Raw genomic sequence first — 230686 nt, forward strand, 5'->3', positions numbered from 1 at the left:
GAACACTGCAACCGGGGCGATATGCCAATTTCCTGATCACCTCGGGAGATGTTTTCGACAAAGAAACCACCCTCTATGAGAACTGGGTCCAGGGACAGAAAAACATTATTAATGCCATGGATCAGAAAGATATCCGTGGAAAATATGATCTGAGGCTGGGAGCAACCACTTATGATCTGGATATCACAGGGGAAGTTTCAAAGCCTAAAGCAGAAGTAAAACAGGACACCATAAAGTTAACTTCCAAACTGAGCTATGATGGAGATTGGGTTACGATGTCGGTTACCACATCCGATAGGAATACCTATCGTATGACGGCGAGAATAAGTCCGGATAGTGATAACCTCAGCGGCAAACTTCTGATGCCAGACGGGGGCGACTCGCGGTTTACGGCAGTCAGGAAGGAAGGACCCTCAGACTCCGCAGAAAAAAAAGACGGGGATTCAAAACCTCCGACAATCATGCCGGTGAAATTTCCTAATGTGGGTTATGGTTATACTGAAAAGAAGACAGCTCAGGATATGTTGTTCAGGAATGCAACGGTATGGACTGGAGAAGCGGCTGGAGTACTTGAAAATACAGATGTCCTGGTAAGGAACGGGAAGATATCCCGTATTGGAAAGAACCTGAATGCAGGAAATGCCAGGGTAATTGATGCCAGCGGGAAACACCTCACAGCAGGGATAATTGACGAACACAGTCATATTGCAGGTCTTGCGATCAATGAGGCAGGGCAAAATTCTTCCGCTGAAGTAAAAATGACAGATGTAGTAGATCCTACTGATATGGACCTCTACCGCAATCTTGCCGGAGGGGTAACCACAGTACAATTGCTGCATGGCTCCGCCAACCCTATTGGAGGACGATCGGCTATCCTCAGACTAAAATGGGGAGAATCGGCAGATAAACTCATATTTGAGAACTCTCCTAAGTTTATCAAGTTTGCCCTGGGTGAAAATGTGAAGCAAAGTAACTGGAATAGTTTTAATCGCTTTCCACAGACCCGGATGGGTGTAGAACAGGTCTTTGTCAATTATTTCCAGCGTGCTAAAGAATATGACGCTTTGAAGAAAAGTGGAAAACCTTACCGCTATGATGAAGAAATGGAAGTCCTGGTTGAGATCCTCAATGGGGAACGTTTTATCAGTTGCCATTCCTATGTTCAAAGTGAGATTAATATGCTGATGAAAGTAGCCGAGAAGTTTAACTTCAGGGTAAACACTTTTACCCATATTCTGGAAGGCTACAAAGTAGCCGATAAAATGGCCGAACACGGCGTAGGCGGTTCTACTTTCAGTGACTGGTGGGCATACAAATACGAAGTAAATGATGCCATTCCCTACAACGCCGCCATCATGGCGAGTCAGGGCGTTACCGTCGCGATCAACAGTGACGATGCGGAAATGTCGAGACGATTGAACCAGGAAGCCGCAAAGACGGTTAAATACGGTGGGATGTCTGAAGAAGAAGCCTGGAAAACAGTAACTATCAATCCTGCAAAACTTTTACATATCGACGATAGGGTGGGTAGTATCAAAGAAGGAAAGGAAGCTGATCTGGTACTTTGGAATGCACATCCACTTTCGGTTTATGCCAAGGCAGAAAAAACAATCATCCAGGGAACAACCTACTTCGATCTTGAAGTAGACAAAGCCCTGAGGGAAGCTGTAAAAAAAGAACGCAGCGAACTGGTAAAGATGATGCTCGATGAAAAAGAAGGAGGAGGTAAAATGCAAAGACCTGCCCAACGTAAAAAAGAAAGATTTAATTGTGAAAGCTTATAAAATCAGGAACATGAAAAAATCAGCATATATCGTCATAGCCCTGTTGACAGGGTTTTATCAAAGCGGACTGGCGCAGCAAACTCCTGCCCCGGCCCAGTCAGAAACCATATCGATCACAGGGGCAACAGCTCATATCGGGGATGGTACTGTAGTAGAGAATTGTACCGTTGTTTTTGAACAGGGAAAGATCACTGCCCTAGGAGCGAATATTGCCCCTCAGGGAAAAGTAATCGATGCGAGTGGAAAACATCTCTATCCTGGATTTATAGCTCCGGGAAAGTCCCTGGGTCTAATCGAGGTGAATGCAGTCAGGGCCAGTAATGACCAGGATGAAATTGGTGGGATTATCCCACATATACGCAGCCTGATTGCCTATAATGCAGAGTCGAAAGTAGTAGAGAGCATGAGGCCCAACGGTGTACTTCTGGGTCAGGCAACTCCTAAGGGCGGACGAATTTCCGGAACCTCTTCCATAGTGCAATTCGATGCCTGGAACTGGGAAGATGCTGCTGTGAAAGTCGATGATGGTATCCATTTAAACTGGCCGAATACCTTCAGGCGTGGTCGTTGGTGGATGGGAGAACCAAGGGGCTATCAACCCAATAAACAATATAAAGAACAGGTAGAAGAAGTGCTTACCTTTTTAAAAAATGCCCGGGTATACGGGAAAGGGAAGGCGGAAAGCGTCAATCCTGCCTTTGAGGCTTCCCAGGGTTTATTCGATGGCAGCAAACGACTATACGTCTACGCCCAGGATGAAAAACAGATCGTAGATGCGGTAACAGCCCTGAAAGAAACCGGAATTACTCATCTGGTTCTGGTAGGAGGATATCACGCTCACAGGATCACCGATTTTCTGAAGACGAACAATGTTCCTGTCCTGGTAAATTTTACTCATAGTCTGCCCGAATTTGACGATGATGATTACGACCTTACATACAAATTACCCAAGATGCTGGTAGACGCCGGATTACTTGTTGGTTTACAGAATGCTGATGCTTCCAATTTCCAGACTAGGAATCTGCCTTTCTATGCCGGTCAGGTTGTTGGCCAGGGATTAGATAAGGAAGTTGCCCTGCAGCTGATCAGTGGGAATACTGCTAAAATCCTGGGGATCGATGATAACTACGGCACCCTGGCCGTTGGAAAGAGCGCTACTTTATTTATTTCTGAAGGGGATGCCCTGGATATGAGGGGAAATCAACTTACCCATGCTTTTATTGATGGTCGGGAACTCTCATTGGAGACTCATCAGACCGAATTATGGCAACGGTATATGGGAAAATACAGCGGTCAATTAAACTAAAAAGGGGCGAAATCGCCCCTTTATTTTTTACTCCTCGCTCGTATTCACTGGCTTCCTGATCTCTGCATTTTCAGGTTTGGCGAATACCTCCTCAGCAACAGCCTTCTCGCTGATTTCAACATTTTGGAAAGGGACGGTATTTCTGGGCTCTCCTATTTTACCCTCCTCTACCTTATGCCAGGTCATTGACTTTGGCAGGAGGATTCCTGATACCTCCATCCAGTCATCGTATCTAATCCAGTGAATATCATCAGATGGCATTCCTGTTCTGTAGGTCACCGTATATCCCAGCCAGGCCATTTGGTGGGTTTCCGGCTCGAAGTGAAGATAGTACTCGTCTTCAGGGCTGGTACCGATCCCTGCCTCGTATCGGACTCCTATGCCGGGGTATGATATCCCGTCGTAGACAATGGGGTCTGTATCGAAATATTGAATTCCGTCATCGGCCAGGACAAAAGGCATCGCATAGAAATAGAACATCAGGTTGTGGTAGAATACAGGATCTCCCTTGTATTTTCCTTCGGGATCGGAGAGCCATACATCTGTTCCGTCGAACCCCATTGAGAAATCCTCTGTTTCAACAACATCCTTTCTGGAATAGAGGTCTATGGTGTGTTTCTCAAGACCCGATTTTTTAGGCATCTCATAGGATAAGTGTTTCTGTTTTCTCCATAGGGCCAGACCACCGTGAGCTTCAAAGACCTTACTCATTGCCGGTGGGTATTTTTCTTTTTCTGCGGTGACCGGCACAGCTTCAGCTTCAGTTTCCGATTTTTTTTGAGGTGAGTCTTTACAACTAATCATGATCAGGACTAAAAGGAAAAAGGGTATATTTCGCATAATTCAGGATTAATTTACTCCTCCTCTGTCGGCTTGTCACCACAATGTTTACAGATTGCCCTATTTTTGTCTTTATGCAGAGCGTTAAACAGATTACAAGTCTCCAGAATTCACTTGTCAGGAAGATCATTAATCTCAAAGAAAAGAAAAAAGGCCGGAAGACCAGCGGATTGTTCGTGGTGGAGGGCCAGCGGGAATTAGAAATGGCCCTGAAAGGAGGATACCGCATAAAGACGGTTTTGATTAATCCCGAATTAATTTCTGCAGAACAAGCCTTTGAATTAATGAAAAGTGCAAACCCCCAACCTGAGTTCATCACCCTCTCTAAAGAAGTATACCAAAGGCTGGCTTACAGGGAGAAAACAGAAGGCATTCTCGCTGTTGCCGAGGTAAAATCGCATGATCTTGAAAATCTGTCATTAGCTGAACATCCCTTGATCCTTGTCGCTGAGGCACCTGAAAAACCGGGGAATCTCGGAGCCTTATTGCGTACGGCAGATGCAGCAAATCTCGATGCCGTCCTTATCGCAAATCCGAAAAGTGACCTTTATAATCCCAATACGATCAGGTCGAGTGTAGGATGCATTTTTACGGTTCCCATTGCCGTTGGCAGTAGTGAAGAAATCATTGCCTTTTTAAAAGCAAAACGTATCCGAATCTATTCGGCGACTCTTACCAATGCAGTGCCGTATACCCGTGCAGATTATACCGGTGGATGTGCAATTGCAGTAGGAACTGAGGCCACCGGACTGACAGAAACCTGGGTTGATAATGCCGATGCGCGGGTGGTGATCCCTATGGAAGGACAGATCGATTCTATGAATGTATCGGTCTCTGCCGCAATTCTTATCTTTGAAGCCAAAAGACAACGTCTCGAGCAATTAAGCTAATCCTTTCTTTTCCTTATGAGCAGTACTACCCTATTTTATCTGATCCTTGCTATTCTTATTCTTGAGTTTCTTATCGAAACGGTGTTGGATTACCTTAATGCAAAGAGCTTTTCAAAGCCTGTACCTCCCGAACTGGAAGATGTTTATGACGCAGAGGAATACACCAGGTCTCAAGCCTATAAGAAAACGAATTACAATTTTGGTTTACTCACATCGAGCTTTTCCCTTCTCGTAATTCTGTGTTTCCTGACTTTTGGCGGTTTCCAATGGTTAGATCAGGTTGTGAGGGGAATAACCGATCACCCTATTGGCATGGCCCTGCTTTTCTTTGGATTTATTATGCTGGGAAGCGACTTGCTGATGACTCCCTTCTCTTATTACAAAACCTTTGTAATTGAAGAGAAATTCGGTTTTAATAAAACGACAAAAAAACTCTTCTTTCTCGATAAGGTCAAAGGATGGATGATGTTGGCTATTCTGGGAGGGGGGATCCTCTCTGTTGTCATCTGGTTCTTCCAATGGGCAGGTTCAGATTTCTGGCTTTATGCCTGGGGGCTCATCGCGGTGTTCACTGTATTTATGAACCTGTTTTACAGCAGACTCATTGTACCCTTGTTTAATAAGCAAACTCCACTGGAAGAAGGCAGCCTCAAAGAAAAGATCCAGGCCTATGCACAAAAAGTGGGCTTCGAGTTGAAAAACATTTTCGTCATAGATGGTTCAAAGCGATCAACCAAGGCCAATGCCTACTTTTCCGGATTTGGCAAGGAGAAAAGGGTTACTCTATACGATACACTTATCAATGACCTGGAAGAAGAAGAGATTGTGGCCGTCCTGGCTCACGAAGTAGGGCATTACAAACGTCGTCATATTATTGCCAACTTAACAGTATCCTTATTGCTTACTGGATTTACCCTTTTTCTGTTGTCCCTATTTATCAATAATCCGGAAGTGTCAAAAGCCATTGGGGTGGAAACACCCAGTTTTCACGCTGCCCTGATCGGCTTCGGTCTGCTGTATAGCCCGGTTTCGCAATTGACAGGACTTGCCATGAATTATATGTCCAGACAATTCGAATACCAGGCAGACCATTTTGCCAAAGAAACCCTTGCGGCACAACCTCTTATCGATTCGCTGAAGAAATTATCCCGCAACAACCTCAGCAACCTAACACCCCACCCCGCCTATGTGTTCATGCATTACTCCCACCCTCCACTCGTTGCCCGGGTACGCAGGCTTGGGGCATGATTTTTGTTGCTAACTAGAAAAGATTGTGGTAATTTTAAAGTATGAGGAGTGATACTGTAATCGACAAGGAAAATCGCGAAATCGCCAGGCAATACAAAGAATTGCTACGCATTAGCTATCAGACGCTTAGCCCTCAGGATAAAAAACTGATCCGTTCTGCATTTGATGTGGCAGTAGATGCCCATAAAAACCAACGCAGAAAATCAGGGGAGGCCTATGTATTCCATCCTATTGCCGTAGCTAAAATTGTGGCTTCGGAAATTGGTCTGGACGCGGTTTCTATTGCCTCAGCCCTGCTTCATGATGTGGTGGAAGATACCGAATACACCCTGGATGATATAGAACGACTTTTCGGGGAAACGGTAGCCCGTATCGTAGATGGCCTTACCAAAATTGCGCATTTAAAGAAAGACACTAATATTTCCCAGCAGGCCGAAAACTTTCGGAAGATGCTCCTTACCCTCCACGATGATGTCAGGGTAATTATCATCAAAATCGCAGACCGGTACCACAATATGCTTACCATGGATGCCATGCCTGAAGACAAGCAGGTAAAACTGGCATCGGAAACCCTTTATATCTATGCCCCGCTGGCGCACAGGATAGGGCTGTACAACATCAAGACCGAACTGGAAGACCTCAGTCTGAAATATACAGAACCCGAGGTATATCACGACATACAGAGTAAGATCGAGGAGACCAAAGAAGAGCAATTGAAATATATTGAAGACTTTTCTGCAGTTATACGCGACTCTCTCGACAAGGAAAAACTCAAATACACTATTAAGGGCAGGATGAAATCCATCTTCTCTATACGAAAGAAGATGAATGCCCAGAATGTCTCTTATGATGAAATCTATGACAAATTCGCCATCAGAATCATCTATAAGTCGGATAAAAAGAACGAAAAATTCCTTGCCTGGAAAATTTATTCCATTGTTACTGACCACTTTACGCCCAATCCAATTCGATTACGCGATTGGATTTCCTCTCCTAAGTCGACCGGATACGAAGCCCTGCATATAACGGTTATGGGGCCTCAAGGGAAATGGGTAGAGGTGCAGATCCGCAGTGAACGGATGCATGAAATTGCCGAAAAGGGATATGCTGCACATTTTAAATACAAACACGGGGAACAGAAGGAGCAGGGAATTGAAGAATGGCTGAACCGCTTACAGGAGGCACTGGAAAGTTCTAATGGGAATGCAGTGGACTTTGTAGAGGAATTCAAACTCAATTTATATTCCAAGGAGATTTTTGTGTTTACCCCCAAAGGTGAGTTGATCTCGCTTCCCAAAGGAGCTACACCAATCGACTTTGCCTTTAATATCCATACAGAGGTGGGGATGCGTACCAGGGGAGCCAGGGTGAACGGGAAACTGGTACCCCTCAGCACAGCATTAAAGAGCGGAGACCAGCTCGAGATCATCACTTCAGACAGTGCTAAACCCAATCAAAACTGGCTGGAATATGCTACAACAGCGCGGGCACGTTCTAAAATCAGAGCTTCCCTCAGGGATGAGAAGAAGGCGGTTGCTGAAGAAGGAAAAGAAATACTGAGGAGAAAACTGAAATCCCAGAAAGTCACCCTCAATGAAGATTCCGTCAATAAAATGGTCGTCTATTTTAAACTAAAGACCAGTCTTGATCTGTTTTACAGGGTAGGCATAGGTTCGATAGACAACCAGATGATCAAGGATTTTGCTTCGTCCTATAACAACGCATTTATCAGTTTCTTTAAAAACAGGATGCGGAAAAAACCGGTTCCTGAGGATATTGACAAGGATGAGATTACTTCCAAATACGACATGCTGGTCTTTGGAAAAGAGGAGGAAAAGCTGGAATACAAATTGTCTCAGTGTTGCAATCCTATCCCCGGGGACGATGTATTTGGATTTATCAGCGTAAACGACGGGATAAAGGTGCACAAGAAAAACTGTCCCAATGCAATCTCATTGCAGTCGAATTACGCCTATCGGATCATTAGTGCCAAATGGATCGATTCCACTCAGGAGGAATTTACGGCGGAAATCAAACTTACCGGATTGGACAATCTGGGACTTATAAATGATATTACAGAGATTATTTCAGATAACATGCATGTAAACATGCGGAATCTGAATTTTGATACCGATGGAGGAACCTTCTCCGGAAGGATTACCGTTGTGGTAAAAAACAAGGCAATTCTGAAAAAATTGATCGACAACCTGAAACAAGTAAAGGGCATCGACAAGGTGACGAGAACATAATTGACTTTAGCGCTAATTCACTCGCGTTGAGGCTGTAGTTTTTACATTTTTAGCTGTACATTTGCAGGGTATTGCAGGAGAAGCAGGCATGAAGGGAAATAAAGATCAGGAAATTGTAAAGAACGTATTCACGGCCTTTCTGGAGGACAACGGCCACAGAAAGACCCCTGAGCGCTATGCTATATTGCAGGAAATTTACGATACCGACAACCATTTTGATATTGAATCCCTCTATATCAAAATGAAAAACAAAAATTACAGGGTGAGTCGGGCTACCCTTTACAATACCATTGAGCTTTTACTCGAGTGCAAATTGGTGCGCAAGCATCAGTTTGGAAAGAATCAGGCTCAGTATGAAAAATCTTATTTTGACCGGCAGCACGATCATGTGATCCTGACCGATACGGGCGAAGTAGTTGAGTTTTGTGATCCGCGAATCCAGTCGATCAAACAAACAATAGAAGAAGTTTTCGATATAAAGATTAACAATCATTCGCTTTATTTTTACGGTACCAGAAACCAACACGAAGAAGCAAACTAACAATACACAATTACATGGCGGTAGATTTACTACTAGGTCTCCAGTGGGGAGACGAAGGAAAAGGAAAGATTGTTGACGTACTTACCAAGAATTACGATATCATAGCCCGATTTCAGGGAGGGCCCAATGCAGGGCATACGCTCGAATTTGACGGTTTAAAACACGTTTTACATACCATCCCATCAGGAATTTTCCATGAGGAGGCTACCAATGTGGTAGGGAACGGGGTGGTCATTGATCCGGTTATTTTCAGAAAGGAACTGGCCAATCTAGAGAAGTTTGAACTCGACATAAAGACCCGCCTTCTGATATCCCGTAAGGCCCACCTTATTTTGCCAACACACAGGCTGCTAGACGCTGCTTCGGAAGCTTCCAAAGGGAAGGCAAAAATAGGTTCTACCCTCAAGGGAATAGGGCCTACCTATATGGATAAGACAGGAAGAAATGGCCTGAGGGTTGGAGATCTGGAACTCAATAACTGGAAAGAGAAATATCGCCAGCTGGCTGATAAGCACGAAGCGATGATCCATTTCTACGATGTGGATATTCAGTATAATCTGACGGAATTGGAAGCAGACTTCTTTTCGGCTGTGGAAGCCCTGAAGAAACTCACTTTTATTGATAGTGAAGAATATTTATTCCAGGCACAGAGAGAAGGGAAATCTATCCTGGCTGAAGGGGCTCAGGGTTCTCTCCTCGATATCGATTTTGGAACGTATCCCTACGTAACTTCCTCTAATACAACAGCTGCCGGCGCCTGCACCGGACTGGGAGTTGCTCCCAATAAGATCAACAAGGTATATGGAATTTTTAAGGCCTATACCACCCGAGTGGGAAGTGGCCCGTTTCCAACAGAACTCTTTGATGAAGTTGGTGAGACCATGGGAAAAGTTGGAAATGAATTCGGAGCTACTACCGGAAGACCGAGACGGTGTGGGTGGCTCGATTTGGTAGCATTGAAATACGCAGTACAGATCAATGGAGTTACACATCTGATGATGATGAAATCAGATGTACTCAGCGGTTTTGATACTATAAAAGTTTGTACAGCCTATCATTACAAGGGGGAAAAGATCACACACCTGCCTTATAATATAGAGGCAAATAATGTAACTCCGATCTATACAGAATTAAAAGGTTGGGAACAGGATCTCACAAAAATGAATTCCGAAGAGCAGCTACCTCAGAATTTGATGACCTATATCGAATATCTGGAAGAGGCCCTTGAAGTACCTATTCAGATCGTTTCTGTAGGCCCCGACCGTACTCAAACCATCCACAGGGAGTTGGCGGTTTCTTAGGTTTCTTTAATAACTAAGTATTAAAACTGTACTAAAGAAAATCCTTCTGCATCAAAAAATCCTATTTTTGATCAAATCAAAGTCTTTGAAAGGCATAATTTTCATACTTCTATTTACTCTTTTTAGTCAGGGTTTAATTGCCCAGGAAGAGAAAACCCAGCCCAGGCAGATTAATATTGTCTACGGGGCAAATTTTACAAAAGACGAAGCAAAATATCCAGGGGCTTCCATCTTTAGTAAGGACGACCGCCAGGTACAGTTTGAACATCAGGGCGCTGATCTTTGGTGCGATATTGCCATATTCTACCAAAAAGAGAATAAGCTTAAAGCCATAGGGAATATCAGGCTTGAACAGGGCGATTCTATTCAGATGACCAGTGGAAAGATCGATTATGATGGAAATATCAAATTGGCCAAGGCCTGGGAGAAAGTGGTTTTGAAAAACAGCGATATGACCCTGCGGACGGACACGCTTTATTTTGACAGGGAAAATCAGGAGTCTTATTACAATAATTCAGGAACCATCGTAGATTCTGCCAACACGCTTACGAGTAAGATCGGCAGGTATTATATGGAACCAAAAAAATACCAGTTCCTTCAAAGTGTAAAGATTAAAAATCCGGAGTATACCGTAGAATCGAGTCAGCTCGATTATTATACAACCTCAAAAAATGCCTATATGTACGGCCCCTCAACGATTACGGGGGAAACCTATACCCTTTATTGTGAAAGGGGTTTTTACGATACCAAGGTGGAAACGGGATATGGGATCAAAAACACAAAAATCAACTACAATAATCGAATCATAGAGGGGGACAGTGTTTACTTTAACAAGGCGCGGGAATTTGCCTCAGCCACTAATAATATTAAAGTCACCGATACTATAAACAATGGGGTAATACGGGCTCATTATGCCGAAGTCTACAAGGCCAAAGACTCGGTATTTGCCACCAAAAGGGCTGTTTCTATAAGTCTTGTAGAACAGGATTCCCTTTATATTCATGGAGATACCCTGATGGTAACCGGAAAACCGGATGATCGGATACTCAGGGCATTCAGAAATACAAAATTCTACAAGACCGACCTGAGCGGGAAATGTGATTCACTGCATTTCGAGCAAAAAACCGGCATCACTCAGCTTATCCGTAAACCCATCCTCTGGAATCTGGAAAATCAGATGACGGGAGACAGCATTCATCTGATTTCAGACATGGAAACTGAAAAATTAGACTCCCTGAAGGTGCTTAACAATGCCTTTGTGATCTCGCAGGATACCATTGGAAAAGAAGGTTTTAATCAGGCTAAGGGCAAGAATCTCTTTGGGAAATTCATCGAAAATGAACTGAAGATCGCCGACCTGATCAAAAATACAGAGGTGATTTACTATATGTATAATGACGATCAGGAACTCATCGGGATTAACAAGACCATCTGCAGTTCAATCAGGCTCACTTTTGAAAACAGTGATATTGAGGATATTACTTTTTTTACTAATCCGGATGGGGATATTTTCCCTGAAGAGGAACTGCCGGAGAACAGCAGAAAGCTTAAAGGGTTTATCTGGAGGGGGGATGAGCGAATACGGAGCAAAGAAGAGATCTTTGATGAGGACGACAACAATATCACCCTTGTAAAAATAAGGGGATTGGATAACCCAATAGATACGGACATGGATCCGGCAATGCTGGAAGTTGAAGAAAAAGCCCGTGATTTTATCAATTCCTCCAATACAAAAGCAGTTCCGGAACCATCGCAGAAACAAGCAGAGGTAACGACTAGTTCGGGGAAGCGGTTTGAGGAAGTAAAAGGAGAAGCGGATCTGAAGCCGGGTTACTACCTTATCGCCAACGTCTTTGAAAAGGAAGAGAATTATTCCCATTTTGCGAGAATCCTTTCAGACAGGGGAATTCAGCCCAGGTCTTTCGTACGAAAAAAGAATCAGTACACCTATGTCTACCTCGATCGCTACGATACAAAGGAGGAAGCAGAACGGTCACGGGATTCTCAATACGACGGGAAATACACCGATGACATCTGGATCTTCAGGGTGATCGGGAAATAGAAGAAAGATGAAGAAAGACTTCTTTTTGTATCAGGCACAAACTACGCCACACCCCCTGGCCTTGGAAGTGTCCCGGGCCGAGGGAAGTTATATTTACGATTCAGAGGGAAAGGCGCATCTCGACTTTGTAGCAGGTGTTTCTGCCTGCAGCCTGGGTCATTGTCACCCCGCGATTGTCTCAGCCGTTGAGCAACAATCCAGAACCTATATGCACGTAATGGTCTACGGAGAATACGTGCAGCAACCGGCGGTAGAATACGCTAAGACACTTGCGGAATTATTACCAGCTTCACTGGAAACCACCTATCTGGTCAATTCAGGGACAGAAGCTATAGAAGGGGCATTAAAACTGGCACGAAGGTATACTGGCAGGTCTCAGATTATTGCAGCGAAGAATGCCTATCACGGCAATACCATGGGCAGTCTGAGCCTGATGAATTTTGAAGAAAGGAAGGCTCCTTTCAGACCCTTGCTGCCTGATATCCGGTTTATTGAATTTAATCGGAAGGAAGACCTGCAAAAAATCACAGAAGATACGGCCGCTATTGTCCTGGAGACCATTCAGGGGGGTGCAGGATTCATCCAGCCAATAGATGATTACCTCAAAGCTGTACGAAAACGTTGTGACGAAACAGGCACAATTCTGATCCTGGATGAGATACAACCAGGATTTGGAAGAACGGGAAAACTCTTTGCCTTTGAACATTATGGGATTGTACCGGATATCCTTGTGATGGGAAAGGGAATGGCCGGTGGACTACCAGTGGGGGCATTTACGGCTTCAAGAGAAATGATGACTACCCTGATGGAAAATCCCATGCTGGGACACATCACCACCTTTGGGGGAAACCCTGTTATAGCTGCCGCAGCCCTGGCAACACTCAAAGTACTTACCGGAACAAGTTTAATTTCCCAAACAATTGCTAAGGAAGCGCTGTTCAGGGAGCGTCTCAGCCACCCGCTGATAAAGGAAATAAGAGGGAAAGGATTAATGCTATGTTTAATTTTAAAAAGCAGTGAAATCGCAAATGATTTAGTAGTTTTGTGCGCCCAAAAAAGGCTGGTCCTTTTTTGGTTGTTGTTTGAAAAAAATGCTGTCAGAATTACTCCTCCGCTTACCGTTTCCAATGAGGAAATTGAGAAGGGATGTGCAATCATCCTGGAGGTACTTGATGGCCTTAAACAATAGTTTGTTAACTATTTTGTTAATAATATAGCACCCAGTCGGAGATAAAAGTGGTTTTAAAAACTATTTTTAAGTCCATAGAATAACCAAGTAAGTTCCTATGGCGTTAGATCCTAACGAGAAACCAAATCAGCCCATTACTAAATTCGAATCCATGCTCAAGACAGATGATGTCTACTTCTTCGATGCCGAAGATTTTGAAGACATCATTCACCACTACCTGAACAATGGTAAGATCTCTTTGGCCAAAAAGGCCATTAAGATAGGTTTGCAGCAACATCCCGAATCCATGGAGCTCAAGTTGCTCAACGTAGAGGTACTGGTCTTCGAAAACAATCTGGAGTTAGCCGAGAAAATCCTTGACAAACTTCAGTTGTACGATAGCACAAATGAGGAGATCTATATTCAGCGGGCCAATATTTATTCCAAAAAAGACAATCATGAAGCAGCTGTAGCCCTGCTTCAGAAAGCCCTGGAAATATCAGAGGAAAGTTTTGATATTTATGCGCTGCTGGGGATGGAATACCTGTTTATGGATGATTTTGAAAAAGCAAAGATCCACTTTATGAAGTGTGTCTCGTTTGACGATCAGGACTATTCTGCCTTGTACAACGTTATTTATTGCTTCGAATTTCTGGAAGATTACGAAGGGGCCATAGGGTACCTAAATAATTATCTGGAACGCAATCCATACTGCCAGGTAGCCTGGCACCAGTTGGGAAAACAATACTTTACCCTGAAGATGTTTGAAGAAGCCCTGGCCGCTTTTGATTTTGCCATTATTGCAGACGACACCTTTATCGGGGCCTATTTTGAAAAGGGAAAAGTGCTTGAGAAACTGGGGAAATACAATGAAGCCATTGAAAACTACGAGACGACAATTACCATTGACGATCCCACCTCTCATGCCTATCTGAGAATTGGCAAGTGTCATGAAAAACTTCACAATGACGATCTGGCAAAATTCTATTTTTACCAAACGGTACACGAAGATCCCCTTCTAGACAAGGGGTGGCTGGCAATTACTCAATTTTATTTTAAAAAAGACAATTTCGAACGGGCCCTTTACTACATCAACAAAGCCATCAATATCGATGGAGAAAATGCTAAATACTGGAAAAAATGTGCCCGTATTCACGCAGCTCTGGAAAATTATGACGAAGCTGATTTCGCTTTTAAACAAGCAGTTGACCTGGGGAATTACGAACTGGATACCTGGTTAAACTGGGCAGAGGTCGTCACCCAGAACGAAGAAGTGGAAGCAGCCATCCAGATCCTTTTGCAGGGACTCGAATTTTATCCTGAGGAGGCGGTGATCCTATACAAAATGGCCGGCCTCTATCTTATGGCGAATGATCCGGTAAAGGCGCAGTATAGATTCAGAAGGGCATTAAAAAAAGATTTTGAACAACTCGAGATTTTTAAAGAAGAGTTTCCTTCCTTTTTCGATTCTGTATGGGCGCGAAACATAATCGCCAGTGTACAGAACGCTTCGGACTAAAAGCACTATTTTTGCTTTTTCAAAATCATGGCTGACCGCAACTTCTTTCAATACCTAATCGTTACACTCAAGGGAATGGCTATGGGCGCAGCCGATGTTGTACCCGGAGTTTCCGGAGGTACAATCGCTTTTATTTCAGGAATTTACGAGGAATTGATCACCTCTATCAACCAAATCGGGCCTGCGGTGTTTAAAACCTTGCCCAAAAAAGGTTTTATCGCCATGTGGCAGGAAGCGAACGGAAAATTTCTGTTAGCGATATTCCTGGGGATCGCTATAAGCGTGATCACTCTCGCCAGGATGATCAGCTGGCTGTTGATCAACGAACCGGTACTTTTATGGTCCTTTTTCTTTGGCCTGGTGGTGGCCAGTGTCATCTTTGTGGCCCGGGCCATTACAAAATGGCGTCTGGCTGTGCTGCTCATGCTGGTTGCCGGAGCGGCTACGGCTTATTACATCACCCAGCTACCCCCGGTGGAAAACACTGCAAGTCTCCCCTACTTATTTCTTTCAGGGGCCCTGGCGATCTGTGCCATGATCCTTCCAGGTATCTCCGGAGCATTTATCCTGGTATTGCTGGGTTCGTATAAAACCATCCTCGATGCCGTCCATGAACGCAACCTGCTTATCCTCGCTACCGTTTTTACAGGGGCTATTTTCGGGTTGCTGTCTTTTGCCCGCTTGTTGAAATGGATGTTTCAGCATTACAAAAATATGACGCTGGCCCTGCTCACGGGTTTTATCATTGGATCTCTCAGCAAAATATGGCCCTGGAAAATAGTAATTGAAACCAGGGAATTTGACGGAAAAAGCATCCCCGTATTGGAAGAAAACGTTTCTCCCCTCTCCTATCCCGAAGATCCTCAACTTCTCTGGGCGATTCTTCTGGCTGTAGCCGGTTTTTCGCTTATTTTTATGCTTGAAAAGCTTGCTGCTAAAAAATAAAGCAAACTATCATGCATCAACCCAGATCTTTTATAGATAAAGTATTCCTTGTTATCAAGGGTCTGGCCATGGGTACGGCCAACAAGGTCCCTGGGGTATCCGGGGGAATTGTAGCTTTTGTTGCAGGGTTTTATGAAGAATTTATTTACTCACTACAAAAAATCAACCTCAAAGCCTTTAAGCTCCTATTTAATGGCAGGTTTAAGAGTTTTTACCGCTATGTAAACGGACAGTTCCTCACCCTGCTCATCTTTGGGATGCTGGTGAGTTATTTCAGTGTTTCAAAACTGCTTGATTACTTTCTGGAACACAATGAACTCTATGTCTGGGCCACCTTTTTTGGGATGATCATAGGATCGATCTACTTTATTTCAAAAGACTTCGAACATTGGAACCGGAAAACCATCATGGCGGGTATCATAGGCCTGGTGGTAGGTATATCCATCAGTTTTTTGAGTCCGGCCAGGGAAAATGACAACCTGCTTTTTATATTTCTCTGTGGAATTATCAGTGTCTCAGGGATGACCTTACCCGGTTTATCCGGCTCATTTATCCTGATCCTGCTGGGGAATTATGTTTTGCTTCTCGTTGACTCGGTAAATGCACTCTATGACACTATGGCCGAAGTGATTCAAGGAGATTTTGGCTTTACTTCCAACCAGGAACGACTCGATACCCTGAAAATCCTGGCGGTATTTACCCTGGGTTCGGCCACAGGTCTGGTTACCCTTTCACATCTGTTGGGCTATGTTTTAAAGCATTTCCGGCATACGACCACCGCAGTGATTATAGGCTTTATCACGGGAAGCCTGGGCGTGGTATGGCCCTGGAAAAGAACTATCTTTGTTGAAGATATCCTGGGTACTGTTCTCAGGGACAGTAATGGGGATCCCATTATCAGGAATTACGAGCGTTACCTGCCTGATTTAAGTAATGCAGACACCTGGTGGGCTGTAGTTTTCGTCATTCTGGGTATATTGATTCTCATCGGATTAGAGTGGTATGGAAAAAACAGAAAAAAAACATAGGTACGGGCTATTAGGAAGGGATATTTCCTATTCCTTTTCCAAAGGCTATTTCACTGAGTTTTTCAAAAAAGAGGGGCTACAGCATTGTTCGTATGAGAATTTCGACCTGCGGGACATAACAGACCTGGAAACGCTCCTGAAGGAGGAAGAAAACCTTCGCGGCCTAAATGTCACCATTCCCTATAAGCAAGATATTTTACCCTATTTACATCGGATAGACCCTGAGGCAAAAGCCATCGGGGCCGTTAATACGATCAAATTTACCAAAACCGAACTAGAAGGTTATAATACAGATGCTTACGGCTTTCAGGAATCCGTAAAACCTTTGCTGGAGCGCGCTAATCATACACATGCGCTGATTCTGGGCACGGGGGGAGCATCCCTGGCGATCGCCTATAGTCTGGAGAAAATGGGGATAGCATTCGTAAAAGTGTCGAGGAATCCCAAGGAGGGACAGTGGTCTTATGATCAACTCAACAATGAAGACATAAATAAACACACTCTTATCGTCAATTGTACTCCCCTGGGAACTTTTCCAAGGGTAGAAGATAAACCGCTTATTCCTTATACGTACTTAGGTTCGGGGCATGTCTTGTTCGACCTGGTCTACAATCCTGAAAAAACGGCATTTTTAAAGGCTGGAGAGGGACAGGGCGCGACGATTTGTAATGGTTCGTCCATGCTTAAGTTCCAGGCTGATAAGTCGTGGGAGATCTGGCAGAAATAGTATCTCTGAGGTTTTAAAATTAAAACACCCCTCTTTTACACTTCTAAAAAGATGAAGGATTACCTTTGATGTCTGTGGGGTTGTTAGTATCTTACAAAGGGATTATATCCCGCTAGAGCAATAAATCCAAAGAATCATGTTGGAAGAGAAAGAAGAGAAACTGCAGGTTGATGCAGGGGGAAAAGAGACATCGGAGACTATTGAGGAAGAAAAGACCTCAGAGAAAACTTCCGGGAAGACAGTAGAGGATAAACCCGTGAAAAAGGCTAAATCCAAGAGCGTCACCACCAAGGCGAAAAAGGCCGTCGCCAAAGCAGAGCCCGAGGAAAGTAAAGCTCCAGAAAATAAGGAGGAAAAACCTGTGGCCAAAGAGGAAGCTGAGGAAAGTAAAACTCCAGAAAAAAAGGAGGAAAAGCCTGTTGCCAAAGAGGAGGCTGAGGAAACCAAAACTCCGCCAAAAAAGGAGGCCACCAAGGAGGAGAAGGCCACGAAAAATGGGGAAGAAGAAGAGGCTATCGACGAGATAGACGAAACCAATGCCGAAGATGCCGAGGATGAGGAAAATCACCGCAGGCATCATATTCCCATGCAGGATTACCACTCCATGACCATGGAGAACCTCGTAGGTGAACTTCAGCGCCTGATCCGAACCGAAAAGGTACAGGCCATAAAAAACCATGTGGATGCCATCAAATCGGAATTCGACCTGAAATTCCAGGAATTCCTGGAAGAGAAAAAGGAAGAATTCACAAGCAATGGGGGGAATGAAGTAGATTTCAGGTATAATTCTGTAGCTAAAAGGCAGTTTAACGAAGTCTACTCAGACTATCGTGAAAAAAGAAACGCCTACTACCGCAACCTGGAACAAAATTTAAAAACGAACCTGGAAAAACGACTTCACATTATTGAAGAACTCAAGGCCCTGGTAAACGTTGAAGAAGATATCAATACCACTTATAAAAATTTCAAAGATCTGCAGGAACAATGGCGGCATGCAGGTGCTGTTCCCCGTAGCCACTACAATGACGTTTGGCGTACCTACCATCACCATGTGGAGATCTTTTACGACTTCCTGCATTTAAACCGGGAATTAAGGGATCTCGACTTTAAGTACAATCTGGAGGAGAAGGAAAAACTGGTACAACGTGCAGAAGCACTGGCCCAGGAACCCGATCTGAACAAGGCATTCAGGGATTTACAGACCCTGCACAAGATCTGGAAAGAAGATATTGGCCCGGTCGACAAAGAACACCGGGAGGCCATATGGGAGCGTTTCAGCAATGCAACCAAAGCAATGCACCAGCGCAGGCAGGAGCATTTTAAGGAACTGGAAAAGAGTTTTGAAGGTAATCTGGTAAAGAAGAATGAAATTATCGAGGCCATCACTGTCCTTGGAGAAAGTGTTGCCAATGACCACAAAGGCCTGCAAAAACAGATCAGGGAACTGGAAGCCCTGCGTTCTGCCTTCTTTGCTGCCGGCAAGGTTCCTCAGAAGGTCAACGAAGACACCTGGAATCGTTTTAAGGAGGCTGTAAGGGCATTTAACCGCAAGAAGAATGTCTTTTATAAAAACCTGAAAAAAGATCAGCAGATTAACCTTGAAAAGAAAAGAGAGCTGGTTAAAATGGCGGTTTCCCTCAAGGATTCCGAGGAATGGGATACCGTTACCCCTCAGATGAAGAAGATCCAGCAGGAATGGAAACAGATCGGGCATGTGCCCAGAAAGTATTCAGACAAGCTTTGGAAAGAATTTAAGTCGGCCTGCAACCATTATTTTGACAAGATGCACGCCAGTAAGAACAAGGCCAGCGGACAGGAAACCGAGAACCTGGAGAAGAAAAAGGCCTGCCTCGATAAATTACAGGCCTTTAGCCCGGGAAAATCCAGGGAGGATGACCTGGCCACCATTAAAGCATTGATAGGAGAATGGAGGGCTATTGGCAGAGTTCCGTTTAACAAGAAAAGCATTAACGGCAAATTCAATAAGATCGTTGACGGGGTCCTTAAAAAACTGGGGGTAACCCAGCAGGAAGCTGAGCTGTTGAAGTACGGAAATAAATTAAAGCAGTTAGCCTCTACAGAAGACGATTACGCCCTGCGGAAAGAAAGGAGCTTTATCAAAAGGAAGATAGACGAAGGCAAGAGTGAGATCAATCAACTGGAGAACAACCTACAGTTCTTTTCCAATGCCTCAGAAGACAATCCTCTGGTAAAGGAAGTAGTGGATAAGATCAACCGGCAGAAAGAGTCTTTAAAAACCTGGAAGGCCAAGCTTAAAAAGATCAATATTCTTCAACATACACTTTTGAAAGAGGAAGAGGAAGCAGCGTCGGAAGCAGAAGAAGCAGAAGAAAAACAGGAAGAATCATAGTATAAGTATTTAAAGTTCATTTTCAGTTAGAGCGCCTGTCATCCGTAGGCAAGTATACCTGCCGAAGGAATGAGAGTCGAGACCTAAGCCAGTTTAGAAGCACTCTTCTTAGTTTTAAAAGACAACTCCTTTTTGATACGGCTATTTTTAAAACGGTACAGACGAGCTACCTTATTCTCTTCAGCAGTTTCAGTAACGATCTCTTTCGCAGCAGTTTCTACCTTTACCTCAGCGGTGTTTTCCTGAGCCTGGGCAGCGAATCCGATAAAGAGAACAAAGATTAAAGTTACGATAGCTTTCATGTTGTGCGGTTTATATAATAAAAACGCTATGAAAGGGGGTCCTGCCCCTTCCCGTTCGCTGAAAAACCCTTATTTTTCGGTATCTGGCAAGAACTTGGTTTAAGTGCAAAAAATCATCGGTAAACGTCACAAACCCTTAAAACCACTTACCGAAAAAAGAGGTAGATTATCGGAGTATTGATCCATTTTTACTTGTTAAACTTGCGATAAGGCAATGATTATGGGCAAGTTTGCCTAAAAGGGGTCAATAAAGAAAAAGGCTATCAGATTAACTGCTTTTTTATATACATCTGAATTCAGTTATTTTTACCGCCCTATGGAATACATTGTCATTGCCTTAGTGGCCTTTTTCGTTGCCATCCTGACCTTCTTCTCAGGTTTTGGGCTGGGGACTATCCTCACCCCGGTCTTTATGATTTTCTTCCCTGTGGAACTGGCTATTGCCCTTACCGGTGTTGTACACTTCTTTAACAACATTTACAAACTATTCCTTGTAGGCCGGAATGCCGACAAACAAGTGTTGATCAAATTTGGAATCCCGGCCGTAGTGGCGGCCATCTTTGGATCCTGGTTATTGCTCAACATCAGTGACGTACAACCCTTGTTCGCCTACGATGCCTTCGGGAAGCATTTTGAAGTATATCCGGTTAAATTCCTGATCTCTATCCTGCTAATCATCTTTGCCAGTATGGACCTCCTGCCCTGGTTTAACAAATTGCAGTTCGGCAAGGACAAACTTCCCCTGGGGGGAGCTCTGAGTGGCTTCTTTGGCGGACTATCAGGGAACCAGGGTGCGCTGAGAAGTGCCTTCCTGATCAAAGCCGGACTAACCAAGGAGGTTTTTATAGGAACAGCCGTTGTGGTCTCTACCTTGGTCGATTTTACCCGCCTGAGTGTATACGCCACCCGTTTTGCCACAGCCGGACTTGGAGATTACGTCCCCCTGGTCCTCTGTGCCACCCTTGCCGGAATAGCCGGCTCCTTTGTTGGGAACAGACTGCTTAAGAAGGTAACCCTGCGTTTCCTGCAGGTCACCGTAGCCATTATGCTCATCCTGATCTCTCTTGCCCTGGGGGCAGGACTTATTTAAGCGGACTTACTTCAGAAGAATTTCAGAGGTTTTGTGCATCCCTGCTGAAAAACAATTCGGCCCTTTAGAATCGCTGAAGAATTAAGTACATTAGATGTATATAAATCAGTACCCTATCACGCCATGAAAAACAGCTTATTTTTTTTATTTTTCTTCCTTACTACCCTGGCTATTGCGCAGCATTCCCAATCAGAACTTGAGGTTACAGGAACTGCCCAGCTGGCCATTGCCCCTGATACCGGCGTACTGAATATGACGCTAAGTGCGGTAGAAATGCAGTTCGGGGATGCCATCAACGGCTTAGGCAATCAGACAGAGGACATCAAAGCACAAATCCGGAAAATGGGTTTTTCGGAAGACGCCATCTTTACGGATAATTTCCAGGTGCGAAAAAACATCAAATACAGGAACAATCAACAGATAGACAGTGGTTATATCGCCACCCAGCAACTGCACCTCGATTTTGAGAATACGGTAGATAATATCCGCAAGATCCTGCGTCAATTCTCCTCCGGGGCAACAGAATTCGACCTTAATTTTAGTTTTAAAATCTCAGATCCCCTAAAGGAAACCGTTCAGGACCGTCTGATACAACTGGCCACCGAAGACGCTTTTAGAAAGGCCGGGGTTATCGTGAAGGCTGCAGGAACAGAATTAAAGAAGGTGACCCGTATTCAGTACGGGAATTCCTATAATGCACCTATCAGGACCGAACGGGCGATGATGAGCTTAGAAGCCGATGCAATGAAAGTGGACGGATTTACGCCAAGCGACCTGGTTTACAATGCCACTATACAGGTGGTATGGGCCATAGAATAGTCAGACAACGCACACCACCTTCTTAAAAAGACGTATTTTTAATTGAACAGACTAAACCCATATGATTTTGGAAAGTCATCAGAAAACGTCGGAGAAAGCCCGTGGTTATAGCATTTACCACGATCTTAGTATTGCAGCTTCGCCTGAAGCCGTATTTAAGGCGGTTTCTTTACCTGAACACCTGGTAAACTGGTGGCCTCGCAGATGCAATGGCACTCCCTCTAAGGGAAGTACATACAATTTCTATTTTACTCCTGAGTACGACTGGTACGGGGAAGTGAGTCAGTGCGAGCCAAACACCCTTTTTAGTATTAAAATGACCCGTTCGGATGCCGATTGGGACCCTACCAGCTTTGGTTTTGAGATCGAAGAGTCCGGCGACGGTGTCAGGCTCCATTTTTTCCACAAAGACTGGCCTGCTTGCAATGCTCACTTTAAAACCGCCTCCTTTTGCTGGGCCATGTTGTTAAACGGACTTAAAATGTACCTGGAAAAAGGGATCATCCTCCCATTTGAGGAGCGGAGTTAAAAATACCATCAATTCTACAGGCTGAAGGTGCCCGGGAATACCTTGTTAAACGTCTGAAAATAAAGAGATCTTCCTTTGTAAAAGTGATTCCGGAATCACATACATTTATATAGCTTTAATCAGAAGTACTTTACGATTTCCACTTCAATCATATTTCAAATGAAACGCAACCAGTTTCTCGCAACTGCCCTCAGTATAGGGGCATTGCCTTTTGTTAGTTTGTCTGCAACCGCCTGCCAGAGTCAGAGTACCAGAACAGGATTCAAAGTAAAAGCCGGGGAAGCCAGGCTTTATGGACGCATTACCCTGAAAGGGGTGAACCACAACATTATGGACCTAAAAGTATCAGGAAAAGATTCCGGAGGGGGCATGACCATCTTTCAGCAAACATCCATCTCTCAGGGAATGGGCACACCACTGCACATCCACCACTATCAGGATGAAGTGTTTTATGTCATTGAGGGCGCTTATCGGTTTCAGGTAGGAAAAGCGTACTTCAATCTAGAAAAAGGGGAGCATATCTTTCTTCCGAAGACCGTGCCACATGCCTGGACACAGGTATCCAAAACAGGAAAAATGAATGTGTTGTTCCAGCCTGCGGGCAAAATGGAAGAGTTTTTTCTGATGATGGCCGGACTCGACCATGAACCTGACATGGCAGAGATCGATAAGATCTTTTCCGATTGCGAAATGAGTGTGGTAGGTCCGCCTCTGACATTAAACTAGTAAGTGGTTGAGTCCTTTGGTTTTAAAGCCTTGCATTTTATCAGTATCTTGGAGATATAAAATGAGCAGATGAAGCTGCTATTTGAGAAACCACATTACTTTTTTTTTCCGGCAAGCCTGATATTGATTGCTTTGGGTTTTATTATACCGTTGGTCAATTTTGATTTTAACATCCGTGACACCTATGTAGTAGTTCAGCACCGATGGGTCTTTCATTTGCTTGCTTTGTTCGGGTTTTTAATTGCCCTGGTTTACTGGGTAATGTACAGAACGGGGAAAAAGCTTCGCTATCGATTAAATGCCCTTCATGTGGGCACTTCCCTTATAGGTCCGATACTGATTTTTCTTTGCACCCTTTTTTACAAGCAGGTATTGCCTTTGAATCCTTCAGGGGAAAACAGCATGGATCTGGAAATGCTGGAGGTCTATCAGCATAACAATTCGGTGAGTATGGTGATCCTGGCCCTCTTGACGATTACGCTGGTAGTGCAACTGGTCTTTCCGGCGAATGTGCTGATGGCTTTTATGGGGAAGGTAGATTCTACTAAGGGCTAATTCCAAATTCAACATCTGTTCTCCCTTAGGCGCAAAACAAGCATAATACCTATTTAGCTGGTGAGTCCAGGTCGAGCACATTTGTCTGGTCGAGCGGCTTTGTCTGGTCGAGCGCCTGCCTGCCTCTGGCATGGGAGTCGAGACTTGGTTGAGCATTACCAAGTTCAAAATATATCTTAAAGGAAGTTCCTTTGCGTAGCAAAACGAGATAGGGTCATGGCAGCGAACAAGTCACATCGCGACACCCATACATAGATGTGAGGTAATGAAGGTTTTCAGAAATAATGGTGTGGCCAGCGGAAGTGCGTTTCGTGAAACGAAAAAGAGCATGCAGCGATAGCCACGCCATGATTTTGTGCCCGCTGATATTTATCAGGGCTTAAAGGGCACAAAAATTTCCTAAAACCTTCTTGATATTTTATGTTCATTTTGCATCAAGGTAAAATGAACAAAAGAATTAAAGGAATCCCTATCTGGAATCTTCAAGATATAAAGAGATTATAAAAATGGAGAAATATTTGATTGAGCCATAGCGAGATGGCAATAAGAATTACGCCAGTTTAGAAGCACTCTTCTTTGTCTTAAAAGACAATTCCTTTTTGATTCTGCTATTCTTAAAACGGTAAAGACGAGCAACGCTGTTCTCTTTAGCAGTCTCAGTAACGATCTCTTTCTTCGCAGTTTCAACCTTTACCTCAGCAGTATTTTCCTGAGCCTGGGCAGCGAAGCTGATAAAGAAGATAAAGAAGATGGTTACTAGCGTTTTCATGTCATGCGTTTTATATATATAAAACGCAGTAACAGGCCCTTCAACCCCTTACCGTTCGCTGAAAAACCCTTATTTTTCGGTATCTGGCAAGAACTTGGGTAAAGTGCAAAAAATCATCGGTGAACGTCACAAAGTCTAAAATCCGCTTACCGAAAAAAGGGGTCGTTTATCGGTAGGTTCCATCCCTTATCCTGCTATAATTTCCCTAAAAAGAGCTATCTTTTATGCTTATAAACCAAAAACAACAACTCCTAGACACCATCAAACATGAAAACATCCTCCAACCTCCAACAACGCCCCTCGTACTTCCAACTTCAAACCTCCTACTTCCCACTTCGCCCCTCCTACCTCACACTTCTCCCCTTCCTTTTCCTCCTTTTCCTGTTCCCAAACTCAGTGCTGTCGCAAAACGAAGAAAAAAAAGACTATTCCGAGGCCTTTAATCTTATCGAGGTCTGGCTCGACGCCCAAAAAGATTTCGATAAACTGCCCGGTATCTCAGCGGCTGTAATCGAAGACCAGGAGGTACTCTGGTCAGGGGCCTTCGGACAAGCCAATAAGTCTCAGCCCGTCCCCATGACTGCTGAGACCCTCTGCAGCATCTGCTCTATCTCTAAACTCTTTACGGCAGTGTCTATCATGACCCTCTACGAGGAAGGGAAACTCCGCCTCGACGATCCCATAGAAAGCCTGTTGCCCAATTACGACCTGAAACAGCAATTCCCCGAAAGCGGCCCCATCACCGTCCGCAGCCTGCTCACCCATTCCTCAGGCCTGCCGAGGGAGGCCAATGCACCATACTGGACAGGACCCGACTTCCCATTTCCTACCCAGGAAGAGGTAAACAGCGGCCTGAAGGAACAAGAGACCCTCTACCCCGCCTCCACCTATTATCAGTACAGTAACCTGGCCCTAACGCTTCTGGGGGAGATCATAGAAGAGGTATCCGGCCAGACCTATGACGACTATGTACAGGAACACATCCTCACGCCCCTCCAAATGGGGAATACCCGTACCGAACTGCCCGAAAACCTCTACGGCAGCTCCCTGGCAATAGGATACAGTGCGCTCGACCGCGAAGGGGAACGACCTAAGGTTAATTTCTTCCAGGCCAAAGGAATCAAAGCCGCAGCCGGTTTTTCATCCAATGTACTCGACCTGGGGAAATTTGCTTCCTGGCAGTTTCGCCTGCGGGATACCACCACGGCTGAGATTTTAAAGCCAGCGACCCTAAAACTCATGCAACAGGTACACTTTATGGATCCCAACTGGCGCAGCAGCTGGGGCCTGGGCTTTGTAGTGTACAAAGGCGCCAGTGGCAGTACATGGGTAGGCCACGGAGGATCATGTCCCGGTTACCGCTCTACCCTACAACTCGATTTAAAGAATAAACGCGCTTATGCCGTGATGATCAACGCCGGTGGCACAAACCCCAATAGATACAGCAGCGGGATATACGGCATCCTCAACAAGGTGAAATCAGGAAAAAAAGCCGATACCGATATCAAATTCGAAGACTACACAGGCTATTACGACGCACGTCCCTGGGGCAGTGAGGAGTATATCGGGAGCTGGGAAGGGCAGCTGATGATGATCAACCTCCCCTCAAGGACACCGGCAGACAATATCACCCTGTACAAACATATAGAAGGGGACACCTTCAGGCGAGTACGCGATGACGGGGAACTGGGAGAGACCGTGGTCTTTGAACGCAACTCAGAAGGCAAGGTTTACCGCTATACCCAGCACGGGAACTACGTTTATATAATGAAATCCTGAGTCGGGTTAAACAGGGTTTGTCTGGTCGAGCGTCACTTGTCAGGTCGAGCGCCTGCCTGCCTCTGGCATGGGAGTCGAGACCTATTTTATTACCCAGATGCATGCCATATCTCCACTTCCATACATAGATGTGAGGTAATGAAGGTTTTCAGAAATAATGGTGTGGCCAGCGGAAGTGCGTTTCGTAAAACGAAAAAGAGCATGCAGCGATAGCCACGCCATGATTTTGTGCCCGCTGATATTTATCAGGACTTAAAGGGCGCAAAAATTTCCTAAAACCTTCTTGATGTTTTATGTTCATTTTATTCATGTGATATCTATTGTTTTTTATAGGTATTCATCAATACTGCGCATTTGGCATCAAGGTAAAATGAACAAAAGAATTAAAGGAATCCCTATCTGGAATCTTCAAGATATAAAGAGATTATAAAAATGGAGAAATATCAGATTGAGCCTTAGCGAGACGGAAATAAGAATTATGCCAGTTTAGAAGCACTCTTCTTAGTCTTAAAAGACAATTCCTTTTTGATTCTGCTATTCTTAAAACGGTAAAGACGGGCAACGCTGTTCTCTTTAGCAGTCTCAGTAACGATCTCCTTCTTTGCAGTTTCAACCTTTACCTCAGCAGTATTTTCCTGAGCCTGGGCAGCGAAGCTGATAAAGAAGATAAAGAAGATAGTTACTAGCGTTTTCATGTCTTGCGTTTTATATATATAAAACGCAGTAACAGGCCCTTCAACCCCTTACCGTTCGCTGAAAAACCCTTATTTTTCGGTATCTGGCAAGAACTTGGGTAAAGTGCAAAAAATCATCGGTGAACGTCACAAACCCCAAAAACCGCTTACCGAAAAAAGGGGTCGTTTATCGGCAGATCATCCTTTTAAAAATGCCATTTTAAAGCACTATTCCCATGTTTTATGATGCCATCTCCACCTAGAACCGCTAAATAGACTGAGAATTTCCTACATTTAATTCCGTGTATTTCATTGACCGGAATCCATCATTTAATAAAGACTAACTAATCAAAGAGAAAAAATTAAAATCAGACAGACCTATGGAATTTAAGCTTCTGGAAGAATTCAAGGAATTTGCCGTAAAGGGAAACATGATAGACATCGCCATAGGGGTAATCATCGGTACGGCTTTTAATAAGGTAGTTGATGTACTGGTGAAGGAAATCTTCCTTCCGCCCCTCTCCTTCTTAACCGATGGCATCAACTGGGAAAATAAAAAATGGGTGATTCGGGAGGCTGTGGTCACTGATGGGGTAGCCAACCCCGAGCAGATCGCCATAGGCTATGGGAAACTTATCGAAGCCTCCTTTGATTTTATTATTATTGGCTTTACCGTCTTCCTGGTGGTAAAGTTTATGAATGCGCTGCGGAACCAGGCCCAGGATCCTAAAGATGTAAAAGTATCCACTCCCAAAGACATAGAGTTGTTAAACCGTATCGCAGAACTTATGGAAAAACAAATTGAACTTACAGAGAAGAAGAAGTCTTGATTCCGGATCTAAAACCACCTAACCAACATAAACCACTACATGATCAAATTTTTCAGACGAATACGCCAAAGACTCCTAGCTGAAAACAAAGTGAGCCGTTACTTACTCTATGCGATCGGAGAGATCATCCTGGTGGTCATCGGTATACTCATCGCTCTGCAGATCAATAATTGGAATGAGGAACAAATTGCCAAAAGGGTTGAGCATAATTTTCTTGAAAACCTCTTGCTCGATCTTGAGAAAGATGAAGAAAAACTACAGTTCTATGAAAAATTTTATACCAAACGGATAGAATACCTGGATACCTTACTTACCTATGTCCGCAATCCCAATAAGAATATGGAATTGCAAAAATTTTCGATGTATGTGGAACCGATCTTCTATACGATAAACCCCATCAGCAATGCCACTACCTTTGAAGCCGCAAAAACTTCAGGAACATTCAACAATTTTAGTCAGGAAGAAATATTAAAGGACCTGTCTCAGTACAATGCCGATTTTGTGATTTTGGAATACGCCTTTAATTCCATACTCAGGTTTGTAGAAAATCATTTTGAACCGCTGATGTACACCCTCCCGGAGGATTACATGAACGAAGACACCGGAAATCTGGTCATCAATGAGGTAGATGTTAAGGATTTCTATGCTAAGATAGCCTCTATCAAGGATTACCGAAATTTAGATACAGATCATAAAAATATTTTAAGAAACCCGAAAATGGAGAATTACCTAATAGGGGATATGGGAAGAAGTTATAATGCCTTGGGAAAGATAGCGTCCAGACAAGAGCAACTAAAAGCGCTTAAAGAAAAAATAGCCTCCTTATGATCAAATTTTTCAGACACATCCGCCAGCGCATGCTCAGCGAGAACAAATTTTCAAAATACCTTCTCTATGCCATAGGCGAGATCTTATTGGTGGTCATCGGTATACTGATCGCCCTGCAGATCAACAACTGGAAGGAAGAACAGGCCGAACGCCGGGAGGAAACGGCCATCCTCCATCAATTACACACCGAGTTTACCAGCAATCTCAAACAACTCGATGAAAAAATAGAGGTAAAAATGGATTTGATCGAGGCCGTTAAAAAGCTTTTTCAACTAATCGATCATCCCCCCCTTCGCCAAAAAGATAGTGTGGACCGACTTTTAGGTTTGACCATCCCATACTCTACTTTCGATCCTATAGTAAGTGATCTGGCGAGCTCAGGGAGTTTGCGTCTTATCCAAAGTGATAGCCTGAAACTGCTACTCTCCCTCTGGACCTCCGATGTGGTTAGTGTACAGGAAGATGATCTGGGCTGGAAAAAAATCCGAAATGAACTGTATACTCCCTTTTTAATAGAACACTATCAGCTCAGAACCATAAGGCAGGTAGCCATAGAATCTGGATTGATAAAAAATTACCTCATCGAGGCCGGGAATCAGCAAACGGAAGTGCTCGATGAAAGTATCGGACTGTCTAGACACAAGGCAGACATCAATTTACTGCTCGACCATCCAAATTTTGAAGACCTGCTAGAAAGGGCCATATCCACCAACCGATTTGCCCTTTCCCAGTCCCAGATCCTGAGAAAACGCATCCTGGAAATTATGGCCCTCCTAGAATGGGAACTGCAGATCAACCAACATTAGAACCCACCAATCATGATTAAATTCTTTGGACAAATCCGAGATAATCTCTTTCTTGAAAACAGCACGCTGTCATTCCTGCGAAGGCAGGAATCCAATTAGAATAGAATAATGCATAAAAATGTTCATCAATACTATTTATACATACTCTCAAATAAGTATAATGGAACATTGTATATTGGAGTTACAAACAATCTAGAACGTAGGATGTTTGAGCATAAAAATAAACTTATTGAAGGTTTTACAAAAAAGTATAGTCTTGACCGATTGGTCTATTTTGAAACTTTTCAATATGTTAATGATGCCATACAGCGAGAAAAAAACATGAAAAAATGGAAGCGTCAATGGAAAATAAATGCAATTGAAAAAGAAAATCCCAATTGGGAAGATCTATCTAGTGATTGGCCTAATCTTAAAGAAGTCTAAAACTAACTTATAAGTGGATTCCTGCCTTCGCAGGAATGACAGAATATTTTATATGATGATCAAATTCTTTCGCCAAATACGCCAATCACTAATTATGGAAAACAAATCCTCCAAATACATTAAATACGCCATTGGCGAGATCATCCTTGTCGCCATAGGTATATTAATAGCACTACAAGTCAATAATTGGAACGAAAATCGACAATTAAGAAAATTAGAGAAAGCCAGTATCACAGCACTTTTCAGTGAATTCAATTCAAACAAGTCGGCTATGGAAAGTTGTAAATATTTAATCTCTGATATGAGATTGTATGGTGACAGTATTCGGATGCAACTCGGACCCCAAAAATCAAATTTAGAAATTGAACAAGTGAATCACTGGTTTGGGGAAATAGGTTTTACGAGAAGATGTGAAATTTCGACAGACGTTTTAAATTCTGGAAATATAAATATCATTTCCAACCCGGAGATTAGAAGAAAGATAAGTAAATGGTCTTCTGTATTAAAGGATCTTGAGAGGGAGGAAAATGAATGGGCACAACAGTTTTCAAGTACAATTACTTCATATTTAAACAAATGGATACAATGGGATGACGTGGATTATAATACGGATTCACGTGATGACCCACGCTATTTCAAATCGCGTTTCTCTATAGATCCAAGAGTAGTTCTACAACAGGTAGAATTTTCCAACATCATGAATAACCATTACTGGAGAATCAAGAGAACTGAAGAGCGAACAATATCTCTCTTACAACAAACAGAAGAAGTTATAGAACTTATGCAAGAAGAATTAGATAAGCAATGATCAAATTCTTCCGTCAAATACGATACAGTCTTATGAGTGAAAACCCAACCTCTGCTAAAGCTCCGGCTGGCTCGAAAACAGGAAAGTATTTGAAATACGCCATAGGCGAGATCTTACTGGTCGTCATCGGTATCCTAATTGCTCTGCAGATCAACAATTGGAATGAAGAAAGAAAAGACAGAAGGCAAGAAACCGAACTATTAATTCAATTGCAATCCGAATTTCGCAGCAATCTGGAGCAGTTAGATGAAAAGATCGAAATGAGAAATGAAATGATTTCTGCTTCCTTAAAATTGTTCGATTATATAGATCACCCCGATAAACGGAATAGGGATAGTATCTTGAAGTATATCGGACAGACCATTCTTGCCCCGACATTTGACCCTATTGTGAATGATGTGGCAAGTTCAGGCAGAATACAATTCCTGCAAAATCCTGAATTAAAGGAAAAATTATCCCGCTGGACAAGTGAAATCATTCAGGTGACAGAAGAAGAAGTTGAGTGGCGTGACCGAAGAGGGGATTATACTGCGGAATTAATTGAGCATAGTTCTTATAGAAACATCCTTAGTTCCTATTGGAGAAATGGTGTCATAGAATCCATACTTTTAGATCGAGATGCAAATACAGATTTTCTTTTACAAGATTCTAAAAAAAGTAATGACCTGTCCGCTCTTTTAGATCATTCTAATTTTGAAGATTATATAGCCACTTGTGCAACATTCAGCAAGCTTACCAATAGCCAGTCCCTGATTTTAAGAAATAGAATTGATGAAATTCTAAACCTGATAGACCAGGAATTGAAAAAATAAATGATGATTAAATTCTTCCGACAAATTTGTAAAAAATTCTCCTTCAAAGAGGGAAACCCACCCCTATATCCCCTCCCGGGAGGGGACAAAGGGGTGGGTGAAATTCATACAAACCTATGATCAAATTCTTCCGTAAAATCAGATTCAATCTCATGGAAACAGGAAATACATCCAAATACCTAAAATATGCTATCGGGGAGATCATCCTGGTGGTAATTGGTATTCTGATCGCCCTGCAGATCAACAACTGGAATGAAGGCAGGAAAGAAGCTAAAATGGCCAGAAACTACCTTATCGGAATTAAAAACGACCTGACAAAAGACAATGCCCTTTTAGACAGCCTGATACAAACCTTTGCCAATGAGATCAGCCTTATTAATGAGATGGATAAAAGCTTTGAAGATCCTGTTTACGAAGGAGAAACCTACAAAAGTCTCTTTATGGCTCCAGACACCTCCCTAATGAAGCATATATTCTACCGGGGAATCTCCTTCAGACCCATCACGGCCACCTATACTTCCATGATCGCCGACGGCCGGTCCGGCCTGATCAAAAACAGGGAACTCTTCGAAGGCATTCAGGAAATCTACGACGAACGCCATTCCCGGATGGCCAGTGTATACGAATCCTTTAAACCCAGTGAAAACAGAATCCACTGGACATACGGGTACGAAAAGAAAAACTGGACTTATAAGGATCTGCTGGCTTCCAGAGAGAAAAAAATCTTTATAGATCTCTTTAATTTTGTTGAGGCCAAATATTTCTACACCCAGCATTTGTACAACCTGAGGGAAAAAAACAAGGAATTGATTGCATTGATTGAACAGGAAACCAAAGAATAATATGCTTAATTTATTCTCGTAAATCAGATATTTAAAATGCACATTGCGCTCATCCCGGTCATAAAATTCAGAATGTCATTTACCTTTTTGATGATTCTGTTCTTCTCCTTACAGGGATACGCACAGGAAGAACCGCTGAAAATTGGGGTAGTCGGACTTACACATACCCACGTGCACTGGATACTGGGCCGGGAAGACCGGGGCGATATTGAGATCGTGGGTATTGTTGAACCCAACCGCGACCTGGCAAGTAGGTATGCCACACAACACAACTTCCCCATGAGCCTGGTCTATGATACCATGGAGGAAATGATCTCAGCGACCCGCCCCGAAGCCGTAACCGCCTTTGGGACCATTTATGAACACCTGCAGGTGGTGGAGACCTGCGCGCCCCTGGGCATCCATGTAATGGTGGAAAAACCCCTGGCAGTAAGCCTCGATCACGCCGTTAAAATGCAGGCCCTGGCCAAAAAACACAACATCCATTTACTTACCAATTACGAAACCACCTGGTACCCTTCTAACCACAAAGCCTACGCCCTTTTAAAATCAGGAAAAATAGGCGATCTCCGCAAGGTGGTGGTCCGGGACGGACACAGAGGCCCTAAAAAAATCGGGGTTAACAGTGAATTCCTGGAATGGCTTACAGACCCTGTACAAAATGGCGGAGGGGCCCTGATGGATTTTGGCTGCTATGGGGCCAACCTGCTCACCTGGCTGCAGGAAGGAACAAGGCCTGAAACGGTTACTGCCATTGTACAACAGCAGCAAAAAGAGAACAATCCCCTTGTAGATGACGATGCTACCATCATCCTCACCTATCCGCAGAGCAATGCCATTATACAGGCCTCATGGAACTGGCCCATGGGAAGGAAAGACATGGAAATCTATGGCCTTACTGGTGCCTTGTATGCCGATAACCGCCACGACCTTCGCATGCGGCTTGCCGAGGGCTATGATGGATTTCAGGAAGAAAAATATCACCTGGAGGAAAGGCATCCTCCCTATGATGATCCCTTTGCGTTGTTTGCAGCGGTGATCAGGGGGGAGATTACACTCCCTCCCTATGCCCTCTCCACCCTGGAGAACAATATGGTGGTCATGGAAATCCTCGAAGCCGCCAGGGAAAGTGCCACAACCAAAAGAACGGTCGTTCTAAGTGATTTCTACAATTCCAGGAGGAAATCGGGGCAGTAAACAGGGATTATAAAAAACACAAACCCTAAAAACAGCAGTGCCCAGAGCACCCACATCAGCAGTGGATAGGTAATTAATTCCCCTTTCGACGAAGGACGCAGCGAATGCGCTATCAGGCCGTGGATCCCAAGGCTGAGTGCCAAAAAATCTATGCTCGCGGTAGCTATCAGAAAGGTTTTGGAATACGAATCTTTTGAAACAAAGAGATAAATCCCCAGGGCGATGGCAATGACAATAACGATCCTGAATATTCTTCTGGCCATTTTAAATGGATTTTAAGTTGTTAAAAATGGAATATCCCGTAGTTCTTTGCATTAAAACACATCAGAGGCACCCGGCCATAGCCTTCCATCCGTTTTACCATGTCCCTGTGGAATAGCTGAGAAGCAAGGCTCTTGTGTTCCCTTTCCAGCATGGCAATAATATCGGCATTGGCCTTGCCCAGGTAGAGCTTCAGGTCGGTAAATACATCCTCGGAAGACAGGAAGTCGAATTCCATCGGACTGTACTCAATATGCTTTCTGAGCTTTTCCTCAAGAAGTTTTTTCTGTACTTCGGTAATTGCCCGTTGAGGGTTGGATAAATGCACGATCCTGATTTTAGCCTTAAATGGCTTTGCAAATTCCGTTAGTTTATCAATGGCCCCCAAATCCTCCTCTTCAAAATCGGTGGCATACACAATGGTCCTGATCCGGGGATCGCTCGCATCCGCAGGGATACTTAAGACCGGGCAGGGTGATTTCTCAAGCAGGTGTTTGGTGGTATTGCCCATAATTACCTCCCGCAGGGCGCTGCCCCCCTTCATCCCGGTTATGATCATAAAGGCTTCAGCCTCTTTGGCCTTGCTTACGATAGCGTCTTCAACCGACTTGCTTTCAATAGCTTCGGTCTCAATGTTCAGGGCATCCACTTCTCCGTGTAAGGTCGATTTGCAAAATTCCTGCAGTTTTGCATTGTGCTTTTTAAACGCGTCCCCTTCTATATCAGGAAAAGGGTCTTCGGCCTTAAAGTTTAAATGGTCTAAGAGGGTGGGATAATCAAAAACGTGAATGACCAGTAGACGGGCCTTTAATTTTGAACTCAGGGCATAGGCATATTTCAGGGCAGCAGATGAGTTTTTTGAATAGTCTGTGGCGTATAGTATTGTTTTCATTTGAGTGCTGTTTTTATAGAATAACACCCAAAATTACTTCCCCTGAAAAAGGTGAACAATGATTTTAATCACCCCAAGTGATTTCTGTAACAGGTCATTTGGAAGTGATAAATTCCTCCATATACTGTAGTCGTGAATTCCCGACCGGATTTTTCCATGCCGGTATTCAAAAATGGGCAAATAAATGATTATATTAATAAGTGGAATTCTTATCAGCACCATGGCCTAAAAGTGCGCAGAAAAGCTGAACACGTTGGCCTTGATTTATGATGTAAACTAAAAATCTCTTGTCATGAAATCTCTGCAGAAAATTTTAATGGAAATTACCCAACTCACAGCAAATATTGAAACTAATTACCCTGAACTTTACAGTTATCTGGATGAAAACCCCATGACTTTGCCGGTAAAAGAAGATCCCCATATGGACAAAAAGGTCATGGAAGACTATCTGCAGAGCTTAAAGCTTTTGCTAAGGCATCATCTGGAAACACATAAGGGTAAAAAAAGACAATCTAATTCTTACACTTGATTATGGGAGAAATAGCATCATCAGACAGGCAGATCACATTGTTTTACAGTTCTGGTTCAAGCAGGGCCAAACAGACGCTGGCTTATGCCAAAGCGGAGGGTTTGCCGATACGGGAAATAGACATCTCAAAAACGCCCCTTACCGGCACCCAGATCGCCGAACTGGCCGCACGTTTAAAGATGGAGATCAAAGAGCTGGTGAACCAGGAGCACCCTTCTTATCGTTCGCAATTTGAGCAGCACGATTACTCTGCGGATGACTGGATTAAAATGATCCGCAACCACCCCGAGATCCTGAAACAACCCATCGCCCTGAGGGGAGATATCACCATTCTGGTAGAAACCCCTACGGATATTATTAAAATATAGTTCTACTTCCTTTTTAAGCACACCTGTCAGGTCGAGCGCCTGCCTGCCTCTGGCACGGGAGTCGAGACCGAGCGCCTGCCTCGGTTGCCTTTGTCATATCGAGCGCCTGCCTGCCTATGGCATGGGAGTCGAGATATGACATTAACCAAGTGCTCCGCTTCGTCGCTGAAGCTGTGAAGCGTAAGCGACCCTCCCGGGAGGGAAACCCACCCCTAAATCCCCTCCTGGTAGGGGACAAAGGGGTGGGTAAAATGACTTATTATCAGCAAGTTTAAAATCCCACTAAAAAGAATAATTTTTTATTCTTATGCCCATTTTGGCTTGATCCAAAATGGGCGAAAAGATCAAGAAGATTTTAGGAAATTTTTTGCCCGATAGGCATCCGGGCAAAAACCAGGCTCGGGTCTGTCGCTCCATGCTCTTTTTAACTGCGCCTCCCTTCGGTAGGCTTGTTAAACGCACTTCCGCTGGCCACGCCCTTATTTCTGAAAATCTTCGAAGGGCTTTTTTATAATCTTGCGCGTTATTCATTTCATACAAAGCAAAACTATGTCAGGTCGAGCGCCTGCCTCCCGTAGGGACGGGAGTCGAGACCTAGTTATTTCCCCCAGGAACATTTAGCCGCAATAATCCTTAAATTAGGGCATGATTAAGTTTTTTAGGAATATAAGATACAGGCTTATGAATGACAACCCAACCTCTGCTAAAGCTCCGGCTGGCTCGAAAACAGGCTCGTCCGCCGAAGCTTCAGCGAAGGCGGGTAAGTACCTTAAATACGCTATTGGGGAGATCATCCTGGTGGTGATAGGAATTTTAATTGCACTTCAGATTAACAATTGGAATGAGAGCAATAAAATAGACAAGTCCATTGCCAGTCATCTGGAAATACTCAGGCAGAACTTAATAGAAGACCAGACGCAATTGCAGAGTTTAAAAGAAAATATGACGCAAAACATAAAATGTGCCGACTCTTCAATGGCGCAAATAAAGACGCTAGTACCGCTCAATAATTCCATGAAAAAGTATTTGATCTTATTGGTACGGGAATTTCAGTTTAGTCCAAATACCAATGGGATAGAAACAATGACCCAATCGAACGAAATACCTGCATTAGATACCGAATTACGCACCGCTGTGCTTAATTATTACGCCTTAATTGAGCGAACAAAAGAGCGGGAACATATTTCTAATGCACAGATTCAGACCAAGTTTGAACCCTATATAAATGCGGAATACGCGGTGATATTCCAGAAGGATAATGAGTTTGAATTTATAGCCTCATTTTACAAAGACGATCCAAGACCCACCTCTTCAATTGACGAGGATAAAATTCTTAATGATAAAACCCTGGAGTCCGTGCTGGTTTCGAGATATTACCAATGTATTGCCTTAGAAGATTTTTATAGTGAATTAATTGAATCCTCGGATAAAATACTATCTATAATCAACTCAGAAGAATAACATAAGTACCCTTAAGCAATAGCAAAACTTGCCGCCTGTCAGGTCGAGCACCTGCCTCAGGTGCCTTTGTCATATCGAGCGCCTGCCTGCCTATGGCATGGGAGTCGAGATGTGACATTAGCAAAGTGTTTCGATCCAAGAGAGTTTTGGAATTTGTTATTTGTTATTTGGAATTTGCCCGCAGGGCCCTTGTTGATAATTCCTAAATAGAAGTAAGAAAAAACGTTTTAAATTTTGTGCTTGTTTTGGTATACTTACAGTAGCTTACCTTATTACCCCGGAAAGATGGAGATTATATAAATATAAACTGACATATTATGAGATGTACAGTATTACCAAAAATTCTTTGACCCATAACTAAATTAAAACTATAAATGAAAATAAAATACATTCCTGATAAGGAAATAAATCTTGACGAAAACGATTTACTTGGCGCTAAACCCTATGTTGATACATTGTCTGAAATAATATCTCAATCCAAAACACCATTTACAATTGGTCTTTTTGGCGGTTGGGGAGTAGGAAAATCTTCCATAATTAAAACAATAGAAGATAAATTCAATAATGACCCTAAATCGGATGTAGCAGTCTTTACGTATGATGCCTGGAAGTATTCTAAAGACTCTTTTAGAAGAACATTCTTATTTGAGTTAAAAGAGTTCTTTAAACTAGACATATCAGATTCCTTTAAGTCTTTTTATGAAGACAGAAGTGAGGATATTGACCATAAACTTGCTGTCAATAAATATTCCTTTGGGTGGTGGCTCACTCTATCACCTCTTTTACTTTTTCTGATTTTACTTTTTCCAGCGCAGACTGATGTTAAAATAATAACAAGTATAATTGGTGTTTTTCTAACGATTATCACAACATTATTAAGGGAGACTTTTGTAAAATATAAAGTCACAGTTTCAAAACAAAAAGTATTTGCTCCAGAACAGTTCGAAAATATATTTGACGAAATCATAAAAAAAATAACACACAAGCCTAAAACTAATTGGGAGTGGATTACCGATATACTTTGGAAACCTAGAAAGAAAACTAAAAAGTTAGTTTTAGTAATTGATAATATAGATAGATGTCATAAAAATTTAGCATTTGAATTGCTATTGACAATTAAGAACTTTCTAGAACAAAAGGGTGTGGTTTTTATTATTCCTATAGATGAAGACGAAATAAAAAAACACATTAGAGAACAAGGAAATAACCCTAATGAATTTTTAAGAAAACTATTCAATACCACTGTTACTATAAAAAATAATTCTGAGGGTGATTTATTTGATTTTGCTAAAAGCCTTAATGATGACTATAATTTAAATTTCCAAATTGAAATTATTTCTATTGTTGCACAACAATTTTCAAAGAATCCAAGAAAAATAATTCAGTTTCTTAATGTTTTGCAAACGGAAATATTATTGTCAGAAATGCAAGAAAAATCGGATTTGATTCCTAAAGGTTCACTAACTGACAATTTAGCATTTATATCAAAAAAACTAGTAATAAGAGAAGAATGGCCTGAGTTATATTCTGAATTAAAAAATAATACTCACTTATTGGAAAATACCAACAATAGTATAGTTGAAAAAGAAGGTATTTATTACATCAATAATTTTAAGTTAAACATTGAGCAAAGAAATTTTCTAAGAAGAACAAATCATATAAAACCTAATCACAACAATTTTGAATTATTCTTTATAAATAAAGATTCCTATAAAGATATACCTGATAAAACAAATAATTTAGTTCAATCTAATGACTTAAAAGGTATTAAAGAACAACTTAAAATAAATGAATTAGACTTTGATAAATTAATCGAATTCATTGATTCGAAATTCGAAACTGCACTAAAAAGAGGTGAATTAAAAACAACTATTGTCAACCTAATATCTTTAATTTTCGGATTAGCCAGTGATAATAGTACGAGAAGTCTACTAGATAAATATATTTATAATTCAAGTAAGTTTTTAGGAGGATTTAGAAGTTTTATAAATTCACCAAAAAGAAAAGATATTTTATCATTAATCGATTCAAAAACAACTATTGAATTTATCAAAAAACATCCTGCTTTATCAAGTAACATATTACAAAATCTTTATGAGCAGATAAACCATAATGAAGATAGTCAAGAGCTAATATTTGATTTTATTGAGGCGTTCAAATTGGACTCTAAAAAATTAAAAGGTGTATCATCAAAATTCTCTAAATACCTTGCAAATGATCAGAAGTTTGCAGATAAAGTTAAAACTTTATTAACCGATAAAGTTGTTATAGAAAATTTAATAGAGAGCACTTTAATTAATGAGTACATCGATAAAATTGAAAATAATATTGAAAACGAGGATTCTAACCTAAAATTAGAACTTATTACTCTTTATGATGAAATAGTTGGGTTATCAGAAGCGCAAACTAACAATCTTGTAAACAAACTAATCCCATTTATAAATGCAATAAATGATTTTACAAAAACACCTTTTTGGTTAACAAAATTGAAACCATTTATTGCGAGTGTGAAGAACACTAAAACAAGAACTGATTTATTTAGCGCTATAAACAGTAAACAAACTTGGTTATGGCAACAATATAATTCACAATCTAATAAAGAGAATTATCAAAATACGTTAAAAATATTACTAGAAGTCATTACCGAACTTTATTATATAACTACTGATGCTACTTATAAGGATCAATTAATTACTTGGTTAAATCAATATTTTTCAAAGAATGAATCACAAGATTTAATAGTATTTACTAATAACCTTTTTTTAAACATCATTTCTAATTTTAAAACACAAAATTGGCCTTTTGCACAGCATATAATTAATAGGTTTAACCAAGTAACAGATTGGGAGACAAAAAAAGAAATCTCGAATACGTTACGATTAATGCTTAAAAATACTAATGATGAGACAGGTTTATCAGAAGAACAAATTGAAGCAATATATACTAGTTATATTAATCTTATAGACCAGGACAATGAAGAGGTTATCATAGAATGGATTTCAGAATCTCTTGAAAATGATTATCTAACTAAGGATTTTGAAAAAGTTATTTCTAAGCAGAATGACAATCGAAAATTTGAATTACTGAGGCTATTAATGAAATTAAATAAAAACTTATTAATTGAAAATATCATTACAGCTATACTTACAAACATCGAGTGCGAAAAAATAGATGAAGTTTTTGATAAAATTGAAATAGAAAAGGTCAGTAAAGACATTATAATTAAGTCCATCAAAACAACTTTAAAAGTAATTGACCGCGAAGATGCAAATTTTGAATGTTTAATAGAATCATTTTCTAAATCAATCTTTTCAGACAAAGTGATTCAAAATTTAATAGCCGAAAAAATTAAAAATATGTTGGCAAGAGATGAAAAAGAGGAGGTCATTTTTGCTTTAAAGACAATGGATAATTTAGAAATTAGTGACTCTAGAAAATTACAAGCAGTCAAAACACTTATACTTGATATTAATGAAAGTAATTTCAAAGAGGAAGAGTTGAAATTGATAAAAAAAATGAAATCTAAATATAAATAAAACTGTCTAACAACGCCAATAGCCGGCCCATTAGAACATCTCATAAAAACCAACTCCATGCCCAACAAAACCACCTCCTGCCCCAAATGCGCTTCCCCTTACGGGTATTCCCTGGGCAACGCCATTTACGCCTGCCCGGAATGTTTCCACGAATGGAACCCTGAGGAAAAGCCCGAAGAAGAGGGCATAAAAGTGGTAGATGCAAACGGGAATGTACTCACAAATGGAGATACGGTGATCGTCATCAAAGACCTTCCCGTAAAAGGGGCTCCTAAACCTGTAAAGGCGGGCACCAAGGTAAAGAACATCCGCCTGGCAGAAGGTGATCATAATATCGACTGCAAAATAGATGGCTTTGGCTCTATGGGACTCAAATCTGAGTTTGTCAGGAAGGCATAATTTAAAAAATTCTTGTCAAAAACATATATTAGCAAATCATACCGCATCCGCATTAACTCATAGCATACGCTTCTAAAATCATATGAAATTAATTACTTCCCTAATCCTCCTCTTCCTTGTCTTTAACTGCATGGCTCAGGAGAAAAAAATATGGGCCAAATCGTACCTCAACAAAAAGGCCCCGGAACTACTCGTTGAACAATGGCTTACTGAAACCCCCGATACAAAAGGGAAATTTGTCTTAATCGATTTCTGGGCTACCTGGTGTGCCCCCTGCAAAAGGGCCATCCCAAAACTCAACGCCTTTAACCGCCTGTTTCACAACGAACTGGTGGTAATCGGTATAAGTGATGAACCCTGGTTTAAAGTAAGAAAACAGAAGAACCCTGCAGTTGAATATTTCAATGCTATCGATTCCCGGAAACGGATGAAACGCCAGTATAAAATACAGGCTATCCCCCATTGCGTCATTATAAATCCCGAGGGTATTGTAGTCTGGGAAGGCAATCCCAATCAGCCCGGATTTGAGCTTACCACTGAGGTGATCCGGGAGCTGTTAAATAATGGGTAACAAGAGTAAAGTGGTATGGAAGACCTTATACTAAATCTTTCTTAGCTGAGCTTGCTAATGCCTTATCACTAAACATTTTTCGCTATGAAAAGAACCCTTGAAGTACAGCGCATAGAATTTGCAAACCAGAAATTCCTTGCTACCCCCTTGGCCGGACTCATTGTATGGACCCCTGATTCGATAAGGCAAAAACATTTATAGAAAGTAAGCTGTTCTTATGCTAATTTTATATTCATGAAACGGCCTCAACTATTTTTTTCTGTCTCCCTGCTCCTATTTTTAGTGTGTAGTTATCTGCTGTTTTCGGGTTCACCCCTTCTAAATTTCCCCCTGGGAAAAAATGACACCCTCCCTTTGGGTTCATTCAGTACCTGGGCCATCATGATCTCCCTGCCCTTTGCCCTCTACTGGGGCAGCAGTAGGTTCAGGACACCGCAGGGTAAGGCCTACAAGGTATTATCCGTAATCCTTAAAATCCTTATAGTCCTTGGTATTTTATGGCTACCCCTCTCCTATTTTCTCGCGGGAAATATGAACTTTAATTTCAGTGAAGTGGATTCCTTCCGGGGTGGCCAGCTAGCCATGAAAATTTTCTGGGTTCTTAGCACCGGTATCCCCCTGAGTTCCATTTTAGTGCTGCTTGTATCTGGATTATTATTTATATTTAAAAAAAAGAAATAGCATTTCCCCTTATCGCATGAAAAAAAAATTGCCCTTCCTTTTCCTTGCTCTGTTCCTTTTATTTTCCCAACTCACCTCCGCCCAGTATGTCAGTGAACGCTCAATAGATGTGGTCGCAGGATATGGCCTGAGCGTCCCCTATGACGACGTAAACGTTACAGGTACCGGTTTTTACATGCAGGGGGAATATGTACACCCCCTTACCACCTGGTTTGAACTCCGCCCCTATGCCGGGGTCATCTTTGCCAAAACCCGCTTTAGGGATGATGAACCGCCCGGGCCACGCTTTCGCTCAGATTCTAATGGTGCCCTGCTGGGGGGCAAGGCCCGCCTCGTAGCGCCCATCCCCTGGGTGGCCCCTTATGTGGAAGGCGGGATAGGGGTATCCATAGGCAGTTTTGAGACCTTTTCTTCTGGTACCGACCTCCAGGCCAGTGGCCTTATCTACCATATCCCCTTCGCTCTAGGCCTCGCCCTGGGGCCTGAGAATAATTTTGATGTTGCCTTTACCTACTATTTCCACCCCACCGTAAGGCAATTTGCAGGAGCAGCAGCCTTTGGGGTCTCTATTCCTCTAGACTAGGAAAAACTATTAAGCCTGGGATCCCGTGTTAAAATATCTTGTGCTCTTTTTCGTTAGCTCCTTAGAAAAATCAACAATTCAACACTCATATTAAAGCACAAAACATGAAAAATATTCTTGTTCTTTTAATTGTCCTTGCACAAACCACCCTGGCCTTTGCCCAACCTCCTGCGGAGACAAGCACCGTCTATTTTACTCGCGCCAGTGCCCTGGGGGCCCTGATCAACTTTACCTATTTTGACGGGGAAGAAGCCATAGGAAAGTTTAACGGCCTTGGCTATTTTGTCTATGAATGCGAACCGGGGAAACACCTTTTCTGGGCTCGTTCTGAAAATAAATCCTTTGTGGAAGCCGAGTTGCAGGCTGGAGGCACCTACCTGATCGATGTAGTACCAAAGATGGGCGGACTCAAAGCGAGTGTTCGACTTATCCCTGTAGATGTTTCAGACTATAAGATGAAGAAGATACAGAAACTGGTCACCAAACAGGAAGCCAGAATCTTTTCAGAAGAAGAACTGGCGGAGATACAGACTGATATGGCCGAAGTGATCGCCCGCGGGATGGAGAACTACGAAAAGATGCAGGAAAAGGGAAAAGATGTAAAACAACTTAGCCCCGAAATGACCATCAGCGAAGACGACCTGGTTTTTGTAAAGAAAAGCAAAAAGTAAATACCTAAAGTGAAAACAAGTGGTTCGGATCCGGGCAATTGGCCCGGTAGAACCCTTTTTCCGATACCAGGCAAACTCCGGGATAGTCGCCCTGCATCCCTTGAATATCAAGTATCAATTGAAAATGCAGATGGGGCGCATAGTTCACATTCTCTTCCGGTGTACCTAGAGTTGCCAGGACTTCACCTTTTTTAAATCGCTTGCCCTCGAATAACCCATCAAGGGATTCGAGCGACAAATGCCCGTACAGGCTGTGGAATACCACCCCCTTTATGGTATGCCTTAAAATGATAGTAGGGCCGTAATCTCCTTTTACAGCATTGTTCCTAAAGCTTTGTACCTCCCCGTCAATAGGCACCAGTACGGCTGTTCCAGCCTCAGTCCAGAAGTCGACCCCCAAATGCACATCTCTGCGCTCCTCCCCTTCCGAAAAAGCCTCATTCCCACTGTATAGATTTCGCCTCTCCAGATAGCCCCCGTAGGCCACCCTGGCCTTATTCTTTACTAAGACTGAATCTATATATTCCTGGCAGGCAGGCGGATCAGAAAGGTCGATTCCCTCAAGTGCCTTATTGTCCACACTGAGATCTAGGGGGGTATATTCCCTGAAAGGAATGGAAGCGTCAAGCAGGGGGCCGGGTTGAATTGAAGATAGAATGTGAGTAAAATCTGCCAATTACATCGTCTTTTAAAAGAGAAAGATAGGCCATTCTCCCCGGATAATTAACACTGCTTTAACCCCATTTTTTGTAAGGTTTTATACCTTCCCCGTACAAAAAAGCTAAAAATTGCTATGAAATTGCTAAAAACTACCCTTTTTGCCCTCCTTGCCCTGGTGTCTGTAAGTTGCCAGTCGAAAACCAAAACTCCTACCCAGGCACAACCCGAACCGGAAGTGCAGGCTAAAAAAATCACCAAGGCCGAGCTACAGGAATACGAGACCGCCTATTTTGCCAGCGGTTGTTTCTGGTGTGTGGAAGCCATATTTGAAAGTGTCAAAGGCGTAAAAGAAGCCGTATCGGGCTATGCCGGAGGAACAGAAGAGAACCCTACCTACCAGCAGGTGAGTTACGGTCGCACTTCCCATGCCGAGGCGGTAGAAGTATATTACGATCCTGAAAAAGTCTCCTTCTTTGAGCTGGTACAGGTATTTTTTGGTTCCCATGATCCCACCACCTTAAACCGGCAGGGACCAGACAGGGGTCCTCAGTACCGTTCCATAGCCTTTTACGAGAATGAGGAAGAAAAAAAGATCATCGAAGCCTATCTGAAGGCTTTGGAAGAGAGTGATGTCTATGGCGAACCCATTGTTACCGAAATTAAGCCCCTGACTACCTTCTGGGAGGCCGAAGACTACCACCAGGACTACGAGCGCAAGCATCCCAATGATTCCTATATCCGGAATGTCTCCATCCCCCGTTTGAATCGTTTTAAGGCAAACTTTAAGGACTACCTGAAGGAGGACGCCCACTAAGGGCATGATACCGGGAATATGCCTGGCAAGGCCAGAGTTGATCAATTTATTTAAATTATTTTCTTACTATTTAAATAGTATTTTCTTACGTTTTTTATCGAGATTTTCGTGAAAACTCAATATGAATGGGGATAAATTGTATCTTTAATCTGCTAAAGAAACCCCAAGTCTATGGCAAATGTACCGCTTAGTCCCCCACTATATGGGGCTTCAGTTGGTGCCACCTTGCCAAGGCGAACTTTAAACCTGTTGAAAATGAGATACGCCCTATTGCTTTTTGCCATGGTGTGTTGTTTAAGCTGTGGCAACTCCACAAAGAAAAAAGACCATCAGTTGCTGGTGGTAAAAAAAACGAACACGCCCCCTACCCTCGACGGCAAGGCCACCGAAAACTTTTGGAACCTGGCCACATGGCACCCCATCGATCAGAATTGGCTGGGGGAAGCCTACAGTTATGAGGATTTTAACGGCCGCTACAAACTGAGCTGGGATGAGGATTACCTCTACCTGCTGGTGGAGATCACAGATGACACCCTCTATGATGCCCGTAAAGATCCGCTCAAGCTCTGGTGGGATGACGATTGTGTGGAGGTCTTTCTCGATGAAGACAATTCAGGCGGACTGCACCAGTTTAGCCATAACGCCTTTGCCTATCATATCGCCCTCGACGGGAATGTGGTAGACCTGGCCCCTGATCGCGAGCCCCGCCTTTACAATGACCATATCAGCTCGGCCCGGGAAACCGAAGGTAATCTCACTACCTGGGAGATGGCCATCAGGCTTTATAAAGATTCCTACCAGGACGGCGCCGTTAATGTACACGTGCCCCTGAAGGCTGATAAAAAAGTGGGTTTTGCCCTGGCCTACTGCGATAATGACGGCAGTGCGGAGCGGGAAAATTTTATAGGATCGGTGTTTGTTCCGGGAGAGGATAAAAACCAGGGATGGATCAATGCAGATATCTTTGGCACCCTGGTACTGGAGGAATAAGACTTATTGCAGTACTACAGAGCTGTAGGCAGAGACGAGTTTAAAGATTCGGTTGGTATTTCCCTGGCCTGAATTGCCGGTATACACCATTTCTCCACCACTTTTACTTCCCTTTAGCTTCCATGCACTGGGATAATTAAAGTCGGAATACGAATTCTGTACCGAGACATTAAAGGGTGTTGAAGGGAAATTGCACTCCAGTTCCCCGTTCTTCATTTCAATTTCGATGGACTTAAAATTGGGATCCACCGAACTGATGTAGATGGTCCCCAGATCATTTCTTCCAAACAGGTTTTTAATCACCTTATTGATCCTCACTTCAGAGGAGGTCGATTTTAGATTGAGTTCAGTTACCGCATCGAGCTCTACCATATCGGTATAGCTGGTATTGAGGTTGCCGTACTTCCACTGGGCCACTTTTACAGGGGTATAGGAGGCGGTGATCTGTGTTTTATCCCCTTCAATGCTGGAAGCATGCAACCTTGCGTAAGACAAGGTTGCATTGATGTTTTTAGTGTTGGCTGCCAGCTTTACTTCCCCGTGGCGTACATTCATTTTCAGGATGGCTGATTTTGGCATCTTGATCCTGATGGTCTTTTTCACCTTGTACGACTTGGATTCCCCACCTTCCGAATGGAAGAAGATACTCGGCGCATCCGATTGTCTCATTTGAAACAAAGCTTTTTCCCGTACTTCCCTGACTTCCTTTCGGGCACGTTCCCTGTCCTGCATGGCCTGTTCCCGGGCTACCTGCGCCTGCTCCCTCATTTCCTGCCGCTGTTCTTCCATTTCCTGACGATGTTCATCCATTTCGGCTCTTCGTTCTTCCATGGCTTCACGCCTGTCTTCCATAGCCTCTTTGTTAGCTTCAGCCCTTTCGGCAAATTCCTTGCCCCAGGCTTCCATTTTATCCTGGTATTCCTTGTCGAAGCTCTTGTTAAACTCTTTCTTCCACTTCTTCATATACTTCTCCCCGTCCTTTTTAAAGGCTTCATAGTCGAAGTCGAAATCGGGCATAGGCGGCAATGGTGGCATGTCGGGCATTGGCGGCATGGGCGGCATTTCCGGCATCTCAATATTGCTAATGATCGCCTCCACATCCGGAATTTCGATGTTGTGAAATTCCATCTTGCTACCCTCGGGCCATAATCCGGCCATTTTGGCCCAGCCCCAGCCACCTGAGGTGCTTACCTCGATGGTTTTGCTATTCCCCAGGATCTTGATCCCGGCTTTATCATAATAGGCTTTGGCTTCTTCTTCCGTGGCTCCTTCGAGTTCTATGGTGCCTTCCACCACCACCTCGTTTTTATCCCAGGTTTCAAATACGATATCGGCATAGCTGGTATTGATGTCGATCACCGCATCGGCCTCCACCTTAAATTCCTCCTTATAGGTCTTGGTCTGCTTTTGGGCAAACCCTGCTGTACCGCAAAGGACAAGGGCCAGGGTATAAAGTTTAAATTGTGTTAGTCGTAACTGTTTCATTGTCTGATGATTTTAATTGATGTAATTTTTCCTTGAGTTTTAATAAGAGTTGTAAGCGTATTTGTAAGTTATTGATAAGTGCCCCTATGGTTTGTTCATTGGGGCCAATTTCGTTCAGTTCCCGGTTCAGGTTCTGGTATTCTGAGTTCAGTTCAGCCAGCCTTCCCATAAAGTCGTCTATGATCACCTTGTTGTCTTCGGAGAGTTCCAGGCGGGAGAGTTCCAGGTTGATGGAGCTCACATAATAAGTCTCCACTTTTTTAAGGTCGGGTGAAAGGTCCCCCAGGGAAATAGCATAGGTCCCTTCCTCTTCCGCTGGTTTTTCGAGTACTGTGGTTTTTACCGGTACCTCAGTCTGCATCTGTTGTACAAAGACAAAGCCCAGCCCAATCAGCACCACCACCGAGGCGGCCATCCCGAGGACGTAATAGAAGGAGCGTTTTTGTTTTGGGAAGGCCTCTTCCAGGCGATCTTCAAAACGGGCTTCATGCCCTGCCTTCATCTCGTGCTTTTTAGCCCGTTCCTCTTCAAATAGTTTTCTAAGATCCTGTTTCATGTTCTTTTTTTGTTAATAAGGCTCGTAAATATCCTTTTCCCCGCATCAATCGGGTTCTGCTGGCCGTGGGAGACAGGTCGAGAATCTCGGCTATCTCATTGTGGTCGTAGCCCTCCAGCAGGTATAGCTGCACCACATATTTGTATTTTTCAGGCAGTTTCTGCATCGCATTTTTTACCTCTTCCACTGAAACCGGCAGCTCTACTGTCCACTCGGGTTCCTCTGCAATCTGCATCTCATATTCGTCTATGGAAACACTCCTTTCTTTTTTCTTTTTCAGGAAGTCGAGGCATTTGTTGATCACAATTCGTTTCAACCATGCCCCGAAGGTGACATCTCCCCTGAACTGCTCAATCTTTTTAAAGGCCTTTATAAATGCTTCCTGCACCAGGTCTTCAGCCTCATCCTGTCGGTTCACAAATCGCATCGCCACACAGAACATGCCTTCGCAATACTGCTTGTACAGGGCCCTTTGCGCCTTCCTGTCGTTCGCCCTGCAGCGATCTACCAGGTCTGAACCTATCATGTGATTTGTTTCCAACGTTGGTTGAGTTGTTATTTAAAAGACGAATTAAAAAAAGGGGTGTTGCAAAATATCCTATTTTTAAGCAAATATTTTTGTCCTTCCTTGAAACAAGTTACCATTAAAAACGATTCCCTTGAGCTAACCACCCTCAACTACGGTGCTGTGGTGCAGAAGTTGATCGTAAAAGACAGGAAAGGCAGACCGGTGAATTGTGTTGTAGGCTTTGAAAATCCGGAAGATTACAGGGAGGATGATCGATTTTTAGGTGCTTGTGTTGGCAGGTTCGCAGGGCGAATATCGGGAAGTCAGTTACAGATTGAAGACCAGACATATCCCATTTATTCCCACCAAGGCATCCACCTTCACGGGGGTAAAAAAGGTTTGGGAAAAAGGATATGGACCCTTACCGAGGTAAGGGAAGGAAAAGAACCCTCCGTAACCTACGAATATCTCAGTCCCCACCTGGAAGAAGGCTATCCAGGAAATTTAAAAGTACAGGTCACCTATCAACTTCAAGGAAATAGCCTGAGGATCATCCACAGGGCGACCACCGACCAACCCACCGTTGTAAACCTTACCAACCACAGCTATTTCCGTTTGGATGAGAAGGCCGAAATAGATCATCTTATGCTGCAGGTTTTTAGTGAAAAGCGACTGGAAACAGGGGAAAATCTCGTCCCAACGGGTCAATTCCTTCCTGTGGAAAATACATCCTATGATTTTCGAAAGCCGATGGCGCTGGGAAAAACCCGACTTGACACCCCCTACGTCACAGATCCGGGTCAAAATCCTAAGGTGATTGCCTGGTCTCCCTTATCGGGAATCAGGATACGGGTAGACTCTAACCAGCCTTCAGTTGTGGTTTATACGCCTGAAGATCTGCCTGCTATCTGTTTTGAAACCCAAAACTATCCCGATGCGCCTGCGCACGAAGCCTTTCCTTCCTGCCTTTTACTCCCGGGGGAAACCTATAGGAATGAATCTGTTTTTAGCTTCGATTTAGTACCTTAGGCAGATATAAACCTAATTGATCTGAAATGAAAATATTAAAATGGATTGTCGGAATATTGGTCGTACTGGCCTTGCTATTTTACTTTGTGGCCATGCCCTTTATGAGGGAACAGACTAAAAAGAATAGTCCGGAGACCACCAATGTCTACCAGGAAGGTGGCTATGACCTGCTGGTCAATTATAGTAGTCCGTCTAAAAAAGGCCGAGTGATTTTCGGGGAGCTTGTACCCTACGATAAGGTATGGCGTACGGGAGCCAATGAACCCACCCGTTTTGAGACTAAAACCGATATCATGATAAAGGGAAAAGCCCTGCCAGCCGGTTCTTATTCCCTGTGGACCATCCCCGGAAAGGACAAATGGCAAATCATTTTTAACAGTGAAATCCCTGATTGGGGGGCCACCCTGAGCAGCATGGGACAGGAGGCTACCAGAAACCCGGAAACCGATGTACTACAGGTAGAAGCTTCCGTCATCGACATGTCGGCCAGTCAGGAAAGCTTTACTATCACTTTTGATGATAGTTACGGCCTTTTCCTTTCTCTCGCCTGGGATAAGACCAAAGTTCAGCTGCCCATTTTCAGAAAGACTTGAGTAAAAGCGGTAACATAGGAAAAAAGAGTGCTTCTGAACTAAAATCCAGGAGAAAGAAAACCCCTTCCACAAAGGATTTGATGGATGGTATTTTGCGGGGAGATCAGCCCATGCTGGCCAGGGCCATTACCCTGGTAGAAAGTACAAATCCCGAACATCAGGAAAAGGCATATGAGATCATTGAGCAAAGTCTTTCGCATAAGAATGATACGCTCAGAATTGGCATAACCGGGGTACCTGGCGTAGGGAAAAGTACCTTTATTGAGAGTTTTGGCAGCATGCTTACCGGGATGGGAAAAAAGGTAGCGGTGCTCGCCGTAGATCCTACCAGCACAGTGAGTAAAGGTAGTATTCTGGGCGATAAGACCCGTATGCCACATCTGGTTAATGACCCCAACGCTTTTATCCGTCCTTCCCCTTCCGGGGAGTCCCTGGGAGGAGTAGCCCGTAAAACCAGGGAGAGTATTATACTTTGCGAAGCCGCAGGTTACGATGTGATTTTGGTAGAAACGGTAGGCGTTGGCCAGAGTGAAACAGCTGTCCACAGCATGGTCGATTTTTTCCTGCTACTGAAACTCAGCGGGGCCGGGGATGAATTACAGGGTATTAAACGGGGGATTATGGAAATGGCCGATGCCATCGTCATCAATAAGGCAGAGGGAGATAACATCAAACGGGCAGAACGGGCCAGGAGTGAATTTGAACGGGCACTGCACCTGTATCCGCCAAAGGAAAGTAATTGGAGCCCAAAAGTGCTGACGTGTTCTTCCCTCAACGGCTCGGGCATACCCGAGATTTGGCAGATGGTCAATGCCTTTGCCATCCAGAGTAAGGGATCGGGCTATTTTAAGAGCAACAGGCAGGATCAGAATACCTACTGGTTTCATCAAACCGTAGAATCCCTGCTACAACGGCAATTTTACCGTCAGCCCTCAGTAAAAAAAGCTATGGCACCCCTTCAAAAAGCGGTGGAGGAACTCCGGATTTCGCCCTTCCGTGCAGCCGAGCAATTGCTGGAAGCCTATTCAAAAGGTCTTAAATAAAAAGCCTAAATTTGCCACCAACAAGCCAGCTGCATGACGCCTAACACCAACGCACTACTTTCTATTGTGGTCCCTTTGTACAACGAAGAGGAAAACGTGGAGCTACTTACTGCCAAGATCCATGAAAGCCTGGAGAATTACCAGTATCAGATCATATATGTTGATGATTTTTCCAAGGACAACACCCGGAAAATTGTCAAAGAAATGGAAGATGAGAAGGTGCATCTGATCTCCCTGAAAAAAAATTACGGACAAAGTCTTGCATTGGCTGCAGGCCTGGATTACGCCCAGGGAGAGTACATCATCACCATGGATGGCGACTTGCAGAACGATCCCAGTGATATTCCCCAAATGCTCGAATTTGCACTGAGCGGGGAATTTGATGTGGTAACCGGGATTCGTCAGAAAAGGAAAGACTCCCTGGTGAAGAAGATCCCATCCAAGATCGCAAATTTCCTGGTGAGAAGGGTGACGAAACTCGACATAAAGGACAACGGCTGTGCCCTGAAAGTATTTACCAGGGATATTGCCAAGGACTTAAACCTCTACGGGGAAATGCACCGTTTTATCACCCTTTTGGCCTTCCTTGAAGGGGCACAGATCAAACAAGTACCGGTAAAACACCACGCCCGCCACGCCGGGGTTTCCAAATACGGCCTGGAACGCGTTTTTAAGGTAGTAGCAGATATGATGCTGCTGTTATTTATCCGGAAATATTTCCAGCGTCCCATCCATTTGTTTGGTATTCTGGGAGTATTGCTGATCATTCTCGGAATCCTGATAAATTTCTACCTCCTGCTCGTAAAACTAGGCCTGGGGGAAGACATCGGAAACCGGCCATTGCTGATTTTCGGGATGATGTTTATCATTGGGGGCATACAACTTTTCACCATCGGTATCGTCATGGAACTGCTTATTCGCACCTATTACGAATCGCAGAGCAAACGACCCTACCGTATTAAAAACGTCAACATAGGTGGCAAAACTGCGTAAAAAAGGAATCACCCTTTTAAAGATCCTCGTTAGTGCTGCCCTGCTCTATTTTATTTTTACCAAAATTCCGTTTAAGGAGGTCTGGTCTTCCCTTAAGTCAGTCAACCCCCTCTACCTGCTTGGGGCTTTACTTTTGTTCATTTTCTCAAAAGGGGTAGCAGCGTTCCGCCTCAACATGTATTTTCACAAAATCGGAATTCCCCTGAGTTCCAAGACCAACCTCAGGCTCTATCTCCTTGGTATGTTTTACAATTTGTTTTTACCGGGGGGTATAGGGGGCGATGCCTATAAGGGATACTACCTCAAACAGCATTTTGAGGTAAAGACCAAAAGGGTGGTAGCTGTTCTTCTGCTTGACAGGCTAAGCGGACTCTTATTGCTCTTTGTCATTGCTTGTGTTATTGGCATGACCATAGACGCCCCTGAGGTGGTCTCTTTTCACTGGCTGTTCCTGGCGTGTATTCCACTAAGTATTGTGGTCTTCAGGGCAGTGTACGCCCGTTTTTTCTCCTATGTGCTTGGGATTTTCTGGAAAACAAACCTGTTATCGGCCCTGGTACAGCTCGCACAACTCGGGAGTGTCCTTTTTATTCTTCAGGCGCTGGATATTGAAGTGGCCACCAGGGAATATCTTTTTATTTTCCTGATATCCTCCATCGTCTCCGTAATTCCCCTTACCATTGGTGGCATTGGAAGCCGGGAACTGGTATTCCTTTACGGTGCACTTTGGCTGGGTCTTGAAGAAGAAAGATCTGTTGGTATCAGTATGCTCTTTTTCCTGATCACAGCCTTGGTTTCCCTTGCCGGATTCTGGTACCATTTTAAAAAACCGCAACCCGATACCCGTTAAGAATCAGGGCTTGTGCAGCAGGTACATTTTATTAAGGATTCCGGGACGTGTTTCAGGGTTCAGAAACTTTCCCTGCAAGCGTGTGATCCTGAATTGGTCCACTTCAAATTCCATATCCCAGTAAATTCCCTCTTCATCCAATCGGGTTAATTCCTCTTCGTTGGCGTAGATCCAGATATCCTGTAGTTGGTTTATTTGCTCAATGCTTGAAATATTCACAGGGTTCTGATTATAAAAATCAAGTGCCCAGGTATGCCTTGTGGAAATCTTGTGAATCCGATCTACAGGGATGTCTTTTTCCTCTACGATCTCCGCCATATTTGATCCGCCCTGGTACTTTAATAATTCCGGGTAAAAATGAAGGTTAAGCACACCGTTGAGCAGGACCGACGCGAGAATAGTGATGGTGATAATACGCAGATAAGGCGCTTCTTTTTTTACGATAAAATAGGCCACTACAGCATAGGCGATAAACAAAGGGACATAGGCAAGCCAAGTCGCCCACTCAAAGACATAGAAACAGATCAGGGCCGTGGCGATAAAAACCAGGCTCAGCACAAAGTACTGTAATCCCAATACTATATTCAACGCACGTGTATTTTGCTTCCTTTTAAGAGCAAACAAATATGCTGCAGCCAGGATAGAGAACAACGGAATTAAAATATTGAGGTAATGTGGCAGTTTAAATTGGGCAAAACTGATAATGATAAAAATAACCCCAATGCCTCCCACGGTCAGCAATTCAAATTTCGGGTTCCTCCTGAAATGGGTTTTGATCAATTTCTTTATTTGTGAATAATAGGCAATTAAACCTATCAGCGTCCATGGCAGGAATACCCAAAGGAAGGTATGGAAAAAGAAAAAATAGTCGCTGCTATTCTTCCCTACTCCTTCCCCGCTTAAGCGTTCAAAGCTCTGTTCCCAGAAGATAAAAAATATACCACTTCGGTTGGCCTTCCCCCTGATCACCTTTTCTGGGTGCAGGTCGAATTGCTGGTAGTAGGCGTATAACATCGGACTGATGGTGAGGGTAAATATCAACAGGGCCAGCAGCACCTTCCAATGGAAGAGTCGCTTCCATTCTCCGGAATAAGCAAGGTGAAAAAATACGGGAATCCCTATAACCAGCAGGGCGATCTGGCCCTTGGTAGAAAATGCGATTCCGGCCGCAAAAGCGCCCAGGAGAAGGGCGGGTAAACTGGCATCCTTGATATATTTTGCCAGTTGCCATATGGCTAAAATGGTAAAGCCCGTAAGCACGGCATCGGTACGCACATCGATATTTGAAAGGACGATGGTCTGAGCCGTCAGGAATATCAATCCGGCTACTTTTCCCACTTGTTTGTTGTAGAGTAAGCTGCCCAATCCCATAGTACTGTATGCACCCAGCAATGTAGCAAGGAGAGCTGGTATTCGGTAGGCCCAGTCGTGTATCCCAAAGACCTTGTAAGCCAGAGCGGCAAGCCAGTAATGCATATGAGGCTTATCCAGGTATTCCTCCGGGCCTTTAAAAAGGCTGAGGAAGTCATTTTCCTGAACCATCCGCATAGCCATCACCGCAAACTGTGCTGAATCGTTTTCAAAAAGGGTAACAAAAAGGCCCGCCACATAGACCAGGAGGATGAGGACAAATAAACTCCAGTATCGGGCAGATGAGATCATAGTCGGGTCCTGTCTATAGCAAAGATATACAAGCGGAAGAAAAGCCAGCCCATCAACAAGCCTACAAGAGCTCCGCTGAGCACATCAAACGGAAAATGAACTCCGATATAAATGCGGCTATAGGAAACTACCAGGGCCCAGGTGATCAACAACCAGGGGAGTATACGGTTAGAGGATTGGAAAAAGTGGGTAAAGAAAACAGCCACGGCAAATGAATTTGCTGCATGGGCCGAAAAATACCCGAATTTCCCTCCACAGGATGATTTAACCAGGCGGAAGAGTCCGTCGAGCTCAGGATCATAACAAGGTCTTAACCGACCAACTCCTATTTTAAAAAAATTGGCCAGCTGGTCACAGACGGTGATCAACAGGGCGACAAACACTAAAAGAAGGAGGGTTTTTTTCCAACCAAGGGAGCGCCCGGCGAGAAACAGGAGGATAAGGTAAAGGGGAACTGAAGTAAATTTGTTGGTCATCAACATCCAGAACCCATCCCAGGTAGGGGTTCCCAGATTATTGAGATAGAGAAAAACATTCTTGTCAATATGGAGAAGTTCTTCCCACATCTCAGTCATCGTATCTGGCTATTTCCCTGTCGTAAAACGCATTGGCGGCTTCAAAAAGTTCCCTGGCTTCCACTTCCAGTTCCTTTTCATCTTCCCTGGAAAATTCTTCCAGCCATGCTACCTCGTCGTTCTCAAGATTGATTACAAAACGGGGATATTCAGTGTGGATGATAAAAATGGCTGAGGGATGATCGGTATTGTCTCCAAACAAAAATTTGGGTAGGTCCATAGAAAAATATTTAACTATTCTTATTCACTGCTTCCTGCAGCTTCTAAAGCTAATTTTCTGGTTAAATAATTAAATCGAAGATACAACATAATCGCAGATGCCGTTAACCCCGCGAGAAGGCCAATCCATATTCCTGTACTGCCCAGTTGGGTGTGCAGTCCCAGATAGTAACTGATGGGGAAAGCGATAAGCCAGTAGGCTATAAAAGTGATCCCCGTTGGGATCTTTACATCCTGCAGGCCTCGCAAGGCTCCCAGGATAACCACCTGCAAACCGTCGGAGATCTGAAAGAAGGCAGCAACCAGTAAAAGCTGCGCTGCCAGGGCGATTACTTCCATATTGTCGGCCTGGTTGGTGATATCATCCACATCGAGGTAGATGGTGGGGAACCAGAATCGGCAGACCAGGAATAGGATGGCAAAGCCGACTTCAAGGATGAGGGTAAGAAAGAAAATCGACTGGGCGATTCGCCTTAATTCCCCCCAATCCCTTAGTCCTTTCTGATTGCCTACCCGGATCATGGCGGCAACCCCCAGACCCATCCCAAACATAAAGGTCATGCTACTGAGGTTTAAGGCAATCTGATTGGCCGCCTGGGGGTTCTTCCCCAATACTCCACTCAGCCAGATGGCTGCGGTAAAAATGCCCACTTCAAAAAACATCTGCAGGGCAGAGGGAAACCCGAGGTTGATGATCTTTTTCATCACTTTATTCTCCAGGACTTTGAAATTAAAGCCGGTAACGTAGAAGTGAAATTTTTTCTTTTTGTTCAGCAGGATCCAAAGGAAGGCCAGCATCACAAAGCGTGAAATAAGAGTACCTATTGCGGCCCCTACAATGCCCAGTTTGGGAAATCCAAACGACCCGAAAATCAGCAGGTAGTTCAGGATAATATTGAGCACGTTGGCCAGGATAGTGGCGTACATGGGGTATTTGGTCTGTGAAAGTCCTTCCGAAAACTGCTTAAAAGCCTGGAACATGATCAGGGGAACCAGAGAAAAAGCCACCAGGTCGAGATAGGGAATGGCCAGGACAACCACTTCAGGAGGCTGGTCCATCAGGTACATCAGGGGTTTCATCAAGAGGATAAGGCCAAAGAGGGAAATACCCAGGACGGTACACAGCACCAGGCCATGCTTTAAGGCGCGTTTCCCATCTTCTTTTAATCCGGCACCATCGGCCTCAGCTACAAGGGGGGTGATGGCGGTTGAAAATCCTATACCCAGAGACATGGCGATAAAAACAAAGCTGTTCCCCAGGGAGACCGCTGCCAGTTCGGCCGTACCCAGTTGCCCCACCATGATATTGTCTGCAAAGGCCACAAAAGTATGTCCCAGCATCCCCAGGATCACCGGTACGGAGAGGGTAATGTTGTATCTGAATTCCCGGGTATATCGTTTAAACAAAGGAAAGGGTTTAGGGTTAGAGGCTTTTGGCGTTATTCCAGTGAACATCCATTTCGGTCAGGGTCATTTCCTTGAGTGACTTCCCTGCCTCTTTGGCTTTGGATTCGAGATAGGAAAACCTTTTGATAAACTTTTTATTGGTTCTTTCAAGGGCATTTTCGGGATTCACTTTTAAAAAGCGGGCGTAGTTGACCATGGAAAACAGAACATCCCCGAATTCAGCTTCTATGCGCTCCTCCTCCCCCCTATTTATTTCCTGCTGCAATTCGCCCAATTCTTCCTGTAGTTTCTCAAAGACCTGCTGCGGCTCCTCCCAATCAAAACCTACTCCGGCCACTTTGTCCTGTATTCTGTTGGCCTTCACAAGGGCAGGCAGGCTGGCAGGAACCCCTTCCAGTACACTTTTCTTCCCTTCAGACAGCTTTATATTTTCCCAGTTCTTTTTAACTTCTTCTTCATCAGCCACATCCACGTCCCCGTAGATATGCGGGTGGCGGTGGATGAGTTTCTCACTGATGGCATGGCAGACATCGGCGATATCAAAATCGCCGGTTTCAGATCCGATCTTAGCATAAAAAATGATGTGCAGCAAAAGGTCGCCCAATTCCTTTTTAATCTCCTCGGCATCTTCGTCCAGGATGGCATCTCCCAGTTCATAAGTCTCTTCAATGGTGAGGTGACGCAGGCTTTGCATGGTCTGTTTTTTATCCCAGGGACACTGCGCCCGTAATTCGTCCATTATGGTAAGTAATCGGTCGAGGGCTGCTAACTGGTCTTTCCGCGAATTCATGAGATTTATTTTGCGCAAAAGTACAAAGATGAAAGTTTTGGGGGTGCCCAATTTTTAGAGTATTTTTAAAGTGCTTCCTCTGACAAAAACGAGGTGGCCATCAGAAAAAATCAAGCACTTATGAAATCATTTTCCAGAATTACCCTGTTTATCCTGATAACGGGGATTTTCAGCTGTTCAGAACCCCAATCCTTTGATATCCTTATAAAAAACGGCTACGTCCTCGACGGATCCGGAGAGAAAGGTTTTGTCGGGGATGTGGGAATCAACGCCGATACTATTGCCGCCATGGGAGACCTCGGCGATGCCAGAGGGAAGCAGGAAATAGATGCCACGAATCTCACCGTTGCCCCCGGTTTTAATAATATGCTGAGCTGGGCCAATGTAGCTTTGATAGAGGATGGGCGGTCGCAGAGCGATATCCGGCAGGGAGTAACCCTTGAGGTGATGGGAGAAGGACGTTCTATGGGACCCTTAAACGAAAAGATGGCCGCTAATATGGCTGAAGGTCAGCAAAGCATCACCTACGACGTGAGCTGGCGAACGCTTGGGGAATACATGAATTTTCTGGAAAATAAGGGCGTCTCTACCAATATCGCCTCCTTTGTCGGAAACGGCACTGTGCGCGAATACGTCATGGGATACGAGAACAGGGTTCCTGCCGTAGAGGAACTGGCACAGATGGAAAGCCTCGTACAGCAGGCTATGGAAGAAGGTGCCGTAGGATTATCTACTTCCCTGATCTATGTTCCCAGCGGTCATGCCCAGACCGAGGAAATCATTTCTCTGGCCAAGGTGGCGTCAAAAAACAATGGCATGTACGTTTCACATATAAGGGATGAGGAAGGCAAATTACTGGAAGCAGTACAGGAGCTGATTACCATTGCCGAAGAGGCAAAACTACCCGCTGAAATCTATCACTTTAAGGCCTCGGGTACCGCTAACTGGCATCTGCTAGACAGTGCGATTCAACTGGTGGATAAAGCAAGGGCAAAAGGATTGCAGATCACCACCGATATGTATATGTACAATGCTAGTTCAACTGGTTTAAATGTATTGCTCCCTTCCTGGGCCAAAGAAGGGGGGCACAGCAGCACAATCGAATTAATGAAACAAGCTCCGATGAGAAAAAAGATGATCGCGGAGATCGATTTTCATGTCCCGCCTGAAAATATACTGCTGGTGGGCTTCCGAAATCCCGATATGAGGAATCTTATCGGGATGACACTCGCAGATGTGGCAAAAGAGCGGGAAAAATCCGCGAGAGAGACCGTTGTGGATCTTATTTTTGAGGATGACAGTCGAATTCAGGTGGTCTACTTTTCCATGTCTGAAGAGAATGTAAAGAAAAAACTGACACTGCCTTATATGGCCATCTGTTCTGATGCTGGCTCTTATACCAATGAAGGGGTATTCCTTGAGCAAAGTACGCACCCCAGGGCTTATGGTTCTTTTGCCCGACTCTTAGGGCATTTTGTAAGGGAGGAAAAGGTAATCTCCCTGGAAGAAGCCATCCGTAGACTAACCCTCCTCCCTGCAACAAATTTAAAGCTCGAGAAGAGGGGAGCTCTAAAAGAAGGGTATTATGCAGATGTGGTCCTCTTTGATGCGGAGACCATTACGGATAATGCCACCTTTAAAGAACCTCACCAATACGCTACAGGGATGAAGCATGTATTGGTAAATGGTGTTCCTGTGCTCAAAGACGGGGAACATACCGGAGCATTTCCCGGCAGGTTTGTAAAAGGGCCTGGTTATGTGAAGAAAGAGGCAACTCAATAAGTTCTATCAATGTGTTACGATATTAAAGCAAGCCTGGAGGCACAATTAAAACGGGCCCGGCAATACGGAGATGAGATCGCCATCAGGGAGATTGAAGAAAAGCTCGCTCCTCTCACCGACCTGCCCATACACCACGCTTCCGGATTTCAGCATCCCAAATTGCTGATCTACACCGAGGACGACCCTGTATACCCTAAAGTAGCTAGCTGGGGTCTGGTCCCTCATTGGGTAAAAGACAGGGCACAGCAGAAAAAGCTCTGGAACAACACCCTCAATGCACGTGGAGAGACCATTTTTGAAAAACCTTCATTCCGGACGGCAGCAAAATACCATCGTTGTCTCATCTATGTGGATGGTTTTTATGAGCATCATCATTTTAAAGGGAAGACCTATCCATATTTCATTCATAAGAAAGACAAGCAACCCTTGGTGTTTGCCGGATTGTGGAACCCCTGGCTCGATCCGGAAACCGGGGAATATCTCAATACGTTTACCATCGTTACCACAGAGGGGAATCAGATGATGGGCAGGATCCACAATAATCCCAAATTATCAGGCCCTCGTATGCCATTAGTGCTAGACGAAGAGATAGCCGATAAGTGGTTGATTGAAGTAGAAGAAGAATTAGACGTTAAAGCCGTACAGGAACTGATCCACTCCTATCCCGAAGAAGAATTGCAGGCACATACGGTTCACAAATTAAGGGGGAAAGAATATCCGGGGAATGTGCCGGAGATCAATGAGGAAGTTATTTATCCGGAACTGCAGGATTAAATCACTGTAGCGGAAAAGCACAGGATAATTTCATATTTTAGTCTCCAGACAAAAATCAACACACCCTATGAAACTTTACAGTACACTATTACTCTTTTTCCTGCTTATCAGCGGCATCAGGGCTCAGGAGATTATTACCTTACCCTATGAGATCCCTGCAGGGCTGGAATGGGAAGGAGAGGAAAAGGCCTATTTTTCAACGATCTGGAATAACGAAGTAGTAACCAATGTATCTATCCCTACCATGCAGGTTTTCAGGCCCGATCCTGCCATAGCTACTGGCACTTCTGTGGTGGTAGCACCGGGTGGCGGACTCTATGCTTTGAGCATTGAAAGCGAGGGTAATATGGTGGCCAAATGGCTGAATAAAAAGGGAATTACTGCTTTTGTTCTCAAATACAGGCTGGTGCCCACGGGAGAGGATGGGGTAAAAGATCTCAACGAAACCAGCAGTAAAAACCTGGAGGAATTTAAAAGATTAATCGGTGCTGTAATGCCTCTTTCAGTAGCCGATGGCCTGACGGCTGTAAAATATGTCCGTTCCCATGCCGATGAACTTGGGGTTAAAAAAGACCGTATAGGCTTTATGGGCTTTTCTGCAGGAGGTGCGGTTACTATGGGCGTAGCTTATAATGCCACGGATCAAACCCGTCCCGATTTCCTGGTACCGGTCTATGCCTGGACCGATGCCATGCCGGTGCAGGAAGTATCTGAAAATGTCCCTCCCATGCTTGTAATCTGTGCTTCAGACGACCCTCTGGGTCTCGCCAGTGGCAGTGTTGCCCTGTACCAGTCCTGGTATCAGGCGGGTAAAAAAGCTTCCCTGCATATGTATTCCAAAGGCGGACATGGCTTTGGGATGAAAGAACAGGGCCTGCCCTCGGATACCTGGATAGAGCGCTTTTACGACTGGGCTCTCGCTGAAGAACTCGTTGCATCTGTCGATTGATATTTTTATGACTAAGCGAATGATGCGTTTAAAATTTATCTACCTAATCTTGTTTGTCTGGGCCGGTTGTTTTTTTGTAACAGCTCAGAAAGGAACCGACTTTAGTGAGGAGGTCGATCTGATCACACGGAGATATAAACACCTCAGGTCCAAGAATCAGAAAACCGTTGTTTTTACCGGAAGTTCCAGTATCCGATTATGGGAAGGACTGGAGGAATATTTCCCGGGCCACCCGATCATCAATACCGGTTTTGGAGGTTCGGAGGCGGCAGATCTTCTGGAATTTATCAACCCGTTGATCCTGGATTACAATCCGACCAAGGTATTTATCTATGAAGGAGATAATGACATTAGTTTCAAGAGAAGTCCGGCAAGGGTTCTGCGTACAACCAAAAAGATCCTTAATCGTATCTGGACCGAATTTCCAAACACAGATATTGTCCTTATTGCTGCCAAGCCAAGTCCGGACAGATGGCATCTGAAAAGACGTTATCTCCGACTTAATCGCAAGTTTCAAAAATATGCAAACAAAACATCCCGGGTGGCCTATGCCAATGTATGGGATGTGATGATTCGCGGGGAGGAAGTAGACGACAGCCTCTTTGTGGAAGATGGCCTCCACATGAATGATAAAGGATACTCCTTGTGGTACGAAGTACTTAAATCGCATTTAAATTAAGACTCTATGAATATTTTAAAATCTGTGTCCGGAAGTGTATTTATCCTGACATTACTATTGATGGTAACCTCCTGTAATGAGGCAAAAGAGGAGATCCCCATGCCGGCCCTCGATCTCAATGCAGAAAACCTTGTTCCCATCCCCACCCGGATGATTGCCACACAAGGGAGTTTCCGGCTCGATCAGTTTACCAGTATAATTACCTCAGGGGAAGAAGATGGCCTGGGAGAAGTAGCTTCTTTTCTCGCTGAAAAGATCAGCGGCAAGACCGGGTTACGACTTGAAGTGAACCCATTAAACATGCAAGAAGGCGATCCGGTTATACTGTTGTCTCAGAAAAAGGAAGGCAACTGGCCCAATAATGAGGCCTATTCCTTATCGATCAGGCAGGATTCCATCATCCTTGAAATCCCAACCACAGAAGCTGCTTTCAGGGGAGTGCAAACCATCAGGCAGCTGATCCCTGAAATCAGTAATGACACCCTTGCTGAGCATTCTATATGGCCTGTAGCTTCCGGAACCATTGAAGACCATCCCAATTTTGGATACAGGGGATCCATGCTCGATGTGGCCCGCCATTTCTTTAGTGTGGAAGATGTAAAAAAATATATAGACCTGCTAGCCTATTACAAGATCAATGTACTCCATCTCCACCTTACCGATGACCAGGGCTGGCGTATTGAAATAAAAGCATGGCCTAAACTTACAGAGGTCGGCGGAAGCACTGAGGTTGGGGGCGAAGCCGGTGGGTTTTTTACTCAGGACGATTACAAGGAAATCGTGGCATATGCCGCTGACCATTACATGACCATTGTACCTGAAGTGGATATGCCCGGACATACCAATGCTGCTTCAGTGTCCTACCCCTTTTTAGACGGGACCGGTAAACCCCTGAAACTCTACGAGGGTACAAGGGTAGGTTTCAGCACATTCGACACCCGCAAGGATACAGTATATGCTTTTATCGATGATGTGGTCAGGGAAATATCGGCGATCACCCCCGGGCCTTATTTTCATATTGGTGGTGATGAGAGTCATGCTACCAAGAAAGCCGACTATATTTATTTTGTCAACAGGGTAGAAAAGATAGTTCAGAAACACGGCAAGCAAATGATTGGATGGGATGAAATCGCTCAGGCCGATGTAGACAGCACCTCCATTGCCCAATTCTGGTCGAGTGAGAAAAATGCGACCACCGCCATAGAAAAAGGTATGAAGGTGATCCTTTCTCCCGCCAAGAAAACCTATCTCGATATGCAATATGATACGCTATCGAAACACGGCTTACACTGGGCAGCCTACATCCCGGTAGATACGGCTTATGTCTGGAGTCCGGAGTCCTATGTGCCAGACATTCCCAAAGATCAGATCCTGGGAGTGGAAGCGCCACTCTGGTCTGAGACCATCAGCAATATTGAAGAATTGGAATACCTCGCTTTTCCCAGGGTCATCGGCTATGCCGAGCTGAGCTGGAGTCTGGAGGAAAACCGCGACTGGGAGGATTTTAAAGTAAGGCTGGCCAATCAGGCGCCTTTTATGGAGCGGATGAATGTGGCCTTCTATCCTTCTCCTCGAATAGACTGGGTGCAAGCCGAAAAGAAATCCAGGGAAATCCTCAAGGATTGATCAGTTAAAATGACCGTAAATAACCTAAACCTAAACAAATGAAAATCAAGTTCCTGTTTATCGCAATGATTTCATGTCTGGTCCTACAGGGTCAGAATGACACCCTACCCAAAGCAGAGGTGGTCACCACCATGCAGAGTGTGAACATCAATGGAAGAACACATTATCTCACTGCTCAGGCAGGAACCTTTGAAGTTCGGGATGAAAAAAACAAACCCCTGGCCCTGATGGGGCATACCTTTTATACAAAAGGGGACAAGAGGGAAATAAATACCAGGAGAAGACCTATCGTTTTTGCCTATAACGGCGGACCCGGTTCCTCCTCCTACTGGTTACACATGGGAATACTGGGGCCAAAAAGAGTAGTTGTCAACGACCCCGACTATACCCCCGCAGCACCCTATCAGCTGGTCAATAACAATTATTCTATTCTGGATGTAGCCGACCTTGTCATGATCGATCCGGTGGGTACCGGTCTAAGCGTACCCCTGGGAAAGGCAGAATTCAAGGATTTCTGGGGTGTAGATCAGGATATCAAGAGTCTGTCCCTGTTTATCAGGCAGTTCCTGATTGCCAACGACAGGATGAACAGCCCTAAGTATCTTTTGGGGGAAAGTTACGGGACCTTCAGGAATGCCGGACTGATGAATAAGCTTTTACAAGACGGGATTGCCCTCAATGGAGTAATTATGGTCTCGGCGGTTTTTGACCTTCGCACACTAATTTTTCCACCTGATGACGATCTGCCTTATATCGTTCATTTTCCCACCTATGCCGCTACGGCCTGGTATCACGATATGGTCAGTGACAAACCTGAAGATGTATACACTTTTTTAGACGAGGTAAGAAGGTTTACCGAAGAGGAATACACCCCGGCCCTTTTTAAGGGCGATCAGCTCACGGAAACTGAAAAATCAGATATAGCTGCAAAACTAGCCTCTTTCACGGGTACCTCAGCCGATTATTGGATAAAGGCAGACCTCAGGGTGACCAACGGCGAATTCTTTGCAGAATTCTTACGGGATAAGGGGCAGATCGTAGGTAGGCTCGATTCCCGTTTTACCGGGATCAACCAGGACCTGCTTGCGCAGGAAGGGAACCACGATCCCCAGAGTTCAGCTATTTCTCCGGCTTATACCGCCGGTTTTCTGGACTACTTCCACCGGGAACTCAAGGTAGATAAGAAATTGCATTACGCCACTTCCGCCTATGAACGACAAGGTTTTAAATGGGATTGGAATCACGTAGGGAACGACCGATGGGGAGCTCAGGCAGCAATCAATACCGGAATAGATTTGGCCCAGGCCATGTCGAGAGACCCCAATGTAAAGGTTCTTATCCTCAACGGAATTTATGACATCGCCACTGTCTTTTACGGAGTGGAGCACAGTATTAACCACCTGGGCTTAACCCCGGAAATTAAGGACAATATCATCATGAAGTATTACGAAGCCGGGCATATGATGTATACACACCCACCTTCGATGGCCAAATTCAAGCAGGATGTATCGGAATTTATCAAGAATACCTCCCGCTGATAAACAACAGGAGGTATTTTAATTTTCTCTCTTATTTGTCTGTTCCCGGTAAGCCTTCGGGTTTTACTGTATGCCAGGTAAATGGTTCCGCCTTTTTGGCGACAGGCCAGACCTCATCAAGGGTATTAGCTTCGTAAACCGTACCATTCCTTATGACATGTGTCAATGTATTGGTATTGCGCAACGATTCCAGAGGATTCCCTGAGAGGATGACTATATCTGCAAGTTTGCCTGCCTCCAGTGACCCCAGGTCCTTTTCCAGCCCAAGTGCCGTAGCACCCTGGATGGTGGCAACCTTTAAGGCATCGTGGTTTTCCATCCCTCCGCTTGCTACAGACCACAGTTCCCAGTGGAAACCAAGTCCCTGTAATTGTCCGTGACTGCCTATTCCGGCAAGGCCACCTGCCTCTACAAGATCTTTCATAAATACCCCATGCTTTTGAAAAACATGTTCCTCATCCATAAACCAGCCCGGCCTCCTTCTCGATTTGTTGGCCAGTTCTTCGTAGGGAGTAAAATACTGGATTTTTTTATCGCCCCAGACATCTTCCCTCGAATAGTAGTAATTCTCTGCCCATGGCCCTCCGTAAGAAACCAGCAAGGTAGGAGTAACGGCCATTTTTGAATCGGCAATCGTTTTAATCACGTCATTATAAATAGGATAAATGGGTAACGAATGCTCGTGTCCCGGATATCCATCGAGTAGTTGCGTCATATTGAGCTTGAAATCGAGCCCTCCTTCCGTAGTAGGCATCAACTTCAACTCTTTTGCCGCCATGATGATCCATTGCCGTTGTTGCCTATTCCCCACCAGATACATCTTGATGGTTTTTGTATTGTAGTATTCACTGTACTGTTTCAGTACTTCCTTGGCGTGGTCGAGACTTTTGATCTTATACCTCCAGAACCCTACACCCGGACCTGTACTGTACACCCGGGGTCCGTGAAGCATCCCGGCTTCAACCATGTCGGAATAGGTAAGTACATCCGTGGTTGCTGTCTGGGGATCTCTTGTGGTGGTTACCCCATAGGCCAGGTTGGCAGAATACATCCATACCTGGTTTTTATGAATGCCCCATTTCGGCCACATATGAGCATGTGTATCCACAAATCCTGGTGTCAGGGTCTTTCCGCTTACGTCTATAACTGTAGCTTCTTCGGGCACAGCAAACGAACCGCTGGCCCCTATGGCTTTGATTCGATTATTCTCTATCAGTATATCTCCTACTTCAATCACCTCATCCCCCTTCATACTAATAATGCGTCCTCCTTTGAGCAGAAGCATTCCTTGTGGGATCTGCCTGGTGTAATTCACCTTTATTTTAAATTCCTCAGCTTTAAAGGTCTTCTTATCCTCTTCCTTATCTTCTTCCTTATCCGTATTAGTAGAGTCCTTTTTCTTATTTAAATCCCCTAGTTCTTTCTCCTTCTTTTTAGCCTCTGCAAGGCTGTCCTTAAAGCTCTTACCGGCTTCAAGGTCGTATCGGAAATGACTGGCACCTAACGACCAGTGTACTTTTTTGCTGTCTGAAGACCAGGCTGGAAATTCGCCTCCCATCACTGTAAGTTTCATCGCCGGGAAAGCGGCTTTATCAGCAGACGCGACAGAAATGGTAGGGGTCTTGCCATATCTGGGTATAGTCACCGTATAAATATCGTTATTGATCTGAGCCAGTGCCGTTTTTCCATCAGGGGAAATACGGATTTCTGTAGGACGTGAAGCCCTATCATTATCTTCCCTGTTGTCCTCTGTCACAGGGAGGTATTGCTGCTCAGGTACATCGAAATGGTCCTTACCAAATATATCCTGTGATCCATAGGTTTCTATCCCTTTCAATTTCAGGAGTTCTTTCTCATCGGTGCCATCCCATCGAATGGAAAGCAATCCCTTGGTAGAATGACTGAGATAAATACGGTCATCAACTTTAGTGAAATGAGGTTGAGCCCTTCCTTTTGAGGTATCTATAAACTGGATGGAGCCACCATCGGTGGAAATCCAGACCAAATCTTCCCTCGCTCCCCTTACCACCGGTCCGGTAGCATCTTCATAAGCCTGTGCAGTACTTCGTAAAAAGGCAATTCTATTGCTGTTGTATGACCATTCCGGAGCGCTGTATATCCCGGCCTCCCTGCTTAGCTGCACCGGCCTTGGTCTTCCGTCTGTATTGACTTTAAAGAGATGACCCCCTCCGGGTTTCCAGGTTGTAAATACGATCCATTTCCCATCCGGGGACCAGGCAGGTTGTGCCTCGGTGAAATCGTTATCTGTGAGTCTTCGTGGCGTGCCATCGGGAAAGTCCATCACATATAATCTGTTCAATGCCGTAAACGCTAGTTTCTTTCCATCAGGGGAAGGTTTTGCATCCCGTATCTGGGTGACCAGCGCTTGCTGAGTATCTTCAATGGGATATTGGAACTTCAGCCTGGGACCCAGGTCTAAATTTACATCAGCAGAAAAAGGAATCTCTGTAGCCGAATTGTTCTCAATGTCGATGGCAAATATCTTACCCCCGTATGAGGCCACCAGTTTTTTGCTATCCGGGGTAAACGACATAGCGGGCAGGACTCCCAAAGGCGCAATAGACTCCTGTTCGTCTCGCTGTACCGGATAGGCCAGCCAACGTTCCTCCCCTGTTTTCAGATTGCGTAATATTAGTCCGGTCTGGGCCTCAAATCGGCTACCAAATACCAACCACTGCCCATCAGGCGAAAGTGTGGGGGTAAATGCAGACCCATATCTGGAGGTGATTACATCCATCTCCCCATCTTCCATATCGTAAGTTCCCAGTTGGTATTGCGGTAACTGTGCATTGTAATTCCAGGCATTCCTTCTTTGAGAGAAGTAAAGCAGTTTACCATCTGCACTAAAAGCAGGATCAATAACTTTCAGGTTTTTCGGTTCGCTGATCAGGGCGCTCCCGGATCCTCCTTCCCTGTGATAAATCTGAAATTTTATATTTCTTCTCCCTTTGGCACCCACAATATACTCTCCGTCAGGGGTCCACTCTGCCGAAAAAAAGTTGTGTTTACTATCCTTACTTACCTGTTTTTGTTCTTTATCTGAAAGGCTTAGCGTCCAGATATTGTCTGAACCACTCTTGTCGGAAATAAAAGCAATCGACTTACCGTCCGGACTAAACCTGGGATGAACATCATAGGCCAGCCCTGAAGTTAAAGCAGTTGCCTTTCCTCCCGTAATGGGAATGGTATAGATATCCCCCATAAGATCAAAGACAATGGTTTTCCCGTCAGGGCTCACATCAAGAGATATCCAGGTGCCCTGGCTTGTAGTAAAATTGATGCTGCGCTCGGGTTCCAGGGGCAGTTCTTTCGTTGCCTTTTTTAAGGAATCGGGAGTTGATAGACTATCCTGGGGAAATAAAAGTTGAGATTGGGAAACAAAAAAACTGAGGCAAAGTAGTAGAAGATACCGAAATCGAATCATTAGAAGTGCTTTTTGATTAGACTCCTAATATAGAGAATATTGACGGGATGAATGTGATAAAAATTGTGTGTATTCAGGAACTACTCTTCTTCGGCTCCGTCCTCCTTTTCATCTGCCTCAAAATCTGTAATCCCGTTTTTGTGCAGCAGGTTGTACCACTGGATTACTTTTTTGATATCGCTGGGATATACTCTTTCCTCATCGTAATCTGGAACTACCTCAAAAAAATACTCCTCTAATTTAAGTTTGTCTTCCTTGTGGCCGATAGAGGTAGTGCCTCCTTTTTCCTTCTCCTGGATCTTTTTAAACACAGCTTTCAGGGGCAATTCTTCCTTCAGGGTAAAAATAGCAATTTCAGACAGCACACTTACATTGTTGGTCATACCAACTGTGACCCTCTTCCCGTCAAGCAGCGACTCAGCAACAAAACCTGTTCTTGTTTGTGTGAGTAATTTAAACAGTCCGGGTCTGCCCCCGATGGATAATATTTTTTCCAGGCTCATTGAATTTCTTTTTCTAGGCGGCAAATATGTAAAATTAAACCGAAAACGACAGGACTACCTCCCTTTTTTTAACATAGGGAATCGCATTTTATAATCAACCTGTATTTTCCCTTTCGATATATTGTTAAGTTTTCCTTTCAGCAGTCTTTTTTTCAGACTTGAAACCTTGTCGGTAAAAAGAATGCCCTGGATATGATCGTATTCATGTTGGATTACTCTGGCCAGGATACCGTCAAAGGATTCGGTATGCTCTTTAAAATTCTCATCCTGGTAGCGCAAGGTGATTGTGTCATTTCGGGAAACATCTTCCCTGATGTCGGGTATGCTCAGGCAACCTTCATTAAACGGCCATAGCTCCCCGGTCTCATCCAGCATCTCCGCGTTGATAAAGACCTTCTTAAAGTCTTTAAGTTTTTTTTGCTCCGCTTCAGTAAGCTCATCATCTTCGGCGAAAGGGGAAGTATCGACTAAAAACAATCTGATGGGCAGGCCAATCTGCGGTGCTGCCAGGCCCACTCCGTTAGCATTGTACATGGTCTCCCACATATTTTCAATCAGTGTCTTAAGCCCTTGGTAATCCTCCTCTATTTCAGCACCTACTTTTCTCAGTACCGGATCGCCATAAGCGACAATAGGTAAAATCATATATTCAATACTATTACATTCCGCGTTCCGTAACGCCTTATTTTTTCCTTTCAAGATAACCCTGCAAAATAAGGGTCGCACTCACCTCGTCTATAACCCCTTTTTCCCTTCTGCCCTTTTTCTTTACTCCTGAGGCGATAAGGCTTTCCAGCGCTAGTTTAGAAGTGAAGCGTTCATCCTGCCTGAGTACCGGGATATCCGAAAATGCATTTTTTAACTTCACCAGAAATTTCTGGATCAGGGGTTCGGCTTCTGAATGCAAATGATTCATTTGCCGGGGTTCTCCTATCACGATTTCAGAAATGGACTCTTCCTTAACGTATTCTAATAAAAAAGGAATCACTTCCGAGCTTTGCACTGTAGTAAGTCCGGAAGCTATGAGCTGTAGCGGATCCGTAACCGCTATTCCCGTCCTTACTTTTCCATAGTCCAAGGCTATAATCCGACCCAATTCAATTAATTTTTGCAAAAGTACAGGATAAATTGTTATTCCTGTAAAAATGGGCCTTATAATCCGCCCTTACCCATTATATTTGCCCAAAATTTACCTATCCATGAAGGAGTTGAAGAATACTATAGAAAAGGCCTGGGAGCAGCGCGATTTATTGAATGAAATTGAGACCCAGACATCGATCCGAAAAGTAGTGGATTTGATCGATTCAGGGAAGCTCAGATGTGCCGAACCCACAGACAATGGCTGGCAGATTAACGAATGGGTTAAAAAAGCAGTAGTACTCTACTTTCCAATCCAGAAAATGGTCACCCAGGAAGTAGGGATTTTTGAATATCACGATAAGATTCCTCTGAAAAAAGGTTATAAGGAAAAAGGAATAAGGGTAGTTCCTCATGCAGTTGCCAGACATGGTGCCTACATTGCCCCTGGCACTATTCTGATGCCCAGTTATGTAAATATCGGAGCCTATGTAGATACAGGGACTATGGTAGACACCTGGGCCACCGTTGGGAGTTGTGCCCAGATTGGTAAAAATGTCCACCTCAGCGGAGGGGTTGGCATTGGTGGGGTATTAGAACCCCTGCAGGCATCTCCGGTAATCATAGAGGACAATGCATTTGTAGGAAGTCGGTGTATCGTTGTTGAAGGCGTGAAGGTTGAACAGGAAGCCGTACTGGGTGCAAACGTAGTTTTAACAGCATCTACCAAGATCATCGATGTTACAGGATCGTCCCCGGTTGAAATGAAAGGTAGGGTTCCGGCCCGTTCAGTTGTTATACCAGGGAGCTACACAAAGGAATTTCCGGCAGGAAACTATCAGGTGCCTTGTGCCCTGATTATCGGGAAAAGAAAGCCGAGTACGGATTTAAAAACTTCCCTCAATAATGCCCTGCGAGAATATAATGTAGCTGTATAATTTGTAGGAATTTTTCTCCTGAAGGCAATTTTATGACGATTTTATTGTTATAACTTTGCATTTGAAATCAAGTATCACGGTTACTCCGCTAAGTATGAACAACGACAACCAGAAAATATCGGCCCTGATTATTACCTACAATGAAATGGGATATATTCAGGCTTGTATCGATTCAGTCTCTTTTGCAGATGAGATACTGGTTGTTGATTCTTACAGTACTGACGGGACTTATGAATATTTGCTGCAACACCCTAAAGTAAAGGTCGTTCAGCACCCCTTTACCAATTTTACCCTGCAAAAAACCTTTGCCCTTTCGCAGGCAACTTACAATTGGATCCTCTTTCTAGATGCTGATGAAATAGTACCGGCAGGCCTTAAAAAAGAAATAGAAGAAACTGTACAGCAGGAATCTCCTCACGCAGCTTATTGGTTCTATCGCAAATTTATGTTTGAGAGAAAGGCCCTTAAATTCAGTGGATGGCAAACCGATAAAAATTATCGTCTTTTCCAGAAAGACAAAGCCAAATTCTCCGACAAGAAGATTGTACACGAAACCCTTGAAGTAGATGGGACATCAGGTATCCTAAATGAGAAGCTAATCCACTACTGCTATAAGAATTATGAAGATTACAAGGGGAAAATGCTTAAATACGGGCAATTGAAAGCCAAAGAAGATTTCTACAGGGAAAAAAGTTTTAACTACTTTTATTATTTCCTTAAACCTGCCTGGAAATTTTTTAATCACTACATCCTACGTCTGGGGATCCTTGACGGGAAGAAAGGGATAACTATCTGCTATCTCAATGCCCTGGGTGTACTAGAGCGTTTCCGTGAGCTAAAACGCCTGGAGCGAAAAAATGCCCTGGCTTATTACTTGCTGATGCCATAGTGCGTCCACACCAACTTTTTATTTCGGGTTTCCTTTCTTATGGATTTATTCTTTTCTATAGATTCGGGTGTTTTATATCCACGTTTATGATCTAAATGCACACATACTGCACTATAGCGCAGCTGTTTCGACCTGATCCCAAAATTGAATAATCGTTCCCCCAACTCCCGGTCCTGCCCCCCGTACTGCATCCGTTCGTCAAATCCATTAACATTGAGGATATCTTTTTTCCAACCTGATGAATTATGCCCATTCCAGCTTGCATTGGTTGGCGTGATCATATTGAAAAACTTCGAGATATATCCTCTGGCCGTTAGTTTATTGTTCTTAAACGTCTTGGGAATTCCCATTTCTTTCAGCCACTGAATGTTAAAACAATTCTGTTCCTCAATGTCTTTCCTGGTGATAGCCTTGGAAATATTCATAGGTAACATATAGTACCCACCTGAAATAAAATATCCGGGTTCTTTATTGATGTAATGTACCTCTACAAAGTCTTCCCTCGGAATACAATCTCCATCGGTCATGATGATATAGGGTGAATTACAGGCTACTATAGCCTTGTTGAGGATTCTCGACTTCTGAAATCCGTCATCTTCCTGCCATACATGAATTATGGGGTAAGAGACACCGACTTTCATTTCCTCGAGCAGATTTTTGGTTTTGGGCCCCGATCCGTCATCGGCAATTACCACTTCAAAATTCCTGAACGTTTGGTATTCAAAACCCCACAACACTTTTTCAAGCCAGGCTTCAGAATTGTAAGTGCTGACAATGATTGAAATTTTAGGCTCCGTATTCTGCATCCCACAAAAATAGAAAGCTTTGTGGAGATTTCGTTGTTTCTACCTTAAATATCCCTGGTAAGTGGTCAATCTAATATTTAAAAAATCCTTACAACCCCTATAATTTCATCCGCTTTTTTTTTCGCCCTTCCCATTTGGTTACCGTAATTTGCAGGGCAAAGAACATCACAGTTCCTTATCTAAAATGAAAGTAAAAGAGCTTCCAGTATCTATTTATTACTCCCTTAAATTAAGGTATGGAACTAATGGGGCTGGGCAGAAAAGGTCCAAAACTGTGATTCCTGTCCTGATATCCCTCACTACCATCGAATCCAGGCTGGGAGTCGTTGATCTCGTGATTCGCAGCTTGCTGTCTCAAAGTGTGTCCCCCGTAAAAATACTGCTCTGGATCCCTGATTCTCTTGAAAAAGAACTTCCTCCCAGACTCACGGAATTATGTGGCGACATTTTTGAGATCCGAACCACTCACCTGCATTGTTCTCATAAAAAACTGATCCATACCCTTTCGGCCTTTCCAGAATACCCGGTAATCACTTGTGATGATGATCTGATGTACAGACCTCAATGGCTTTCTTTACTTTATGAAGAATCTCAGCGGTTTCCCGGGGCCATCATCGCCAATCAAACTAGAACGATAAAAATGGATAGAGAGGGAAATTTTCTTCCTTACGGACAATGGCCTACCGACCAGCCTGCCGCTGTTGGCTCAGATTGGGTACTCCCCATTGGTGCAGAAGGAGTGCTATACCCTCCTGCCAGCCTCGATAAGCGATTTGACAAGGAAGACCTCTTCCTTAATTTAGCGCCGAAGGCGGATGATCTTTGGTTTAAAACCATGTCCTTATTAAAAGGCACCAAGTGTAGATTGGCTTCGAACCGGAGTAAAAAGGCAGTGCCGGTCATGGGATCTCAAAAGACCTCCCTGAAACATGTCAATATTAAAAAAGACCTGAATAGTGTGCAATGGCTGAAACTTTCAGACCATTTCAACCTGAAAGATAAACTAAAGTCCGATTAAACATGAATGACTTTACACAGGAAATTAAATCTTGTCTCGAAGTACTCGAAAATGGAGGTCTTATTTTATACCCTACAGATACGGTCTGGGGAATCGGCTGTGATGCCACCAATAAAGAGGCCGTGGAGAAAGTATATCACTTAAAAAATCGACCCGATTCAAAGGCCTTGATTTGCCTGGTGGGCAATGATGCCATGCTTGAACGTCTTGTGGAAAAGGTTCCGGAAACGGCCTGGGATATTATGGACCTGGCGAGTAAACCCACAACCATTGTTTATGACCAACCCAGAGGTGTGGCCCGAAACCTCATAGCTGATGACAATACGCTGGCTATCCGAGTTGCCTCAGATAAATTTTGTCGCTACCTCATCAACGCCTTTAAAAAACCAATCGTCTCTACATCTGCGAATATTGCCGGTGAACCTACCCCTGCCAACTTTGGGGAAATAACACCCACCATTTTAAAAGGAGTCGACTATGTGGTAAATTTGCAGCGGAATGCAGGGAATGCCGTTTCCTCTTCGATAATAAAATTGAGCAACGACGGCACTGTAAAAGTGATTCGGGAATAAAATGGCGAAAAGGAATTATAAAGAAGCCCTTACAGATCAAATCTTTCATACCATTGCGGAGGCTGCAGCGATGCTCTCTGTAGATTGTTATGTTATTGGAGGTTTTGTGAGGGATTTACTCCTCGAGAGAGGAGTGCCAAAGGACATCGATATCGTGGCCGTAGGTAGTGGTATTTCTTTGGCGAAAAAAGTAGCCTCCCTCTCCCCCGGAAAACCTGAGGTTACGGTATTTAAGAACTTTGGTACGGCCATGTTGAAAGTAGGCGATAAGGAAGTTGAGTTTGTCGGTGCGCGTAAAGAAAGTTATAATCGGGATAGTCGTAAACCAATCGTGGAGAACGGAACCCTTGAAGACGATCAGAAACGACGCGATTTCACCATAAATGCCCTGGCTCTGTCCCTGAACAAAAATAACTACGGAGACTTGCTGGATCCCTTCCAGGGGGTTGAGGATCTGGGTAAAAAACTGATAAAAACTCCATTAGAGCCCGGAGTGACCTATTCGGATGACCCACTTCGGATGCTTAGGGCAATACGCTTCTCTTCCCAGCTCGGATTTAAAATAGAGACTAAGTCCCTTAAAGCTATTGAAGACAACAAGTCGAGAATCAACATCATCTCCAAAGAGCGGATTGTAGATGAATTGCATAAAATTCTTTTGAGCGAGAAGCCATCCGTGGGTTTTGGCCAGCTTCTGAAAACCGGCCTCTTAGATTTTATCCTGCCCGAGTTGGTCGCACTTCAGGGTATTGAAGAAATTGAAGGGCAAAGGCATAAGGATAATTTCTGGCATACTCTGGAAGTTGTGGACAATATTTCTGAACACACAGACGACCTTTGGCTGCGTTGGGCTGCCTTACTCCACGATATCGGTAAGGCCCCTACAAAACGATACGACAAAAAGCTGGGCTGGACCTTCCACGCCCATGAATTTGTGGGGGCAAAAATGGTCTATAAAATCTTCAAAAGACTGAGGATGCCTTTGAATGAGAAATTGAAATTCGTCCAGAAAATGGTGCTGATGAGTTCAAGACCCATTGTACTGGCCGAGGATTTTGTAACCGATTCCGCCGTGCGCCGACTCATTTTTGATGCAGGGGAATTTGTAGATGACCTTATGACCCTGTGCGAAGCGGATATTACCACCAAAAACCCCAAAAAAAAGAAGAAATATAAAAATAACTTTAAGCTCGTTCGCCAGAAAATTGAAGAAGTAGAAGCCCGGGATCACGTACGAAACTTCCAGCCCCCGGTAAGCGGAGAAGAGATCATGAGAACCTTTAACCTGCCTCCCTCACGGGAGATCGGCCTGATCAAAGATGCCATCAAAGAAGCCATACTGGAAGGGGAAATCCCCAATGAATACGAAGCGGCAAAAGCCTTTATGATTAAAAAAGCCGAGGAAATGGGGCTTACCCAATAGCCAAAGATTATCCTCTATTCTAAATATCTATTTTGTTCGCTCCTATGCATGAATTTTTCAGTGAAAAGAGTCGTATTTTTGTACCCCTATTCGAAATCCTATGCTGAAATATTATCGGCCATTGGCTAAAATTTCCCTCATTCTTGTCTACCTGGTTATCATTGCCGGGGCCGTCGTAAGGATGACAGGAAGTGGAATGGGTTGCCCCGACTGGCCCAAATGTTTTGGCTATTACATTCCTCCGACCCAGGAATCGGAATTGCTCTGGGAGCCCGGAAGGGAATTTAAAAAAGGGCAGGTCATCATCCGGGAAGAAGCCCTCTATGTGGCTACCGGAGATTTTACAACACAGGATCAATTTAATGAGCGTAATTGGGAAGCTTACGAAAAACACGACTATGCCATTTTCAATGCGACGCATACCTGGATAGAATACCTGAACCGGCTATTAGGTGCCCTGGCAGGTCTGGCTACCCTGATCCTGGCCATTGCTTCCTTCGGGTACTGGAAGAAAAACAGGACAATTACCATCGTAAGCTGGGTAGTTGTAGTGGGCATGTTATTCCAGGCATGGCTGGGCGCAACCGTGGTCTACTCCTTACTCCTGCCCATTCGAATAACGCTGCATATGGTCATGGCCCTGGTGATCGTCGCCCTTCTGATCTATCTCTTGCAAAAAACCAAAATGGATATCGCTAAATCACCCTATAACCAAAAAGTTAATCGACTCCTTTGGGTAGCGCTGGGTCTCACCATGGTCCAAATCATTCTTGGTACCCAGGTGCGCCAGTTTATAGACACACAGATCGATATGTTGGGGGAAGGGGCAAAAAATCTATGGCTTTCCCAACCGGAGTTACAGTTTTATATCCATCGCACGCTATCCCTTGTCGTAGTTCTGCTAAACGGATGGATTGCCTATATCATATTTGCCGGAAAACTGGCCTATTCAAAAATTTACTGGGTTCTGACTATTATCGGGATTGAAATACTTACCGGAATCGCAATGTACTATTTCGATTTCCCTTTTGCCAGCCAGCCTCTGCATCTGGTTTTGGCAGCCTTGTTGTTTGGCCTCCAGTTTTATTTGGTTCTTGAAACCCAAAAGAAGGTGACAACCGAGGAAACTTCGTAACTTTGCCATTAGGAAATTTGCATCCATGATGATTTACAAAATCAGGATTATACTCGATACCAAAGAAGATATATTCAGAGATATCGAAATGCCGGCCGATAGCACGCTGGAAGACTTTCACAATGCCATCACCCAGGCCTTTGGATTCATGGGTGATGAGATGGCATCATTCTACACCTGTGATGAGAACTGGAACCAGGAGGAGGAAATTGCTCTCTTTGATATGAGTGAAGGTAATGAGTCGGTCCGACTGATGAATGAAACTTTTCTGGAGGATACCCTAACCCGGCAGCATCCCAAAATGATCTATGTTTACGACTTTCTGAGTATGTGGACGTTTTTTGTGGAATTGGCAGATATTGTGGAGGCACAGGATGGACAAACATATCCCAACCTGCTTTTTAGTTTTGGCGAATTACCGGATGCTCCCCCGGAGAAAAACTTTGAGGCCGATCCAAAGTTCGATTTCGACGAAACCTTTGATCGCTATGACGATCTGGATTTCGATGAAAACTGGAACTAACCCAGCTGATATTCATAATCTTCAATAAATAGTTAACCCCATTTTACTCTAAAACTTAGCACTTTAATATGATCAACCTTTTTAATACCCAAATCGACGAAGTATCATTGCACCGCATTGGTAACAAACATAAAAATGAAGGTGTTCTTCTCTCTGACCAACCTCAAGCTCTCAATGATGAATCCCGGGGTTTGCTAAAAGAATTTTTTCTAAAACCCTTCAGGGAAAAAGAAGAGAACTACTATCAGCTAAACCATGAAGCCGACCTGGAATTTAATGAGCTCTATCAGGCGGCAAAGGAGATTTTTAAAGACCCTGCCCTCCTTCAGGAAAAATCAAAAAAGATCGCAAAGCACCTATACGATCAATCGGATCACCCTCATATTAAAAACGGAGAAGTATTCGTGGTCAAATTCAGCAATGTGGTGCTGGATAATGAAAAAGTGGAAGCACTCGGAATATTTAAAAGTGAGATCAAACAGGAGTTCCTGCAATTTGAGGAAAAATCTTCGAGTCTTGAAATTCGCCTGGAACAGGGGGTAAACCTCAACAAGCTTGATAAGGGCTGCCTCATTTTTAACGTGCTGGAAGATGAAGGGTACAAGGTGCTATCCGTAGACAGCAACCGCTACGACGCCAAATACTGGCTGGAGAATTTCCTGGGGACCAATGTCCTTGCTGATGAGAATTTCTACACAAAGAACTACCTGAAATTCTGCCAGAATTTTGCAAAGGACATCGTCTTACCGGCAGAGGACAAACAACAGGAAGTTCTGTTTATGAACAGGGCGGTGAATCATTTCGCGAAAAACGATGCCTTTGAGGAAACGCAGTTCCTGAATGAGGTGATGGAAAATCCGGAGTTGATCCCTGAGTTTAAGCACTATAAAGTTGAAAAAGGACCAAAATACAGCATAGAAGACATTTCAACTTTTCCAATTGCCAACAAGGCCGTGTCTGACACCCGGAAAAAAATTAAGAATGTGATCAACCTGGATACCCATGTACAGATTCGTCTTGATTTTATCAATCCTGAATCGGCTGAGCGCTTTGTGGAAAAAGGTTGGGATGAAGAAAAACAGATGTACTACTACCTGGTTTATTTTAACAAAGAGACCAAACATTAAAATACGGTAGCTGAGAGTAAATGAAGAGGTAGGTTTCTATTTTAATTCTATCTTACTATCGATGATTTGCCTCATACTGACATTTTCGTAATTCCGCTTTACAAAATCGAGGGTGAGATTGAGAATCTGACCCATATTCCTGCATTTTTTGAATTTCAGGTCTTTGGTAAAAGCAAAGATCTCCATTTTAAGGCGATCAACATTCTCCTGACTCGAAATTTTATCTGCTTTGGCAGCACTGATCAGCCTTTTAATACGTTTATTGGCACTGATGATCCTCTTTGCGATAATGGATCTTTCTTCCACCTTGTACTGTTCTATGGAATCTTCAAGTAGTCTGTCCTGCACCAACCCGACCATCTTAAAATTCTCCTTAAAGAATTGCGGTCTATAGACATTTAATTTCCCTTCATAACACTGCTGATCAAAATCGATGGCCCTGATCCTGAAAACCACATGATCAAAATCGTGTATTGGGATGATCACGTAATTATAGGAACGCATATCTCCCAGCAATTGAATCATACATCGCTCATTGAATTTTACAAATTCCTTGGCCAGCTGGGATTTTTGAGAATCCGTACAATTAGGCAACATGTTTTTAATAAAAATATCTCCGGGTATGCCAGATATGTGTTCTTCAATCAGTGTATTCCGATAAACGAGATAATTTAGGTTATAAGGAGAAAGCATATGCTCAAGTTCCAGGCCGTAGATTCTGGAAGCATCGGCTTTCTTCACATAGAAATAGATAAAATTGTCATTGAGGATATTCCGGATCTTAATCCGAAAGGGTTTTGAATTTCCAAATGTACAATAGTCCACCGCGTCAACATTCAGGTATTGAAATATGCGATCTGTCCCGTCTGAATGCAGGATGGAATAAACCCGCTTCAGACTTAGATCGATCTCAACTCTCTCGGCATCGTTATAATAAACTCGTACCCAAAGAGTATCATTTCCCTCGTCATCATAAACTACCACTGATCCTGCAAAACGCAACAGATCTTCATAAAATATGGGTATTTCTGTCTTGCGGTTGTACTGTTCGAGGAATACATCCAGTTTTCTGCTAACAGGATATGACGGTTTTTTCCTGGACATCAGCCGTTGTTGAGTCATAGGTTCACTTCTTTATGCCGACAATTTGTAACAAATTGTGGGTTTTATCGTCAAGTTACTATAAACTGCCTAAATAGAACACTTTTTGGAAACGATTCTTACAGTCTCAAACCTTACAAAAAAATTCGGATACCTTACAGCAGTCAAAGACCTCTCATTTTCAATTGAAAAGGGAAATGTTTATGGAATACTGGGGCCAAATGGGAGTGGCAAATCAACCACTCTGGGGATTGTCCTTAATGTTGTGAATCGCAGTGCGGGGTCCTTTACCTGGTTCGATGGCAGAACAACTACACATGAAGCCTTGAAAAAAGTAGGAGCGATTATAGAAAGGCCGAATTTCTACCCTTATATGTCGGCTCTGCAGAATCTCAAACTGGTTTGTAAGATCAAAGAGGTTTCTTATAACCGCATCGAAGAAACATTACAATTAGTGGGACTTTGGGAAAGGAGGAACAGCAAGTTTAAAACCTATTCCCTTGGGATGAAACAACGCCTTGCCATCGCTTCTGCCCTGCTGAATGATCCCGAAATCCTGATCCTCGATGAGCCGACCAACGGCCTCGACCCCCAGGGGATTCATCAGATCCGACAGATCATAAAAAAAATAGCCTCACAAGGCACTACCATCTTGCTGGCGTCCCACTTACTTGATGAAGTTGAAAAGGTATGCACCCATGTAGTCATCCTCAGAAAAGGTGAGAAATTATATTCAGGCCGGGTAGATAATATGCTCGCCAGTCATGGATATTTAGAACTTAAAACCAACAATACGGAAGCCTTGATTGAGTTGTTGAAAAAAGATAAGAGATTTGGAGATATAAATGAGGAGTTCGGCCTGATCACCGCTGTTCTCAACGAAAAAATGGAACCAGGGGCCCTCAACGAATTTCTATTCAAAAATGGAATTGTACTTAACCACCTGGTGATGCGCAAGGAAAGCCTGGAGGAGCAGTTCCTTACCCTCACTAAAACCCAAAGCAACTAAAATCTGGAATACCCCATGAAAAGGCTTTTACAAATTGAATTTATCAAGCTTTGGAATAACCGATCGAGCAAGATCTTAATTATCTCTTATTTCGTCCTGCTCACGTCCATTGCCCTGGTAGCCGCCATCAAGTTTGACATCGGACCCATCCAGTTTCATCTGGCCGAACAAGGAATCTTTAATTTTCCTTATATCTGGCATTTTAACACCTTTATGACAGCCTGGTTTAAGCTCTTCCTTGCCATCGTAATCGTCTCTATGATGTCTAACGAATACAGCAATAAAACCATAAAGCAGAACCTCATCGACGGCCTTTCTAAAAAGGAATTTGTGCTTTCTAAATTCCTGACGGTCATTTCTTTTGCCCTGATCTCCACGATTTTTGTCTTTGTGGTTTCAATGATTCTGGGATTGATCTATTCTGATTACGACGAGTTGTCTATCATATTTTCGGATCTGGAATTTCTCCCTGCCTTTTTTGTGAAACTCGTGGGGTTTTTCTCCTTCTGTCTATTCCTTGGAGTCCTGGTAAAAAGATCTGCATTTGCCCTGGGTTTCCTTATCCTTTGGCAAGTATTTGAAGGATTTGTGAGAGGGATGATCAGATGGAAACTCTTCGATTCTGATACTACGGATGCCGTCATGGCATTCTTTCCCCTGAATTCTATGTTCAACCTTGTCAAAGAGCCTTTTTCCCGACTCAACGCTGTTCAGTCGGTCGCCAATCAGATCGGTGAAAGTGTTTCCCTGAACTATCACGTTCACTGGTATGAGTTTCTCATTGTTCTTGCCTGGACCGCGATTTTTGTCTATTTGTCCTACCTGTTACTTAAAAAGAGAGATTTGTAGTATATTGTGGTGTTTGGGAAAACACTATGAAAAAGATTGGCTCCTTAGTCCTTTTAGGTCTGCTGTTCCCGTGTCTATTATTTGCGCAGGGAGAGACTTCCAACTGGCTCTTCGGGAATGGAGCAGGAATTCGCTTTAACAATGACGGCAGTGTTTCCAATATCACCAAAAGCAAATTAAATACTATAGAAGGGTGTGCCTCAATTTCCGATTCCTTCGGGAATCTCCTTTTTTATACCGATGGAATTACCGTATATAACGGGAATCATGAAACCATGCTCAATGGGGAAGATCTTTTAGGGGATCCCTCTAGCACCCAGTCGGCCCTGATTGTTCCTAAACCGGAGGACCCCAACTTGTTTTATATCTTCACCGTGGATACCTCTGCCTTTGGGGAGGACCCCGACTTAGGCCTGAACTATTCCGTTGTAGATATTTCACAAGATGACGGCCTGGGTGCTGTGACAGTCAAGAACGTAAACCTGCTCCAGGATTGTTCAGAGAAGATCACGGCCGTTATAAAGAATTGCTTTGAGCAATCTATCTGGATAGTGACCCTCGCATCTCAAAATGGGATCAATGGGGTACTGAATACATTTTATGCCTACGAGATCAATGCGTCAGGGGTTGTTTCCACCCCTGTGAAAACTACTTATCCCGGGCTGCAGATTGAAGATCCCCGGGGGTATCTGAAGTTTTCCCCCGATTCCCAAAAGCTGGCGGTTGCTAATTTTACTGACGGACTTTATATATACGATTTTGATGCGACCACGGGATTGATAACGAATTCGATTACCATTGAATTACCGGGCACCAATACGAATGCCTATGGTCTGGAATTTTCTCCTGACAGCAGACTCCTTTATGTGCATGCAACCAACAATTCGGAGAACAATGGTAACCACTCCTCATCCCTCTTTCAGATGGATACCAGTTCTCCCGATATCAATGCATCCATAATTGAACTCGATAATCGGCCTATTTACAGAGGTGCCCTGCAACAAGGAGAGAATGGGAAAATTTACCGGTCGATCACCAGGAGCTATAGTGAAGGTACACCTTACTTGAGCGTAATTAACAATCCCAATGAAACAGGTATGGCAGCTAACTATCTGCACAATGCTATTGATCTGAAGGGAAAGATAAGTATGCAGGGCCTTCCTCCTTTCATACAGTCATTCTTCGGGAACACAGCACTTGTTCGCAACGATGATGGCACCACCAGCAGTACCTTAACCCTCTGCGACGGAGAACCCCTAAACTTGGAGGCAGACAGCATTCCGGGAGCGTTGTATTCGTGGGAAAAAGATGGTATCCCCCTCCCTGCAATTACTGGCAGCACGTTTACCCTGCCGTCGGCAACTGAATCTGATTCAGGAAGGTATCGTGTAGTGATTACACCTTCAGATCCCGATGAATGCCCTACCATAGGAGAATCCCTCATCTATGTGCTACCTGTACCCGATCCTTCGATTGAACTTGTACAATGCGATGTTGGCCCCGACGACCCGACAGATGGAATCTCCATTATCAACCTGGAGGGAATAAACATAAATCCCGATCTCAATTTCTCTTTTTACGAATCGGAGGCCGATCGCGATTCGGATCTCCCTATCGCCAACAGTACAAATTATCAGAATACACAGCCCTTTAGTCAGATCCTTTATTACAAAGTAGTGAATACGCTGGGGTGTGCCAACGAAGGAGAACTGAATCTTATTGTCACTCCGTCGGAGGTGACAGCAAGTAGTATTGGTCCGGTTTATGCCTGTGACGATGATCCGTATGATGGGAAACTGGAAAGCTATTTCGATCTGGAAGCAGTTGCCGACAGGTACACGGACCCAATGGTTTCCGTGCAGTTCTATTCCGAAATATCCGATGCGGCACTACAACAAAATCCAATTCTCGATCCGGAATTAACTACCGAATCACTTACCCTCTACGCCCGCTTATCAGAAGGAAACCAATGTATGGGAATAGAGGCTGTGGATCTGATCGTGAATCCATCACCCAAGCCCGTCATGGAAGATACATACATCCTCTGCACGGATCGTGGAAGTGCTCTAATTGAAGGCCCTGAAGGTTTTGATTCCTACCGATGGTATAAGAAAACAGGATCGGGCAGCACGGTTATGGGAAATGATAAAAATGTGACTCTTAACGAACTTGGCTTTTATGAACTGGAAACCAGTTATATCTACAGCATCAACGGAAATGAGGTTGAATGTGGAAATAAAGTAAGTTTCCAACTGATCCCCTCAGGCAGGGCTGTCCTGAACAACATTGAGGTCAATGATTTTTCAAATAATAACACCCTGACAATCTCAGTCAGCGGAGAAGGAAAATACGAATTCTCACTGGATGGAATAGAGTACCAGAACAATCCCAGCTTCTCAAATCTTTCACCAGGATTTTATACGGCATTCGTAAGAGACACGGAGGGGTGCGGCATTACACAAAAAGATGTAGCCGTGATGGGATATCCGAAGTTCTTTACTCCTAATGGTGACGGAGTCAATGATTACTGGCAACTCACAGGGTTGAGTGAGCTTTTCCAGGCCAATGCTTTTGTTGGTATTTATGACCGATATGGTTCCTTTGTTACCCAGATTGGGGTAAAGGAGCGTGGCTGGAACGGCACTGTAAATTCAAAAACGATGCCTGCCGCTGACTACTGGTTTAAAGTTCAGTTAGTGGATGGTCGCGAAATCCAGGGACATTTTACTTTAAAACGTTAACCAGCAATAATGAGGTTTAATCCTGACATAAGGAATAAAAATACTACCGGGAAATACTCCGGATGGCTCTTCCTTTTCCTATTGTTTATAGTCTTAGAGGTAATTGCGCAGGTATGTCCTTCAACGGTTCTGACCAGCCCGCTTGACGGATCTACAAACGTAGCGGTAGATGCGGACATTTCCTGGAATCAGGTACCCAATGTACCCGGTTATATCATTTCCCTTGGTACAACCCCCGGGGGCACTGACATTCTGGACCAAAGGTTTGTGGGAAGTGCCACTACTTACAACCCCCCTCTGGGTCTGCCTGAAAATACCCTTATTTACGTTACCATTACATTGTTTGATTTCCAGAACGGTAATCTTGAGATTCCTTGTGCAAGTGAATCCTTTACAACAGCTCCTATAACTCAAATTCCGGCTTGCGCTCAGCTTTCCATTCCTTCTGATGGACAAATTGACGTGAACCCGGCAACCAATCTCAGCTGGAATTATGTACCGGGTGCGATAGGGTACCGACTTACTTTAGGAAGCTCTTCAGGAGCAGGTGATCTGCTTCCCACTACCGACCTTGGAAATACATTAACATATAATCCCTTAGTAGAATTCCCTCCCAATTCGGTTGTTTACGTCAACATCATAGCCTATAATCTTATAGGAGACGCTGTTTCCTGTTCGGAATTCAGTTTTAGTACCAGTGCTATTGCCGCCTTACCGGGTTGTACCTCCCTTATTTCTCCAGCGGATGGAGCCAACAATGTCCCCATTACGCCCATCCTTGAATGGACCCCAGTACCGGGAGCAACCGGTTACCGAATAACAGTTGGAAACTCCCCATTTACAGCGGAAGTATTGGATAATGTTGCTTTTCCCCCGGTTACACAGACCGGAATTCTCGAATTAGAAGCCAACCGCACCTTCTTTATTACCATCGTACCATTTAATGCTGCCGGAGAGGCCATAGGCTGCCAGCAGGAGTCGTTTACTACCCTTCAGGGGTGTGGTCCTTTTTTCGATCCGATGACGGGAGACCTCATTACCCTGAATCCTGAAATTAACTTCCCTGCTACCATTTCTAGCTGCGAAAATGAATTCCCGTTGATATATACGAGTCCTGATACGGCTGATGGCTATCGCTGGTACAGCATTAATTCGAATGGCAATGAAACCCTTATATCAGATACCGCTGATGTTACTTTCTCAGGGCCGGGAGACTATCGCTATGAAGCCTATAACCTCATTCCACAGAGCGGAAACCTTGAATGTCCCAGCTCACAAGTTTTTAGCGTGGTAAGTTCAGAAGCGCCGGTGATCTCATCCATCGATGTTACAGAACAGGCCACAGGGATAAGAATTGTTGTAAATGCTTCGGGCGGCGGAGATTACGAATACGCAATTGATAACATTAACGGACCCTACCAGGGCAGCAACATTTTTAGTGGTATCCCCTATGGCACACATACACTTTATGTTAGGGACAGGAATGGATGTGGAATTGCCGAAGAGCAGATCGTTCAGGATCTCACCCTGGAAGGCTTTCCCAAGTTCTTTACTCCGAATGGAGATGGCATCAACGATTACTGGCAATATATACCGCCGGAGTTCGCGGGAGATATTACCCTGGTCAGTATAGAAATCTACAATCGTTATGGACGATTACTTGTGCAGATTGATCCCAATTCAAGGGGTTGGGACGGAACAATCAATGGTAAATCCCTCCCCGCTTCCGACTACTGGTTCAGGGCCAGGTCGAGCACAAATAACGAAATGACAGGGCATTTCTCCCTGGCCCGTTAAGGCGATTAAAATCTGATATTACAGGTGAAGAAAACGCCCCGACTTTCGTAATTTTATCCTATGAAATTTAAAGTAGTTTCCGATTTCAAACCTACGGGGGATCAACCTGAAGCCATCAAACAGTTGGTCTCCGGAATACAGGAAGGAGAACACTATCAGACACTGCTGGGAGTGACGGGGTCTGGGAAGACTTTTACTGTTGCCAATGTGATAGAAGAGGTACAAAAACCAACCCTCGTCCTGGCCCACAATAAAACACTGGCTGCTCAATTGTACTCAGAATTTAAACAGTTTTTTCCCGAGAATGCCGTGGAATATTTTGTGTCGTATTACGACTATTATCAACCAGAGGCGTATATCCCCACCAGTGGCTTATATATTGAAAAAGATCTCTCGATCAATGAAGATATAGAAAAATTGAGGCTAAGTACCACCTCCTCCCTGTTATCCGGCAGACGGGATGTACTGGTAGTAGCTTCCGTCTCCTGTCTTTACGGTATTGGAAATCCCGTGGAATTTCAAAAAAATGTGATCACCATCAGAAAAGATCAGGTGATAGCGCGTACAAAGTTTCTGCATCAACTGGTGCAGAGTCTGTACTCCAGAACGACAGCCGACTTCAAGAATGGAAATTTCAGGGTGAAAGGCGATGTTGTAGACGTTTTTCCCAGCTATGCCGACAATGCTTTCAGGATACATTTTTTCGGGGATGAGATTGAGGAAATAGAGGCTTTTGACCCTTACAACAATACACTGATTGAAGTTTATGAAACCTTGAATATATATCCGGCCAATATGTTCGTCACTTCTCCGGATATCCTTCAGAATGCCATCCATGAAATACAGCACGATCTGGTGAATCAGGTGGAGTATTTTAAAGAAATTGGGAAGCCCCTGGAAGCAAAACGACTGGAAGAACGTACTAATTTCGACTTGGAAATGATCAGGGAGCTGGGTTATTGTTCCGGAATAGAGAACTATTCGAGATACCTAGATGGCAGGGAACCGGGTACACGCCCATTCTGTCTTCTGGATTATTTTCCTGAAGACTACCTGATGATTGTAGATGAAAGTCATGTAACCATTCCCCAGGTGCACGCAATGTACGGAGGAGACAGATCACGAAAGGAAAACCTTGTGGATTACGGTTTTCGCCTGCCGGCAGCTATGGATAACCGTCCACTGAAATTTGAAGAATTCGAGGCCCTGCAGGGACAGACCATATTTGTAAGTGCCACCCCGGCAGATTATGAACTGCAACATAGTCAGGGGGTATATGTGGAACAGGTCATCAGACCTACGGGACTACTCGATCCTGAAATTGAAGTTCGTCCAAGCAAGAATCAAATTGATGATTTGGTAGAGGAAATTCAGCAACGGATTGAAAAAGATGAACGTACGCTGGTCACCACACTTACCAAACGTATGGCCGAAGAACTTGCCAAGTATCTGACAAGGATCAATATCCGCTGCCGCTATATTCATAGTGATGTGGATACACTTGAACGCGTTGAGATAATGCAGGACCTGAGAAAAGGGATTTTTGATGTGTTGATAGGAGTCAACCTTTTGAGGGAAGGACTGGACTTACCAGAAGTTTCCCTGGTGGCCATTATCGATGCCGACAAGGAAGGTTTTCTTCGGAGCAACCGTTCCTTAACCCAGACGGTAGGTAGGGCTGCAAGACATTTAAACGGGAAGGCCATTATGTATGCGGATAAAATCACTGTCAGTATGCAAAAGACCATCGATGAGACAAAGTATCGCAGGGAGAAACAGACAAAATACAACCTGGAAAACAACATCACCCCCACCTCCCTGAATAAGAGCCTGGACAATGCCCTGGCCAAGAATTCGGTATCGACCTATCACTTTATCAAAGAGGAGAGAAGGGCAGCTGAACCGGATTTGGAATACCTGACGTCCGACCAGCGCGAAAAAATGATTCGGACCAAGCGAAAGGCGATGGAAAAAGCAGCGAAAGAACTCGACTTTATGCTGGCGGCGCAATTAAGGGATGAAATAAAAGTCCTGCAGAAACAGGAATAAGTTAAATTCCAATATGAAAAATTCCCTGATAATTACACTTCTTTTTTGTTGTATTGCTCCATTCCTTAATGGTCAAAAACTATCAGGATCAGAGATAAGGGAGATTGCGCAGGGTAAGTTTTCCGGGGGAGTGGAAGAATTAATTGAATTCCTTAAACTTCCGAATATCGGCAGTGATCCGGAGCAGGTAGTCCAAAACCTCGAATGGTGCCGGGATCGATTTAATCGTCTTAGTTTCGATACTCAGATAATCAAAACCGAAGGAGCTCCATTACTCTTTGCGGAGAAGAGGATATCCGTAGATAAAAAAACAATACTTTTTTATCTGCAGATAGATGGCCAACCGGTGGATCCTTCAGAATGGGAACAGACCGACCCATTTATTCCCGTGATTAAAGAAAAGGGAGAAAAGGGCATGTGGAATTCGGTTAGCTGGGAACCCGGAGATCCTCTGAATCCTGAATGGAGAGTGTTTGGCAGGTCAGCATCTGATTCAAAAGGGCCGGCTATGGCTTTTATCACTGCCCTGGATTATTTTCATCAGAAATCTTTGAAAACAGCATGTAATATCAAGGTAATAATGGATTTTCAGGAAGAGCTGGGCTCCCCTACCCTGGCGCGGGCTGTTGAAGAAAATAAATCCCTGCTGGATGCAGACATGGTACTTATCATGGATGGAACGCGACATATTTCCAATTGGCCCACCCTAACTTATGGCGCCCGTGGCATTGCAACGGCTACCATAAAAATATTTGGTCCTTCGAGTCCGCTACACAGTGGGCAATACGGGAATTATGCTCCCAACCCGGTATTTGCAGCTTCGCACTTTATTGCCAGCCTGAAAGATCCCAACGGGCGTGTTATTATCCCCGGTTTTTATGATGGAATCGTCTTATCAGATCAAGACAAAATTGCGCTTAGTTCTTTACCGGAAAATGAGGATAGCCTTAAAATGCGGCTTGGTATTTCAAAAAGCGAAGCCGTAGGCAATAACTATCAGGAATCGCTACAGTACCCGTCTTTAAATATTCGTGGGTTGCGTTCAGCCTGGGTAGGAAAAGAAGTGAGAACCATTATTCCGGAAGATGTGGAGATTGAAATAGATATGCGACTGGTACCTGAAACTCCAGGGGAGCGCATGGTAGAATTACTGGAAGGACATTTGAGAAAAGAAGGTTTTTATCTGGTCGACAGTATTCCCACAGCAGAAGAAAGGAGTGTTCATCCAAAAATTGCCAGTATGAAATATCGGCTGGGATCACTGCCTTTTAGAACGGAGATGAATTCAGAAACTGGGGAGTTCCTAAATCGGGCACTTGGAAATGTATTTGGAAAAAAGGTAGTGAATATGAGAACTACAGGCGGTTCCCAACCTATAGCTCCTTTTGTAAAAACAATGGATGTCCCTGCGGTTTCGATTAGAATCCCGAATCCGGATAATAGTATACATGCACCAAACGAAAATTTGCGCCTGGGAAATTTCCTTGAAGGGATAATGATGTGTCTGGCCATACTCAATGAACCGCATTAAAAAAGGTACCCCAATATATGAGGTACCTCTCAACTAACCAAACAAACCAACCATTATGAAAACCCGTAGGACGGGTCAAGCATAATTTCTTCTATTCTTATTTGCCAATTTCAATCATGCGCTTTGGCTTTGGCAAAGCCTCCTCCTTTTTAGGAAGGTAAAGCGACAGTATTCCTTCCTTATAGGTCGCCTTGATTTTATCACTATCTATAGTGTCTGGCATGGTGAAAGATCGCTTGAAAGACGAATAGGAAAATTCTTTTCTGGTATAATTCTCTTCCTTTTTTTCATCCTCAGACTTACTTTCCATGGAGATGGTAAGTACGTCCTTATCGACTTCCACATTGAAATCTTTTTTGTCTTTTCCGGGGATCGCCAATTCAAGATTAAATCCCATATCATCTTCCTTGATGTTTACGGCAGGAAGGGTAGCAACGTAATTTTCACTTCCGCCCATCCAATCTGGTCTGAAGAATTCGTTCATCAGGGAAGGTAACATTCCGGTGTTTCTTGTTATAATGCTCATGACTTTATGATTTTAAGGTTAAACTTTTAATTGTTTACTCCTATTAGAACAAATGATATACCAACTGAGATTATCTGTCTTTTTGGCATTTTTACCCTCTATAATACTGCCTTATTGACATGATATCCAGGTGATTAGGAAGTTTGAACTGAGGAATTCGGATAAAGAAAAATCCTTATCAGAAAATAACAGAAAAGGCTGTCTTTCTTATCCTTTTCCAATACCTTGTCTGAAATTAGAATCTGATGACAAATAACGATATCCTTAAAAAATTACGGGTAGCCCTGCAGTTAAGGGATGATGAAATAGTTGATATCCTGGCACTTGTCGATTTTCGTATCTCCAAAGCTGAAATAGGAGCCTTTTGCCGAAAGGAGGGGCATCCGAAATACAAGGAATGCGGAGACCAGGTGCTGAGGAATTTCCTCAACGGTTTGGTACTGCATTTACGAGGCCCCAAAGAGGAGTCTACTCAAGTTAAAGGAAAAAGTGTCAGTGACACTAAAAGTAAGTCCACAGGAGCTTCAAAACCGAGAAAAAGCAAATTTACCGGCCTGGGGTCCGTTCCTTATAAAAATAAAAAAGGCCCCAAGAAAACTTAGGGCCTTTTAAGATAACATCAGTGTTTATCCTGTGATCCTCACAGGGACAGTGAACATAGTTCCTTCCTTCGACGCGGGTATCTCAACCGTTTTGTAATTGAGTCGACTCTTAACAAATCGTTCCAAAACTTCATCCTCCGTATCCACAGAGATCACGACGATCTCATTTTTGTGGTTCAGGGTAAACAATACCTTCGCAGTAAGGTCTTGTTCTTTGAGCACAAAGGTGTTGTCCTTTAAAAGATCTCCGATCTGAATCGCAAGTTCTTTGTTGGGATCTGTAGATTCGAAATCATTTGCAAAAAGATTCCCGGCTGAAAAAAGAATGGCCGCTACGAGCATTACAGGTAATTTTCTCATGATTGTTTGTTTTTTGATTAATAATTAGATTGATGATTTGTTATAAAAGACGATTGTAATTTAAGGATGTTACAATTATTTTAATGATTAACATATTTTTAAGCAATTTGACTATTCGAAGTTACCTAAGAATGACATCTGAAAAAACCTCAGACCTGATCCTTAACTCAAGCTTAAAAACCATTACATTGAACTAACATGGGCATAAAAAAAGGAGATGTTTGGTTAACATCTCCTTTAATAAATAAGGTTGGCAGAATTATATTTATGCCAATACTTCTTTTACTTTATCAGCAGCTTCCTGGAATTGTACGGCAGAATGTACTGCTAATCCGGAATTATCAATTATCTCCTTGGCCAGTTCGGCATTGGTTCCCTGTAGTCTAACAATAATCGGAACCTTGATAGCATCACCCATATTTTTATAGGCATCAACCACCCCTTGTGCAACCCGATCACAACGAACAATCCCACCAAAAATATTGATGAGTATTGCTTTTACATTGGGATCCTTAAGGATAATCCTGAAAGCTTCTTCCACCCTTTTGGCATCTGCAGTTCCTCCAACATCCAGAAAATTAGCGGGTTCCCCTCCGGCCATTTTAATCAGGTCCATTGTCGCCATAGCGAGTCCGGCACCGTTGACCATACAACCGACATTTCCATCGAGATCAACATAGTTTAATCCAACGGCCCTGGCTTCCACTTCAATAGGGTTTTCCTCTCTTAAATCACGCATTTCAGCATACTGCTTTCTTCTGAACAAAGCATTGTCATCGATAGATACCTTGGCATCAACTGCCATGATCTTATCATCGGAGGTTTTTAAAACCGGGTTGATTTCAAACAGACTGGCATCACTTTGTTCGTATGCCTTGTAAAGAGAGGATATAAATTTTGTCATTTCCTTAAAGGCGGTCCCGGATAATCCCAGGTTAAATGCAATTTTTCGAGCCTGAAATGGCAATAAGCCAGTAGCAGGATCAACTTCCTCTGTAAAGATCAGGTGAGGCGTCTTTTCAGCTACTTCTTCTATATCCATTCCCCCTTCTGTGGAATACATAATCATATTACGCCCTTTGGATCTGTTGAGCAGGACAGAGACGTAAAACTCACTGGTCTCACTGTCGCCCGGGTAGTAGACATCCTCGGCAACCAGTACCTGATGCACCTTTTTCCCTTCGGCTGAAGTCTGGGGAGTAACCAGATTCATCCCTATGATTTGTCCGGCTATATCTTCGACTTCCTTCAGGTTTTTGGCTAATTTAACTCCTCCGCCTTTACCTCTTCCTCCGGCGTGGACCTGAGCTTTTATGACATGCCAGGAGGTTCCTGTTTCCGATGTCAGTTGCTTGGCTGCGTCTACGGCTTCTTTAGCATTATGTGCTACAATTCCTCTTTGAATGCGTACGCCAAAGCTGGCTAATATTTCCTTTCCCTGATATTCGTGAAGATTCATAAGGTTGTTTTAGTGAGTTGAGTGCAAAAATAGAAAAGATAGCGGAGTTACCATATTTAATTATCCGCTTCTTATACTTTAAAGTCTTTAAAATCGAGAGGGTCAAAATTTCTGAAGTGACCGTTCATTTCAATGAGGGTCTTGGTACGGTCTACCTGCTTTAATACTTTTATGGTCTGATCGAGATGCTTTTTTATATAGGCAAGGCGTTCACTCTCTCTTGTAATCTGGAGCAATTCGTGTTCCTGTTCGAAGGAAAGCCCCATTTTATGAGCCAGCATAAAGAGATTGAATTTTTCTGCCGGTATCCTGTCGAACGGAACCCCCATCAGGTTATATAATTCCTGGATCCCGTCGAGAACTACATTCTTGGTTTCTATATCCCCGTCATTGATGTTTTCAATAAACTTTACCACCCCTCCTGCGTATAGCTTCCCTTCCATTTCATTTTCGAAGGTCATTACCTGAAATACCTGTCTCGCCACACAGGTGATATCCATGGATCCGTTCTCATAGGTGGTAACTACTTCAACCAGTTGAACTTCAGTACCATAAATAATTCTGTCATTAATATAAACGGGAATGCCAAATGTGATGGCTTCCTTTCTGCAATCGTGGATAAGCTCTTTGTAGCGTTCCTCAAAAATGTGAAGGGGTACGGTTTCCCCTGGAAAGAATACTGTCTGTAATGGAAAGAAGGGTAGTTTCACCTGTAGATTTTCGTAAAAATACGAAGTGGAATGCTCCATAGCAAGCGGAATCCGGAGAGAATATTGTTTTAAATATAACTTTTTGTTGTATTTTTCTAATTATACTGATTTATTTTTGGGTAGTGCCTTGAAGTAGATTAGTTTTACCTTAAATATGCTTTTATGAAGAATACAGATCTCATAGCGATTGCCGAAGAATACGGTGCTCCGGTCTACATTTACGATGCCGAAAAAATTACTTCGCAATTCAACAGGCTGTCTGACGCCTTTGCCGGCGTTCCAAAACTGAAATTGAATTACGCTGCCAAGGCCTTGTCAAATATGACCATTCTGAGACTGATGAACAGTCTGGGTAGTGGCCTGGATACTGTTTCCATTCAGGAGGTTAAACTGGGACTTCTTGCAGGATTTGCTCCTGAAGATATTATCTACACTCCAAATGGTGTTTCTCTGGAAGAGATTGAGGAGGCAACCCAGCTGGGGGTACGCATCAATATCGATAACCTGTCGATTCTTGAGCAATTCGGGACCAAACATCCCCATATTCCGGTTTGTATCAGGATCAATCCGCATGTTATGGCGGGGGGTAATTCAAAAATATCCGTAGGTCACATCGATTCGAAATTTGGAATCAGCATTCATCAAATTCCCCATCTTCTGAGGATTGTAGAACTGACCAAAATGAATATCAACGGGATTCACATGCATACGGGAAGTGATATTCTCGACATCGACGTCTTTCTCTATGCCTCCGAGATTCTCTTTGAAACAGCCAGGAATTTTAAAGACCTGGAGTTTATCGATTTTGGCAGCGGCTTTAAAGTCCCATATAAGGAAGGTGACATACAAACCAATGTTGAAGAATTGGGGCAGAAGCTGGGAGGGAGATTCAATGAGTTTTGTAAGGAATACGGCAGGGACCTGACACTGGCTTTTGAACCGGGAAAATTCCTGGTCAGCGAAGCAGGACACTTTCTGGCCAAAGTAAATGTGGTAAAACAGACGACCTCAACGGTATTTGCCAGTGTGGACTCAGGCTTTAATCATCTTATCCGCCCTATGCTGTACGGAGCTTCCCATGAGATCATCAATATTTCCAATCCTGAGGGTAGGGAAAGGTATTATTCTGTTGTAGGATATATATGTGAAACGGACACCTTTGGTAACAACCGCAGGATCAATGAAATTACGGAAGGCGATATACTTTGTTTCCGCAACGCAGGCGCCTACTGTTTCACTATGGCCAGCAACTACAATTCGAGGTATCGTCCGGCCGAAGTACTCTGGTACAATGGAAAGTCGCATCTCATCCGGGCACGAGAGACCTTCGAGGATATAGTGAGGAATCAGGTAGATCATCCAAGCCTGTTCCAGCCTAAGCAAGATAAGGTCATTGCCAAATAAAGACCATTCAACGCGGGTTATTCGCATACCTATTTAAAATAAACAAGGGACAAATTCGTTATTTTAGAGATAGAAATACGACTATATGTCAAAAGTGACACCTATGAAAAAGATTTACATATCTACCCTTCTCTTAACCCTTGCCTTTTTTTTAGGAGGCAATATGCATCAGGCAAGTGCACAGCAGGTGGAATGGCTGACCTGGCAGGAAGCGACAGAACTGGCCAGGACCGATGCGAATCCTAAAAAAGTATTTATCGATGTCTATACCGACTGGTGTGGATGGTGCAAGCGAATGGACAAAGACACCTTTCAAAACCCTCAGGTGGCTGCCTATATGAATGAAAACTTCTATATGGTTAAAATGGATGGTGAAGGAAAGGAACCCATAGAATTTAAAGGGAAAACATACACCTTTGTGCCTTCAGGAAGAAGGGGTTATCACCAATTTGCTGCTGCTTTACTGCAGGGAAGATTAAGCTATCCCACGGTGGTCTTCCTGGATGAAAACCTCAATATGCTTTCACCGGTTCCCGGCTATCAGAAGCCCGGACCTTTCCTGAATATTGCCCGTTATTTCGGAGAAGATATTTATAAAGATATCGATTGGAAAACCTATAGCGGACAAAGCAAATAAACCTTTTTATCGGCTGTAGTTAGGAGATTCCTTGGTAATGGTGACATGATGGGGATGACTTTCTGTAATCCCGCTGCTGGTTATTTTTACAAACCGCCCTTTGTCCTGTAGGGCTGGAATGTCTTTGGCACCGCAGTAACCCATCCCAGCTCTTAGTCCGCCCACAAACTGGTGGATACTTTCGAAAAGATCACCCTTGTAAGGCACCCTGCCAACAATACCTTCGGGTACCAGCTTTTTAATATCGTCTTCCACATCCTGGAAATAACGGTCTTTACTACCTTTTTTCATGGCCTCAACAGACCCCATCCCTCGGTAGGATTTAAACTTACGTCCTTCGTAAATAATAGTTTCGCCAGGTGATTCTTTGGTGCCCGCAAGCAAGGATCCAAGCATAACCGTATCAGCTCCCGCTGCAATGGCTTTTGGAATATCTCCGGTGTACCGTATACCTCCATCGGCAATAACAGGTACTCCACTTCCTTTTATAGCCGCCGCCACCTCAAGCACAGCAGAGAATTGTGGAAAACCAACTCCTGCAATTACTCTTGTTGTACATATTGAACCGGGACCAATTCCTACTTTTACGGCATCAGCTCCGGCCTTCACAAGATACCTGGCAGCATCTCCGGTAGCAATGTTACCTACGATGACTTCCAGGGAGGGAAATTTTTTCTTTACTTCTTTCAGAATTTGAACAACCCCTTTGGAATGTCCGTGCGCAGTATCGATGACAATGGCATCCACTCCCGCATTAACAAGGGCTGTGGTGCGTTCCAGTGCATCAGCAGTGACCCCTATGGCGGCAGCTACCCTTAACCTGCCGTATTGGTCCTTATTGGCAATTGGCTTCTGGGTGAGTTTTGTGATATCTCTGAATGTAATCAACCCCACCAGTTTATAATCCTTATTCACCACAGGTAATTTTTCAATCTTATTAGCCTGTAAAATATCCTCTGCCTGATCTAAGGAAGTACCTTCAGAAACGGTTACCAGGTTCTTGGTGGTCATGACTTCCGAGATGGGTCTTTCGTTGTTTTTCTCAAAGCGAAGGTCCCGATTGGTTACAATTCCTATAAGTTTCTGGTCCTTATCCACTATAGGAATCCCCCCAATACTGTGCTCCTTCATATTGGCCTTGGCATCTCTAACCAGAGCATCTTTGGGAAGTGTTACGGGATCAAGTATCATCCCACTTTCTGCTCTTTTCACCTTCCTGACCTTAATAGCCTGGTCATCAATGCTCATGTTCTTGTGCAGCACTCCTATTCCCCCTTCCCTTGCCATTGCTATAGCCATTTTGGATTCGGTTACCGTATCCATTGCAGCTGAAACTATGGGAATGTTAATGGTAATATTCCTTGTAAATTTTGCCTGAATATTGACGTCGCGAGGCAGGACTTCAGAAAACGCAGGAACTAAGAGTACGTCGTCATAAGTGAGACCTTCTCCAAGAATTTTATTGAGGTGGGCTTCCATGCAATTAGGGATTAATTGCGGGCAAATATACGCTTTTTTTTACGGTCTGCACTTTATCCGATACGGATTATAATTCACCCTTAATAATCGACATCCTTGCTAATTATTTGAAAAAGAGAATCTAGCAAATTTTTATTTAGAAATAATCTAAATAACTTTTAAATTTTACAATTTGTGCTTAGATTTGCCTTCTCAAAGTCTTTTATTTTTAATTAGTCTAAATAATATGTACAGGAACATACCATTATTCTCAGCCCTGCTATTCACAGCTTCAATTTTTGCCCAAACGAATGATTCTCTTCAAAGTGGGATAGTTTCAAGTCTGATTCGCCTCGATGAAGTTGTCCTGTCTGCGAATGTAATCCTGGGGAGTAAATACCAGGCAAAGAACAGAACCGGTTCGGCCTATTACATTTCCCCTCAGGAACTCGAGACCTTTAATTATACCGATATAAACAGAGTACTGCGTTCTGTTCCCGGTGTTTCAATTTATGAAGAAGATGGTTTTGGGCTACGCCCGAATATCAGTCTGAGAGGGACCTCTCCGGAGAGAAGTGCCAAGATTACCTTGATGGAAGACGGCGTTTTGATAGCTCCTGCACCTTATAGTGCACCTGCCGCCTATTATTTCCCATCAGTTGCACGAATGCAGGCAGTGGAAATCCTGAAAGGTAGCAGTCAGGTGCAATACGGCCCATTTACCACCGGGGGAGCCATTAATATGCTTTCTACTGAAATTCCTGACGACTTCAAGGCCTTTCTATCTGCTTCCTATGGAAATTACAACAGCGGCAGGTTGCATGCTAAAATTGGAGACGCAAAAGAACGGTTTGGTTATATGGTTGAATATCTGAACTTCAATTCGGATGGATTTAAAAATCTTGACAACCGTGGGAATACAGGGTTTGATAAAAACGACCTTGTTGCGAAATTCAGAGTAAATACGTCCAGGGCCGCATCAGTTCAACAATCTCTGGAGTTTAAGTTTCAATATTCCGATGAAACGTCGAATGAAACCTATGTTGGACTTTCAGACGCTGATTTTGAGGCGACACCCTTTAGAAGATATTCAGGCACACAGGAAGATGAAATGGTCAATGACCACAAGCAGTTTTTACTTACCCACCTCCTGGCATTCAGCGATAATTTTCATATTACCACACATGCCTACTACAATGGTTTCAGCAGGAACTGGTATAAATTAGACGCCGTTAGCCTCGACGGGGACCGCAGGGGTGTTTCGGGAATCCTTGCAGATCCGTCAGGAAATCCAGAATATTTTGATGTGATTACCGGTACTGTAGACAGTCCTAACGACGCACTATTGGTTAAAGCGAATAACCGTAACTATATTTCCAAAGGACTACAGACTAAGTTTGACTACCATTGGTCTGGAGAAAATACCTTCCACGATATCGAAATCGGACTGCGGTATCATTATGATGAAGAAGACCGCTTTCAATGGATTGATGGGTACAGCATCAATGAAGGAAATATGATCAGGACTACGGATGGTACTCCGGGTACCGATGCCAACCGAATAAGTGATGCCAGAGCTTTTGCATCCTTTGCTCTCTACAAGTTTAAATACAAGGACCTCACAATCACCCCCGGCCTGCGTTATGAAAATATTAGCCTGGGAAGAACAAACTTTGGTTCGGATGATATAGAGAGAATTGGGACAGAGCTATCCGTCAGGGAAAATAAGACCGACGTATGGATCCCAGGGATGGGATTTAATTATAATTTCGATAAGTTCTCAGTGTTTGGAGGAATTCACAAAGGATTTTCTCCTCCTACCAGCAGAGAAGATGAGAAAGCTGAGGAAAGTATTAATGTGGAACTGGGATCCCGATTTACTTTTAACGGTATTTCCGGAGAGATCGTTGGTTTCTTCAATGATTATAGCAATCTTCTGGGAAGTGATCTGGCAGCTACCGGAGGTACGGGCAGCCTGGAGCAATTTAATGCCGGAGAGGTGAATGTACAGGGAATTGAGATTCTTTTAAATTACGATTTTATGCCTTCCGAAAGTGCCTTTAAACTCCCCCTGACATTTTCTTATACCTATACAGACACCGAATTCCAAAGCAGCTTCGACAGCGCTGAAGACATCTGGGGGGAAGTGGCAGTCGGCGATGAAATGCCCTATATTTCAAAACATCAATTCAATACCATTTTGTCTCTTGAACACTCGTCATTCGACCTCAACTTGAGTGGTCGTTTCAACGGGGAATTCCGAACCAGGGCCGGGCAGGGTTCCATCCCCGAAGATGAAAAGGTTCCTTCAAGTTTTGTTCTGGATCTGGCCGGGGCCTATCACCTCAATCCCAATGCGAGCATTACCCTCAATTTTATCAACCTGCTGGACGAAGAATACGCAGTATCAAGAGTACCGGCCGGACTAAGACCAGGACATCCCTTAGGGGCTTATCTGGGAGTCAGACTTCAGTATTAAAAGAGAGCTTAATAATATGTTGAGAATAGTTGGGTAGCACGATTATGGGCCGCTTCAAAGGCGGTCCAGCTCACCCCGGTTTGAGCCTTCCTGGCCGTAAAATACGACATCATTTTTTCAGTAGGCATATTCCCGGTAAGTTCATCCTTTGCCATAGGACAGCCACCAAATCCCTGAATAGCACCGTCATACCTTCGACAACCTGCGCTAAAAGCCGCATCAATTTTCTCATGCCAGCTACTCGGCGTAGTATGTAAATGGGCTCCGAACTCTACTGCGGGGTAGGCCGGAATGAGATTAGAAAATAAATAGGTTATATTTTCAGGCGTAGAAGTTCCCACAGTATCCGAAAGGGACAGTATTTTCACCCCCATTGCAGTGAGTTTCTCAGTCCATTCCGCTACGATATCAACATCCCATGGATCTCCGTAGGGATTTCCAAAACCCATAGAGATATAGACCACAACCTCCTTGCCACTTTTTGAGGCAATTTGGAGGATCTCCTTCAGGATATCAATGGATTGGGCAATAGTCTTATGAGTATTCCGCATCTGAAAGTTTTCGGAAATCGAAAAGGGGTATCCCAGATAATCGATAGCCTCAAATTGAGAGGCATCCTGAGCCCCGCGTACATTGGCTACAATTGCCAGTAATTTTGAAATGCTCCCTTCCAGGTTCAGGCCTTCTAGGACCTTAGCCGTATCTGCCATCTGAGGAATCGCTCTGGGAGAGACAAAACTGCCAAAGTCGATTGTATGGAAACCACAACCCAGTAAAGCCTGGATATACTTCACTTTTTCATGAGTGGGGATAAAAGCCTTGATACCTTGCATGGCATCACGCGGACATTCAATGATCTTAACACTTTCAGCAGCCCTTTCCATAGAGAGTATTCTTCATCAAAATTACCATTATTTATAGGATAATAACAGGTAAAGACCAATCCCCGAGAAAACCAATATTTGCAGCCATTTTAGCACCCAGGGTGCCTTCGGATGCGTTTGAAGATATCCTGAAATAGATCCCGCCAGGACAGCGATGAGTGAAAATACCGTAAATGAGATCAACATAAACAAAAAGCCCAGGATATAAAATTGCAGTGTAGTACTTATAAAGGCGCTAAATAGAAATCCGGGGAAAAAGGCCAGGAAAAAAATGGTCACTTTTGGATTGAGGACATTCATTATAAAACCCTGTCTGTACAATTGGCCTAAGGACTTTTTAGGACTCTGATTCAGGTCGATTCTCAGATCAGCCGAAGCTCGCCAGACCTTGAAGGCGAGGTAAAACAAATAGATAGCACCGAACAATTTTATGGTGTAAAACAACATGGGATTCAGGCTGATAATTGCAGAAACACCAAAAGCCAGAAGGGTAGTATGAACCAGACATCCGGAGATAAGGCCAGCGGTAGTTGCCAGGCCATATTTTTTTCCATGAACGATACTTTGAGTAAGCACGTAAATATTATCGGGACCGGGGAAAATAGCCAGGGATGCTGTTGCCAGCGCAAAAGCCCATAAAATCTCGTAATTCATTTACTTTCCCCTCTTGAGTTTCCAACAAACAAACGTACATTTTTATATATTACAAAAAATTATCTCATGAAATTTCAGTTAGGAACAATTGTCTTGCTTCTCAGTTTATTCATCTTCAACTTCAATACTTCGGCTATGAGTCAATCTGCTACAATTTCAACCCATGTTTCAGAGCAGGACAGTGTCCTCCGCCATGTAGTTTTATTTAAATACAAGGCAGGTACAACCGCAAAGAATATAAAAAAAGTACAGCAGTCTTTTGTTGAATTAAAAACTAAAATCCCGCAGATTGTATCCCTTGAATGGGGTGTCAATAACAGTCCGGAAGGACTTGACAAAGGGTTCACACATTGTTTCTTCCTTACCTTCAGAAGTGAAGAGGACAGGGACGTTTACCTCCCCCACCCCGACCATAAAGCTTTTGGGGAAGTCATTGGACCTTTTCTGGAAGATGTCCTGGTAGTAGATTACTGGACACACTAGTTTGTTTCAGATATAATGGCCTTGTTGATTCTTTTTACGAGCGCCGGACCCTCATAGACAAATCCTGTCCATAGTTGAATAAGGCTTGCACCGGCTTTAAGTTTTTCCAGTGCATCTTCAGCGGAATGGATACCCCCTACCCCAATAATAGGAAAAGATCCTCCGCTCTTTTCATGAAGAAATGAGATAACCTCGGTGCTTCTGCTTCTCAGGGGTTTTCCGCTTAGGCCGCCCGCTTCCTTAACCAAATCGGCATCTGACATTAAACCCTGCCTGCTTATGGTAGTATTGGTGGCAATTACACCATCTGTGGCCGTATCCCGGACAATGTCGATGATATCCAACAACTGTTCATCGCTCAGATCAGGTGCTATCTTCAGGAGCACAGGACGCTCTTTAGTTTTCTTTTCTCTGGACAGGCTTGTATTTTCCTCTTTAAGAGCCTTCAGCAAGGCAGTTAATGGTGCTTTTTCCTGTAATTCTCGCAATCCGGGTGTATTGGGAGAACTCACATTCACCACAAAATAATCGACATGGGGAAAGAGCGCTCTGAAGCAAATGATATAATCTTCTGTAGCCTTTTCATTAGGCGTTAGTTTATTTTTCCCGATGTTACCCCCGATTAAGACCTTGTGCTCCTTCCTTAGTCGCTCCACAGCAGTCTCAACGCCTTCATTGTTAAAACCCATCCTGTTGATAATAGCCTGATCCGTTTTTAATCGGAATAGCCTTTTTTTTGGGTTGCCTGATTGAGGTCTTGGGGTAAGTGTACCGATTTCTACAAATCCAAAACCAAAGTTGGAGAGCTCGTTGTACAAAAGTGCATTTTTATCGAACCCTGCCGCCAGACCTACAGGGTTTTTAAATTTTAACCCGAAAACCTCTCTTTCCAAACGACTGTCCTCCAGGAGGTAGATTTTTCTGAATATGCGGGAAAATCCGAGTTTACTCAACCATTTTATTGCTGTAAAAGAGATATGGTGGACTTTCTCGGGGTCGATTAAAAAGAGTAAAGGTCTGATGAGATAGCGGTACATAAGCCAATTTGAAAGGCAAAAGTACAAACTTCAATGGCCATTTTCAGTTACTTAAGACCTAAAATATTGAAGAGGGTTATTCCGGATCTTTCTCCGGGAACGGTTGAGGTGTCACTTCGTAGGGCAGTCGGCCGGCACTGGCGCATAATTCCCTGTAGCGATCGTATTGCCTAGGGTTAAATAGTTTCAACATTTTTAAGTCATAGGCCCTCGCATTTTCCAGGATCTGATCTTTTAAAACCTTGTACTTAGATGCCAGTCCCTCCAAGTCCTTTGTGCTACTTTGGGGATGGGTGTCAAAAAGGATACGGATATCTTCCTGATAAACCTTATTTGCCATCGACAGTTCTGCCTGCCATTCTTCTAATTGCCGGGTTTGTTCCTCATTTAACTGGAATACCTGGATGATGGTTTCAGAATTGCTCCCTCCTATCCCAAGCATACAATCCCTTTCCTGAGCCTGAAGGATAAGTCCCAGTCCGATAAAAATTAAGCCTGAAAGTATTTTTTTCATGTTTTGTGATTCTAGGTGCCCGTATAAATGGTAAAACTAAATTATACGGTAATTAGTATTTGTTCAACACGATAAATGAAAAAGGCCCTCGTTTCAGAAGGCCTTTTACTTTATATAATAGCAAGTTTATTTTAGAGATAAGCTGAGTCTGGCAAAAAGAAATCTACCGGCAATTCCAAATTGCTGGGATCTCCTTGACCAATCGAATCTACCACCGCTTCTGTTTCCAAATGCCGGATCGGCACGATCAGGATAAACATCCAGAATATTATTTGCCCCTACTGTAAGGGTCAGCTCATTGGAAGCCTTAAACCCTACAGAAAGGTCGGTTACGATCTTGGTGCCAAAATCCTGTTGATTCGCTACCGTGGTAGTCGCTTCTGTCACCTCTCCGAAGAAAACATTTCTCAGGAAGATGACCCACTTATCAGACAAGAGACTGTTAGTAAGATTTACTTTAGTCCTTGGCACGGCCTGCTCCAGATATACCCTGCTATCTTCAGGGAAGTAGGTGTCGACAAGGCCTGCATCCCGCAGGACCTGCGAAGCATTAATATCTCCTACTTTCTTGGTTTTGGAAAATGTTCCAGCGAGATCAGATTTTAATCTCCAGGTGTCTGACAAAATTGCGTCATGAGTAATGACAATGTCTAATCCCTTAGACTCCGTATCTATTGCATTGGCAAAAAATGATGCTGCCGTAGCATTGGCCTGTCTTAGAAGGAGATCGAGTTCGGTACCTGTACCCGGACCTGAAAACTGCCCAGTATAGACCACCCTGTCATCGATTTTTACGAAGTATCCGTCAACAGTGACAGTAAGGTTTGCTGAGGGAATTTTGGATGTCAACCCTAAACTTATACTTTTCGAGATTTCCTGTTTCAATTCGGGAATACCAAGTAAACTGGCCGCTTTACTGTCATTAGAAAAAGTACCCACTTCCTGAGGATTTCCCAGGTTATCAAAAATGGTCGACGTGGAATTAAAATTCAGCTGGTGCAAAGATGGAGCCCTGAAACCTGAATTAACAGCACCTCTAATATTTAAATTATCTGAAGCCTTTATCCTTGTCGCCAATTTAAAATTCATCGTGGAGCCAAAGTCGCTGTAGTTCTCGTATCGGGTTGCAAAACTCGCAAGGAAGGATTCTGAAAAATCTGCCTCGAGGTCTAAGTAACCTGCAACACTGCTACGTTGTCTTTCAAGCGCATTATTGGGTGAAAATCCAGGAAAAACCTGAGATCCCCCCGGACGCGAATTGTCAAAAAAGTCGACTGCAGGTTGCTGGGAAGCCAATTTGATGACTTCTCCATTGGCCGTATACTGCGCATAGGAAGCTTCCTCCCCTGGGACAATCGTATAATTCTCAAGGCGATACTCCGACCCAAAAGCGACATTTAATCCACTAAAGACATCATCGTAAAACTTTGATACATCCAGGTTTGCCGTATTCTGTGAGAATGAAAAACCACCTGCATCAAAGGTTGTTGGCGATGCATTCTGAAGGGAGGCATTGTACGTATTTCCAATCACATAGAGGAAGGAGTTTTTCCCATAGGTATTGCTCAGATCCACATTCCAATCGCCTATCATCCCTTTTATACCAACGGAAATCGACTGGTCCTTTATATTCGAGTTGATTTCGGGAAGGAACCCATTGAAATAGGCTGGAGTATATGTCCTGCTCTGATTTGGCAATCTGTAAAATCCGGCAGAATTTCCAGTCCTTGAACTCAGTCCGGCAAAGGAATACACTTCAGTCCCATTATCGTCGAGCGGTAAAGAGAAATTGGCAAAAAAGCGTCCTCCCCTCAGGGCCGACTGACCAACTCTCATGTTGAAATCACTTCGTTCCAGGCCTCTGGCGGCTAATTCGGCCGTAGTATTATCTGCAGAAAGTATAGGCTGTAATTCGGCTTTTGTTGTCGCTCCCTGGGTGTCAATCCCTGCGGCGTTGGCATATTGCAAAACATCGGTTACGTCATCGTCTAGTAGTAAGGAGAGATCAGCCCCGTCGGCTTGAGCAAAACGTTCAACGGTATTGTATAAGTTAAAAACATCGCCTTCCCATTCCTTCATCCTGCTGTATTCCTGGCGAACGTCAAAATCACCTGAAAGGGTTAAATATCCCCCATTGTCGCCCATGGGAATTCCGTAACTCCCTGCAATGTTGGTGGTTGCACCGTCAACCCCGCCGGTCTGGTCATTGGCGTTCTCGGAGAAATTCGCTCCTGTAGTTACATTGATCAGCAATTCATCCACGGTTTTATTCAGGATAATATTGATAACTCCTGCAATGGCATCAGACCCGTACTGGGCAGCTGCACCGTCGCGAAGAACTTCAATACGCTGAATGGCTGCAGTTGGGATCGCATTAAGGTCGGTTCCCACACTTCCCCTTCCGAATGTTCCATTTACGTTGATAAGAGAGGAGGTATGCCGTCTTTTACCATTAATAAGTACCAGCACCTGATCGGGACCCAAACCTCTAAGGGAAGCCGGATCAATATGGTCTGTACCATCAGAAATGGTCTGTGTATTCGAAGTAAAAGAAGGGGCCACATAATTCAGGATTTGATTTAAATTCACCTGAGGTGCTGCCGTGGCTAATTCCTTAACATCAATTACATCAATAGGCACCGTACTTTCAGTAGCGGTCCTGTTGGGGTTTCTGGAACCGGTGATGACCACTTCTGCCAACTGAACCCCTGAAACCAGAGTAATGGCCATAATGGTACTGTTCACCTGTACTTCTTTGGGTTCAAACCCAATATAGGAAACAATAAGTCGGTCTCCGATTATCGCTTCAATACTGAAGTTACCGTCGAAATCTGTGGTGGTCCCTACCTGGGTACCCTTTTTTACTACGGAGGCACCTGGTAGTGGCGTACCGTCTTCATCTTTTACCGTTCCTGTAATCTGCGAATGCAGCAGTGTTACAGAGCCCAGAAAAAGGCATGCGAGCAAGAGTAAATGTTTTTTCATACGTGTTAGATTTTGAGTGATTAGTCTATGTAAGGTAGTGAAAACTCTGAGTTTAGTACGAATTAAATCTAATAAATTAATTTTCAGCCACTTATCTAATTCAAGGAAATGACCTCTTGATCCTTGGAAATGAAAAGCTACTTTTGTGTAAAACTGACTAGAATGGAACGAATAGTAGATCGCTTTTTACGCTATGTTAAAATCGACACCCAGAGTGATCCAAATTCTGATTCAACACCGAGTACGCAAAAACAATGGGTACTTGCAAAGATGTTGTTTAAAGAATTGCAGGATATCGGCCTTGAAGAGGTCACCATGGATGAACGTGGATATATTATGGCCACTCTCCCTTCGAATATGGAAAAAGAGGTACCTACCATTGGTTTTATTTCTCACTACGATACATCGCCTGATTTTACAGCAACCGGGGTAAATCCCAGAATTATAGAGCATTACGATGGGAAAGAGATCCTTCTAAATAAAAATGAACAGATTGTTTTGTCTCCCGACTATTTTGAGGACCTGCTACAGTATAAAGGTCAGACCCTTATCGTTACAGATGGAACTACACTGCTGGGAGCAGACGACAAGGCAGGAATAGCAGAAATTGTCACTGCTATGGAGTACCTCGTAGCTCATCCTGAAATTAAACACGGTAAGATACGGATTGGCTTTACTCCTGATGAAGAAATTGGGAGGGGCGCCCATCATTTTGATGTTGAAGCCTTTGGTGCTTCCTGGGCGTATACCATGGATGGGAGTCAGATAGGAGAACTGGAATACGAAAATTTCAATGCGGCCGGAGCAAAGATCACAGCCAGGGGTAAAAGTGTTCATCCGGGATATGCAAAAAACAAAATGGTGAACGCCATTGGAATTATAACCGACCTGGCCTCATGTCTTCCTAAAAATGAGGTACCTGAGAAGACTGCCGATCGCGAAGGCTTTTACCACGTATACAACTTACAGGGTAGTATAGAATTGGCTACTCTGGAGCTGATCGTCAGGGACCACGACAAAAAATTATTTGAGAAGAGAAAGGACTTTCTTGAAAATCTGGTTGAAGAGTTTAACAAAGAACATTCCGGATCAGTTAGCCTCGAACTTAAAGACCAGTATTATAATATGAGGGAGAAAGTAGAACCTGTTTACCATATTGTAGAAATCGCTGAGGAAGCGATGAAAGAATTGGGAATACAGCCAATAATAAAACCGATCAGAGGCGGTACGGATGGATCTCAGCTGAGTTATATGGGTTTACCCTGTCCTAATATTTTTGCAGGGGGACATAATTTTCACGGAAAATACGAATATGTCCCTGTAGAAAGTATGGAAAAGGCAGTTGAAGTAATCGTCAGAATTTGCGAAATTACAGCTAATAAACTCTAAACTGATTTACCGTGAGCAAGACGAAAATTGAGGCCTATTTCGCCAGGGAAGGAAGCTTTAAAGATGGTATAAACAGGTTAAGAGCACTGGCCCTACAGACCGAACTTAAAGAGGAGCTGAAGTGGGGAGCTCCAGTCTACACCCTGGGAGGGAAAAATGTCTTTGGAATTATGGCATTCAAATCTCATTTCGGAATCTGGTTTTTCAACGGTTATTATCTGAAAGATCCTGGGAATGTACTTGAGAATGCCCAGGAAGGGAAAACAAAGGCCATGAGGCACTGGAAATTCAACACATTAGATGATATTATGGCAGACAAAGTTCTTGCCTATATGACGGAGGCAATAGAGAATCAGAAAAAAGGACTTTCCCACAAACCCCGGAAAAAGCAGAAAACGGAAGTCCCGCCGGAATTACTACAAGTCTTAAAAAAAGATAGCGAACTCCGGATGGCCTTTAATAAATTTACGCCCTATAAACAGGGTGAATTCTGTGAGTATATTCAAACGGCAAAACAACTAAAGACAAAACAGAACCGACTGGAAAAGATCATTCCTATGATCAGGGAGGGAATTGGCATAAACGACAAATACCGTAAGACTTAGCAAAAGTCGCCAAGTGCAGGAAATTAAAAAACCGGTAGCTCAGAGTTACCGGTTTTTTGTTTTAACAATCCCAATACCTTATTTGGCAGGAGGATTTAATTTACTGCTCATTTCCATGGAAATGGCTGAGCGATCGAACTTCAGTCTTCCGGCCATGGTTTCAATAATGCAGGATGAATCCTTGTCATTGAGGTCTACGACCTTTCCGTGAAGGCCACTTTTAGTGACAATTTTATCTCCTTTCTTTAATGCTGCCGCAAACTTTTTTTCATCTTTCTGTCTTTTCATTTGAGGTCGTATCATGAAGAAGTACGCCACAACAAAAATCAGAATCATCGGCAGGAAATTCCCTATCTCGCTCATAATTCTATCTGTATTTAAACTTACTTAACTGGTCCTAGATTTGCTGCAGGTGCTCCGCTGTTAGGCTGGACAAAGGCTTTAATCCTGAGTAATTCGGATCCCTTTTCTGTATTTGCGGAAACAGTTATAGTTTTGGTAACCTGGTTCTGTCCCGATCCATTGAATTTAACCAGTAACTCCCCTGTTTCTCCCGGGGCGATAGGTGTGTTTTTAGGATATTCGGGTACTGTACATCCACAGCTACTGGTAGCATTGGTAATAATAAGAGGAGCATTCCCCGTATTGGTGAATGTAAATGTAGTTTCCTGTGGAGTCCCCTGATTGATAGTGCCGAAATCGTGCTCGGCCTTATTAAAGGTCATTACAGGAAGGTTCTTGGCGGCCGCATCTCTTTCGGCAGCTACCTGAACATTTGCTGTTTCAATTTTGTTAGAGGCCTTTTCCTTGCAGGAAACAAAACCGATCATACTGACTACCCCCAGGGCTATGAATATTCTTTTCATACAACTAGATTTAATTATTTTGCTGCAAAATTAAGGAATAAATGCTTACAGTAGTCCCCTGCCGGTCTTTTTAAGTTTTCCTTCGCTTTTGTATTCCTTTACAAGTTTATCCAGAATACCATTGATAAAGATGCTGCTCTTGGGGGTTGAGTACTCCTTGGCGATCTCGAGATACTCATTGATAGATACCCGTTCTGGAATTGAAGGGAAATTCAAAAGTTCGCATATGGCCATCTTAAGTAGAATGGCATCGATATCTGCAATTCGATCCTTATCCCAGTTCGGTGTTTTCCCCTGGATTTCATCTTCCAAAACTTTGTTCTGAAGCAGGGTTTTTGACAGCAGTTTCCTGGCAAATTCCATGTCTTCCTGATCTTTGAGCAAGGGGGGAAGAAAATACCGCTCAGACTGCTCCTGCTTAACATTTTTCAATTGTTTGAGGATAAAAGTATTAACCAGTGGGATATCATCTACCCAGGTAAGTTTGTCATCCTCGAAGAACTCGTAGAGCTTTTCATTGGGGGCGATCACTTCCCGAAACAGGTCAATGATCAGATTCTTGTCTTCCCCATAAGAACCTCCTTCTGTCTTCATATAAGAAGAGTAGTATCTACTCGAAACAATTTCTTTGAAGATAATTTTGACATAATCCTGATTGAGGTACCATCCTTCTATTTTCCGTTGTTTTAACTCTTCGTTGAGCACAGGGTTTTCAACCAACTGCAGTAAGAGTTTGTTCTTAACAAACTTCTTTTTATCAGGAAAGTCATCAGTGGCTGAAGCCATGTATTTTTTTGAATCGTGCATATCGTGATGCAGCGCCATCGCGTGGAGCTCTCTCAAAAGACACAACATTAGAAGATAAAGGGTATAGGTATTCTCAATGCTCAAACGGAGAAATTTTTCCTGTTTATCTAGGGAATCATCCTTGGATTGGGTGATTGCATAAATACATTGCATTACTTTCACCCGTAATTGCCTTCTCGTGAGCATGTCTAAAGAACTTTAAGGTATTACTAAATTAATGCGCAAAAATAGGTATTACTTCCAAATGTTTCTTCATTCTTGAACATATTATCTTATGTCTTTTATAACATTTGGATTCTTGTGAATGCCCTATCTTTGACAAGCTTTACCGGAGAGCATCGCGAAACCGACCTATGAAAGAACTAAAACACCTCAATAAATATTTTAAAAAGTACTGGTTTAAATTATTTCTGGGAATCATTATCACCATAATTGCCAGGGTTTTTCAGCTTGTGATGCCCTCCTACGTGAAAAATTCTATCGAAGTGGTGGAAAAATACCTGGCTGGAACTGTACAAAAACCCGAAGCCACCTCCCTTCTTCTTGAATATATAATGATCATTGTAGGTGCCGCATTGCTTTCCGGATTTTTTACTTTCCTGATGAGGCAAACGATCATCAACGTGTCCCGATACATAGAATACGATCTGAAAAATGAAGTGTTTGATCACTATCAGTTACTCAGCCTGAATTTTTACAAAAAAAATCGCACTGGAGACCTGATGAACAGAATCAGTGAAGATGTGAGTCAGGTTCGCCTTTACGCTGGTCCGGCTATCATGTACGGGATGCAAACCCTTACCCTGTTTGTCTGCCTTATCCCGCTGATGTTCATAAAGGCTCCTACCATAGCCTTCTACGCCCTCCTGCCTTTACCCATACTTTCGATACTTATATATAAGATCAGTAAGATCATTCATAAAAGAAGTACCAAGGTGCAGGAATTCCTATCTACTCTGTCCACCTTTGCGCAGGAAACCTTTTCCGGCGTCTCGGTGATAAAAGCTTATACCCTTGAACCAAAAATTAACACCGAAGGCACCAACCTGGCTCTGGAAGGGAAGAGCAGAAGTATGGAGCTCGCTAAAGTAGATGCCTGGTTCTTCCCTCTGATGATTTTATTGATTGGTATAAGCAATATTTTTGTGATCTATATTGGGGGAAAAGAATATATAAATGGCAATATCGAATCGATTGGAACGATTGCTGAGTTCATTCTCTATGTGAACATGCTCACCTGGCCGGTTGCCATCGTTGGTTGGCTGACTTCACTTGTGCAACGAGCAGAAGCTTCACAGAAACGTATCAATGAATTTCTAAAAGTAGAACCTGAACTCAGGAATGAAGTTGAGGAAGAAACGCCAATCAGTGGAGAAATCGAGTTCGACCATGTCACCTTCACCTATGAGGATACCAATATTACAGCTGTCAAAGATCTTTCTTTCCGTGTTGAGGAAGGACAAACCGTAGCAATACTCGGAAAAACAGGCTCTGGAAAATCAACCATCCTCGACCTTATTGCCCGTTTATACGACGTGAGCTCGGGGGAGATCAGAATAGACGGGACCCCTATCAAAAAACTGAATCTGGAAAGTTTAAGAAGCTCAATAGGTGCGGTTCCTCAGGATGCCTTTTTGTTTTCTGATTCCATTTCCAACAACATCCGGTTTGGAAAGGAATCAGCTTCGGAGGAAGAAATTGAGAACGTGGCAAAAATGGCCGTAGTTCACAAGAACATTATGGGCTTTTCCAAAAAGTATGATACTGTCCTGGGAGAGAGGGGTATTACCCTTAGTGGTGGACAAAAACAAAGAGTTTCAATCGCCAGGGCCTTATTAAAAGATCCTGAGATCTACCTTTTTGACGACTGCCTATCCGCTGTAGATACAGAAACAGAAGAGGCCATTCTCAATAATCTCAAGAAAGCATCGAGAAACAGAACCACGCTGATTGTAAGTCACAGGGTATCCTCAGCCAAGAATGCCGATAAGATCATAGTATTGGACGAAGGACGTATTTTGCAACAGGGAACACACGAGGAACTTGTGGAACAACAGGGATATTACAAGGAACTTTATGCCCATCAGCTCTCCGAGAAAGAAAACTAGAAAAATGTTGCTGAATTAGCTTTTTTTTTCCATTTTTGATGACTTTATAGGAAAAATCTAACAAGAACGGTACTATGCGCGATAAAGATTTGATCGAACAAGAAGAAATATTTTCGAAAGTATTAAGAGCCGGGAGAAGAACCTATTTTTTTGATGTAAGAAGTACCAAGGCAGGAGATTATTACCTGACCATCACAGAGAGTAAGAAGTTTACCCATGATGATGGCTCTTTCCACTACAAAAAACATAAAATCTACCTGTACAAAGAGGATTTCCAGGCTTTCCGTGAAAACGTGGAGGAAATGATGGATTATATCATCGCCGAAAAAGGTCACGAAGTAATTTCAGAAAGGCACCAAAAAGATTTTAAGAAAGAAGAAAGTGAACCTACCTCAGAAAATAAGCCCCTCGACAATTTTACTGATGTCGATTTTGACGATATATAAATTCACTTTTTATTCTCAGCAACATACGAAAAAGACCTCCTTACGGGGGTCTTTTTTTTTCGGAACGGGCCTAATTCTCATCCCAAACTAGTTTGTGCTTCCTACAAGTATTGATTACCTTTAGCGATCACTAATTAAAACCTTAAATGAAAAGATTCGCACTCATTCTCTGTCTTCTGTTTACAACACTGACCATCGCTCAGGAAGAGCTTAGCCTGGATTATTACCTACCCCAGGAATACACCTATGATCCAGCAATCCCAAAACCGGCGGATGTGATCGGGCATGAAGTTGGCGAATGGCATGTGACGCACGACAAGCTTATGTTTTATATGCAAACCCTGGCTGAGGCTAGTGATCGTATCACTATAGAGAACAGAGGTGCTACTTTTGAAGGAAGACCAATTCTTTTGTTGACCGTTACCTCCCCTCAGAATCACAGCAAACTGGAGACAATCAGGCAACAACACCTGGCGTTGAGTGAAAATGGAAGTAGTACTACTGCTGTTGAGGAATTGCCAATAGTAGTATACCAGGGATTTTCAGTACATGGAAACGAACCCAGTGGGGCCAATGCCGGATTGGCGTATGCCTATTATCTGGCGGCTGCCCAGGGGCCACAAATAGATGAAATGCTGAAAAATACCATCATCTTAATGGACCCGTCCTACAATCCCGACGGCCTGCAACGATTTGCGTACTGGGCCAATACCAACAGGAGTATGAACCTAAACTCCGACGGAAACGAGCGGGAATATCACGAAGTATGGCCAGGGGGGAGAACCAATCACTACTGGTTTGACATTAACAGAGACTGGTTACCCGTGCAACTTCCCGAAAGCAGGGCGCGCATTACAACATTCCATCGCTGGTTACCTAATATCCTTACGGATCATCACGAGATGGGTACGAACTCCACTTTTTTCTTTCAGCCAGGAGAACCCAGCAGGGTGCACCCCCTGACTCCAAAAATGAACCAGGAGCTTACAGCTGAGATCGGAACGTACCATGCCAAAGCACTCGATAAAATTGGCTCGCTCTATTATTCTGAAGAAAACTACGACGACTACTACTACGGAAAGGGTTCTACATTTCCCGATGTGATGGGAAGTATCGGAATCCTGTTTGAACAGGCAAGTTCCAGAGGACATATTCAGGAAAGTGAAAACGGAATCCTGACCTTTCCGTTCACCATAAGAAATCAGTTTACAACAGCACTGTCTACCGTTGAAGCTGCACAAAATATGCGAACTAAACTCCTGAACTATCAGCGCGACTATTACAGAGACCTGAGGACGGAAGCAGGAAGGAGTAAAACCAAAGCTTTCATTTTCGGAGATTCTAAAGACGCAGCCAAAACCTGGCATATGGCCGAGATCCTGGAAAGGCAGAATATTAAATTCCATGATCTCAGCAGGGATATAACCCTTGGTGGGAAACAATACAAAAAGGGAAATAGCTTTATCGTGCCCCTGGAACAGAAAAATCATAGGCTGATCAAAGCGATGTTCGAAAAAAGGACCACCTTTACCGATAGCCTTTTTTACGATATCTCGGCATGGACCTTCCCCCTTGCATTCAATCTTGACTATGAAGAACTTTCTTCTCTTTCCAATGCAGGAGCAGAGATTCCTGAACTTACTCCGTTAACAGGATCGGTTAGTGGTGAGAGTTCCTATGCTTACCTGTTTGAATGGCACGAATATTATACTCCCAAGGCCCTTAATATGATTCTCGAAAAGGACTTACGAGCTAAAATTGCACAATATCCTTTTAGCATGGGTGGGGTGAATTACGATTACGGTACAGTGATGATCCCGGTCCAAAATCAGGAGCTGGATAGGAAGGCGCTCTACGACTTTCTAAAAAAAGTTGCCAAAGAAAGTCATATTGCAATAACCGCCGTGAGTACGGGAGCAACTAAAGGGATCGATCTGGGTAGTGGCGATTTTGAACCGGTCGAAAAACAAAAAGTAGCCCTGATCGTCGGTGAGGGAATCAGATCCTATGACGCAGGGGAAATCTGGCATTTATTCGATACCCGCTATGACATCAAACTAACGAAAATAGATACAGAGTATCTGGGGCGGACAGACCTGAGTTCTTATACCGATATTATTATTCCCGGAAGCTGGGGAAGTGGCGGACTCAGTGAATCTATTGCTGAAAAACTAAAAAGTTGGGTAAAAGCCGGAGGCACCTTAGTGGGGTTCCGGACGACAGCTAACTGGTTTGATAAGCAGGAATTTCTCGACCTTACATTTAAAAAAGATACGCTTGTTGCCAAAAACGTGACATTCGGCGAGAGGCAGGACTTCAGAGGAGCGCAAGTCACCGGAGGAGCCATTTTTGAAGCCAGGATCGACAGGTCTCATCCGATTAATTTCGGCTATAAAAACAACAGCATTCCACTTTTTAGAAACAGCAACATCTATCTAGAACCGGAGAAGGATAGCTATAACAACCCCATTCAATATACCTCATCACCCTTGATGAGTGGATATATTTCCGAGGAGAATGCTGCTTTAATATCAAACAGCGTTCCCTTTAAGACAAGAAGAATGGGACAAGGCAGGGTTATCCTCTTTACCGACAATACCAATTTCAGGGCTTTCTGGTATGGCACCAATAAACTCCTGATGAATGCTATTTTCTTTGGGGATATGATGTAGGACTTAAACCCCGGAATCTATGGGAGCCTCACAACCTGGCGTTTGCGAACTTGACATATGTCAGGTTGAAAAGGAAATGTAAAATAACAATCAGGGTGGCCCAGAACAAGCCGAGGTAAACGGAACATAATGCCCAGAGCGTCAGGTAAAAAAGAGGCTGTAAAACGCTGACATAGGCAAAACGAAATGTACTTATAAACTCTGCCTCCTGTATCTGTGGTTTTAAAAACCACCTCCAGATAAAGATAAGGGGGGCATTGATCGTAAGGAAAACAAAGTTTAATATACGCTCAACAACAGGTTTTGTTTTTTGTTTCTTTTCCAGGGATTTCCCATTATATTTTTCTATAGCCTTATTCGTCTCTCCGGGATCGAGATAATTTACAGCTTGAATATCCAGGTAATTGTGAATAGCGTCGTATTCTGAGAGATCCTCAATATGCGTAGTGCTTCTTTTCAATGCCTCGGACACTACATCTTTTGTCCTGACCACCGACGTGGCAAGGTCATTTTCAGAATAGTAATCTCTGGCGGTAATAGGTTCGCTGAAATAAAATGCAACGCGATCAGGAAATCTGTCGGCTTTTTCATAATTAATCCCTACAGGAACAAGCAGGACGTCCAGTTCAGGGGCTTTCTCAAGTGTTGTAAATAATATTCGGGTAAAACCTTTGCTCAGCGGTCGTACCCTCCTCATTATATTGTGATTGGCTTCAGGAAAAAGTAAAATGGTCTTCCCAGTCTGCAGCAGTTGGGTGCATTGCTCGAAAATAGCGGTGTTCTTAGATAAAGTATCTCTCCCGTCCCGAATCCGGTAGATGGGAAGCATCCTTAGAAATTTAAAGAACTGATTCACCAGGGGATTGATAAAAATATCCGACCGGGTAAGAAAATACGAGCGAAAAGGTGTAAAAGCGGCAATGACCAGGGGATCGAGTAAAGCATTCTGATGATTAGCCAGAAACATTACTGCCTGGTTCCGGGGAATGTTTTTAATACCGTGAAGCTGGATTTCCCGGAAATAGCAGAAAAGAGCCATGCAGGCCATTTTCTGAGTAAGAAAATACATAATTGACCTCATCTCCCTACCTCCTTCTCCAAAGGTTTATAAGCCCAGAACGTTCCCAGAACCAGACCTGAAATAAGATGCCAGATACCCCAGAAAGCTGTTAGAACAGCCATTCCCCCAAGGCCTTCAAAGAAGGTAAATATCAAAATAAGACCAAGTCCCGAATTCTGTATCCCTGTCTCAACAGTAATACTCCTTATATCCTCCAAAGGGAGTTTAGCCATTCTGGCCAGGGAGAAGCCTGTAAAAAACGCCAGGGCATTATGCAGAAGTACAATCCAGAAAACATAGAGAAGATAATCCTCTATCAGCGTTCGGTTGTTGTATACTACAAACAGGATCAGACAGACAAAAAAACCGAGCGAAATAGTTTTAAGGTATTTAGCAAGCTTTTCTGCTACAGTCGGGTAGCGTTCATTAATCACAATTCCTAAAATCAGAGGGACTCCCAGGATCAGGGCTACTATTTCTATCATTTCAAGGGGTGCAATCGACACTTCCTTTAAAATGGCCTGTGTGGGTGGATACAGAGCAGCCCAGAAACTCAGGTTCACAGGAGTCATTATTACAGCTAAAAGGGTTGCATTGGCAGTTAAAGTTACTGAAAGGGCCCGGTTCCCTCCTGCAAAGGAAGTAATGAAATTGGAAATATTTCCTCCCGGACAGGCGGCCACAAGGATCATCCCCAGTGCAATACTCGGTATGGGTTTTATCAGAAGGACAAGTAAAAAAGTGAGAAAGGGCAGTGCCAGGAACTGGCAGACCACCCCAACCAGTACGGGGCGGGGATTTTTAAACAAGGCCTTGAAATCAGAAATCCTGATATGCAGTGCCACTCCAAACATGATTAATGCCAGGATGCTATTGAGGATCCAAAGCGTTTCTGTGGAAAAATCTATGCGCGCCGCGTCAAGGGTTGAATTGATCACTTGTTTTATTAGCTAAAAACCAAAGGGCTTTAATCCAAAGATAAACAGATTCATTTACAAGGCATCTCTCAGGGTAGGATCTGCAATCTGAGTCATACAGCGGTCGGATATAAACAAGGTTTTAACCTTATTTTGAAACGAGGTATGTATTTTTGTAAGAGAAGAAAATATTTATGGCACGAACACCTAGCAATATGCTGCCTTTAGGCACCAAGGCACCATCTTTTAATCTAATGGACACCATTTCAGACGCCACCCTTGGTCTGGATGATGTAAAAGGGGAAAAAGGTACTGTGGTTATGTTTATCTGTAATCACTGTCCTTTTGTCAAACATGTCAATCATCAGCTTGTTTTACTGGCCAGGGAATATATGGACAAGGACATCGGTTTTGTTGCGATATCGAGCAATGACATTGAGAATTATCCTCAGGATGCTCCTGATCTTATGAAGGAAAACGCGAGGGAAGAAGGATATCCCTTTCCCTATTTATACGATGCAACCCAGGCAGTGGCCAGGGCTTATGACGCCGCCTGTACACCCGATTTCTATCTCTTTGACAGTCAATTGAATCTGGTTTACCGTGGACAATTAGACGACAGCCGTCCGGGAAATGGAATAGCAGTCACCGGAAGAGATCTTCGTATGGCGATGGATAAACTACTCGCCGGAGAACCACAGGTTGAAGATCAAAAACCCAGTATTGGATGTAATATAAAATGGAAAGAGAACTAGAGCAGGGGGACCTCGGCAATGTTCGACTTGAACCGCTCGAGCCAGCGCAGCATGAAACCTATTGTAAGACAGGAGAACAAGCATACAGAGACCACTATCTCCACCTATGGCCAGAACAGGATCCTGCACCTTATATCAGAACTAGTTTTACAAATGAATGTATCGCGAGGGAATCCAGGGAGGAGAATACATTGCATTTTATGGTGTGCCGGGGTGAGAAATATATCGGGATAGTAAAACTGGTAAAATTTCAACAGATTCGGGATCTCCCCCAATCAGCACCAATGTTTCTCGAAAAGATTTATCTGCTCAAGCGATATACCGGAAAAGGATACGGGCAGGAGATTCTTGCACAAATAGAATCAATCAGCATTAGGGAAGGGATGAAAACCCTCTGGCTCGCGACTATGAAAAAGGGATTTCCTCTCCGATTTTATCAAAATCATGGCTTTAAAATTGTTGGGGAACAGCTACTCCCCTTTCAGGAATCGATTCCGCAGGAGCGGGGGATGTACATCCTAAGCAAAAGCCTTGCAAAGGAACATTAGGCTTTACCAGTTCAACCGGTTAAGCAAGCCCTCTATATGGGCTAAATGATGATTTCCGTGCCAGGCATATCTTCCTGCATTTTCTTCCAGGCTTGTTTCAATATCTCCATCAGGATGTATAAAAGTCCTCTGCCATTCTTCAGAGGAAAGACCATTGAGAAGGTACACCAATTTCGCGTGTACCGCCTCCAGATGACTAAGGGAAAGATGTATCGGCGCAGTACTGGCGTCCTCTAATTTTGCCCACTCCTTTTCCAGGTAAGGTTTAATCACGGGCCTTTCTTCGGTCAGCGCCCATTTAAACCTGATATAACTGTGGTGGTGGCTATCTGCCAGATGATGCACTACCTGCCTTACTGTCCAACCATCAGGACGATAAGGAGTATCAAGCTGAGTGTCTGACAAGGGAATAACCAAATCCCTGAGGTTTACCGGAAGGGCCTCAATCTGGGCGATCCAATCCTTTAATTTAAGCGCACTGATCTTTTCAGGTCGGACAAAATGACCTATTGGATACTTTAGTTTTTCAAGAGCTGTGTTATCCATAATTCTAGTGTAAGAAAGCGGTGAGCTTACAGTGAATGTTGAAGTTAAAAAATGAATTCTATACAAGCAGCAATTTCTCCTGAATTTTAATACAGATTTAACCCGAGGAATTATTTTAATTATTATTTCTCTATTAAATTTGTAGGGCTAATAGGATAATAATTAAAAACACAAAAATATGGCAACGTTACGACTAGGCGATACCGCCCCCGATTTTACTGCAGAAAGCTCTGTAGGAACAATAAATCTTTATTCGTATCTGGGTGACAGCTGGGGGATATTATTCTCCCATCCGGCCGATTTTACCCCGGTGTGCACAACAGAACTGGGAACCGCAGCAAAATTCAAAAAGGAATTTGACAAGCGGAATGTAAAAATGCTGGCTCTTAGCGTAGATGGCAAAGATTCTCATAATGAATGGATCAAAGATATCAATGAAACTCAGAACACAGAGGTAAACTTTCCGATCATTGCCGATGAGGACAGAAAGGTTTCGGACGCTTATGATATGATCCACCCCAAGGCTGATGACACTTTTACTGTGAGGTCAGTATTTATTATTGCTCCCGATAAGACCATTAAACTGATACTCACTTACCCGGCATCTACAGGGCGTAATTTCTATGAATTGTTGAGGGTTATCGACTCCCTGCAACTCACAGCCTATCGAAAAGTAGCTACCCCGGCCAACTGGAAGAACGGTGAAAAAGTAGTGGTAAGCCCTTCGATAAGTACCGAAGAAGCCAGGACATTATTTCCTAAAGGAGTGGAAGAAATCAAGCCTTATCTGAGACTTACACCCGACCCAAGTGCATAGGGAATAGCGGATTACAGTAGCGTGATTTTTAAGAATAAATTCGAAATAACCTTTATTTCAAATATTTAAATGTACCTTTGCGGCTTAAACATTTTATTTTTATTATTATGAGTAAAGGAACAGTAAAATTCTTCAATGATTCTAAAGGCTACGGCTTTATTACTGAAGATGGTTCGCAAGAAGATCACTTTGTACACATTTCTGGCTTAATTGACGAAGTACGCGAAGGTGACGTTGTAGAATTTGAACTACAACAAGGAAAAAAAGGATTGAACGCCGTTAATGTGAAAGTATTAGACTAGGTAAGATTCCAATTTTTTAGCATAACCCCGGCCTTGAGGTCGGGGTTTTTTTATGCCCGCTTTAAATTGTTCATAAGTTGTTACTAACTTCCATGGTACGGCACACAACATTCTTTCCTTTCCTGCGTCTATAGTGTACACCCCTTAACCAAATTAATAACCAGCACCCATGTATTCCTTCTTTTGGATTCTTCTAGTGTTGATTGCGATCAACCTTGTATTGTTATTGATGAGTACTACCAGAAAAAGTAAATCGTAAAAAGCGCTAAATCAAGGTAGGGTAAACCAAGGAGATAGCTGTTATGTAATAAAAGCTATGTCTCTATTTCTTGGTATAATGGCCTTCCTTGTTGTTCTGAATATGCTTTTATTGCTATTTTCTATTCAGATCACCAAGCGTCATTAAGAGTTTCAAGTACTTATTTCGGGGATTCTAATCCTTATTTAGCCTCCATCAATTCCACTTCAAAAATCAGGGTGGCGTTAGGCGGAATAACCCCACCTGCCCCTGCACTTCCGTATGCCAGATGCGATGGAATAACAAATCGGGCTTTGTCTCCTACTTTTAACAATGCAATTCCTTCATCCCATCCTGGAATAACCTGCCCTACCCCAAGTTGAAAGGTTATAGGTTCTTTACGTTTGTATGAGGAATCAAATACCTGTCCCGTAGGCAGCGATCCTTCATAATGCACTGAAACCTGCTGCCCTTTAGACGGCTTTTTTCCTGATCCTTCCTGAATGAGTTTATAACGAAGTCCGCTCTTAGTCTGCTCAAATCCGGCAGCTATTTTTTGCATTTCGGCTTCTGCCTTCTGCTTCTCCTCGGCAATTCTTTTCTCCCTTGCACCTTCAAAAGTCCTGAAGGCTTCAACTGCATTCCAGGTTTTTTGCTTCTCACCTACCCTGAGGATCTCCACAGATTCCATTTTATCTCCCTGTTCTATCGCATCTACGACTTCCTGTCCGTGAGCAACATGGCCAAAGACCGTATGCTTGTTATCAAGCCAGGGTGTGGCATTGTGGGTGATAAAGAACTGACTCCCATTGGAACCCGGTCCTGCATTGGCCATCGATAGAACTCCTGGTCCGTCATGTCTGAGTTCCGAATGAAACTCATCATCAAACTTATACCCCGGATCTCCTGTCCCTGTCCCTAACGGACAGCCACCCTGTATCATAAAATCAGGAATTACCCTATGGAAGGTAAGACCATCATAATACGGCGTACCCTGTGGTTTTACCGAATTTTCAAGATTTCCTTCAGCGAGGGCTACAAAATTACCAACCGTTCCCGGCGTTTTATCATGAGTGAGCTTTATAAGGATTTCTCCTTTAGTGGTGTTGAATTTGGCGTATATTCCGTCTTGCATAACGTAAAGTTTTTAAAGGCGCAAAGATATGAATTAATGCCCGGAACATCCGGCTTTCAATTGCATCTGATATAATTCGAAAATTGACTGTTATTGGGCCGATCCCAATTCGTATTTATCGGCCAGGTAAATCAAACTGGTCATCGCAGCCGCACCTAATTCCAGTTCGCGTCTGTTGACGTGTTCAAAAGTGTCATTCTGCGCATGGTGATGGGCGAAATACCGCTGTGAATCCGGCCGCAGTCCGGCCAGAACGATTCCCGGCTTTTTCAATGGTCCGATATCAGCGCCTCCTCCTCCCCGGGTAAATTCAGCAGAATGGTATGGCTCAAACAGTTGCTTCCAACTGAGGAGTGTATTAAAATCCGATTCAGAACTGTCAAAGGAAAATCCTCTGGGGGTAAAACCTCCGGCGTCACTTTCGAGGGCAAATACATGCTTTTCTCCGTTTATGTCGGCTTCGGAAGCATATTTCCTTCCACCCCGAAGTCCGTTTTCCTCATTCATAAATAAGACTACCCTGATAGTCCGCTTTGGTTTATACCCGCTCAATTTTAACAGGCGAAGCACTTCCATACTTTGCACGCATCCGGCCCCGTCGTCATGAGCCCCGTCTCCCAGATCCCAGGAATCGAGATGACCTCCAACAACCATGACCTCTTCAGGCCTTGTACTGCCTTTGATCTCACCTATCACATTATAAGACTGCACATCTTCAAGTTGTTTGCAATTCAACTTAAAGTAAAACAGGATTTTCGGATTGAGCTTTAGGGTTGTGCTTAAAAATTCAGCCCCATTGGTACTTATAGCTGCGGCAGGAATCCTGTCCTTTTCGGGCAGGTCTCCATAATTCGTGGAACCTGTATGGGGATTGTCGTCCAGCCGGAGATTCATCGACCTCACAATAACCCCTACAGCTCCGTATTTTGCTGCTTCTGCCGCCCCTTTTGAACGCTGGTCTACTGCCCCGCCATAGGCTCTGAAAGTATTTAGGAGTCTGGCATCCATCGGCCTGTTAAAAAAAACGATCTTCCCCTGAATTTTATCCCTGCCGAGAGTTTCCAGCTCTTCAAGACTTTTTACCTCAACTACTTCGGCTTTCACTCCGCCGGGAGGAGTCGCTACTGATCCGCCAAGGGCGCAGATCGGGACATTGCTGGTATAACCGGGCTTGTTCTCCAGATAAGCAAATTCAGGTGTTCCCCTCACCCATTTGGGCACCATAACGGGCTGAAGCCAGACCTTGTCAAGACCCAGGGAATCAAGTTGTGCCTTGGTGTAGTTAACGGCCTGTTCTGCCTGCACCGAACCAGATAGCCGACCTCCAATCTGGTTAGACAAATAGTTTAGCCAGCCATACGTCTTGCCCTTAGTTAGAGCCAAATCGTAAATTGTTCTGATTTGTTTTTCATCATCGGTCTGTGCTGCCACATTGTGAATTTGCAGCATCAGGAATAGAGTAATTGTTATCCTAATCATTCGCTTTCTAATTGCTTTTTGTATTCTTCGATGTTTGCTTTGGTTTTTTCGTCCAGTTCCGGCTCTACCACATCTGTGTATTTAGCCAGTTCCTGTAGCAGGATCTCTGCAACGATTACCCTGGCTGCTTCCTTGTTATCTGCAGGGATAACAAACCAGGGTGCGTGCGTTTTGGAAGTTTTGTTGATGGCCTCTTCATAACACTCCTGGTAGGAATCCCACAGTGCTCTTTCTTTGAGGTCGCCTGCTGAGAATTTCCAATTCTTGTCCTTCTTTTCGAGTCGTCTCAGTAATCTCTGCCGCTGTTCCTCTTTGGAAAGGTGAAGAAAGAATTTAAAAATGATGGTACCGTTTTGAGCCAGATGGAGTTCAAAATCATTGATCTGCCTGAAACGATCTTCCCAGAACTTTTCATCTATATCCTCAACGCTGTGGATACCGGGTATATGCTCCCCTAGTATATAGGAGGGGTGAACACGGGTGACCAGCACATTTTCATAATGTGTACGGTTAAACACCCCGAATTTTCCTTTTTGAGGCAAAGCGATATAATGCCGCCACAGATAATCATGGCTGCGTTCTAATTCTGTGGGTACTTTAAAACTGTGTACCTGTACCCCTCTTACATTAAAATCCTTAAAAACCTCTCTGATAAGACTGTCTTTTCCGGCTGTATCCATCCCCTGCAGGCAAATAAGTACGCTGTATTTATCATGGGCATACATCACATCCTGAAACTCACCCAGCTCTATCCTTATCTTCTCAAGGTACTTTTTCAGCTTTTTATCTGACTTCCCAAAATCCTCGAATGTTGGGATAGTATTCAGTTTTGCAGCCTTTTCTACCTTATAAGAATTACTGTCTATTTTCTTCATAGCCTGAATATAAAATAAATTACGCTGCCCCGGTAATTCATAACAAAAATTAAACATTTTGACCATATTCATAGGTTAAAAAGCACCTAAATCCTCCGTTTTTCCCCTTATAACGATAAAATATGGTGATCCTCAAAGGCTGTACTACCTTTATAGGTCCTGAATCTTACGTAGTAACCTTAATGTAGACTATGAAAGGACTGATCACTTATCTGTGGCTTGCCTTATCCCCATTACTTGCCGGGATGGAACCTTCTAATGCCTGCGACTATGCCGGATCCAATCTGAGTTTTATAAAAACCAATACTCAGAAAGCCATTTCTGCCGATAAGATTAAAATGGTTCACTACTATGCCTATAAGGCGTTAAGTGCCATTGACAAATCCATGGAACAATTTAAGGATTGCGGATGTGAATTCGCCATGCAGAGTATTGAAGAAGGTGAAAACTATTTAAAAAAGGCGATTAAGGCTGGCTCTATCTTAAGTACCCGTATACTACTAAAAAAAGCCCTGGAACACGCAAACAGCAGCCAGGAAGCCCTGGCAGATCACGCAGAAATCCACAGTAGTGAATATGGGAATGACCTGTTAGCGGTCAATACCAAGGAAATGGAGGAAAAGAAAAATATATTCAGGCCAATTGCCGGCAAAGAACTCGAGGCAAGGATTGATGCTTCTCTAATTGATTTTGAACTTTCACTTCAAAAGGTGATCTCCACACTACCCTGTGAAGAGGCAAATGAATATGTATCCCAGGTCTTTGAACGTTGCGAGCTGGAATTGCTGAAGTCCGACCTTACAGAAGGAAAGAAGTATTACAACCTCAGAACGAAAGAAATTGCGGCCAAAGCACTGGTAAAGCTCGGCAATCAGTGTCCCTGAGGCTAAAATCTTTGCCAGGGAACAAGAATTTATTTGCTTGCGAAAAGCTTTACATCATCTTCTGTAATCTCATCATTTCCCAGGATGGTGAGTCGCTCCACCACATTGCGCAATTCCCTGATATTACCTGTCCAGTCGTATTCTTTTAAAAGCGAAACCGCTTTTGTGGAGAATTTTTTTGGTACTGTTCCTTGTTCCCCAGCAATTTTTTCAGAAAAATGTTCAATCAGCAAGGGAATATCTTTCCGGCGTTCATTCAGGGCAGGAACTTGGATTAGAATGACAGCGAGCCTGTGATAAAGGTCTTCTCTAAACCGGCCTTCTTCGATTTCCTTTTGTAGATTTTTATTGGTCGCGGCCACTACTCGTACATCTACATTGATATCCTTATCTGATCCAACTCTGGAAATCTTATTTTCCTGCAGGGCTCTCAGCACTTTGGCCTGGGCTGAAAGGCTCATGTCTCCTATTTCGTCTAAAAAAATGGTGCCTTTATTCGCCGCTTCAAATTTCCCCGCTCTGTCTTTTATGGCTGAAGTGAATGCTCCTTTTACGTGCCCAAACAATTCACTTTCTATAAGTTCTGAGGGTATAGCCGCACAATTCACTTCAATAAAAGGATGATTACTCCTTTCGCTTTTCTGGTGAATCCAATGGGCTACCAATTCCTTTCCTGTTCCGTTAGCACCCGTTATTAATACTCTGGCATCGGTTGGAGCAACTTTCTCAATGATTCCCTTGATATTCGAGATTTCCGGACTATCACCGATCATCTCGTATTTCTTACTCACTTTCTTTTTGAGAATTTTGTTTTCCACCACCAATTCCTTCCTGTCGAGTGCATTTCTTACCGTAGTGAGCAACCTGTTGAGATCAGGCGGTTTGGAAATATAATCGTAGGCCCCCAGACGCATGGTATTGACCGCAGTATCGAGGTCGCCATGTCCGGAGATCATAATAAACGGAATTTCCGGTTTTAATTTCCGCGCCGCTTCCAGCACTTCAACCCCATCCATTTTGGGCATTTTTATGTCACAAAGAACCAGGTCGTAATCGTTCTTTTTGATTGACTCTATTCCTTTTTGCCCATTTTCGGCTTCCTCCAACTGATATTTTTCATTCTCTTCAGAGAGAATTTTCACCAATACCCTGCGAATGGCTGCCTCATCTTCTATCACTAATATTTTTGGCATATCTTAAAGTTATTGTTGTATTAAAACCGGACTTTTCCGCTTCCTTTCCCAGACAGTTCAAAAACGGTGCCAGGGATTCTATTGCAAATTAGAATATAGCTATGTTATTTAGTCTTTCTTGAGGGCAATAGGACCATGCTGGAAAAAATGTACATCCCTTTGCGGAAATGGAATAGTAACACCATTCTTCCTGAATTGATCATCTATTTTATAACGCATTTCACTGCGCATTCGGGGCACCCTAAATCCGTCTTCTATAAAAAAGTTCAGAGAAAACACAAGAGCTGAATCTCCAAAGTCATCAAATTGAACAAAAGGAGGTGGGTCTCTTAAAACTCCCATTTGATCCGTAGCAATTTCTTCCAAGATTTTTGTTACTAATTGCACATCACTGCCGTAGGCCACACCAACTACCAGTGATTCACGAGTAGTATTATGGTTCTGTGTGTAATTGTATATCGTATTGGTTAAAAAGATATGGTTTGGAATAATGAGTACCTTGTCGTCTCGTGTTAAAGCTCTTGTACTTCTCAGGCGGATCTCGAAAACCCTTCCCACTTTTCCTTCCACCTCAATAATGTCCCCTACGTGTATGGATTGATCAAGAATCATCATAACCCCTGAAATAATGTCCTGAAAGAGGGTTTGCAAGGCAAATCCCAGGCCTACGAATAAGGCGGCAGAAGCTGTCAGTAATACGGTCAGATTAACCCCTGAGGAATGAAGAATAACAGTGATGACCAGAACGTAAAAAAGGTATTTTAAAAAGGAAAAAATGCTGACAAACTTGTTTTTATCAGAGACGGGTAACTTCTTAACTACTAAATTATGGACAATCCGAAGCAAATAAGTAACCACAACAATGGCAATGACTATAGAAAGAAAGGTTCCTACAGTGATATGAATACTCTCACTTTCAATAATCTGATAGGAAAGAAAGTCATTAAATTTCGAGAAAATTGTCTTTAGCTTTTCCATATCAGTATTTTAACCATTTAAATAATTCTTTATAACTGGGTTTTTTTCCATACATCAGAATCCCTACCCTGTAGATCTTTGCTGCCAGCCATACGATACCTATAAAGGTAATCAGTAGAAAGAATATAGAAAGTACGAGTTGCCAGATTGGGACGCCACCTTCTCCGAGCCCCCCCGGAAGTCGCATCAGCATTACAATGGGTGAGGTAAGTGGAAAAAGCGAAAACCCTACTGCAATAGGCCCGTGAGGATTTCCAAATACGGAGAAGAATCCCACATAAATTGCCAGCATCAGAGGGAGAATAATCGGAAAAATAAATTGCTGTGTATCTGTTTCATTATCAACCGCTGCACCAATGGCCGCATAGATGGAGCTGTAAATCAGATAGCCCAGAACAAAATAGATCATAAAAAAGAAGATCAGCATGGCCCATGGAATCTGAAATAATTCATTGGCGTATAATTGCATCTCGCTGACATCTGACCCCATACTACTCAGCTCACTTACCGTACCTCCCGGCAAAACCGAAGCGCTTTGAAATGCCGAAGTTTCCAATCCCAGAAATGACATCACCGTAAACAATAATAAGGTTGCTGAAAAGATCCAGATGGCAAACTGTGTTAGTCCCGCCAGAGAAGTGCCGATGATCTTGCCCATCATCAACTGAAAAGGTTTTACCGATGAAATAATTACTTCGATAATCCGACTGGTTTTTTCTTCAATTACACTACGCATCACAAAGCCGCCGTAGATGATAATAAACATCATGATAAGGTAGCCGAATCCACCGCCTATAAAAGCTTTTAGTTCATTGATTCCCTTTAAATTCTGCTGCCCTTCAAAGGTTTCGGTTTTAAGCTGGAACCCCGAATCTATTGATGCAAATTCCTCTGCGGTAACCCCCAGCTCAATTAGTTTTTGTTGCCGTAGCCGATCGCGAAAAATGGCATCAAGCCTATCGGTAATTCCTGAATTAGGTGCTTCTTTTGAATAGAAATAGGCCTGCCTGGCAACCTCTTCTGCCGTAGTTCCCTCGGGGAGATACAACAAGCCATAAAAGTTTTGGTTAATCACAGAATCCCTTGCCTCGCTGAGATTCAGATCCCTGAGAACGACGAAAGACAAAGCCTCCGTTGACGCGAAATCATCAGAATAAAAGGGGCTTTCATTGAGAATTCCAATCACCCTTGTCTCACTATCGTTAATCTTGGTCAAATAGGCAATTAGGACAACCATCCCTACCATTAGGATCGGACTCAAGAAAGTCATAATCACAAAGGATTTATTTCTCACTTTCGCAAGGTATTCCCGTTTTATAATCAGGCCTAACTTATTCATTGACAGATTTGCTTTGAACGGTTTTGATGAATATGTCATTGGCCGTGGGGATGGTCTCTACAAAATTATAAATGGTTCCTTTGGAAGAAAGCTGATTGAGCAGAGATCTGGTATCCCCGGAGGGTAGTTGAATCTGAAATTCCAGTTCCGACGCGACAGGATCAAAGGAAGGAGATATTATCTGGAATCTTTCTGACAGTTCTTTGAGGAACTCCTCGCCTTGCTGAATGGCCATTCCTACATTGTAGATGTTATTCTTATACTGCTTTTTTATATCGGATAGTTTCCCATCCAGGATCTTTTCAGCATTGTGCAGTAGTGTAATATATTCACAAATCTCTTCAACAGATTCCATTCGATGCGTAGAAAAGATTATTGAGGTTCCCTGTTCCTTCAGATGCAAAATCTCTTCTTTGATAATGTTCGCATTAATTGGGTCAAAACCGCTAAATGGCTCATCGAATATCAACAATTTGGGCTGGTGTAGTACGGTCACAATAAATTGTATTTTTTGTGCCATACCTTTAGAGAGTTCCTGTATTTTTTTGTTCCACCAATCTCCTATCTGGAGACGATCAAACCAATAAAGCAACCTTTTTTTAGCTTCGGCTTTGGATAGACCTTTTAACTGGGCCAGGTACAAAGCCTGTTCGCCCACTTTCATACTTTTATAAAGGCCTCTTTCCTCAGGCAAATACCCGATCATAGCAATATGATGCGGCTGCAGAGGTTCACCGGCAAAACGAATTTGTCCACTGTCCGGATACGTTATCTGGTTGATGATTCTGATAAGCGTGGTCTTACCCGCCCCATTAGGGCCTAACAATCCATAAATACTGTTAGCAGGTATTTCAAGGGAGACATCTTTAAGAGCAAATTGGGCTCCGAACTGTTTGGTAATCCGATCGGCAACCAGGATAGAACTCATGCAGGCAATTTTTTCAAAGATATAGAATTGAGGGTAAAAGAATCAAGGTTTAGTCAATATAATAAAGCCCTTTTTAAGCTGCTTCCAAACAGGGTGAATACCGCATTCTTAATCAAACCTCAATTCCTGTTATGACGCATCAGAAAGAGAATGGAATATGATAAAATTAGAGGAAAAAATTAGCTGCAGAGTAGATCATACTACCCTTAAAAAAGCAAAACCCATCCCCGAAGGATCGAGGATGGGAAAAAAATTGCTATGAAAAAGAAAATTAATATTGGTTGCCCAATATCGAACCAAATATACGTTTTTTATTTAATTCGGGATTCATTGGTTTAAGAAAACATGTCTTTTACTTTTTCAAAAAATGATTTATCCGATTTCTCCGGCTTGGGCTCAAAATTTTCATTTTGACTCATTTTTTCAAAAAATTCACGTTGTTCCTTATTTAGCTCCTTTGGAGTCCATACATTGACGTGGACAAGGAGATCTCCACTCCCATATCCGTTGAGGTTATTAATACCCTTTCCGCGAAGGCGGAGTATTTTACCCGACTGTATTCCGGGTTCTAGTTTTATCCTGACTTTCCCCCCTACGGTATCTATCTCTTTGGAGGTCCCCAGTACGGCATCTGAAATACTGACATAAAGATCGTAATGCAGGTTGTCTCCTTCCCTTTTCAGGGTTTCGTGTTCCCTGGTTTCAATAGCTACCAGAAGATCTCCCGGTATACTGTTCCCAGGAGCTTCGTTTCCTTTATTACTTACTTTGAGTTGCATCCCATCTTCAACCCCAGCCGGAATTTTAATAGCAACCGTCTCTTCTACGACCTTTAATCCCTGAGCATCAGCATCTGCAGGACGATGATCTATGATTTGACCGCTTCCCCCACAACTGCTACAGGTGGCTGCCGTTTGCATTCGCCCCAGGATTGTGTTGGTAATTTTGGTGACCTGTCCGTTACCATTACAGGTAGAACAGGTTTTGTAAGTAACACCGTCGGCCTTTACTTTTCGCTTTACTTTTACTTTCTTTTCTACCCCCTCTGCTACTTCTTCTAGTGTTAGCTTTACCCGGATCCTGAGATTACTTCCCTTAACCCGGCGCTGACCACCCCCAAAGCCTCCAAAGCCTCCAAAACTTCCACCAAAGGCACTACCGAAAATATCTCCAAACTGACTGAAGATATCCTCCATATTCATACCTCCGCCACCAAATCCACCACCTTCGAAGGCAGCATGACCATATTGATCATACCTGGCCCGTTTATCAGGATCACTGAGGACTTCATAGGCTTCAGCCGACTTTTTAAACATTTCTTCTGCCTTGGCATCACCAGGATTTTTGTCCGGATGATGCTCCAAAGCCTTTTTCCTGTAAGCCTTTTTTATCTCCGCAGCAGTGGCCGATTTGCTGATACCCAGTATTTCGTAAAAATCTTCTTTCATAATGTCAGATTAATTTCCAACCACCACTTTGGGGTGTCTGATAATCTTATCCCCCAGGTTATAACCCTTCTCAACCACATCGATGATCTTCCCTTTTAATTTCTTGTTGGGTGCCGGAATCTGTGTTATGGCGTCGTGAATTTCAGCATCAAAAGCGTCGCCTTCTCCAGCCTTTATTTCTTCAAGACCTTTAGCTTTTAAGGTATCTTTAAACTTATTGTAAATGAGTTCAACTCCTTTGAACATTTCATTTTCTGAAGATTTCCCTAATTCTTTCAGAGCGCGTTCAAAGTCGTCCAAAACCGGAAGCAGTGAAACCATGACTTCCTGGCCGGCCGTTTTAAAAAGTTCCATCCGCTCTTTGGCAGTCCGTCTTTTGAAATTTTCAAATTCAGCAAAAAGCCTAAGAAATTTATCTTTCTCCTTCTCTAATTCCCCTTCGAGTTGCTCTGCCTCTGACGAAGACTCGGATTCTTCCTTATCCTGCGGATCCGCTGCTCCCTGGCTCTCTTCTGCCTGAGACTCTTCGTTGTGAAATTCGTTCTCTAACTCCTCCGTTTCTTCTATTCTTTCTTTTTTACTCATTGCTCGTCGCGTTTTTTGGGACAATGTCAATTGAAGATGGCAAAAGTACTGCCATTTATCTTAAAATGTCAAAATGTCACAAAAAAAAACACCCTCGTAAAAGGATGATTTAAAAGTACTAGCCCGGAATTAAATACCTAAACGAATTCTTTGTGATACATATCACTTTCCTCTTCTTCCGTTTGTATTACGTTTTGCAGGGCACTGCAGATATTTTTAAAATAAAACTCGAATCCTTCTTCTTCAATTTTCTTGCTACTCACTCGCTGACTTACAAACAACAGCAGGGACATCTCTCCAAGGATTAGTTGCATAAGCCCTCTGGGAATATTTGGTAGAAATAAAGGTCTGTTCAGAATTTCTGCTATTTCCTTTACAAGTCGGTTATTAGTAACCGGATTTGGTGCAACCCCATTAAATATTCCATCCAGGCTGTGTTCCACAATAAATAAAAATTGCCTTGCCAGATCATCTATATGAATCCAGGATTGCCATTGTTCCCCGCTACCAAAAGCCGCACCAACATAGGCTTTTACAGGTCTCACCAATGAAGGAAGGGCACCACCCTCCATCGAGAGTACCAACCCAACACGTAGGGTGGCTACAGAAAATGAAAATTGTGAGAATTCTTGAATTTCCCGCTCCCATTTCGCAACTACTTCCCCCAGAAAGCTATCGTCAACATCCTTTTCATCCTCTGTGTAGTAATGATCAAAAGAATGAGGATAAATTCCTATAGCCGAAGCAGAAACAAAGGATGTTATTTCTTCGGTATTGATTTTTTCCAGAGCTGATCTGAGGGTTCGCAGACTATCAATCCTGCTATTGAGAATCTTTTTTTTGTTCGATCTTGTCCACCGCTGTGAAATAGATGATCCTGCAAGATTGATTACAGCCGAAACACCGTCGAAACAAGCCATATCAATCTCCCCTTTACGAGGATTCCAATAGAATCCTTTCAAGTCGTTCTCCTGGGTAAGCTTTTGTTTTTGGGTAGAGAGGTAGTTAACATCGATGTTATTTTCGCGGCATTTCTGAACTATGGCACTGCCAATCAACCCCGTCGCCCCTGTGATCAAAATGCGCATATAGCTTTTTTTGTAAATATATTCGATTTGCGGAGGAAAAGGCGGGGCTTTATATAAGGTTTAACAATGTTGTCAAAGGTTTTGTTCTATTTCGAATTCCTTATTGTAATCATTTCTTAATAGCTCTCAGCATTTCTCGTTTTCCCGGCGGACCTGGAAGGCGCTCAACGGTAAACCCTACCGCATCCATAGCACGTCTAACGCTTCCTTTCGCCGAATAAGTAACCAGTATCCCGTTATCTTTCAGGGCATTAAACATTTTCTGAAATATAGCCTGGGTCCATAACTCGGGCTGTACCCTGGCTCCAAAAGCATCGAAATAGATCAGGTCGAATTCGCCCTTTGTGCTTATATCCCTGAAATCCAGTTTGTTTTTTTTTAGGACAAAATCGGGCGACAGACATATCTCCTCCTCCCAGTTACAGCTGTGCATTTGCTTAAATGCGGCATCCAACTGGGGTACTTGCAGGGCCTCCACATAATTTAACTCGTTAACTTCTTCCGGGGAAACAGGAAATGCTTCTACCCCGGTGTATTTAATGTGTACATTTCGCTTTATACCTTCGTGAAGTGTGATCAAAGCGTTGAGTCCGGTTCCAAAGCCAATTTCCAGGATGGTAATACTATTTTTACGGGAAGCATATAGCCCGTGTTTGATAAATACATGGTAGGCCTCCTGTATCGCCCCGTGCTTGGAGTGATATTGTTCATTCCATTCATCAAGGGAAATGGTCTTTGATCCATCTCCGGTTGTAATAATGGATCTTTTCACATCAATTGATTAACCGAACTCCATCGGCAACAAAACTATAAGTAGTTTTAGGCGCAGTTATCTGATCGATCTCTTCTTTTGTTGCGCCTCCGTCCTCGGCGTAATGCTTCTGGTCTTCCACACTTATTTCTTCTATAAACGCTTTACCGTGAAGGGTTACTTCTTTGCCAGCAATATCCTTTGGGACAAAAAAGCCGTAATCTTTGAAGGTCACGCGCATTTCTTCCCCATCCCCGAGTGCAACTTTCATCCAGCACCCTTTCATCTGACAAACTTCCGTAACTTCTCCACTTAAGGTAACATCAAGGCTATCAGTTGGCTGAAGTCCGGTTATTGCATCTGCCATATCGGTTGCAGATTTTACTTCATCAGCTTCAAAAGAGCTGCCAAAAACCGTGGCCGCCTCTTTTTCTACTTCTTTTACCGGAGTTTCTGCTTGAGAATTCTTCTCCTTACAACTCCCCAGGAGAAGAAGAATAACAAGGATAATGTTAAAACCTTTCATTTTATTTAGAATTTGAGATTACTCTGCAAAGCTGGTCATTTTTCGATTAAAAAAGAAGGAATAAGAGGGTATAAATGTTTAATTTTGAGAAGTAAAACGCAACATATGGAGACTACAACAGGGAAAATAATTGTTGAGAAAATAAAAGAATCCAAGATCGCCAAGGTAGATTTTTCCAATCTTCCCTTCGGAAAGGTCTATTCAGATCATATGTTGGTATGCGATTATAAGGACGGGGCATGGCAAACCCCTCACATAAAACCATACGGCCCTATATCCTTAGATCCGGCAGCAAAGATATTTCATTACGGGCAATCGGTTTTTGAAGGAATGAAAGCCTACAAGGATGCTGAAGGACAGGCCTGGCTTTTCAGACCGGATGAAAACCAGAAACGGCTCAATATATCTTCCAAACGAATTTCCATTCCAGAGCTTCCTAAAGAAATATTTATGGAAGGCCTCCGTGCGCTTTTAAAACTGGAAAAAGACTGGATTCCTACCACAGCGGGAAGTTCATTATATGTAAGGCCCTTTATATTTGCTTCAGGCGTGGGATTGCATGCCTCTCCCGCCGATCAGTACAAATTCTTTATCGTATGTGCTCCTTCCGGACCCTATTTTGCCGGAAAGATCAAAGTTCTCATCGAGGAGAAGTATTCGAGGGCTGCAAACGGAGGGGTTGGGTTTGCTAAGGCCGGAGGAAACTACGCCGGGCAGTTTTACCCTACACAACTCGCGGTTGAAAAGGGCTATCAGCAGGTCATCTGGACCGATGACAATACGCATGAATACATAGAAGAGGCCGGGGCCATGAATATCTTTGTTCGAATCAATGATACACTGATGACCAGCCCGGTTAGTGATCGAATCCTGGATGGTGTTACGAGAAAAAGTGTTATCGATATTGCAAAGGCAGAGGGCATTCCGGTTGAAATTCGAAAAATAAGAGTTGAGGAACTTATTTCAGCCTCTAAAAATGGTAGTCTAAAAGAGATGTTTGGTGCAGGAACTGCGGCTGTTATATCACCTATATCCGGTTTCGGACACAGAGATGCAGACTATATGTTACCAGAATTAGAGAATAGTTATGCTTCACTCCTGAAAAAACGAATAACAGACATTCAGTATAACAGGGCAGAAGATCCTTTCGGGTGGCGATTTAAAATCGACTAGATAAAAATCGGGCATCAGCTGAAATAACTCATTACTTGTCCAGGATCGCCTTAATATCCGGTTTAAAATAATCAGGACCTTTTAGCACCTTCCCATCCTCACGGTAAATGGGTTTCCCGTCTTCCCCGAGCTTACTCATATTGCTGCGCTGAATCTCCTCGAAAACCTCTTCGATGATATGTTGCATCCCGTGTTCGAGAATAGTTCCGCATAAAATATAGAGCATATCCCCCAGGGCATCTGCAACTTCAACCAGATCACCTTTCTGAGCTGCTTCGTAATACTCTTCGTTCTCTTCGTCCATAAGATTGTAACGAAGTAAATTTTTAGCTTCCCCCAAATTGGCCTTGGGTGTTTCTGACACTCCAAGACCGAAGGAGCGATGAAATAGGGCAACGGCATCTATCTTGCTTTTCATGGTATCGCTTTTTGACGTAGTTTTGCGCTAAAATATAAAATATGTTCAGCACTGGACAATTAATCTTTGCAGCCCTTTTTGTCGTTTTTTTTACTGTTGTTATTGTATTTTCTTATAGAAAGGACAAAAAACTTCACAACAAAAATTACAAGGGAGTGAAATGGGTAGGTATTGTCTTTATCCTTTTCATAATTTTTCTTTTTACAATTAAATATCTGCTGAAAAATTAACAGTTTTTTTAGCTACACCACAAAAATTGCCTCTCTGACAACATTATCCCCGTTTCGTGCGTATACTATAAGAAAACACGTACTTTTGCGTTATAGTTTCAAAGAAATCCGATAAATGACAACCTTTTTTACCATATTCTTTGTTTTGATTGTAGTAAATGCTGCTCTTCTCGCTTTTAGTTTGTTCACTAACAAACGTAATCAGACAGAAATTCAGGGTGGCAAAACGCAAGCCAAGGAAGAGATTATTTATCCTCTCGATTGGTCATCCTCAGAATACAGAAAAGCCATTTAGATTCCTATCTTTAGGAAATGAAACACTTTTTACTGGTCTTTCTTGGAGGAGGTATTGGCAGCGGCCTTCGTTTTCTTATCAGTAAATTTCTAAATCCCTATTTCAGTTCTTTTTTTCTCGGCACTTTTAGTGTCAATATAATTGGTTGCTTCCTAATTGGTCTTATCCTTGGAATTGCGACTAAATCTGCTGCGCTAAATAATACATTTCTTATTTTTCTTACCATAGGTTTTTGCGGAGGCTTTACTACCTTTTCTTCATTTGCCCTTGAAAACTACGGTATGCTCCGGGAGGGGCAAATATTCTCATTTCTAATCTATACGCTGAGCAGTATATTGGCGGGAATCCTCGCAGTAGCGATGGGTCTCTGGCTTGTAAAATTCTTTTCTTAAGTTTTAATTTAAGTCGGTAATCTCAGATTTTATTCCCACTAAATACACCAATTCTTACGGTGTATGTTAACACACCCCTACAAAAAAATCATATTTTCAAATTACTAAGGTTAGAATATCATACCCCTATTTATTAAGTGTGTAATTTGTTATAATAATAAAAATAGCCATCATACCCCTATTTTTTTAGGGGGTCAATTAATTTAATATAATATTTGGCCCGTCAACAATAAACTAATACGATGAAAAAAGTAGAAGCAATTATTCGAAAATCGAAATTTGATGATGTGAAAAAAGCACTTCATGAAATTGAGGTGAATTTCTTCAGTTACTGGGATGTCACCGGGGTTGGAAATGAAAAACAGGGACATGTCTACAGAGGCATTTCCTATAGCACTTCCGATATCCAAAGACGGTACCTGGAAATTGTGGTTTCAGATGATTTTCTAGAAAGAACAGTCAATACGGTTTTAGAAGCAGCGTATACTGGTAATGTAGGAGACGGAAAGATTTTTGTCTCAGATGTCCTGGAGGCGTACAGAATCAGAACACGTGAAAACGGCCATGACGGGATCAACTAAAGCAAAAAAAATAACTCACAATTAAAGAAATATGGAAGCAGGATTATTTACAGCTAACAATATATGGATGATGGTTTGTACCGCCTTGGTATTCTTCATGCATTCAGGATTTGCCTTTTTAGAAATAGGGCTAACCAGACAAAAAAACACCATTAATATACTTTTTAAGAACATCTTTATCATTACCGTAGGCTTGCTTATGTACTATATAGGTGGTTTTAACCTGATGTATCCCGGATTTGCCGACGGTTCTGCCGGTATACTCGATTTTGCAGGCTTCGGTATTGCCGCGCCTGAAAACGGTATGACACCTGAATACGCAGATGGGGGTTATACCTGGTGGACAGACTTCCTCTTTCAGGGCATGTTTGCCGCAACAGCAGCTACCATCGTTTCGGGAGCTGTTGCCGAAAGAATTAAGATCGGTCCCTTTATGATTTTCACCATCATTTACGTAGGCCTTGTGTATCCAATAGTAGGATCTTGGCAATGGGGAGGTGGATTCCTTTCAACACTGGGAGGTGATGAAGCCGGATTTTATGATTTTGCGGGATCTACCCTGGTTCACTCCGTAGGAGGTTGGGGAGCGCTTATCGGGATTTATCTCCTAGGCGCACGAATTGGAAAATTTGGAGACAAGGGAGAAATAAAAGCGATTCCGGGACACAATATCCCAATGGCTACTGCCGGGGTTCTCATCCTGTGGCTGGGCTGGTTTGGATTTAACGGTGGCTCTGTTTTATCAGGTGATCCCGAACTCACATCCCTTGTACTTGTCACTACCAGTTTAGCGGCAGCTGCCGGAGGTGTAGGCTCCCTTATACTTTCAACCATATTGTATAAAAACCTCGACCTTACCATGTTCCTGAACGGCATCCTGGGCGGACTAGTCGGAATAACTGCCGGAGCAGATCTGATGTCTCCTAACGAAGCAGTTGTTATTGGTCTCATTGCAGGCTTTATCATCGTCCTTGGTGTCGCCCTTATCGACAGGCTCAGATTAGACGACCCTGTTGGTGCTGTAACCGTCCACTTAATATGTGGTATATGGGGAACACTTGCCGTAGGAATATTTGGAGCTAAAGCCGGGGGAGATCAATTTCTTTATCAACTGGCCGGTGTAGGTGCAGCCGCAACCTTCTGCTCACTAACAGCATTTATAATTTTCTACAGCTTAAAGAAAACTATAGGGATTCGAGTATCAAAAGAAGAAGAAATTGAAGGACTCGACCTTCACGAACACGGGATGGACTCCTATGCAGATTTCAGAATGAACCAACATTAATAAAAAGGTGACGGAGCGTTTGGCAGAACGCTCCGTCTATAACCTTTTCCAAAATTTCAACTTAAAACAGTAATAACATCCTCTTAAGAGGACTTACAAACACAGAAATATGAAAACGATTATAACAACAAATTTCGCAAAAAAAATAGTTTTTCTCTTTCTTTTGACCATTACTTTTTCCGTTATGGCACAGGAAGAAGAGGCCGCTGAAGAAAAGAAGTTCACAATTAGTGGTACCGTTGATGCCTATTACAGGGCCAACCTTAATTCAGCTAATTCAGGTGTAAATTATTCTGCTCCCGGCTCTTCATTTGCCAATCTTCCCGGCTTTGCCCTGGGCATGGCCAATGTAATTGCCGCCTACGAAGGTGATGATGTAGGTTTTGTTGCCGATCTTGTCTTTGGCCCCAGAGGAACGGACGCCATTTTTGCATCTCCGCTCTATTCAGCTACGGGGAATATTGTCAACCAGTTATACGTATACTGGAACGTAAGTGAATCTGTAACCCTGACCTTTGGTAATTTCAACACCTTTCTGGGCTATGAGGTGATCTCTCCTGCTGGTAACTTCAACTACAGTACCTCTTATCTGTTCTCTTATGGACCTTTCAGTCATACCGGTCTTAAGGCCGATTTTGACCTGGGGAGTGACTGGTCATTAATGCTTGCCGTGATGAATCCAACGGATATCACTGAGTTTAATCCTAACGGAAAATACGCTTACGGAGCACAGCTCGGTTACAGTGGACAATACTTAAACCTTATTGCCGATGACGGAAATTTTGAAATCGACTATACAGGAGGATTTGATATCGATGAAGATTTTTACCTCGGGATAAATGCCGCCTATTTTGACGGTTCAGACGACACCGGATTTGCAGGTGTTGCACTATATCCTCAATACCAGACCTCCGACACATTTACCCTGGGTCTGAGAGGAGAATACTTTACAGAAACAGGAAACTTCGGAGCCATTGGTACAGGAATAGAAGATTCCAGCGTACTGGCCCTTACACTAACAGGAAGCGCTTCGATAGGAGACTTGGTTATCAAACCAGAACTCAGACTGGATAACGCTTCTGATGATGCCTTCCTCGACTCAGATGGAGCGAGCATGAAAAGTTTGTCGTCTTTTGTCCTCGCAGCAGTATACTCTTTCTAAACAGGGAGTAATTATTAGTTTTGTTTAGTTCGTTGATAAGCCCTGGCAATCTTGCCAGGGTTTACTTTTTGTCTATTTAAACGCCTTTACGCCGGCCAAAATCCGGGTGCTGATATGATTCTGACTGGGCACAAGCGGACAGGAGTATTTTTTGTTGTAAGCACAATAGGGATTGTAGGCCTTGTTGAAATCAATGACCAGTGTATCTTCTTCCGGGATCGTAAGATCAATATACCTGCCTCCCTCATAGGTGAGTTCTCCGTTGGTTTCGTCAGTAAAGGGAAGAAAGAGGTAGTCTTCAAATCCTTCCTCCGATTTCAATTCTTCATTCTGATAGACCTCCAGTTGATACTCTTTGCCTTTTAAGGTAAAAGTCACAACACCATAGACCACTTCTTCAGACAACCGATCTGTATTGGTAGGCATCATAAAGGGAATCGCATCAGGAGTCCTGACGAATTTGGCCAGAACACTGTAAAGCGTATCGGGCTCAAAAAATTCAAGTCCCTGAAAGTCCTTTCTGTATCGGTCTGGTAGAGGAGATACATCAGGATCTGAAAATTCCTCATTGAGCGAATTCTGGAATTCTATGATCGAGGCTAGTTTTTGATCCGAGGGAATTTCCTTTGAGGCTGCCTGGTCGTGATATTTTTTTCCATCACCACAACTTACTGATAACAGAAGTGCACCAAAAGATAAACAGACTAAGAAGAAATTCTTCATTCTAGGTGGTTTTATGTCAAAAGTACAACTTAGGGCATTTTTTCGCCAGATTTAATCCTATTTACTCAAAGATTAATCTGTAACCAACGAGGCCCAAGAAATGATTGCCCTATAAATCTGTTGTAACTATTCTGAATGAAACTCCTTACAGGAATGAAATAACAAGACCGCTGGTACTATGATTAGTCATAGAATGGAACCCGGAACAGATTCCCTACCTTATTCTTCAATAATATCGTAACGGGCGTCTTTAAAATATTTTTCGATGATCTCATTAAACTCCGGAGTTATGCGCAGGAGAGCTGTGTTTTCCAGGCTGTAAAGTTCAGTCTTATCAGTGTACCCGTTTTTGAGCAATTCTTCCAGATAAAATAGGGCCGTACCAAAATCCTCATATTTAGCACTGTCTGATATAATATTGAGATAATTCTTATACTCTTTGGGTGATGTAATCGTCTTTACCATCCACAAGTAGCTCAATGCTTCTTCATTAACGGGATTCTGAGCTTTTTCCAGCGCAATGTTATCCTCCACCAGAGCATTGATAAATCCTACGAGCCGATTCCCCATTTCTTTTTCAAAAGGGTCGGCACTTTTCATAAATTTTTTTATCTCTCCCATCTGGTAATTCCACCATCCCAGATTGTTGTAATTAAGGGTCAGGACATCATCATTGAGGTTGTATTCATATTCACTTCGAATGAAATATTCTTTCTGCATATATCGCCTTTGCTTTCTCAGCTGAAGGTCATATCCCTTTTCTCTTGAGATAACTTTTCGTCTTTTTTTCAATTCCTCCAGATCAATTAATCCTTTAAACTTGGTGACCATTTCTTCTGCCATATATGCGGCAGCCAGGTAATCATTCTCCAGGACGAAATTGTTCAGGGTTGCGAAATTACGGTTGTAAATACTTGTAATATATTCATCGTCTTTTGGCACATTGCCTTTATTCATGGATTTCAAGGTGAGAATTTCGACTGCCCGTTGAAGGTAGGAGGCATCTGGCCATTCCTGCCCTCCCTCAAAAACCAGGAGGTTATCAATAAACTTTTGCTGACCCAGAGCCCGTCTGACATTACCTGTCAGATTAAAATCTGCAATAAGGTCGTTAAAGTGATAGTCGGATCTCCCCACAACACCTATATACTGAAATGGATTTTTAGGATCAATCAACTCCTTGAAAGGCACATCTGAACCAAAGGAAATTACTCCTTCAATAGGTCTGATTACAGAGGGAAGTATAGATGCGAATTGGGCGCCTACACCAAAACCTGTGGTATACGTCCTTTCTTTGTGGATAGGAAACAACTTAAAGACAGTATTGAACATTCTGCTTGTAATCAGCGTATTCTGGACAATAGACAGACTATCGTTAATGCTATTGGAAGCTGCAAGAATATATCCTTCTCTTTCTGCAATCTCCCGGAACATATGTACAATTTGCTTCCCCCTGCCCTGCATATCCATAGCAAAAAGAACTGGCCATTTGCCGGTAGGTTCATAGGAAGTAGGAAGATAGACCGCGAAAGTTTCGGGAATGGAATCGTTGATTCGGATAGAATCCCTGACAATTCCTTTTCTGATAGTAATTTCCTGTCCTTGTATGGCGGAAATCCAAGTTCCCACCATCACCAGAAAGACTAAAATCTTAAATTTCATAGCAATCTATTCCTCAAAAATCCGGCCAAAATTATATGCTGAGGCCACGAATCTTCACATCACATGTCAAATTTCAGGAAAATGACGAAATTAAGAGATGAAGAACTACTTTAGTTTCTAAATTACGGAATAATTCTTATCCTTTTCGCTTTTTAATCGGACCATCTGCAACAACATCAGACAGGATAATGTGCGTACGTGTTTCCCCATATAAAATAAGCCTGTCGATAAATTGTTCAAGGTGAAACTGATCCCGCAGGATCACTTCCATTATAATATTTTCATTTCCGGTGATTCTATAACAATTAACTACCTCATCAAGGGTTGTTACCATTTCAAGGAAAGGTTTTAACTTCCCCATAAATGCCTTTAAAGTGATAATAGCTTTTAACTGGTAACCGGCCATTGCATGTGAAACCCTGGCATAATATCCTTCGATAATTCCCAGGTCCTCCATTTTTTTAACACGCTCCGCCACTGCAGGGGGGGTAAGTCCTACCTTCCTTCCAATGCTGGCAAAGGATTCACGGGAATTTGCCTGTAATTGTTGCAATATTCCCCAGTTGAGATGATCTATCTGTGATTTCAATTTTTTTAACGTTGAAAATTTAGTTTTATAAAGCAAATATACTATATCTCTTTATAAAGCAAAGCAATTTTAGGTAAATAGCATGTAATTTTAAGTTTCTAAAGCCTTGAAAAAGAATGATGTCCCAAAATCATCTAGGATCGCTCCCGATCTATAAAAAAGCAATTGAATTAAGCACCCTTAGCAGGGAGCTGGGATCTTTTGTGAGTTATAATAAAAACATGTTGAGTTTATATCAATCTGATAGTCTGAGAGATCACATTGCAGATTCATTGATCACGGATGCAACTTTAATACCTCAACAGATCGCTAGGGCAGAAACTTCCAACTCGGTTGAGGACAGAATGAAAAGCGCAACTTTTATCGGAATCATGCTCCGAAATATCAATTCGTATTGCAATGGCCTCGAGCAGGACGGTGTTAGGGAGAAGGAATACCTGAATCTGTTAAGAAGGGAGATCCGGATTTTCCGAAGGTCATTTAAGATCTGGCGAAAGTCGATCGCCAAGTATGGCCACAAAAAAGAAACCTGGCACTTCAGGGAATATCTGGGGTAACGCCTTCTCGTACTTCTTGCTTTATCAAATTCCTTTTAAAAAGAACTATTACATATTTCGGCGGTATTGCCCGCCAACTTCAAAAAGGGCGTGGGTAATCTGTCCCAGGGAACAGTATTTGGATACTTCAATGAGTTTTTCAAAGATGTTTTCGTTGTGAACAGCCACATCCTGTAATTCCTTTAAACCTTGCTCAGCCCTCGACTTATTTCTTTCTTTTAAGCCTTCAAGAGACTTTAACTGTCTTTGTTTCTCTTCATCTGTAGCCCTTATGACCTCTTTGGGAAGAATGGTCGGCGATCCTTTTGAACTCAGGAAGGTATTCACTCCAATAATTGGGTACTGCCCGTTGTGTTTTAAGGTTTCGTAATGTAAACTCTCTTCCTGAATCTTAGATCGCTGATACATGGTCTCCATGGCCCCCAGCACTCCACCCCTTTCTGTTATCCTGTCAAACTCGAGCAATACAGCCTCTTCAACCAGATCGGTAAGTTCTTCTATGATAAATGATCCCTGAATGGGATTTTCATTTTTGGCAAGACCCAGTTCCTTATTGATGATCAGTTGTATGGCCATCGCTCTTCGCACCGATTCCTCGGTAGGTGTTGTTATCGCTTCATCATATGCATTGGTGTGCAGGGAATTGCAATTGTCATATATGGCATACAAGGCCTGCAGGGTGGTGCGGATATCATTAAAATCTATCTCCTGTGCATGCAGGCTTCGCCCTGAAGTTTGGATATGATATTTGAGCATCTGAGCCCTTGAATCGGCCCCGTATTTCTCTTTCATAGCTTTTGCCCATATCCGCCTGGCAACCCTGCCGATGACGGCGTATTCCGGATCGACACCATTGGAGAAAAAGAAAGACAGATTAGGGCCAAATTTATTGATGTCCATCCCTCTGCTCAGGTAGTATTCCACGTAGGTAAACCCATTAGATAAAGTAAAAGCCAACTGTGAAATAGGGTTGGCTCCTGCCTCCGCGATATGATATCCGGAAATAGATACCGAATAAAAATTGCGGACCTTTTTCTGAATAAAATATTCCTGTACGTCGCCCATAAGTCGCAGGGCAAATTCGGTTGAAAAAATACAGGTATTTTGTGCCTGGTCTTCTTTCAGGATGTCTGCCTGAACGGTTCCCCGTACCTCCTTCAGAGTACGGATTTTGATATCTTCGTACACCTCTGCAGGCAATACCTGGTCTCCGGTTACCCCAAGGAGTAGAAGGCCCAAACCATCATTCCCTTCAGGGAGATCACCGGCATAGGCCGGTCGCCCATTTTTGTCGTTCTTAAAGATGGAATTAATTTTCTTTTCCACTTCTTTTACCAGGCCATTCTTCCTGATATATTTTTCACAATTCTGATCGATAGCGGCATTGAGGAAAAATGCCAGTAGCATGGGCGCCGGGCCATTGATCGTCATACTTACCGATGTCATTGGGTTGGAAAGATCAAAGCCTGAATAGAGTTTTTTGGCATCATCCAGGCAGCAGATTGAGACCCCGGCATTGCCGATTTTCCCATAAATATCAGGGCGCTCTCCCGGATCATTACCATAAAGAGTGACAGAATCAAAGGCCGTTGAAAGTCGTTTCGCCTTCATATCGAGGCTCACATAATGAAACCTTCGATTGGTACGTTCCGGTCCGCCTTCCCCGGCAAACATTCGGGTTGGGTCTTCTTCGGTCCGTTTAAACGGATAGAGCCCTGCTGTATAGGGAAATTTTCCCGGTACGTTTTCCTGAAGGCTCCAGCGCAGTAAGTCGCCCCAGGCTTCATATCTGGGCAGAACTACTTTAGGAATCTTCAAGTGGGAAAGTGACTCTGAATAGGTATCTATCTCAAGTTCTTTATCCCTCACTTTAAATTTATAAACCGGTTGTTTGTATCGTTCCACCTTGGATTTCCATTCCATCAGGGAAACCCAGTGATGCGGGTCGAGATTTAATTTTTGGAAGTTGAATTCAGAAATGAGCATCTCTAACAAGGTGAGTTTATCCTCTCTTACATCTCGCTTCAAGCCCTCTTCATCAAGGCCAGATTCTAATAGGTAGGGCCAGGTATCTCCATGAGCCGCTAAGGTATCTTCAGAAAGCAGGGTTAGAACAGACTTGTACAACCCATAAAGTGACTGGGCAGTTTTACTCTGTGACAGGGCCGCTCGATCATAAGCACGATTACTTTCTGAAATCTCAGATAAATAGCGTGTTCTGGCAGGTGGGATGATGTAGCGCTTTTCCGGCTCATCTCCTGATACTTCGAAGGTAGAATTTAATGAGGCACCGGCCTTTTCCTGTAAAGCCTGCATCACGGCTTTATAAAGTGAATTTATCCCGGGGTCGTTAAACTGAGAAGCGATAGTTCCATAAACCGGGAGCGAATCGGGATCAGCATCCCACAGATTGTGGTTCCTGACGTATTGTTTTTTTACATCCCTGAGTGCATCCAGGGCACCCCGCTTATCGAATTTATTGATCGCCACCAGGTCTGCAAAATCGAGCATATCTATTTTTTCCAGCTGTGTGGCCGCCCCAAATTCTGGTGTCATCACATAGAGCGAAAGATCGCTGTGTTCTACGATTTCGGTGTCGGACTGACCAATGCCGGAAGTTTCGAGAATAAGCAGATCGAACTGAGCGTGCTGAAGTATATCAAGGGCATCCCCCACGTATTTGGACAAGGCTAAATTAGACTGACGGGTGGCCAGGGATCTCATATAGACCCTTTCGCTATTAATGGAGTTCATCCTTATCCGGTCTCCTAATAATGCTCCTCCTGTTTTCCTCTTAGAGGGATCCACCGAAATAATCCCAATGTGCTTTTCAGGGAAATCAAATAAAAACCTTCGTATCAGCTCATCCACAAGGCTCGATTTTCCGGACCCTCCTGTACCTGTAATCCCCAGAACAGGAACTTTCCTCCTCACTTTCCCAAGGGTGGTATAATGCTTTTCATATTCGTCCTGCCTGTTTTCGGCAAGGCTGATCAATCGTGCGAGCGTGGTGATATCTTTATTTTTCAGGGAAGCAGCTAAATCCCTTCCCTCAGGCAACTCAAGTGGCAGGGTTGGGAAATCTGACAGTTCAACCAGGTCGTTAATCATCCCCTGCAGGCCCATTTTACGGCCATCATCGGGAGAATAGATCCTGGTAATGCCGTAATCCATCAGCTCTTTTATCTCTTCAGGAAGTATGACGCCTCCTCCCCCTCCAAAGATTTTGATATGTCCTACTCCTCGTTCCTGAAGGAGATCGAACATATACCTGAAATATTCGTTATGACCTCCCTGGTAAGAAGTCATGGCAATTGCATTGGCATCTTCCTGTATGGCGCAATCCACCACCTCAGAAACAGATCGGTCATGCCCCAGATGGATTACCTCCACCCCGGTCGCCTGAATGATCCGCCTCATAATATTAATAGCGGCATCATGCCCGTCAAAAAGTGAGGCAGCGGTCACAATTCTGACCTTATTCTTAGGGATATAGGTTTTAATTTGCTCCATTTGTAATTATCAGTCCAATTAACGCATGCAATTTACGATAAATGCAAAAATTATTAGGTTCTATTTAGAATTTTATAATACTATGCCTTGCTTTTGAACGCCCATATGATTGTAGTATTTTTAATCGCTAAAACGGGAAGACTTGAAAGCAACCTTTCTTATCCATTGTCCGGACCAGCCGGGAATTATTAGTACTGTCACGAGCTTTATTCAAAAAACTGGCGGCAATATCGTTTACCTCGACCAGCATGTTGACAAGGAGGCTGAAGTATTTTTTATGCGATTAGAAGGGGAATTCCTAACAAATCATGAAGCTGTTTCTAATATAGAAGACGATTTCGAGAAGGAAATAGCGGTACCCTACGCAATGGAATGGAGTGTACATTATGGGGATGAAAAACCCAGAATGGCCCTTTTCGTCAGTAAATACAATCACTGTCTATACGATTTGCTGATTCGATATTCTTCAGGGGAATTAGACGTAGAAATCCCTTTTATTATCAGCAACCACGATGACCTCAGATATATCGCTGATCAGTTTAAGATCCCGTTCCACCATATTCCGGTAACTAAAGAGCTCAAATCCAAGGCAGAAGAGGAACAGATAAATTTGTTAAAACAGCACAGTGTCGACTTTATCGTCCTTGCCAGATATATGCAGATTGTAACCTCGAGATTAATTGAGGAATACCCCAATAAAATAATCAATATCCATCATTCTTTCCTCCCTGCTTTCGCCGGTGCCAAACCATATCACGCAGCCTTTAACCGAGGCGTGAAGATTATTGGGGCTACCAGCCATTACGTAACGGAAGAGCTGGATGCCGGACCGATTATAGAACAGGATACCACCCGTGTCTCCCATGTCCACAAGGTTCGGGATTTTATTGAGAAAGGAAGGGATTTGGAAAAGCTAGTTCTCTCCAGGGCAGTTCATCTGCACGTGAACAGAAAAACCATGGTCTACAATAACAAAACGGTCATATTTACCTAAGTCACTGAACGCAAACAGTATATCTCACAAAGAAAAATTTAGTTCTTTCCTAAGTTTATTTTTCATAAATTACTCTTGTATTGCTCGTAAAGAAATAGGTTTATATCCTGCCTGAATTCAGGATTTTTAATCTCAAAAGCTCCAGGAATCGAATGACTAAAATTGCCGTAATCGGACCCATACCCAGAGACACCATTGTAACACACCACAATGAAACGATCAGGAAATACGGTTGTGTGTCCCATCCGGTTATAGCCCTGGCCAAACTGTTTGGGGAGGAGGGTACCGTATACCCTGTTTCCCATGTACACGAGAAGGACTACAAGAATATCATCGACCTTTTTAAAGCCTATCCCAATATTGATACAAGTCATATCTCGAGCAAACACGACAGGGGAACCGTTATAGAGCTGAAGTTTATCGACCAGAATAATCGGCTTGAGCGACAGACTGCCTGTATGAAACCTATCGTACCAAAGGATATCAAATCAATGGACGAGATGGATGCCTATGTCTTTGTACCGATCACCGATTTTGAAATATCCCTGAGAACATTAAAATACATCAAGAAAAACAGAAAAGGTTTGGTTGTATTTGATGCTCACGGCCCCACAACTTCTATGGGTATGACAGGGGACCGATACCGGAAATTCTGGGTCGATATGGATCAATGGTTGAAGTATATCGATATTCTCAAAATGAACCTTGAAGAATCTCAGGCATGCTGGATGAAACACGAATATTCATCAGAGGAAATGACCAGTTATAATGAAGAAAGGACAGATCATCTGGATGAAATGGCCGCCCATGTTCTGAAGAAAGGGGTAAAGTACTTCTATGTAACCCTGGATGCTAAAGGCTGTGTTTATTACTTTAAAAAAGGCAAGGACATTCAGAAGCAATTCGTCAAATCTATCTATATGGAAAATGTGGTAGATACTACGGGCTGTGGTGATTCCTTTGCAGGAGGGCTGGCGTATGGTTTTGCTGTTTACGGAGATCCTGAGCAGGCTGCTAAATTTGCCAATGCTCTGGGAGCCCTCAGGACACAGGGTAAAACCTTCGAAGTCTTTAAATCCAAAGCAGAAACTGAAGCGCTTATCTCTGACCACTATGGAGCATAACTATTTGTAGTTGCCATTCGCAAATGCTGCCTCTGACTGTCGACATGCACTTTATTCTACTCACGTGTATTTTGAGTACTGAAATACCGCTGCAATAATCTTAAAAAAGTACCGTTTAATAAATAAGAATGTGGTAAGGTAACCTTCTGGTAATCTTTATTTAACCACAATAAGAAAGAAATAAAATATTTTTATACCCGTACTATTTGAGTTAGTATTTTTGAGTTAGTTAGTTTAAAAAACCGGTGTAGTGGCCGGTTTTTTTATTGACAATTTTGAAGAAAAATCCCCCTCCTCATTCTAATTTACTGTACAGGCCATCAAAAAGGACATTGACCGCAACCCCATCGCGCAATACTTCCCAAACCTGGCGTACCTTCCCATCCTCCAGCAGGGTCCATGTGATACGCTGTACCGTAATACTTTCATCTTCATTGACGACCTCATCAGACATAAGGATCATTTGATTATCGATGCGTTTTCCGGTTAATTTTAAAATAGTCCCTGCCGTATCAAGCCAGAGTTGTTCCCATAAGCCGGTAGCCGTATTATAGAAGTTATAACTCGTGCCTGTAAAGTTTCCATTCGCGCCTTTCCAGTTCTCTCTCAACACACAGTCGCCCTGTATCTTCTCAATCAGATTTTCGCCCGCAATGTTGCCATTGGGTAAGGTAACTTCCCATTTTCCAAGCCAAAAATCGAATGCAGCGTGATCTTCGGTGCAACAGGCGCAGGGATTATTCTGTGCCTCAAGGGAGGAAACAGATAGCAAAACAACTGCAAGAATTTGTATGGTTTTTTTCATTTATAAAAAGATTGAAGGCAGAAGGTACAAAAAGGAGCTCATATTTTTAATTTCTAACTTTTCAGCCCCCGTTTTGTGAAGAATTCGCTACCACAATGTTAATTTTTAGATAAATAACATCAATTTTAGCTGAATACCACCAGACCCAAAAACTTTTGTGCGACTTGCAACGTATCTTTGTTTAAAAGAAATTGACTATGGATAATCAGTATTGCAAGGTGGGATCAACCACCCATATAACCAGTGGTTCTCAAGCTTCTACAAGATTGGTAAGCTACTATCAGACATTTGTCAATATGGCGGCAGACACCCGTTATTCAGGGACCCAGTTGGGGGACTTTTTTGAAAGAAAGGCCAGAATTCTGAAAAAGACAATGGAAGAACTGGCTTAGGCCCGGGATTGTATTTTTTTAATCTCGCTGGCCATTGCCTGCTGCAGTAAAGTTGCTTGTGCAGATGCAGCTTGTGCAAAGTCCTTATCCCGCGAAGCGTATATAATTCCTCTTGAAGAATTGATCAACAAACCGATATCATCGGTAATCCCGTGTTTACAAACTTCCTCCAAGCTTCCTCCCTGTGCACCTACGCCGGGAACCAGTAAAAAGTTTTTTGGCACTATTCTTCGTATTTCCTTTAAAAACTCCGCTTTGGTTGCTCCGACAACAAACATGAGTTGATCCGGATTTTTATATGTCAGGGCTGTCTCCAGTACCTGCATGTACAATTCTTTCCCATCGAATTGCATTGTTTGAAAATCAAAAGCGCCGGGGTTAGAGGTCAGGGCAAGTAATATGGTAAACTTATCCTTAAAGTTCAGGAAAGGTTCCACAGAATCCCTACCCATATAAGGCGCCACTGTTACAGAATCAAATTTAAGGTCTTCAAAAAAAGCCTTTGCATACATTGTAGCTGTATTTCCGATATCGCCCCTCTTGGCATCGGCTATGGTAAAAATTTCAGGATAATGGGCGTTGATGTAATTAATCGTCTTTGACAGGGATTCCCAGCCTTTAATTCCGTTAGCTTCGTAAAAGGCCGTATTAGGCTTGTAGGCCACACATAAATGGTGGGTTGCATCAACTATAGCCTTGTTAAAAGCAAATACAGGGTCTGGTTCCTCCAGGAGATGGGGAGGTATCCTTTCTGGGTCTGTATCGAGTCCGATACACAGGAATGAATTTTTCTTCCTTATCTGGAAAACTAGCTCGTCTGTACTCATTGTTTTTTTAGAAGATTTCTGAGGCCTCTTTTAACTTCTCGGTATTCTCCACCAGCATGAGTTCATCTATAATCTTCTGAATATCCCCGTTAATGATGTTTTGCAGATCGTAAAGGGTAAGTCCGATTCGGTGATCAGTAACTCTCCCCTGAGGATAATTATAGGTCCTGATCTTCGCAGAGCGATCCCCGCTACTTACCTGGGAATTCCTTTTTGCAGCATCTTCTTCCTGGCGTTTTTGTAATTCCATATCGTACAATCGGGATCTCAGTACTTTAAAGGCCTTATCTTTGTTTTTATGCTGTGATTTTTCATCCTGGCACTGGGCGACAATTCCGGTAGGAATATGTGTAAGCCTTACGGCCGAATAGGTAGTATTTACAGATTGTCCCCCAGGTCCTGAAGAACAGAAAAAATCTATGCGCACATCTTTGGGATCTACCTGCACATCAAAGTCTTCGGCTTCGGGTAAGACCATTACGGTTGCAGCACTTGTATGTACCCTACCCTGTGTTTCGGTCTGTGGCACGCGCTGTACCCTGTGAACCCCTGCTTCAAATTTTAAGGTTCCATATACGTCCTCTCCGGTGACCTCAAAATGTATTTCTTTATAGCCGCCACTCGTTCCTTCACTAAGGTCGATGATATTGGTTCTCCATCCCTTCGACTCGCAATACTTGGCGTACATTCTGTAGAGATCTCCTGCAAAAATGCTGGCTTCATCACCTCCGGTACCCGCCCGGATTTCCATGACAACGTCCTTGGCATCTTCCGGGTCTTTTGGAATAAGCATAAACTTGATCTCTTCCTCCAACTCAGGTAAAGCTTCCTTGGCCTCCTCTAACTGCATTTTTGCCATTTCCACCATTTCCGGGTCTGCTCCCGCAGAAAGGATCTCTTCGGCTTCTTGCAGGTTGTTCTTGAGTTCGAGGTAGGTTTTTCTTTTTTCTACCAATAGTTTTAGGTCCTTGTATTCCTTGGTGAGTTGTACATAGCGTTTTTGATCTGAAATGACATCCGGCTGGATGATCAGGTCAGATACCTCATCAAATCGCTGTTTTATAATGTTTAATTTATCTATCATGGTCTATCTCCCTTGCGAAGCGAATTTACAACATTTAAGGCCAATGCGGTAGAATAAATTATAGGTCGAACGGGCCTGGCCTCTTTCACCCTACAGTAGCCTGACAAGGAGAAGCCGGGTGTAAAAACAAGCTGCCTGAAGGATTTAGGCTATTCGAAGACCCTCAGGATATCACCGTTTAGTTCGGTATTAAAAATCTTAAGGGGATTGTTGGTGATGGCGTTTAATGGTGTTCCTGTTTGTGAAAATCTCGCACCGTGGGTAGAACAGGAAAAAATTCCCCCCTCATCTTCGATAAAACGAACCTGATCTGTTTGCTGGTGACTGCAGATCTGACTTGCTGCAATAAAGTTGCCCTCCAGGTTTTTTACAACCACCACATTATTCTTTAAGATAAAGTCGCCATTGTTCTGAAGCATAGCTCCTTCACTGGAGGTAAGGTCTATCGTAAAATCTACACCAGTAGGAATAGGGAGTCCGGGACCATCTTCTTTGGAGCATCCCTGAACACAGGGAAAAGTTAAGGCAAAGGCTGCACCAGCTCCAAGGGTTTTTAAAAACGCTTTTCTTTCCATAATAGCTTTTTTTTCTACTAAAATAACGCCCCTTTTTGGGGAAAAGTATAGGAAAGCACCATCTTATCATACTATTAGCATCCCCGGATACTTTGGAAACAGTCAATTAAATCGTCCTATCCGCATTTGGATGAACCGCAATCCTTGCAAGTAAGACACCCTTCCTGATACATCAGGTTAGATGAATTGCAATTACCGCAACGTTGGCCCTTAGTAGCCGTACCGTCGGGGATAAATCGTTTAAGAGCTCTTACCACCCCGTTTTTCCAGGTATTGATAGAAACACTGTCTAATTGCAGACTTTCAATAAGATGGACGACATTTTCAATGGGCATTCCATGACGCAAGGTTCCGGAAATCAACTTTGCATAATTCCAGAATTCAGGATCAAATTTGTGGGACAGCCCCTCTATTGTTGTTTTATACCCTCTCCTATTCTGGTATTGAAAATCGTATCGCGCATTATCGTCCTCATCCCTGTTTTTAATGATCAGCCCATTATTAACCCATCGAGGTAAAAGAATGCCGTCTTCATCGTCTGAAAGGCCGGTAAAAATCTCGTAAGGTTGATCATCAATTAAACCAATAAAAGCGATCCATTTTTCCTTGTTGTTCTGAAAGCGCACAACGTCCGCTTCAAGTACCCTGGGACGTTTTACAGGGAAATCAGTCAGCGAAGTTTTCCCTTTTTCTTTCTTCTCTTCATTTGAAATAAGTACACCCGACCTGGAACCATCTCTATACACGGTAATACCTTTACAACCAGACTTCCAGGCTTCCATATACAAGGTATTGACCAATTCCTCAGTAGCATCATTGGGCAGATTGATGGTAACACTGATAGAATGATCTACCCATTTCTGAATCCTGCCTTGCAGATGCACCTTGTTAACCCAATTGACATCGTTTGAAGTAGCTTTGTAGTAAGGTGATTTCTTCATCATTTCTGCCAGCTCCTGTTCGCTGTACTTCTCACTACTATTGTAGCCGTTCGCCAGCATCCACTGTTTAAACCGATGATGAAAGACGGTGTACTCCTCCCATGAGTCCCCTAATTCATCTACAAAATCCACCCTAACGCCTTTATCTCCGGGATTAACCTTACGTCGCCTTTTGTAAATGGGCATAAAAACTGGTTCTATTCCCGAGGTTGTCTGAGTCATCAGACTGGTTGATCCGGTTGGGGCAATTGTCAGTAAAGCAATATTCCTCCTCCCGTGCTCGAGCATATCAAAATAGAGCTTTTCATCCGCGTTTTTTATTCGCTGAATAAAAGGATTTTCCTTCTCCCTTTCGGAATCCCATATAGGAAAAGCTCCACGTTCTTTGGCTGTCTGAACCGATCCACGATAAGCTTCAAGGGCAATTGTCTTGTGCACTTTTTCAGAAAACGAATTAGCCTTTTCACTTCCATATCGCATTCCAAGTGCAGCCAGCATATCGCCTTCTGCCGTAATACCAATACCGGTTCGTCTTCCTTCGATCGCTTTTTTTCTGATTTTGATCCACAGATCACGCTCCACCGTTTTGATGGAATCCAATTCGGGATCGCTTTCTATCTTCTCTAGAATTTTATCGATCTTCTCCAGTTCCAGATCAATGATATCATCCATGATTCGCTGTGCGGCTGTGACATGACCTTTGAAGAGGTCAAAATTAAAAGTAGCCTTATCAGTGAAGGGATGCTGTACATATGAAAACAGATTAATAGCTAATAAACGACAGGAATCATAAGGGCAAAGAGGAATTTCACCACATGGGTTGGTAGAGATCGTTGTAAATCCCAGATCAGCATAACAATCAGGAATTGATTCGCGAAGAATCGTATCCCAAAATAAAATTCCAGGTTCGGCTGATCGCCAGGCATTGTGTACTATTTTTTTCCAAAGATTACTGGCCTTGATTTCCTTTTGCACCTTAGCTTCCTTGTCAAAAATGGGATATCTCTGAATGTATTCCCCGTCTTGATCTACAGCCTTCATGAATTCGTCGTCAATCCTCACCGAAACGTTCGCTCCGGTAACTTTCCCCATTTCCATCTTGGCATCTATAAATTCTTCGGCATCTGGATGGTTAATTGAAACTGAAAGCATTAGTGCACCCCTTCTTCCATCCTGAGCCACCTCTCGTGTAGAATTTGAATAACGCTCCATAAAAGGCACTAATCCGGTGGAGGTCAGGGCTGAGTTCTTTACAGGAGATCCTTTTGGCCTGATATGGGAAAGGTCGTGACCCACTCCCCCACGTCGCTTCATAAGTTGTACCTGTTCTTCATCAATCTTAAAGATGCCACCATAGGAATCGGACTGTCCTTCGTTCCCGATAACGAAACAATTAGAAAGCGATGCGATTTGAAAGTGGTTACCAATCCCTGCCATCGGGCTCCCCTGTGGTACTATGTATCTGAAGTCTTTTATAAGGTCAAATACCTCTTCCTCACTTAGGGGGTTGGGGTATTTTGCTTCAATCCGGGCAATTTCACGCGCAATTCTTGCGTGCATATCGTTCGGGTTCTTCTCATAGATATTCCCTTGAGAATCCTTAAGGGCATATTTGTTGATCCAGACCGTTGCGGCCAATTCATCCCCGTTAAAATAGTCGAGTGATGATTCTAAAGCTTCTTTTTGGGTATAAGTTTGGGTGCGGCTTGGCGCTAGTTTAAGGCTCATAAAATTTAAAATCTTTAGGAAGGTGGGTAAATATTACGAGTATAAAATTAGGTATAAAGAAGTAAAACAAAAGATTTCCATTGAGAAATCCACCATCCACTGTTTTCACTTAAATTTCTGTAATACAGTGTTTTACGGTTTTATCAACAGCAAACGGTTTATAAGTATTCTCAAGTAAAGGGTTCTTAATGATAAGTAAAGGAACCGTGTGGGGAGTGTATGCTCAGCTGTTTATGCTCTGAGGCCTCAACCCTCCCTATGATCCGCGCATCGATCCCAAAACTTTCCGATATAGCGATCAAATCTGCTGCCATTTCTTTATCAACATAGAGTTCCATCCGATGGCCACAATTAAAGACCTGGTACATTTCTTTCCAGTCGGTTCCCGACTGACTTTGGATAAGTTGAAATAAAGGAGGAACGGGAAAGAGGTTATCCTTGATCACATGGTATTGATCGAGAAAATGCAGGATTTTGGTCTGGGCTCCACCACTGCAGTGGACCATTCCGTGTATTTCTGAAGCTGAATATTCCTCCAGGATCTTCCTGATTACCGGGGCGTAGGTTCTGGTTGGTGAGAGAACGAGTTTACCCGCATCCAGAGAGACATTGTCTACTACATCCAGAAGGTTCATTTTCCCTGAGTATACTAACTCTGCAGGAACCGAGGGATCAAAACTTTCGGGGTACTTCGCTGCGAGACCCTTAGAAAATACATCATGTCTTGCTGAGGTGAGTCCGTTGCTCCCCATACCCCCATTGTATTCCTTCTCATAGGTTGCCTGGCCATATGAGGCCAATCCGACAATAACATCCCCCTCCCGGATATTGGCATTGTCGATCACCTGATCGCGACGCATTCTGGCGGTAACTGTCGAATCTACAATAATCGTCCTCACCAGATCACCCACATCGGCCGTTTCCCCTCCGGTCGACTTTATATGAACTCCGTGGGCAGACATCTCCTCGATGAATTCTTCGGTGCCGGAAATGATCGCTTCAATTACTTCTCCCGGGATCAGGTTTTTATTTCTTCCTATGGTTGAGGAGAGGAGAATGTTCTCTGTAACCCCAACACATAAAAGATCATCCAAATTCATGACCAGGGCATCCTGAGCGATCCCTTTCCATACTGACAGGTCTCCCGTTTCCTTCCAGTACATATACGCCAACGAAGATTTGGTGCCTGCGCCGTCTGCATGCATAACCAGGCAGTAATTGTCATCCCCTGTCAGGGTATCGGGGACAATTTTGCAAAATGCTTTTGGAAATAACCCCTTGTCGAGGTTCCTGATAGCCTTATGAACATCTTCCTTGGAAGCGGAAACTCCTCTTTGATGGTAGCGTTTACTTATGGGCACGTTGAATAGTTCTTAATTTATCGCAAAAATAGGGGAATGATATCACTTCCCCGCAAGGCTCCGGGAATATAGTCTCTTTTTTATCTGATAAAGAGCAATTCCCTGTACTTAGCCAGCGGCCAGCTCTGATCTTCCACGAGTTGTTCGAGCTTGTCGCAATGATATCGGATGTCATCAAAATAAGGTCTGACATCATAGCAATAGGCCATAGCTTTTTTATGTACCTCTTTTTCCGCATTTGCCTTTTTTCTGGCTTCGGTCATGGCTTCCGACTTTTTCCTTGTAGCCTCGAGATGCCCCGAGATATCTTCCAAGATCGTCAATTGGGCCACAGCCTGTTTTTTAAATCCGGTCCCGTAAATATCCTTAATACCTTTAATGTTATCGATCACCGAATTCTGATACTTGATAGCGGCAGGGATAATATGGGTATTCACCAACTCATTAAAAACACGCCCTTCTATCTGAGTCTGCAGGATGTAGGTTTCCAATTCCACTTCCTGCCTGGCTTTGATCTCAACTTCGCTCATTACCCCCATCTCATTAAATAATTCCAGTGTCGATTTGGAAGAGAGGACATTCAATGCATCGGGAGTTGTTTTGTTGTTACTCAGCTTACGTTTTGCCGCCTCTTTCGACCACGCCTCACTATAACCATCTCCATCGAATCGTATTCTCTTTGAAGATTTGATATATTCCCTGAGGATATTAAAAATAGCCTCGTCTTTTTTCAGGCTCTTTTTATTTATCAGGGCATCTACTTCTTTCTTAAAATTGATCAACTGCTTCGCCACTATCGTATTGAGAACAGTCATCGGTTTGGCGCAATTCGATTTTGATCCTACTCCCCTCATTTCAAATTTATTCCCTGTAAAAGCAAAGGGCGAGGTCCGGTTCCTGTCTGTATTATCAAGGAGAATCTCAGGTATCTTCCCCACCACATTGAGTTTTAGTTCGGTTTTTTCCTCAGGCGACAATTTGCCCTGGGACACTCCTTCCAGCTCATCGAGGACCTCACTGAGCTGTTTCCCGATAAAAATGGAAAAGATCGCAGGCGGAGCTTCATTAGCTCCAAGGCGATGATCATTACTCGCTGAAGCAATCGATGCCCGTAAAAGTTCCTCGTAGGTATCGACAGCTTTGATGGTATTTACAAAAAAGGTGAGGAACTGAAGGTTTTTCATAGGAGTGGAACCCGGACTCAGCAGGTTTACCCCTGTATCTGTAGCCAGCGACCAGTTGTTGTGTTTCCCTGAGCCATTGATCTCTGCAAAAGGTTTTTCGTGAAAAAGTACTTTGAGGTCATGCCTGTCGGCTACTTTTTCCATAACATCCATAAGCAGTAGATTGTGATCAACTGCCAGGTTGGCCTCTTCAAAAACAGGCGCGAGTTCGAACTGATTTGGAGCAACTTCATTATGCCTCGTTTTAACCGGAATACCAAGTTTAGTGCATTCCACCTCCAGGTCTTTCATATAATTGATGGCCCGGAGCGGAATCACTCCAAAATAGTGGTCGTCTAATTGCTGCCCCTTAGCGGCGGCCTGACCTACAAGGGTTCGTCCGGCGAGTACCAGATCAGGTCTGGAATTTGCAAGGGTCTTATCAATAAGAAAGTATTCCTGTTCCCAGCCAAGAGTAGCCAGAACCTTATTTACAGTTTTGTCGAAGTATCTCGCAACACCGGTAGCCGCTTCGTCAACTGCGTGTAGTGCACGTAACAAAGGAACTTTATTATCCAGGGCCTCTCCGGTATACGAAACAAACACGGTAGGAATACACAAGGTGGCACCGTAAATAAACGCAGGTGACGTAGGATCCCATGCCGTATATCCCCTGGCCTCAAATGTATTCCGGATACCGCCACTTGGAAAGCTGGAAGCATCTGGTTCCTGTTGTACCAACTGACTGCCACCAAATTTCTCAATGGCCCTGCCATTTGGCAACAGATCAAAGAAGGCATCGTGTTTTTCGGCTGTTGCCCCTGTTAATGGCTGAAACCAGTGCGTATAATGAGTTGCCCCCATGGATAATGCCCAGGCTTTCATCGATTCTGCAATCTGATCGGCCATCTTCCTGTCGATTTTAGATCCGGTAAAAATGGCATTCTTTACACTTTGAAAGGCATCTTTTGTAAGGTACTGAGTCATTCGATCCTCATTAAACACATGCTTACCGAAGAGTTCCGATCTTCTGGTTTCTTCAACAATTGGTATAGCTTTTCTCTGTGCACTAAGGCTGATGGCATTCAATCTTTGAGTAGACATAAAAGGATGGATTATTATTGCGGAGCTAAATTAAACATTTCGCAGATATACCCCTATATTTAATAATAATTTACAATGAACCCCCATAAAAATAGGGGTGTTGATAATTATGTCGAATTTATTGATAAATACCCCCTGTTTTTTTATACATGTATTGAAAAAAATTTATTTTTGGGGGTCGAAAAAATTAACAAAGAAAGATTATGAGCAAGACAAAATTGGAATACATCTGGTTGGATGGACATGAGCCAACACAGGAACTGAGAAGCAAAACCAAGATCGAAAACGATTTTAGTGGAAAACTGGAAGATTGTCCTCTCTGGTCATTTGATGGAAGTTCTACGGAGCAGGCAGAAGGTGGATCTTCAGATTGTTTATTGAAACCCGTTGCCATCTATCCCGACCCGGAGAGAGCAAAAGGATTTTTGGTAATGTGTGAGGTAATGAATGCCGATGGCACCCCTCACGAATCAAACCATCGTGCCCAGATTGACGATGATGACAATGACTTCTGGTTCGGATTTGAGCAGGAATATTTTTTAATGGACACAGAAACCGACTTACCACTTGGATTTCCAAGGGGTGGTTTTCCAGGGCCCCAAGGAAAATACTATTGTTCAGTAGGTGGAAGATACACCTGGGGTAGAGATTTTGTGGAAGAACATATGGATTTATGTATCGCCGCAGGAATCAATATCGAAGGAATCAATCAGGAGGTAGCTCCAGGACAGTGGGAATTCCAATGTTTTGCCAAAGGAGCTAAAAAAGCCGGTGATGAGATATGGGTTGCCCGTTATCTGTTAAACCGACTCACAGAAAAATACGGATACTATATTGAATTGCACCCAAAACCTGTAAAAGGGGATTGGAACGGTTCAGGTATGCACGCGAATTTCTCCAATACTACTTTGAGAACCTGTGGTTCCAAAGAAGTTTACGAAGCCATTTGTGAAGCCTTCAGACCGGTTGCTCAGGATCATATCGGTGTTTATGGTGCCTTTAATGATGAGCGACTTACTGGACTTCATGAAACTGCATCCATAAAGGATTTCAGTTATGGTGTTTCCGACCGTGGAGCTTCCATCAGAATTCCGATCATCACTGTAGAGAAAGGTTGGAAAGGCTGGTTAGAAGACAGACGTCCTGCTTCTAATGGAGATCCATATAAGATTGCCGGAAGAATAATTAAAACTGTGAAATCTGCCAATATAGGAGTTTCCGCATAAAGGTTTAATTAGCACTTTTAAAATATAAACCGTTTTCAGAGAAATTTGAAAACGGTTTTTTTATGTCTTAAAATGTAAGTTACCCGAGCGTAAAGTATACGAAAGCGGCATAACCAAGGAGGAGTATTAATCCGTCGCGCCATTCCAGCCTAAGACCTTTGGGAAAAAATACAAGAGGAAGTACCAAAAAAGCAAATCCCAGCATCCAGAATACATCATTGGTAAGTAATCCCCGATCGATAACATAAATCGGACTTACCATTGAAGTGATGCCCAGTACGGCGAGAAGATTAAATATGTTAGAACCAAGGAGGTTCCCAAGACCAATCGCTTTTTCTTTTTTGAGAATCGCAATCACTGAAGCCGCAAGTTCAGGAATACTTGTGCCTACTGAAACCACAGTTATCCCAATAATTCGCTCACTTACCTGGTAAAAAGTGGCAAGCCCTACAGCACCGGTAATCAGAAATTCGGATCCGGCCCAAAGGGCCAGTCCTCCTATCCCTAGAAAGAAGACTGCTTTGTAAAGCGGTAAAGGAAGAATGCTCTTGTCAAAATCCTCCACTACAGCAGGTTTTTGGAATCGCAGCAGGAATACCAGGAAAAGAAACAGGCAGGCCAGCATAATTGTTCCTTCCACCGCGCTTATAACGCCATCGAAATAAACCAAAAAAAAGAAAAGAAGAGAGGCCGCCATCATCACAGGCCAGTCTGTAGTGTAAAAACTTTTTCGAACATCTATAGGCCTTAAAATAAGTACGATCCCCAACACCAAACCCAGATTGGCGATGTTGGATCCAACGACATTCCCAAGGGCCAGATCAGGAAATCCTTCCAGGGCAGCATTGACGCTGACAATGAGTTCAGGGGTAGAGGTTGCAAAAGATACAATGGTCATCCCAATAATGATCCTGGGGATATTTAGCCTTAATGAAAGGGCCACGGATGCTTTCAGAAGCCAGTTTCCACCCATGATCAGTAATGCCAGGCCAAGGACAATAAAAATAAAATTCTGCAAATGTGAGGTTTTAACAAATATAATAGAATCCCTGAGGAGACCAGACATACAATATGCAATTTCAGAATATACCTATTTATGTACTATAAAATTTACAGTTTACCGTAATGGAAATGTTAAATAACTACAAATTTAGTTGTATAACTATTTTTTTAGTAGTAGGTTTGATTCAAGTTATTCTCGGTGGCAATTAGTCAGTTCAACTCAAAATTTTCAATAAAGATGGAAAAAGAAATATGGTACGTATTGTTCAGTTTTCTTCTGCTTTCAGCCTGTGAACAGAATCCATCAGCTAAGCAAACTGCTTTCGATAATGAAGAACAGAAAATCGAATTTCTATCCGAGATAGAGCCGATAATACAGGATTATATTTCCCTGGATATTTTTTCTGGCGTGGTGTTGGTAGCCGATAACGGCCAGAATATATTTCACAAGGCATACGGCCTTGCTGACAGGGAAAAGGGAAAACCCAATGAGCAGAACACCCTGTTTGATATTGGGAGTATGAACAAGACCTTCACCCGGATTGTGGTCAAACAACTTGAGGAAGAAGGCCGCTTAAAATTGACAGACAAATTGATCAACTACGTACCGGGTTTTAAAGATGAACGGGCCGGAGATATTACGATCAATCATTTACTGGAACATCGTTCTGGTTTCGGGGATTACCACAACCCGGACTATTTTGATTTACCCCTGGAAGAGCGAAAATTGAATGCCATTGTTGAACGGGCTAAGGACTATGAATTACTTTTTCCTCCCGGAGAAGACGACGCTTATTCTAATCTTGGGTATGTAATATTAGGTAAAGTCATTGAAGTAGTGTCAGGCGAGTCTTATTTTAAAAATGTTCAGGACCGCATCGTGGACAAACTGAAACTAGAAAATACCTACCTCAAAGATTTTAACGGATTGGAAAACAGGGTTGCCAAAGGCTATCTATATACTCCTCTCGGAATACTAGAGGAGAATTCCACCCTCCAGGACATTCCTAACCCAGATGGTGGGTTTTTATCCACAACAGAGGATATCCTGAAATTCTATCATTCCTATTACTACGATACATTGTTGATGTCGGAAGCCAGTAAAGAGGCCGATCCGCATTTTCAGTATTTAAGGCAACTACCCTCAGGGAAAGCGGCCAGTGCTGCCGGTGGTTTCGATGGTTTTAACTCGGTATATCTGCAGGTCATGAACAAGGATCTCAGCATTATCGTATTCGCCAATATGGATGAACCGGTTGCTGAAAGGATAGGGCTCGACATCCTTGCGCTTTATCGGGGTGAAGATGTACGCAAACCTTCTTTGCCTGCCATACAGAACGTGAGGATAAATTTTGAAAAAAACGGATTTGAATATGTAGAGAAACACTTCGACTCTCTTACGGTAAACTTTCATCCCACAGATCCCAAGGATTTTATCCTCAATGATCTGGGCTATGCTTATCTTTATGGGGCCAACAATCCTGAATCGGCACTACAACTCTTTAAACTCAACACAAAACTATTCCCGGATGTTGCCAATTGCTGGGATAGTTATGGGGAAGCCCTGCGAATGAAAGGGTTAAAAAATGAGGCCATTGCTGCCTATGAAAAAGCATTGGAAATCAGGCCCGGCCTGGAGTCGGCCCAGGAGGCTCTTAGCGAACTAAAGAAATAATTCGATTTACAAAAACATGAAAAAACTAACGAACAAGGAGGAAGAGATCATGAAGATTCTGTGGAGGCTTGAAAAGGCTTTTGTGAAGGAGATCCTCGCCGAAATGGAGGACGATCGACCTCACTACAACACCCTCTCCACTATAGTGAGAAACCTCGAAGATAAAAACTACGTGGGTCACGAAGCTTTTGGGAATACTCATCGTTATTACCCTCTGATTTCCAAGGAAGACTATCGCAAGCGATTTGTGAATGCCAGGATAGCCGACTTCTACGACAATTCCTATAAAAGTCTGGTGTCCTTCTTTGCTAAGGAAGAAAAAATATCAGTGGAAGAACTGAAGGAAATAATTGAACTCATTGAAAAAAATAAATGATGGAAGCATTCTTTGAATACCTGTTGAAATCATCGGGAATTTTGCTCATCTTCTTTACAACTTATCTATTATTGTTGCAGAAGGAAACGCTTTTTAAAGAGAACAGAAGATTTCTGCTTGTTGGCTTGCTATGTGCCGCTTTTTGCCCACTGATCAGTATTCCGGTTTATGTAGAAATGACTCCGATAAGCATGGCATCGACAAGTTCGGGAATTGTGGGGGAAACTACTCCAATTTCAGAATCCAGGATCGATCCATGGATGATAGGCTTTCTCCTTTATCTCGGCGGTTTGATTTTCTGGTTGTCCAAATTCGGACTTCAATTGTGGTCACTGCGCGCAACCCTGAGCAAAGCTGTAACCATAAAGAAAGACAATAACATACGGTTTATGGAAACCGATGAGCCCATTGCTCCCTTTTCCTTCTTTAATTATATCGTCTATAATCCGAAGTTGTACAATGGAACAGAACTCAAATCAATTCTGGCACATGAAAAAGCCCATTGTGAACAGAAACACTCCTTCGATATTCTGATCAGTCAGGTTTTCACCATCCTTTTATGGGTAAATCCATTCAGTTTTATGTATCACAACAAGATCCGACAGAATCTCGAATTTCTTGCTGATGCCTCTGCCATGAATCGTATCCCTTCAAAGAAAAGTTACCAGTACACATTGCTTAAAGTATCGGGACAGGAAATCCCTATTAGTATCATAAATCATTTTTATAATTCATTAATCAAAAAACGAATCGTCATGTTACAAAAATCACAATCAAAGAAAGCGCGAATTTTCAAAGCTGCGCTGGTAGTCCCGGCCTTAGCCCTCTTTCTCTTCAGTTTTAATACCAAAGAAATTTACATTCCTTCAAATGAGGCTTCCGATCTCAGTTGGTGGGAACTAAATACAAATAAGGAAATAAAAATCAAGATCGATAAGGACACGTCTGATGAGGAATTGGAAAAATTAAAGGCTAAGATGGCAGAGGAGGGTATCGACTTTTCTTATACCACAGTTCGAAATGAGAATAATGAAATAATCGAACTATCCATTGATATGAATGGAAAATCTGAGGACGGGAAGCAATTTAGGGGATCCTCGGATTTTGATAATGACGGTGAGCCAATTGACCCGGTTACGGTTGTTTTTGATCCCGATGGAAATATGATGTTTATGGGAGGTGAAGGTGACATGGAATTTGGCAAAAATCATGGTAAGAATAAAATGGCATGGGTGATGGATAAGGATTCCGAGATTTCAAAAGAAGAATTGGAAGAAATGGAGAAAGACGGGATAATTATAATCAATGTAACGGAAGATGAGGAGGTAAAGACAGACAGCAAAGGGAATGTCACCAAAAAAATTAAAGTGAATAAGGGCAAGGGTGATAAGGATCACAAAATTATTATTAAGAAAATCGATGGAGATGATGATCTTGATGGTGAGATGAGAATTATCGAAAAGAAAATTATAAAATCCGGGGATGGTGAAATGGAAATCCATGAGGGACATGAAGATTCTGATGTAAAACACATTGAAGTACGAAAATCAAAGAGTGGGAAGGGCAAAAACGTGTTTATAATAAAAGATTCTGACGATGATGAAGATATCGAGGTTATGGAGGGGAATGGATTCTTCTTTGTAGATTCAGAATCGGGAGAAAAACCATTATATATTGTTGATGGAAAAGTGGTTAAAGAAAAGGTAATCAAATCTCTTTCCCCAAAGGATATCGCCACAGTTAATGTTTACAAGGGAGATAAAGCCATCGAAAAATATGGAAAAAAAGCAAAAGACGGAGTGGTAGAAATTTCTACCAAAAAGAACTGATCTCAGATTGTTTACAATTAATCACTGACCAACATCAAACCGGCCTGAAATAGGCCGGTTTTTTTTATAGAAAAAGATGAAATTGCCCAAAATCGGCCAAAATGATCAATTATACGTCTACGTTTTTAAAATTCAGGCCAAAATCACCCTACAATTATTACATATTACTATCATAATATAATTTATACATTATATAATGTAACTTATTTGTAGAACTGAAGTTATGATAATTAATATATTTTATTATTTAACTTACTATTGTGTATTCAATTTTATTAAAAATTCAATTTTTCCTTGTGCGCATTTAACAGCCTGTATATCTTCTCGAAAAATTTACAAAACGAGGATTTCTCCTCTTAAAAAAAGTACATATGATTGCACTAGTTAAATTGGTATTACAATTATTTATTTTGCTCGTAGGGCTCTTGTTATAAATATTCAAAGATCAAGAGCAGATAAAGAACTGGAGAGATAGGTAGTCTGAGAATTTACAAGGAGAATTGCTACATTTAGAGCATGAAAAAAATCTTTTTCAAAGTCCTGGCGTATATAAATCGGATGATATTACCCTCCTATTCCAGGAAAGCTATTGATCTTTCCAGGGCCAGCAAACTTCAACTAGCAATAATAGGATGGAGGTATTATATTACCACCAGGGCATTAGATTAGAACCGCATTAAGGATTTTACCTTATAACCAACCAACTTTGAAGCTCCATGTAGTGCAGTTAATTCCAAAAGGAAGTTACACTGTATGACATCCCCACCTAGGGCTTCAATAAGCTTACAGGTAGCCTTTGCGGTTCCCCCGGTGGCAAGTACATCATCGTGTACTATGACCCTGTCTCCCTCGCTGATAGCATCTGCGTGTATCTCAAGAGTATCTGTCCCGTATTCAAGATCGTAGGTATGGCTTATTTTTTTGTGGGGCAATTTGCCAACTTTTCTAACCGGTACAAACCCTGCCCCTAATTCCAGGGCCAGAACGGGACCATAGAAAAATCCTCTGCTTTCCATCCCCACAACTTTATCGACTTTTTCGTTTCCAATAAACTGCAATAGTGCCTCAGATGTAGCTTTAAATGCCGCGGGATCCTTAAGTAATGGAGTAATATCCTTAAATCCCACCCCCTGTTTTGGAAAATTATCGATCTCACGCACATACTTTTTAAAATCCATATTTGGTTTTCCTTTATTTTGCCCATAAATGTAAAAAGAAATATATTTGCAACCCGATCTTGATCCCTGCTCCCGAATTCCGGGATTCAGTAAATAGAGATCCAAGAAAATGGCCTCGTGGCCTGCCATTGGCAAGCGAGCGCAATCCGCCTGAGGGGGACAGGCTGAATACGAGCCCGCCTGTGGCGGGGCGCATCTGAAACATATGAAATACTATGTTTACGTTCTTAAAAGTGTAAATTTTAAAAGACATTATGTAGGATTTACCCAGAACCTGCCAAAAAGACTAAGGTAGCATAATACCGGTAAAAATAGATCTACAAAGCCCTATCTTCCCTGGGAAGTATTGTTCTGTGAAGAATACATCTCGAAGAAGGAAGCCCTGCAAAGGGAAAAATTCTTAAAAACAGGAAAGGGAAGAGAATATATAAAAACATGGCCTCGTGGCGCAACTGAATAGCGCATCTGATTACGGCTCAGAAGGTTACAGGTTTGAATCCTGTCGAGGTCACTAGGAGGAAACTCCAAACGATTAAAAAACCTTGCAAAATCTATGATTTGCAAGGTTTCGTTGTTTTTGGACTGATAATGTTTATTCTTAACATTCAATCTAACTAAAGCATTCAGTGTTAAGAGTTGACAACAAGTACAAAGAGCCTTGTCAAAAAAACAAGACTCTTTTACAGAACACTATATAAAACTGATAAAATTTGGGTCTAAGTAATTATTATTATTTAATAATAGGTCCTTACTTTTACATTGAATAATTAATGTTGTGAAAGTTTAATAATGTGTAGTATTACTTGCTAATTTGTAATATTCCTATTGTCCAATAAAGGATTTGCAAAACATACTTCAACGATTTATTATAATGACCGTTTTATGACACGATTATATTAGAAATAAATTTTAATTGTCCAAAGGGACTCAATGTGTAACAAAAATTACTTAATGTAGACTTATTACCAAGTCCTTCAGACGCAATGAACCATTTTGCATTGAAGGAATCATTATCATCAAACAAGAACCGACCAAATGAACGATTATAAAAAAAAAGGAAGAATTGTAGGGTTACTTTTTTTGCTCATTTTTATTATCGGTGTCTCTATGTACCAATTTTTACAAGTTTCACTATATGGCGATGATTTCCTGTCTTCAACGGCATTAAACTCAGATAATATTATCTTATCGACCTTGCTGGGAATATTAAGTGGATTTGCATCTATTCTCGTAGCGATCATTCTACTACCCATTTTCAAAAGATACAGCTCTAATTTGGGATATTTATATGTTGCGCTTTGTATTATATATTCGGTAACTATTTTAATAGATAATATCAGTGTCCTCTCCATTTTGGAACTTGGTAAGGAATCTTTAAATAATCAAGGAGAAAATCTAGGCTCATTAGAGGTTATAGGAACTTTACTGTACGAAAGGCATATTTGGACACATTATTTAACCCTTCTGATTTCATGTTTCCCTGTATTTATTCTATACTATACCTTTTACATCTCCGGTTTAATTCCAAAGGCTATTTCTGTTTTTGGTATTATGGCCGTCATTCTGATGTTTATAGAAATATTACTTTCTATTTTTGGAAATAGTATTAGCATGAATATGCTACTTCCACTGGGACTCGTGCAATTGGTTCTTCCAATTTGGCTGATATTCAAAGGATTGAATCCTAATTCAGACAAGACTTCAGAATAATCCAATAAGATCAAATCCTGTAGAATTGAGAATTACTAATACGGAACTATGCACATTCCGGTAGAAGAAAAATAGTGCAGTAATTTATGGTCATAAAAATCTTTTTAAAGTTACAGACACATTTGTTGTCAGTTATTTATGATAATGTTGATTTCTGGGTACTAATTTTAGGAATGTACTCACAGGATGCTTTTTCTTCAGTAAGTCTGGACGCTTAAAAAAGTACTCTGGGGCCACAGCATAGAATTCCGCCTTATTTGTTCCGCCATATTTTCTTATATCGGATTTATTGGCGTTTATTGCCTCCATTTCCTTGTGGATTAATTTTAACCATGGGATGGTATATTGGCGCTCCAACAACCTCTCGGGAATTCCATTAGTAAAATCGTCCAATTTGTCTATACGGTGCACAAATTCATGAATGCCCGTGTTGCTTTTGTCACTGGTATTCTTGAAACCGTGGTATAGTGCTTTTCTGGATAGTATCATCTGTTTCTCGAACCTTCCATTACCAACGATTCCCCCGATATTTCGATCCTGCCCTTTACTATGAAATTCCAAAATTTCATTGAAATGGTCTGGACATAATAGTATTCCGGTCAGGTTGGTATAGTGCCACTCCTTAAATCCAAAAACTGGAATGACGGCACTTGCTGCAATCCGTATTCTATCGAGATCCTGTAACTCCAACTGTACTCCGTCAATATAGACCTAACTTAAAAATTGCATCATCCTTTGTTGAAAAATGGACTGTTTATCTTTCGAAAGATGGCGATAGAAGCGTACATTATCCTTTATCAAGGGATGGAATGCCTTGGAAAAGGCTTGACTTTTTTCCCCTATTCTAGAAACGAAAAAAATAGGAACAGAATAATGAGCCCAAAAATTAAGGTATAGATCATCTGGAGTACAGTTGGTACACCCCTTAGACTTTATTTAGGCTCTCTACCTTAAAACCAATCCTGCCTAAAGTATCCTTGACATCCTGCTCCGTGGCCTCGTTGCTTTCAATAGTGAGAATCTTGTTCGGATTTACAGTGTCCACTTCCCAAGAATCTATTCCCTCATGTTCGTTCAAAAAAGGGGTTACTTTTGATACACACCCACCACAATTGATATTTGTTTTAAATTTTAAAGTTTTCATAGTATTGAATTTATTTATTATTAAAGTTTTACTCGTTTAAGTCTTAAGCTGTTTGCAACTACGGATACACTACTGAATGCCATAGCTGCACCTGCAATCATCGGGTCCAATAAAAACCCGTTTACGGGATAAAGAACTCCCGCTGCAATTGGAATACCGATGATGTTGTAAATGAATGCCCAGAACAAATTCTGACGTATGCCCAACACGGTTCTTTTTGACAGTTCCAATGCTTTTGGGATGGATTGTAAATCTGACGTTATTAGGGTCATTTTTGCTACATCCATTGCAATATCCGAACCTCTACCCATTGCAATACTCACATTGGCTTGCGCCAAAGCGTGTGAATCGTTGATACCATCGCCCACCATTGCTACTATCTTCCCATCCGCCTGTAATTTTTCGACAAAAGCCGCTTTGTCCGAAGGCAATACTTCGCCTTTATAATTAGATATTCCCACCTGATGTGCCACGGCAGAAGCCGTTTTATTATTATCTCCCGTTAACATATAGACCTCGATGCCTCTTTCTTGAAGCGTAGCTATGGCTTTTTTTGAAGTTTCTTTAATCTTGTCTGCAATGGCCAGTATCGCAAGCACTTGATGTTCGTTAGCAAAGAATATGACCGTTTTTGCCTTTTCTTCGAGACTTTCTGCTGTTTGCATTAAAGAAGCGTCGATTTGAATATCTTTTTCGACCATTAGTTTATGGTTGCCTACATAATATTTTGAACCTTTCTCTGATTGCGCCTTTACACCTTTTCCTGTAATGCTTTCGAAGGAAGTAATTTCTGCTTGTTCACTATTTTCTTCTTTCAAATGATTGACGACCGCTTCTGCCAAAGGATGTTCTGATTGTGCTTCGATAGCCAAAAGAATTTCCTTGTATTCCTTTTGATTTTGAAGTTTCTCCTTCCAGAGTATATCGGTTACCAGTGGTTTTCCTTCTGTAATCGTACCTGTTTTATCAAGGATTACTGCATTCACTTTATGGCCGAGTTCTAAACTTTCGGCATCCTTTATCAGAATATTATTTTCGGCTCCCTTGCCGATACCCACCATTATGGCGGTAGGTGTTGCCAAGCCCAAGGCGCACGGACAAGCGATAACCAACACAGCTACAGAGGTCAATAAGGCTTGTGAAAAGGCATTATCGCCTCCTACTGACATCCAGACGATGAAGGTTACAATGGAAATACCCAATACCACAGGAACGAAAATACCGGCAATCTTATCGACCAGTTTTTGAACGGGTGCCTTACTCCCTTGCGCTTGCTGAACCATTTTAATGATTTGGGAAAGCAGGGTTTCCGCACCTACTTTTTCAGCGGTAAACTGAAAGCTTCCTTTTTGATTAACGGTACCGGCGAACACCTTTTCCCCTTGGGATTTCTGAACTGGAACAGGTTCTCCTGTAATCATACTTTCATCTACATACGAACTTCCCTTGGAAACTTCGCCATCCACCGGAATTTTTTCTCCGGGACGTACCAAAATGGTCTGACCAACTTGTACAGATGAAATAGGGATTTCCTTCTCTTCCCCGTTCTCAATAATTTTAAGGGTTTTAGGCTGAAGCCCCATCAGTTTTTTGATGGCTGAAGAGGTATTTGATTTTGCTTTTTCTTCTAATAGTTTCCCCAAGGAAATAAAGGTGATAATCACGGTAGCCGCTTCGTAATATACGTGAGGCTCGATGCCACGACTTAACCAAAATTCAGAAAAAAAGGTATTGAAAACACTAAAGAGGAAGGCGATTCCGGTACTCAAAGCGACCAAAGTATCCATATTTGCTTTTCCGTGTTTGGCCTGCTTGAAGGCATTGATGAAAAAGCTGCGCCCAAACCAAAAGAGTATAGGAAAAGCCAATACCAAAGAAATCCATTTGCCAGGTTCCCATTGCATATAGAACATTCCCAACACAAAAATGGGCAACGTAAGGATAGCCGACCAGATAGTACGGTTCTTAATATCTTGGTAATGTTTCTGTTGAAGTTCTTGTTGTACTTCCGAAGGGTCTTCGGCATCAATTATAATATCGTAACCGACCTCACGAAGTGCGTTTTGAAGTTGATTAGGGCTCAACCCCTCGTCAAACTCTATCAGAACAGAACTATTTGCAAAATTGACACTTGCATCAAATACGCCTTCTTTATGCTTTAATACAGATTCAACGCTCGCTGCACAAGAGGCACAGGTCATTCCCGTAACAGGAAATGATTCCTGTACTCCTTTTTTAGTATTCTTTTCTTTGGTTTCAAATATGTTGATTGTCTCCATAAACCCATTCTTATTTGTAGACTACAAATTTCAGGATTTAAAGAAATTAATGTATTACGTAATATGCTGAATGATTTGTAGAATTTACTCTTCAAGAATTATTATTAACCTATTGGAATAAGTCGTTAACGATTTATGTTTTTATCATCGCAATGGGAAGGTGTCTATCTGTCTTTACTATTTGTAATCAAATACCCATTGGATTGAATGATCTTTTTTATCTCATCGACTTTGTTTACAGAATGGTTGATATTTTCTGTACAACCCGAGCATACCATTCCTTCAATATTCAACTTTATAGATTGAATATCGGTATTGTTTGTTGCAACATTTCCTACTTTCTCCGTTGAATGAAATATTTGTGGATAATAAGAAACCAATGTCATTACAACAACAAACACTGTAACCAACCACAAATAGAATTTCGACTTAAAAAATGATGGCTTAGCAGTATCACAGTTGCCACAATCGTCCACTCTCTTTATTTATAAACCTGATAAAAAGCCAATCCCAATGACAAAAATGCTTTGGTCAATAGATAAGGTTTCAATGCAATAAGCCAAGAAAAATAGACAGAACTCCCACTAATACCAACTACACTTGTAAGTAGCAAAGGGCCCCAGCAGCATAGTTTGAGGGAAACTGCTGAAAATACAGCATTCCCCATAAATGCTTTTGTGTTCAATTTCGTAATTGTAATACCTAACAGCTTCCTATGCCTTCATTTACCAAATCATCTGTTGTGATTTTGATGTTGGTGCAGCAATTAAATAGTTTTCCGTTAACAGCAATGGCAGGAACTCTTGTAACCCCAAATTCCTTCATTTTTGAAACACAGAATTTACTTTCGCATTGCTCGGACAGATTATGAAATGACATTTCGCAGTCCTTTCCTGCTGTCTCCTTTACTAATTGCACCACAGGCTCGCAAAACAGGGAAGCCTTCAACTATGTTCCTTTTGTTTTGATTCGTGTTTTTGCAAAAACTAAAACTACCGAAATGCACATCTGTTGTTTTAGCTTGTTGGAGAAGGTAATGCTGGCTTTTCAGTCAATTGTCTTTTAAAACTACAAAACAGAAAATTCTGTATGGTGTTAAACGGTGTTATGTGGTCCTCTGTTACACAGCGAATTTTGTCAAATCCATTTTTTAATTCCGATGTTAATTCCTCTTCATTGTATTGTTTTATTTCAAGTCCGCTACATTTTTTTGGTCCGTTTTGTGAAAAGGTTCCTATTATTAAATAACCTCTTACAAATTTTGTCGCTATGTTAGTATATTTTATAATCTGGACATCTGTTGTAAGAAAATGAAAAGTTGCCCTGTCGTGCCAAACATCGAAAGATGTATCAGGTTCAAATTCGGTAATGTCGCTTACAATCCAATTTACTTTACTCGCCTTTTCCCTCAGTCTTTTTTTAGCTTTCGTAATTGCTTTTTCAGAAATATCAAGCACGGTAATGTTCTTATATCCTTCTTCAAGTAAATAGTCAACAAGTTTACTGTCGCCACCACCAATGTCTATAATTCTTGCCTTTTTATTTAGTTTGAACGAACGCATAAACTCCAGTGAAGTTTTTGGTATTTCTTGCGTCCAACTTACCTGGTCTGGATTTTTAGTTTCGTAAACTGTTTCCCAATGTTTCTTTCTGTCTAATGTCATTTTGATATCTCAATTCAGTTTATTGGCAACTCGTTATATAGTCTAATGATTTAAAATATTCCAGAAAAATTAGTAAAAACACCTTACACCTCATCCAAGAATTTTCGGTTTTTGTCCACAGATTTCTTAAACTGCGTAGGTGTCATTCCAGTTACTTTTTTGAACTGATTGCTTAAGTATGCAACGCTACTATAATGTAGTTGAAAAGCTATCTCGCTCAAGGTCAATTCATCATACACAATAAGTTCTTTTACACGTTCAATTTTTTGGTTGATGACGTATTGCTCGAACGTGATACTTTCTACCGACGAGAATAGGGAACTTAAATATTTGTAATCTAAGTTCAGCTCATTACTTATAATATCGGCCCATTTTAATTCGGTCTCTTCATTGGAATAATGTATTTTCTCAATTACCAAATTCTTCATTTGCTCGATAAGCTGACTTTTACGGTCGTCAATCAAACTAAATCCTGCATTTTGTAGCTTTTTTGACAAAGATTTTTTTTCGAATTCATTGAGTGTCGAAACCATTTCTACCTCTCCTAACTTGACAGCTTTGTAATCAATGTTCAATGCCACCAAAATTTCGGAAACTGCGGATATACATCTCGGACAGACCATATTTTTTATGTACAATATTTCTTTCAATACACCGGATTAAGATCCATACTTCGCTCTGAACTCCCACCATGCTTTTAAAAAAATCGCCACTATCACTATTATAAAAATCAACACTAAGGCTATAATACCGTAGATTCGCACCCTTTTGTCTTTTTTTTCCTCCTCTCGGTTTGATTTGATTTTCTTTGATTTCTTCTCTTCCTCTCTTCTTCTCCTTCTTAGTTCGCTCATCGTCATAATTTTAAGTAATTGTATCTTGCCAAAAATTCTTTTGTTAGATTTGAATTGTACAATTTCTATTAAGTACACCACAGCAATTCAAGACTATTAATTCTGTGATAAGGCAAGCAGAACGAGTGTAATCACGATTTGTATCCTACACAGAATTATTTTTGAAATAAAAATATATAAACCTTCTTTTCGCTAAGAAAAATTTTCAGAAGGCCGCATTCTCGACTCTATTCCCTTATCCTAATTCTTATCTTTCACCATAGATGTTCTTTTATATCTTTGTTTTTCACTCCATTTGGCTAACTTTCACCAAGCTGTCAATCAATTTTTCTTACTTTTTAATCTTCTTACCGTAGGTGAACTGATAAACCATAACAAGAATCCGCTGAGCACAGTTATCAGCCCTAGAAGTGAAAAGGCCCTAAGTAATAGGGTATTGAAATTGTCCCTAGTGTCGTAATCCATGGTATGGGTCATCCAAAGAAAATCGAACCACCTCCAATTACGGTATCGAACCGTTTGAAACGCCCCATTTTCAACCGCTACGTATGCCTTTAGGTTCTGTGGGGTATCATATGATATTTCATAGGCGGGCAGAGGCCTACCCCTATACTCATGGTGATCGTCCACGGTGTTTATAAGTTGGATGTAAGCTACTTCAAGCTCTCGCAACATATATCTTTTTGCAACCTGTAGAGCTTCTTGCTGAGTAACCTTTGTTTTTAATTTTCCCGTTTTTGCATTGTACAGTTCGGATTCATTGATCCAGTAATAAGGTTTTCCGGCAATTTCAAGCAACTCCAATGATTCTATGGATCTTCGTAAGTCCAGGTTGTGCGTGCCCATTAAATTGGTGAATCCCGTTTGAATTACTTTCTCTTTCTTAAAATGGTCACCATGTATTTCATCAATGTCCGTCCAACTAAAGTACATGCCACTGATTGTCCACATTAGAAACTGGACACCTAAAAAGACACCTAAGTAGCGGTGTGTTTTTCTAATCCATTTCGCTTTTTTTCTGTTAACCATATTATTTTATTTCGAAAGGAAATTCAATCGTTACTTTTTCCCAACTCATTGAAATTGTTCCGGAAGTCTCTGTTGTTTTTTTCACTTTGTATTCCAGATGTTCCTGAAATTCTTCGGAAATTTTAGGGGTTACTTTAAACCTTAATACATCATCGCTCGAATCATAGTCGTCCTTTCCGTGCTGGTTCCAATTCCTGTTGAAAATAACTGTCCATTCTTCTTTATTGGGAATTACAAAAAACCCATATTTTCCAGATATTAACACTTTACCGTCAATGGTTAAATCTTTGTTTGTTTCCAGCCAAGTAGCCATATGAGCACCAGCCTGCCAGACTTGATCATAAGCCAACAGACCACCGAAAATGATCCTATTCCTTACGCCTGGCGACGAATAATTGATATGAATATGAGCATCACCTATCATTGCCATTGTTTCGGTATGTGGACTTAATGGCTTTTTCTTATCAGGTTCAGCGGTTTGAGAACCTGTTTCTAATTCTTTCGTCACAACTTCTTTGTTCTCTTTCACTTCTTGTTTGCAAGAGACGATTAGAATAATAATTAGTACTGCAGAAAGAAGGATATATTTATTCATTATATTTTACTTTGTATTTCTGGACGAAGAGTGCGTTTTAATGATTTTCCATTTACCATCTATCTTCTCGAGGATAGAAGTTGCCACTCCTTTTTTCTTTATCGTTCGGGAATTCCCTTTTTCGTCTGGTTTTAGGATAATAGTATAAATGTAGGTTTCTGTAGTAAAGGCATAAGGCATATGCACTTCTGCATCAATTTCATAATCTGAAAATTCAAACTTCTTGAAATGTCCTAATTCTGGTCCCAAGTGATGCTCTATATAATCAGAATAAGTGCCCTCAATGCCTCCTTGCTCATAGACTTGGGAATTATCCGCAAAAAGTGCGAAAGTGCGATCTATTGTTAGGTTTTGTAGGGCTTCTTTGTATTTCTTCATTACTGTGATCACAGCATCTTCTTCTGAAGTTATCACAGGTTCTTGGGCGTTGACCGCCACAAAAGCCAATACCGTCATAAATGGTAAGAATATGGTTCTGGTCTTTTTCATTGTTATCGTTTTAAAGCTGTTCATTATTTTTCTTTTCTTTATAAATATTAGTTCTTCTAAACCTTGCCGGTACTCGGTTTTTTCCCTTGATAATAGCAGTAGCTTCCAATTTTTGTGTTTACATGGCCTACTTCTGCCACGTCTTCAAATCCCGCCCATAACATTAAATCCGGTATGAGACCTTTTACGTTGTCGGCGGTGGTGGCAAACCCGTCAAGAATTTGGACCGCATAAAACATGAATCTCATAAGTTTGGATTTGGGCTTTCCCCAGTCCCCTATAACTAACTCTCCATCAGGTTTAAGCACTCTATTTATTTCATTTAAACAAGAAATCTTTGTGTTCTTATCCAATTGGTGGAACACCAATGAGCTAAATACTTTGTCATAAGTTCTATCTGGATATGGAAAAACATCTCCCCCATAAAGATCAAGTTTGATATCAACTTCATTTTCAGCGAACTTCTTTTCCGCAATATATTTAACCTTTGGATCAATATCCAAACCGGTATAGCTTGTGTTTCTATTTCGGTCGTTGGCAATAATTAAATTCTGGCCGGTACCAAATCCAAACTCAAGAATTTGTTCGCCATCTTGTGGATTTAAGAGGTCAATCAATTTATTTCTAAATTTCTTCTCCGGCATAGTAACTGAAATGGTAAAGTCATAAAACTTGGTCAACCAGTCATAGCCCAAGGCGGGAATAAATTCTTTGTTCTTTTTCTTTACCAAGTTAGTCCGTTTGGAAACATTTTTCCTGTTTTAATAATTAATTGTTACAGATCTGTATGACCAGTGTCCAGATGACTATCGATCCAATGATGATATAATGCAAATAACTAAACCATTTCTTAAGCTTAGACTTATGTTTCCTATGCTTTCCACAATCCTTACAACAGTCTTTCATAACAATGTAATTCTCTATATTGTGCCTGTCAAGGGAAGGGTTCTAAAGACAAACCATTAACTAACAATCCCTTCCCAAAACAGGACTTTGTCCTTTATTATTGTTTGGACGGAAATGAGAATGATTAAATAACTATTGTATTAAAGCACTCCCCTACCGTACCCAAAACTTTACTCTACTTTCATTCTCTTCTCAAATAACTTTATACTAATCAAAAAAATCAGCCATGGTAAAATTGTAAACTGCAGTACTGGCGAAATACCCACATCGACTACTGGTAGCAACGGCATTGTCTCAGTGTATGACCAGTCGCCTCGCATGGTATGTAAAACTTCTGCCAGTATCGCACCCGAAAATCCGACAAAAGCCAAAAGCAATACTACGTTCACATCCGTATTTGTAATCCAAAACACGTTTTTATGAATCAGTCCGAAGACAAAGAATAGTATAAACACCATCAACATATCAGCAACAGATGCCAAGGCGCAAAAGGAAATATGTTTCAAATCGTATTCGAACCCTTCATACAGTGGGCCTTGTACTAGCTCCCATACAAAATTCAAGGCAAATGCTGTTACTGCCACAACAACTATGAACCTCCTATAGTTTCGTCTATCCGCTACCCGTTTGGCAAAATGTAGATAGCCCAAAATAACCAAAGTCAACGCTATGGTAGGAACAACGAAAATGCCAGGGCTTAATTCTTCCATTCAAGTTCTACTTACGTTCTTATTTATAAGGGCGTATGATTTTCAAAACCCTTAAAATCACACAATGATTTTAATAACTAATTATTGTTACCTGAAAAGGGGAGGTATATTAAACACTAACCATTAACTAAATCAACTCCCCCCTTTAGGTTTTACTTTTCCAATACCTCAGTCACTTTTCCACAACTGAGCATTTTAGCTCCATAATATGGGTTGCGGATGTCCTCAATAGCGGATAACCAGTAGGCACCACCCTTCAAGGCCATGGGGCAGAAATCCTTATAGAGCTTACCAGATGTAATAGTTCCTCTCAACAGGTTTTCCATTTCATTGCTCAAGTCGGAAAAAGTCTTTCGTTGTCTGTCTAAATTATCGGAAGAAGCGATCTTTTGCGAGGCCACTAATGCAGCATCGGAACCCTCGACTTTTTCTAGTGCTTCATTCAACATTACCGCTCCCTTTTGTGCATCGCCCGGATTTGAACCGACCAAATCATTTTTAATGTGCTCATAATGTTCATAGGCATTGGCCAGATTTTCATTACTGAATTCAAGTGGAGTTTGTTTCATTTCCATCTTACTATGGTCATGGTTCAACTTAATCTTTTCCTGTGCGTAAGAAAAAGTAAAGGTCAGTACCAGTAGGGCTGAAATCCCGTTTTTCAAATTTTTCATTGTTATCATTTTTAAGTTATCCAACTATAAACTATCCTTTAGTTTTGACACCCAGTCCAATACAGTTTTCTTTTCAGTATCTGAAAGTTTTGCATCCCTATGGATAAGGGTGTAAGATGCAAGGGGCATTTCATCTTCCTTGATCTGGCTGATGATGGACCTTAACTTGCTTTTCTTCCTTCGGCCCGAATAGGTGTCCCATTCGTTAAAGTTCAATTCTTCCTTGCCATTTTCTATATGGCCTTCCAAAAACCAAGCGACCGGTTGTACCCTATTGTACCAGGGATAATCTGTATTGTTGCTATGGCAGTCATAACAAGAGGTTTTGATGATGTTCTCGATATTTTTTGGCACCTCGTTTACGACCATAAAATCCGTTTTCGGTACCACATCGCTTTTATTGTGTTCGGTGGGAACAAATTGGATGCCCACCAACGCAACCAGCAAAATCCATCCTGTAGTCTTTACCGCCTTCACTTAATTGATCTGCTTTTGTACACTACCACAGGTCATCATTTTGCTTCCGTAATAAGGATTCTTGATTTCTTCAGTGGCACTTAACCATCGTGCTCCCTTATTATTGTTGTACATTGGGCAATAGGCTTGGTAAAGTGTTCTTTCCGAACCTGTTATGGCCAAAAGGTCAATTACATCTTTGCTCAAGATATCAAAGTGCTCACGTTGGTGCCCTATGTCGCTTTTGGCGATATGTTCCGCATGTTCTGTGGCATCTTCAATAATGTCTGTTAATTCGGCCTGTTGTTCGTCTGAAAATTTGCTCGTGTCAAAGTCCTTAAGGCTACCCTCCAGCTTTTCCCCTGCCGTTGCTGCACCGTCTTTATCATCTGATACAAGGGCGTTTTTGAGCGTAAGGTAGTCCGCGATGACTTCCGATGACATCATTGCCATTTCATCATGATTCATGTTATCATGATCCATTTGTGAATGGTCTTCCATGGTGCCATCCATGTGGCCACTGTCTTCCATTTGTTCGGTATGTTCGCCTTCTTGGCTTTCTTGCTCTTTTTTCTTGTCTTTACAAGATGTGACCGTTAGGGCTATAATTCCCATGGCCAAAATTCCAGTTGTTACGTTTGCTTTTTTCATTTCTGATTTGATTTATGATTAATAAAGGTTATTGATGACGTTTCTCAACTTTTCGGTTATGTCTTCCGCTACTTTGCCCAAATTTTCGTTATGGACAGCTTGCATCGAGGCCATCGGGTTTACTGCGGCAACTTCTACCGTACCTTCCTCTATTTCCTGCACGATAACGTTACACGGTAGCATAGTGCCTATCTTATCTTCGGCCTCCAATGCTTTGTGTGCATAAGGCGGGTTACAGGCACCGAGTATTTTGTACTTCTTGAAATCGACATCCAGTTTCTTTTTCAAGGTCTCCTTCACATCGATTTCGGTCAGAATACCAAAACCTTCGTTTTTTAGTTCCTCGGTAACCTTTTCGATTACTTTGTCAAAGTCTTCGTTCAGCGTTTTATTGAAATAATACTTCATCATTTTAGTTTTTAGAGTTAATCGTTCGTTTTTGTTCTTCGTATTCCTCTTTTGATATTTCGCCCTTTGCGAAACGGTTGTCTAGGATATCCATAGGATTTTCCTTGTTTTTAGAGCTTCGCGGACTTCCTCCTCTGAAAAGGAATAGGGCCAATATCAAAATAACCGGTATCAGTATCCACCACCACATCATCATAACTGTATCTTTTTAATTGTTACATAAACTGTTCTCATTATCGGTCGTATTTTTTCTTTTACTGCTTCTTGTTCTTCATTTTATCTTTCATTTTTTGCATCATTTCTGGATTTTTTTCCATCATCTTCTGCATCATTTCTTCCATCATTTCCGGATTCTCTTCCATCATTTTTTTCATTCTTTCCTTCATTTCCTTTTTCATCATTTCATTATTGTGCATTTTTTCCATCATCATCTTGCGGCCCTTTTCGCTTTCCATCATTTTATCCAGCATTTTGGAATGCATCTTTTTTTTCATTTCAGGGTTCTTGTCCATCATTTGCTGCATATGGGCCTGCATTTTTTCTTTCATTTCCGGATTCTTGTCCATCATCATTTTCATATTTCCCGACTCCATCTGTTCCATATGAGTCTTCATCAATATCTTTTTAGCATCTTCATTCTTTCGTGCCTCGCTAATGAAATTTGTGAACTGAACAGGGTTCGAGATAATCTCTTGGTAAATGGCATTCCTGTTTTCCTCGACCTGCATTGTCTCGGAAGCATTGAAAGTTGATTTGCAACTTATTACTGTTCCTAGTATTCCAATTACCATCAAAAGTTTTACTGTTGTTTTCATTTTATTATTTTTTAAAATGTATAAATCGTCTATCTATTTTTCTTTTTCTTCACTTTTATTTTTCAGGAACCATTTTTCACCTAAAAAAATCAATACCATCAGTATTGCAGCTACAATTACGACCAATAGGTCACTAGAAGCCTTTATCCATAAGAATGCGGCCAAAACAATACAATCCAATAATATTGCAGTATATAGAATAGAGACACGGGCGTTTATGTCTTTTCTCATATTTTTAAGTACGCCCCAATGAATTCCTATATCCATAATTAGATAGAAAATAGCACCTAATGATGCAATTCTTGTAAGGTCAAAAAGAATGGTCATTGTGAGTGCCAATACCACAGTATAAATGAGCATATGTTTTTGCAACTTACCTGGTAACCCAAAATGTTTATGGGGAATTAGATTCATCTGAGTTAGCATTGTAGTCATCCTTGACACTGCAAAAATGCTTGCCACCACTCCTGAGATAGTAGCTATGATTGCAATACCCACGGTGAACCACAATCCGTACTTTCCGAAAGCCGGCCTTGATGCCTCGGCCAAAGAATAGTCCTTAGCTTTGATTATCTCTTCAATAGTAAGATTAGAAGAAACAGCAAATGCAACAAGTAGATATACCACGGTACAGATAGCAAGTGATAGAATTATAGCACGTCCTACATTTTTATTGGGATTGGTGATTTCTTCACCACTATTTGTAATCGTAGTAAAGCCCTTATAAGCTAAGATTGAAAGGGCCAAGGCTCCTAAATAATTGGTAATAGGGTATTCCTTCAAACTCTCTGAAGGGACAACTTCAGAAAATGAAAATCCTGCCGCCCATAATCCACCAATAGCAAATATTGCTATCCCTCCAATTTTTAAGACTGCCATCGCAAAGGATGATTTACCGATAATAGTATTGCCAGAAATATTAATTAAAAAAGCAACGATTAATAGCAATACCCCAAGTATTGGTACCCAAACACTATTGTCATTAATATCAAATAACTGAAGCGTGTACGAACCAAATGTACGTGCTACCAAACTTTCATTGATGACCATTGAAAGTGCCATTAGCAACGCTCCTGAAGCTGTAACCGCACCTTTACCATATATCTTTTTTAGATAGGTAGCAATACCGCCAGCAGATGGATACGCATTGGAAAGTTTCACATACGTATATGCACTAAATCCTGAAATGATAGCACCTACAAGAAAAGCATACGGAAACCATTGCCCTGATAACTCAGCTACCTGTCCTAATAAGGCAAATATTCCTGCACCTATCATAACACCTGTACCAAGCGACACCGCTCCGGTTAAACTCAAACTATTTTTCTTGTATTGTGCCATTTCTTAAAATCTAACTAACAGACCGCCACCCCAGCCATAACGATTATTGTAATTTCCTTGTATGGAAAAGTTTCTGGAAACGATGTATGCCAGCCCTACCAGCCATTGGGTTTCACTTTCAAAAGATTTATTGTTTTCCAAATCATTGACCCAACCAAAATCCGCTCTGTACTCATATTCTCCTTCCAAAAAAATTCTTGGAAAAATCAATAGTTCTCTATCCAAACGTATTCTTGGGCGCAGTTGATGGTCCATACTCACATCTACATTAAATCTGTAAGGCGTAAAGTATTTAATCCCAACCAATCCAACGGTATTAAATGTATCGTAAGAATCTGGTGTAGAAGTTTCGGTATTTACCCCTGCATACAGGCGTACCCAATCATTAAGGTATCGATTGTAGTTCACTTCTATCTCGGCATTTTGGTTATAATCAAACTCGCCACGTAGTCCAAATTCATTTCGGATGTTGCTAGACATCAAAAAAAGCTCATTAAAGTTTGAACCTACACGCGCAGCTCCCCAAGAATAATAGTGGTCTGTCTCGTCAATTAGTTTTTGAACTGGATAATCCTTCATTCTTTCATCCCTTGGTGTATCATAACTAAATACGCGTGCCATACCGCCCATCATATGATATAATACGTGACAATGAAAGAACCAGTCACCATATTCTTCGTTATAAAATTCGATGACCACTTTTTGCATCGGTGGTACATTAACAGTATGTTTTAAGGGCGAGCGTTCCCCGTTTTCGTTGATTACCCTAAAGTAATGTCCGTGTAAATGCATTGGATGGTGCATCATAGTAAGGTTGTTCAAGGTAATTCTTGTGACCTCTCCACTTTTGATTTTTATTTTATCAGTTTCTGATAAGGGCACGCCGTTCATACTCCAAACATAGCGTTGCATATTTCCTGTCAGATTAAGCAAAATGTCATTAACAGGTAAATCTGCTTCATATGTGGTTTTTTCTCTTGCCTTTAAAAAATCATAGTTGAAATAGGTTTTACGGGTACTGTAATCGAAAACGGAACTGTCTTTTTGCATTTTGGACATATCGTGATTCATGTGGTCATTCATTTTGTCCATTGTTTTATTATGGTTCATTGGCATAGAATCCTTTTTCATTACCATCGTATTGTCCATATTCATATTGCCGTCGTTCATGGGCATTTTCTCATCCATCTTCATGTTCATATCCATTTGCTTTTTCATTGCACCATCTTTCATGGACATCTTATCGGGCATATCCATGTTCATCTGTTCATCTTTCATATCCATCTTCATTCCATATTTCTGCATCAAAAACTCTGGTGTTTTTTTCTTTTGATTTCCTACCATTGCGGGCGCGCCCATCTTCATATCCATTTTTGCCATTTGCTTCATCATTGCCACTTTGTCCGGTCTGTCAATCGGTTTTGCAGGATAAAGTATACCTTGCCCTAAACGCACGGTAGTATGTCCGGAACCATCTTGGGCTGTAGCAGTAATTTCTAATGTGCCTTCGGGGATGGTAACGATAACATCGTAGGTCTCCGCAATGCCGAAAAGAAATCGGCTTTTGGATATAGGTTCCACATCTATACCATCACTTGAGACAACCATTGGGCTGCCTCCTCCAAAATCCATCCAATAATAGGTAGATGCTGCGGCGTTAATAAAGCGAAGCCTTACTTTTTCACCGGGTTGAAAATTTGGGTACTCTGCTAGTTTTTTACCGTTGGACAAAAAAGCAGGATAATAGACGTCTGCAATATCGGCACCTTCCATTCTATCGCGCCAAAACTTAAATTGAGCTCCCAATGCACCTTCTTTTATGACTCTACTTAATGGCACTGCAGTACCTTTTTTAACTTGGTACCATTCGTTACCCCTTTTAAGGTTACGCAAAACGTTCATAGGTTTTTCATTGGTCCAGTCAGATAACACTACAACCAAATCTTTGTCATAATCCAATGTCTTTTCTTTTGGATGAATGACTATGGAACCATAAACTCCCTTTTGCTCCTGCAACATTGTATGGGAATGATACCAATACGTACCCGATTGGTTAATAGGAATTCTATACTGAAATGTCTTACCAGGTTCAATTGGTGGTGTAGTTAAATAGGGTACACCGTCATAGAAATTTGGAAGTATTAATCCGTGCCAATGCACTGAAGTTTCTTTGTCCATTTTATTGGTTACATTGATTATAGCAAGGTCTCCTTCATTAAATTCTAACGTAGGGCCAGGAATACTACCATTTATAGTCATTCCATTGGCCGTTACGCCTCCAAGGGTCATCTCCTTTTGTTCTAGGGTAAGGTTATACTCTTTTACGGGACGCCCTTCTTCATTTCTGTCTTCTCCGTTTGTTCCGACTTGGGCAAATGTGATTGAGGTAAATAGTAGTATGATAATATTTAATATTCTCATTGTTATTGTGTATATTTTGTATTAATCGTTCGGTCTCAAATTACGCTTTACCAAGTTTGTTCGTTGACCACATCGGTTTATACTTGTGCTTATACCGTTTAGAATGGATAGTGGCCTTCAATTAAGAAATTGTACAATCAATTTTGGAACAAATCAATTTTAGGTATTCAATCGTCATTCAACTCTTTTTTTCCATCTTCTTCCATTCTATAAGGCACACAGATTGCTTTTAATCTTTCTCAGTAAAATGTCAGCCACTGTCGGGATCGCCCTGATTCGCAGATCTTCCAATTCCTGTATCGGTGGGCCTATCCCCATCATAAGCCTTTCCCCTTCGATAGTGGTTTAACCAACTCTTTCGTCTTCCCACTATCAATGATAGTGCGAATACCAAAATACCTATGCCCAATGCCCACAAGTACATATCCATCACTTCAATATTTATTTTCTTCTAAAGTCATTTTGAAATCAACTTTATTATCATTTTTTTGCAAGTTTAACTAAGCAAGTAATCGAGATAACATTTATCCATTTGTTATATAGAGTTGCCTTAATGCGTCATTCGATTGCGCTTCTTGAACTTTAAAAAACTCTCCTCTGACTCAAAGTAGGCCACTTTGCCGTCGACTGCCATTACTACGATGAACGCTTCGGTCTTATCGACCTTTTGATTGCTAAATGGGTCGATGCCCGTTCTTGCTTGTTCATTTTCGTTCAAGGTCTTAACACACATTTGGCAACAGCCATAATAGGTCTTCCCGTTGACGGGAACCGGCATCTGCAACTTGCCCATATAGGCATCGTTTACCATACAAACCAGTTCATTGGGCACTTGGGAGCCTACCTGATAATTTTTGGTAATCTCCATCTTAGGTTGCACCTCTTCCACCTTGATCTCGGCCCTTGCCGGCATTGGGGCCTCAGTAATCTTTGTTTTCTTAGCCTCAGTTTTACAGCCCATTAGGGCAAAGCCCGCAAATACAATAACAATTACATGTTTTATCATGACTTTTGGTTTATGTTAAAAACTTATTGATCTATGGTCGATTCCGTTGTGCCACAGGTCAACATCTTACTCCCCATGTAGGGGTTTTTTATCTTTTCGTTCAAACTAAGCCAATAGGCGCCTTTGTTATTGTCGGCCATTGGGCAGAAATTCTCATAAACCTTTTGGTTGACCCCGAACAGCCTGACACCTTTTGATAAATGTGCCGATAAGTGTTTAAAATGTCCTCTTTGTTTTTCAATATCCGATGTTTCGCTAATTGATTCCGAAGAACTTTTTACTTCATTAGAGATTGTCATCCAATGATTGTGAGCTTCATCATCGGTCAATAATTTCATATCGACTTTCTTCAGGGAAGTCAAGAGTCCGTTGGCCTGCTTTTTCGCCATATCCTCATCATCCTCTGCAAGGGCATTCTTAAGGCTTATATAGGTATCGAACACCTTTGCCAATTGCTCCTTAAATGTTCCGGAGACCTTTAGGCGCTTTTCCATAGCCGTATGGTCCGTTTCGGCCTCCATTTTGGAATGGTCCAAAGTGTTATCATCTGTCATGGCTCCCTTCTTGTCAACTCCATCACCCATATCCATTCCCCCATGGTTATGTCCGGTCATTACGACTCCACCCTCGGGATTCATCATACTTTTTTGGCCAACCAACTGGGCAGAAGCATCAATTCTAAAGACCCCGTTGGTGGCAACTACTTCACCTGCTTCCAATCCGGATTCAACGATATAATAATCGCCCATGTCCGCCCCCAGTTCAATTTCCCTGAATAAGAACGATATGGTTCTTTCATGGGGTACCTTAACATATACAACGGCGCGTTTACCGGTCCAGAGTACCGCCGATTTTGGTATAATTATAGCGTCTTTAACATCCGACATCTCTGCCGCTATAAGACCATTGGCATACATTTCGGGCAATAATTTATTATTAGGGTTTTTTACTTCTACCCTTACTTTGGCTACTCGGGTGCTGGAAGAAACAAAGGGGTCGACATAGGTGACTTTTCCAGTAAAGGTTTTTCCGGGGAGTGCCTGTATCGTGAAAGTTACCTTGTCATTGATGTCGATCCAAGGAATATCAGATTCATAGGCTTCGAACATAACCCAGACCGTACTCAAGTTGGCAATCTCGAACAGCGTCTGTCCTTCCATGATGTAATTTCCCAGTTCGACGTTTCTTTGCATGACGTAACCTGAATGGTCGGACAAAATATCTATCTGCTCCTGAACCTTTCCGGATTTTTCAATGGCCTCGATTTGGGCATCCGACAGCTTCCAAAGCTTCAGTTTGTTTCTTGAAGCCTTATAAAGTTGGGGATACACATCCTTGGATTTTATGGTCTCAAAGAGTTCTTTTTGTGCGGAGATCAGTTCTGGGGAATAAATGCGTACTATCTTTTGACCCGCATATACTTTTTCCCCTGTAAAGTTCAAGTATAAACGCTCTATCCTGCCAGGAATATGTGATACTTGGGAAAATAAAAGTCGCTCGTCCGGTTTTACCCGGCCCAATAAATGAATCTCTTTTGCAGCATCGGACTCTTTAACGACCGTGGTCTGTATGTTCGCCAATTGTATGGCTTCTTCCGTCATCACAATTTCATTGGACGCAATACTTTCAGAAGAACTGTTGGATCCTTCTTCTAATGGAATCAGTTCCATACCGCAAATGGGGCAATTACCGGGTTTTTCCATTTTAATCTGTGGATGCATGGAGCAGGTCCATACTTGAGTCTCCGGATCCTGGACATATTCATGTTCGCCATCTTTATGGGAACCCTCGGAACCTCCTCCCGAAAAAATATTCCCTATAAGTATACCAACAATCAGAATGCCGGCAGCGATTATATAATTTTTGTATTTCTGAATGTATTTCATGTCCTGTTTTTTTAGCGTTTAATTTCCTAGTAAGTAATTTATGAATGCCACTGCGGCATTTTTATCCGTCAATGCCTTTTGATAGGCCAGTTCATATTGCAACAATTGCCTTTCTATTCGTAGGACCTCTTCAAAATCCTCGGAATCCGTGGAATAGGAAGTAATGAGTATGTCCAATACCTTTTTGGCGATTTTCGATTGCCTATTGTTCAAGGCTATTCTTCGGTCTCCGTCGTTGAAGTCCTTGGAGGTGTTCTCGTAAATGGTATTGAGACTGTTTTTTTTGTCTTCCTTTCTTAAGGTCTCACCTTCCTGTAAATATTGAGCTTCATTGACCATGGCCTTGTACTTTTTACGGTACAGGGGTATGGAAATGCCGACTGACGGGAACAAAAAGGCATCTTGCCCATTGTCCGTGGCCGTTGACAAGGGGTTTTCACCAACAATGGTGTAGCTCAATCCTACATTGAATTTGGGCAAACCCTCTTTTTTTGCCACTACCTCTTGATTTACAAAGGCGTTCATCCGGTGTTCAATAGCCTTCAATTGGTGATTGGACGCATAAATCTCATCAATGATATCCAATTGGCCCTCAGGCAGCTCTTCTTGCCACAAGGTGGCCGGTACGGCTATCGCTGCGTGTTCATCCGTATTCAACAAATTATTGAATTTTACCTGTAAAGCGTACTTCGTATCTTGGAACAGGGCCAATTGGTTCTCAAGGTCGTTCAATTCCAGTTCTACCCTGAGCTCATCCACAACAGAAGCGTTTCCCGCCTCTATTTTCACCAAGGATAAATTCTTGAAGATCCTGAGGATTTCCATGTTCTCCTGAGTGATCTCAATGGCCTTTTCGATAAAATAATAATTATAGTAGGCTGTCCTGACCTCAAAGAAGAGATTGGATTTTGTGTTCTCAAAATCCTCATATTTGGCGTTGGCCAATTCCGTGGTCACATCCTCCCTGGCGCCCAATAGGCCAAACCATGGAAAACTTTGTGCCAGGTTGAAACGCCATTCCTGGGGACCGACCCTTGTTTCTACCGGTTGTATGAAATAGCCAAATGCTATACTTGGATCGGGCAAGGCTCCCACTTGGGGCACTTTCTCCATCGCGGCCATATAGTCATTGAACTTTGCCTTTAGTCCGGGGTTGTTCTCGGCCGCAAATTTTAGATACCCATCAAGGTCAGCCTGACCAAAAAGGTGGGATCCCATCATTAATACGAATACCAAGAAAACAATAGTATCCCTTTTTGAAAATATCTTCGTTACGCTAAGCATCGATTTCTTTTAATTGTTTTTTTAATTTTTTCTCTTTCCACATACTGTACAATACCGGTACAACGAACATGGTCATTACCTGCAATAACATGCCGCCGAAGGTCGGAATGGCCATAGGGATAACCACGTCGGAACCTTTACCGGTAGCCGTAAGTACAGGGATCAGGGCAATAATTGCCGTGGCCGCCGTCATCATTGCCGGACGGACTCTTTTGGAACCAGCGTGCAGAACGGAAGTCCTTATTTCCTGTATGGTTTTGGGCTTCTCCTTTTCAAAGGTCTGCATCAGATAGGTACCCATAATGACACCATCATCGGTAGCGATGCCAAATAGTGCTATAAAACCGACCCAAACGGCAACGCTCAGATTTATGGTGTGAAGCTGGAACAGGTTCCGCATATCCACCCCGGCAATACCGAAGTTCAAGAACCAATCCTGACCGTATAGCCAAATCATGATAAAACCACCTGCAAAAGCCACAAATATCCCCGTAAACACCATTAAGGCCGGGGTTATGGATTTAAACTGGAAATACAATATCAATAAGATAACAATCAATGAAATAGGCACTACGATCATTAACCGTTTTGAGGCCCTTATCTGATTTTCATAGTTACCCGTAAAACGATAAGTTACCCCGGCAGGCAATTGGAACTCTCCACTTTCCATTTTTGCTTCGATCAGGGCCTGGGCATCCTCGACCACATTGGTTTCCGCATACCCGTCTTTCATATCGAATATAACATAGCCCGTTAAAAAGGTGTCCTCACTTTTAATAACCTGAGGTCCTCGTACGTATTCTATATCCGCTAATTCTCCCAGTTCAACCTGAACACCTGCAGGTGTGGGGATCAGAATTTTCTTTAAGTCGTCCGGATTGTCCCTAAACTCACGAGCATAGCGAACCCTAACGGGGAACCGCTCCCTACCCTCTACGGTAGTGGACAATTGTCTACCTCCGATGGCCACGGACAGTTGCATTTGCATGTCTTTGATTGTCAATCCATATCGCGACATCGCCCGTCTGTTCAACTTCATTTCCAAATAAGGTTTGCCAACGACCCTATCGGCAAAAACCGTTGGTGGATTTACACTGGGGACTTCCTTTAAGATATTCTCCAGTTCAAAACCTACTTTTTCGATAACCTCCAAAGTAGGTCCAAATACCTTAATGCCCATCGGTGCCCGCATGCCTGTTGACAGCATGATCAATCTCGTTTGGATGGGCTGGAGTTTAGGTGCCGACGTAAGCCCGGGAAATTTGGAATGCTCCACAATTTCGTTCCAGATGTCGTCTGGCTTCTTGATCTTTTCCCGCCATTGCCTGAAATTTTCTCCATCCTCATCTTCAATGAGTTGTTCAACACCAATTCTTCTGAATTCATCTTCCCCGTATTTATAGGTGGAACCATCTTTCAGGACAAAGGCTTCATCATCGTTTACCTTAAAGCGCATACGATGGCCATCCTCGTCCAAAATGTATTCAGGTAGATAGTTGATGGTGTTTTCGTACATGGAGGTGGGTGCAGGGTCCAATGCAGAATTTACACGACCCCATTTGCCCACGGCAGATGCGATTTCCGGTATGGAGTTCAAATGTTTGTCAACTGTTGCAATGACCTCCATATTTTCGGTAATACTGGAGTGTGGCATGGTGGTCGGCATTAATAGGAAAGAACCCTCGTCAAGTGCCGGCATAAACTCTTTGCCCAGTCCAGGGAATGTTTCGTCCAATTTATTCCAAACAACATTATTTTTGGCAAATTCAGGCATAAAACCAAGGATTTGCCCAAACCCTAACCAAATGTTCATCCCCAGGAAAACGACCAAAATGGGGATAAACAAAAACTTCCATTTATTGTTCAAACACCAGATCAATATTCCTTTATAGAAATGCACTATTGCCATTAGTGCCCCCAGTACCAATCCTATTACGAAGACCACAAATATGAAGTTGACAAATGTTGAGTTTGCGACACCCAAAGGCATCCATTCGATGGTCAATAGGTACACCAAAACAATGATGGCTATGGCAATATTTATGTAATTGGCCAGTTTTTCGGAATAGGGTAATCTGACTTTCCCTTTAAACCCGTTCCAGTTCGGGACTTGGGTAAGCAAATTATTTATACCGACCGCAATAAGGGCTATTGAAAGGAAACTGCTGTATGCAATAAGGGAAACAAGCCCAAAACCGATTAAGATGGCATTGAATATTCTGCTTGTTCTCTTTGTATCTAGTCTAATCGAAAACAGAACTTTTGCCATAGCGGGTATGAACATGATTCCAATGAACAATGCTGACACCAAGGCGAAGGTTTTAGTCCATGCCAAGGGACTGAACAATTTTCCCTCCGCGGCCTGCATCGCAAAGACCGGCAAAAAACTCACGACCGTAGTTGCGAGCGCCGTAATTACCGCCGTTGCTACCTCCACGGTGGCCACATAGATAATTTGAACCAACCTCTTGCCCTTGGCTCCGTGGTTTTCAGGCATTTCTAAATGCCTGACTATATTCTCGGTAAAGACTATTCCGACATCGATCATTACACCAATCGCAATGGCTATACCAGAAAGAGCCACAATATTGGCGTCCACATTAAAATATTTCATCAGGATAAACGTCATCAATACGCCCACGGGCAATATACTGGAAATCAATACTGATGCCCTGAGATTAAGTACCAGTACGATCACCACCAGAATACTAATCAATATTTCATGGGAAAGGGCCAATTCCAAAGTTCCCAGAGTTTCTTGGATCAGCCCCGATCGATCATAAAAGGGAACTATGGTTATTTTTGAAACCGTACCATCCGCCAGGGTTTTTGATGGCAGACCGGGAGCTACCTCTTCGATTTTATCCTTAAGGTTGTGGATTACCTCCTGGGGGTTTGCCCCATATCTGGCAACAACGACCCCACCTACTGCCTCGACACCGCTTTTGTCAAGACCTCCCCTTCGTCCTGCTGGTCCAAATTGTATTTTGGCAACATCTTTTAGACGTATGGGAACATTGTCCCGAACAGAGACAACACTTTCCTCAAGATCGGACAGGTTTTTGATATACCCCAAACCCCGAACCAGATACTCGGCCCTGTTAAACTCCAAAGTTCTGGCACCGATATCAAGGTTACTGTTTTTTACAGCGTTCATGATCATCCCCACATCGACATTGTTGGCCTTCATGGCATCGGGATCGATTTCAACCTGATACTCCTTTAAGAAGCCGCCGATGGAGGCCACCTCCGAGACACCGCTGGCCGCAGTAAGGTAATAGCGAACATAAAAATCCTGGATCGTTCTTAGTTCTTGAGGGTCCCATCCGCCTGTAGGTTTTCCGGTTTTGGGGTCTCTACCCTCCAAAGTGTACCAGTATACTTGACCAAGGGCCGTGGCGTCTGGTCCCAAGGCAGGTGTTACTTCATTGGGTACGGTACCCGGAGGAAGCGAGTTCAGTTTTTCCAATATCCGGGTCCGACTCCAGTAAAAGTCCACATCATCGTTGAAAATGATATATATACTTGAAAGGCCAAAAATGGAATTGCTCCGGATGGTCTTTACCCCCGGAATACCGAGCAAGGCCGTTGTAAGCGGATAGGTAACCTGGTCTTCTATGTCCTGTGGTGATTGCCCCATCCATTCCGTAAACACAATTTGCTGGTTCTCGCCTATATCGGGAATGGCATCGACAGGTACTGGGCTCCGGTCCATCCAAGACAGTTCCCAGTTAAACGGGGCAGTTACGATTCCTCCAAATATAAAGGCAAAGAGGAGCATAAATGTTATCAGCTTATTCTCAAGAAAATAACGGATCGTTCTATTTAGCATGATAATGGATTATTAAATAATTGAAACTTGTATTGAAAAATTCAACAAAAAATGGATTTAGCCCAAAACGATTGATCGCAGGGCTATGAATTCAACTATTTAAAAATCAAATAAGGAAAGTCTGGTCTAGGATCAAAATATCCTTGACCAACAATGGTGGAGGGTAATCACTAAAAGAAACTATATTCTCGGTTAACCCTTCAAAAAGATTGAGGTAGGAAAATACAAAGGAAGCAAAGAACTGTAACTGCTCAAAGTTCAGATTTTCAAAAGATATATTTAACTTGTCCTGTCCATCGACGGCAAGTAATTCATCATCACAGCAATCTTTTTTTGATAAACTGGATGCATCGGAATACATCATATTTTGACCGTCCATGTCACAAGATTCAGCCTCGCCGAAGAAGGAAAAATCTACCAAAACATCACAACAATAATGTTGCTCCACCGCAAAGGAAAAGGTAGAGAACAGCACGACCAGTGCCATTAGAAAAGATGATATTTTGAAAAGAAATTTCTTCACTTCAATGACAAAACTACAAAATTTTTAACATTAGAACGTTGTTTAACAGAAATTTAGAATATTTCCAGAATGAATATTTGACTGTACCAAACTAGTCAAATGCCCTAATATTTGTGATGAAACCGACCAGTACTCTTATGGCCACTGGAGGGTCTCCATGATCGAAACTGCTTGATTCATAGACCTTGCCCATGAAAATAATTTTTAATTTTGCATGTGCCGCCCGCTCATATTTTAGCATTTCAGAAGAAGCTTTTATATAAGGGCGATCCTTCAGTTTTAAATGGTCGGTCAAATAAACTATTCGCATTCATCTTTTCCCCATCCATTTTTAGGGTATCGGTGGTCCTTACATTACTTTTTCTGATATACCCTATGAAAGTTTGGTCCAGCGTAACCTTTTGATACAGACCTCTGGATATAGTGCGATATTCTATGGTCAATTCGTCAGCATAAACTTGGGATAAACATCGTTGGTTTGACAAAAATTAAAGAACAGCCAGTATAGCATCCTTTTTTTTAACTTAAAGCCAAATTCTTTCTTGATTTCTTCAAAGGTATTGAACTTTACCGAAGGCCGTCATTTAAGTTGAACGGAAAGAGATATTCATTGTTGATTGGTTAGCCCATAGTTTTAAAATCACTTTTCAAATCGTGTAAAGAGCCGAGGTTCAAGACTACGTTTTCATAATCTTCGTATTCGTGGGCTGATAAAAAACATATGATATTATTATCTAATCTTTCGCACTAGAATAAATAAAAACTGCATCTTTTCCATAAGTTGTTTCCGCAACATTTTAAGAGCCTTGGTAAGATGGCCTTCTACAGTTTTAAGGGAAACTCCCAAGTATTCTGCAATTTCAATATTTGTCAATCCTTCCTTTTTACTCAACAAAAATACTTTAGAGCATTTATTAGGGAGGTTTTGAATCTCCTTATTAATCATTTCTATTTTACGTTTTAAAATTTCCTGGTTTTCGGACCGGGCTACAGTATCGAGTGTCTCAACAAAAGTGGTTTCCAATAAATAAGTCTCTTTCCTGTATTTTTTCACGTGGTCCAGGAACTTGTTGCGAACAGATTTGTATAGCCATCCCTTTATCACCACTCCATCGCTTAACTTGTCCCTTTTATTCCATAGGTTAAAAAATGTTTCTTGGGTAAGGTCCTTTGCCAAAGTGTCATCACGGCCTAAACTTTTGGCATACCAATATACTTCTTTGTAGTACAGATCAATGACCGTCCTAAATGCCGCTTTGTCCCCATTTCGGATTGCATTAACATCAACATTTACGTTTCGATCATTTGAATTCATAAACTATTTTAACAAAAATTTATCAAAATTTTAGGTAAATGTAAATAAAAGCGAGGGTATTGTAAAGTTCGGTCGTTTAGTTAGTATGCATTTGGCATTATCTTAATAATTCATAATGAAAAAAAGGAATATCAAAAACATCATTCATAAATTCCTGAGTAATACGGCCACTTTTGAAGAAATTGAATTTTTAACGAAATGGGTCAATAACAACAAGGCCAGCTTTCAAGAAGAGATTAAACTGCACCATTTGGTTACAGGGCTTTTTGAGGAAAAAAAAGCGGAACGCCTGAAAAGGGATTTGTTGAACAATTTTGAACAGTTCGTGACTAGGGAAAGAAGAAGTCGAAGGTTCAATGTACTAAAATATGCCGCTGTCTTCATAGGTGTTACTACGGTCGGTACTTTTTTTTATTGGGGGGTGTTTGTGGACAAAGATTTACCCCAAAAGCAAATAACTATTACTTTGAGTGATGGGTCCACCAAGGAAATTTTGGAAACCAAAACTTCGGAAGTGATCTCCAGCTCCGGTGCGTATGTGGCCGAGCAGGAAGGAAGCAAAATCATTTACAAAAAAAAATCGGCGAAAACCTATAAAAATTTAGGGCCGTTGGTCTACAATACTATGGAAGTTCCTTATGGTAAGAAATTCAAGATAGTATTGTCTGATGGTACCGAGGTATACTTGAACTCAGGATCGTCCTTGAAATATCCTGTGGTTTTCTACAATGAAGGACCTCGGAACGTGGTCTTAAGGGGGGAGGCCTACTTTACCGTCAAGTCAGACTCCCTAAGACCTTTCTCGGTGGACGCAGGTTTGTTGGGCACCAAGGTTTTGGGCACCGAATTCAATATTTCGAATTACGCTGACGATGAATATGCAAAGGTTGTTTTGGTAGAAGGCAGTGTAGCTGTAAATCAAGGGGGAAATCCTGATAATCAGGCTATAGTTTTGAAGCCGCATCAAATGGCTTCATATTCCCTCTCCAGCACAAATCTGGCCGTGTCTGATGTTGATGTTAGCAGCCACATCGCATGGAAGGATGGGATATTGTTATTTAAAAACGAGGACTTTTATCGAATTACCAAAAAGCTTGAAAGACATTATGATATAGAAATTAATATTAAAGATATAGAAGTGGGCCAAGAAAGATATACGGGAAGATTTAAGACCGAAACCATAGACGAGGTGCTACAAGCGTTCCAACGTATAAAAGAATTTGAGTACTCAAGTTCCAATAACGAAATAGAAATAAACCCTAAAAAGTAGACAAATGAAATAAACAAAAGAATCAGGGATTGCGGTAACAATCCCTGGATTCCAAATGAATTTAAAAACTTAATATCCAATTTCTAAACTCTCTCAAAAGTATGAAAAACACACTATGTAGAAGCTATTTTACGATAAAAATAGACCTGAAAATGAAGATAACCGCATTGTTTTTACTCGTTGCCCTATTTCAACTTAGTGCCAAGAATGCGTATTCCCAAAAAGGGAAAATTTCAATGAATATGGAAAACGCAACCATAGAATCCATCTTCCATGAAATAGAAAAAAAGACGGACTTCAATATCCTTTATAAAAATTCGGCCCTTGACATCTACAAAAGGGTTTCTGTCAGTGTTGATAAGGTAAAAATAGAAACTCTTTTGGACCTCATTCTAGAAGAAACCGATGTATCCTATGAGATAAGACGAAAACTGATCATTTTGTTGGAAAGGGATAAAAAATCCAAATCAACGCATAAAGCCCAAGTATTTTCTAATCCCACTATCTTGCAGCAGTCCATTACAATAACAGGAACCGTTACCGATCAGCAAAATGTGCCCTTGGGCGGTGTAAGTATATTGGTTAAGGGGTCCACAAAAGGAGTTTCTACCAATTTTGACGGGCAATTTAAAATTGAGGTTTCAGAAGGGGACATTCTTGAATTCTCTTACATTGGTTTCACCAAACATGAGGTACCAGTAGCACAAGAAACGGTCATCAACGTAGTCATGAAGCCTGATTTGATGGATTTGAACGAGGTAATAGTTACCGCTACAGGCGTGCGCCGAAAAGTCGAGATGGGGAATTCAATTGCCAATCTCAATGTTGCCGATGACGTAAAACAACGCCCAATCGCAAATGTATCCGACCTATTGCAAGGTCAGGCCAGCGGTGTCCAAATATCCAGTAGTGGGGGTTCAACGGGCATGGGGTCTCGTATCAGAATCAGGGGCTCCAATAGTGCATCTTTGTCAAATGAACCGGTAATTTACATTGATGGAGTGTTACTAAACAATGAGGCAAATTCAATTTCGTTCGAAACTGGTGGACAGTCACCTTCACGTCTGAATGATATAAATCCTGAAGATATTGAGTCGATTGAAATCATCAAAGGACCCTCAGCAGCCACACTCTATGGTTCCATAGCCGCGAATGGGGTCATCAGAATTACTACTAAAAAAGGGAAACAAGGAGAACCAAGGTGGTCGGCATTTCTAGAAAGTGGTTTGGTCGAAGATGTGACCACCTATCCTAGAAACTACCAAGCACTTGATGCAGAAGGCAATCCTGGTTTTAATTTTGAGGCGGCCGAAGGCACCTTTGTCCATAGCGCCCTAAATTCTTTCCAAGCATTGAACGATCCGCGTACTTCACCCTTTCGCACCGGTCAGTCCTATGGTGGTGGCTTGAGTGTCTCTGGGGGATCTGAATCACTTTCCTATTTTCTTTCAGGAAGCATAACCGACGGTCAAGGAGTACTACCTGTCAACAATATTCAAAGAACAAATTTCAGAGGAAATTTTGGATCAAAGATCACAGAAAGCCTGAGGGTTAATTTAAGTACTGGCTATACAAATAGCGATCTTGAACTACCCTTGAACGATAATTTCGCTTTGGGTCTAATGGGGCAGGGACTGAACGGCACACCATCAATTGACATCAACAATGGATGGGGCGAATTCACGCCAGAAGAACTTTTTACCATTGACACTCGTCAAAGAATAAATCGTTTTACCACAGGTATTGAAGCACTTTGGCAACCCGACGAAAAATTAAATGTCAGGGTAGCAGGCGGACTTGACTTCACTTCGCGCTGGGACAGCCAGTTCTTCCCTACCGGCGAAGCACCAGACTTTCTTAATTATGATGAAGGGGCACGATTCTCAAATAGGTTTAATGACTTTGTCTATACTTTGGACGCAGTAGGCTCATATAAAACCGATCTTACTGAAAACATCAACTCACGTACCTCTCTTGGGTTCCAATATTTGCAAAACCTTTCCCAAGGAACTTTTACAACCGGTTTACAATTGGTTGCTGGTAGTAATTCAATTGCAGGTGCAGCGGTTACCCAAAGCAACGAGCAGACCATCGAGTCACGCACTGTAGGGGTCTTCTTAGAAGAGCAAATCAGTTTCAAGGACAAATTTTTCGTAACGGGGGCCGTAAGAGCAGATCGAGGTAGTTCTTTTGGGGCATCGTTCAATTCGGTGTTTTACCCAAAAGTAAGTGCTTCATGGCTCATATCTGAAGAAGAATTCTTCAATGACTCAGAGAAGTTCGGTATTAGCTCGTTGCGACTCAGGGGTGCTTGGGGTGCATCTGGGGTGCAACCCGGCACCAATGATGCACTAAGGTTTTTTAATCCCATAGCGGCCACATTGGATGGCCAGAGCGTTACAGGCGTTACGATAGGCAGTGTGGGCAATGAAGATTTAAGCCCAGAGCAGTCCAGGGAGCTTGAATTGGGCTTTGATGCCAAATTATTGTCCGATAAAATCGGCTTTGAAATGACCTATTTTAATAAGCGAACCGAAGACGCCCTTATTTTTAGGCAATTACCCTTATCTCTTGGAGTGGGTGAGGGACGTTTTGAAAATTTGGGGTCCGTAAAAAACTCAGGCGTTGAAATAGCGCTAAATACCAGAATCATCGAGACCGACAAGTTTTTCTTTGGACTGGATTTCGTGGGTTCTTTTATCGATAACGAGCTGATTGAACTGGGTGAGGGCATCCAGCCTGTCATATTTGGACAGCAACGTCATGTTGAAGGATACCCCCTTGGTGGCTATTGGGATGAAACGTATACTTTCAATGACGCCAATGGTGATGGTTTCATCGGGCAAGATGAGGTACAGATAGGAGAAACAACATATTTAGGTACGCCGTTCGCAACTACCGATATTTCCTTCACACCTATTTTAAGCTTTTTTGAAAATCAATTCGTCATCAAAGGGCTATTAAACTACCGGGGGGGGCAAGAGCTGTACAACAACACTGGAGCATGGAGAAACGGTAACAGCAATAACCGTGAACTGAACGACCCAAATGCTTCACTGGCCGATCAAGCAAGGGCAGTGGCATCGAAATTTTTGGGAACTAATGCAGGGTATATCGAAGATGCTTCGTTTTGGAGGCTCCGGGAAATCTCATTGACTTATAATACCCCCACCAGTTTTTCGGAAAAACTTGGTTTTGAACGGATCAGCCTGACTCTTTCTGGACAGAATCTAGGTGTTTGGACCGATTATACTGGGCTTGACCCTGAAATAAGTTCTGAAGGGCAGGCCAACTTTACTACTGAAGAGTTTCTTAGCCAACCCCCTATACGAACTTGGAAAGCAAGATTGAACTTTTCATTCTAATAAAAAATCAAAAGAAAATGAAAGAGCTATTAAAAATAAAAGTAACCCTATGCAAATTAGTGTTCAATGTACTTGTTCTAATATTATTTGTATCGTTAGGAATATCATGCGATTCAATAGTTGAGGTTACCGATCCAGACATAGTGACACCAGAGGCGCTTGATAGTGAGGCTGGCTTACAGACCCTCCGAGCTGGTTCTTTGAGTGATCTTGCCGTTGCCATGAGCGGATCAGCTGCCGGGCATGGTGCTACCACTGGCCTGATTGTTATGAGCGGACTTATGGCTGATGAATATGATTATTCAGGCACCTTTCCCACCAGGCGAGAGGCTGATACCCGAAACCTTCAGGACATCAACTTTGATATGAACAGGATATATGGAAATCTTCATTTGGCAAGAGCCGGAGCAGAGACGACTATTGGCCTTCTTGCAGATTTTGGCGGTGACGCTGAAATTGAAAGTGAAATGCAAAGTATCGTTGGATATTCTTATGTGTTGTTCGCTGAGACTTTCTGTGGTGGGATTCCTTTTAGTAAGGCTCCTGCTGATAGCGGTGAGCTTATTTTCGGCGAACCACTGAGCAAAGAAGAAATGTTCTCTGGTGCTGTAGGCTGGTTCGACCAAGCTATTGCCAATGCCAGCGGTAACAATAAATTAGCCAACTTAGCACAGGTGGGTAAGGCACGTGCATTGTTAGGGCTTGGCCAGATTGAAGATGCCGCCAATGCAGTTGCAACAGTGCCTACTGATTTTGTTTACAACATTGAACATTCAGACAACAGTCGAAGACAGGAAAACGGAATTTACATCATGACTACTGTTCGACGTCAATTTTCAATAGCAGATGGCAAAGGTGGTAATGGTTTGATGTACCGATCCGATATGGATCCAAGGGTTCCTTGGGATGGGGGAACAGAATTTGGCCAAGATGATATTACGCTCTATTACAACCAGTTGAAGTTCAATTCATCAAGTGTGCCGGTTGCCCTGGCCTCAGGTATCGAGGCAAGGTTAATCGAAGCGGAAGCAGCTGCCAATGCGGATGATGCTGGATTCGTGCAAGAAATTCATAATCTACTTCGCGCTACAATGGGTCTATCAGATTTAGATCTAACAGGAATGAGCGGCGAAGACCTGTTGTTGGCTCATTTTTCAGAACGTGCCTTTTGGTTGTTCAGTACCTGTCACCGACAAGGTGATCTGAGAAGGCTTATCGATGTTTATGGCATGGCTCCCTCAGATGTTTTTCCTTGGGGGGATTATTTCAAAGGCGGTGAATACAGTTCGAACCTGAAATTCCCCGTGCCACAGTCTGAATCGAACAACCCCAACTATGTTGGATGTTTAGATTAAATTGATTACTAAAAATTAGTGGGAAAAGAGGCTGCAAAAAAAGCCTCTTTTCTTATTAGGTTTGTATAATACCACATTCTCAACCACCGTTTTTTATGAAAGATAAGTTTGTGTTTCCACAATTTGAACGTTTGGGAACCTTCTCTTTTTTATATGCTTTGTTTTTTCTGTCCGGTACGGCTGGTCTAATATTTCAGGTGGTCTGGATGTACCGCTTAGGGCTGGTATTCGGAAACGCCGCCTACGCAACGGCTGTAACACTATCCGTTTTTTTTCTTGGACTGGCCCTTGGCGGAAGGTTTTTTGGCAATGTTGGCACTCGTTTGAAGAGACCGTTTCGTGTATATGGGTTCATGGAGTTGGGCATTGCACTAACTGCCTTGTTGATAATACCATGTCTTGATTTATATGAAATGTACTATGCCGAGGCCGTATCCTTTTTGGGCGGTTCAAGAAGTGTGCTTTTACTGGCAAAATTCTTTTTTGGCGCTTTATTGCTTTTACCTCCGACATTTCTCATGGGAGGTACTTTTCCCATATTGGCACAATATATCGGTAAAAATCGCAGGTATCTCGAAAGACGCGGAACCATTCTATACGCTGTTAATACATTGGGGGCAGCACTTGGAGCATTTTTTACTGGGTTTTACCTGATCAGGGAATACGGGGTAAGTTCAACCTATGGCCTTGCATTGATACTGGCAGCTTCCGTAGGTATTCTTGCCATTATAGTGGATAAATTCCTTGTGTCTTATTCCGTTGCGTCCACAGTGACCGAATTAAAGCCAAAACCCAAAAAACATACCGAACAATCGAACAAGCTAAGCTATACCCAGTTTGCTATGGTGGCTTTTTTTTCAGGAGTATTGGCACTATCGGCCGAAACCTTATGGACCAGGATGTTCGCTCAAGTACTACAAAACTCAGTGTATTCGTTCTCCGCGATTTTGGTGGTCTTTCTTTTGGCGTTGGCATTGGGAGGGTTCGTGGCACATCTACTTGTTAGATCAAAGATCCCCTCAAAAAGTGCCTTGACCATACTCTTGTCCGTATCGGCAATATTAGTAGGAGTTTCCTCGAATGTTTTCAATATGGCGACAAACGGTCTTGGGTATCTGGCAATGGACGCATCTTGGTACGCCTATGTATGGGCCGTTTTTAAACTGGCTTTTTTAGTGGTTTTGCCGCCAACATTTGTTCTGGGTGCGGTGTTTCCATTCATGCTCAAGGTAGCTCCCATGATAGATAAGCCGTCAGGGCAGATAGTGGGCAGGTTGGTACTTTTCAATTCCATAGGTAGCTTCGTCGGCCCCGTGCTATCAGGTTTCCTACTACTCGACACTTTAGGCCTTTGGGGCAGTATAAAAATCGTTGCTGTTTCTTACGGGATCTTGGCCATTATGGCCTCCCTATCGTTTTATGGGCGAAAGAAAATTGGTTGGGCCTTGGCGCCAATTGTTATAATTATGGGGATACTTGTTCTGAAAAATCCACCCATAGTACGCTTGGATGCTGATGGAACCTTATTGGATTCCTGGCAATCGAGCGATGGTGTAGTTTCCATCGTGCAATTACCAAAGAATATTCAGATGCGCTTGGATAACTTTTATGTGCTGGGGGATTCCGGCTCGCTGTTGGTCGAACAAATGCAGGCCCACATTCCGTTACTTATCCATCCGGCACCAAAAAAAGTAGTTTTCTTGGGCATGGGAACCGGTATTACTGCGGGGGCTGCCCTCCAGCATGAGGTAGAAAAGGTTGTGGCGGTAGAATTGGTATCCAACGTAATTCCGGCCGCACAGCGCTATTTTGCCCCTTGGACCAACGGACTTTTCAATGATAAACGCGTAACCATTGTTGCCGATGATGCCCGAAACTATCTTTTGGGCACACACGAGCAATTCGATGTTATTGTTGGTGATCTTTTTACCCCATGGCACGCGGGTACCGGAAGCCTTTACACCCTTGAACATTTTAAAGAGGCGAAAAAGCGGTTATCTCCCGGCGGCATTTTTGCACAGTGGTTGCCAATGTACCAGCTTACTTCTGAAAACTTCGATATCATTGCCGCCACGTTCGCTTCGGTTTTCCCCCAAGTGACCCTATGGAGGGCCGATTTTTCCGGAACACGGGCAAGTATCGTGCTTATTGGCCAAGAGACAGGTAAACCGCTAGACGATCACACCCTTAGGCTAAATAGTGTCCATGTCGTTGGCGGGCAAGGCAGTTCGACCAAAGAAAATCATATGGCAGGCCTGTTCTATTTAGGAAACTTGGATGCCGTACGAAATCGTTTATCTGGAATTCGCCCGAACACCGACGACATAAGATCGGTCGAATTCGAAGCCCCGATTTTATCGCAACAAGCCAATGCCGGGCGTGCAAATTATCTTATAGGAACAGAATTGGATAACTTTCTCAAAGAACTAGCCAGTAATCTCCCACCAGAAGAAGATCCCTATCTTTCGAACCTGCCGCCTGATGAAATCCGGTACGTAAAAGTAGGTTCGTTCTATCATCGTTATATTCAGCTTATAAATGCGGGGAAAGACCAAGAAGCAAAAATAGTACTTGAACGGATACAGCTTCTGGCGCCCCACTTCTTGAAAAAGGAATCAGAATCCATTGACGAAACAGAATAACGAAGTGTCTGAAAACATTAAATATTTTAAAAAAACTTTAGAATAATCAAAGAACATATGAAACTATTAAATCACAAACCATTTCCGTTTTCCATCCCGATAATCCTGCTCATATTGCATTTTAATCCCTTAGTAGCGCAAGAAAGCGTCGTAGACAAAGCCATTGAGGTATCGGGTATGGAAAAAATGAAAAATGCGGAGGCTTCCTTTACCTTCCGTAAACATACCTATAGTTACCGACGCCAAAACGGACAATTTACTTATACAAGAATCGGTAAGAACAAGGACAGCAGTATGGTAAGGGATGTATATACCAATAAAGGGTTTACCCGTTATATTGACGATACCGTGGCATCTATCACGGATGAAAGAAAAAATGCCTATACAAATTCAGTCAATTCCGTAATGTACTTTGCATTTCTTCCCTTGTGGCTAAAAGACCCTGCCGTTGTTCTTGAGAATAAGGGCACCACCTTTATCAAAGGAATAGAATACCATAAGATTCGTGTAACCTTTAAAAAGGAGGGCGGTGGCGTTGATTATGAGGACGTGTTCCTTTACTGGTTCGATGTTGAGGATTATAGTATGGACTACTTGGCCTATAAGTATTTCACCGGTAAAGGAGGGATGCGGTTTCGCGAGGCATATAATCAACGCACCGTTAACGGCGTTACCATACAGGATTATCGGAACTTGCAACCGAAAATAAAAGATGGGGTTCCTTTCGAACAAATTGAAAAAGCCTTTGAAAATGGAAAATTGGAAGAGCTTTCCATTATAGAATTAAAAAATGTGAAAATCTCAACACTGCCCAAAATTTAGATTTGGTATGTCTAGCTGTTTTTCCAAAGGTAAAACCTATTACTCACGAAAATGGATCTATCTACTCAAACACGCGCAGTATATTTCCGGTAAGCTCAGTTCTGAATATTTTTAGCGGATTGCTTGTGATGCTGTTTAACGGTTTTCCCGTTTGGTCAAACCGTGCACCATGCGTTGAACAGTAATAGATACCCCCATCCTTCGAAATAAATCGCACTTCCTCGGTCTGTTGATGGCTACAGATTTGGCTGGCCGCTACATATTGCCCCTCCAAGTTTTTGGCCACTACCACGAATTCCTTTAGGATAAATCCGCCGTTGTTCTGTAAAGGCGCACCTTCCTGAGCGTCAAGGTCAATGGTAAAATCAATTCCGGTGGGGACCGGAAGACCCGTTTCGGCACTGTCTTTGGAACAACCATGAACACAGGGAAAAACTATAGCGAATGCCGCACCGGCACCCAGACTTCGTAAAAATTGCTTTCTTTCCATAACAGATTTGTTTATAAGAAATGAACGACTTTATTGGAAAAATAGTATTAGTCAATACGTCGCTATTAATTATTAGGTCGTTTTCAACTTTTACAACAATTTCCTACAAACATGACAATGGTCATGTTTTTGTTTAAACCCTTCACTTACATTTGGACAGGTAATTAGCTAAAAAATAATATAACTTATTTGTTTTCATTATTTTACGTATATAAAATACATATAAGTTGTTTTGAAACTTTAAACATTTTTGACTATCTTAATAACATGAAAAGCTTTTTTCACAAAATATTAGCCTTCACTTTATCTTTCGCGGTACTCTTTTCCACTACCGCGTTTGCAGCTGATATGCACTTCTGTTGTGATAAATTGGTGGATCTTGCTGTTTTTGGCAAAGCGAAAACTTGTATGGACAAAAAGCAGGATATTGAAACGCCTTCAAAAAAATGTTCCTTTGGACAAATGGATTGTTGTAACAACCAAACCCTCGTAAAGCAAGGCGACCACAATCTAAAAACGGTTTCTTTTGAACTGGATGCCAATAATATTGTTTTCTTACAAACATTTTTCTACACCTATATTAATCTTTTTGAAGGCCTTGAGCTAAAAACAGTTCCCTTTATAAACTATGATCCTCCCTGGATTGAACGGGACATACTCGCGCTTCACGAAACTTACTTGATTTGATTTTTATGTAAGCAGATTATTGTTGCGATAATCTGTGCTTCCCATTGGCCAACAGTCCATTGTTGGTTTTCTATTGTCGCGCCTATTTTACAGCGACAAGCTTTTCCACCAATATTTTAACGGAGAATCAATCCTCTGACAGCTTTATTGCTTAGTTAAGAACACTAACATTTTCATACATGGAATCCATTAGAACATATTGGATCATGAATATGGTCTGTAGACGCTGTCTAAAGGTCATAAAACATGAGCTTGAAGAAATCCATATAGAGGTGCTTTCCCTTGAATTGGGAAAACTGACCGTTCGTTCGATTAAAAAAATTGACAAAGAAATCGATGCGAAGGTCATAGGCGTGCTCCACTCCAATGGGTTTGAAATTGCAAAAAGCGAAGAGGAAATGTTGGTAGAGGAGGTAAAGATCACGCTCATCCATCTTATTAAAGACCTACCAATGCATATAAAGGAAAAGACGTCGGAACATTTGGCATCGACCTTACATCGTGACTATAAGATTTTGAGCAAACTGTTTTCCAAAAACGAAAACACCACTATCGAAAAGTATTTCATAAAGTTGAAGGTTGAAAAGGTAAAAGAACTGATACAGCTGCAACAATATAGCTTCTCCGATATTGCATATCTACTTGATTATAGTAGTGTAAACCATCTGTCAAGACAGTTCAAGAATACGACTGGAATGAGCATGACAGATTATAAGAATGCTGAAGGTTGGGAGCGCAGTTTCTATGACGAAATTATATAGATAAGAAAGAAAATTATGCAGACGAACACTTTCAAGAAAAAATAGATTTGTTAACAACTTAATACCAATAAAATGAAAAACAAAAAATTCTTACCAAGCATGACCGTACTGGCGGTGATATGTTTCCTGTTTGTGGGATTCAATACCCATGCACAGGAAAAATGGGTGGCACCCGCGAGTGCTGACAAGATTGTAAACCCACTTAAAGGAGATGCCAATGCCGCTGCATCGGGCAAAAGAACCTATAAGATGCTGTGTGTCGTGTGCCACGGTGCCAAGGGCAAAGGCGATGGTGTAGGAGGCGCGGGCCTCACACCTAAACCAACCGATTTTACCAGTGCCGAAGTCCAGGCCCAGACAGATGGGGCCCTGTTCTGGAAATTGGAAGAAGGCCGCTCACCGATGGCCTCTTATAAAACTGCCATCCCTGAGAAAAAACGCTGGGAAATTATTAACTACATAAGAACCCTTAAGTAATGAAAAAGCTACTAGTATTACTAATCGCAGTTGTTTTTGGCGGTCAGATGTACGGCCAAACATACAACACTTTTGAACCGAGCAAGACCCAGTTTATGCTAAGGGGCTACGGCCATACTGGATTTGAATATATGGACTCTGGGGATGAAACCGAATCTACATTCTTAGGCTTAGCCTATGCCCCAATTTTTCTATATAAACATTCGGACAGGCTGATGTTCGAGGCCGAACTGGAATTTGTACTTGAAGGAAATGAACTGGAGACCGGGTTAGAGTATGCCGATGTCATGTACGTGCTCAACAAGAACATGATCGCCAGGGCAGGGAAATTTCTATTGCCCTTCGGAACTTTTATGGAACGATTGCACCCCGCTTGGATCAACCGCTTGCCCAATACTCCTTTAGGCTACGGACATGATGGCATTGCACCCTCTTCAGGAATTGGAGTGGAGCTTAGGGGGGCCTTCGACCTGGGCGGTCCAACATTGAACTATTCGGTCTATGCCACTAATGGACCTCGCTTAAAAGACGGTAGTGAAGAACCCGAAGAGGCGGGAATGCTGTTGTTCCAAAATTATGAGGATAACAACCTGGGCAAGGCCTATGGTGGTCGTTTGGGGCTTTTACCCTTTTCCGATTCTTCCATCGAATTGGGCTTCTCGGCCTACACCACAGCTAATACCGGTCAAGAGGACTCCGAATACGAGGATGTGGGGGCATTTTTGTTCGCCTTGGATTTTTCCTTAGTCAAGCAAATATCAGGACTGGGTGGCATAGTGGACGTCAAGGCCCAGTACAACAATTCGAATGTGGATACCGCAACCTATTTTGAGCTGGAGGATGGTGTAGAGGAAGAATATTCCTTTGACAATCAAAGCAACTCCTTTTATGGGCAGCTGAGTTACCGGCCTACTATGGCAAGCAGCGATTTTGTCAAAAAACTGGAGTTTGTGGGCAGGTATTCGGATTTTAATGCTCCGGAAGGCGCGGAATGGGAAGAGAAATCGGTCCAGTACGCCTTTGGTCTAAATTATTGGCTGAGCTGGAGATCTGTGGTCAAACTTAGTTACCAGACTACAGAAACGGAAGGTGGTCATGACGGAGATGGTTTAACCAACACGGATGGCCTGTTTGTACATTGGGCCATAGGATTCTAAAAACATTCATTTAAAAATAGAAAACATGAAAACAATATATAAAACAGTAATAGGCGTCATAGTAATGACAATTGTGGGCATTACGGCCGTGGCCTGTTCTTCCACAAAGAAAGGCTATACCGATGTTCCGGATACGGCCACCGCAGCAGCGGAGGAAGAATTCAAGATCGAAAAATCGGGGGCCCAAATGTGGGGAGAAGCCTGTAATCGATGCCACATAGCACCGTCCCCTGCGGATTATAACGATACGGATTGGGAGACCATCAGCCTTCATATGAGGATCAGGGCCAACCTTACCGAGAACGAAAGCAAGAAGATAGAGGAGTTTTTAAAATCGGCCAATTAAAATGGCCAAAAGCTCCAATAGCTGCTTCGATAGAACAGCGATAGCGGCAAAATTATATTCGAATCCGTCCATGGAACAAGGCGGAACAGTATTAATTTAAATTATTGACTTAGGCGCATTACTAATAATTATAACATCCCTATTCATGGGCATTCCAAGTTTCGAAAAGTAAGGTTTAGCTCTTTTTGCCAAGGAAATTACGAATCTCAATTTTGTAAATCGTTGATAATAAGACTTTCAATTTCTCTTCGGTTATTAATTAAGTGCCTAAGTCAATTAAACTATGTTGAATATGGAAAAATTACCAAAAATTGCGTTACCAGCAACAATTATTCTTATTGCACTGGTTATTTTAATCGCAAAATCTGCAGTAACGATTGGGTCCGGGGAAGCCGGGGTGCTCTACAAGACCTTTGGGGGCGGAGTGGTTACTGATCAGCCGCCTTTGGGCGAGGGTTTCCATATCGTGGCACCTTGGAACAAGGTTTTTGTATATGAGGTTAGACAGCAAGAAGTTTTCGAAAAAATGCAGGTGCTCTCTTCCAACGGATTGGAGATAAAACTGGACGCCTCTGCTTGGTTCGAGCCAAAGCGGGAATTTTTAGGAAAACTTCATCAGGAAAAAGGTACGGAATATGTTAACCGTGTACTACTGCCCACAATAAGATCTGCGGCAAGAAGCGTCGTGGGGCGCTATACCCCGGAGCAATTGTATTCCAGTAAACGAGATGCAATACAGGCAGAGATCTATGAAGAGACCAAAAAAATCGTTGACGGACAGTACATTCAGCTCAATGAGATACTAGTGCGAGATGTTACTTTGCCCGGCACCATAAAGGAAGCTATAGAGCGTAAGCTTAAACAAGAACAAGAGTCTTTGGAATATGAATTTCGTTTGGTTACCGCCAAAAAGGAAGCGGAAAAAGTAACCATAGAAGCACAAGGAAAGGCGGATGCAAATACAATTTTAAGCGCTTCCCTGACCGATAAAATATTACAGGACAAGGGTATCGATGCTACATTGGAACTAGCGAAGTCACCTAATTCAAAAGTAGTGGTAGTTGGTAGTGGCGATTCTGGACTACCGCTGATATTGGGCAATAATTGATTTTTTGTTCAGAACGATGGGACAAAAAGTTGAAGCGAACCCATTTAAACTTTTGGATTGAAGCAAAAATTAAGGTACGAAATGTGTCTGTTAAACTTCGGAAGTAAATAAAGGAAAAAGTTAAAACGAATCGAGTAAACCTTAAATCAAATACAATGAAAACAGCAACACTAATTTTTTTGACGATCGGGTTGTTTGCCTTAACCGGTTGCAACCAGAAAACTGATGTTAACGCAATGCTCGACAACTCCGAAACAAGGAGTGAGATTTTTGGTGCCATTGCGAACAATCACACATACATGACCGGCTTTATGGAAAACATGCAAGAGAGCGATCATGCAATGCAAATGATGCAGGGCAACCATAAAATGATGGGCGGCATGATGAAAGGCGATGGTATGCAAATGATGATGAAAGACAGTATGATGATGAAGAACATGATGAAATCCATGATGAAAAATGGTAAGATGATGGGGAACATGATGAAAATGATGCATGAAAAAGGCATGATGAGCGAGGATTGTATGGAGTCCTGTAAAAATATGATGGCCGAGGAAGGATTGGACATTATCGAGCAGGGCGAAATGGAATTGAGCAAGAGCCAAAGTCATGGTGATCATCATTAAAACACTAAAGTTTAACGCAAATACAGGAAAACATGAAAAGTCATTGGATATGGATGGTTATCGGTTGTGGGCTGCCCCTACTACTGATATTTTTCGCCCCGGCGTTGGGGATCACAGGGTATAACGGGCTTTTTGCCTTTATCATCCTGATGTTCGTAGTGCATCTGTTTATACCGCATGGCTCACACGGGCGCGGTGGCCATAACCATGGCGGCCATAGCGATAAAAAGCACGGAGAAAGTAAAGAGGAAGTGCTAGATGATGGGGACAAAAAAGGGCATGAAGGCCATCGACACCATTAATTAACACTAAAACTTGGACAATGAAACGCAAATTTCAAATCGAAGGAATAAGCTGTGGCGGATGTGTGACAAGGGTCAAAAGAGCTTTGGAGGAACATCCGGCGGTAGAGAAAATACAGATTTTCTTGCAGCCAAAAGGTGCAACGATTATCAGCATGAAGGAAGAACTTTCAGTAGATGAGTTACAAGAACAACTCAACGAACTTGAAGGCTATACCATAACAGAAATCAATTAAAATTACAATAATCTTAAATCTAACAGTATGTTTTATAGAGACGGAGTTTTTTGGGGCATGCACCTTATATGGTGGGCCATATGGTTTGTATTGCTGGGCTGGATTTTCTTTGCCCCGTCCAGTTCATCCTATGATGAAATTGAAGACGATGACCCACTCACATCACTCAAAAGGCGGTTTGCCAAAGGAGAGATTACCAAGAGTGAATATGAAGAATCAAAGAAGCTTTTAAAATCGGACGGATAGTCCACAAAAACAAGTATTAACGACTAAAATTCAAAACTATGCACTTTTTTGACGGACATTACGGCGGTATGCACTTTATATGGTGGATCGTATGGTTGATCCTATTGATCTGGATCTTTTTTGTGCCCTACGACCTTCCCTATACCAAAAACAGAAAAGAAGACCCATTGCGCATTCTTAAAAAGCGATTTGCCAAAGGCGAAATCACGAAAGAGGAATACGAGGAATCCAAGAAACTTATAAAGTCTGAATAAGGATTAAACTACCTAGGGGCAAGCCCACGGGGCATTTAAATCTCGATTATCGAGTAAAATTGTAAAACCCAAAACAAAATGAAATGAAAACAACGATCAAAATGGCAGCATGCATGGTACTGACCGCTTTTATACTATCGGCCTGTTCTCAAAAACAAGAGGGCACCATAAAGGACAAACTTAAGGATCCGTCCCAACAAGAGGTGGTATTGACATTCATGGCCGAGAACCATAAACTGGGCCAAAAATACATTGCAAAGATGATGGAAAACGATCACGCCACAGGCATGATGGTCGACGAATTGGTTAAAGCCGCTGCAAGTGATACCATACTCGCCGGGAAACTCAGCGATATGATTACTAGATATCCAGATCTTATGCTGCTTACTACCCATCATTTTATGCCGGTCATCGCCAACGACAGTCTTTTGATCGATACCTTTTGTGACCATACTTTGGAGCATGAAAATTTGGAGAAGGCCATGCATGAAAAGATGGAGTACAAAAAGAGCTTAGAGTTAAACCACTAGTAACAACCCTAGTTCGGTACGGAATGAATTTACAAGAATAATAAACATAAAAAAACAATCATGAATCGATTAAATGTAAAAAAATTTGGATTTGCCATGGGCCTTACCGCCGCGATACTTTACGCCGGCTGTATGATCGTCCTTGCCACTGCTGGACAAGAAGGAAGTATAAAGTTTTTTAACGGCTTGCTGCACGGTTTGGACACTACTAGTATAATAAGGATAGACGTGCCTGTTTGGGAAGCCCTAATCGGCATTGTACAGACCTTTATAATCGCATGGCTTACAGGTGCCCTGATCGCGGCTTTTTACAATGCACAGCTTAAAAGAAGATAGACAGAATAAATGAGTAACAAATGATGTGAAGTAGTTTAATATTTCAGATGATAAACTTTAAAACATAAAGACGATGAAAAAGATTGGATTAATTGCCAAAACTGTTTTTTTAACCGTTTTCGTTTTTGCAGCTTGTGAAAAATCAGAAGAACCTTTTGTTGATTTGATTGAAGGAACCTATGTCGGAACACTTACTGATAATGTTGGCTTAAAGGGCGGAAGTACTAGCAAAATTATTGAGGAAGCTTTCGCCGAAATTACCAAAATCAGAAAGGGAATAATTGAGGTCCATTTATACAATGTGAAGTTGGATACAACTTTTATGTTGGATTACTATGAAGACATGGACAGCATAAACGTGTGCCTTACAGGTGATGAGTTCGAAAACATGTATGGACATATGTTGGGACGAGGACATATGAGTGGGGGCATGATGAATGATATGAGAAATGATGAAACAGAATGGGTGCATCATTTAAATGATGAGCATCAGGAAGGCGACGAGCATTTTGGCGGTTTCGATATGCAGAATCATACTTTCCGCTATCGCTTTAACCTTTTGGATGGGGGGATATCAAAGGAATTTCAATTTGAAGGTCAGAAAGAATAGAATTCGAGATTTGGGTATTTCCGTGAGTAGAAAATATCCGAATTCTAACAAATGTTGAATTTGGCTTAAAAATTTCCAATAATTGATATGCAATACGTCTGGTTCATATGGTCCCTTATCATCCTCGCCCTTTGGGCGGTAATCTATCTGTTTAAAAAGGATACCAGGAAAGAAATGCTCCAAATGAGCTGGATCACCATGCCCTTTGGCCTTACGGAACCCCTGTTCGTGCCCGAGTACTGGTTCCCCCCTTCCCTATTCAATCTAGCGGAAAACACGGGATTCGATATAGAAAGTCTTATTTTCTCTTTTTCCATTGGAGGTATAGGAACAGTATTGTACAACCTAATTTTTAAAAGAAGGTTCGTTGTAATGCCACATACGGAAAGAAGCCACCGGAGGCATTCGCTTCATGTTTACATTCTTTTTGTTCCTGTTCTGATTTTTGCGGCACTAAGCCTTTTTACTGGGCTTAATCATATTTATTGTGGGGTCATCGCCTTGTTTTTCGGAGGACTAGCAACCCTGTACTGCCGCCCCGATTTAAAGGGTAAAATCTGGGTCGGTGGTATGCTGTTTACAGTGCTCTACTTTGTCTATTTCGGAAGCATCCTTCTGTTTTATCCAGATTATGTAGCGCTGTACTGGAATCTGGACAACCTGACACATGTACTTGTTCTGGGAATCCCCCTTGAAGAACTTTTATTTGCCTTCACTTTCGGGATGTGCTGGTCAGGACTATATGAGCACCTGTATTGGAGAAAAGTAATGAAACCGATAACCATTGATTAATGGTTGTTTATTAAGAACATAAAGTATCACTTATAAATTAAATGTCATGAAAATACTATTGGCCATAGACGGCTCGGACTACAGCAAGGCGGCAGTAGAAGAACTATCAAGGTTATCGTTCCCCTCCAATACGGAAGTACGTATTCTATCTGTGTATGAAAATCCCATACTGGCCACTCCGGGAATAGCCCCCTTGGGAGGTTCGTTGGGCGGTTATTATGAAGAAGTGCTATCCAACGCAAAAAAATCAGCGGAAGAGAACGTAAAGGTCGCCGCAAGGCAATTGCAAAACAAGAACACCAATTTATCGGTTTCGAAAATAACTGTGAACGGCCTTCCCAAAATGGCGATCCTAGAAGAGGCAGAGGACCTTGGTGCCGATCTAATAGTCGTTGGCTCACATGGACATGGCGGGTTCACCCGGTTCCTATTGGGCTCGGTTTCCCGGTCCATCTCCGCACATGCGAACTGTTCTGTATTAATAGTTCGAAGGCCCGATGCAAAAGAAAAAAGGTAATTCGCTTCAACCTCAGCGAAAAAAATTGAAGGAAGAGTTGGTTTGAAAAATATAAATACGTTGAACACTACTATGGAAAATGCCTGTAAAGTTACCGATTTGATTTGCTTACCGGACTCCAAACTGCCCCGGGTGGTCGTGGTGGGTGGTGGCTTTGCGGGCCTTGCCTTGGTAGAAGGTCTCAAAAAGAAAAACATACAGATCGTATTGATGGACAAGAACAACTTCCATCAATTCCAACCCCTCTTTTATCAGGTGGCGACTAGTGCCTTGGAACCCGACAGCATCGTATTCCCTTTCAGAAAACAGATCAGCGGTTACAAGAATGTTCAATTTCGCCTGGCGGATGTCGAAAGAATAGAACCATCGCAAAATATGCTGTTTACCAATAAGGGAAAATTGAGTTATGATTATCTGGTTTTGGCTACGGGAACCACTACCAATTTTTTCGGGATGGATAATGTGGAAAAAAATAGTCTGGGGATGAAGGATATCCGTGATTCCCTGAACATCCGTCACATGATGCTGCAAAATCTGGAACAAGCGGCGATTACTTGCAATGATGAAGAACGCGATGCCCTTACCAATTTTGTAATCGTGGGCGGTGGTCCTGCCGGCGTTGAAATGGCAGGGGCCTTGGCAGAGTTTTGCAGGTACATCCTTCCAAAGGACTATCCCGAATATCCCTCTTCAATTATGAAGATCTATTTGGTGGAAGCCATGGACGAACTACTGGGAGCTATGTCCGACAAGGCCTCGGAAAAAACATTGGAGTACCTTAAAAATCTTGATGTTGAAGTTCTATTGAACGAAGCGGTCAGTGATTATGATGGCAAAGTAGTACAGACCAAGAGCGGTAAAATGCTATTGGCAAGAAACCTCGTCTGGACAGCAGGGGTCAAGGGACAATTTCCGAAGGGAATCAGCAAAGAGTCCATAGTAAAAGGGAATCGCTTAAAAACAAACGGATTTTTACAGGTGGACGGCCATAAGAACATCTACGCCATTGGAGACATTGCCGCATTGATTTCCGAAGATACACCCAAGGGTCATCCACAAGTGGCACAGGCCGCCATTCAACAGGGAAAATATCTGGCCCAAATGCTTTCAGGCCTGATCAATGATGACCCACCTACATTCTTTGAATATAAGGATAAAGGTTCGCTGGCCACGGTCGGAAAACGAAAAGCTGTTGCCGATCTCGGTAAGCTCAAATTTGGTGGTTATTTCGCCTGGTTACTATGGTCTGTGGTACACTTGATGTCCATCAGCGGGTTTAGAAACAAATTTCTGGTAGGGTTCAATTGGGTCATAAGTTATTTTACCTATGAAAAGAGCAACAGGGTAATTATTAGGAATTTCAAACAAGCTTCCCACATAGACCCTCCATCTGATGAACAATTTGGAACATTGGAAAAGGTCGAAAATATGCAAAAAACAAAAATCGATGCTTAAAAACCGAAGTAACATAGGCATTCGAAAATTCTTTGGCCATTATGCCAAGGGACTCAACAATAGTGGGGTTGTTCTCTTTGTGACCGTAGTTATTGCAATGGTCTGGGCAAATTCCCCTTGGAAAGAATTTTATACCGGTTTTATGCAAACGGACATCGGTTTTTACATCGCGGATTTTCGGTTATCGGAACCTTTGCTCTTGTGGATCAATGATGGGTTGATGGCACTATTCTTTTTACAGGTCGGTTTGGAGCTTAAACGGGAAATACTGGGGGGCAAACTTTCATCCCCCAAAAATGCAGTATTGCCCATAGGAGCTGCAATAGGAGGCATGGTAATCCCCGCCTTTATTTACTATTTGTTCAACGGTTCCGGGGAGGCTTCCCAAGGGTGGGGCATTCCTATGGCCACCGATATTGCCTTTTCGTTGGGGGTCCTGGCACTTATGGGGAAAAGATTGCCCACCGCCCTAAGGGTATTTTTGGTCACATTGGCAATCGTGGACGATCTGGGCGGTGTTCTGGTGATCGCCCTATTTTATACTTCCGGTATTTCGGGAATGGATTTGCTCCACGGGCTACTCTTCTTCGGACTTCTCATCATAGGAAATTTTGCCGGGGTAAGAAGTACTTGGTTTTATGCTATTATAGGAATAGGAGGCGTGTGGCTGGCCTTCTTTTTTTCAGGAGTGCACCCTACGATTGCAGGAATTCTTACCGCTGTAGCAATTCCGGGTCGGGTGAAAATTAAAGAGGGAACCTTTTTAAAACGTTTGGACGCACTCCATAAAAGATTTCAGGAATCAAAGTCGATTAAAGGCACCCTTATATCCAACCAACAGTTGGAAATATTGGAGGATATTAAAACCACAAGTTCCGAAGCCGAAACTCCGCTACAAAAATTGGAAAAAGCCCTACATCCTCTGGTAAGCTTCATCATTCTTCCTTTGTTCGCCTTGGCAAATGCGGGGATACATCTTCATGGGGATTTGCTGAAGGTGCTAACCGGCCCAGTTGGCCTGGGAATCAGTTTGGGGCTGATTTTCGGAAAATTCATTGGTATTGCAGCCTTTTCGAGAATTCTTGTGGCACTTAAACTTGCCAAACTCCCTGAAAACGTAAGTTGGAATATGATTTATGGTACCGCCTTTTTGGGGGGCATCGGTTTTACCATGTCACTGTTTATTAATGAACTGGCCTTCTCAGATGAATCTTTGATTTTCGCCGCAAAAGTAAGTATCCTATTTGCCTCTCTAATTTCAGGAATAGTAGGTGCCATACTATTATATAAAAGCAGTAAAAAATTAATAACAATTAAATAAAAACAATATGAAAAAAATAGCAGTAGTAGGATACGGGGTCATCGGGAAAAGAGTAGCCGACGCCATTAATGTGCAGGAAGACATGAATCTTTTTGGGGTTTGCGATGTTATTAGCGATTGGCGCATACAGACCGCTGTAAAAAAGGGGTATACCATATTCGCAGCAACCAGTGAAGCCAGGGAAAAAATGGGGTCGGTAGGCATTCAGGTAGCTGGCTTATTTCAAGACCTTCTAAATAAAGTGGACCTTGTAGTTGATTGTACCCCAAAGAACATAGCCGCAAAGAATGTTGAAACCTATAAGAAACAAGGACTTAAATTCATAGTCCAAGGTGGTGAAAAACATGAAACGACCGGTCATTCCTTTAGTGCCGAAAACAATTACGAATCTGCGATAGATTTGGATGCCACAAGGGTAGTTTCCTGCAACACCACATCCATTTTAAGAACGCTGACCGCGCTAAAAAGGGCCGACCTGTTGGACTATGCCAGGGGCACTTTGTTAAGACGTGCCACAGACCCTTGGGAAAGCCATTTGGGCGGTATTATGAACACCATGGTTCCCGAGAAGGAAATACCGAGCCACCAAGGTCCGGATGCCCAAAGTGTAGATCCCGACCTCGATGTAATCACATCGGCGGTAAAGGTGCCCGAAACTTTGAGCCATATGCATTATTGGAACGTGAAACTAAAGAAAAAGGCCACTAAAGAAGAAGTGCTGGCTGCTCTTAAAACCTCGACTCGTATCCACTTTATTCGCTATGACCAAGGGCTGGTTTCCAACAACACCATTAAGGAAATGTATTTGGATATGGGCCGGTCTTGGGGCGATATGTACGAAGTGGCCCTATGGGAAGATATGCTGAAAGTCGTGGGCGACGAACTGTTTTATGCCTATATCGTGGATAATCAGGCCATCGTCATCCCCGAGACCATTGATGCGATACGGGCATTGACGGGTATCGAAAGTGATGGTCATAAGTCTATTGCCAAAACCAACAAAAGTTTGGGAATCAATTAAAAAAAAGACAATGAAAACATATGAACATATTGTGGAACTCTTGGGGGACAAAGCATCCTACTATCTGGACCATGTGAGCGAGAAAATAACCAAAGACGAATTACAATTGCCCGAAAAAAATGTGGTGGACAAGGTATTCGTGCCCAGTGACAGGAATACACGGGTTCTCGGAAGCCTATCTAAACTTTATAATCACGGTAACCTTGCAGGAACGGGATATCTGAGCATTCTTCCGGTAGACCAGGGCATTGAACATAGCGCCGCTTTTTCCTTCTATAAGAACCCCGATTACTTTGACCCGGAAAACATCATAAAATTGGCCATAGAAGCTGGCTGTAATGGGGTGGCCTCGACCTTTGGGGGCTTGGGCCTTTATGCTAGGAAATATGCGCACAAAATTCCCTTCATTGTCAAGATAAACCATAATCAGCTGTTGACCCATCCCGCCAAATACGACCAAACGCTCTTCGGTACGGTGAAGGAAGCGTGGAACATGGGTGCGACAGCGATCGGGGCGACGATCTATTTCGGTTCCGAGGAAAGTAATCGGCAGTTGAAGGAGATTTCCGAGGCATTTGCGGAGGCACACCGTCTTGGAATGGCCACTATTCTCTGGTGCTATACCCGTAATGAAACCTTTAAAACCGATAAGGAAGACTATCATTCATCGGCCGATTTGACATCACAGGCCAATCATCTAGGGGTTACCATACAAGCGGATATAATTAAACAAAAGTTGCCAACTACTAATTATGGATTCAAAAATATTGGATTCGGTAAATACGACGATGCCATGTATGAAACCTTGACCACGGAACATCCCATTGACCTATGTAGGTTACAAGTGGCAAATTGCTATATGGGAAAAATCGGGTTGATCAACTCGGGAGGTGGCTCCAAGGGAGAATCTGACCTGAGCGAAGCCATTATTACGGCAATCGTAAACAAACGGGCCGGGGGATCCGGTCTGATTCTGGGAAGAAAGGCTTTTCAGCGGCCGTTCAAAGAGGGTGTGGAACTTTTGCACGCGGTACAAGGTGTTTATCTGGAAAAGAAAATAACAATTGCATAACGGATACTAAGGAATGTTCGATACGGAAATAAAATCACTGAAATCGCTTAACCACTACCTCCAAAAACTGGTGGAGAATAGGCTATGGCTAAAGGTTATCATCGCTTTGTTCCTTGGGGTAGGCCTTGGTCTTTTGTTAAGTCCGCAAAATGGTTGGATAACCAAAGGCACAGCTGATGTTCTGGGCAGTTGGTTGGCCCTGCCGGGCATGCTCTTTCTCAAGTTGGTACAAATGATTATGATTCCTTTGATCGTTGCCTCTATAATTACCGGCATTGCCAGCAACGACAAGGAGAATTTAAAAAAACTGGGGGGCGGTGTACTCTTGTATTTTATATCCACAACCATTATCTCGGTGACCATAGGTACAATCCTTGGATTAATCTTTAGCCCTGGAAAGTATCTGCACCAGCAAGCGATTGTAGATCATGAACAGGCTTTGGCCAATACGGCCGAAAGCACGGAATTATCGTTTGGGATAAACGATATTCCCAATGCCATAACAAATTTGTTGCCTGACAATCCGCTGGCATCCATGGTAAGTGGTGAAATGTTGAGTATCGTCATTTTTACCATTATCATAGGGGTCGCCGTATTATCCCTTCCCGATGATTTGCTACGGCCCGTAAAGTTATTGTTGAGTGCCATACAGGAAATCTGCATGACCGTGGTCAAATGGGCCATGTTGTTGGTTCCGGTAGCCGTGTTCGGCTTGATGGCGCAGCTGACCTCCAGTGTTGGTCTAAATTCACTTTCAGGTCTGGGCTTTTATGTGCTCGTCGTCTTGATTGGGTTATTGTTGTTGGTGGTAATTTATCTGATAGGTGTAAGCCTTTTGGGCAAGGTCAATCCGTTACGCTTTTTACGTAAGATCAGGGATGTCCAACTGCTGGCCTTCTCGACCACAAGTTCTGCTGCAGTAATGCCTTTATCCCTTGAAACAGCGGAAGAAGAACTGGAAGTAGATCCAGCCATCAGTAATTTCATAATCCCTATCGGAGCCACCGTAAATATGGACGGCACGGCACTTTACCAGACCATAACGACCTTGTTTATTGCCCAGGCCTACGGATTGGAAATGGGCCTTATGAACGTTATCGTAGTGGTGATTACCATCGTGGCGGCGTCCATTGGCACTCCGGCAATACCTGGTGGTGGGGTAGTGATTTTGGCCTCTGTACTTTCCAGTGCAGGAATACCTGCTGAAGGAATCATCATCATCATAGGGGTGGAACGGTTACTGGGGATGTTCCGGACAGCTGTTAATGTGACCGGCGACCTTACGGCCTGTATGGTGTTCAACCGATTTTATGGAAACAAGCTTGCCATAGGCACAAAAAGTAATTCGAAAACAAAAAAGGAGTATTCCACCGTTTAAAAGCTAAAAAAATGATGAAGTCAATCAACGATATAGATCTTTCTCCAAAACCGAACAAGGAATATTGGGTAAACTGCCATAGGGAATGGCGAGAGGAAATCATCTACTTTCTTATGGTAGACCGGTTTCATGACAACAACAAACGGAGTTCTTTGGACTTCGATATTAGACATTCAGGTTTTGGCAATGAAGACCAATTGCAAAAACCCTTAGGGGGCACGATAAAGGGAATCATCGACAATATCGATTACATCAAAGACTTGGGCTGTACGGCCCTTTGGCTTAGTCCTGTTTTTGAAAACAATCCTAAAGCTTACCATGGCTATGCCATCCAGAACTATTTGGATGTCGATAAACGCTGGGGTACAAAAAAGGACTTGGAGAGATTGGTGGTTAAGGCACATGACTTGGACATACGGGTTTTCCTGGATGTTGTTCTGCACCATTCCGGTGACAATTGGTCGTATCCTTTTGATCATGAGTATTACTATTTAGACGGACAACGTTTTCCGTTGGGAGATTGGCGCGAGAATGATAGGCCGCTCCCAATAGAACTGAAAGACCCGGAGCTTTACAACCGAAAAGGACAAATAAGGAATTTCGATAAGTATCCCGAAACGCAGGAGGGCGATTTTTTGACCTTAAAAACATTCCGTAACGACGGTACCCCTGAAAGCGAGAAGTTAGGGGAACTATTGGCTGCCATACATTGTTACTGGATACGCGAGACAGACGTGGACGGTTTTCGGTTGGATGCCGTCAAACATATGAAAGGACAGGATATTAGCCGTTTTTGTTCCACCATTCGTGAATATGCATACTCCTTGGGCAAGAGAAACTTCTTTTTGTTCGGTGAGATTATCGGCAATGACGAGACGGGCAATCCGTATATCGGGCCGAAAATGTTGCCGGAAGATCAGAACGTGTATTACGGGCTGGATTCTGTTTTGGACCATCCGCTACACAGTGTTTTGGCAGGTGTAATAAAAGGGGTTTCCTCACCTGAAAGACTATTGGAACGCTATTCCTCTTTACAACAAAATGCCCTCAGCCGGGGTGAATATGGAGATTTCTTGGTGACCTACATCGATGATCACGACCAAGTGGGCACTGATTTTAAGCATCGCTTTGGCTATGATGCCACTCCAGAACAGATAGTAGCGGGCATGGGCTTTCTGCTCTGCGCCCTTGGTGCCCCCTGTATCTATTATGGGACGGAACAAGGCTTGGATGGAAATGGGATGGATGACCGATATATCAGGGAAGGTATGTTCGACCCCAATGATACCAAGATCAATGTATTGAACCGCAATTCGTGGATATACAGGACCATTGCAGATTTGGCAAAACTGAGGCAAACAGAACCTATCCTGAAATTCGGTAGGATGTATTTTAGGAAAACTTCAAAAAACGCAGTTGGTTTTCACTATCCCAATTGCGAAGAATGTCTTTTGGCCTTTTCCAGGATACTCCACAACGGGGAGATTTTAGTGGTCTATAATTCGTCCCCAAAAGATGCGAAAGAAGAGCATGTCCTAATCGACGCTACCATTAACAAAGCAGGTCGCCAGATGAAATGTATTTATGGGGGTAAAACCAAAATAAAAGTGCAAAAAAATGCGGATGGGCAAGATAGCCGACTTTATATCAAGTTAAAACTAAAACCCATGGAATTCTTGATATTCAAGAACAGTTAGTTGAACCTAGCATTTTTTGTATAAGATGATTTTATCGCGGAGAGAGTATGGCGTTTTAATCAAATAGAACTATGAAAGATTTTATTATAAAAACAGGAAAAAGGATGTTGGTCTTGTTATTGGTAGTAGCCGTACTTTTTATTTCTATAGGTGGGTATCAATATCTAAAGGTCGTTGTAGCACCTAAATATAATCCGGAAAGCATGCCCTTGAATTTTGAAATAGTGGGCTCAGGGGATAGGGATCTGGTTTTTATCCATGGCCTAACGGGCTCCAAAAACTATTGGAAAAGGGATTTGGATGCCATTTCAGGCACACATAAGCTTCTGTTGGTCGACCTGCTCGGTTTTGGCGACTCCCCAAAGCCCAATAGCGATTATAGCCTTGAGATGCAGGTGGGCGCTTTGGAAGCGATTATTTCAAAAGAAGGTTTCGATGGGGGCAGAACCGTTCTTGTCGCACACTCCATGGGCACTGTCATCGCATTTGCACTTCTTGAAAAACATCCCGATTGGTTTAAAGGGGCAATAGCGATAGGTACTCCAGTCTATAAGGATATGGAAGAATTTAAGAATATAATGTCAGCACATTCCCTTTTTGACAGGCTTACGGCAAACAAATATTCCAAATACCTCTGTTTGCTGCATCCCATTTTTATGACCCGGATATTCAAGCCCGAAAACCTGTCGGATGACGTATTTGCAGATGCAAATAAACACACTTGGCAGAGCTATTACAATTCGTTGAACGAAATAATCCTGGACACTGACCTATATGCCATCGCCAGAAACATCGGAAACAAAAAAGTTGTTTTTATCCATGGCGATCAAGATACCACGGCTCCCATCGTCAATGCGGTAAAATTGGCCAAAACCTTTTCAAATGCTGAATTCCTGACTGTCCAGGGAGGCGACCACCAACTTTTTTTGAAAGACCCGAAATTCGTTTGGAAAGCGGTCACGGATTTTTTCGGTTAATAGGCGGTAAAAACGGAATAAAATAAGAACTGGAAAATAAAAATGAAGAAAAAAAAAACAAATAACACTACGCATCAACTCTACGGATCGATGCACACCGACATCGAGGGAGTAGAAAACCTCATAGAACTCGCCCTCAACATACGGTGGTCATGGAACCATGCGTCGGACGGACTATGGCAACAATTAGACCCGGAACTTTGGCAATTTACAAGGAATCCATGGGTCATATTACAGACCGTTTCACGGGATAGGCTGGAGCAGCATTTGTCCGATCCCGATTTTCGGTCAACACTGGATGGTCTTTTAAAGTTGAACGACGAAGCCCTTTCCGCTCCCTCTTGGTTCCAGCAAAAGCATCCAAAGACGCAGTTGCGCACCGTTGCCTATTTCAGTATGGAATATATGCTGAACGAGGCCCTTCCCATATATGCCGGTGGCTTGGGCAATGTAGCTGGCGATCAACTAAAATCGGCAAGTGATTTGGGCGTCCCCGTCGTTGCAGTGGGGCTGCTTTACGATAAAGGCTACTTCCGTCAGGAAATTGATAAATACGGCACCCAAAATGCCCTGTTCCCTTACAATGACCCCGGTCAGTTGCCCATTACGCCCTTACGTCTGCCCAATGGGGAATGGCTTCGCTTAAAAGTGTCTTTACCTGGCCATCCACTATGGCTACGTGCGTGGCAGGTAAAGGTAGGTAGGGCAAAGCTATATTTATTGGATAGCAATGACGCCGCGAATTTACCGGTCCACCGCGGCATTACCGATGAACTGTATGGCGGTGGTCCCGATCATCGCATAAAACAGGAAATCGTTCTGGGTATCGGTGGCTACAAAATGCTCAGGGCCTTGGATATCGATCCCGAAGTTTGCCATATGAACGAAGGCCATGCCGCTTTTCTCGTACTGGAACGTGCCAACGATTTTATGAAGGCGAACGGCACTTCGTTCGAAGAGGCCCTGGCCGTAACCCGGGCAGGTAATTTATTTACGACGCATACGGCGGTCCCCGCCGGTTTTGACCACTTTAGCCCATCGCTTATGGAGCAATTTCTTGGCGGGTATGCCAAGGAAGAACTGGGTATCGATCTCAACGACTTGATGGCCCTGGGTCGGGCAGATGCCAATAATCGATGGGAGAGTTTTAATATGGCCTATCTCGCCGTTCGTGGCAGTGGTGCCGTGAACGGTGTTAGCCGCTTGCATGGCGAGGTGAGCAGAAATCTCTTTAGCAAGCTTTTTCCACGTTGGCCCATATCCGAAATTCCCGTGGGCCATGTGACCAATGGGGTGCATATGCCCTGTTGGGATTCCAAATATGCCGATGAACTCTGGACGGAGTCCTGTGGAAAAGATCGTTGGAGAGGGGAGCTTACTGACCATGAAGCACATATTTCGAAGATTTCCGATGATAAATTATGGCAATTCAGGAACCAATCGAGAAATCGGCTAGTTGGTTTTATCAGGGAAAGATTTGAAAGACAAGCTATCGTTTCCGGTCTTTCCTCCGATATAATTGTTTCCGCAAAAAAGGTGTTTGATCCCAACACCTTGACCTTGGGCTTTGCCAGGCGATTTGTACCGTACAAGAGACCGGACCTTCTATTGCACGATCCGGAACGCTTTATCCGTATCCTTACCAACTCGGAACATCCCGTTCAATTGGTACTGGCCGGTAAGGCACCGCCATTTGACGAATCAGGGAAAGCTTTGATACGAAAATGGTTGCAATTTATCCAACAGCATAATTTGCACAGACACGTGCTTTTTTTGAGCGACTATGACATGATGTTAACCGAGAATTTGGTACAGGGTGTCGATGTATGGCTCAATACCCCAAGACGCCCGTGGGAAGCTAGCGGAACGAGTGGCATGAAGGTGCTAGTCAACGGAGGTATCAATTTATCCGAACTGGATGGATGGTGGGCCGAGGCCTATACCCCGGAGGTAGGTTGGGCCCTGGGAGACGGTCAAGAACATGGCGATGACCCCGCTTGGGATGCCGCCGAGGCAACAGCCTTGTATGACCTATTGGAACAACAAGTCGTGCCCGAATTTTATGCACGCAATAAAAAAAACGTACCCAAACAATGGGTAGCACGGATGCGAAAAAGCATGGCGACCCTTACTCCCCAATTTTCTGCCAATCGCACTGTACGGGAGTACACGGAACAATTTTACCTTCCCGCGGCGGCAAGATATAAAAAACGGGGTGCAAGAAAAGGAGCCGCAGGAAAAAGAGTTTTAGAAACTGCGCATGATCTTGGGCATAAATGGGAGGCCATAAAATTCGGAGAAGTTCAAATTGAGAGCGAGCGCCACAAGCATCATTTTAAAGTCCCGGTTTGGCTGAATGAAATAAATCCTAAAAATATTAGCGTAGAGCTTTTTGCAGAAGGTATGAACGGCAAAACACCGGAAAGAATCAAAATGAAATTTGACTGGATGGGAGAACAAGGGGAACATAATTTTTATGCCCAGGTCAATACTCTCCGGCCCACCAATCACTATACCGTTCGTATTCTACCGGATTACGAAGGCGTTGCCGTGCCCTTGGAGGATAACATGATTCAGTGGCAACATTAACATCTATAAGAATTTAAAAATAAATAAGTAATGAAAACGCTTGAATACCATGAAGTTGTACTAAAGAAGGTAAGCTTTAATGATGAACTGTTAAAGAAAGAATTGGAAAAAGCGGTCAGGAATACCACTTGTTCGGAACAGCCCGCCCTGTTAGCGTGGTGTGCTAAGGAGTTAGGACCAAAATATGAAAAAATCGCTGCCTTCTATATGGAGGATAAGGATTGTGCCTGGCCAAAGAATTGATTCTTGATAAACGAAAGAAATGGGTCAATCGATTCAATGGGTTGAATCTCATTTCTAAAGACTAAATTTTTTATCTAATACAAATAATGTACCCGGAAAATTCAAACATATTTACCATAAATGGTGGTTCGTCCAGCATCAAGTTCGCCATGTACGAAATGGCCAAGACTCTGAAACCTATATTTTCCGGGAGCATAAACCGCATTGGATTAAAAAATACAAGCTTCAATGTTACCAACGTCAATCAGGATGAAAAGATGAGCTTAGAAGTATACTGTCCCGGTTTTTACGAGGCCGCCATCTTTTTGATCTTATGGCTAAAAAGGCAAAACAGTTTTGATAGAATTAAATGCATCGGCCATCGTGTCGTCCATGGCATGGAACATTCCCGTGCCGAAGTGATAGATGCAACTTTAATTAAGGAATTAAAGCGAATAAGGAATTACGACCCGGAACATTTACCTGCTGAGATCGAAATCATTGAACTTTTTAAATATAGATGTCCGGGAGTATTACAGGTAGCCTGTTTCGATACCGCCTTTCACACAACAATGCCACGCATAGCAAAAATATTGCCTATACCAAGGCGCTTTGATCGAGCTGGAGTTCAGCGGTATGGTTTTCATGGATTATCGTATGCTTTTCTTATGGAAAAGCTAAAGGAAATAGCGGGTGCCGATGAAGCGAACGGACGCATCATTCTGGCCCATCTTGGGAACGGGGCCAGTTTGGCGGCTTTGAAAGATGGCAAAAGTATGGATACCAGTATGGGCTTTACACCTGCAGGTGGATGTATGATGGGTACAAGGAGTGGGGATTTGGATCCGGGGGTTGCTTGGTACATGATGAACTGTGAGGGAATGAACACAAAACAGTTCAATCATTTGATCAATAATGAAGCCGGCCTTTTAGGGGTTTCGGAAACCAGTGCCGATATGCAGGACCTTCTGCAAATGGAAAGCTCGGATGTGAGGGCTGCAGATGCGGTGGCCCTATTTTGTTATCAGCTAAAAAAATGGATCGGCTCATTTATAACCGTATTGGAAGGCCTGGATACCTTGGTTTTTTCTGGCGGCATCGGGGAGAACGCACCCATAATCAGATCAAGGGTTTGCGAAGGCCTTCGTTTTGTAGGAATCGAATTGGACGAAGACCGAAACAATCAAAATCAATCCGAAATTTCGATAGAGGGTGGCAAAGTAAAGGTATTGGTAATCCCTACCAACGAAGAGCTAATGATCGCGAAATGTACGACGGACCTCTATATGGAATCAAAAATAAAGAACAACGGTTCAAAAATAAGTAAGACATGGAAAAGCAACATAGTGAAATAGGACAAGCTGATCAAGCACAAGTATTACATCCGTAAAAATGGGCTGGATATGCCCGAGGTCAGGGATTGGAGGTGGAATGGACAAGCCTAATGTGATGGCAAAGCTCTATTAAATAAGCAAACTACGGAGCATTTAAATCTCGTTTATCGAGTAAATAATAGTTTTAAAAAAAAGGAAAATGGACAATGGCAAAATAAAACATATCGGGGTATTCACTTCAGGGGGCGATTCTCCGGGAATGAACGCTGCGCTCTTCGGAACTGCAAAGGTAGCTGAGCAACATGGCATCAGGGTAAGCGGCATCCTAAAGGGGTACGAAGGCATGATAGATGGGCATTTTATCCCACTGGAAAGCCAACAGCTACAAAAAACGGTACACCGTGGTGGTACGGTATTGAAAACCGCCAGAAGCGAGCGATTTATGGCTCTGGAAGGAAGACAACTTGCCTTTAAAAATCTTCAGAACAATGAAATCGACGCTGTGGTAGCCATTGGTGGCGACGGTACTTTTAAGGGCCTGCTTGCTTTTTCAGAGATTTGTGACATCCAATTCATAGGTATTCCCGGGACCATAGATAACGATATTTCCGGAACCGATTACACCCTTGGTTTTGATTCCGCGGTCAACACGGCCATTGAAAATATCGATAAAATTAAAGATACTGCCGAATCCCACAATCGGGTATTTATTGTGGAAGTAATGGGCCGGGATAGCGGCTATATTGCCATTCATTCCGGATTGGGCGTTGGTGCCGATGCCATATTGATACCTGAGAGCGGTGAAGATATGCTCCAGTTGCTTAAAAAAGTCAAGGACTATAAAAGTGAAGATGGGTTTATCGTAGTGGTTTCGGAAGGAGATGAACTGGGAGCTGAATTGGTGGCCTCAAAAATCAAGGAGATCAATTCAAAAGTGGACCTGCGGATTACAAAACTTGGTCATGTGCAACGGGGAGGTAGCCCTTCGTCCCTAGACAGAATGTTGGGAATCAGACTTGGATCGGCCGCAGTCAGGGCACTTTTGCTGGGCAGAAGAAATGCAATGGTCGGGGTTTTGGACAATCAATTGAGCCTGACCCCCTTTGAGCAGGTGGTAAAACAACACCAAGTGAACGATGAACTGCAAGAACTTTTAAAAATATTCGGTACTTAAAAATGAAAAGATCCTTACCCGACATATCGATTATCTTTCTGCTGACGGCGGCGACCATTATCTTTGAGATCAGTCTCTCACGATTGTTCTCCTACCTTCTCAGTTTTCATTTCGTGCTCATTATCATCGCCTTTTCCATACTTGGGCTGGGAATCGGCCAAATAAGCTATGCCAAGTTTTACAACAGAATGGACAAGGCATTGGGTTTTTGGGCCGCCTTACCTGCGATTGCCATGTTCTTGGGTTTTTCCCTATTGCTTGTGCTATCAAAAATCGGTAGTTCATCCTTTAATGCTTTAGGCCTATTTGCTTTTATTGTCTTCTCTATCGTACCTTTTATAGCCATCGGGATTGTCTATGCCTTTATATTCGAAAAGAATAAACGCCATGCATCTACTTTTTATGCCATAGATCTTATTGGAGCGGCAGGCGGGGCACTAGTCTCGGTATTTTTGCTCAATACGTTCAGCTTGGTCTATGTGGTCGCAATAGCCATAGGGCTTCTGCTGCTCGTTTGGGCGATAAACGCCTTGGCAAACACAAACCGCTATTCAAGGGCATTGGCCCTTTTATCGGTGGCCATTATCATTTTGATGGGGCTTGGAAAGGATGCCCTCGACATCGATATCCCCGTTTCAAAAGACCCCTCGAAGGATATGTATCGCCTTATGAACAACCCTGCCCTACAAAGTGAAAAACTGGAAAGTCGTTGGAGCGCTTTCGGCAAGACCGATCTGGTGCAATTCACTTATCCCGACAGTACCGTTTCAAAAACCATGTTCATCGATGGGGCCGCGGGGACCGAAGTGGTGAACATTGATGAACTGGCAAAGGACACTTTAAAAATAAGAAAGGCACTATTGGGTTTCCCGGCCGTATTTGCCATGAATTTTGTCAATGAAAACGACAAGGATTCAGTCCTCATAATCGGACCGGGTGGAGGGATCGACATTGCAGCGGCATATTTTTCGGGCTACAGTTATGTTGATGCCGTCGAGGTCAATCCCTCTTTTGTTTCGCTCATGGAAAAATACAATCCCGCTACCTTCCTTGAAAAGGAGAACATAAAGGTAGAGGTAAACGAGGGCAGGAATTTTGTGATCAAGAACAAGGGGAAATATGATGCCATACTATTGACCATTCCCGTAACCAAGGGTTCGCGGGGAACCGACTTCTATGGGCTTACGGAAAACTACCTGTTTACCATGGAAGCTTTGGCCGATTACTTGGAGGGCCTGACGGAAAACGGGGCCGTCTATTTCACGATGCACGGCAGACAGGAAGTATATAAAATGTTGGCCAACTATTTGGAACTTAAGGACCGGATGGGGATCGGCCAAAAGGAGGCACTTAAAAAGGTCTATATCTTCTCAAATGGAATGAACCCTGTGTTGGTCATTAAAAAGACTCCTTTTGAACAGAAAATGATCGAGGAGATCCATCGTATCGCACACTATTTGGAACTGGACCAAGATGTGTTTTACTTTCCATACATAAAACAAGAGGGTTTGGATACGATCGTGCAGAACGTAAATTATCAATGGTTTATGTTCGACGACCTGATCTATGATATTTCCTCGGGAACCTATCCGCATGATGAACTTTGGAAAACCGCATCCATAAACCTAAGACCGGTCAGTGATGATTCGCCGTATTTTTTCAATTACAACAACGGTATTCCCAATGCCATGGCAACACCCCTATGGCTAAGTATATTCATTATTGGTTGGTTTCTGTTCAATCATGCAAACAAATGGAAATCTGTTTCCTTTTATGAGGACACCGCCGTAACCGCTCAAAAAAAGTTCCGTGTCTTGGCCCTATTGGCCTTTTTATTGGGGTTTTCGTATATTCTTATACAAGGTTACCTGTTCCAGGTACTTAATTTAAAACTGTCGAGCCCGTCGCAGTCATTTTCATTGTTGCTTTTTACATTTCTATTGGGCAATGGTATGGGCAGCTTAATGACGAGGGCGTTCAAAAAAAACCTTCCCCAAAAACTGACCGTGTATGCGGCGTTAATCATTTTGGTATGTTTGCTCACCGTGTATGTACTGCTCCCTATGTGGTACGAGCGGTTATCAGAATTTTGGGTGGCTATTCTTTTACTATTTCCATCCTTTTTCATAGGAGTTCCCTTTCCCCTGTTGTTAAGAATAGCCACCTCATTTAAAGAGAAGCAGGTAATTTCCTATTTATTGGGTATATCCAGCGTGGCCGGGGTCGCGGCCTCTATTTTTGCCATTGTCATCTCTATCCTATACGGTTACAGCTACGTATTCCTGCTCGGACTCTTGGGGTATGCGGTATTGATAGTGATGGCATATCGATTAAAAAACCCTGAAATCGTACAACTATGAAAAAATGGTCGTTATTTATGGGAAGCTACTCCGGTATCAAGGTGTTTATCCATTGGACCTTTTGGATCATCATTGGATGGATATTCATGATGCACTATCAAATGGGCCACGGTTGGACTGAAGCCATACAAGGTGTTCTATTTATTCTCGTTCTATTCGCCTGTGTGGTTTTACACGAGTTTGGCCATGCCCTAATGGCAAAAGAATATGGGATTCCCACACGCGGAATTACGCTCTATCCCATTGGTGGAGTGGCCAGTCTCCATAAAATGCCCGACAAACCTGCGCAGGAACTGGCTGTGGCCCTGGCCGGTCCGGCGGTAAACTTCGTTATTGCCGGAGTTCTCTATATCTTTCTGTACGTTAATGACCAACTTTTACCTATTTCGGAAATAGACCACATGAGTGGTGACAATTTCTGGTTCAATATAATGGTCGCCAATGTGATCTTGGCCGTTTTTAATTTGATACCTGCCTTTCCCATGGATGGTGGAAGGGTATTACGGGCATTATTGTCATTCAATATGGGCAAATTAAAGGCAACAACAATCGCCGCGCGTGTGGGGCAGTTTCTAGCGATAGTATTTGTCTTTCTAGGTTTCTTTTCCAGTTTCTGGTTGGTATTCATTGGTCTGTTCATATATCTGGGGGCCGGGGCCGAGGAAGTGCGCGAAAGTGCTAAATCCGCACTCACCGGATATACGGCCATGGATGTTCTGATTCAGAAATATACATGTTTGTTGCCTGAAGAAACCTTAGAAAAGGCCTTACAGTTGTTACGGAATACCCAGGAACAAGGATTCGTAGTTGAAGAAAATGGTCAGGTACAGGGTGTCTTGACACGAAAAGAACTAATCAAGGGATTGTCGACATACGGAAATTCTGCTCCTGTATCCAAAGTAATGCGGAAAGATTTCGTCATTATTGTCCCGGACATGCCTTTACAGCAGGTATATGAAAAATTCATGTCCAACAATGCTCAACTTGCCCCCGTCTTGGAGGGAGGGCAGCTTATAGGCATTGTGGACGCGAAGGGCATTAATGAAATGGTAATGATAAAAAAGGCATTGGCCAAAAAGAATGGAATCGCAAAAACCTGAAAAAGGAAAAGGCAGAAACTCAAAGGATCTAACATTATAAGTTACAGTATTATGAAACAGCAAACTAAAGACATAACATCCCCTCCAGACTTAAAAGGACATGATTTGGGAACCGGTCCTATCAGGCAACAGCGTCCGGTCTATGTCGACTTGCTTCCTCCGTGCAACAATGATTGTCCTGCCGGAGAAAACATCCAGGCTTGGTTGGCACTGGCCCAAGCGGGTGAAAATGAAGCGGCCTGGCAGGTCATCATGCAGGACAACCCCATGCCCGCGGTTATGGGTCGCGTTTGCTACCATCCATGTGAAGATGGCTGTAACCGGACCTTTATAGACAGTCCGGTTAGCATTCACGCCATAGAACGTTTTCTGGGCGATGAGGCACTCAGGAAAAATTGGCAGGTCAAATTCGACAAAAAACCGGGTGGAAAACGAGTACTTGTGATTGGAGCCGGGCCAAGTGGATTGTCTGCGGCATACCATCTCACCAGATTGGGGCATAGGGTTGAGGTTTATGAGGCAGGACCGGTGGCAGGCGGTATGATGCATTTTGGGATTCCTGCTTATCGTCTTCCACGAAATATGCTTGATCAAGAGGTGCGACGTATTGAAAAAATGGGTGTCAAAATTATTCTCGCCCGTAAAGTAGAAAATGTACTGGAAGAACAAAAAGCCGGCAGTTTTGATGCTGTGTTCATCGCCGTTGGGGCACATCTCTCTAGAAAAATAGATATCCCCGGCAGGGATGCCGAAAAAATTTTGGACGCTATCGGTTTTCTAAAACAGGTAGAACAGGGTGAAACACCTAAAATTGGCAGAAAAGTGGCCATTTATGGTGGGGGTAACACG

At 42.7% G+C, this 230686-nt stretch carries 221 protein-coding genes, 1 tRNA gene and 1 pseudogene (2 of these 223 running past the window's edge); 132 read left to right on the plus strand and 91 right to left on the minus strand.

Annotated features, from left to right (window positions below; translation table 11 throughout):
• Positions 1-1784 carry the 3' portion of an amidohydrolase family protein gene (locus AB8P51_RS09995; RefSeq protein WP_369748688.1) on the plus strand. It extends 1171 nt beyond the left edge of the window, so 1784 of the gene's 2955 nt are visible here — the last part of the coding sequence; the start codon falls outside the window, past its left edge; the stop codon is at positions 1782-1784.
• 10 nt (positions 1785-1794) lie between these two features.
• A complete protein-coding gene (locus tag AB8P51_RS10000) occupies positions 1795-3090 on the plus strand; it encodes an amidohydrolase family protein (RefSeq protein WP_369748689.1) in 1296 nt (431 codons plus the stop codon).
• A 27-nt stretch (positions 3091-3117) separates the two neighbouring features.
• Here AB8P51_RS10000 and AB8P51_RS10005 read toward each other — a convergent pair whose 3' ends face one another.
• Positions 3118-3930 (minus strand): hypothetical protein, encoded by an 813-nt coding sequence (locus AB8P51_RS10005; protein ID WP_369748690.1) that lies wholly within the window; start codon positions 3928-3930, stop codon positions 3118-3120.
• A gap of 74 nt (positions 3931-4004) precedes the next feature.
• Here AB8P51_RS10005 and AB8P51_RS10010 point away from each other — a divergent pair, with 74 nt between their 5' ends.
• The 12 genes from AB8P51_RS10010 (at position 4005) to AB8P51_RS10065 (ending at position 19979) form a co-directional block, all read left to right on the plus strand.
• Entirely contained in the window at positions 4005-4820 is an 816-nt protein-coding gene (locus AB8P51_RS10010; protein ID WP_369748691.1) for a TrmH family RNA methyltransferase, read from the plus strand.
• Between the two features lie 15 nt (positions 4821-4835).
• On the plus strand, positions 4836-6068 hold the full coding sequence (locus AB8P51_RS10015) for a M48 family metallopeptidase (RefSeq protein ID WP_369748692.1): 1233 nt from the start codon (positions 4836-4838) through the stop codon (positions 6066-6068).
• Positions 6069-6109: 41 nt separating this feature from the next.
• Positions 6110-8317 (plus strand): bifunctional (p)ppGpp synthetase/guanosine-3',5'-bis(diphosphate) 3'-pyrophosphohydrolase, encoded by a 2208-nt coding sequence (locus AB8P51_RS10020; RefSeq protein ID WP_369748693.1) that lies wholly within the window; start codon positions 6110-6112, stop codon positions 8315-8317.
• 88 nt (positions 8318-8405) lie between these two features.
• Positions 8406-8858: a Fur family transcriptional regulator gene (locus AB8P51_RS10025; RefSeq protein ID WP_369748694.1), complete on the plus strand. Its 453-nt coding sequence runs from the start codon at positions 8406-8408 to the stop codon at positions 8856-8858.
• A 14-nt stretch (positions 8859-8872) separates the two neighbouring features.
• Positions 8873-10159: an adenylosuccinate synthase gene (locus tag AB8P51_RS10030; protein ID WP_369748695.1), complete on the plus strand. Its 1287-nt coding sequence runs from the start codon at positions 8873-8875 to the stop codon at positions 10157-10159.
• Between the two features lie 85 nt (positions 10160-10244).
• The gene (locus AB8P51_RS10035; protein ID WP_369748696.1) at positions 10245-12221 is read left to right on the plus strand and encodes an OstA-like protein; all 1977 of its coding nucleotides are present in this window, start codon (positions 10245-10247) and stop codon (positions 12219-12221) included.
• Between the two features lie 7 nt (positions 12222-12228).
• Positions 12229-13410 (plus strand): aspartate aminotransferase family protein, encoded by a 1182-nt coding sequence (locus tag AB8P51_RS10040; RefSeq protein ID WP_369748697.1) that lies wholly within the window; start codon positions 12229-12231, stop codon positions 13408-13410.
• Between the two features lie 97 nt (positions 13411-13507).
• Positions 13508-14908: a hypothetical protein gene (locus AB8P51_RS10045; RefSeq protein WP_369748698.1), complete on the plus strand. Its 1401-nt coding sequence runs from the start codon at positions 13508-13510 to the stop codon at positions 14906-14908.
• Between the two features lie 27 nt (positions 14909-14935).
• A complete protein-coding gene (locus AB8P51_RS10050) occupies positions 14936-15853 on the plus strand; it encodes a DUF368 domain-containing protein (RefSeq protein WP_369748699.1) in 918 nt (305 codons plus the stop codon).
• A gap of 11 nt (positions 15854-15864) precedes the next feature.
• On the plus strand, positions 15865-16881 hold the full coding sequence (locus AB8P51_RS10055; protein WP_369748700.1) for a DUF368 domain-containing protein: 1017 nt from the start codon (positions 15865-15867) through the stop codon (positions 16879-16881).
• The gene (locus tag AB8P51_RS10060) at positions 16856-17608 is read left to right on the plus strand and encodes a shikimate dehydrogenase (protein ID WP_369748701.1); all 753 of its coding nucleotides are present in this window, start codon (positions 16856-16858) and stop codon (positions 17606-17608) included. Before AB8P51_RS10055 ends, AB8P51_RS10060 begins: the two co-directional genes overlap by 26 nt.
• A 136-nt stretch (positions 17609-17744) precedes the next feature.
• Positions 17745-19979 carry a DUF349 domain-containing protein gene (locus tag AB8P51_RS10065; protein ID WP_369748702.1) on the plus strand — a complete coding sequence of 745 codons (2235 nt, stop codon included), beginning with the start codon at positions 17745-17747 and terminating at the stop codon, positions 19977-19979.
• 83 nt (positions 19980-20062) lie between these two features.
• On the opposite strand, the gene AB8P51_RS10070 is transcribed toward AB8P51_RS10065, so the two are convergent.
• On the minus strand, positions 20063-20281 hold the full coding sequence (locus tag AB8P51_RS10070) for a hypothetical protein (RefSeq protein ID WP_369748703.1): 219 nt from the start codon (positions 20279-20281) through the stop codon (positions 20063-20065).
• A gap of 316 nt (positions 20282-20597) precedes the next feature.
• Here AB8P51_RS10070 and AB8P51_RS10075 point away from each other — a divergent pair, with 316 nt between their 5' ends.
• The 5 genes from AB8P51_RS10075 to AB8P51_RS10095 all read left to right on the plus strand — a co-directional run bounded on the left by AB8P51_RS10075 (position 20598) and on the right by AB8P51_RS10095 (position 24000).
• On the plus strand, positions 20598-21371 hold the full coding sequence (locus AB8P51_RS10075) for a sulfite exporter TauE/SafE family protein (protein WP_369748704.1): 774 nt from the start codon (positions 20598-20600) through the stop codon (positions 21369-21371).
• A 123-nt stretch (positions 21372-21494) separates the two neighbouring features.
• Complete coding sequence (locus AB8P51_RS10080) at positions 21495-22190, plus strand: SIMPL domain-containing protein (protein ID WP_369748705.1); 696 nt, start codon at positions 21495-21497, stop codon at positions 22188-22190.
• 61 nt (positions 22191-22251) lie between these two features.
• Entirely contained in the window at positions 22252-22719 is a 468-nt protein-coding gene (locus AB8P51_RS10085) for an SRPBCC domain-containing protein (protein ID WP_369748706.1), read from the plus strand.
• A gap of 159 nt (positions 22720-22878) precedes the next feature.
• Positions 22879-23445, plus strand: coding sequence for a cupin domain-containing protein (locus AB8P51_RS10090; RefSeq protein ID WP_369748707.1), 567 nt, complete (start codon positions 22879-22881; stop codon positions 23443-23445).
• Between the two features lie 69 nt (positions 23446-23514).
• On the plus strand, positions 23515-24000 hold the full coding sequence (locus AB8P51_RS10095) for a hypothetical protein (protein ID WP_369748708.1): 486 nt from the start codon (positions 23515-23517) through the stop codon (positions 23998-24000).
• Between the two features lie 49 nt (positions 24001-24049).
• Here AB8P51_RS10095 and AB8P51_RS10100 read toward each other — a convergent pair whose 3' ends face one another.
• Together AB8P51_RS10100 and AB8P51_RS10105 are read right to left on the minus strand one after the other, a co-directional pair.
• Positions 24050-24202 carry a hypothetical protein gene (locus AB8P51_RS10100; RefSeq protein ID WP_369748709.1) on the minus strand — a complete coding sequence of 51 codons (153 nt, stop codon included), beginning with the start codon at positions 24200-24202 and terminating at the stop codon, positions 24050-24052.
• A 348-nt stretch (positions 24203-24550) separates the two neighbouring features.
• Positions 24551-24769 (minus strand): hypothetical protein, encoded by a 219-nt coding sequence (locus tag AB8P51_RS10105; protein ID WP_369748710.1) that lies wholly within the window; start codon positions 24767-24769, stop codon positions 24551-24553.
• A 267-nt stretch (positions 24770-25036) separates the two neighbouring features.
• On the opposite strand from AB8P51_RS10105, the gene AB8P51_RS10110 reads away from it, so the two are divergent.
• Positions 25037-26548 carry a serine hydrolase domain-containing protein gene (locus AB8P51_RS10110; protein ID WP_369748711.1) on the plus strand — a complete coding sequence of 504 codons (1512 nt, stop codon included), beginning with the start codon at positions 25037-25039 and terminating at the stop codon, positions 26546-26548.
• Positions 26549-27024: 476 nt separating this feature from the next.
• Here AB8P51_RS10110 and AB8P51_RS10115 read toward each other — a convergent pair whose 3' ends face one another.
• Entirely contained in the window at positions 27025-27243 is a 219-nt protein-coding gene (locus tag AB8P51_RS10115; protein ID WP_369748710.1) for a hypothetical protein, read from the minus strand.
• Between the two features lie 359 nt (positions 27244-27602).
• On the opposite strand from AB8P51_RS10115, the gene mscL reads away from it, so the two are divergent.
• The 8 genes from mscL to AB8P51_RS10155 all read left to right on the plus strand — a co-directional run bounded on the left by mscL (position 27603) and on the right by AB8P51_RS10155 (position 33768).
• Entirely contained in the window at positions 27603-28052 is a 450-nt protein-coding gene (gene mscL / locus AB8P51_RS10120; protein ID WP_369748712.1) for a large conductance mechanosensitive channel protein MscL, read from the plus strand.
• Positions 28053-28091: 39 nt separating this feature from the next.
• On the plus strand, positions 28092-28880 hold the full coding sequence (locus AB8P51_RS10125) for a DUF6090 family protein (protein ID WP_369748713.1): 789 nt from the start codon (positions 28092-28094) through the stop codon (positions 28878-28880).
• Entirely contained in the window at positions 28877-29686 is an 810-nt protein-coding gene (locus AB8P51_RS10130; RefSeq protein ID WP_369748714.1) for a DUF6090 family protein, read from the plus strand. The genes AB8P51_RS10125 and AB8P51_RS10130 overlap by 4 nt, the downstream gene beginning before the upstream one ends.
• Before the next feature lie 108 nt (positions 29687-29794).
• The gene (locus tag AB8P51_RS10135) at positions 29795-30109 is read left to right on the plus strand and encodes a GIY-YIG nuclease family protein (protein ID WP_369748715.1); all 315 of its coding nucleotides are present in this window, start codon (positions 29795-29797) and stop codon (positions 30107-30109) included.
• Positions 30110-30203: 94 nt separating this feature from the next.
• On the plus strand, positions 30204-30917 hold the full coding sequence (locus AB8P51_RS10140; protein WP_369748716.1) for a hypothetical protein: 714 nt from the start codon (positions 30204-30206) through the stop codon (positions 30915-30917).
• Positions 30914-31729, plus strand: coding sequence for a DUF6090 family protein (locus AB8P51_RS10145; protein WP_369748717.1), 816 nt, complete (start codon positions 30914-30916; stop codon positions 31727-31729). Before AB8P51_RS10140 ends, AB8P51_RS10145 begins: the two co-directional genes overlap by 4 nt.
• 116 nt (positions 31730-31845) lie before the next feature.
• On the plus strand, positions 31846-32571 hold the full coding sequence (locus tag AB8P51_RS10150) for a DUF6090 family protein (RefSeq protein ID WP_369748718.1): 726 nt from the start codon (positions 31846-31848) through the stop codon (positions 32569-32571).
• Positions 32572-32643: 72 nt separating this feature from the next.
• The gene (locus AB8P51_RS10155; RefSeq protein WP_369748719.1) at positions 32644-33768 is read left to right on the plus strand and encodes a Gfo/Idh/MocA family protein; all 1125 of its coding nucleotides are present in this window, start codon (positions 32644-32646) and stop codon (positions 33766-33768) included.
• Here AB8P51_RS10155 and AB8P51_RS10160 read toward each other — a convergent pair.
• Entirely contained in the window at positions 33738-34031 is a 294-nt protein-coding gene (locus AB8P51_RS10160) for a hypothetical protein (RefSeq protein ID WP_369748720.1), read from the minus strand. The genes AB8P51_RS10155 and AB8P51_RS10160 overlap by 31 nt on opposite strands.
• 20 nt (positions 34032-34051) lie before the next feature.
• The gene (locus AB8P51_RS10165; protein WP_369748721.1) at positions 34052-34921 is read right to left on the minus strand and encodes a universal stress protein; all 870 of its coding nucleotides are present in this window, start codon (positions 34919-34921) and stop codon (positions 34052-34054) included.
• Positions 34922-35213: 292 nt separating this feature from the next.
• On the opposite strand from AB8P51_RS10165, the gene AB8P51_RS10170 reads away from it, so the two are divergent.
• From AB8P51_RS10170 to AB8P51_RS10210, 9 genes are all read left to right on the plus strand, one after another.
• Positions 35214-35450, plus strand: a complete 237-nt coding sequence (locus tag AB8P51_RS10170) for a hypothetical protein (protein WP_369748722.1) — start codon at positions 35214-35216, stop codon at positions 35448-35450.
• Between the two features lie 2 nt (positions 35451-35452).
• Positions 35453-35818: an arsenate reductase family protein gene (locus AB8P51_RS10175; RefSeq protein WP_369748723.1), complete on the plus strand. Its 366-nt coding sequence runs from the start codon at positions 35453-35455 to the stop codon at positions 35816-35818.
• 681 nt (positions 35819-36499) lie between these two features.
• Positions 36500-37279, plus strand: coding sequence for a DUF6090 family protein (locus AB8P51_RS10180; protein ID WP_369748724.1), 780 nt, complete (start codon positions 36500-36502; stop codon positions 37277-37279).
• 374 nt (positions 37280-37653) lie between these two features.
• The gene (locus AB8P51_RS10185; RefSeq protein WP_369748726.1) at positions 37654-40815 is read left to right on the plus strand and encodes a P-loop NTPase fold protein; all 3162 of its coding nucleotides are present in this window, start codon (positions 37654-37656) and stop codon (positions 40813-40815) included.
• 57 nt (positions 40816-40872) lie between these two features.
• The gene (locus AB8P51_RS10190) at positions 40873-41214 is read left to right on the plus strand and encodes a zinc ribbon domain-containing protein YjdM (protein WP_369748727.1); all 342 of its coding nucleotides are present in this window, start codon (positions 40873-40875) and stop codon (positions 41212-41214) included.
• A gap of 82 nt (positions 41215-41296) precedes the next feature.
• Positions 41297-41785, plus strand: coding sequence for a thioredoxin-like domain-containing protein (locus tag AB8P51_RS10195; protein WP_369748728.1), 489 nt, complete (start codon positions 41297-41299; stop codon positions 41783-41785).
• A gap of 234 nt (positions 41786-42019) precedes the next feature.
• Complete coding sequence (locus AB8P51_RS10200; RefSeq protein WP_369748729.1) at positions 42020-42466, plus strand: hypothetical protein; 447 nt, start codon at positions 42020-42022, stop codon at positions 42464-42466.
• Between the two features lie 16 nt (positions 42467-42482).
• The gene (locus AB8P51_RS10205; protein ID WP_369748730.1) at positions 42483-43049 is read left to right on the plus strand and encodes a hypothetical protein; all 567 of its coding nucleotides are present in this window, start codon (positions 42483-42485) and stop codon (positions 43047-43049) included.
• Between the two features lie 104 nt (positions 43050-43153).
• Entirely contained in the window at positions 43154-43720 is a 567-nt protein-coding gene (locus AB8P51_RS10210) for a hypothetical protein (protein ID WP_369748731.1), read from the plus strand.
• Positions 43721-43724: 4 nt separating this feature from the next.
• Here the strand turns inward: AB8P51_RS10210 and AB8P51_RS10215 are convergent, their stop codons facing one another.
• Positions 43725-44396 carry a peptidoglycan DD-metalloendopeptidase family protein gene (locus AB8P51_RS10215; protein WP_369748732.1) on the minus strand — a complete coding sequence of 224 codons (672 nt, stop codon included), beginning with the start codon at positions 44394-44396 and terminating at the stop codon, positions 43725-43727.
• Between the two features lie 117 nt (positions 44397-44513).
• Between AB8P51_RS10215 and msrA the strand changes: the two genes are divergently transcribed.
• The gene (gene msrA / locus AB8P51_RS10220) at positions 44514-45194 is read left to right on the plus strand and encodes a peptide-methionine (S)-S-oxide reductase MsrA (protein WP_369748733.1); all 681 of its coding nucleotides are present in this window, start codon (positions 44514-44516) and stop codon (positions 45192-45194) included.
• Between the two features lie 171 nt (positions 45195-45365).
• Complete coding sequence (locus tag AB8P51_RS10225) at positions 45366-46184, plus strand: sugar-binding protein (protein ID WP_369748734.1); 819 nt, start codon at positions 45366-45368, stop codon at positions 46182-46184.
• Between the two features lie 3 nt (positions 46185-46187).
• Here the strand turns inward: AB8P51_RS10225 and AB8P51_RS10230 are convergent, their stop codons facing one another.
• The 3 genes from AB8P51_RS10230 to AB8P51_RS10240 are packed head-to-tail and all read right to left on the minus strand — an operon-like array spanning position 46188 to position 48751.
• On the minus strand, positions 46188-47669 hold the full coding sequence (locus AB8P51_RS10230; RefSeq protein ID WP_369748735.1) for a hypothetical protein: 1482 nt from the start codon (positions 47667-47669) through the stop codon (positions 46188-46190).
• Entirely contained in the window at positions 47641-48225 is a 585-nt protein-coding gene (locus AB8P51_RS10235; protein WP_369748736.1) for a hypothetical protein, read from the minus strand. The genes AB8P51_RS10230 and AB8P51_RS10235 overlap by 29 nt, the downstream gene beginning before the upstream one ends.
• Positions 48209-48751, minus strand: coding sequence for an RNA polymerase sigma factor (locus tag AB8P51_RS10240; RefSeq protein ID WP_369748737.1), 543 nt, complete (start codon positions 48749-48751; stop codon positions 48209-48211). Before AB8P51_RS10240 ends, AB8P51_RS10235 begins: the two co-directional genes overlap by 17 nt.
• Positions 48752-48853: 102 nt before the next feature.
• On the opposite strand from AB8P51_RS10240, the gene AB8P51_RS10245 reads away from it, so the two are divergent.
• The 5 genes from AB8P51_RS10245 to AB8P51_RS10265 are packed head-to-tail and all read left to right on the plus strand — an operon-like array spanning position 48854 to position 53241.
• The gene (locus tag AB8P51_RS10245) at positions 48854-49762 is read left to right on the plus strand and encodes an aldose epimerase family protein (protein WP_369748738.1); all 909 of its coding nucleotides are present in this window, start codon (positions 48854-48856) and stop codon (positions 49760-49762) included.
• 26 nt (positions 49763-49788) lie between these two features.
• Positions 49789-50355 carry a DUF2911 domain-containing protein gene (locus AB8P51_RS10250; protein WP_369748739.1) on the plus strand — a complete coding sequence of 189 codons (567 nt, stop codon included), beginning with the start codon at positions 49789-49791 and terminating at the stop codon, positions 50353-50355.
• Positions 50352-51398: a methylmalonyl Co-A mutase-associated GTPase MeaB gene (meaB, locus tag AB8P51_RS10255; RefSeq protein WP_369748740.1), complete on the plus strand. Its 1047-nt coding sequence runs from the start codon at positions 50352-50354 to the stop codon at positions 51396-51398. Before AB8P51_RS10250 ends, meaB begins: the two co-directional genes overlap by 4 nt.
• A 33-nt stretch (positions 51399-51431) precedes the next feature.
• Positions 51432-52391, plus strand: a complete 960-nt coding sequence (locus AB8P51_RS10260; protein ID WP_369748741.1) for a glycosyltransferase family 2 protein — start codon at positions 51432-51434, stop codon at positions 52389-52391.
• Positions 52375-53241, plus strand: a complete 867-nt coding sequence (locus AB8P51_RS10265) for a lysylphosphatidylglycerol synthase transmembrane domain-containing protein (RefSeq protein WP_369748743.1) — start codon at positions 52375-52377, stop codon at positions 53239-53241. Before AB8P51_RS10260 ends, AB8P51_RS10265 begins: the two co-directional genes overlap by 17 nt.
• Before the next feature lie 3 nt (positions 53242-53244).
• Here the strand turns inward: AB8P51_RS10265 and AB8P51_RS10270 are convergent, their stop codons facing one another.
• Genes AB8P51_RS10270 through mazG form a run of 5 tightly spaced genes read right to left on the minus strand, consistent with a single transcriptional unit; the run spans position 53245 to position 57894 of the window.
• The gene (locus AB8P51_RS10270) at positions 53245-54903 is read right to left on the minus strand and encodes an ArnT family glycosyltransferase (RefSeq protein WP_369748744.1); all 1659 of its coding nucleotides are present in this window, start codon (positions 54901-54903) and stop codon (positions 53245-53247) included.
• The gene (locus AB8P51_RS10275) at positions 54900-55478 is read right to left on the minus strand and encodes a phosphatase PAP2 family protein (protein WP_369748745.1); all 579 of its coding nucleotides are present in this window, start codon (positions 55476-55478) and stop codon (positions 54900-54902) included. Before AB8P51_RS10275 ends, AB8P51_RS10270 begins: the two co-directional genes overlap by 4 nt.
• The gene (locus tag AB8P51_RS10280) at positions 55471-55698 is read right to left on the minus strand and encodes a hypothetical protein (RefSeq protein ID WP_369748746.1); all 228 of its coding nucleotides are present in this window, start codon (positions 55696-55698) and stop codon (positions 55471-55473) included. Before AB8P51_RS10280 ends, AB8P51_RS10275 begins: the two co-directional genes overlap by 8 nt.
• 20 nt (positions 55699-55718) lie before the next feature.
• Complete coding sequence (locus AB8P51_RS10285) at positions 55719-57152, minus strand: MATE family efflux transporter (protein WP_369748747.1); 1434 nt, start codon at positions 57150-57152, stop codon at positions 55719-55721.
• Positions 57121-57894, minus strand: a complete 774-nt coding sequence (gene mazG / locus AB8P51_RS10290) for a nucleoside triphosphate pyrophosphohydrolase (RefSeq protein ID WP_369748748.1) — start codon at positions 57892-57894, stop codon at positions 57121-57123. The genes AB8P51_RS10285 and mazG overlap by 32 nt, the downstream gene beginning before the upstream one ends.
• A gap of 120 nt (positions 57895-58014) precedes the next feature.
• On the opposite strand from mazG, the gene AB8P51_RS10295 reads away from it, so the two are divergent.
• The 6 genes from AB8P51_RS10295 (at position 58015) to AB8P51_RS10320 (ending at position 65242) form a co-directional block, all read left to right on the plus strand.
• Positions 58015-59676 carry an amidohydrolase family protein gene (locus AB8P51_RS10295; RefSeq protein WP_369748749.1) on the plus strand — a complete coding sequence of 554 codons (1662 nt, stop codon included), beginning with the start codon at positions 58015-58017 and terminating at the stop codon, positions 59674-59676.
• A gap of 9 nt (positions 59677-59685) precedes the next feature.
• Positions 59686-60450 carry an SOS response-associated peptidase gene (locus AB8P51_RS10300; protein WP_369748750.1) on the plus strand — a complete coding sequence of 255 codons (765 nt, stop codon included), beginning with the start codon at positions 59686-59688 and terminating at the stop codon, positions 60448-60450.
• Between the two features lie 67 nt (positions 60451-60517).
• Positions 60518-61399, plus strand: a complete 882-nt coding sequence (locus tag AB8P51_RS10305; protein WP_369748751.1) for an alpha/beta hydrolase — start codon at positions 60518-60520, stop codon at positions 61397-61399.
• 19 nt (positions 61400-61418) lie between these two features.
• Positions 61419-62078, plus strand: a complete 660-nt coding sequence (locus tag AB8P51_RS10310) for a GDSL-type esterase/lipase family protein (RefSeq protein WP_369748752.1) — start codon at positions 61419-61421, stop codon at positions 62076-62078.
• A gap of 6 nt (positions 62079-62084) precedes the next feature.
• Positions 62085-63704: a family 20 glycosylhydrolase gene (locus AB8P51_RS10315; RefSeq protein WP_369748753.1), complete on the plus strand. Its 1620-nt coding sequence runs from the start codon at positions 62085-62087 to the stop codon at positions 63702-63704.
• 38 nt (positions 63705-63742) lie between these two features.
• Complete coding sequence (locus AB8P51_RS10320; protein WP_369748754.1) at positions 63743-65242, plus strand: S10 family peptidase; 1500 nt, start codon at positions 63743-63745, stop codon at positions 65240-65242.
• Positions 65243-65273: 31 nt separating this feature from the next.
• Here AB8P51_RS10320 and AB8P51_RS10325 read toward each other — a convergent pair whose 3' ends face one another.
• The 4 genes from AB8P51_RS10325 to ruvX form a co-directional block, all read right to left on the minus strand.
• The gene (locus AB8P51_RS10325) at positions 65274-68687 is read right to left on the minus strand and encodes an amidohydrolase family protein (RefSeq protein WP_369748755.1); all 3414 of its coding nucleotides are present in this window, start codon (positions 68685-68687) and stop codon (positions 65274-65276) included.
• An 80-nt stretch (positions 68688-68767) separates the two neighbouring features.
• Positions 68768-69190: a DUF5606 domain-containing protein gene (locus AB8P51_RS10330; protein ID WP_369748756.1), complete on the minus strand. Its 423-nt coding sequence runs from the start codon at positions 69188-69190 to the stop codon at positions 68768-68770.
• 54 nt (positions 69191-69244) lie between these two features.
• Positions 69245-69835: a peptide deformylase gene (def, locus tag AB8P51_RS10335; RefSeq protein WP_369748757.1), complete on the minus strand. Its 591-nt coding sequence runs from the start codon at positions 69833-69835 to the stop codon at positions 69245-69247.
• 37 nt (positions 69836-69872) lie between these two features.
• Positions 69873-70304 (minus strand): Holliday junction resolvase RuvX, encoded by a 432-nt coding sequence (gene ruvX, locus AB8P51_RS10340; protein WP_369748758.1) that lies wholly within the window; start codon positions 70302-70304, stop codon positions 69873-69875.
• 85 nt (positions 70305-70389) lie between these two features.
• Here ruvX and AB8P51_RS10345 point away from each other — a divergent pair, with 85 nt between their 5' ends.
• Together AB8P51_RS10345 and AB8P51_RS10350 are read left to right on the plus strand one after the other, a co-directional pair.
• On the plus strand, positions 70390-71205 hold the full coding sequence (locus AB8P51_RS10345) for a 2,3,4,5-tetrahydropyridine-2,6-dicarboxylate N-succinyltransferase (RefSeq protein ID WP_369748759.1): 816 nt from the start codon (positions 70390-70392) through the stop codon (positions 71203-71205).
• A gap of 94 nt (positions 71206-71299) precedes the next feature.
• On the plus strand, positions 71300-72094 hold the full coding sequence (locus AB8P51_RS10350) for a glycosyltransferase family 2 protein (RefSeq protein WP_369749153.1): 795 nt from the start codon (positions 71300-71302) through the stop codon (positions 72092-72094).
• Here the strand turns inward: AB8P51_RS10350 and AB8P51_RS10355 are convergent.
• Positions 72076-72900: a glycosyltransferase family 2 protein gene (locus tag AB8P51_RS10355; RefSeq protein WP_369748760.1), complete on the minus strand. Its 825-nt coding sequence runs from the start codon at positions 72898-72900 to the stop codon at positions 72076-72078. The genes AB8P51_RS10350 and AB8P51_RS10355 overlap by 19 nt on opposite strands.
• 184 nt (positions 72901-73084) lie before the next feature.
• Here AB8P51_RS10355 and AB8P51_RS10360 point away from each other — a divergent pair, with 184 nt between their 5' ends.
• The 6 genes from AB8P51_RS10360 (at position 73085) to AB8P51_RS10385 (ending at position 78698) form a co-directional block, all read left to right on the plus strand.
• Positions 73085-73918, plus strand: coding sequence for a zinc-binding alcohol dehydrogenase (locus AB8P51_RS10360; protein ID WP_369748761.1), 834 nt, complete (start codon positions 73085-73087; stop codon positions 73916-73918).
• A gap of 2 nt (positions 73919-73920) precedes the next feature.
• Complete coding sequence (locus AB8P51_RS10365) at positions 73921-74490, plus strand: L-threonylcarbamoyladenylate synthase (RefSeq protein ID WP_369748762.1); 570 nt, start codon at positions 73921-73923, stop codon at positions 74488-74490.
• Position 74491: 1 nt separating this feature from the next.
• Entirely contained in the window at positions 74492-75913 is a 1422-nt protein-coding gene (locus tag AB8P51_RS10370) for a CCA tRNA nucleotidyltransferase (protein WP_369748763.1), read from the plus strand.
• Between the two features lie 100 nt (positions 75914-76013).
• Complete coding sequence (locus tag AB8P51_RS10375; protein ID WP_369748764.1) at positions 76014-77048, plus strand: heme A synthase; 1035 nt, start codon at positions 76014-76016, stop codon at positions 77046-77048.
• 28 nt (positions 77049-77076) lie between these two features.
• On the plus strand, positions 77077-77571 hold the full coding sequence (locus AB8P51_RS10380; RefSeq protein WP_369749154.1) for a hypothetical protein: 495 nt from the start codon (positions 77077-77079) through the stop codon (positions 77569-77571).
• 68 nt (positions 77572-77639) lie between these two features.
• Entirely contained in the window at positions 77640-78698 is a 1059-nt protein-coding gene (locus tag AB8P51_RS10385) for a nucleoid-associated protein (protein WP_369748765.1), read from the plus strand.
• A 36-nt stretch (positions 78699-78734) separates the two neighbouring features.
• Here AB8P51_RS10385 and AB8P51_RS10390 read toward each other — a convergent pair whose 3' ends face one another.
• Positions 78735-79820: a hypothetical protein gene (locus tag AB8P51_RS10390; protein ID WP_369748766.1), complete on the minus strand. Its 1086-nt coding sequence runs from the start codon at positions 79818-79820 to the stop codon at positions 78735-78737.
• Between the two features lie 85 nt (positions 79821-79905).
• Between AB8P51_RS10390 and AB8P51_RS10395 the strand changes: the two genes are divergently transcribed.
• Genes AB8P51_RS10395 through AB8P51_RS10420 form a run of 6 tightly spaced genes read left to right on the plus strand, consistent with a single transcriptional unit; the run spans position 79906 to position 89775 of the window.
• Positions 79906-80808: an ABC transporter ATP-binding protein gene (locus AB8P51_RS10395; protein WP_369748767.1), complete on the plus strand. Its 903-nt coding sequence runs from the start codon at positions 79906-79908 to the stop codon at positions 80806-80808.
• Between the two features lie 15 nt (positions 80809-80823).
• The gene (locus AB8P51_RS10400) at positions 80824-81657 is read left to right on the plus strand and encodes an ABC transporter permease (RefSeq protein ID WP_369748768.1); all 834 of its coding nucleotides are present in this window, start codon (positions 80824-80826) and stop codon (positions 81655-81657) included.
• Positions 81658-81683: 26 nt separating this feature from the next.
• Positions 81684-84398 (plus strand): T9SS type B sorting domain-containing protein, encoded by a 2715-nt coding sequence (locus AB8P51_RS10405; protein WP_369748769.1) that lies wholly within the window; start codon positions 81684-81686, stop codon positions 84396-84398.
• 9 nt (positions 84399-84407) lie between these two features.
• Positions 84408-86195, plus strand: a complete 1788-nt coding sequence (locus AB8P51_RS10410) for a T9SS type B sorting domain-containing protein (protein WP_369748770.1) — start codon at positions 84408-84410, stop codon at positions 86193-86195.
• A gap of 60 nt (positions 86196-86255) precedes the next feature.
• The gene (uvrB, locus tag AB8P51_RS10415) at positions 86256-88244 is read left to right on the plus strand and encodes an excinuclease ABC subunit UvrB (RefSeq protein WP_369748771.1); all 1989 of its coding nucleotides are present in this window, start codon (positions 86256-86258) and stop codon (positions 88242-88244) included.
• 13 nt (positions 88245-88257) lie between these two features.
• A complete protein-coding gene (locus AB8P51_RS10420; RefSeq protein ID WP_369748772.1) occupies positions 88258-89775 on the plus strand; it encodes a M20/M25/M40 family metallo-hydrolase in 1518 nt (505 codons plus the stop codon).
• A 97-nt stretch (positions 89776-89872) separates the two neighbouring features.
• On the opposite strand, the gene AB8P51_RS10425 is transcribed toward AB8P51_RS10420, so the two are convergent.
• The gene (locus AB8P51_RS10425; RefSeq protein WP_369748773.1) at positions 89873-90301 is read right to left on the minus strand and encodes an Hsp20/alpha crystallin family protein; all 429 of its coding nucleotides are present in this window, start codon (positions 90299-90301) and stop codon (positions 89873-89875) included.
• Positions 90302-90546: 245 nt separating this feature from the next.
• Here AB8P51_RS10425 and AB8P51_RS10430 point away from each other — a divergent pair, with 245 nt between their 5' ends.
• Positions 90547-90903, plus strand: coding sequence for a DUF1456 family protein (locus AB8P51_RS10430; RefSeq protein ID WP_369748774.1), 357 nt, complete (start codon positions 90547-90549; stop codon positions 90901-90903).
• 24 nt (positions 90904-90927) lie between these two features.
• On the opposite strand, the gene AB8P51_RS10435 is transcribed toward AB8P51_RS10430, so the two are convergent.
• From AB8P51_RS10435 to AB8P51_RS10445, 3 genes are all read right to left on the minus strand, one after another.
• Positions 90928-91263 (minus strand): hypothetical protein, encoded by a 336-nt coding sequence (locus AB8P51_RS10435; protein ID WP_369748775.1) that lies wholly within the window; start codon positions 91261-91263, stop codon positions 90928-90930.
• 265 nt (positions 91264-91528) lie between these two features.
• Positions 91529-92722, minus strand: coding sequence for an ADP-forming succinate--CoA ligase subunit beta (sucC, locus tag AB8P51_RS10440; protein ID WP_369748776.1), 1194 nt, complete (start codon positions 92720-92722; stop codon positions 91529-91531).
• Positions 92723-92793: 71 nt separating this feature from the next.
• Positions 92794-93471: an LON peptidase substrate-binding domain-containing protein gene (locus tag AB8P51_RS10445; protein ID WP_369748777.1), complete on the minus strand. Its 678-nt coding sequence runs from the start codon at positions 93469-93471 to the stop codon at positions 92794-92796.
• A 123-nt stretch (positions 93472-93594) separates the two neighbouring features.
• Between AB8P51_RS10445 and lysA the strand changes: the two genes are divergently transcribed.
• Together lysA and AB8P51_RS10455 are read left to right on the plus strand one after the other, a co-directional pair.
• Positions 93595-94836, plus strand: coding sequence for a diaminopimelate decarboxylase (lysA, locus tag AB8P51_RS10450; RefSeq protein WP_369748778.1), 1242 nt, complete (start codon positions 93595-93597; stop codon positions 94834-94836).
• Positions 94837-94939: 103 nt separating this feature from the next.
• On the plus strand, positions 94940-95473 hold the full coding sequence (locus tag AB8P51_RS10455; RefSeq protein ID WP_369748779.1) for a thioredoxin family protein: 534 nt from the start codon (positions 94940-94942) through the stop codon (positions 95471-95473).
• 6 nt (positions 95474-95479) lie between these two features.
• Here the strand turns inward: AB8P51_RS10455 and guaB are convergent, their stop codons facing one another.
• The gene (gene guaB / locus AB8P51_RS10460) at positions 95480-96952 is read right to left on the minus strand and encodes an IMP dehydrogenase (protein ID WP_369748780.1); all 1473 of its coding nucleotides are present in this window, start codon (positions 96950-96952) and stop codon (positions 95480-95482) included.
• Positions 96953-97178: 226 nt separating this feature from the next.
• On the opposite strand from guaB, the gene AB8P51_RS10465 reads away from it, so the two are divergent.
• Positions 97179-99410: a TonB-dependent receptor family protein gene (locus AB8P51_RS10465; protein ID WP_369748781.1), complete on the plus strand. Its 2232-nt coding sequence runs from the start codon at positions 97179-97181 to the stop codon at positions 99408-99410.
• A gap of 8 nt (positions 99411-99418) precedes the next feature.
• Here AB8P51_RS10465 and AB8P51_RS10470 read toward each other — a convergent pair whose 3' ends face one another.
• A complete protein-coding gene (locus AB8P51_RS10470; protein WP_369748782.1) occupies positions 99419-100294 on the minus strand; it encodes a hydroxymethylglutaryl-CoA lyase in 876 nt (291 codons plus the stop codon).
• Positions 100295-100321: 27 nt separating this feature from the next.
• Positions 100322-100948 carry a LysE family translocator gene (locus AB8P51_RS10475; RefSeq protein ID WP_369748783.1) on the minus strand — a complete coding sequence of 209 codons (627 nt, stop codon included), beginning with the start codon at positions 100946-100948 and terminating at the stop codon, positions 100322-100324.
• Positions 100949-101014: 66 nt separating this feature from the next.
• On the opposite strand from AB8P51_RS10475, the gene AB8P51_RS10480 reads away from it, so the two are divergent.
• Positions 101015-101431: a Dabb family protein gene (locus AB8P51_RS10480; RefSeq protein WP_369748784.1), complete on the plus strand. Its 417-nt coding sequence runs from the start codon at positions 101015-101017 to the stop codon at positions 101429-101431.
• On the opposite strand, the gene AB8P51_RS10485 is transcribed toward AB8P51_RS10480, so the two are convergent.
• The 3 genes from AB8P51_RS10485 to AB8P51_RS10495 form a co-directional block, all read right to left on the minus strand.
• A complete protein-coding gene (locus AB8P51_RS10485; protein WP_369748785.1) occupies positions 101428-102468 on the minus strand; it encodes a quinone-dependent dihydroorotate dehydrogenase in 1041 nt (346 codons plus the stop codon). The two genes, AB8P51_RS10480 and AB8P51_RS10485, sit on opposite strands and share 4 nt — an antisense overlap.
• A gap of 76 nt (positions 102469-102544) precedes the next feature.
• On the minus strand, positions 102545-102982 hold the full coding sequence (locus AB8P51_RS10490; RefSeq protein ID WP_369748786.1) for a hypothetical protein: 438 nt from the start codon (positions 102980-102982) through the stop codon (positions 102545-102547).
• A gap of 126 nt (positions 102983-103108) precedes the next feature.
• Complete coding sequence (locus AB8P51_RS10495) at positions 103109-105967, minus strand: TonB-dependent receptor domain-containing protein (protein WP_369748787.1); 2859 nt, start codon at positions 105965-105967, stop codon at positions 103109-103111.
• A 162-nt stretch (positions 105968-106129) separates the two neighbouring features.
• On the opposite strand from AB8P51_RS10495, the gene pepT reads away from it, so the two are divergent.
• Positions 106130-107356: a peptidase T gene (gene pepT, locus AB8P51_RS10500; protein WP_369748788.1), complete on the plus strand. Its 1227-nt coding sequence runs from the start codon at positions 106130-106132 to the stop codon at positions 107354-107356.
• A gap of 11 nt (positions 107357-107367) precedes the next feature.
• Positions 107368-107961 (plus strand): YdeI family protein, encoded by a 594-nt coding sequence (locus AB8P51_RS10505; protein ID WP_369748789.1) that lies wholly within the window; start codon positions 107368-107370, stop codon positions 107959-107961.
• 78 nt (positions 107962-108039) lie between these two features.
• Here AB8P51_RS10505 and yajC read toward each other — a convergent pair whose 3' ends face one another.
• From yajC to nusB, 3 genes are read right to left on the minus strand one after another with little or no spacing between them, the layout of a single operon-like run.
• Entirely contained in the window at positions 108040-108324 is a 285-nt protein-coding gene (gene yajC / locus AB8P51_RS10510; RefSeq protein ID WP_369748790.1) for a preprotein translocase subunit YajC, read from the minus strand.
• A gap of 20 nt (positions 108325-108344) precedes the next feature.
• Positions 108345-108827, minus strand: a complete 483-nt coding sequence (locus tag AB8P51_RS10515; protein ID WP_369748791.1) for a DUF1573 domain-containing protein — start codon at positions 108825-108827, stop codon at positions 108345-108347.
• 45 nt (positions 108828-108872) lie between these two features.
• A complete protein-coding gene (nusB, locus tag AB8P51_RS10520; protein WP_369748792.1) occupies positions 108873-109820 on the minus strand; it encodes a transcription antitermination factor NusB in 948 nt (315 codons plus the stop codon).
• Between the two features lie 167 nt (positions 109821-109987).
• Between nusB and AB8P51_RS10525 the strand changes: the two genes are divergently transcribed.
• The 3 genes from AB8P51_RS10525 (at position 109988) to AB8P51_RS10535 (ending at position 114860) form a co-directional block, all read left to right on the plus strand.
• Positions 109988-111742, plus strand: coding sequence for an ABC transporter ATP-binding protein (locus tag AB8P51_RS10525; RefSeq protein WP_369748793.1), 1755 nt, complete (start codon positions 109988-109990; stop codon positions 111740-111742).
• Positions 111743-111816: 74 nt separating this feature from the next.
• Entirely contained in the window at positions 111817-112188 is a 372-nt protein-coding gene (locus AB8P51_RS10530; protein WP_369748794.1) for a PUR family DNA/RNA-binding protein, read from the plus strand.
• A gap of 146 nt (positions 112189-112334) precedes the next feature.
• The gene (locus tag AB8P51_RS10535; RefSeq protein ID WP_369748795.1) at positions 112335-114860 is read left to right on the plus strand and encodes a M14 family metallopeptidase; all 2526 of its coding nucleotides are present in this window, start codon (positions 112335-112337) and stop codon (positions 114858-114860) included.
• A 28-nt stretch (positions 114861-114888) separates the two neighbouring features.
• Here the strand turns inward: AB8P51_RS10535 and AB8P51_RS10540 are convergent, their stop codons facing one another.
• On the minus strand, positions 114889-115899 hold the full coding sequence (locus tag AB8P51_RS10540) for a lysophospholipid acyltransferase family protein (protein ID WP_369748796.1): 1011 nt from the start codon (positions 115897-115899) through the stop codon (positions 114889-114891).
• A gap of 38 nt (positions 115900-115937) precedes the next feature.
• Complete coding sequence (locus tag AB8P51_RS10545) at positions 115938-116858, minus strand: bile acid:sodium symporter family protein (RefSeq protein WP_369748797.1); 921 nt, start codon at positions 116856-116858, stop codon at positions 115938-115940.
• A 173-nt stretch (positions 116859-117031) separates the two neighbouring features.
• Here AB8P51_RS10545 and AB8P51_RS10550 point away from each other — a divergent pair, with 173 nt between their 5' ends.
• Positions 117032-117592: a thioredoxin family protein gene (locus AB8P51_RS10550; RefSeq protein ID WP_369748798.1), complete on the plus strand. Its 561-nt coding sequence runs from the start codon at positions 117032-117034 to the stop codon at positions 117590-117592.
• On the plus strand, positions 117577-118140 hold the full coding sequence (locus AB8P51_RS10555; protein WP_369748799.1) for a GNAT family N-acetyltransferase: 564 nt from the start codon (positions 117577-117579) through the stop codon (positions 118138-118140). The genes AB8P51_RS10550 and AB8P51_RS10555 overlap by 16 nt, the downstream gene beginning before the upstream one ends.
• Before the next feature lie 3 nt (positions 118141-118143).
• On the opposite strand, the gene AB8P51_RS10560 is transcribed toward AB8P51_RS10555, so the two are convergent.
• Positions 118144-118686: a YfiT family bacillithiol transferase gene (locus AB8P51_RS10560; RefSeq protein WP_369748800.1), complete on the minus strand. Its 543-nt coding sequence runs from the start codon at positions 118684-118686 to the stop codon at positions 118144-118146.
• Between the two features lie 178 nt (positions 118687-118864).
• Between AB8P51_RS10560 and AB8P51_RS10565 the strand changes: the two genes are divergently transcribed.
• Positions 118865-119503: a peroxiredoxin gene (locus tag AB8P51_RS10565; protein ID WP_369748801.1), complete on the plus strand. Its 639-nt coding sequence runs from the start codon at positions 118865-118867 to the stop codon at positions 119501-119503.
• 107 nt (positions 119504-119610) lie between these two features.
• Positions 119611-119805 carry a cold-shock protein gene (locus tag AB8P51_RS10570; protein ID WP_129605219.1) on the plus strand — a complete coding sequence of 65 codons (195 nt, stop codon included), beginning with the start codon at positions 119611-119613 and terminating at the stop codon, positions 119803-119805.
• 440 nt (positions 119806-120245) lie between these two features.
• Here the strand turns inward: AB8P51_RS10570 and AB8P51_RS10575 are convergent, their stop codons facing one another.
• The 3 genes from AB8P51_RS10575 to AB8P51_RS10585 form a co-directional block, all read right to left on the minus strand.
• A complete protein-coding gene (locus AB8P51_RS10575) occupies positions 120246-121178 on the minus strand; it encodes a peptidylprolyl isomerase (protein WP_369748802.1) in 933 nt (310 codons plus the stop codon).
• Positions 121179-121268: 90 nt separating this feature from the next.
• Entirely contained in the window at positions 121269-122657 is a 1389-nt protein-coding gene (locus AB8P51_RS10580) for a M20/M25/M40 family metallo-hydrolase (RefSeq protein WP_369748803.1), read from the minus strand.
• On the minus strand, positions 122654-123532 hold the full coding sequence (locus AB8P51_RS10585) for a PPK2 family polyphosphate kinase (protein WP_369748804.1): 879 nt from the start codon (positions 123530-123532) through the stop codon (positions 122654-122656). Before AB8P51_RS10585 ends, AB8P51_RS10580 begins: the two co-directional genes overlap by 4 nt.
• Positions 123533-123723: 191 nt before the next feature.
• Between AB8P51_RS10585 and AB8P51_RS10590 the strand changes: the two genes are divergently transcribed.
• Positions 123724-124416 carry a hypothetical protein gene (locus tag AB8P51_RS10590; RefSeq protein ID WP_369748805.1) on the plus strand — a complete coding sequence of 231 codons (693 nt, stop codon included), beginning with the start codon at positions 123724-123726 and terminating at the stop codon, positions 124414-124416.
• A 29-nt stretch (positions 124417-124445) separates the two neighbouring features.
• Here the strand turns inward: AB8P51_RS10590 and AB8P51_RS10595 are convergent, their stop codons facing one another.
• From AB8P51_RS10595 to AB8P51_RS10635, 9 genes are all read right to left on the minus strand, one after another.
• Positions 124446-125609 carry a sigma-54-dependent transcriptional regulator gene (locus tag AB8P51_RS10595; RefSeq protein WP_369748806.1) on the minus strand — a complete coding sequence of 388 codons (1164 nt, stop codon included), beginning with the start codon at positions 125607-125609 and terminating at the stop codon, positions 124446-124448.
• Between the two features lie 108 nt (positions 125610-125717).
• On the minus strand, positions 125718-126587 hold the full coding sequence (locus AB8P51_RS10600) for a mechanosensitive ion channel family protein (RefSeq protein WP_369748807.1): 870 nt from the start codon (positions 126585-126587) through the stop codon (positions 125718-125720).
• A 1-nt stretch (position 126588) separates the two neighbouring features.
• The gene (locus AB8P51_RS10605; protein ID WP_369748808.1) at positions 126589-127926 is read right to left on the minus strand and encodes an ABC transporter permease; all 1338 of its coding nucleotides are present in this window, start codon (positions 127924-127926) and stop codon (positions 126589-126591) included.
• A complete protein-coding gene (locus AB8P51_RS10610; protein ID WP_369748809.1) occupies positions 127919-128854 on the minus strand; it encodes an ABC transporter ATP-binding protein in 936 nt (311 codons plus the stop codon). Before AB8P51_RS10610 ends, AB8P51_RS10605 begins: the two co-directional genes overlap by 8 nt.
• Before the next feature lie 335 nt (positions 128855-129189).
• Positions 129190-130302 (minus strand): molecular chaperone DnaJ, encoded by a 1113-nt coding sequence (gene dnaJ / locus AB8P51_RS10615; RefSeq protein ID WP_369748810.1) that lies wholly within the window; start codon positions 130300-130302, stop codon positions 129190-129192.
• A gap of 9 nt (positions 130303-130311) precedes the next feature.
• Complete coding sequence (locus AB8P51_RS10620) at positions 130312-130887, minus strand: nucleotide exchange factor GrpE (protein ID WP_369748811.1); 576 nt, start codon at positions 130885-130887, stop codon at positions 130312-130314.
• A 137-nt stretch (positions 130888-131024) separates the two neighbouring features.
• The gene (locus tag AB8P51_RS10625) at positions 131025-131975 is read right to left on the minus strand and encodes a TIGR01777 family oxidoreductase (protein ID WP_369748812.1); all 951 of its coding nucleotides are present in this window, start codon (positions 131973-131975) and stop codon (positions 131025-131027) included.
• Positions 131976-132084: 109 nt separating this feature from the next.
• Positions 132085-132747, minus strand: a complete 663-nt coding sequence (gene mnmD, locus AB8P51_RS10630; protein WP_369748813.1) for a tRNA (5-methylaminomethyl-2-thiouridine)(34)-methyltransferase MnmD — start codon at positions 132745-132747, stop codon at positions 132085-132087.
• A gap of 1 nt (position 132748) precedes the next feature.
• Positions 132749-133252, minus strand: a complete 504-nt coding sequence (locus tag AB8P51_RS10635; RefSeq protein ID WP_369748814.1) for a DUF4920 domain-containing protein — start codon at positions 133250-133252, stop codon at positions 132749-132751.
• Positions 133253-133357: 105 nt separating this feature from the next.
• Between AB8P51_RS10635 and AB8P51_RS10640 the strand changes: the two genes are divergently transcribed.
• The gene (locus tag AB8P51_RS10640) at positions 133358-134425 is read left to right on the plus strand and encodes a branched-chain amino acid aminotransferase (RefSeq protein ID WP_369748815.1); all 1068 of its coding nucleotides are present in this window, start codon (positions 133358-133360) and stop codon (positions 134423-134425) included.
• A 31-nt stretch (positions 134426-134456) separates the two neighbouring features.
• Here the strand turns inward: AB8P51_RS10640 and AB8P51_RS10645 are convergent, their stop codons facing one another.
• Positions 134457-134843, minus strand: coding sequence for a hypothetical protein (locus tag AB8P51_RS10645; RefSeq protein ID WP_369748816.1), 387 nt, complete (start codon positions 134841-134843; stop codon positions 134457-134459).
• 345 nt (positions 134844-135188) lie between these two features.
• Here AB8P51_RS10645 and AB8P51_RS10650 point away from each other — a divergent pair, with 345 nt between their 5' ends.
• The 5 genes from AB8P51_RS10650 (at position 135189) to AB8P51_RS10670 (ending at position 138788) form a co-directional block, all read left to right on the plus strand.
• Positions 135189-135368 (plus strand): hypothetical protein, encoded by a 180-nt coding sequence (locus tag AB8P51_RS10650; RefSeq protein WP_369748817.1) that lies wholly within the window; start codon positions 135189-135191, stop codon positions 135366-135368.
• Positions 135369-135385: 17 nt separating this feature from the next.
• A complete protein-coding gene (crcB, locus tag AB8P51_RS10655) occupies positions 135386-135760 on the plus strand; it encodes a fluoride efflux transporter CrcB (protein ID WP_369748818.1) in 375 nt (124 codons plus the stop codon).
• A 242-nt stretch (positions 135761-136002) separates the two neighbouring features.
• Positions 136003-136341, plus strand: a complete 339-nt coding sequence (locus tag AB8P51_RS10660) for a P-II family nitrogen regulator (RefSeq protein WP_369748819.1) — start codon at positions 136003-136005, stop codon at positions 136339-136341.
• Between the two features lie 31 nt (positions 136342-136372).
• Positions 136373-137626, plus strand: a complete 1254-nt coding sequence (locus AB8P51_RS10665) for an ammonium transporter (protein ID WP_369748820.1) — start codon at positions 136373-136375, stop codon at positions 137624-137626.
• Positions 137627-137735: 109 nt separating this feature from the next.
• Positions 137736-138788, plus strand: a complete 1053-nt coding sequence (locus tag AB8P51_RS10670; protein ID WP_369748821.1) for an outer membrane beta-barrel protein — start codon at positions 137736-137738, stop codon at positions 138786-138788.
• Positions 138789-138860: 72 nt separating this feature from the next.
• Here the strand turns inward: AB8P51_RS10670 and AB8P51_RS10675 are convergent, their stop codons facing one another.
• From AB8P51_RS10675 to AB8P51_RS10685, 3 genes are all read right to left on the minus strand, one after another.
• The gene (locus AB8P51_RS10675; protein ID WP_369748822.1) at positions 138861-139511 is read right to left on the minus strand and encodes a DUF1684 domain-containing protein; all 651 of its coding nucleotides are present in this window, start codon (positions 139509-139511) and stop codon (positions 138861-138863) included.
• A gap of 219 nt (positions 139512-139730) precedes the next feature.
• Positions 139731-141173, minus strand: coding sequence for an alpha/beta hydrolase (locus tag AB8P51_RS10680; protein WP_369748823.1), 1443 nt, complete (start codon positions 141171-141173; stop codon positions 139731-139733).
• 136 nt (positions 141174-141309) lie between these two features.
• Positions 141310-141762 (minus strand): Lrp/AsnC family transcriptional regulator, encoded by a 453-nt coding sequence (locus AB8P51_RS10685; protein ID WP_369748824.1) that lies wholly within the window; start codon positions 141760-141762, stop codon positions 141310-141312.
• A 116-nt stretch (positions 141763-141878) separates the two neighbouring features.
• Between AB8P51_RS10685 and AB8P51_RS10690 the strand changes: the two genes are divergently transcribed.
• A complete protein-coding gene (locus AB8P51_RS10690; protein WP_369748825.1) occupies positions 141879-142319 on the plus strand; it encodes a hypothetical protein in 441 nt (146 codons plus the stop codon).
• 48 nt (positions 142320-142367) lie between these two features.
• On the opposite strand, the gene AB8P51_RS10695 is transcribed toward AB8P51_RS10690, so the two are convergent.
• Positions 142368-145832 (minus strand): methylmalonyl-CoA mutase family protein, encoded by a 3465-nt coding sequence (locus tag AB8P51_RS10695; protein ID WP_369748826.1) that lies wholly within the window; start codon positions 145830-145832, stop codon positions 142368-142370.
• 142 nt (positions 145833-145974) lie between these two features.
• Between AB8P51_RS10695 and purU the strand changes: the two genes are divergently transcribed.
• Both purU and AB8P51_RS10705 read left to right on the plus strand, forming a co-directional pair.
• A complete protein-coding gene (purU, locus tag AB8P51_RS10700) occupies positions 145975-146826 on the plus strand; it encodes a formyltetrahydrofolate deformylase (RefSeq protein WP_369748827.1) in 852 nt (283 codons plus the stop codon).
• A 152-nt stretch (positions 146827-146978) separates the two neighbouring features.
• Positions 146979-147950 (plus strand): carbohydrate kinase family protein, encoded by a 972-nt coding sequence (locus tag AB8P51_RS10705; RefSeq protein ID WP_369748828.1) that lies wholly within the window; start codon positions 146979-146981, stop codon positions 147948-147950.
• A 295-nt stretch (positions 147951-148245) separates the two neighbouring features.
• Here AB8P51_RS10705 and AB8P51_RS10710 read toward each other — a convergent pair whose 3' ends face one another.
• A complete protein-coding gene (locus AB8P51_RS10710; RefSeq protein WP_369748829.1) occupies positions 148246-148755 on the minus strand; it encodes a hypothetical protein in 510 nt (169 codons plus the stop codon).
• Positions 148756-148952: 197 nt separating this feature from the next.
• Between AB8P51_RS10710 and AB8P51_RS10715 the strand changes: the two genes are divergently transcribed.
• Positions 148953-149147: a hypothetical protein gene (locus tag AB8P51_RS10715; protein WP_369748830.1), complete on the plus strand. Its 195-nt coding sequence runs from the start codon at positions 148953-148955 to the stop codon at positions 149145-149147.
• Here AB8P51_RS10715 and pyrF read toward each other — a convergent pair.
• The 6 genes from pyrF to AB8P51_RS10745 all read right to left on the minus strand — a co-directional run bounded on the left by pyrF (position 149144) and on the right by AB8P51_RS10745 (position 157930).
• On the minus strand, positions 149144-149974 hold the full coding sequence (gene pyrF, locus AB8P51_RS10720) for an orotidine-5'-phosphate decarboxylase (protein ID WP_369748831.1): 831 nt from the start codon (positions 149972-149974) through the stop codon (positions 149144-149146). The genes AB8P51_RS10715 and pyrF overlap by 4 nt on opposite strands.
• Positions 149975-149981: 7 nt before the next feature.
• Positions 149982-151058 (minus strand): peptide chain release factor 1, encoded by a 1077-nt coding sequence (prfA, locus tag AB8P51_RS10725; protein WP_369748832.1) that lies wholly within the window; start codon positions 151056-151058, stop codon positions 149982-149984.
• 149 nt (positions 151059-151207) lie between these two features.
• Entirely contained in the window at positions 151208-151633 is a 426-nt protein-coding gene (locus AB8P51_RS10730) for a Rieske (2Fe-2S) protein (protein ID WP_369748833.1), read from the minus strand.
• Positions 151634-151749: 116 nt separating this feature from the next.
• A complete protein-coding gene (locus tag AB8P51_RS10735) occupies positions 151750-154302 on the minus strand; it encodes an adenosylcobalamin-dependent ribonucleoside-diphosphate reductase (protein WP_369748834.1) in 2553 nt (850 codons plus the stop codon).
• A 185-nt stretch (positions 154303-154487) separates the two neighbouring features.
• Positions 154488-155663, minus strand: a complete 1176-nt coding sequence (locus AB8P51_RS10740) for an AIR synthase related protein (protein ID WP_369748835.1) — start codon at positions 155661-155663, stop codon at positions 154488-154490.
• 80 nt (positions 155664-155743) lie between these two features.
• Positions 155744-157930: a glutamine synthetase III gene (locus AB8P51_RS10745; RefSeq protein ID WP_369748836.1), complete on the minus strand. Its 2187-nt coding sequence runs from the start codon at positions 157928-157930 to the stop codon at positions 155744-155746.
• A 203-nt stretch (positions 157931-158133) separates the two neighbouring features.
• Between AB8P51_RS10745 and AB8P51_RS10750 the strand changes: the two genes are divergently transcribed.
• Positions 158134-159156, plus strand: a complete 1023-nt coding sequence (locus tag AB8P51_RS10750; RefSeq protein ID WP_369748837.1) for a glutamine synthetase beta-grasp domain-containing protein — start codon at positions 158134-158136, stop codon at positions 159154-159156.
• A gap of 79 nt (positions 159157-159235) precedes the next feature.
• Here AB8P51_RS10750 and AB8P51_RS10755 read toward each other — a convergent pair whose 3' ends face one another.
• The gene (locus AB8P51_RS10755) at positions 159236-160174 is read right to left on the minus strand and encodes a sodium:calcium antiporter (RefSeq protein WP_369748838.1); all 939 of its coding nucleotides are present in this window, start codon (positions 160172-160174) and stop codon (positions 159236-159238) included.
• A 222-nt stretch (positions 160175-160396) separates the two neighbouring features.
• Between AB8P51_RS10755 and AB8P51_RS10760 the strand changes: the two genes are divergently transcribed.
• The 4 genes from AB8P51_RS10760 (at position 160397) to AB8P51_RS10775 (ending at position 164707) form a co-directional block, all read left to right on the plus strand.
• Positions 160397-161833 (plus strand): serine hydrolase, encoded by a 1437-nt coding sequence (locus AB8P51_RS10760; protein ID WP_369748839.1) that lies wholly within the window; start codon positions 160397-160399, stop codon positions 161831-161833.
• 16 nt (positions 161834-161849) lie between these two features.
• On the plus strand, positions 161850-162209 hold the full coding sequence (locus AB8P51_RS10765) for a BlaI/MecI/CopY family transcriptional regulator (protein ID WP_369748840.1): 360 nt from the start codon (positions 161850-161852) through the stop codon (positions 162207-162209).
• Positions 162206-164038, plus strand: a complete 1833-nt coding sequence (locus tag AB8P51_RS10770; RefSeq protein ID WP_369748841.1) for a M56 family metallopeptidase — start codon at positions 162206-162208, stop codon at positions 164036-164038. Before AB8P51_RS10765 ends, AB8P51_RS10770 begins: the two co-directional genes overlap by 4 nt.
• Positions 164039-164554: 516 nt before the next feature.
• Positions 164555-164707 (plus strand): SsrA-binding protein, encoded by a 153-nt coding sequence (locus AB8P51_RS10775; protein ID WP_369748842.1) that lies wholly within the window; start codon positions 164555-164557, stop codon positions 164705-164707.
• On the opposite strand, the gene AB8P51_RS10780 is transcribed toward AB8P51_RS10775, so the two are convergent.
• Positions 164704-165216, minus strand: coding sequence for an adenine phosphoribosyltransferase (locus AB8P51_RS10780; protein WP_369748843.1), 513 nt, complete (start codon positions 165214-165216; stop codon positions 164704-164706). The two genes, AB8P51_RS10775 and AB8P51_RS10780, sit on opposite strands and share 4 nt — an antisense overlap.
• 205 nt (positions 165217-165421) lie before the next feature.
• On the opposite strand from AB8P51_RS10780, the pseudogene AB8P51_RS10785 reads away from it, so the two are divergent.
• From AB8P51_RS10785 to AB8P51_RS10795, 3 genes and pseudogenes are all read left to right on the plus strand, one after another.
• A pseudogene (locus AB8P51_RS10785) lies at positions 165422-165676 on the plus strand (GIY-YIG nuclease family protein).
• Positions 165654-165727 (plus strand) — tRNA-Arg (locus tag AB8P51_RS10790). Before AB8P51_RS10785 ends, AB8P51_RS10790 begins: the two are co-directional and overlap by 23 nt.
• Before the next feature lie 524 nt (positions 165728-166251).
• Positions 166252-166926, plus strand: a complete 675-nt coding sequence (locus AB8P51_RS10795; RefSeq protein WP_369748844.1) for a DUF4386 domain-containing protein — start codon at positions 166252-166254, stop codon at positions 166924-166926.
• 132 nt (positions 166927-167058) lie between these two features.
• Here the strand turns inward: AB8P51_RS10795 and AB8P51_RS10800 are convergent, their stop codons facing one another.
• The 26 genes from AB8P51_RS10800 to AB8P51_RS10925 form a co-directional block, all read right to left on the minus strand.
• On the minus strand, positions 167059-167616 hold the full coding sequence (locus AB8P51_RS10800; protein ID WP_369748845.1) for a zinc-dependent peptidase: 558 nt from the start codon (positions 167614-167616) through the stop codon (positions 167059-167061).
• A gap of 235 nt (positions 167617-167851) precedes the next feature.
• Complete coding sequence (locus AB8P51_RS10805) at positions 167852-168070, minus strand: heavy-metal-associated domain-containing protein (protein WP_369748846.1); 219 nt, start codon at positions 168068-168070, stop codon at positions 167852-167854.
• Between the two features lie 20 nt (positions 168071-168090).
• Positions 168091-170349, minus strand: a complete 2259-nt coding sequence (locus AB8P51_RS10810; protein WP_369748847.1) for a heavy metal translocating P-type ATPase — start codon at positions 170347-170349, stop codon at positions 168091-168093.
• A gap of 1016 nt (positions 170350-171365) precedes the next feature.
• A complete protein-coding gene (locus AB8P51_RS10815; RefSeq protein ID WP_369748848.1) occupies positions 171366-172013 on the minus strand; it encodes a class I SAM-dependent methyltransferase in 648 nt (215 codons plus the stop codon).
• Between the two features lie 83 nt (positions 172014-172096).
• Complete coding sequence (locus AB8P51_RS10820; RefSeq protein ID WP_369748849.1) at positions 172097-172663, minus strand: helix-turn-helix domain-containing protein; 567 nt, start codon at positions 172661-172663, stop codon at positions 172097-172099.
• A 9-nt stretch (positions 172664-172672) separates the two neighbouring features.
• Positions 172673-172867, minus strand: coding sequence for a hypothetical protein (locus AB8P51_RS10825; protein ID WP_369748850.1), 195 nt, complete (start codon positions 172865-172867; stop codon positions 172673-172675).
• Between the two features lie 321 nt (positions 172868-173188).
• A complete protein-coding gene (locus AB8P51_RS10830) occupies positions 173189-173896 on the minus strand; it encodes a PepSY domain-containing protein (RefSeq protein ID WP_369748851.1) in 708 nt (235 codons plus the stop codon).
• 1 nt (position 173897) lies between these two features.
• Positions 173898-174491, minus strand: coding sequence for a DUF2911 domain-containing protein (locus AB8P51_RS10835; RefSeq protein ID WP_369748852.1), 594 nt, complete (start codon positions 174489-174491; stop codon positions 173898-173900).
• A gap of 6 nt (positions 174492-174497) precedes the next feature.
• On the minus strand, positions 174498-174980 hold the full coding sequence (locus AB8P51_RS10840) for a nuclear transport factor 2 family protein (protein ID WP_369748853.1): 483 nt from the start codon (positions 174978-174980) through the stop codon (positions 174498-174500).
• 56 nt (positions 174981-175036) lie between these two features.
• The gene (locus tag AB8P51_RS10845; protein ID WP_369748854.1) at positions 175037-175711 is read right to left on the minus strand and encodes a class I SAM-dependent methyltransferase; all 675 of its coding nucleotides are present in this window, start codon (positions 175709-175711) and stop codon (positions 175037-175039) included.
• A gap of 345 nt (positions 175712-176056) precedes the next feature.
• Entirely contained in the window at positions 176057-176596 is a 540-nt protein-coding gene (locus AB8P51_RS10850) for a hypothetical protein (RefSeq protein ID WP_369748855.1), read from the minus strand.
• Between the two features lie 152 nt (positions 176597-176748).
• On the minus strand, positions 176749-177270 hold the full coding sequence (locus tag AB8P51_RS10855; protein WP_369748856.1) for a DUF3347 domain-containing protein: 522 nt from the start codon (positions 177268-177270) through the stop codon (positions 176749-176751).
• 24 nt (positions 177271-177294) lie between these two features.
• Entirely contained in the window at positions 177295-177747 is a 453-nt protein-coding gene (locus AB8P51_RS10860; RefSeq protein ID WP_369748857.1) for a heme-binding domain-containing protein, read from the minus strand.
• Positions 177748-178377, minus strand: a complete 630-nt coding sequence (locus AB8P51_RS10865; protein ID WP_369748858.1) for a DUF3347 domain-containing protein — start codon at positions 178375-178377, stop codon at positions 177748-177750.
• An 18-nt stretch (positions 178378-178395) separates the two neighbouring features.
• Positions 178396-178785 (minus strand): DUF302 domain-containing protein, encoded by a 390-nt coding sequence (locus AB8P51_RS10870; RefSeq protein WP_369749155.1) that lies wholly within the window; start codon positions 178783-178785, stop codon positions 178396-178398.
• Between the two features lie 4 nt (positions 178786-178789).
• Positions 178790-178981: an SHOCT domain-containing protein gene (locus AB8P51_RS10875; RefSeq protein WP_369748859.1), complete on the minus strand. Its 192-nt coding sequence runs from the start codon at positions 178979-178981 to the stop codon at positions 178790-178792.
• A 58-nt stretch (positions 178982-179039) separates the two neighbouring features.
• Positions 179040-179600, minus strand: a complete 561-nt coding sequence (locus AB8P51_RS10880; RefSeq protein WP_369748860.1) for a hypothetical protein — start codon at positions 179598-179600, stop codon at positions 179040-179042.
• A gap of 33 nt (positions 179601-179633) precedes the next feature.
• Positions 179634-180941, minus strand: coding sequence for an APC family permease (locus AB8P51_RS10885; RefSeq protein WP_272650999.1), 1308 nt, complete (start codon positions 180939-180941; stop codon positions 179634-179636).
• Positions 180942-180944: 3 nt separating this feature from the next.
• The gene (locus AB8P51_RS10890; protein WP_369748861.1) at positions 180945-183362 is read right to left on the minus strand and encodes a multicopper oxidase domain-containing protein; all 2418 of its coding nucleotides are present in this window, start codon (positions 183360-183362) and stop codon (positions 180945-180947) included.
• A 250-nt stretch (positions 183363-183612) separates the two neighbouring features.
• The gene (locus tag AB8P51_RS10895; protein WP_369748862.1) at positions 183613-183792 is read right to left on the minus strand and encodes a hypothetical protein; all 180 of its coding nucleotides are present in this window, start codon (positions 183790-183792) and stop codon (positions 183613-183615) included.
• Between the two features lie 120 nt (positions 183793-183912).
• Positions 183913-184368, minus strand: coding sequence for a hypothetical protein (locus AB8P51_RS10900; RefSeq protein WP_369748863.1), 456 nt, complete (start codon positions 184366-184368; stop codon positions 183913-183915).
• Positions 184369-184391: 23 nt separating this feature from the next.
• Positions 184392-186254 carry an efflux RND transporter periplasmic adaptor subunit gene (locus tag AB8P51_RS10905; protein ID WP_369748864.1) on the minus strand — a complete coding sequence of 621 codons (1863 nt, stop codon included), beginning with the start codon at positions 186252-186254 and terminating at the stop codon, positions 184392-184394.
• 18 nt (positions 186255-186272) lie between these two features.
• A complete protein-coding gene (locus tag AB8P51_RS10910; RefSeq protein WP_369748865.1) occupies positions 186273-187538 on the minus strand; it encodes a TolC family protein in 1266 nt (421 codons plus the stop codon).
• Positions 187531-191370: an efflux RND transporter permease subunit gene (locus AB8P51_RS10915; protein WP_369748866.1), complete on the minus strand. Its 3840-nt coding sequence runs from the start codon at positions 191368-191370 to the stop codon at positions 187531-187533. Before AB8P51_RS10915 ends, AB8P51_RS10910 begins: the two co-directional genes overlap by 8 nt.
• A 106-nt stretch (positions 191371-191476) precedes the next feature.
• The gene (locus AB8P51_RS10920; protein WP_369748867.1) at positions 191477-191857 is read right to left on the minus strand and encodes a hypothetical protein; all 381 of its coding nucleotides are present in this window, start codon (positions 191855-191857) and stop codon (positions 191477-191479) included.
• A 766-nt stretch (positions 191858-192623) separates the two neighbouring features.
• Entirely contained in the window at positions 192624-193208 is a 585-nt protein-coding gene (locus AB8P51_RS10925) for an RNA polymerase sigma factor (protein WP_369748868.1), read from the minus strand.
• 115 nt (positions 193209-193323) lie between these two features.
• On the opposite strand from AB8P51_RS10925, the gene AB8P51_RS10930 reads away from it, so the two are divergent.
• The 5 genes from AB8P51_RS10930 (at position 193324) to AB8P51_RS10950 (ending at position 202662) form a co-directional block, all read left to right on the plus strand.
• Entirely contained in the window at positions 193324-194478 is a 1155-nt protein-coding gene (locus AB8P51_RS10930; RefSeq protein WP_369748869.1) for a FecR family protein, read from the plus strand.
• 101 nt (positions 194479-194579) lie between these two features.
• Positions 194580-197843: a SusC/RagA family TonB-linked outer membrane protein gene (locus AB8P51_RS10935; RefSeq protein WP_369748870.1), complete on the plus strand. Its 3264-nt coding sequence runs from the start codon at positions 194580-194582 to the stop codon at positions 197841-197843.
• Positions 197813-199198, plus strand: coding sequence for a hypothetical protein (locus AB8P51_RS10940; RefSeq protein ID WP_369748871.1), 1386 nt, complete (start codon positions 197813-197815; stop codon positions 199196-199198). The genes AB8P51_RS10935 and AB8P51_RS10940 overlap by 31 nt, the downstream gene beginning before the upstream one ends.
• A 95-nt stretch (positions 199199-199293) precedes the next feature.
• Entirely contained in the window at positions 199294-201840 is a 2547-nt protein-coding gene (locus AB8P51_RS10945) for a fused MFS/spermidine synthase (RefSeq protein ID WP_369748872.1), read from the plus strand.
• A 57-nt stretch (positions 201841-201897) separates the two neighbouring features.
• A complete protein-coding gene (locus AB8P51_RS10950) occupies positions 201898-202662 on the plus strand; it encodes a DUF6503 family protein (protein WP_369748873.1) in 765 nt (254 codons plus the stop codon).
• 61 nt (positions 202663-202723) lie between these two features.
• Here the strand turns inward: AB8P51_RS10950 and AB8P51_RS10955 are convergent, their stop codons facing one another.
• Entirely contained in the window at positions 202724-203152 is a 429-nt protein-coding gene (locus AB8P51_RS10955) for a ubiquinol-cytochrome c reductase iron-sulfur subunit (RefSeq protein ID WP_369748874.1), read from the minus strand.
• A 267-nt stretch (positions 203153-203419) separates the two neighbouring features.
• On the opposite strand from AB8P51_RS10955, the gene AB8P51_RS10960 reads away from it, so the two are divergent.
• The 30 genes from AB8P51_RS10960 to AB8P51_RS11105 all read left to right on the plus strand — a co-directional run.
• Positions 203420-203839 carry a hypothetical protein gene (locus tag AB8P51_RS10960; RefSeq protein ID WP_369748875.1) on the plus strand — a complete coding sequence of 140 codons (420 nt, stop codon included), beginning with the start codon at positions 203420-203422 and terminating at the stop codon, positions 203837-203839.
• A gap of 179 nt (positions 203840-204018) precedes the next feature.
• Positions 204019-204600: a helix-turn-helix domain-containing protein gene (locus AB8P51_RS10965; RefSeq protein ID WP_369748876.1), complete on the plus strand. Its 582-nt coding sequence runs from the start codon at positions 204019-204021 to the stop codon at positions 204598-204600.
• A 99-nt stretch (positions 204601-204699) separates the two neighbouring features.
• Entirely contained in the window at positions 204700-205077 is a 378-nt protein-coding gene (locus tag AB8P51_RS10970; protein ID WP_240531695.1) for a cytochrome c, read from the plus strand.
• A complete protein-coding gene (locus AB8P51_RS10975; protein ID WP_369748877.1) occupies positions 205077-206234 on the plus strand; it encodes a hypothetical protein in 1158 nt (385 codons plus the stop codon). The genes AB8P51_RS10970 and AB8P51_RS10975 overlap by 1 nt, the downstream gene beginning before the upstream one ends.
• A gap of 25 nt (positions 206235-206259) precedes the next feature.
• Positions 206260-206580, plus strand: a complete 321-nt coding sequence (locus AB8P51_RS10980) for a hypothetical protein (RefSeq protein WP_369748878.1) — start codon at positions 206260-206262, stop codon at positions 206578-206580.
• 292 nt (positions 206581-206872) lie between these two features.
• The gene (locus AB8P51_RS10985) at positions 206873-207688 is read left to right on the plus strand and encodes a prohibitin family protein (protein WP_369748879.1); all 816 of its coding nucleotides are present in this window, start codon (positions 206873-206875) and stop codon (positions 207686-207688) included.
• 155 nt (positions 207689-207843) lie between these two features.
• Complete coding sequence (locus tag AB8P51_RS10990; protein ID WP_369748880.1) at positions 207844-208314, plus strand: hypothetical protein; 471 nt, start codon at positions 207844-207846, stop codon at positions 208312-208314.
• A gap of 32 nt (positions 208315-208346) precedes the next feature.
• Positions 208347-208616 carry a hypothetical protein gene (locus AB8P51_RS10995; protein WP_369748881.1) on the plus strand — a complete coding sequence of 90 codons (270 nt, stop codon included), beginning with the start codon at positions 208347-208349 and terminating at the stop codon, positions 208614-208616.
• A gap of 20 nt (positions 208617-208636) precedes the next feature.
• Entirely contained in the window at positions 208637-208852 is a 216-nt protein-coding gene (locus AB8P51_RS11000) for a heavy-metal-associated domain-containing protein (RefSeq protein WP_369748882.1), read from the plus strand.
• 27 nt (positions 208853-208879) lie between these two features.
• On the plus strand, positions 208880-209098 hold the full coding sequence (locus tag AB8P51_RS11005; protein ID WP_093978458.1) for an SHOCT domain-containing protein: 219 nt from the start codon (positions 208880-208882) through the stop codon (positions 209096-209098).
• A gap of 38 nt (positions 209099-209136) precedes the next feature.
• Positions 209137-209352, plus strand: a complete 216-nt coding sequence (locus tag AB8P51_RS11010; protein WP_369748883.1) for an SHOCT domain-containing protein — start codon at positions 209137-209139, stop codon at positions 209350-209352.
• 83 nt (positions 209353-209435) lie between these two features.
• On the plus strand, positions 209436-209882 hold the full coding sequence (locus tag AB8P51_RS11015) for a hypothetical protein (protein ID WP_369748884.1): 447 nt from the start codon (positions 209436-209438) through the stop codon (positions 209880-209882).
• A gap of 60 nt (positions 209883-209942) precedes the next feature.
• Positions 209943-210218 carry a DUF5676 family membrane protein gene (locus AB8P51_RS11020; RefSeq protein WP_369748885.1) on the plus strand — a complete coding sequence of 92 codons (276 nt, stop codon included), beginning with the start codon at positions 209943-209945 and terminating at the stop codon, positions 210216-210218.
• Positions 210219-210291: 73 nt separating this feature from the next.
• Entirely contained in the window at positions 210292-210828 is a 537-nt protein-coding gene (locus tag AB8P51_RS11025; RefSeq protein WP_369748886.1) for a hypothetical protein, read from the plus strand.
• A gap of 87 nt (positions 210829-210915) precedes the next feature.
• Complete coding sequence (locus AB8P51_RS11030) at positions 210916-211620, plus strand: lycopene cyclase domain-containing protein (RefSeq protein ID WP_369748887.1); 705 nt, start codon at positions 210916-210918, stop codon at positions 211618-211620.
• A gap of 46 nt (positions 211621-211666) precedes the next feature.
• Positions 211667-212137, plus strand: a complete 471-nt coding sequence (locus AB8P51_RS11035; RefSeq protein ID WP_369748888.1) for a universal stress protein — start codon at positions 211667-211669, stop codon at positions 212135-212137.
• 72 nt (positions 212138-212209) lie between these two features.
• Entirely contained in the window at positions 212210-213592 is a 1383-nt protein-coding gene (locus tag AB8P51_RS11040; protein ID WP_369749156.1) for an NAD(P)/FAD-dependent oxidoreductase, read from the plus strand.
• Entirely contained in the window at positions 213585-214913 is a 1329-nt protein-coding gene (nhaA, locus tag AB8P51_RS11045; protein WP_369748889.1) for a Na+/H+ antiporter NhaA, read from the plus strand. The genes AB8P51_RS11040 and nhaA overlap by 8 nt, the downstream gene beginning before the upstream one ends.
• 7 nt (positions 214914-214920) lie before the next feature.
• On the plus strand, positions 214921-215934 hold the full coding sequence (locus AB8P51_RS11050) for a type II glyceraldehyde-3-phosphate dehydrogenase (protein WP_369748890.1): 1014 nt from the start codon (positions 214921-214923) through the stop codon (positions 215932-215934).
• Between the two features lie 10 nt (positions 215935-215944).
• On the plus strand, positions 215945-217006 hold the full coding sequence (locus AB8P51_RS11055; RefSeq protein WP_369748891.1) for a class I fructose-bisphosphate aldolase: 1062 nt from the start codon (positions 215945-215947) through the stop codon (positions 217004-217006).
• Positions 217007-217019: 13 nt separating this feature from the next.
• A complete protein-coding gene (locus AB8P51_RS11060; protein ID WP_369748892.1) occupies positions 217020-218384 on the plus strand; it encodes a dicarboxylate/amino acid:cation symporter in 1365 nt (454 codons plus the stop codon).
• 11 nt (positions 218385-218395) lie between these two features.
• Positions 218396-220081, plus strand: a complete 1686-nt coding sequence (locus AB8P51_RS11065; RefSeq protein ID WP_369748893.1) for an alpha-amylase family glycosyl hydrolase — start codon at positions 218396-218398, stop codon at positions 220079-220081.
• A gap of 71 nt (positions 220082-220152) precedes the next feature.
• On the plus strand, positions 220153-221058 hold the full coding sequence (locus tag AB8P51_RS11070; protein WP_369748894.1) for an alpha/beta fold hydrolase: 906 nt from the start codon (positions 220153-220155) through the stop codon (positions 221056-221058).
• Positions 221059-221100: 42 nt separating this feature from the next.
• Complete coding sequence (gene glgP, locus AB8P51_RS11075; RefSeq protein WP_369748895.1) at positions 221101-223647, plus strand: alpha-glucan family phosphorylase; 2547 nt, start codon at positions 221101-221103, stop codon at positions 223645-223647.
• Between the two features lie 30 nt (positions 223648-223677).
• Entirely contained in the window at positions 223678-223890 is a 213-nt protein-coding gene (locus AB8P51_RS11080) for a hypothetical protein (protein WP_369748897.1), read from the plus strand.
• Positions 223891-223976: 86 nt separating this feature from the next.
• Positions 223977-225224: an acetate/propionate family kinase gene (locus tag AB8P51_RS11085; RefSeq protein ID WP_369748898.1), complete on the plus strand. Its 1248-nt coding sequence runs from the start codon at positions 223977-223979 to the stop codon at positions 225222-225224.
• Positions 225225-225402: 178 nt separating this feature from the next.
• Positions 225403-226377, plus strand: a complete 975-nt coding sequence (locus AB8P51_RS11090; protein ID WP_369748899.1) for an ATP-dependent 6-phosphofructokinase — start codon at positions 225403-225405, stop codon at positions 226375-226377.
• A gap of 2 nt (positions 226378-226379) precedes the next feature.
• Positions 226380-228737 carry a hypothetical protein gene (locus tag AB8P51_RS11095; RefSeq protein ID WP_369748900.1) on the plus strand — a complete coding sequence of 786 codons (2358 nt, stop codon included), beginning with the start codon at positions 226380-226382 and terminating at the stop codon, positions 228735-228737.
• On the plus strand, positions 228734-229837 hold the full coding sequence (locus tag AB8P51_RS11100; protein WP_369748901.1) for a site-2 protease family protein: 1104 nt from the start codon (positions 228734-228736) through the stop codon (positions 229835-229837). The genes AB8P51_RS11095 and AB8P51_RS11100 overlap by 4 nt, the downstream gene beginning before the upstream one ends.
• Before the next feature lie 51 nt (positions 229838-229888).
• Positions 229889-230686: the 5' end (the start) of an NAD(P)-binding protein gene (locus AB8P51_RS11105; protein ID WP_369748902.1), read on the plus strand. The gene runs 846 nt beyond the window's last position; the window shows 798 of its 1644 coding nt (coding positions 1-798); it begins with the start codon at positions 229889-229891; its stop codon lies beyond the right edge, outside the window.

Source organism: Muriicola sp. SD30 (assembly GCF_041205185.1).
GTDB lineage: Bacteria > Bacteroidota > Bacteroidia > Flavobacteriales > Flavobacteriaceae > Muriicola.

Coding starts and splice junctions, on each gene's coding strand:
- AB8P51_RS10015 (WP_369748692.1), top strand. CDS start 4,836: ATGAGCAGTACTACCCTATTTTATCTGATCCTTGCTATTCTTATTCTT.
- AB8P51_RS10970 (WP_240531695.1), top strand. CDS start 204,700: ATGACCGTACTGGCGGTGATATGTTTCCTGTTTGTGGGATTCAATACC.
- AB8P51_RS10920 (WP_369748867.1), bottom strand. CDS start 191,857: ATGGCACTGGTCGTGCTGTTCTCTACCTTTTCCTTTGCGGTGGAGCAA.
- nusB (WP_369748792.1), bottom strand. CDS start 109,820: ATGCTCACGAGAAGGCAATTACGGGTGAAAGTAATGCAATGTATTTAT.
- AB8P51_RS10585 (WP_369748804.1), bottom strand. CDS start 123,532: ATGAAGAAAATAGACAGTAATTCTTATAAGGTAGAAAAGGCTGCAAAA.
- AB8P51_RS11040 (WP_369749156.1), top strand. CDS start 212,210: ATGGAAAATGCCTGTAAAGTTACCGATTTGATTTGCTTACCGGACTCC.
- AB8P51_RS10715 (WP_369748830.1), top strand. CDS start 148,953: ATGGATAATCAGTATTGCAAGGTGGGATCAACCACCCATATAACCAGT.
- AB8P51_RS10960 (WP_369748875.1), top strand. CDS start 203,420: ATGAAAAGCTTTTTTCACAAAATATTAGCCTTCACTTTATCTTTCGCG.
- AB8P51_RS10175 (WP_369748723.1), top strand. CDS start 35,453: ATGGGAGAAATAGCATCATCAGACAGGCAGATCACATTGTTTTACAGT.
- AB8P51_RS10025 (WP_369748694.1), top strand. CDS start 8,406: ATGAAGGGAAATAAAGATCAGGAAATTGTAAAGAACGTATTCACGGCC.
- AB8P51_RS10640 (WP_369748815.1), top strand. CDS start 133,358: ATGGAGACTACAACAGGGAAAATAATTGTTGAGAAAATAAAAGAATCC.
- AB8P51_RS10165 (WP_369748721.1), bottom strand. CDS start 34,921: ATGAAAACAATACTATACGCCACAGACTATTCAAAAAACTCATCTGCT.
- AB8P51_RS10250 (WP_369748739.1), top strand. CDS start 49,789: ATGAAAATATTAAAATGGATTGTCGGAATATTGGTCGTACTGGCCTTG.
- AB8P51_RS10425 (WP_369748773.1), bottom strand. CDS start 90,301: ATGAGCATTATAACAAGAAACACCGGAATGTTACCTTCCCTGATGAAC.
- AB8P51_RS10315 (WP_369748753.1), top strand. CDS start 62,085: ATGAATATTTTAAAATCTGTGTCCGGAAGTGTATTTATCCTGACATTA.
- AB8P51_RS10525 (WP_369748793.1), top strand. CDS start 109,988: ATGAAAGAACTAAAACACCTCAATAAATATTTTAAAAAGTACTGGTTT.
- nhaA (WP_369748889.1), top strand. CDS start 213,585: ATGCTTAAAAACCGAAGTAACATAGGCATTCGAAAATTCTTTGGCCAT.
- AB8P51_RS10565 (WP_369748801.1), top strand. CDS start 118,865: ATGGCAACGTTACGACTAGGCGATACCGCCCCCGATTTTACTGCAGAA.
- lysA (WP_369748778.1), top strand. CDS start 93,595: ATGAAGAATACAGATCTCATAGCGATTGCCGAAGAATACGGTGCTCCG.
- AB8P51_RS10880 (WP_369748860.1), bottom strand. CDS start 179,600: ATGAAAACAACAGTAAAACTTTTGATGGTAATTGGAATACTAGGAACA.
- AB8P51_RS10150 (WP_369748718.1), top strand. CDS start 31,846: ATGATCAAATTCTTCCGTAAAATCAGATTCAATCTCATGGAAACAGGA.
- msrA (WP_369748733.1), top strand. CDS start 44,514: ATGAAATTGCTAAAAACTACCCTTTTTGCCCTCCTTGCCCTGGTGTCT.
- AB8P51_RS10050 (WP_369748699.1), top strand. CDS start 14,936: ATGGCTGACCGCAACTTCTTTCAATACCTAATCGTTACACTCAAGGGA.
- AB8P51_RS10480 (WP_369748784.1), top strand. CDS start 101,015: ATGAAATTTCAGTTAGGAACAATTGTCTTGCTTCTCAGTTTATTCATC.
- AB8P51_RS10915 (WP_369748866.1), bottom strand. CDS start 191,370: ATGCTAAATAGAACGATCCGTTATTTTCTTGAGAATAAGCTGATAACA.
- AB8P51_RS10665 (WP_369748820.1), top strand. CDS start 136,373: ATGGAAGCAGGATTATTTACAGCTAACAATATATGGATGATGGTTTGT.
- AB8P51_RS10555 (WP_369748799.1), top strand. CDS start 117,577: ATGGAAAGAGAACTAGAGCAGGGGGACCTCGGCAATGTTCGACTTGAA.
- AB8P51_RS10775 (WP_369748842.1), top strand. CDS start 164,555: ATGAAAAAAATCTTTTTCAAAGTCCTGGCGTATATAAATCGGATGATA.
- AB8P51_RS10400 (WP_369748768.1), top strand. CDS start 80,824: ATGAAAAGGCTTTTACAAATTGAATTTATCAAGCTTTGGAATAACCGA.
- AB8P51_RS11065 (WP_369748893.1), top strand. CDS start 218,396: ATGATGAAGTCAATCAACGATATAGATCTTTCTCCAAAACCGAACAAG.
- AB8P51_RS10900 (WP_369748863.1), bottom strand. CDS start 184,368: ATGATAAAACATGTAATTGTTATTGTATTTGCGGGCTTTGCCCTAATG.
- AB8P51_RS10070 (WP_369748703.1), bottom strand. CDS start 20,281: ATGAAAGCTATCGTAACTTTAATCTTTGTTCTCTTTATCGGATTCGCT.
- AB8P51_RS10405 (WP_369748769.1), top strand. CDS start 81,684: ATGAAAAAGATTGGCTCCTTAGTCCTTTTAGGTCTGCTGTTCCCGTGT.
- AB8P51_RS10030 (WP_369748695.1), top strand. CDS start 8,873: ATGGCGGTAGATTTACTACTAGGTCTCCAGTGGGGAGACGAAGGAAAA.
- AB8P51_RS10705 (WP_369748828.1), top strand. CDS start 146,979: ATGACTAAAATTGCCGTAATCGGACCCATACCCAGAGACACCATTGTA.
- AB8P51_RS10145 (WP_369748717.1), top strand. CDS start 30,914: ATGATCAAATTCTTCCGTCAAATACGATACAGTCTTATGAGTGAAAAC.
- AB8P51_RS10270 (WP_369748744.1), bottom strand. CDS start 54,903: ATGATCTCATCTGCCCGATACTGGAGTTTATTTGTCCTCATCCTCCTG.
- AB8P51_RS10365 (WP_369748762.1), top strand. CDS start 73,921: ATGAATGACTTTACACAGGAAATTAAATCTTGTCTCGAAGTACTCGAA.
- AB8P51_RS10005 (WP_369748690.1), bottom strand. CDS start 3,930: ATGCGAAATATACCCTTTTTCCTTTTAGTCCTGATCATGATTAGTTGT.
- AB8P51_RS10760 (WP_369748839.1), top strand. CDS start 160,397: ATGGAAAAAGAAATATGGTACGTATTGTTCAGTTTTCTTCTGCTTTCA.
- AB8P51_RS10730 (WP_369748833.1), bottom strand. CDS start 151,633: ATGGAAAGAAAAGCGTTTTTAAAAACCCTTGGAGCTGGTGCAGCCTTT.
- AB8P51_RS10680 (WP_369748823.1), bottom strand. CDS start 141,173: ATGAAATTTAAGATTTTAGTCTTTCTGGTGATGGTGGGAACTTGGATT.
- AB8P51_RS10635 (WP_369748814.1), bottom strand. CDS start 133,252: ATGAAAGGTTTTAACATTATCCTTGTTATTCTTCTTCTCCTGGGGAGT.
- AB8P51_RS11010 (WP_369748883.1), top strand. CDS start 209,137: ATGCACTTTTTTGACGGACATTACGGCGGTATGCACTTTATATGGTGG.
- AB8P51_RS10205 (WP_369748730.1), top strand. CDS start 42,483: ATGAAAAAAAAATTGCCCTTCCTTTTCCTTGCTCTGTTCCTTTTATTT.
- AB8P51_RS10115 (WP_369748710.1), bottom strand. CDS start 27,243: ATGAAAACGCTAGTAACTATCTTCTTTATCTTCTTTATCAGCTTCGCT.
- AB8P51_RS10595 (WP_369748806.1), bottom strand. CDS start 125,609: ATGCCAAAAATATTAGTGATAGAAGATGAGGCAGCCATTCGCAGGGTA.
- AB8P51_RS10305 (WP_369748751.1), top strand. CDS start 60,518: ATGAAACTTTACAGTACACTATTACTCTTTTTCCTGCTTATCAGCGGC.
- AB8P51_RS10055 (WP_369748700.1), top strand. CDS start 15,865: ATGCATCAACCCAGATCTTTTATAGATAAAGTATTCCTTGTTATCAAG.
- AB8P51_RS11050 (WP_369748890.1), top strand. CDS start 214,921: ATGAAAAAAATAGCAGTAGTAGGATACGGGGTCATCGGGAAAAGAGTA.
- AB8P51_RS11100 (WP_369748901.1), top strand. CDS start 228,734: ATGAAAAAATGGTCGTTATTTATGGGAAGCTACTCCGGTATCAAGGTG.
- AB8P51_RS10515 (WP_369748791.1), bottom strand. CDS start 108,827: ATGAAAAGAATATTCATAGCCCTGGGGGTAGTCAGTATGATCGGTTTT.
- AB8P51_RS10185 (WP_369748726.1), top strand. CDS start 37,654: ATGAAAATAAAATACATTCCTGATAAGGAAATAAATCTTGACGAAAAC.
- AB8P51_RS10990 (WP_369748880.1), top strand. CDS start 207,844: ATGAAAACAGCAACACTAATTTTTTTGACGATCGGGTTGTTTGCCTTA.
- glgP (WP_369748895.1), top strand. CDS start 221,101: ATGAAGAAAAAAAAAACAAATAACACTACGCATCAACTCTACGGATCG.
- AB8P51_RS10825 (WP_369748850.1), bottom strand. CDS start 172,867: ATGAGCGAACTAAGAAGGAGAAGAAGAGAGGAAGAGAAGAAATCAAAG.
- AB8P51_RS10485 (WP_369748785.1), bottom strand. CDS start 102,468: ATGTACCGCTATCTCATCAGACCTTTACTCTTTTTAATCGACCCCGAG.
- AB8P51_RS11070 (WP_369748894.1), top strand. CDS start 220,153: ATGAAAGATTTTATTATAAAAACAGGAAAAAGGATGTTGGTCTTGTTA.
- AB8P51_RS10140 (WP_369748716.1), top strand. CDS start 30,204: ATGGAAAACAAATCCTCCAAATACATTAAATACGCCATTGGCGAGATC.
- AB8P51_RS10540 (WP_369748796.1), bottom strand. CDS start 115,899: ATGGCTCTTTTCTGCTATTTCCGGGAAATCCAGCTTCACGGTATTAAA.
- AB8P51_RS10955 (WP_369748874.1), bottom strand. CDS start 203,152: ATGGAAAGAAAGCAATTTTTACGAAGTCTGGGTGCCGGTGCGGCATTC.
- AB8P51_RS10885 (WP_272650999.1), bottom strand. CDS start 180,941: ATGGCACAATACAAGAAAAATAGTTTGAGTTTAACCGGAGCGGTGTCG.
- AB8P51_RS10320 (WP_369748754.1), top strand. CDS start 63,743: ATGAAAATCAAGTTCCTGTTTATCGCAATGATTTCATGTCTGGTCCTA.
- AB8P51_RS10840 (WP_369748853.1), bottom strand. CDS start 174,980: ATGAAAAAGACCAGAACCATATTCTTACCATTTATGACGGTATTGGCT.
- AB8P51_RS10490 (WP_369748786.1), bottom strand. CDS start 102,982: ATGAAAAAAATACTTTCAGGCTTAATTTTTATCGGACTGGGACTTATC.
- AB8P51_RS10575 (WP_369748802.1), bottom strand. CDS start 121,178: ATGCAAGACGGAATATACGCCAAATTCAACACCACTAAAGGAGAAATC.
- AB8P51_RS10230 (WP_369748735.1), bottom strand. CDS start 47,669: ATGAAACAGTTACGACTAACACAATTTAAACTTTATACCCTGGCCCTT.
- AB8P51_RS10930 (WP_369748869.1), top strand. CDS start 193,324: ATGAAAAAAAGGAATATCAAAAACATCATTCATAAATTCCTGAGTAAT.
- AB8P51_RS10020 (WP_369748693.1), top strand. CDS start 6,110: ATGAGGAGTGATACTGTAATCGACAAGGAAAATCGCGAAATCGCCAGG.
- AB8P51_RS10300 (WP_369748750.1), top strand. CDS start 59,686: ATGTGTTACGATATTAAAGCAAGCCTGGAGGCACAATTAAAACGGGCC.
- AB8P51_RS10985 (WP_369748879.1), top strand. CDS start 206,873: ATGGAAAAATTACCAAAAATTGCGTTACCAGCAACAATTATTCTTATT.
- AB8P51_RS10345 (WP_369748759.1), top strand. CDS start 70,390: ATGAAGGAGTTGAAGAATACTATAGAAAAGGCCTGGGAGCAGCGCGAT.
- AB8P51_RS10625 (WP_369748812.1), bottom strand. CDS start 131,975: ATGCGCATTTTGATCACAGGGGCGACGGGGTTGATTGGCAGTGCCATA.
- AB8P51_RS10090 (WP_369748707.1), top strand. CDS start 22,879: ATGAAACGCAACCAGTTTCTCGCAACTGCCCTCAGTATAGGGGCATTG.
- AB8P51_RS10465 (WP_369748781.1), top strand. CDS start 97,179: ATGTACAGGAACATACCATTATTCTCAGCCCTGCTATTCACAGCTTCA.
- AB8P51_RS10770 (WP_369748841.1), top strand. CDS start 162,206: ATGATGGAAGCATTCTTTGAATACCTGTTGAAATCATCGGGAATTTTG.
- AB8P51_RS10690 (WP_369748825.1), top strand. CDS start 141,879: ATGATGTCCCAAAATCATCTAGGATCGCTCCCGATCTATAAAAAAGCA.
- crcB (WP_369748818.1), top strand. CDS start 135,386: ATGAAACACTTTTTACTGGTCTTTCTTGGAGGAGGTATTGGCAGCGGC.
- AB8P51_RS11015 (WP_369748884.1), top strand. CDS start 209,436: ATGAAAACAACGATCAAAATGGCAGCATGCATGGTACTGACCGCTTTT.
- yajC (WP_369748790.1), bottom strand. CDS start 108,324: ATGAGCGAGATAGGGAATTTCCTGCCGATGATTCTGATTTTTGTTGTG.
- guaB (WP_369748780.1), bottom strand. CDS start 96,952: ATGGAAGCCCACCTCAATAAAATTCTTGGAGAAGGTCTCACTTATGAC.
- AB8P51_RS10975 (WP_369748877.1), top strand. CDS start 205,077: ATGAAAAAGCTACTAGTATTACTAATCGCAGTTGTTTTTGGCGGTCAG.
- AB8P51_RS10200 (WP_369748729.1), top strand. CDS start 42,020: ATGAAACGGCCTCAACTATTTTTTTCTGTCTCCCTGCTCCTATTTTTA.
- AB8P51_RS10695 (WP_369748826.1), bottom strand. CDS start 145,832: ATGGAGCAAATTAAAACCTATATCCCTAAGAATAAGGTCAGAATTGTG.
- AB8P51_RS10275 (WP_369748745.1), bottom strand. CDS start 55,478: ATGACTGAGATGTGGGAAGAACTTCTCCATATTGACAAGAATGTTTTT.
- mazG (WP_369748748.1), bottom strand. CDS start 57,894: ATGAATTCGCGGAAAGACCAGTTAGCAGCCCTCGACCGATTACTTACC.
- AB8P51_RS11035 (WP_369748888.1), top strand. CDS start 211,667: ATGAAAATACTATTGGCCATAGACGGCTCGGACTACAGCAAGGCGGCA.
- AB8P51_RS11085 (WP_369748898.1), top strand. CDS start 223,977: ATGTACCCGGAAAATTCAAACATATTTACCATAAATGGTGGTTCGTCC.
- AB8P51_RS10945 (WP_369748872.1), top strand. CDS start 199,294: ATGAAAGATAAGTTTGTGTTTCCACAATTTGAACGTTTGGGAACCTTC.
- AB8P51_RS10600 (WP_369748807.1), bottom strand. CDS start 126,587: ATGGAAAAGCTAAAGACAATTTTCTCGAAATTTAATGACTTTCTTTCC.
- AB8P51_RS10325 (WP_369748755.1), bottom strand. CDS start 68,687: ATGATTCGATTTCGGTATCTTCTACTACTTTGCCTCAGTTTTTTTGTT.
- AB8P51_RS10225 (WP_369748734.1), top strand. CDS start 45,366: ATGGCAAATGTACCGCTTAGTCCCCCACTATATGGGGCTTCAGTTGGT.
- prfA (WP_369748832.1), bottom strand. CDS start 151,058: ATGATAGATAAATTAAACATTATAAAACAGCGATTTGATGAGGTATCT.
- AB8P51_RS10550 (WP_369748798.1), top strand. CDS start 117,032: ATGGCACGAACACCTAGCAATATGCTGCCTTTAGGCACCAAGGCACCA.
- AB8P51_RS11005 (WP_093978458.1), top strand. CDS start 208,880: ATGTTTTATAGAGACGGAGTTTTTTGGGGCATGCACCTTATATGGTGG.
- AB8P51_RS10620 (WP_369748811.1), bottom strand. CDS start 130,887: ATGAGTAAAAAAGAAAGAATAGAAGAAACGGAGGAGTTAGAGAACGAA.
- AB8P51_RS10135 (WP_369748715.1), top strand. CDS start 29,795: ATGCATAAAAATGTTCATCAATACTATTTATACATACTCTCAAATAAG.
- AB8P51_RS10240 (WP_369748737.1), bottom strand. CDS start 48,751: ATGATAGGTTCAGACCTGGTAGATCGCTGCAGGGCGAACGACAGGAAG.
- AB8P51_RS10560 (WP_369748800.1), bottom strand. CDS start 118,686: ATGGATAACACAGCTCTTGAAAAACTAAAGTATCCAATAGGTCATTTT.
- AB8P51_RS10080 (WP_369748705.1), top strand. CDS start 21,495: ATGAAAAACAGCTTATTTTTTTTATTTTTCTTCCTTACTACCCTGGCT.
- AB8P51_RS10195 (WP_369748728.1), top strand. CDS start 41,297: ATGAAATTAATTACTTCCCTAATCCTCCTCTTCCTTGTCTTTAACTGC.
- AB8P51_RS10000 (WP_369748689.1), top strand. CDS start 1,795: ATGAAAAAATCAGCATATATCGTCATAGCCCTGTTGACAGGGTTTTAT.
- AB8P51_RS10430 (WP_369748774.1), top strand. CDS start 90,547: ATGACAAATAACGATATCCTTAAAAAATTACGGGTAGCCCTGCAGTTA.
- AB8P51_RS10110 (WP_369748711.1), top strand. CDS start 25,037: ATGAAAACATCCTCCAACCTCCAACAACGCCCCTCGTACTTCCAACTT.
- AB8P51_RS10330 (WP_369748756.1), bottom strand. CDS start 69,190: ATGAGCCTGGAAAAAATATTATCCATCGGGGGCAGACCCGGACTGTTT.
- AB8P51_RS10835 (WP_369748852.1), bottom strand. CDS start 174,491: ATGAATAAATATATCCTTCTTTCTGCAGTACTAATTATTATTCTAATC.
- sucC (WP_369748776.1), bottom strand. CDS start 92,722: ATGAATCTTCACGAATATCAGGGAAAGGAAATATTAGCCAGCTTTGGC.
- AB8P51_RS10495 (WP_369748787.1), bottom strand. CDS start 105,967: ATGAAAAAACATTTACTCTTGCTCGCATGCCTTTTTCTGGGCTCTGTA.
- AB8P51_RS10610 (WP_369748809.1), bottom strand. CDS start 128,854: ATGAGTTCTATCCTGGTTGCCGATCGGATTACCAAACAGTTCGGAGCC.
- AB8P51_RS10830 (WP_369748851.1), bottom strand. CDS start 173,896: ATGGTTAACAGAAAAAAAGCGAAATGGATTAGAAAAACACACCGCTAC.
- pepT (WP_369748788.1), top strand. CDS start 106,130: ATGGAACGAATAGTAGATCGCTTTTTACGCTATGTTAAAATCGACACC.
- AB8P51_RS10370 (WP_369748763.1), top strand. CDS start 74,492: ATGGCGAAAAGGAATTATAAAGAAGCCCTTACAGATCAAATCTTTCAT.
- AB8P51_RS10310 (WP_369748752.1), top strand. CDS start 61,419: ATGATGCGTTTAAAATTTATCTACCTAATCTTGTTTGTCTGGGCCGGT.
- AB8P51_RS10190 (WP_369748727.1), top strand. CDS start 40,873: ATGCCCAACAAAACCACCTCCTGCCCCAAATGCGCTTCCCCTTACGGG.
- AB8P51_RS11080 (WP_369748897.1), top strand. CDS start 223,678: ATGAAAACGCTTGAATACCATGAAGTTGTACTAAAGAAGGTAAGCTTT.
- AB8P51_RS10350 (WP_369749153.1), top strand. CDS start 71,300: ATGAACAACGACAACCAGAAAATATCGGCCCTGATTATTACCTACAAT.
- AB8P51_RS10125 (WP_369748713.1), top strand. CDS start 28,092: ATGATCAAATTTTTCAGACGAATACGCCAAAGACTCCTAGCTGAAAAC.
- AB8P51_RS10060 (WP_369748701.1), top strand. CDS start 16,856: ATGGAAAAAACAGAAAAAAAACATAGGTACGGGCTATTAGGAAGGGAT.
- AB8P51_RS10670 (WP_369748821.1), top strand. CDS start 137,736: ATGAAAACGATTATAACAACAAATTTCGCAAAAAAAATAGTTTTTCTC.
- AB8P51_RS10605 (WP_369748808.1), bottom strand. CDS start 127,926: ATGAATAAGTTAGGCCTGATTATAAAACGGGAATACCTTGCGAAAGTG.
- uvrB (WP_369748771.1), top strand. CDS start 86,256: ATGAAATTTAAAGTAGTTTCCGATTTCAAACCTACGGGGGATCAACCT.
- AB8P51_RS10260 (WP_369748741.1), top strand. CDS start 51,432: ATGACGCCTAACACCAACGCACTACTTTCTATTGTGGTCCCTTTGTAC.
- AB8P51_RS10285 (WP_369748747.1), bottom strand. CDS start 57,152: ATGTTCACTGGAATAACGCCAAAAGCCTCTAACCCTAAACCCTTTCCT.
- pyrF (WP_369748831.1), bottom strand. CDS start 149,974: ATGAGTACAGACGAGCTAGTTTTCCAGATAAGGAAGAAAAATTCATTC.
- AB8P51_RS10895 (WP_369748862.1), bottom strand. CDS start 183,792: ATGGATATGTACTTGTGGGCATTGGGCATAGGTATTTTGGTATTCGCA.
- AB8P51_RS10375 (WP_369748764.1), top strand. CDS start 76,014: ATGCTGAAATATTATCGGCCATTGGCTAAAATTTCCCTCATTCTTGTC.
- AB8P51_RS10180 (WP_369748724.1), top strand. CDS start 36,500: ATGAATGACAACCCAACCTCTGCTAAAGCTCCGGCTGGCTCGAAAACA.
- AB8P51_RS10905 (WP_369748864.1), bottom strand. CDS start 186,254: ATGAAATACATTCAGAAATACAAAAATTATATAATCGCTGCCGGCATT.
- AB8P51_RS10075 (WP_369748704.1), top strand. CDS start 20,598: ATGGAATACATTGTCATTGCCTTAGTGGCCTTTTTCGTTGCCATCCTG.
- mscL (WP_369748712.1), top strand. CDS start 27,603: ATGGAATTTAAGCTTCTGGAAGAATTCAAGGAATTTGCCGTAAAGGGA.
- AB8P51_RS10780 (WP_369748843.1), bottom strand. CDS start 165,216: ATGGATTTTAAAAAGTATGTGCGTGAGATCGATAATTTTCCAAAACAG.
- AB8P51_RS10935 (WP_369748870.1), top strand. CDS start 194,580: ATGAAAAACACACTATGTAGAAGCTATTTTACGATAAAAATAGACCTG.
- AB8P51_RS10235 (WP_369748736.1), bottom strand. CDS start 48,225: ATGAAACAGGATCTTAGAAAACTATTTGAAGAGGAACGGGCTAAAAAG.
- AB8P51_RS11060 (WP_369748892.1), top strand. CDS start 217,020: ATGTTCGATACGGAAATAAAATCACTGAAATCGCTTAACCACTACCTC.
- AB8P51_RS10745 (WP_369748836.1), bottom strand. CDS start 157,930: ATGTCTACTCAAAGATTGAATGCCATCAGCCTTAGTGCACAGAGAAAA.
- AB8P51_RS11095 (WP_369748900.1), top strand. CDS start 226,380: ATGAAAAGATCCTTACCCGACATATCGATTATCTTTCTGCTGACGGCG.
- AB8P51_RS10765 (WP_369748840.1), top strand. CDS start 161,850: ATGAAAAAACTAACGAACAAGGAGGAAGAGATCATGAAGATTCTGTGG.
- AB8P51_RS11090 (WP_369748899.1), top strand. CDS start 225,403: ATGGACAATGGCAAAATAAAACATATCGGGGTATTCACTTCAGGGGGC.
- AB8P51_RS10675 (WP_369748822.1), bottom strand. CDS start 139,511: ATGAAGAATTTCTTCTTAGTCTGTTTATCTTTTGGTGCACTTCTGTTA.
- AB8P51_RS10085 (WP_369748706.1), top strand. CDS start 22,252: ATGATTTTGGAAAGTCATCAGAAAACGTCGGAGAAAGCCCGTGGTTAT.
- AB8P51_RS10210 (WP_369748731.1), top strand. CDS start 43,154: ATGAAAAATATTCTTGTTCTTTTAATTGTCCTTGCACAAACCACCCTG.
- AB8P51_RS10995 (WP_369748881.1), top strand. CDS start 208,347: ATGAAAAGTCATTGGATATGGATGGTTATCGGTTGTGGGCTGCCCCTA.
- AB8P51_RS10390 (WP_369748766.1), bottom strand. CDS start 79,820: ATGACTCAACAACGGCTGATGTCCAGGAAAAAACCGTCATATCCTGTT.
- AB8P51_RS10095 (WP_369748708.1), top strand. CDS start 23,515: ATGAAGCTGCTATTTGAGAAACCACATTACTTTTTTTTTCCGGCAAGC.
- AB8P51_RS10750 (WP_369748837.1), top strand. CDS start 158,134: ATGAGCAAGACAAAATTGGAATACATCTGGTTGGATGGACATGAGCCA.
- AB8P51_RS10710 (WP_369748829.1), bottom strand. CDS start 148,755: ATGAAAAAAACCATACAAATTCTTGCAGTTGTTTTGCTATCTGTTTCC.
- AB8P51_RS10380 (WP_369749154.1), top strand. CDS start 77,077: ATGATTTACAAAATCAGGATTATACTCGATACCAAAGAAGATATATTC.
- AB8P51_RS10535 (WP_369748795.1), top strand. CDS start 112,335: ATGAAAAGATTCGCACTCATTCTCTGTCTTCTGTTTACAACACTGACC.
- AB8P51_RS10160 (WP_369748720.1), bottom strand. CDS start 34,031: ATGGCCAGAAGAATATTCAGGATCGTTATTGTCATTGCCATCGCCCTG.
- AB8P51_RS10010 (WP_369748691.1), top strand. CDS start 4,005: ATGCAGAGCGTTAAACAGATTACAAGTCTCCAGAATTCACTTGTCAGG.
- def (WP_369748757.1), bottom strand. CDS start 69,835: ATGATTTTACCTATTGTCGCTTATGGCGATCCGGTACTGAGAAAAGTA.
- AB8P51_RS10445 (WP_369748777.1), bottom strand. CDS start 93,471: ATGGAGCATTCCACTTCGTATTTTTACGAAAATCTACAGGTGAAACTA.
- AB8P51_RS10435 (WP_369748775.1), bottom strand. CDS start 91,263: ATGAGAAAATTACCTGTAATGCTCGTAGCGGCCATTCTTTTTTCAGCC.
- AB8P51_RS10815 (WP_369748848.1), bottom strand. CDS start 172,013: ATGACATTAGACAGAAAGAAACATTGGGAAACAGTTTACGAAACTAAA.
- AB8P51_RS10355 (WP_369748760.1), bottom strand. CDS start 72,900: ATGCAGAATACGGAGCCTAAAATTTCAATCATTGTCAGCACTTACAAT.
- AB8P51_RS10040 (WP_369748697.1), top strand. CDS start 12,229: ATGAAGAAAGACTTCTTTTTGTATCAGGCACAAACTACGCCACACCCC.
- AB8P51_RS10580 (WP_369748803.1), bottom strand. CDS start 122,657: ATGATTAGGATAACAATTACTCTATTCCTGATGCTGCAAATTCACAAT.
- AB8P51_RS10865 (WP_369748858.1), bottom strand. CDS start 178,377: ATGAAAAAAGCAAACGTAACAACTGGAATTTTGGCCATGGGAATTATA.
- AB8P51_RS10420 (WP_369748772.1), top strand. CDS start 88,258: ATGAAAAATTCCCTGATAATTACACTTCTTTTTTGTTGTATTGCTCCA.
- AB8P51_RS10850 (WP_369748855.1), bottom strand. CDS start 176,596: ATGGAAGAATTAAGCCCTGGCATTTTCGTTGTTCCTACCATAGCGTTG.
- AB8P51_RS10530 (WP_369748794.1), top strand. CDS start 111,817: ATGCGCGATAAAGATTTGATCGAACAAGAAGAAATATTTTCGAAAGTA.
- AB8P51_RS10570 (WP_129605219.1), top strand. CDS start 119,611: ATGAGTAAAGGAACAGTAAAATTCTTCAATGATTCTAAAGGCTACGGC.
- AB8P51_RS10475 (WP_369748783.1), bottom strand. CDS start 100,948: ATGAATTACGAGATTTTATGGGCTTTTGCGCTGGCAACAGCATCCCTG.
- AB8P51_RS10660 (WP_369748819.1), top strand. CDS start 136,003: ATGAAAAAAGTAGAAGCAATTATTCGAAAATCGAAATTTGATGATGTG.
- AB8P51_RS10155 (WP_369748719.1), top strand. CDS start 32,644: ATGTCATTTACCTTTTTGATGATTCTGTTCTTCTCCTTACAGGGATAC.
- AB8P51_RS11030 (WP_369748887.1), top strand. CDS start 210,916: ATGCAATACGTCTGGTTCATATGGTCCCTTATCATCCTCGCCCTTTGG.
- AB8P51_RS10065 (WP_369748702.1), top strand. CDS start 17,745: ATGTTGGAAGAGAAAGAAGAGAAACTGCAGGTTGATGCAGGGGGAAAA.
- AB8P51_RS10385 (WP_369748765.1), top strand. CDS start 77,640: ATGATCAACCTTTTTAATACCCAAATCGACGAAGTATCATTGCACCGC.
- AB8P51_RS10590 (WP_369748805.1), top strand. CDS start 123,724: ATGAAAGGACTGATCACTTATCTGTGGCTTGCCTTATCCCCATTACTT.
- AB8P51_RS10795 (WP_369748844.1), top strand. CDS start 166,252: ATGAACGATTATAAAAAAAAAGGAAGAATTGTAGGGTTACTTTTTTTG.
- AB8P51_RS10105 (WP_369748710.1), bottom strand. CDS start 24,769: ATGAAAACGCTAGTAACCATCTTCTTTATCTTCTTTATCAGCTTCGCT.
- AB8P51_RS10170 (WP_369748722.1), top strand. CDS start 35,214: ATGAAATCTCTGCAGAAAATTTTAATGGAAATTACCCAACTCACAGCA.
- AB8P51_RS10875 (WP_369748859.1), bottom strand. CDS start 178,981: ATGATGATGTGGTGGTGGATACTGATACCGGTTATTTTGATATTGGCC.
- AB8P51_RS11020 (WP_369748885.1), top strand. CDS start 209,943: ATGAATCGATTAAATGTAAAAAAATTTGGATTTGCCATGGGCCTTACC.
- AB8P51_RS10980 (WP_369748878.1), top strand. CDS start 206,260: ATGAAAACAATATATAAAACAGTAATAGGCGTCATAGTAATGACAATT.
- AB8P51_RS10735 (WP_369748834.1), bottom strand. CDS start 154,302: ATGAGCCTTAAACTAGCGCCAAGCCGCACCCAAACTTATACCCAAAAA.
- AB8P51_RS10805 (WP_369748846.1), bottom strand. CDS start 168,070: ATGAAAACTTTAAAATTTAAAACAAATATCAATTGTGGTGGGTGTGTA.
- AB8P51_RS10130 (WP_369748714.1), top strand. CDS start 28,877: ATGATCAAATTTTTCAGACACATCCGCCAGCGCATGCTCAGCGAGAAC.
- AB8P51_RS10455 (WP_369748779.1), top strand. CDS start 94,940: ATGAAAAAGATTTACATATCTACCCTTCTCTTAACCCTTGCCTTTTTT.
- AB8P51_RS10870 (WP_369749155.1), bottom strand. CDS start 178,785: ATGAAGTATTATTTCAATAAAACGCTGAACGAAGACTTTGACAAAGTA.
- AB8P51_RS10360 (WP_369748761.1), top strand. CDS start 73,085: ATGAAAGTAAAAGAGCTTCCAGTATCTATTTATTACTCCCTTAAATTA.
- AB8P51_RS10890 (WP_369748861.1), bottom strand. CDS start 183,362: ATGAGAATATTAAATATTATCATACTACTATTTACCTCAATCACATTT.
- AB8P51_RS11055 (WP_369748891.1), top strand. CDS start 215,945: ATGAAAACATATGAACATATTGTGGAACTCTTGGGGGACAAAGCATCC.
- AB8P51_RS10410 (WP_369748770.1), top strand. CDS start 84,408: ATGAGGTTTAATCCTGACATAAGGAATAAAAATACTACCGGGAAATAC.
- AB8P51_RS10470 (WP_369748782.1), bottom strand. CDS start 100,294: ATGGAAAGGGCTGCTGAAAGTGTTAAGATCATTGAATGTCCGCGTGAT.
- AB8P51_RS11025 (WP_369748886.1), top strand. CDS start 210,292: ATGAAAAAGATTGGATTAATTGCCAAAACTGTTTTTTTAACCGTTTTC.
- AB8P51_RS10810 (WP_369748847.1), bottom strand. CDS start 170,349: ATGGAGACAATCAACATATTTGAAACCAAAGAAAAGAATACTAAAAAA.
- AB8P51_RS10295 (WP_369748749.1), top strand. CDS start 58,015: ATGAAATCATTTTCCAGAATTACCCTGTTTATCCTGATAACGGGGATT.
- AB8P51_RS10855 (WP_369748856.1), bottom strand. CDS start 177,270: ATGAAAAATTTGAAAAACGGGATTTCAGCCCTACTGGTACTGACCTTT.
- AB8P51_RS10965 (WP_369748876.1), top strand. CDS start 204,019: ATGGAATCCATTAGAACATATTGGATCATGAATATGGTCTGTAGACGC.
- AB8P51_RS10645 (WP_369748816.1), bottom strand. CDS start 134,843: ATGAAAAGCAAGATAGATGCCGTTGCCCTATTTCATCGCTCCTTCGGT.
- AB8P51_RS10910 (WP_369748865.1), bottom strand. CDS start 187,538: ATGCTTAGCGTAACGAAGATATTTTCAAAAAGGGATACTATTGTTTTC.
- AB8P51_RS10925 (WP_369748868.1), bottom strand. CDS start 193,208: ATGAATTCAAATGATCGAAACGTAAATGTTGATGTTAATGCAATCCGA.
- dnaJ (WP_369748810.1), bottom strand. CDS start 130,302: ATGAAAGAAGATTTTTACGAAATACTGGGTATCAGCAAATCGGCCACT.
- AB8P51_RS10650 (WP_369748817.1), top strand. CDS start 135,189: ATGACAACCTTTTTTACCATATTCTTTGTTTTGATTGTAGTAAATGCT.
- AB8P51_RS10280 (WP_369748746.1), bottom strand. CDS start 55,698: ATGGACCTACCCAAATTTTTGTTTGGAGACAATACCGATCATCCCTCA.
- AB8P51_RS11000 (WP_369748882.1), top strand. CDS start 208,637: ATGAAACGCAAATTTCAAATCGAAGGAATAAGCTGTGGCGGATGTGTG.
- AB8P51_RS10045 (WP_369748698.1), top strand. CDS start 13,508: ATGGCGTTAGATCCTAACGAGAAACCAAATCAGCCCATTACTAAATTC.
- AB8P51_RS10950 (WP_369748873.1), top strand. CDS start 201,898: ATGAAACTATTAAATCACAAACCATTTCCGTTTTCCATCCCGATAATC.